We start from the raw sequence: 220,108 nt of genomic DNA, 5'->3' as shown, positions 1-220,108 counted from the left end.
TGGACTTACCCCTGTTAAGTAGACAACACTAAAAAACACTACGCAGCCATCTGGTGTCGATATTCTATCGGCGCTAGATGGTTGAGTCGTTTTTGAAAACGTTTATAGTTGTAAAAGTAGATATATTGCTCAACTGCTTGGATAATCTCTACTTCAGAATTATCCTGTAGTAGATACAAACACTCGCTTTTAAAATGGGAGAAGAATGATTCAATACAGGCATTATCGTGACAGTTCCCTTTACGAGAATGGCTGCCAATCATGCCGAGTTGTTCCACTGTTTGATGATAGTTAATCGATGTGTATTGAAAGCCTTGATCTGAATGGAGAATACTTCGATACACATTTCTTTTTGCTGTCAATTCTTCAAGCGTATCTATGACCAGTTTTAAATCGTTTCGTTTGCTTATCTTCCAAGCGACAATTTCGTTATTATATAAATCTTGAACCGCAGAAAGATAGAGAAAACCAGTTTTGGTTGGTAAGTACGTAATATCTGTGACGAATACTTCATTTTCTGTACGCTCTTTAAATTGGCGTTCTACGATGTTATCGAATACACGAGATACTTGGTTTTTCCACACACGACGCTTCTTACGGATAATGGACTGAATGCCTAGCTCACTCATTAATCGATAGACTTTCTTGTGATTTATTTTGAACCCTTTGTCTCTTAAGGCGATTTGCATACGTGGGTAGCCATACATTTTATGTGTTTGATGAATCGATAAAATGTGCTCCTTTAAAAGGATATCATCCCGTTTACGTAACGATACCTTTCCATTTTTTACCCATCTATAATAGCCTGAACGTTGCACTTTAGCCATTTCAGTTAGCCAAGTAATCGGGTAACGATTCTTCATCTCATCAATAATTCGATAACGATCTGGATAAGTTGGCATGCCTCCATTTACAGATTTGGATACTGCTTTTTTAGGAATTCCACCTGTGCCTTATAGTAATCCCGTTCTTCTTCCACATCTTTAAAGTGAACTCGTTTACCTTTCAGAGGATTCTTCACACCTTTCGCTCCAGAACCAGCGGATGGAAGACGGTTAAACGCTTCAATCGAACCCACTTCTTTAAACTTTTTGACCCAAGCCACCACCTGCGAACGATTTTGAATGCCATATTTTTCTGCAATTTTTTGCGAGCTTTCATTGCCTTTTAAATAAGCTTGTACTACTTCTAATTTCAATTCATTTGAATAAACCTGATTTTTTCGAGCCATAGAAAATCCCCTTTAAGTAGAATGTTAACTACAGTTTAGTGTAGTTTTTTTTACATTGTCTACTTAAAGGGGATAATATCACCCTCACAAGAAGGATGCGTTTTTTTGCTTAAACAGTCATCATATAGTAGACGCCCACTGCCAAAAATGCGATACAGACAACGATTAGTACTTTTGCTAATTTTTCCATGTCACGACACTCCTATGCAATACTTGCCCCAATTACAAACGATAGACCGACTGAAATGGTAAAGGAAATGAAACCAACTGAGCGATTATCATTGGCAATCTCTTGATCAACATTAAAACGAGGTGTCATAAATTCAAATAAGAAATACGCTACAATCAATAGTGTAAAGCCAAAAAGACCCCAGCCAATCATTTCACTCATTGTACTATGGCGTGCAATGGAAAAGCGAAAAATATTACAAATACCAAGAATTTTTCCACCTGTCGCAAGAGCCACAGCCACATTACCCTTTTTAATTTCTTCCCAATTTTTATATTTCGTAACGACTTCGAACAATGCCATCGAGACGACTAAACATAATACAACAACACTAAAATATCCTGCCGTTTCGATAATTGGATATCGCCAAAAGCCAGAATTCAGCATTTTTCTCCGTCCCCTTTATAGCTTATTTCAATTCAACAACTGTGACGCCTAAGCCCCCCTCGCCGGCTTCACCAAAACGGAAGGATTTCACGCGCTTATGCTTTTTCAAATAGCTTTGAATACCTTGGCGTAAAGCCCCTGTACCAACACCATGAATAATTGATACACGACCATAATTAGCGAGTAGCGCATCATCAATATATTTTTCTGCTCTTAAAATCGCGTCCTCATAGCGCTCACCACGCAAATCTAATTCTAATTTAACATGGCTATTTCGATTTTTCACACCAGCTGTTCGTAATACAGGCTCTTTTTCAGGTTTAATATACTCCAAATCACTATCTGAGATTTTCATTTTTAAAATCCCCATTTGGACAACCCATTCAGTATTTGACACTTTTTCTAATAAAGTACCCCGTTGACCATAGCTTAACACCTTTACCTCGTCCCCGACAACTAAGTTTTGCGCACGAGCTTTCACTTGTGCCGCTTTTTGCAGCACTTTATTGTTTTCAAGTGGTGTAGCTTCTTCCAATCGTTTCCTCGCTTCAATCAGTTCATGCTCCTTGACAACTTGGTCGGCATTTTTGCGCATTTCTCTAAGCTCTGCAATAATTGTTTCCGCTTCTTGTTTAGCTTCATCTACAATTTTACGAGCTTTTTCTTTTGCTTTTTTATCAAGTGCCTCTTTACGCTCTTCGTATGCTTGCAATTTATCTTGAAGCTCTTTACGTAAAGTCTCTGATTCTAATAGTAGCGCATGGGAACGTTCTGCATCATCTTCAGATTGGCGACGCGTTTCTTCCAGTGAGGCAATCATCGATTCAACCTCATGTCGATCTGTCCCTGTAAAGCCTTTGGCACGTTCGATAATAGATTCTGGAAGCCCAAGACGGCTAGAGATTTCAAATGCATTAGAGCGCCCAGGTACACCAATAAGTAGACGGTAAGTTGGACTCAAAGTTTCAATGTCAAACTCGACACTTGCATTGGCAACGCCTGGTCGATTATAGCCGTATGCTTTTAGCTCAGGATAGTGAGTTGTAGCCATTACACGAGCACCTCGACCATGCACTTCGTCTAAAATAGAGATGGCTAAGGCAGCTCCTTCCTGTGGATCAGTACCAGCTCCTAGCTCATCAAAAAGAACAAGTGACTCTTGATCAAATTTTTGTAAAATGTCTACAATATTGACCATATGAGAAGAGAACGTGGAAAGTGATTGCTCAATGGATTGCTCATCACCAATATCAGCAAACAGTTGCTTAAATACAGCGAGCTCTGATCCATCTAACGCTGGCACTGGTAACCCAGCTTGTGCCATTAATGTACACAAGCCTACCGTTTTTAACGTCACCGTTTTACCACCTGTGTTTGGACCCGTAATCACAATAGCTGTAATCTCTTTGCCAAATTCAATATCATTTGGAATAGCCATATCTATTGGTAGAAGTGGATGACGCGCACGGACTAGTCGGATATAGCCATCTTGATTCATTTTAGGCATCGTACATTTATTGGCTTGTCCATATTTACCTTTTGCTAATATGACATCGATATCACCTAAAACTTTTACTAGGTTAAATAAATCTGGTGCTACTTCTTGCACCATTGCACTTAATGCTAGTAAAATGCGGTCAATCTCGGCTTGCTCCTTCATTTTCAAGCGATGAATTTCATTATTCGCTTGTACAACAGAGTCTGGCTCGATAAATAATGTTTGACCTGATGAAGATTGGTCATGGACAATACCGCCATAATGGTGACGATACTCTTGTTTAACAGGAATTACAAAGCGATCATTACGAATAGTGACAAGTGTATCAGAAAGCATTTTCGCCGCATTACTTCCACGGATTAAACTTTCCAATTTAGAACGCACCTTCGCTTCCTCAGCACGTAAGGATTGGCGAATGGAACGCAACGTTTGACTTGCCGAATCTACTACGGCTCCATTGTCATCAATACAGTTATTGATTTCATGTTGCAATCCCGTTAATACAGGGATCGTTTCCTTTTTGGCAATGAAATGTGGAATCTCAATCACTTCATCAGCCTCTATATCTTCAATAAAATTGCGAAGAATTCTACTAGCTCGAATCGTACTTGATATTTCCATTAGTTCTATCGCTGCTAACATGCCTCCTATTTGTGCACGTCTTGCAGATGGGCGAACATCAAATATTCCACCCATTGGTACATTGCCTTTTACACGCAAAATGGATAATCCTTCATCCATTTCCTCTAATAATTGTACTACTTTAGCAAAATCGGTTTGTGGCACAAGCTCCTCTATGGCAGATTTACCAATTGATGAAGTACAATAAGAAGCCACTTGCTGCCGAACTTTATCGTATTCTAGTGTTTTCAATGCGCGTTCTGCTATCACTGAGAACACCTCCTCAACCTATTTATTTCGTCTTATGAACGCTTCAAACTGTTCACGCGTCCATGTATTCACAATCATATCTTTTGGTAGCCATGCTCTATTTGAATAGCGAACACCAATATCCATAAAACGCAAATGAGCAATATCATGAGCATCTGTATTAATGGCTATAGGCACACCTGCAGCTAGAGCCATTACTAAATGTTCTACACATAAATCAAGACGATACGGATTTGCATTTAACTCTAAAATTTTACCATATTCCTTCGCCCACGCAATTAACTGTTTCATATCAGGATTATAACCATCACGATCCTCAATAATTCGACCAGTTGGATGGGCAATCATATGAACATACGGATTTTGCATGGCCGTTAGTAAACGTGCCATAATTTTATCTTGTGATTGTGTAAAGCTAGAATGGATAGAAGCAATAACAAAATCTAGCTCTTTCAACACGTTATCTTCAAAATCGAGGGAGCCATCTGGCAAAATATCCATCTCCGTCCCTTTAAACAAATAAAAATTTGGATGTGTATCATTAAACATTTCTATTTCCACACGTTGCTTTTCTAAACGCTCCGGCGTTAAACCATTTGCGACCTTTAGAAATTGGGAATGATCTGTAATTACGCTATATTTATAGCCACGTGCAAGTAATGCCTCGCCCATTTCTGCAACAGAGTATGCACCATCAGACCATGTCGTATGCATATGCAAATCTGCCATTATATCTTCTAATCGAACTAAGTTTTGAATATCGTTTGTTTTGTCAAATTCCACTGTTCCTGTACGTAAACTCGGCGGTATCCAAGGTAGATCAAAGTGAGCAAAAAATGCCTCTTCATCTTGGAACGTCAAAACAGTGCCGTCTTCCTGCTCAACGCCGTATTCACTAATTTTTTCACCACGCGCTTTTGCAAGTTGGCGCATTCGCACATTATGGTCTTTTGAACCTGTAAAATGATGCAGGGCAGTTGCATATTCATTGTTCTTCACTAAACGGAAATCAACACTAATCGGATCATCTAAGTCTAAAATTACCGAAATTTTTGTATCTCCTGCTGCCACCACTTCTTGAATTGTCAACGACTTTAGTAATTTTTCACGTACAACATCAACCACTTCTGTCACTACTATAAAATCGATATCTTTACTTGTTTCTGCCGCTCGACGAAAGCTTCCAGCTACAGAAAAACGTTCCACTTCTTCCATACTATCTAGAAGTCCCTCTATTTGTAAAACCACAGGCTCTAAACGCCAAATTGGTAGTCGTTCAGAACGATTAGCTAAATTAGCAAGTTCCTTTAAAATTTTTTCCTCAGTTTTTGCAGCAAAGCCTGCTAATTCACGAACTTTGCCCGTTTCACAAGCCTCCTTTAAGCTTTCTGCTGAGTCAATGCCTAGTTCTTGGTGAAGCTTCGCAATTTTTTTCCCTCCCAAGCCAGGCAATTTTAACAATGGCAGTAACCCTTTAGGTACAATTTCTTCTAGCTCTTTTAACAAACTCGATTCACCCGTTGCCATTAAATCTTCAATTACTGCTGCCGTTCCCTTTCCAATGCCTTTGAGTTTAGTTACATCATCCATTTCACTTAATGAACGCTCGTCTCCCTCAAGTGCTGCAGCTGCTTTTCGAAAAGCAGATACCTTGAATGGATTTTCTCCTTGTAGTTCCATATATAAAGCAATTTTTTCGAGTGTGCGAATAATTGTTTTTTTATTCATTGGTTATTCCTCCTATCGTAAAAACACTTCTCTCAAAACAGAGAGAAGTGCATAGTTTACTATTGCATATAAATATACCACCAATTTTGGAACATCTTTGTAATAATCGGCGTATGTTCCAACATGAGACCACTTAACAATGACTTCGACATTAAATTTTGAATGAAATCAACTGGTAATAACGCGCACACGTATAGCAAAATAAACATAATTAAATAGTTTTCAATCATGCCAAGTAATGCACCAAGCCAGCGATTCACTGTATTGAGCACAGGTAAATACGCAATAAAATCAAATATCGATGCCACGATTTGCAACGTTATTTTGACTGCAAAGAAAATAACAGCAAAGGCAATCACTCGATAGAAAGTACGGTCCAAGTCTAGACTATCAATGACAACACCTAGACTACCTGTATCAGTGACTCCTGGATACGGAACCCAAAATACAAATTTTTGTGCTAATGGCTTATAATAAATATACGCAACAATTAGGGCTACTACAAAGCTGACAATGTGCATCATTTGTACAATGAAACCACGTTTTGCGCCGACGCCAATTCCAGCTAACAGTACCACTAATATGATTAAATCTAACATTCTCTTCAACCCTTTAATTTTTTCAATTCTTCTTCTAGTTGCTCCATTCGTTCTTTTAATAGTAAATAATCATGAACAGTATTTACTGCTGTCAGAACAGCAAGTTTTGTGCTATCAAGTGAGGGATTATGTACGCTCATCTCGCGCATACGGTCATCAACAATCGAAGCAACAAGTCGCATATGGCCAATGGATTCTAAGCCGACCATTTTATATGTATGACCATATATTTCCACAGAAATTTTATTCTTTTCTTGTTTTTCCATAGTCGCACCCTCCTATAAATTCGATGCACACACGATTTTTTCAGCTTGTGAGCACCATCACACAAAAAAGCTATTTATTATCATACCATGAAAGGTATAAAATTGTGAACAACGAGGGACAGAAAGGAACGATTAAATGTCAAATATTGTGCTTTCCATTTCAATAAATATTCAAAAAGAGGTAATGGCTTACTATGCAACCTACTTTATTGAACGAAAGGCTCCTGGTGTCATCTTTGCTGCCAAACTACCAGATACAGCGATAACTATGTATAAATCAGGAAAATTAATGTTTCAAGGAGGTGGCGCTGAACGCGAGGCTGCTCGTTGGGGAACTATCGAAAAAACGACTACTCAGAAATCATCTTCTATTGGGGCGAAAGGTGATGTACTGCCTGATCACTTCGCCACAATGTCTGTATTAGGTTCAGATGAAACAGGCACAGGCGATTATTTTGGTCCTATCACAGTAGCTGCTGTGTATGTGCCTACATCCAAAATCGAACTCATAAATGAGCTTGGCGTAAAAGATTCGAAAATGCTAACGGATGATTACATGCGAAAAATTGCACCCGATTTACGTGCATCTTGTGTCTATAGCGTTCTCGTATTACGTAATGAAAAATATAACAGCCTACAAGCAAAAGGCTATTCCCAAGGGAAGATGAAAGCCATGATGCACAACAAAGCATTACAAAATACACTGACAAAGATGGCACCAGAAAAGCCTGAATCTATTTTAATTGACCAGTTTGCCGAACGTGGTGTCTATTACAACTATTTAAAAAACGAACGTGAAATCGTAAAAGAAAATGTATACTTTTCTACCAAAGCAGAGCAACTACATGTGGCTGTTGCTACAGCATCTATTTTAGCTCGTGCTGCATTTTTAAAGGAAATGGATCGTCTAAGTGAGATAGCAGGGCTTGATTTGATGAAGGGGGCCTCCAATAAGGTCGATATGCAAGCAGCACGAATTTGGCGTAATCAAGGTGAGGAATTTCTACGCTCCATAACAAAATGGCATTTTGCCAACACTGAAAAAGCACGAAAGTTAACCTAACAAATTCACTCGTTGCCCTCAAATGGTATGGTACTTTGGGGGTAAAAGCGAGGGAAGCAGATCGATCCCGCCCGTAGTGAAAATCAACGGCTTTACTTTATTTCATTGTAAAAGAAAAAAGACTGTAGGCAAACTCTCAAATTCTTTGAGTTTGTCTACAGTCTGAGACTGCCTCGTGAGGCAGTCTTTTTCAATATATTTTAGCGTACTTCTGTGCCTGAAATCGTAGCAATTGCTTTTAACACTTTGTTGTGTGCAGCTACTACTTCTTCGTCTGTTAAAGTTCGTTCTGGATCAAAGTATGTGAGAGAGAATGCTACAGATTTTTTGCCTGACTCCATTTTCTCACCTTCGTAAACGTCAAATACGCGGATGTCTTTCAATAATTTTACGCCTGCTGCGTCAATTGCATTGATTACTTCTCCTGCTGTAGTTGTTCGGTCCATAATTAGAGCGATATCACGAGACATAGCAGGGAAACGAGGAACTGGTTTGTAAGCAAGTGGTGCTTCTTGTGCAGTTGCATTTAATAGGGCAACTAGATTCATTTCCATGACATATGTGTCCTTTACACCCCATGCTTTTTGTTCTGCTGGGTGGAGTCCACCAATAATGCCGACTTGTTCGCCATCTAATAAAATGCTAGCCGTACGTCCTGGATGTAATCCATCTACTTGTGCTTTCACAAATGCAATGCGATTTTCCAAGCCTAACTTACCGATTACACCTTCTACAATGCCTTTTAATACAAAGAAATCTACTGCTTTTTTCTCGCCTTGCCAAGCATGGTCTAACCATTTTCCTATTAATACTGCTGCTACATGTTCTTCTTCGTATGGTTGCCCCTCATTTGATTGACCAAGGAACACTGAACCAATTTCATATAAAGCAACACCTTCAGCTTGACGCGCTACATTATACGCAGCCGCTTCGATTAAGTGTGGAATAAGGCTTTGACGTAATGTAGAACGTTCTTCACTCATTGGCATTAACAAACGAGTCACTGGCTCTGCTTTCAAAGCAAAACGTTGTGACAATGCATCGGATGTTAACGAGTATGTCACAGCTTGATTAAGGCCAGCACCTTCCATGAAAGTACGTACAACACGGCGATTTGCTTGGTATGGTGTCAAATTCCCTACTTGTGTTGCACCCTCTGGAAGTGTCATAGGGATTTCATCATAACCATAAAGACGAGCAATTTCCTCTACTATATCCTCTTCAATTTTAATGTCTTGGCGACGTGTTGGCGCATCAATAATTAATAAACCATTTGCTGCCTCTACACCAAATTTAAGACGCTCTAAAATAGACAGCATATCTTCTAAAGCAATTTTCATACCTAAACGTTCATTAATAAAATCTGGAGAAACAACAACCCGCGCTGGTGTTTTATCTAACTCATCTACGAGACATGTGCCTTCTAATACTTCACCACCAGCTAGTTCAGCTAGTAATGCTGCAGCACGTTCAGCAGCAGGTAAGACACGGTTTGGATCTACCCCTTTTTCAAAACGAGCAGATGCATCAGAACGTAGACCAAGGTGACGAGACGTTTGGCGTACTGTTAAGCCGTCAAAATAAGCTGACTCAATGACAACAGTCGTTGTAGAATCTGTTACCTCTGAATTAGCGCCACCCATTACTCCAGCAATAGCTACTGGCTCTTTTCCATTAGTAATGACTAAATCAGACGCTTTCAATGTTCGTTCTTGGTCATCCAACGTTGTAATTTTTTCACCCTCATTTGCTTTTCGAACAACAATTTCACCTGTTGCTAGGCTATCATAGTCAAAAGCATGTAGTGGTTGACCATATTCCATTAACACATAGTTTGTCACATCCACCACATTATTGTGCGGGCGTACACCAGCTGCCATTAAACGATTTTGTAGCCACATTGGTGATTCACCAATTTTTACGTTTTTCACAACTTTTGCTACATACATAGGATTCGCTTGTAAATTTTCCACGCGAAGCTTTAGGAAATCCTGTGCTTTTTCACTAGCAGTTTGATAGGCAATCTCTGGATACTTGATTTCCTCAGAAAGGATGGCACCTACTTCATAGGCTACACCTAGCATAGAAAGGGCATCTGAGCGATTCGGAGTTAATCCTAGCTCTAGCACCGTATCATGCAGGCCTAAAATAGCCAGTGCATCTGAACCTACTTCCGCATTTTCTGACAGTACGTAGATGCCTTCTGAATATGCCTTTGGAACAAGCTTTCCTTCGATACCAAGCTCTTGTAATGAACAAATCATACCGTTAGATTCATGTCCACGAAGTTTCGCCTTTTTAATTTTAATACCACCTGGTAAATGTGCTCCTGGACGAGCAACAATTACTTTTTGACCAACATCCACATTCGGAGCACCACAAATAATTTGTTGTGGCTCTGCTTCTCCAACGTCAACTTGACAAATATTTAATTTATCAGCTTCTGGATGTTTCTCTTTTGATACAACATAACCGACTACAACCTTATCCATCGCGTTTGCACGATCAATTACTGCGTCAACTTCGATACCAGAGCGTGTAATTTTTTCAGCTAATAGTTCAGGTGCTAAGTCCTGTGTATTGACATAATCTTTTAACCATTCTAATGATACTAACATGTTTTATCCCCCTTACGCTTCTGTTCGCTCAAATTGTGATAAGAAACGAGTGTCACTTGTATAGAAATGACGAATATCGTCAACACCATATTTCAGCATCGCAATACGTTCTGCACCAATACCAAATGCGAAACCAGAAACTTTCTTCGGATCATAGCCAGCCATTTCTAACACGTTTGGATGAACCATACCTGCACCTAGAATCTCAATCCAGCCAGTGCTCTTACATACGTTACAACCTGCGCCACCACATTTGAAACAAGAAATATCCATTTCTACTGATGGCTCTGTGAATGGGAAGAAGCTCGGACGAAGTCGAATTTCGCGATCTGCACCAAACATTTTTTTCGCTAAAGTATCTAATGTTCCTTTTAGATCACTCATACGAATATTTTCGCCAATCACTAAACCTTCAATTTGCATAAATTGATGTGAGTGTGTTGCATCATCATTATCACGACGGAATACTTTACCTGGACAAATGATACGAATAGATTCGCCTTTTTTGGCTTCCATCGTCCGTGCTTGTACGGGTGACGTATGCGTACGAAGCAATATTTCCTCGGAAATATAGAATGAATCTTGCATGTCACGAGCAGGATGACCTTTTGGTAAATTCAATGCTTCAAAGTTATAGTAGTCCTTCTCCACTTCAGGACCTTCAGCAATTTCATAGCCCATTCCGATAAATAAATCTTCAATTTCTTCAATTACACGTGTCAAAGGATGGCGATTCCCTACTTTAACTTCACGACCTGGTAAAGTAACATCAATCGACTCACTTGCTAATTTTTCAGCAATAGCTGCATCTTCAAGTACAGCCACTTTTGTTTCTAATACTGCCGTTACACTTTCACGAACATTATTCACTAAAGCACCCATTTTTGGACGTTCTTCAGCTGATAATTTCCCCATCCCTTTTAATAAATCAGTGATAGGCCCTTTTTTTCCCAGATACGCAACTCGCACTTCATTCAATTCTTTTAAATTTGCAGCTGCTTCAATTTTAGCAAGCGCTTCTTGCTCTAATTGTTTTAATTGCTCTTCCATGATAAAACCTCCTTAGAAAATAAATGCCTGCATTTTAGGCATAAAAAAACTCGCCCCTAAAAAAGGGACGAGGACATATTCGCGGTACCACCCTAGTTATTGCAAGACGAAATACCTTACAATCACTTCATTGACATAACGACTTGATGAAGCCGGCACACCTTTACAGTTTCAGACTGGTCCCGGTGGCTGCTCGCGGGCTGAATTCAAAACTGCATTGATACGGCGTTGGCTCTCAATCTCTGGCCTAACGCTCCCTGTCGTCCATTCACAATTTTTACTACTTCCCGGTCAAAGCATTTATTATTTAAACTTACATTTTAGAATAGATTATACAGTAATGAACCGGAGCAAATCAAGGGTCAACTGCCTGAATCCCGTTTTTGTCTGGAAATTACTTCACAAAGCCATATAAAACAATACCTGTTGCTACAGCTACGTTTAATGATTCAGCCTGTCCAAAAAGAGGAATAATCATATTTTGATCTGTCATTGCCAATAGCTGAGGCTGAATGCCACTTCCTTCATTCCCCATAACAATCGCAAATGCACCCGAATGCTGAATGTCACTATACGGAACTGCATCCTCATCCAAAGCAGTTCCAAATACAGGTACACCCTGAGCCTGTAATAAATCTACCCACTCTGTTAAATCTCCTCGTATTACTGGGATGTGGAAATGTGAGCCTTGTGCAGCACGTAGTGTTTTTGGATTATAAAGATCAGCACAACCTTTTCCTAAGATAACAGCATCTAATCCAGCTGCATCAGCTGTACGAATCATTGTCCCAATATTACCTGGATCTTGGACAGCATCAATTAATAACACCTTACGCCAAGTTGCCATCGTTTCATTCTCTAAAACTGGTTGCTTGCATACAGCAAAAACGCCTTGTGAAGTTTCCGTTTCTGCGAATTCCTTTGCAACAGTTGCCGTTACTTCTACAATCGCAACATCATCAATTGGCCATAACATTGGCAAATCAATACCTTCACGCACAATAATTTGTAATACATGCTCTTTATTTTTTAATGCTTCTTCAACAAGATGAAAGCCCTCTACTATGAATTCACCTGATCGTTCACGCTCTTTTCTTGTCGTTGCTAACTTTTTCCAATATTTAACTAACGCATTTTGCGTAGATTCGATTCTCTTCATCGCTACCTCTTACCGCCTTTTTCCTATATATTGACCACTATTATACCTTAGGAAATAGTAAATTTCATAGCTATGTGTGGAAACTGTTGATTTCCAAAAGCGCTATATGAATTAATAACAAATGATACATGCTATAATCATACAGAGTTAAAATCATCTGACTGAGTCAAGAATGGGGTAAATGTAGATGAAAAAAACGATACATGTAGTTGGTGCCATTATTGAAAATGATCAACAAGAAATTTTCTGTGCTTTAAGAAGTCCACATATGGTACTAGCAAATTATTGGGAATTTCCTGGCGGTAAAATTGAACAAGGTGAAACACCTGAACAGGCACTTTATCGTGAAATTCTAGAGGAATTTAACTGCATGATTCAAGTAGGTGAACAAGTGGCAGAAACCCTTCATGAATACGAACAATTTTTCGTTCACTTAGAAACTTATCAATCTTCCATTATAAAAGGCACGCCAGAAATTCTGGAACACGCTGAAGCAAGGTGGGTTCCTCGCAATCAATTACTTGGCCTTCCATTTGCTCCAGCAGACCTTCCTTCAATCAAAAAATTGTTAGCTGAAAAGTGAGGTCCACTCACTTCCTATCATGAAAAGGAGAGGCTTGGTTGCGTCATGTTCTTTTGATACATACAATGCTTCATCTGCTTTTTCGTATATTCTGATGTGATTAACAAGATAAAAAAAGAGCAGTAATGCCCCTGCACCCTGCTCAGTTATTAGTCTACAACCATGTTCTAATAGGTGGAATACTTTGTGGAAATTGAAATACATTAAAAGGATCATATTTTGTTTTCACTTCTCGAAGCCTTTTAAAATTTCGACCGTAATAAGCGGTTGGCCAATCCTGAATAAATCGATCTGGGAAGTTAACATAATCACCAGTAGTATAAGGTGATAAAGCTCGTCGTAAGTTTTCTACCCACTTGATATTTTGTTCTTCCTCATTTGAATTTTTCCAAGAGGTATTATATTCTTGAGCAATTAACGCATTGCGATAGTAATAGGCCGTGCGACTTGGCGCAATTTCGCTGACTGCCCCTCTTAAAGCTTGTTGCCAAATCGTTGTATTTGAATTTGGCGCATTCGCTAAAAATTCTTTCATTCTTTTAATTGCCTCATAGGGAAACGGTCTCGCAATAAAAGATCCTGATCTTTTTCGAAGGGCTGGTTGATTGCCACTTGGTACATCAAAAAATTCAATCGCTTTGATATAAGGTACTTCCTTTATCCAGATACTAATTGGAGAACCTGCCTTTCTGAGAGGACGGAGCAATTTCTTTAATTCAGCTGCTCCCCCTACGAACTCCCCTTGTGCTACGATTTCACCTATTTCCTTTGACTTTAATTCTATCTGAGATGTCAGACGCTCATCTGTATAAGGAGCCCATTTTTGCCATGCATCAAAAGCGAGTTCAAAATCATCCCATCCCCATGTAATAGAGAAGAGCGATACATCATTGATGGCATGTACATTGAATGTCAGTGATGTGACAATACCAAAATTACCACCCCCGCCACCACAACTTGCCCAAAAGAGATCATTATTTTGTTCCCTATTTGCTCGGATTATCTGTGCACCTTCATGTCCACTTGCAACCACCATTTCTAATTCGATTAGATTGTCACAAGTTAGACCAAATGGACGTGATAGCATCCCAAAACCCCCACCAAGAGTTAAGCCAACTAGACCAACACTACTTTCAGTGCCAGCAGGGATTGTTACGCCTTTTTCCCATAATTCACGATATACTTTCCCCATATTCGCTCCAGCATCAATTTTTACCGTCATTTTTGGGAGATTAATAAACATATTATTCATGTCACTAACATCAATTACAAGACCCTTATTTAATAATGAAAAATTTTCATAGTTATGACGTCCACTTCGAATTCTAAACGGTTCATTGTTTTCTCTGACCCATTTTAATGCATTGACTACATCTTTCGTTTCTTGACAAAATACAATTTTACTCGGATATTTAGGATTATTTAAATTATTATTCGTCCTCGCTTGTTCATAATCCGGACCTTCAGGTGTAACGATTCTACCCGTGAGCTTTGCCTTTTTCAACATCAAGCCCCTTTCTCACAATGATACTTATACTATGCAACTCATCTAGAAAGAATTTGAAATTTCAAGCATTGATCACTCTAAAATACTCATTTTCACAATTGAAACATATGATGCACTAATGAAATCGTGTTGGAGGTGTTCTATGCTTATTCACGTAGTGAGTGTTGGTGAAACCTTATGGCAAATCGCCAATCGTTATGCGGTGCCTGTTCAATCTATTATTCAATTAAATGCATTAGCTACACCAGATCAATTAGCAATCGGACAATCGCTTGTTATTCCTTCACCTTATACAAATTATACCGTTAAAAGTGGAGATACATTATGGTCAATTGCACATCAATTTAGCGTTCCCATACAATCTATCGTTGCAGAAAATCATCTAACAAATCCCGATAGGTTAACACCTGGAACAAAATTAATTATTCCACCGATTACTCATATAGTGCAGCCAGGAGAGACATTATGGCAAATAGCTCAACGATACGGTACAACCATTCAAGCCATCGTTGTAGAAAATAAAATAAGCAACCCTAATATGCTATACACTGGCGCTCCATTAGTGATCCCAAGAAAATTACCGCTGATTGAAGTCAATGCTTATTCCTATCAACCTTCTGAAGAAGCAATTGATTCTATTAATGCTGTTGGTCATCTACTAACTTATTTTAGTCCCTTTGCTTATATGATGAAGGAAGATGGTACATTACAGCCTATAAATGATGAAAAGATGATAGCAGCCGCAAAGGCTAAAAACATTATCCCTATGTTAACGCTCACAAATTTTACTTCTACAGAGGAAGGCTCTAATTTAGCACATGTCGTCTTGTCCAATGCAGACTTACGTAAAAAGGTGATGAATAATGTTTTACAGGTGATGCAAGATAAGGGCTACCAAGTATTGAACATTGATTTTGAGAATGTTTTGCCAGCAGATCGTGAAAATTACAATGCATTTATTCAATTAGCTGCTGATATGCTCCATCCAAAAGGCTATCTTGTGTCAACGGCACTTGCACCAAAAACAAGTGCTACGCAAGCAGGAACATTATATGAAGCGCATGATTATGAGACACACGGTAGAATAGCTGATTTTGTTGTATTAATGACATATGAATGGGGATATCGCCTTGGTCCCCCACAAGCCATTTCGCCAATTAATGAAATGCGGAAAGTTGTGGAATATGCCTTAACTGTAATACCAGCTAATAAGATATTATTGGGCTTTGAGCTGTATGCTCGTGATTGGCTCCTACCACATGTCAAAGGTCAAGAAGCTGAAACGTTCAGTCCACAAGAAGCACTTAATAGAGCCATCCAGTACGGGGCAACCATTCAATTTGACCCGACAGCACAATCTCCTTTTTACCGTTATGTAGATGAACAAGGGAGAAATCATGAGGTATGGTTTGAAGATGCAAGAAGTGCACAGGCTAAATTTGACATGGCGAAACAATATAACCTTCGAGGTATTAGTTATTGGGCTTTAGGGTTCCCATTCCCTCAAAATTGGGTTTTATTAAATAATAATTTTTCCATAAAAAAATCTTAGTTCACATTATTGTTCTCAAAAAACAAAGAGCTATGCTATACTTTACCGATTTTTCCCCATGTGAAATGGCATCTTACTACCTGTGAATGCAGGATAAAAAATTCGTTTCAAAGCCATATTAAAATATATCAACAAGAAAGGAGCAACTCACATGGGAAGAGACAATAAACAAGGTCAAAGCAATAATAAAGGTTCATTACCACAAACACCAAAAAATCAAAAGATCGCGCCAAATAAGGTTAGTGAAGAATTTTCTCAAGAGTTTATGGAGCTGATTAATTCAGTTACGCAAAGTAAGAATAAGAATAAAAAATAAGGGGGGCTACAGTTGGATTTTCAGCGTGCACAAGAAATTGTCGCCTCACCGTTAGAATATGAAGTGAGCTATAATGGCGTTTCCATCTGGATTGATCAACTCCATGATGATGAGAAAACAGCGACGGTCCACCTACGCCGCTCTCTAGAAGAGCGTTCTGAAGTGGATATATCCGAATTAAAAGAAGAATATCTCGTTCACTAAAACGAAAGAACCTGCTTATTTAATAAGCAGGTCCTTTTTTTCACTTCAAATAATGTAATCCTCAATATATTGAAGCTGCATTAAAATTTCATCCACATGGTAGTGTAAATCTTTATAGGTATCTGTTATTTGCTGAGGCGAAATTGGCTTACTAAATAGATAACCTTGAATATAATCACATCCACCATCGATCAGAAATGACAGCTGCTCCACTTCTTCAATGCCCTCTGCAACAACCTTCAAACGTAAATGTTTGGCCATTGAAATAATCATTGATACAAGTGCTTCATCATTTGGATTATGTGGTACATTTCTCACAAAAGTACGGTCAATTTTCAAACAATCTATTGGAAAATCTTTCAAATAAGATAAAGATGAATAGCCTGTTCCAAAATCGTCTACAGCAATTTGAATTCCTAGTGCCTTTAACTCATGCAATAGCTGTGTCATCTGATCGATATTCATCGTCATACTTTCAGTAATTTCAAGTTGTAGAAATTTTGGATTCAATTTTGACCGTTTTAATATGTCTTCCACCATTTCTACTAAGTCCTGTTGAAATAATTGTCCAAGAGATAAATTCACTGCAACCTTCATTGGAGGTAATCCTTGTTTCTCCCATATTTTCGCTTGTGTACAAGCTGTTTCTAATATCCATTTACCTAACGGAATAATGAGACCACACTCTTCAGCAATAGGAATAAATTGATCCGGTGGAACAAAACCACGAGTAGGATGACGCCAGCGAACCAATGCTTCCACGGATTCAATGGTAGCTGATTTTAAATTAACCTGTGGTTGATAATCTAAATAAAATTCATTATTTGCTAACGCATTATGTAAGTCTTGCTCTAATAAAATTCGATCTGCAGTTCCCTTCGACATGTAGGGCTTATAAAACAGAAATCTTTGAGGGATTTGTCTAGCCTCTCGCATTGCTAACTGTGCATGCATCAAAAGCTCTTCGCCTGTCCAATTATCCTCATAGAGAGCAATTCCCATATTTAGATTGCCATTTAACGAAAATAATTGTACCTGTAAAGGTTCTTTCATAGCGCTTTTGAGATTTAAGCAAAATTGCAATAGTTCTTCAATTGTCTTTACATGGTTAATATAAATAACAAATTGTCCCTCGTGAAGTTTGGTCGCAAAATAATGTGGTGGTAAAATTGCTCGAATACGCTCTGCAACAAGCTTCATCATTTTATTAGAATGGCTGATTCCTATGGAAGAATGAATGGCCGCAAAACGGTCAATTTCTATGGCAATGATTGCCTTTTGTACTTTATTTTCATGTAGATTGTCTTTTAACGTTTTTAGTAATAAATGTTCATTTGGCAGCAATGTAACATCATCATGATAGGCTTGGAATCGAAGCTCCTCCTGAGATTGTTCAAGATCCTTCTTAATTTTTAATAATTGTTGAAACGGCATTTCCACAGATGTGTAATAAATGGCCTTTAAGAAAAAATAAAATGCTAAAAATTGATAAATAAGCGCTGAGAAATCCCATATAGCATTTTGATTTTGACTAATAATAAAAAAGATATCACTAACAATGAGTGAGATAGCTGCACTGATTAGCCACATAGACCGCTTCGGCAATTTTTTAAAATACCTACTAATAATAATAATGGTTAAAATTTGAAGAACAATAGAAAATAGATGCACTATATTATCAAGAAAATGGATCCAATGTCTTGGCAAAAATTCAGGCGAACTATACGCTAGAAAAATACTTCCTATTACAAAAAGTAGAGAACTGCCATATGTAAATTTCCGATATTTCAATGTTATTTTTTTTCTAGGGTATAAAATAATAAATAAAAATCCAAGTGATAGGTACAAACGCATTAATATATGTAAGGAATCGTCCATAAAGTTCCATTCAATAGATTGGTTTTGGCTAAAAAACAAACTACTTAATCCTAGTAATGCAATAATAAAAAACATATTACCTATGTATAATGTTTGATTTGATAATAAGTGCGAAAATACTAAATAGGATTGGATAGCAATCGCCATTGTAAAAACGATGATTAAAACTTGTATCACCAATTTGAAATTTTTATAAATGTCCCCCTGAAAAACACCATAAATTTGATTGCTAAAGCTTAATAATGGGATGACAAGTAATAATGGTAATACTATGTACCAAAGCTCTTTTTTGTCTATCTGATTAAACCATTTCTCCAATACAAACCCTCCATACTGCTATATAAACATTCACTAGGAAATTTTATCTATCTATATTGAATAATAGATTCAGAATTGTATATTTCTTTGACTTCTTACAAATCATAACACTTTTATCGTAATTTGTATGCATTCAGGTGAAGTATGCTAATATTCATTTTATCTCAATACTAGCATACTTTTGATATTTTAGTGCTTTATTCCTCTTTGGAAATTTGATTTCTCAGCTTTTTGGTGATTCTATATCGTCTCTTTTTACTGGCTGTTACAGATAATCCTAGTACTTTGGCTATTTCTTGATCACTGTAACCTTCTACATAATAAAGAAGTAGTATGTTTCTTTCTTCCTGTTTTAACTGGGGCAAAATACTCTCAAGTATGTTGTTACTTTTTTGATTTTCCACTTCCTCCAGTTCACGAACATAATTTAGTGTTTCATTATCCACTACTGTCATTCGCTCTGTATATTTTTTTTCCTTTGATAATTCATTTAAAATGTCTCCTTTTATCGTTGAATAAATATAAGCGGAAAATTGTCCTTTTGCTGGATCTGCTTTTAGCCACGCATTCCATACAGCGATGGATGCAATGTGACGATAGTAATCAAAATCTTTATAAATACGAAGCTGTTTAAGAATAGATGTAATCATTGGTTGCACACTTTCTAATAATTCATCGAATGATTGAGTAGATGAGCGTTTTTGATCGTTTTGAATGGTCATTCTTTTTCTTCCCTGTCGACTATGCACAGTCCAATATTCCTAGGTGACTCTATCTTAGTACTTGGCGTTTAGTGAAGGCGAATGCCCTTTTTCATCATTCCACACATAAAAATGGATAAATTTCTTGTCCTGTTTATTCATAACTATGGCATGTTATTGTAAAAATCATATCTTTTCTTTGGCATTTCATACATATTTAAACGATGACTGGACAAATTACTACTAAGGAGGCGAAATAGATGAATTTTCAAATAAGAGATGCAATTACAGCGAATGTCCACGGTCAATCTGCAGCTGAATTTAAAGATATTGTGGAAGATGCAATTAACCGTGGAGAAGAGCATTTACTTCCAGGTCTTGGGGTGTTTTTTGAAAAATGGTGGAAGCAATCAAGTCCAACTGAACAGGATGAATTCGTTCAAAAACTAGAAAAAGTATTTGCTAACTGATTTTTAATAAACAGTGCATTCCATTTCCAATAAATGCGTGATAAAGTTTTATTTATCAGAAAATTTGGAGGGATTGGAATGTCTGTTGAAGTAGAATTAATTGTCAATCAACTCAAACAGGTTTTAGTAGAAGAACAAGTGTCAACAAACGAAACGGTACGACAGCTACATGGAAAAGATGAATCTCATCATGCGATGAGCTTACCAGATATTGTTGTCTTTCCCCGTTCCACAGCAGATGTCAGTGCCATCTTAAAAATTGCACATGCACATCGTGTACCAGTTGTACCATTCGGTGTTGGCTCAAGCTTAGAAGGAAATGCTATTCCCATTTCACATGGTATTTCAATCGATTTCTCTGAAATGAATGCTATTTTAGAAGTTCGACAGGATGATCTTCTTGTAAAAGTACAGCCTGGTGTCACACGCTCTCAATTAAATAAGGAGTTAAAAAAACACGGTTTACAATTTACAGTAGATCCGGGTGCAGATGCAACACTAGGTGGTATGGCAGCAACCAATGCCAGTGGCACTACTGCTGTGCGCTATGGAGTCATGCGTGATCAAGTTCGCGATTTAGAAGTAGTTCTTGCAGACGGCTCCGTCATCCATACTGGAAATTTAGCAGCGAAGTCTTCTTCTGGTTATCATCTAAACGGGCTATTCGTTGGCTCAGAAGGAACACTTGGTTGCTTTACAGAGTTAACTTTGAAAGTCTATGGTATACCTGAATTTGTGACGGCGGGACGTGCTATTTTTGATACAGTAAACGATGCTGTCAGTGCAGTCACGGCTTTATTACAGGTGGGCATTTCGATTGGTCGAGTGGAATTGGTCGATGAAGCCTCCATCAAACAAGCCAATTTCTATAACGATACTTCCTTTAGGGAAAAACCAACATTATTTTTAGAGTTCCACGGAAATGAAGCAGGTATGCATGCGGATATAGTATTTGCTTCAGAGATTTTTGAGGATTTTAATTGCCTATCCGTTGAATTTGAACAAGATAATGCTGCACGTAATAAGCTATGGGAAGCTCGTCATTCATTGGCTTATGCATATATTCATGCTTACCCTGGGAAGAAACTTATGTCGACAGATGTCTGTGTACCTATCTCAATGCTTGCAGAAACCATTTTATATGCACGCGAACAGCTTAATCAGGTTGGACTAGCAGGTGGCATTGTCGGTCATGTGGGGGATGGTAATTTCCATGCGCTATTAATGTTAAATCCAAATGATACGGAAGAACAAGCAAAAGCAGATCGCTTCAACGAACATATCGTTCAATACGCGTTACTTCGAGGCGGCACATGTACAGGGGAACATGGCGTTGGAATTGGTAAAATGAAGTATCAAGCTACTGAGCATGGTACTTCTTTAGCAGTCATGAAAAGTATAAAAGCAGCACTTGACCCACATTACATTATGAATCCAGGGAAAATTTTCTCCCTATAACAAACGTAAACCCGCTGATGCTATCATCAGCGGGTTTATCATTATCAATTAAACCTCTGCGTAATTGGCACTGACGCTCCGCATTCGCGCGGATAAACAATGCGTCTAGTTTTTTTCGAGCTCGCTCGAAAAGCTCTTCTCTGTGACATCCACTGGAGGCTTGCTCTTGATTCAGAGGGCGTTTGAACACCTGAAGAAAAAAACAGGGACTTCTGTACCCGACACTTCGCTTTTGGCACAAAAAACATGATTGAATCAAGATAAATCATAGCGGAAGCTCTTTACTAAAATATCTCCCTTGTAAAATTCCTTTGATTCATCTCGTACAAAACCCAAAGATAAGTAAAGATTAATAGCAGCCTGCATGATATCACCTGAATGCAAATATAAAGCCGGATCCTGTCTCTTTCTGGCAAAGGCAAAACTTTCGTGCAATAATTTTTTCGCAACTCCCAGCCCTCTGCCTTTCGGATGTACACCTAACAAGCGTACGATTGTAGATTGAATATTAAGCTCTGGTAATCCATATGCTTTCTCAGCATCAGTAAATAATTGCAGCCCTCCTAATATCTCGTTCTCACGCTTTGCTACTAGAATCGTTTCTGCATTTGGATTACCAATGGAGGCACGGATATCACTTAGATACGATTGCCAGCGCTCTGGGTCCTTATAATCCTTTTCGTATTGAGCATAACTCTCGACCAAAACCTCAAGATAGCGTGCATAATCTTCCTCTTGTAAATGTTCAATCACAATTTCTGCTACTGTCATTCTTATTTCCCCTTTCTATACTCAAAAGCCACCCTTACTATAGGCTGTTACTCTTTTTTCAATGCGATGTGAGATCCATTCAGCCGTTACTGAAATACCCCAATAAATGAGACCGACAGCAATAAAAGACTCTAAAAACTTTAAGTTCACAGAAGCAACAATATTTGCAACACCTGTCAATTCTTTAATAGAAAGAAAAAACGCTAAAGATGTGGCATGTAAAAAACCAATAAAGACATTTGTAAAGTTAGGAATTGACTGACCAAAGGCTTGCGGTAAGATAAAACGTCGCATAGCTTGAGTAAATGTTAAACCTATCGCATACGCTGCTTCTAATTGTCCTTTTGGTACACTCAATATACCTGAACGAATAATTTCCGAAGCATAAGCCCCTGCACTAAGGGTCAGTGCGAGTATAACAAAAAATAATATAGGAATTGAGGTCGATTGAATCGTTAGATTGAAAGTACTTGCCACAACATCCACTACTATAGGTAAGCCAAAATATACGAGCATGATATGCATAATAATGGGTGTGCCTCTGAAAAAAGATACATAAAAATTAAGTATAGATGTGACAATTTTTATTTGTTTAATCCGAGCGAAGGCTACTATTATTCCGATAACAATACCTAATAAAACAGGTGTAATTGTCATAAATAAGGTTAATGGTATTACTTTACTAATTTCTCGCAATGCTTCAACTATAAAAGACGCATCAATGGTCATAACATATTCCCCCTAATGTGAAGCAAGTTCCTTTGGCATATAGCGATTAAAATAACGTTCATTGAACGTAAATATTTTTTCAAGTATGATCACGATGACATAGTAAACAATCGATAATGCCACATAGATCTCAAATGCTCGTGTCGTTGAAGCAATCAAAGTTTCTCCACGCCCAACCATATCCATCACACCAATTGAAAATGCTAGAGATGTATCTTTTAATGAACTAATCATCGTGTTCGCTATATTGGGGAAAGCAACACGGATCGCCTGTGGGAAAACAATTCGCATAAAAGCTTGTGTTCCACTTAATCCTACTGAATAGGCAGCCTCCATCTGCCCTCGATCAACGGTTAAAATGGCGGCACGAAATATTTCGGCAAATGCTGCTGTATTGCTTAGTGTGTACGTAATAATGACGAAATACATCGCATCCATACGTGTTACATCGATATGAATGAGCTTTAACAATGCAGGTATGCCGTAAAATACTAAGAACAACTGCACTAAAATAGGTGTGCCACGAATATAGGATATATAGATTGTGATGATATGCTTCAATATAGGTATGTGAAGTAGCTTCAGTATCGCTAGTACCAATCCAAGTACTATTCCAAAAAGTATGGAGAATATTAGTATTTCAAATGTTACTGGTAAATACTGAAGCAATGTTGGGATGACTTTCGCAATGAGCACGACATCAAAGTTATTATCCATACTTCCCTCTTCCTTTCCTGTTCATTAAAAGTCTACTGTATAATCATCACCTAACCATTTTTTGCTGAGCTCACTCACAATGCCCTCATTCTTTAATTCAACAATGGCTTCATCTAAACGTTCCTGTAATTTCACTTCATCTTTATTGAGTAAAAAGTAAACTTTTGAATTTAATAGAGCATCACCTACAACCTTTTGCTGTGCCTCATTGCTTTCGTTATAGTATCTCACAGCAAATGGCGTGGTAATTATGGCATCAATACGGCCCGTAGAAAGTTGATTGTTGACATCGACTGAACCCGAAGAATACACAATATTCGCGCCCAAATTGTGATCCTTATTATATTGTTCAACAAAGACAGCAGAATTACTTGTTGGTGAGACACTCACATTTTTCCCTTTCAAATCACCGATTGAATGGATGTCATTATTTTTCTCATTCACTGTCACCTTTAATGGGAATACATTATACGGCTCTTTATTGAATAAAAATTTCTCTTCACGCTCACTATTGACTTCCATTTGATGGGCAATAAAATCAATTTTTCTTGTCTCTAAACTTAATAATAAATTAGAAAATTCCATTGTTTTAAATTCAAACTCGTACTCTGGTAGCTTTTCATCGATTGCTCGAACAAGCTCAACATCATAGCCAGTTAGATTCCCTTTATCATCTAAAAAGCAGATGTTTGGAAATTGTGTACCTGTACCTACAATGATTTTTTGAACATCTTTCCCACCCTGTGCTGTTTTTTGGGCACTCGTATCTCCATCTGATTTTTCTGAACTTGCACAGGCTGTTAAAAGTGCTGCTAGTACAAGTAGTAGATAAAACGATATTTTTTTCATAAAATCCCTCTCTCCTTCTGTTATGCGTGTGAGGGTAAACTCACGGCAAGTGCCTTCTGTACATGCTCTAAACCAATTTCAGTTACGGCTTTATAGATACCCGTTTCACTTGACCCAATTTCTACAATGGGTATATAGCGCACACCATATTTTATTTCAAGGATGTCACGGAACGTATCATTTGTCGTGACATCCACCGTTTTGTATGAAATTTGTTGTTCTTGTAAATATGCTTTTATTTCATCACAGTAACTACACCCTTGTTTCGACCAAACTACTATATCTAGATTATTTGTCATGTTGTGGACCTCCTTAGCTCACGACTTCTTTTTGCTGTAACTGTAAATTGACTGGACTTAATAGCTCAAACGAGCGTTCACGTTCAAATTCCTTCAACACAGGGGTATGCAAGATGAATTCATCTATTTGATATTGCTTATGAAAATCATCAAATATGGCTTTAATATCCTCAGGCGATCCATAGACAATATCCGCATCGTATTGTTTGACTGCATACGCCTCTCCAGATTCCTGTCCAAATTTTTCTGCTAACTCTACAGATTGTAATGTCAGTGTCCTACCACTCGCTAAATGCACCTTCGTTATTTTTTGATCACCTATCAACTCTCTTGCTTCATTTTTAGTTGGAGCTGCAATCGTTGCAATCGATACTGCAAAGTGACCATTCGCATGATGCTCACGATAGATGCGAGCTGCTTGCGCCAAAACATCATTGTTGCTATTAATAAAACGTGCAAAGACGAAGGCAATACCGAGTTTCCCTGCAAGCTCAGCACTTTGTGGACTCGCTCCTAATAAAAATAGAGTTGGTTTTATTTTTGGGATAGGTGTTGCCTGTACGCCATGTAATTCATGCTCTGATGGTATTGTTTGTTCAATTAATTGCTGTAAAAATAGGAGTCTATCTTCAAAATCTTCCCCCTGATTGAGCGTGCCGTATTGTAAAGCCCTCGTGGAAAGAGGTAAGCCGCCTGGCGCTTTACCAATGCCTAAATCTACTCGCCCAGGTTCCAATGATGCTAATACATGAAAATTTTCCGCCACTTTGTATGGGCTGTAGTGTTGTAACATCACGCCACCTGACCCAATATGAATGGATTTCGTTTTGGCAAGTAAATAGGAAACTAGCACTTCTGGAGACGAACCTGCTAATGAATCAGTATGATGATGCTCCGATACCCAAAAGCGTGAGTAGCCCAGCTGCTCTGCTTTCTGTGCTAATATTACAGTTTTTTGTAACGTTTGCTCATTTGTTGCTTTTTCAACGATAGGGCTTTGATCTAATATTCCTAATGTGTAACTCATACAATGCCTCCTTAATTTCTTTTATTCAAATCAATTTACTAGGTTTTTAGACAGACTGTTTGACATAGCGACTTTCTTTGAATGAGATACCCAAATTACCTCGTAAAGTATCTGCCTCGTAGTCCTTACGATAAAGCCCTCTTGCTTGTAGAATTGGCACAACTTTGTCAACAAAATCTTCTAGTGCACCAGGCACGGTCACACCGATGATAAAGCCATCTGCTGCTTCCTTTTCAAACCATTCCTGTACAATATCTGCTACCTGTTCAGCTGTCCCAAAAAATGCTGTTTTCGGTGTAGCTTCTCGTAAAGCTACTTGACGTAATGTGAGTCCCTCTTGTTTAGCATATCGTTTAATATAATCCGTTGTACTTCTAAAGCTATTTGCACCAATATCACCTAGCTCAGGAAACGATGCATTCACATCATACTGTGTAAAGTCATGATGATCGAAGTAACGACCAAGATAAGCCAAAGCACGGTCTACGGAAACTAACTCAACGATTTCTTGATATTTTACCTCCGCTTCCTCTACCGTATCGCCAATAATCGGTGAAATACCAGGGAAAATTTTCACTTCATCTGGATTTCGTCCAAATGCTGCTACCTCTGTTTTTACTCTACTATAAAATTTTTGCGCTTCTTCAATGGATGCACCATGAGTAAAAATAGCATCTGCATCCTTTGCGGCCAATCGAATGCCAGCATCAGATGAACCCGCCTGGAAAATAACGGGCTGCCCTTGCTTTGTTCGACCGATATTGAGTGGACCCTGTACAGAAAAATGTTTTCCTTTATGATTTAACGTGTGTAATTTTTCTGAATCAAAAAATTGATCATTGTCGACATCTGCAATAAATGCGTCATCTTCCCACGAATCCCATAAGCCTTTGACAACCTCTAAATATTCTTCCGCAATTTGATAACGTTCTGCATGGCTAGGATGTTGGTCGATTGTTTTGTTGTAGTTTAAAGCAGTACTTTCTAATGGCGTGGTTACAACATTCCAGCCTGCACGGCCAGCACTAATATGATCTAAAGAAGCAAATTGTCGTGCCACTGTAAATGGTTCGCTATAGGAAGTTGAAACTGTTCCAACTAATCCAATGTTTTTTGTCGCTACAGCTAAAGCTGATAAAATCGTAATAGGCTCAAAACGATTTAAAAAATGAGGAATGGATTTTTCATTAATAAACAATCCGTCTGCAATAAATGCTACATCAAATTTTCCCTGCTCTGCCTTTTGAGCTTGCTGAATATAAAAAGGTAAGCTTACACTTTGATTGCTCGCTACCTTCGGATGACGCCAACCCGAAATATTACCTCCTACCCCATGAATAATTGCTCCAAATCGAATTTTGTCCTGTCTAGCCATGTCAATTCCTCCTCAAATTTTATTTTTACTAAACATAGTGGTTAAGTATGTTTTTATTTTAAAAATTTTTATTTATGGCAATTCATAAATAAAATTGGATTGAGAATGATATTACAGTTCCTTTAGACAATATGCAATAGGTTAGGTAATAGAAAAAAATTTACGTTCTAATAAAATATTTTATCAATGCATTTCCTGAATGCCTTCAAAACGCTTAGCTGTTTCACATATCGTCTGCCAAAAAGCTGATGTCAATGTATCTTTATTTTTATAGGTTAAAAATATGTGTTGATTCATATCCAGTAAATGCTTAACATCTATTTCTACAAACTCACCGCTTTCCAATTCCTTTTTGACGCATAGATGTGGTAAAAAGCTTATATAGTCTTTCGTTCTGATAAATTCTTTAGCTACCTCTAAATGATCTGTTCGTACTTCAATATCGGCTGTCACGCCCTCTACCTCGAACATCTTATGCACGTAATTCCAATCAAACGCTCCACATTCAAAAAACACCATTTTCTGTTGCGCTAATTCTTTTGCTTGAATAAGGTCTTTTAGTTGTAATGGATGGTCACGATGTTTTACAAGTTTCACCGCATTGTTTAACAATAGCTCGTTGCAAATCCCATCCCGATGCACATATTGAATAAAACCTAAATGAATTTGATGGCTTTCCAGCTTTTCTAAAATCATGGCTGTTGGGCCTGTGATGATTTGAAAACGCAAATAAGGAAATCGTTCTTTCCACTTAGGTAATGCATACGCTAAAAAATATTGTGCCGTCACCCCATTTGCACCAACGCATACTTCATCTGTTTCTCGTGTCTCTTCTAATTGTTTTTTTCCTTGCTGAAATGTTTGCACAATTTGTGTAGCGAATGGTAAAAAATCTTTACCTTTATCCGATAAACTTACACTCCGCCCTTCTCGATAAAATAATTCAACACCTAGCTCCCGCTCTAATGATTTAATTCGCGCAGTCACAGTTGGTTGTGATAGAAACAATGCATTAGCTGCCTTATGGGTACTTTTGTAATGTACAACATATAAAAATGCCTCGATGTGGTCTATATTCACGAGGAGTTCACTCCTTCATTACTTATTTATCCTATTATATAAATAATTCTTTATATTCTCTATAACTTATTGGAAAACTACACTTTTGGATTTTGACAAAAAGAAAAAAGTAACCCAGCGTCTCCCAGGTTACTTTACTATGTAGCGATGCAGCCATCCATCTTGACAACAAACATCGCGCGTGGTTTACATCCCTCTGTCTGCCAACCACTGGTATGTTATTCACATAAACACCCTCTGTTGTCCAAGTGAACTTTATTTATCGTACTTCTCAACTCGAGAAGCATATGTCAAACTTTAAGCTAAAATTGATGCAAGAACGGCTTTCTGTGCATGAAGTCTATTTTCAGCTTGTTCAAAGATATAAGAATTAGGTCCATCAATAACAGATGTAGCAACCTCTTCTTCACGATGTGCTGGTAAGCAATGTAAGAACATATAATTTGGTTTTGCATAGGCAACTAGCTCATCATTAATTTGATAGCCTGCAAAATCTTCTAAACGTTTTGCCGTCTCTTCCTCTTGACCCATTGATGTCCAAACATCTGCATAGACAACATCTGCATTTAGTACAGCTTCAACAGGGTCATTTGTAATCATAATTGTACTACCATTTGCCGCAGCAATCGCCTGTGCTTTTACGATCACTTCCTCATCACACTCATAACCTACTGGTGTTGCCACTGCGACATTCATACCGACATGAGCAGAAGCTACTACTAAGGAGTGCGCTACATTGTTGCCATCTCCTACATAGGCAATTTTAAGACCTTTTAAAATGCCTTTATTTTCTGCAATTGTTTCTAAATCTGCTAATGCTTGACAAGGATGATAAATATCCGTTAATCCATTGATCACCGGAATAGCTGCATGCTCTGCAAGCTCCTTGACCATCGCGTGAGAATTTGCACGAATCATTATGCCATCTAAATAGCCCGATAACACATGTGCTGTATCATAAATCGATTCACCACGACCAATTTGTAAATCACGCGCATGCATAAACATACTTTTTCCACCTAGCTGATTCATGCCGACTTCAAATGAAATACGTGTACGAGTTGAATGTTTTTCAAAAATCATACCAAGTGTTTTACCTTCTAGTAATCTTGGGCATTTGCCCTCTTTTGTAATCATTTTTAGTTGTGTTGCTAATTCAATAAGTTCTTGAACCTCTTGACTTGTATAGTCTAGCAAAGTTAAAAGATCCTTTCCTTTTAAACTAGGCACTAATTTTAGCTGTACTTCTTCGAGTAATTTCATAGCCTTCGCTCCTTATATCGTTGCTGTTGAAATTAGTATAGCATGCATAAATATAAAATCAACTGAATTTTTATAATTAATTTCAATTATTATTTATTTGTCATTAAATGTGGCAAAAATTCGTACAAACGAATAATTATGCATTCATTAAAGGAACGTGACATAGGGTTATCGTTAAATAAACATAAAAGGCCTCCTAACAATAATTTGTTAGGAGGTAAAATTCTATTATCACTACAATCAAATGAAATTAAATATTATTGGTGAATTTTGATGTTAGATGAGTAGAGCCACAACACCCTATGCCATAGCCTTTGAAATAGTGCCTCTTAACTAAACCTAATTAATACTACCTTTTGGGTATAATGTAGTTCCTCCAATGGAGACTTTGATTTCATTAGACAATGGAACATTGTATTCATCAATTATCGTTCTCCACCAATCCCATGCAAGTCCTGTACATTCTCTTGCATAAATTCTTATATTTTTTGAATTAGGCGGAAGTGGTATTACTGTTGAGAAATGGGCTGTTTTGTCTTTCCAGTTTCCATCCCAAGTTTTATGAGTTAGTACTTCATTGCCATTTTCATCATATGAAAATTCATCCCAGGCTACTTCAAATTGAGCAACATATGCACCATAATGATCAAGGATGATGCTTCCTTTAGAATATTCTGTGGCTGTCGTCTCGATATAATCTGTATTGTTATGAACAGCAGCAATTGAATTATCCTTTAAGAAAACACTTGTATACGAAATTGGATATGCTGGATTTTTAAGACTAAATTCTGCATTATCTTTAATTATTTCTCGAATATCATTAAAGTCCTTTGAGACAATTTGATTATGCTTTTGTGAATCTCCTCCTAATACTACAGCCGTAAAGGAACTTTCCTCAAAAATATCCTTGTACTGTCCACTAGTTTCCACATTCGTATTGACATTCTTCAGTAAGGCTTTAAAAGCAGCTTGTACATCCTTGCTCTTAGAGTTTGTTTCTAATTTCACATAAATTGTTCTACCATAAGCTACATTTGACACCATAACGGGTGGAGCATCATTACTTACCCCTTTACGAGTTAATTCTTCAAAATGAACACTATCATCAAAAAGGTTTGATGGATTGTTAGGTAGTTCAGCACTTACTGTATAAAATATTTGTTTATATGCTGCAACCATCACTTTTTTCTCTCCACTCGCAATCGCATTAAAGTCAATCCCCAGTGAATTGTCAAGAACTTGGGCGTTAACATTTAGAGCACTTGCTATTTGAGATTTGCTATAAACCATAGATTCAGAATATTGTAGTCTTGCAGGCAAAGTATGTGTAGTGGAATATTTCTCACTCCAAGTAGATACTAACTCATCTACAGCCCCAGACACATTACCATATGTTGGATTATCCACAGTCATAGTATTTTCCCTTTTCATACCAGGTAAATCAATGCTAATATTTAGGGGCTTTCTTTTAGCCACCAATAAACTAGGTTGATTGTCTGCAAAAGCTTGATTTGCAAGTTGTAATGCTCCTGGATATGTACGATTCGCCATAGAATCAATAATTGAAATATCCACCGGTGAAGTTGTAAGTGATTTTTTGTTACGTTCAACCACTATAAATTTATTATTTGAGTTAATACCTTCTTTTGGAACAAAGCTATCAACCTTGTCACCATTCACTGCTAATACTTCCCTGTTATTGTAGTTCAAGTTTGCTATACCCGTATCAATGTCAGATTTGCTTTTTTCACTAGATATATTAGTATCAAGTGTTTCAGCAAAAGAAATACTAGGATAATTTATAATGCATAAAATAATAGATAAACATAATAGAAATTTGATTACTTTTCGAATTCCCAAATAAATCCACTCCTTTTATAGGAAATTATACCATACAAAAATAATTTTCAAAAATAGTATTTTAGTTTCGTTTTCAACTTGTTATTAGCATGTACTAACGACCATTTAATGACTATTGTGTAACACTTGCTATATCCCCCTAACTATTTCGGTATACTTTTTTGGTTTGACCAACGAAAAAAGCCTCCTAACATTTTAGTTAGAAGGCTAAATTATGGTATTTCTATTTAGTTCTTTCCATTCAATTAATCGAATGTAATTTTATTGACTGCATCACGGTCTAATTTTTTAATGACTTCCACCATTAATTTAACAGCGTTATCATAATCATCACGATGTAGGATACCTGCATGTGAATGGATATAACGTGTTGCAATACCGATTGATAGTGCTGGTACACCATTTGCTGTTACGTGGATAGAACCAGCATCTGTACCACCGCCAGCCATCGCTTCAAATTGATATGGAATATTGTTTTCGTCTGCTACATCTAATACGAATTCACGTAAGCCACGGTGTGATACCATAGATGCATCATACACAACGATTTGTGGACCTGCGCCCATCTTACTAGTCGATTCTTTTGCTGTAACACCTGGAGTATCTCCTGCTACACCTACATCAACTGCAAATCCAATATCTGGCTGAATTTTATGTGTTGCCGTTTTAGCACCACGTAGACCAACTTCTTCTTGCACATTCCCTACAGAATAAAGAATATTCGGGTGCTTTTCATTTTGTAACGCTTTCATGACATCAATAGCGATGGCACAACCAATGCGATTATCCCAAGCTTTTGCTAACAGATACTTGTCATTTTTCATGACGTTGAATTCAAAATACGGTGTTACCATATCGCCAGGACGTACGCCCCATTCAAGTACTTCATCTTTAGAAGCAGCACCAATATCGATAAACATATCTTTGATATCTACTACTTTATTACGTACATCAGCAGGTAGAATATGAGGTGGCTTTGAACCAATAACCCCAATCACTTCATCGCCTTTACGTGTAGTAATCGTTACACGCTGCGCAAGCATAACTTGGCTCCACCATCCACCTACTGTTTGGAATTTGATAAAGCCTTTGTCATCAATTTGTGTAACCATGAAGCCTACTTCATCTAAATGTCCTGCTACGACAATTTTAGGACCGTTTTCATCGCCTACTTTTTTAGCAATTACACTTCCTAAGTTATCTGTTTCTACAGAGTCTGCATATGGTGCAATGTATTTTTTCATGACCTCACGAGGTGCACGTTCATTACCTGCAATACCATTCGCATCTGTTAAATCTTTAAACATTTGTAATGTTGGATCTAGTTGTGTCATCCTTTTGGCCTCCTACTTCTTGTATCTATTTTATTATACTTCGTTTACCGAAATATTCCTAGCTTAATCGTCTGAAAATTGGTGTATTTCTTAATTTAATATCCTGAACGCTGACGATTATAATTTTCTTGGTTTTTTTCAATATAAGCGCCAACAACATCCTCAAATGTAAATCCGAGATTGTATGCAAGTAATCCATAGAATTGCCAAATGTCTAAATAAAGCTCTTCAGTAGGTTGCTGAATAAATGTTAAAATAGCACTTTGTGTCTGTAAAAATGTTTCCGTTAAATTTCTTTTCTCTTCTACCACTGGCCATTTTTCGATTGATGTATACCCCTTTAGCAAGCCAAGAGATAAGATAAAATGAATGGAATCGACATATTCTTCTAAAATAACTTCACGCGCTGAAGGACCTTTTGTGCTCCAAAATTTAAAGCAGCGCGTTTCATTGGCAAGCTCAGCTAGCTCCACCATTAATGCTAAGCCTTTTTCTTGAAATACATCTTGCTGAATATTTTGTGTTTGCTCGATAAAATCATCAAGCTCTTTTTGCATATTAAACAATTGTTGTAAATTCATTTTTTTCTCCTAAATTTCTAAAAAATATTTAAATAAAAGTGAAACTATTTGACCTCTCTAATCGTATAGGAAAGAATAACCTTTCTTCAAGGGGGAAAATTTAAAATGTTGCCGTTACTTATTCGACTTGCTGTGATTGCGCTTATTATTTATGTATTTTATAAAGCGATTCGTTATATAACCGATCCTAAACGCAAACTTGATGAAGCCTATGAAAAAGGCCAATATTATTTCTATGATGACGTTAAAAATGTCCGCAAAAATTTCTTTATTTCCTATAAGGGTGCTCTTTTTGAAGGTGAAAAATACTTGGGCACGACAGAGGATGCCTTCGAAGTTGTCACCATCTTTGTAGGAGCTCGTGATGCTGCAACGTTGCAAGGCTTCAGCAAAAGCGACTTTGAATATTTACAGCAAGAAATTCTATTGAATTATCCAAGCGCAAAAATTAATTGGAAGCAGCCCATTGAACAGCTTATGCGTAACACATCCCCATCATGAGGATGTGTTTTTTATTGTTTTCAATTACGCCCACAATTGTACAATGATAAAAATTTGAAGGGCTGCTAGTAGCGGAAAACCAAATGCAAAACTATTGTGGCGTGTTTTGTGACGGAATAAATACATACCAAGTACACCACCAACTGCCCCTCCCGCTATGGCTAGTGTAAACAAAGTTCGTTCCGCAATACGCCATTCATGCTTTTTCGCACGCGATTTATCCATCCCCATTAAAATGAGCAACACAATCGATACGATGCTCATATAAGCTAATAATGCTTGTCCCATTCCCTACTCCTTTATCAAAAAACGTTATACTACTAATCTAACACAAAAAAAGACTGATGGAAAAATCCATCAGTCTTTTTTTTGCACCTGTCGTTTCACTTTCGGTGCAGAAAATTCCTATTTTGCACCTGTCGTTTCACTTTCGGTGCAGAAATAATATTTGACTTTGTCAAATATTATTTAGCTACTGCTTTTTTAGCAGCGTCTGCTAATTGCGTGAATGCTACAGCATCTGTTACAGCAAGGTCAGCTAACATTTTACGGTTAACTTCGATACCTGCAACTTTTAAACCGTGCATTAAACGGCTGTAAGAAAGACCGTTCATACGAGCAGCTGCGTTGATACGAGTGATCCATAATTTACGGAAATCACGTTTTTTCTGACGACGGTCACGGTAAGCATACTGACCTGACTTCATTACTGCTTGGTTAGCAACTTTGTATAATGTATGTTTTGAACCATAGTAACCTTTAGCTAATTTCAATACTTTTTTACGACGTTTGCGCGTCACTGTTCCGCCTTTTACGCGTGGCATATGAATTACCTCCTGCTTTTCATTAAAAAATGAATGTTAGTATTTTTTTGTAGTCAATTATTTCATGTAAACAAGTAAAGATTTGATGCGTTTGAAGTCACCAGATGAAACGATGTTAGCTTTACGTAGGTGACGTTTTTGTTTCGTAGATTTGTTTGCGAATAAGTGGCTACCGTAAGCACGGTCATATTTTAATTTACCTGAACCCGTTTTTTTGAAACGTTTCGCAGCTCCACGGTGAGTTTTCATTTTTGGCATGTCGAATTCCTCCTAAACTGTTCGTCTAATATTATTTCTCGTTCTTTGGTTGAAGAACTAAGAACATGCTTCGGCCTTCCATCTTCGGTTTTTGTTCTACCGTTGATACTTCAGCACAAGCTTCAGCAAAACGATCTAACACACGTTGACCAATCTCTTTGTGTGTAATCGCACGACCTTTGAAACGTAGGCTACATTTTACTTTATCGCCTTTTTCAAGGAATTTAATCGCATTACGTAACTTCGTTTGGAAATCATGTTCATCGATAGTTGGGCTCAAACGAACCTCTTTCAATACGATGACCTTTTGATTTTTACGAATTTCACGGTCTTTCTTTTGCTGTTCAAACTTAAATTTACCATAGTCCATGATACGAGCGACTGGCGGCTTGGCTTGAGGGGCCACAAGGACAAGATCCAAGTTTACACGAGCGGCGATTTCTAGCGCTTCATTACGTGTCTTTACACCAAGCTGGTCACCATTGTGATCGATTAATCGAAGTTCACGTGCGCGAATGCCTTCGTTTACATACATGTCTTTGCTAATAGTAATCCACCTCCAAGTAGTTGTCGCGAATACATGGTTTGGGCAAAGCCTTGCCCGGTTGAACGGTACATCCTCTTGTCATGTCCATAAAAAAAGGACGGACATTTTTGAAGATGTCCGCCCGCTATATGTGCATGCGCAAGTCTACGCAAAACAATTCAACGTGTCATACCTGTTCACAGCCTTTAAAGCGTTGTATCAGGTGAGAAGCGGGCAGCCTCTACTTCAACCACAAACTTTGTATTCATTAACCTTAATTATATTAGCATGTATATGATAAGCTGTCAAACACTTATTTTCTTATCTCTACTAGATTGACCTAAAATTAAATAATCTATACAAAAGCATGATTTATTTTACACAGAAAACCTCACTTATGCAAGCGAGGCTTTCTTGTTAAAGATTATTTTGTAATTTCTTCTTTTACAGCTGCTAAGAAATTCTCAAAGCTAATTGTTTCGGAATCTTTAGAGCCATAACGACGAACATTTACGCCGTTTGCTTCTACTTCTTTATCCCCAATGACAAGCATATACGGAATTTTTTTCATTTGTGCTTCACGGATTTTATAGCCTAATTTCTCTTCACGATCATCCATTTCTACACGTAAACCCGCAGCAGTTAACTGCTCCTCGATTTGTTTTGCATAGTCGAAGTGTGCTTCATTCGATACTGGAATTACTTCTACTTGTACTGGTGCTAACCAAGTTGGGAATGCGCCTTTGTATTCTTCAATTAAGAAGGCAACAAAACGCTCCATTGTCGATACAACACCACGGTGAATAACAACTGGACGATGTGGTTTTCCATCTTCACCAACATAAGTTAGGTCAAAACGTTCAGGTAATAAGAAGTCTAGTTGAACAGTAGATAACGTTTCTTCTTTACCAATCGCTGTTTTTACTTGAACGTCAAGTTTAGGACCGTAGAATGCAGCCTCACCTTCCGCTTCGAAGTAATCTAATCCAAGCTCATCCATTGCTTCTTTTAGCATGCTTTGCGCTTTTTCCCACATAACATCATCATCGAAGTATTTTTCAGTATCTGCTGGGTCGCGATATGATAAACGGAACGAATAATCATTTAAATCAAAGTCTTTATAAACCTCTAAAATTAACTGTACTACTTTTTGGAATTCCCCTTTAATTTGGTCTGGGCGAACAAAAATATGTGCATCGTTTAAAGTCATACCACGTACACGTTGTAGGCCTGAAACCGCTCCTGACATTTCGTAACGGTGCATAGTACCAAGCTCTGCAATACGTAATGGTAAGTTACGATATGAGTGCATGCTATTTTTGTAAACCATCATATGGTGAGGACAGTTCATTGGACGCATAATTAATGTCTCATTATCCATCTCCATTGGTGGGAAAATAGAATCTTGGTAATGGTCCCAGTGACCTGAAGTTTGATAAAGCTCTTTCGAACCTAGTACTGGTGTATAAACATGCTTATAACCAAGTGATAATTCTTTATCTACGATATAACGTTCAATGACACGACGAATTGTTGCACCATTCGGTAACCAAAGTGGTAAACCTTGACCAACCTTTTGAGAAGTAGTGAACAACTCTAATTCTTTTCCGATTTTACGGTGATCACGCTCTTTTGCTTCTTCCAGCATTTGTAGGTGATGTTTTAATTCCTCTTTTTTGAAGAACGCTGTACCATAAATACGTTGAAGCATTTTGTTATCAGAGTTCCCTCTCCAATAAGCACCAGCTAATGATAGAAGTTTGAATTCACGAAGTTTTCCAGTAGCTGGTACGTGAATACCGCGGCAAAGATCGAAAAATTCCCCTTGATAATAGATAGATACTTGCTCATCTGCTGGAATTGCTTCAAGTAATTCTAATTTATATTCATCGCCAATCTCTTCATAGATTGCTTGTGCTTCAGCACGACTTACATTTTTGCGTTCCACCTCTAAGTTTTCAGCAATAATTTTTTTCATTTCTTTTTCGATTGCTGGTAGATCCTCAGCAGTAATTGGTGTTGGTGAGTCAATATCGTAGTAGAAACCACCTTCAATGACAGGACCAATACCAAGCTTTGCATCAGGGAATAGGCGTTTAATAGCTTGCGCTGTTAAGTGAGCTGTTGAGTGACGTAAAATCTCAAGTGCTTCCTCATCATCTTGTGTGACGATCGCAATTGTTGCATCCTCTTCGATTGGTGTTTTTAAATCAACTAACAGACCATTAATTTTACCTGCATAAGCTTTTTTACGTAAGCCTGGGCTTATTGATAATGCTACATCATCAGTTGAAGTACCTTTTGCAAATTCCTTTACGGCGCCATCTGGGAAAGTTAATTTAATCATTTCTGACATATTTTTCGCACTCCTTCGTTTTTGTTTGATTACATAATGATTGATGAATGAATTGAGTGAATGTTTAAGCCATTTCGGCTAGGACTGAGCTAAGTCAATGCTTTATTAAGTGGTTTATTACTCGATTGGAGTTGGTTCACCATATCTTAAAAAAAATAAAAAAAGCTCCGTCCCTCACGAAAGGGACGAAGCATATGCTCGTGGTTCCACCCTTCTTCCTTCCGACTTATACAAAGTCAGACGAAGCTCAAGGCTAGCTAACGGGCTAGGGTCCGGCGAAAGATTATCCCTTTCGCTGCTCAGTAGGTAGTAAATGCTGTGCTCACACTAGGAAGTTTTCAGCCGATGACTTCCCTCTCTATAAGCCGATACACAAAATTCATGTCCTCATCAATGCATGTGTTATTAAGTATATGAGTCAGTATACGCTCGATTGTCGAAAAATGCAACTATCAATGTTACATCCTGCGATTTTTGCCTTGCATTACAATAGGCACAGTTAAGGCTTTAATTCGCTCCATAATTCGCCCAGCTTTTACAACCTCAATATCACCTTTTTGGGACTGAGCTAAATGATGTTCCAATTCTTCATAATTAAAATTAGAAGTAATAAACGTAGGCAATTGCTCCGCCATACGATAATGGAAAATAGTCCCTAAAATTTCATCTCGTGTCCAAGCAGTCATTGTTTCTGCTCCTAAATCATCTAACATTAAAACAGGTGCTTTTTTTATATAATCAATTTTTTCATTCAATGTATTATCGCCAATGGCATTTTTCATTTCCCGTAAAAATTCTGGCACGAAAACAACAACTGAACGTATTTTTATAGACGCTAGTTCATTGGCCAGTGCACCTAGCACAAAAGACTTCCCTACTCCAAATTTACCGTATAAGTAAAAACCTTTTGATGGCAAATGACCTGATTCTTTTGTCGCTTTTATAAACTGTGCTGCTTTTTGGGCAATCATCACTCGAGACTCATCATCTATACTTAAATCTTGAATAGTTGCTTGCAGCACATCTTTTGGCATATGCATACTTGCAATCATATTCGCGACATCCCGACGCTCTTCCTCCCTGATCTTTTGCTCACAACGTACATAATCCATTTCAACTGTTTTCCGAACTACCCGTAAAGTAGGAAGGAAGCCTTTTAAATAGTTTGTACAATGTTCTGTGTTATCACAACCACAGCATTCCGTGGATTGGCTAATAAATTCATGGAGCTTAGGTAAATTCCGTTCAATATTATCATAGTTTAATTCATCTGCATGACGTGCTAAAAATTCTTGTACTCGTGGATTTTCTAAAATTTCACGTCGCATGGCTTCATAGCGTTCTTGAAACGAGGGTACATTAATTGCTCGTTTTAATGGTCCATTTATAGGTTCGATTGTTGCTCACCTTCTTTACTATTCACTTTTTCCTAGCATTTCTAATATTTTTTGACGTTCTTTTTCAAAATCTATCGTGCTAGAAGTACTTTCCTCTTGTTTCTCATCACGTTTATAAAACCACTCAGGGACTTTTTCTTCTCGTTGATGTCCTGAACGTCCCTTAAAGCGCTGACTCGTTTTAGTGGTCGTTTGTGGCTTGTTTTTCCAAGCGGTATATTTATCGTGTTCTTGACGTGCAAGTTCCATTGCTTCCTTAGCAGTTTGTACATTTTTCCGTACCCAGTGATCTGCAATTGTTTCTACATATTTTTTAGGTAGCTTCATATCCGTCGTTAGCATGACATACTCTAGCAATGCATTGACTACCCCTATTGGCATACCGTGCTGAACGATTAAATTTTCCGCAAGTTGGACAGATGTTTGCAGAGGTTCTTTACCATTATTAATATCACGTAACACTTGAACAGGAGCTGTTGTTTCTAAATAGTGTTGGAGCTCCTGATCCTTCGATTTTTGCCCTGCTTCTACTATAGGTACGGGTTCGTTTACTCGCGCTAGTTTTGGCGGCTCCTTCGACACTGTTAATTTATAAAAATCGGCAGCAGCCTTGCGTAAACGTTCCTGAGAAATCCCTAAATCATCGTCTAAAGCAAGTATGACCACTTTTTGCATATCAAGAGCTGTTAAATGATATAGAAATGCCAACTTCGCTATCGCTTCACGCACTTCTAATGTCAATAAGTTGGACGGTACCAATTGCTCTGATAAACCTGCTTGCAATAATTCAAAGTCAAATAGCTCCAAATAAAAAGGATATACTCTTTGTTGTTTATCCTTTCCATTCGTATCCGCTTGTAAATCTGATGGAATATTAGAATGAACAGGCTTAAAGACATCTATAAATGCACGAGATACATCCTTAAACTCCGTGTCCTTTATAGGTGACATAAAACGCTGACGTAGATTCCGATATGCCTGCTCCCCAATTTTGCTAAATAAGAACATCGACAACAGAGGATCTTTCATAAAGCTATCGGCATCTAGCGGGCGCTGTAACTCATATAAAAAACTACGCTCACCAGCATTTTCTTTTTTCCATGTGCGTAGTAAACCAATTGCTTCCAGTGCAATACGAGCCTCAAACACTTTACCTATAGGTAGCCCTAGTACATTCATTAAATAATAATGCGTCATTTGCTGCTTTGGCATTTGCTCTGCTTCCGCCCATAATGTTAAATAAAGGCTAATTGGCTCCGAGCCCGTTAGCGGTTGATAAAATAATGTGACTAATTGACGCTCCTGTGTAGAAAATGCATGAGGTAGACGAATGTCGAAAGGATCGCCAGGCTGCAATTCCTTATATAAATGAATCAACGTCATTCATCCTCTCTGTTTTCTATGATTTCTTCTCCGTTTGACGTTGAATAATGTCCTTTATTTCCTCGATAAAGACATTAATATCTTTAAATTGACGGTAAACCGATGCAAAACGAACATAGGCTACCTCATCAATTTTAGCTAAGCGATCCATTACCATTTCACCGACATCTTCTGAGCGTACTTCCGAATTTCCAATACGACGCAGATCTTTTTCAATCGACAGGACAAGTGCCTCCAGTACGTCAAGCGCAACTGGACGCTTTTCACAAGCACGAATAAGCCCACGAAGTACCTTCTCACGGCTAAACTCCTCGCGTGAACCTTCTTTTTTCACTACAACTAATGGTGTCTCTTCAATTTTTTCAAACGTTGTAAAACGGAAGCCACATGACTCACATTCACGACGTCTACGAATTTCTTTATTATCATCTACTGGCCTCGAATCCACTACACGCGTTCCGTTAAATTGGCAAGATGGACATCTCATATAATTACTCTCCTGATTTACAACAATTTAATATTTCTATTATAACAAATTTCCTACATGTAAGAAAAGTGCATTCACGTTAGTGAGCTCATGATAAACCTAAAGCACCTAAAGCACAAGGAAAGTTTCCCCAAAAAAAGAGCACATTGAAACCATTTAGATTTCAATGTGCTCTCTATAAAATTATTACGCGTTAACAGTTTCTAAAGCATTGGCTACTTTTTTCACAAGGTCTACAACACGTGCAGAGTAACCCCACTCGTTATCGTACCAAGCAAGTACTTTCACTTTACGGTTGCCCATTACCATTGTAGAAAGTCCATCAACTGTCGATGAGTAAGTCGTTGTGTTGTAATCAACAGATACTAATGGTTCAACAGAGAAGTTTAAAATGCCTTTCATTGGTCCTTCTGTTGCAGCTTTTACGAATGCAGCATTAACAGAATCAACTGTTACTTCAGTATTTAAATCTACTACAAGGTCAACTAAAGATACGTTTGGTGTTGGGACACGAAGTGCCATACCGTGAATTTTACCTTCTAATTCAGGTAAAACTAATTTCAATGCTTTTGCAGCACCTGTAGATGTAGGAATAATTGATTGTGCGCATCCACGTGCACGACGTAAATCCTTATGTGGGTTATCTAAGTTCTTTTGGTCATTTGTATAAGCATGAACTGTTGTCATTAAGCCATTTTCAATACCAAATGTGTCATTCAATACTTTTGCTACTGGCGCTAAACAGTTTGTTGTACAAGAAGCATTCGAAATAACATCATGTTTAGCAATATCAAGTTTATCATCATTTACACCTAAAACAATTGTTACGTCCTCGTTTTTACCAGGTGCCGTTAAGATAACTTTTTTCGCGCCAGCTTCTAAGTGCATTGCTGCTTTTTCGCGTTCATTAAATTTACCAGTCGCTTCAATAACAATATCTACACCCATTTTAGCCCAAGGTAATTTTAACGGATCACGCTCACTAATAATTTGAACACGTTTACCATTTACAACTAAAGCATCGCCTGCTGGTTCTACCGTACCCTCAAATGTTCCGTGATTTGTGTCATACTTAATCAAATGTGCTAACGTTTCTGCTGGATAGCTCGCGTTAATCGCAACGATATTTAAAGCTTGTTGTACGATCGCTTGGCGGAAAACCATACGTCCGATGCGTCCGAAACCATTAATAGCAATTGATACTGTCATTTATAATATCCTCCTGTGAGTACATACTCAGATTAATTAATTATATACTTTACGGTGATTAGTATAACACAATTTTAAAAAAGATGAACATTATATATTGATAATATTAAAGTTCTTATTTTCTGAAAAATCATTCTTTATTATGGCGTTTCTCCATAAAAAAATGCGCAGCAAGATTTACTTACTACGCATCGAAAATGAACAAATTAAATGACATCCCAATAGGTCAGGATTTTTTTTAATTGCTTCTCTGTGTTCTCTATATTCTCATTATTATAAATGACCGCATGTGCACCTTTTTCTTTAACAGACATCGGTAATTGTGAGTGCATACGCGCCAATGCATCCTCTTTTGACAAATTATTGCGTTCCATTAAGCGGCGAAGCTGGACCTCTTCACTTACTGAAACTACAATAATACGCTCCACAAAATGCTGGAGCTTACTCTCAAATAATAATGGAATGTCCATAACAACATGCTCACACCCTGCGTCTAAATAGGCATCACGTTGACGTAACATTTCTTTTCTGATCGCTGGATGAATAATATCATTTAACATTTTTCGTTTGGCAGGCTCATGAAAAATAATATCCCCAAGCAATGTTCGATTTAAATTGCCATCCTCTAGCAAAATAGCTTGTCCGAAACTTTCAGCAATTAATGCTAATGTCTCAGCACCTGGTTCTACGACATCTCGTGCTACAACATCCGCATCAACAATTGGTAATCCCAGTTCGGTCATCATTTTAACTACTGTACTTTTTCCGCTTGCAATACTTCCTGTAAGTCCGATAATCATCGTTAAATCCCCTTTAATGTTGACAATTTGGGCAATAGACCGAGGTACGCCCACCAATTGCCATTTGACTTGTTGCCGTTTCACATGCTGGACATATCTTTTTCCCATACATTCGCAGACGATTCTGCATACTACCAGCTTCCCCATTAATGTTTCGATAATCAGAGATAGTTGAGCCACCCGCTTCAATACTTTGACGAAGGACAGCAACAATCTCCTGAAATAATTCCAGTTTACGTTTTTCACTAATGCGGTTCATTTTGCGTGCTGGGTGAATTTTTTGAGCAAACAATGCCTCCGTTGCATAAATATTGCCACAGCCCGAAATAACTTGCCCATCCATAATTACTTCTTTTACCGCCTTATTTTCATATTTCGGTAATTTGGATTTTGTTATAAAAAAGTCACATGCTTGTTCATCAAATGGCTCTGGTGCCATTTTTGTTAATGGTGCATGATCTTCAATTTTTGTCAGAAAACGAAGTTCACCAAAGCGGCGAATATCCGAATAGATCAAGTAACCCCCATCAGCCATTTTAAATGTTGCATGAATATGCTTTTGGAACTTCGCTTCATTGATTTCTTCTGGTGAATTTACAACAAACCATGCGCCTGTCATTCCTAAATGACTGACAAGGACATATGAAACATCCTCTTTCAACAAATGAAAGAAAATATATTTTGCTCGTCGTTCAATTGTGGTGATCATCATTTGGGACATAGATAATTCAAATGCATCAGGCTCTGCTTGTTTAACGATACATTGCTTGCCCTCACTAAATGAAAAATGGACTCTTTCAGATAGTTGAACCTGTTGAATCGTACGTCCTTCAATCTTTGGCTTCAATGCCTGGACGACACCTTCCACCTCTGGTAATTCAGGCATTTGAATCCCTCCTTATTTGGCTTCATACCATGTAGATCCATGATTAAAATCTACTTTGAGCGGTACTGAAAGCTCTATAGCATTTTCCATTACCTCTGGTACAATTTTTTCTAGCATGGCAATCTCTTCCTTAGGAGCTTCAAAGATCAATTCATCATGCACCTGTAAGAGTAGTTTGGCTTGCATTTTTTCTTTTTTCAGTCGAGCATCCATATCAATCATTGCTTTTTTAATAATATCAGCGGCACTTCCTTGAATTGGCGTATTCATTGCTGTACGCTCTGCAAAGCTTCTTAAATTGAAGTTAGAACTCGTAATATCAGGTAAGTAACGTCGTCTATTTAAAATGGTAGTGACGTAGCCATTAAATTTCGCATTTTGCACAATATCATCCATATACTGTTTAACGCCTGGGAAACTTGCTAAATACTTTTCAATAAACGTTGCTGCCTCCTTACGCGTTATATCTAAGTTTTGTGATAGACCATAATCACTGATACCGTAGACAATCCCAAAGTTAACAGCCTTCGCTGCGCGACGCATATTACTATCTACCTCATCTTCTGATACATGAAATACATCCATAGCTGTACGTGTATGAACATCCATACCTTCACGGAAAGCCTCTACCAAATTTTTATCTTCTGACATATGGGCAAGCACTCGTAATTCAATTTGTGAATAGTCCGCAGAAAACAGAATCCAATCCTCTTTTGACGGTATAAATGCTTGGCGGATTTTTCGACCTTCCTCCAAACGAATAGGAATGTTTTGCAAATTCGGATCCGTGGAGCTTAAACGTCCTGTCGCAGTTAAAGCTTGTTGGAAGCGCGTATGCACCTTACTATCCGCTTCGTGGATTTCCTTAAGTAAGCCTTCAATATACGTGGATTGTAGTTTACCAAGCTGACGATACAACAGAATATGTTCAATAATCGCGTGTTCTGACTGTAATTTTTCCAGTACATCTGCCGCTGTAGAATAGCCAGTTTTTGTCTTTTTTATCACAGGCAACCCAAGTTTATCGAATAAAATAACACCTAATTGTTTGGGTGAATTAATATTAAAAGTTTCTCCAGCCTCTGCATAAATTTCTTGCTCGATCACTACTAGCTTGTCAGTAAGCTCTTGTCCCATTTTCTCTAGCGTAGCACGATTAACCGTGATCCCTTCGCTTTCCATCTCACCTAATATCGCTGCCAGTGGTAGTTCTAAGTTTTTATAAAGATCAAATTGTTCATTTTCCTTTAATAATGCTTCCAACTTTGACTGTAATGTCCACACAGCAAAAGCTTTACGGCTAACATGCTGGGCAAGTTGATCCATGTCAGGTATAGCACGTTTTGCCCCTTTTCCATAGACCGTCTCATTTGCTTGAACATCACGATAACCAAGTTCCTTCGCAAGCGTTGCGACATCATCTCCACTTAACGCTGGATTATTAATATAGGAGGCAAGAAGCAGATCGAAATCAACACCAGCTAATTGAATACCTACACGCTTTAATGCCGCTTGAGCTGCCTTTGAATCAGACATATATTTTATTTTTGTAGCATCTTCTAGCCAACGACGGAGATCATCTGATTTGGCTGCAACTTCAAAAGGAATATATTGTGTTTTTGTTCCATCCGATAACGCAAGCCCAAGTAGCTGACAAGTATGATAGTGCTCATTTTCTAGTTCAACATGTACAGCCATCACATCCTGTAAGTCTGCTGGGCGCACTTCTTGGACAAGGTCATAGTCGAAAGGTGCTTGCTCCTCTTGTTGAACTTCAAAATCACTTTTATCGAGCAGTGATTTAAAGCCAAGTTCCCGCCAAACACTGATTAATTCTTCTTCATTTGGTCCGTTATATGCGAGGTCAGCAAGTGAAACAGTTATTTGGGCATCTGTATAAATCGTTGCCAGCTTCTTACTCATGATGGCCTGCTCTTCATTAGCTACAAGTTTTTCCTTCATTTTAGAAGCTTTCAATGTATCCATCGCCTCATATAGCGCTTCAACGGAGCCATGTTCTTTTAATAATTTTACAGCTGTCTTTTCACCGACACCTGGTACACCAGGAATATTATCTGAAGAATCTCCCATTAAACCTTTCATATCAATAATTTGCAATGGGCTTAAACCATACTTTTCAGCAATAAATGCTGGTGTATTTATCTCTATTTCCGTAATACCTTTTTTCGTAATATAGACTGTTACTTGCTCCGACGCAAGCTGAGTTAAATCACGGTCTCCGGATACAATAATAACATCCATATCCTGCGATGAAGCCTCTTTAGCAAGCGTCCCGATAATATCATCTGCTTCATACAATTCTTGCTCATATTGTTTAATACCATAGGCATCAATAAGCTTTCGTATATAAGGGAATTGCTCTGATAATTCTGGTGGTGTCTTTTGTCGCCCACCCTTATATTCTGTAAAGGTTTCATGGCGGAATGTTGTTTTTCCAGCATCAAAAGCAACCAATATTTTTGTTGGCTGTTCTTCCTCTAATATTCTTTGTAGCATTGTTGTAAAGCCGTACACAGCATTAGTATGAATGCCACTATCATTCGTTAACAATGGCAACGCAAAAAACGCGCGATATGCTAAACTATTACCGTCCAATAATAGTAATTTTTCTTTGGTCATGATTTTATCCTCCTGCGTTGTCTTCTATTACCTCTACTTTATCATAACAATACAATTCAAGTAAAAAAAGCAGGCGGTTATTCACTACTTTGGAGTTGCTATCCGTCGCATTTGACAAGCTATCCATCACATTCGGGGTTTTATCCGTCACTTTTAACAAGCTATCCATCACATTCAGGGTTTTATCCGTCACTTCATCATCTCGATCCATAGCAAAAAGCCAACCGCACAGGGCGAATAAAATAAAGGCAATATTGGCGAATGTTAATAATTTACGTATTAACACCGCACCTGACGTTTTGCATTTGGTACAAAAAACAAAAAAACTTTCATTCAGAGAGAAAGTTCCTTTGAATGAAAGCTCATTGATTCATGTTATGAATTTGATGTGCGATGAAAAATTTCTTCATAAACTACTGTTAATACAAATGCATTCATAAAGGCAAACACTAAAAATAAAGGCATTCCTCCCAATTGTGGCTGTGTTAGCTCTTTATTAAATACCATCACTGTGCTAATTTGTGCTAAAAAGAAAATAAAGCCAATACCAACTTGCCAAATAGGACGCTTGGTCTTACGTTTTTCGTACCAAAACAATTTTTTAAACAGATTTCTAACATCATCTGCAATAAAGATGCTAACTAAAAAGATACATACAAAAAATACTGGTATATGATAAACACTCTTCGTCACCCATGAAAAATCAGATATGCCGAAGAAAAGTGTCAATAACGATGCTATACTACAAGCTATCCCTAAATTTTGGAGCCATGTGCTAATTTGTAATTTCACAGCTATTACCCCCAACTATTCATTTTAAACATTATCATTCTATCAAATTATAGTAGATGGGGGAATATAAAATTATAAATTTCTATTATTTTCATAATATAATAATACGAAATAACGGATAGTTATAATTTTATAACAACAAAAAAGTCGTCTCTTTCACTAGAGAGACGACTTTAATTAACAGTTTATCTTATATAACCAGACAAGATGTTAGCATATGGTGAGGTCGATGGCAAAACAATGACTGTATCTTCTCCAACCGTTTTCTTATACGATTCTAGTGTGCGATATAAGGAATAAAATTCAGGATCTTGAGAGAAAGAATTATTGTAAATTTTTGCGGCTTCTGCTTCTCCTTCAGCTTGTATGATTGCCGCTTCCTTATTGGCTGTAGCTAGCATTTCTTGTACTTGTTGGTCCGTTTTGGCTTCAATACGACGTTTCTCAGCATCTCCCTCAGAAAGATACTTTTGTGCAATGGATTCACGATCTGAAATCATATTTGTAAAAACAGACTGTTCATTTTCAGTTGGTAAATCAATGCGACGAATACGTACATCTACTACTTCAATGCCATATTTATCGTTTGATAGTAGTTCATTAACACGTTCAGTTACTTCGTCATTTATGCTGCCTCTTGAAGAATCCTCATCATTAATAATCTCTGTATAGTTAATTCGCCCAAGTTCCGAGCGGATAACTGAATAAATGAACTCTTCCATTCGTGATTCAACTTTTTCAATCGTACCAGCATTAGAAATTAATAACTTAGGATCCGTAATACGCCATACAGCATAATTATCAATAATAATACGTTTCTTATCCTTTGTATTAATCTCTTCTTCTGAAATTTCATATGTCATTTGGTTTTTTGGTAACTTTGTGACACTTTGGATAAATGGAATTTTCATATTTAAACCTGGTTCACGCTCAAATTTGACAACCTCTCCAAACTGTCGAACAACTGCGTATTCTGATTCCTTCACTATATAAATATTTGTTAATATAATGATTGCTAGGGCAAATACGGCTGTTAATGTGACAGCTAAAGAGATGTATTTCTTGGGATTTTTAGGGCCTTTCTTCGACATTTCCACTACATTCTCCCCTGAGTTACCTTCAGAGGAAGCGGTTTTTTTACTTTTACCTGATAAAAAATTGAGGAATTTGTCAAGATCATTATTTTTTTGATCCATTAGTTACCGCCCCCTTCTTTTTTCTCTGTTTGTGGCTGCTGAGGCTGTAATGATTGTAATGGTAAGTACTTCATCGTACTGCCATCATCATTCATAATATAAATTTGCGCTTTTGGTAAAACATTTTCAAGCGTCTCTAAAATTAAACGCTCTCGTGTAATTTGTTGATTGCCTTTATATTGCTCATACAGTTTATTAAAGACTGCTACATCACCTTGAGCTTGCTCGATACGGGCTGTTTTCGCACCTTTTGCTTTCGACAAAATCGCATCACGCTCACCATTAGCTTCATTAGTGCGTTGATTTTCATATTTTTCAGCTTCATTTATTTTTGTATTTTTCATTTCACGTGCATCTGTTACAGCCGTAAATGCTGCACGCACATCTTTATTTGGCAATTCTACATCTTGCAATTTTACACCTAATACACTGATTCCAATATCATACTTTTCAATTAGAGAAACTAATAATTCACGTGTTTTTCCTTCGATTTCAGCTTTACCTTCTGTTAACGCTGCGTCAATAGAAGAACTTCCGATAATAGATCGAATGGCACTCGAAGTAGCGCTATGTAAAATTCCTTCTGGATCTTGTGAGCTAAATAGGAATTTATTAGGTTCTGTAATTTTCCATTGAACAACAAGGTCTGTTAAAACAATGTTTTCATCACCTGTAATCATTTTTGTTTCGGCATCGTACGCTTCTAATTCACCTGATTTATTTTGCTTATAGCCAAATTGTAAGCTAAATGTTTCTTTTGATAAAATTTCAACTGATTGGACTGGCCAAGGTAATTTAAAATGTAGTCCTGGATTTGTTACTGTATCATCGGCACGACCAAATGTAATCACAACAGCTTGTTCTGATTCATCCACTGTGTACCATGATGTAAAAACTGTAATAAGTGCAATAATACCTAAAATTCCAAGTCCAACCATCATTAGTGTCTTTTTCACACTCATGTCTGTTCCTCCCTTTTGCTTATTACTATTGTTTACGGAGTCCTTTATAAAAAGTTTCAAAATATTTTCATATAATTTATGATGTTTCGCTTTCATGCAGTAATGCGCAAAGATTTTTCCGAGCTGACTACCTAAAACCTCCCTCATTGTGACAACGGTTAACTGACCTGCGTAGTGCAGCCCTCTCTCCACTAACTGGTCACACCGTCATTGCCACAGTAAGTCGCGATTTTTAACAGCACTCCCTTCTACAACATGCGTTTGTCACTCGCTGTATCAAGATAAAAAAATCCCGTTACCTTTTAAGGTAACAGGATATTGATAACTAGATGTTCAAATACTGGGAAAATAGTAGTGGATAATACAATGCTTATTAAAGCGGCAACGATCATCGCTAGACTAGCAAAGGTACCTTCCAACTCACCGAATTCAAATGCTTTAGAAGTACCTGTTCCATGTGCACCCATGCCAAGCATTAGCCCCCTAGAGGAAGGTCTATGGAAACGGCATACTTTAATAACGATTGGTGCTAGTAGACTCCCTAATATCCCTGTTGTCATAACGAAAACAGCTGTAAGGGTAGGAGAACCTCCAATCATATTTGAAATGTCCATCGCAATAGGTGTCGTTACTGAACGTGGTACCAAACTATGCACAAGCTCATCATTTAGCCCTACGATTAAAGCCATAATAAATGATGACACAATAGCAACCGCTGAACCAACCGCAATACTTACGAAAATCTCGAATGCGTGTTTTTTTAATAGGTTGACATTTTTATAAATAGGAACCGCAAATGCAACTGTTGCTGGTCCTAGTAAATTTGTTAAGACATTTGCTCCTGTATTATAGGATTTATAAGGTATGCCTGTTAGGAGTAAAATAACGATAATCACGAAAGGCGTAATCAGCATAGGTGTTAGCCATTCTTTTTTATATTTTTTATAAAACATTTTACAAATATAAAAAATAGCAATTGTTCCAAGTAAGCTTGCTATAGCTATGAATAGGCTCATACTGTATCACCTTTCTTTCGTTGCTCTAGCCATTGCGCCGTATAGCCCGTTACTAACATCACGACAATCGCACTTACAACAATGACAAGCACAACTTTCATTCCTTGCACACCGAATAATGCATGATAATCAACAACACCGATGGCAGAGGGAATAAAGAATAGTAAGAGTTCACTTAGTAATAGGGCTGCTCCTAACTCAATCCATTCAAGCTTAATAATATGAAGCTGTAAAAGTAAAAATAATAGGACAAGTCCTATTATGCTACCTGGAATCGGCAAGTGAAGTAAGCGTGCAATAGTATTTCCGATAAATAATAGGATATAAAGATAGCCGATTTGCACGATACTTTTGACGATTTTCATGGTCATCCTTCTCTCATTTTTTCTCTGCTTCAACAGTCAGAAAAACATGATCGACTTGAAAAGAAGGTTGATTTACTGACTGTAAAAGCTATCGTTTAACGAAAAATCTACAATAGATTGATAGTAAACTTTTATGCTACTATACTTTACACCTATTTACCTTCTCTGTAAAACAGAAAAGAATCTACTATCTAAAAATGAGACAGTAGATTCTTTCTATGGCGAAAATAAAGCAGTTATTAAAAAATCTTCTAACATATAAGATTTTTTATGGTTATCGTCTTAACAATCATATAGGGGGTTTCTACTAACAAGTATAGTACCCAAATATGAATGGAACATTTTGTTCATGTAAAGGATTTGTTAATTTTTCGGAATCATGACAATCATTTTAGTCCCAATTCCAACTTCACTTTCTACTTGAATACGACCATGATGGGCCTCTACAAGATGCTTAACAATCGCTAGCCCTAAGCCTGTCCCGCCAGAATTGCGACTTCTTGCTCGATCCACACGATAAAAACGCTCAAAAACTCGGGCGATTTCATGCTTTTCTATACCAATTCCTTGGTCCTCTATTTCAATAATGCCATGTGTTTCATTTTCCTTTAACCGAATGGAAACGGTCGTGTTTTCAGGAGAATATGTAATAGCATTGGTGATTAAATTCGTAACGATTTGAATAACACGATTGGCATCTCCCATAACCTGAACATCCCGATCGATATCTACTTGAAAACTCATATTTTTCTCATCTAATCGCGGCGCTGTTAGCTCTGCCCCACGAATCAGCACATCCTGTAAGCCCATTGGCATGATGTTGACAGTAAAGCCATGCTGCTCAATCTTAGACAGCTCTAACAAGTCTTGAATAAGCATTTGAAGACGATTACTCTCTTTATAAATAATCTCTAAAAAGGAAATCAGCATTTTTTCGTCTTTATAGGCCCCGTCCAGTAAAGTTTCTGAAAAACCTTTAATAGATGTGATAGGTGTTCGTAATTCGTGCGATACATTAGCTACAAAGTCTTTACGAATTTGCTCTAAACGTACAAGTTCCGTAATATCATGCATAACGATGACAACACCTAGCCATCTTCCATGATCTCCAATTACCGGCGCCCCATACACTTCTTTATTATAGAGCTCTTGTTGTACTTCCATTTTAATTTGTTGTCGATAAGGCATCTCTGTTAAAAATACATGATCGATAAATTGCTCCAATGATTTCGGTAAGCCAATTGTACGAAAAACCTTTCCTTGTACATTATCAAGTTGCATCCCGAAGCGCTCTAAAAATACCCGATTCACAATGGAAATATTCCCTTCGCGACCAATCATCATGAGAGAGCTTCCCATATTTTCAATTAATGTTTTTAGTCTTTCTTCCTCTACTTCACGTATAGTCGTAATATCCTGTAAATTACGTGCCAAAATGTTAATGGAATGACTGAGTGGTATCATCCGTTCATGTTCATTTTCTTGGGCACGAGCACGATAGTTCCCTTTTGCAAGCTCAAGTGCCGTTTCTGTCACGTTATCAATCGGTTCAGTAAAATTACGAATCATATAACGACTGATAATCGCGATTAAAAACACTGTGATTGTGAAAAGGATAGCTAGCACTATATAGAGCCTGGCACGCACATACATCAACAAGGAATCCTCTCGTTCCATACTTTGTGCCTCATACAATGCCTCTTGATCTTCCTTAGATAATTCAATCTTGCGTTCATCGATTACTTGATCCATTGACGTTTGTATTTGCGTGTTTGCTTGTTCATTGTATTGCTTGATATAAACAGGAAAAAGCTGACCTATAACAATCATTAGGACAGCTAGTATCGCTCCAAGTAAAAGCATGAATGTCAAGAATAAGCGATTGCTCATTGATTTCATGTCGTTTTCGGCTCCTCAAATTTATAACCAAGACCTCTGATTGTTTTAATAAACATCGGCTTACGGCTATTTTCCTCGATTTTATCGCGAAGGTGACTAATGTGTACATCCACAATTCGAGTATCGCCAGCAAAATCATATTTCCATACAGCACTTAATAGCTGATCACGTGTTAATACACGATTTTTATTTTCAAGTAAGTAGATCAGTAGCTCAAATTCTTTCGGTGTAAATTCGAGTGCCTCATCTTGTAAAAAGACTTCAAAACGTTCTGGGAACACACGCAATTGTCCAAACTCATACATTTTCTCTTGAGGCTCATCTTTATCATCTGCCACAACATTTTGCGTAAAGCGTCTTAACACAGCTTTGACACGCGCTAACACTTCACGTGGGCTAAAGGGCTTTGTCATATAATCATCTGCTCCTAGCTCAAGACCAAGAACTTTATCAAATTCATCATCTTTTGCAGTTAACATAATGATTGGCGTATTCATACGTTGCTGACGTATTTGTTTACATACTTCCATACCATCTAGTTTCGGAAGCATCAAATCTAAAAGAATTAAATTTGGCTGTAAGTCGATTGTTTTTTCAAGCCCTTCTTGACCATCAGCAGCAGTTTCAACTACATAGCCTGCCTGTTCTAAATTATATTTCAATAATGTTGCAATCGAAAATTCATCTTCAATAACTAAAATTGTTTTTGTCATATATAATGCCTCCGTTAGTGATTTGAAACCCCCATTTCAAACCTCAAGACGTCTATAGTGCAAGTGGTGGAGTCACCAGTAAAACACCTTCAATTACAAGCTCTTTTTGCTCATTAAATGAGTGTACAGACACAGTAACCGTATTGTCGTATTTATTGACTGCTGTTACCTCTAATAGCGTATCAAACAATTCATAATGATAGAGAGGTCCTAAATATTTTAAATGTTGCTCAATAATTCGTGCACCTGGCCCAGGAATATATTTTGACACAGCTGATGTAATAATGCCATTTAACATAATTGTCGGCACAATTGGTTTTTGAAAAGGTGTCATAGCCGCATAATCATGTTGAATATAAAGCGGATTACTATCGTTTGTAAGCCCTAAATACAGCAATAGATCCCTATCTTCAATTTTTTCAGTTATATGGATCTTCTCGCCAACTGTAATTTCATCGATTGTGAGACCAAGTTTACCGTTTTTTTGAAGCAAAGATACGCCAACCCCTTTTCTATCATACTACATTCATAGTATCAATTTTATGCTAAAAGTACAACGAAAAGCAGAAGAACCTTATGCTGCCAAACACTTGAACATAAAAAAAACGAGTAGGAACGATTCCTACTCATTTTTTATCTTACAGCGTTCATTTCTACTCGTAAACTCGAAAAAATCTAGACGCTTTGCTTATCTGCGCGAAAGCAAAGCGTCAGCGACAATTTTGGTTTACACTAAAATTTTCATCACATTACGAACTGCATCTGCCGATTGGTCTAAAGCTGCTTTTTCTTTGTCCGTTAACTCCAGTTCAAAGATTTTTTCAATGCCATTTGCACCAAGTAATGTAGGAACACCTAAGTATAAATCATGATAGCCATATTCACCCTCTAAATAAGCGATAGATGGCAAAATACGTTTCTGATCTTTTATAATAGCTTCTGCCATTTCAATCAGTGCCGCAGCTGGCGCATAATAGGCAGAACCGTTACCAAGTAAATTGACGATTTCAGCTCCACCATTACGTGTACGATCAACAATCTCTTCTAAACGTTCAGCAGAAATTAACGTTTCTAAAGGAATTCCACCTGCGAAAGAATAACGTGTTAATGGTACCATTGTGTCACCATGACCACCTAATACAAAACCAGTGATGTCTTTCACTGAAATAGTAAGTTCTTCTGCCACAAATGCACAGAAACGAGCTGTATCAAGAACACCCGATTGACCGATGACACGGTTTTTAGGGAAACCTGTTTCTTTAAATACAGTGTAAGTCATGGCATCAACTGGATTTGTCAGTACAAGGATTGTAGCATTTGGTGAATGCATAGCAATCTCTTTTGAAACAGTTTTCATGACACCTTGATTGATTTGAACTAGATCATCACGACTCATTCCTGGTTTACGTGCCACTCCAGCAGTAATGATGACTACGTCAGAATCAGCCGTATCTGCATAATTAGAAGTACCTTGTACATAAGAATCAAAACCTTGTATTGGTGCTGCTTCCCACATATCTAGAGCCTTTCCCTTTGTTGGGTTTTCAGCTTGCGGGATATCCACTAATACGACGTCACCAAGTTCTTTCTGAGCTGCTAAAAATGCTGCAGTAGCACCTGTAAACCCGCCACCGATTACTGAGATTTTTTTACGTTTCAGAGACATTTGAATACGCTCCTTTAGCATTAGGTTATATATTTTAAAAGAGGGAGGAGACATACATCTCACTCCCTCGATTAAACAAGTTTATCGTAAATATTTAATTAAAATTTACTTTCACCCTAATTATATCGGCAGAATAAAGCATCCGCTTTAGTGATAATTCCTATTTTAGAATAGGAAATTATAGGTTTTTGATTAACTCATTAGCGAATTCTGAACATTTCACTTCTGTAGCGCCGTCCATTAAACGAGCGAAGTCATAAGTTACAACTTTAGAAGAAATTGTATTCTCAACAGATTTAGTGATCATGTCAGCAGCCTCTTGCCATCCTAAGTGTTCAAGCATTAATACACCTGAAAGTAATACTGAAGATGGGTTTACTTTATCTAAACCAGCATATTTCGGAGCTGTACCGTGAGTAGCTTCGAAGATCGCGTGTCCAGTTACATAGTTAATGTTAGCACCTGGAGCGATACCGATACCACCAACTTGTGCAGCTAGTGCATCAGAAATATAGTCACCATTTAAGTTCATTGTAGCTACTACATCAAACTCAGTTGGACGAGTTAAGATTTGTTGTAAGAAGATATCAGCGATTGAATCTTTTACTAAGATTTTACCAGCTGCTAAAGCGTCAGCTTGTGCTTTGTTTGCTGCTTCTTCACCTTGGTCAGCTTTGATAGCATCGTATTGGTTCCAAGTGAAAGTTTGATCAGCAAATTCTTTTTCAGCTAATTCATAACCCCATTTTTTGAATCCACCTTCAGTGAATTTCATGATGTTACCTTTATGAACTAAAGTAACAGATGGGCGTTTATGTTTGATTGCATATTCGATAGCAGAACGTACTAAACGCTCAGTACCTTCTTTAGATACAGGTTTTACACCGATACCAGATGTTTCTGGGAAACGGATTTTGTTTACACCAAATTCAGATTGTAGGAAGTTGATGATTTTTTGAGCTTGTTCTGAGCCAGATTCGAATTCAATACCAGCATAGATGTCTTCTGTGTTTTCGCGGAAGATAACCATGTCAACGTCTTCTGGGCGTTTAACTGGAGAAGGCACTCCATCAAAGTGACGTACTGGACGTAAGCATACATATAAGTCAAGTTGTTGACGTAATGCTACGTTTAGAGAGCGGATACCACCACCGATTGGCGTAGTAAGAGGACCTTTGATTGCAATTAAGTATTCGTTAATTTTGTCTAAAGTTTCTTGTGGTAACCATTCACCAGTTTGGTTAAATGCTTTTTCACCAGCTAAAACTTCTAACCATTCAATTTTCTTTTCACCGTTATAAGCTTTTTCTACAGCAGCGTCGATTACGCGTGATGCTGCAGCCCAGATATCTGGACCAATTCCATCACCTTCGATGAAAGGAATTACTGGATTATTTGGTACATTAAGTACGCCATTTTCAACTACAATTTTGTTTGACATTCTGTTGCCTCCTAAATTCATAATCATAGGACTGTGTTAATGCTAACACAGTCCCAAACATTCTAGCATATTTTCCAAATTAGCGCTCGCTGATTGGAATATATTTTTGCATGCCTGGTCCAACATACTCAGCACGTGGACGGATTAGGCGGTTGTTTGCATATTGCTCAAGGATGTGTGCCACCCAACCTGAAGTACGAGATACTGCAAAAATTGGTGTGAACAGGTCATGATCAATACCTAAAGAATCATACACTGACGCAGAGAAGAAATCTACGTTTGCAGGTAATTTCTTTTGTTCTACGATCATGTCATGGATTTTAACTGACATTTCATAAAGCTCTGGTTTACCAGTTAGTTCAGTTAATTTTTTAGACATTACACGTAAATGTGGTGCACGAGGGTCGCCTTTACGATATACGCGGTGACCGAAGCCCATAATTTTTTCTTTGTTGTCTAATTTATTTTGAATGTAAGATTCAACATTATCAAGTGAGCCGATTTCAGATAACATTTTCATAACTTGCTCATTTGCTCCACCATGAAGTGGTCCTTTTAATGCACCAATCGCTGCAGTTACACCAGAATAAACGTCTGATAATGTAGCTACACATACACGTGCAGTAAATGTAGATGCATTTAATTCATGGTCAGCGTGTAACACTAATGCTTTGTCAAATGCTTCAATTTCAATAGCTGCTGGCTCTTCGCCTTTTAGCATGTATAAGAAGTTTGCAGCATATCCTAGTTCTGGTTTCGGTGCAATTGGCTCTAAACCTTTACGCACACGTGAGAATGCAGTTACTACTGTAGCAATTTTAGCTTGTAGACGAATTGCTTTGCGGTAGTTTGCTTCTGGATCCATAACATCCGCTTCTTCATCGAATACACCAAGTAAAGATACTGCAGTACGCAATGCAGCCATTGGATGTACAGTTGAAAGTGGGTATGTTTTGAATTGGTCGATAACTGCCTGCGGAATTGACATGTTGTCTGCCAATTGTTGTTTTAATTCAGCTAGCTCGTCCTCTTTTGGTAAACGAGTATGCCATAACAAGTAAATTACCTCTTCGAATGACGCATTTTCTGCTAAATCATCAATGTTGTAACCAACATATGTAAGTGTGTCATCGATAATTGAACTGATTTTAGATTCCGCTGCTACGATACCTTCTAAACCTTTAGTTGCTGACATAAATTATCGCTCCCTCATATTTATATTTTGTTGCAAATGCGTTTTTTTTATGTTGCATTTACGGATTTTGCTCATATGAACCATTAAGTAAATCGCTTACATTGCTATTATAATCATTTTTGACAGCTTTGTGAATGAAAATCCTCCAAATAAAGAAAAAGACGTCCGAACGACTATAAAATTGTCCTAAAGAGATTTTTTTGTATATTTTGACATTAATTTATCAATTGGTTTGGGGTGAATTTGTAAAAATGAGGAATTTAAAGTACTTTTCATACGAAAGAACTACAAGTGTTTTGTTTTTTATTTTTTATTTAGTCATACTTTGGTTTGTATTACCTGTTTCACTTGCAATTTTTTTATCATTTTCAACGTATCCTATAATACATTTTTTACATAAATATTGTAGGATCGCCTATTGGATCGCAGCAATTATTGTGGAAGTATTCATATTAACCTGTATTTTTCTGCTTGTAGTCATATCCATTAACAGTATTATTGTCATCTTTCCAGAAATTCGAGATACACTACAAAATTTCCCTCTTTTTAGTGAATATGAATCCATGTTTGTACAAGTGTTAAAAGAAAAGTCGCTGTCCATTTTTGATTCTATCATCGTATACACAGCAGATCTGTTCCAATTATTGATGAAGCATGTAATTGAGGTATTTATCTTTTTGGTTGCTTATTATTTTGCTCTATTAGAAACACGTAAATCACGATATTGGTTCTTTCAATATGTGCCAAAGAAATATCGCCATGAGTGGCAATCACATTTTGCTAAAATCATGCAACTATTTCATTATTTCTTATTTGTGGAATTTCAATTATTTACGATTACCTTACTCATCCTCTGTGCAGGGTTTATGATCCTCCAGTTTGAACAAGCTATCATTAAAGCATTTATCGTTGCATTTGCAGATGTGCTACCATTTTTCGGAATCGGCGTTTTTCTTGTACCAATGAGCATTTATTTTTATTTCAACGGTAATACCTTTTTATGTGTTGCCATTTTACTGCTGTATTTATTTGTACAATTAACGAGGCAGCTAGCCGATTCAATGCTTTGGTCCAACACGCTTCAACTGCGTACATTCCATACATTTTTCATCAGCGCTGCCTCTATTCTATTGTTTGGCTTTTATGGAATCTTACTTAGCCCTATCTTTTTATTTTTAGCAGTGAAGCTAAAGGAAAACTCTATCTTTGAACGATAATAAATTGACCTTTTTTCATTTTTTTACGCATCCAGTAATAGACAACGGGTTGGAACATTTTTCGTGAAAATGGCATGAGTAGTAGTAAACCAACAAGATCTGTTAAAAATCCTGGTAATGCTAAAAGTATACCACCACTAAAAGTTAATAATGTGTCAACCAAGGCCTCTCCTGGTGCCTCTCCACGTGACATTGTATGTTTTACATTTTGAACAGAATTCATACCTTTATTCTTCATTACATAAATGCCAATAACACTCGTTGCAATAATGAGCAATAATGTACTTAAAACACCAATATATTGTCCAATGACTATTAATAACGCCAATTCGGCTAATGCGTAGACAACGAAACCAAGAAAAATTTTTCGCATATTTTTCCCCTTTCTACTTGAAAAGCTCTACCTTTTATACGTTATTATAGCCCATTAAGTTTCATAAAAAAATGAATACACCTATTCAAAGAGCAAGCAAGCCATCGTTATTAATAGAAAAAAGAAGTTTCCATAAAAGGTAAGAAAGTAGAGTGTGTACAACCTTTATTAAAAAGCTCTAGTACAACAAACCGCACTAGAGCTTTTTGTTAATAGTTAAAGAACACTTGCATGCCCTTTGTAAATAACACCTGTTTCTGCATCCATTGTGATCTCTTGACCATGACGTATTAATGTTGTTGCTTCTTTTACGCCAACGATTACTGGAATACCAAGACTTAGTCCAACAACTGCTGCATGACTAGTTAGACCACCTTCTTCAGTAATTAAACCAATACAATTTTCTAATGCAGGCATCATATCGCGGTCTGACCCAACTGTTACGAGGATACAACCTTCAGTATCGTAGGCAAGTGCCTCAGCAGCATTTTTGGCAATGACTGTTTTACCTACAACAGAGGCTTTTCCAATCCCTTGGCCACGAGCTAGTAAATCTCCGATAATGTGTACCTTCATTAAGTTTGTTGTACCAGCCTCACCTACTGGCACACCTGCTGTAATAACAACAGCATCTCCATGTGTAACGAAACCATACTTCAAGCTTTCATCAACAGCTAGTTCTAAAATTTCATCTGTTGTTGTCACTCGTTGACAAACAATTGGGTACACACCCCATACTAATGTTAATGTATGTGCTGTATTTGTAGAGCCTGTCACTGCAACAATCGGCACTCCTGGTCGATATTTTGCAATCATTCTTGCTGTATTACCACTTTCAGTTGGAGCTAATACTGCTTTTACACCTAAATTGATGGATGTATAAGCTACTGCTTGAGAAATAGCCTCTGTCATATTTGCTTCTTTTTCACGACTGCGTGCAGAAATAATTGATCTATAATCTAATGAATTCTCAGTACGTTGTGCGATTTTATTCATCGTTTGTACCGATTCCACTGGATAAAGACCCGCAGCAGTTTCACCTGATAACATGATGGCATCTGTTCCATCAATAATTGCGTTTGCTACATCACTTGCTTCTGCACGTGTAGGACGTGGGTTACGTTGCATAGAATCTAACATTTGTGTTGCGGTAATAACCGGTTTGCCTACTTGATTACATTTTAAAATTAATTTCTTTTGTACAAGTGGTACTTCCTCGGCTGGAATTTCCACACCAAGGTCTCCACGAGCAACCATTAACCCATCAGACACTAGGATGATTTCGTCGATATTATCGACACCTTCTTGGTTTTCGATTTTCGGGATAATTTGAATATGACCACCGTCATTTTGTTCAAGTAATTCGCGAATTTCAAGAACATCTTTTGCACGACGAACAAATGAAGCAGCAATAAAATCAACGCCTTGTTCAATACCAAATAAAATATCTTGTGCGTCTTTTTCTGTAATACCTGGAAGCTGTACAGAAACCCCTGGTACGTTTACACCTTTTTTATTTTTTAGGACACCAGTATTTTCAACAATCGTATGAATTAACCCTTTTTCCATATCTGTTGCTAAGACACGTAATTGAATAAGACCATCATCAAGTAAAATAATTGAGTTTTGTTCAACATCTTCAATTAAACGCTCATAAGTGACAGAAAAGCTTGTCTCAGTACCTTCTACTTCTGTCATTGAAATATCAATCACTTGGCCTGCTGTTAAGTGAAGCTCGCCATTTTTCATGTTATGTGTACGAATTTCTGGACCTTTTGTGTCAAGTAAAATTCCTACTGGTTTATTTAATTTTTGTGCAACTTCACGAATTAAATTAATACGTCCCGCATGTTCTTCATGAGATCCGTGTGAAAAATTCAAGCGGGCTACATTCATACCTGCTTCAATTAATTTTTCTAAAGTTTCTGGTGACTCACTTGCAGGTCCAATTGTACATACGATTTTTGTTTTTCTCATTTTTGCCCACTCCGTTTTATAACAAATTATATTGATAGTTCTTTCATTAGTGTATAAAGGCTTACATCTGCCTCATGATTTTTTTCAAAAGCCTCAGGCATATCATAATCAATGACTTGATGATTGCGAATGCCTACTGCTCGGCCAGCATTGCCTTCCATTAGTAATTCAACTGCATGTGCGCCAAATTGACTTGCCAATACTCGATCGCGAGCTGTTGGTGAACCACCGCGCTGAATATGACCTAACACTGAAACACGTGTTTCTTTCCCTGTTTTTTCCTTTATTAGCTTTGCCAGCTCATTTCCAGACATGACACCTTCTGCAACAATAATAATACTGTGTTTTTTACCACGTGCTGCCCCACGATCTAAGCGTGCGACAATATCATCTAAATTATAATTTTCTTCTGGAATTAAGACAGTTTCAGCACCAGCAGCAAGACCTGCCCATAAGGCGATATCACCTGCATCGCGCCCCATAACCTCAACAATAAAAGAATTTTCATGGGATGTAGCTGTATCTCGGATTTTATCAATGGATTCTACAACTGTATTGAGAGCAGTATCAAAGCCAATCGTATATTCCGTTCCTGGAATATCATTGTCGATTGTTCCTGGTACACCTACAACAGGGAAACCTTTTTTCACTAAATCCATAGCACCTCGATAAGACCCGTCACCACCAATGACAACAAGTCCTTCAATTCCAGCAGCTCGTAAATTTTCAATACCCCGTTGCTGGACAGCATCTTCTTTAAATTCTGGACATCTTGCGGAATTTAAATGCGTACCACCTCGCTGAATAATACCACCAACTGCTCCTAAATCAAGATCTTCCATATAACCTTTTACTAAGCCTTCATAACCATGCTTAATTCCGACAACATCAATTCCATGAAATGCTGCCTTACGAACGACTGCTCGAATAGCTGCGTTCATTCCAGGCGCATCTCCACCACTAGTTAATACAGCAATTTTTTTCATTGTCGAAAACCTCCTGCAGTTACTATTATTATTCACATTAACATGAAAAAACAAACTATGTAAGGGTTCTGAGGATACAAAAACATAACTTTTACATAAAAAATGAAAAGAATGCGCTTTCACACACTCTTTCCACCCAAAAACATCCTAAATCTAACAATTTTTCAAGAAGTCTGGCGTTAAAATGGCGCTACTATCTTCTTTTATTTTTATAGCTTTTTAATATGTTAAGATACAAATTTTGTCTCTTTACGAGCAATTTTTTATACTTTAATTTTTCATTCACAATCCAGTGAGAACATTTATTTGATACGGACAAACAAGTTTACGCTTCTGTATATTGTCCTATTCTTTTAAATTTTTCATAACGATCTTCAATTAATTGTTCTCCATTTAGAGAATTTAATGCATGAAGTGTAGTACTGATGCATTCTTTAATAGAAAGAGCTTGTTTCGCTACATTCCGATGCGCACCACCGATAATTTCAGGGATAATGCCATCAATTACACCAAGCTCTTTTAAATCTGGTGCTGTTATACGCATTGCCTCAGCCGCTTGCTTAGCAAGGCTACCATCACGCCATAAAATGGATGCTGCTCCTTCTGGAGAAATAACGGAATATGTTGAGTTCTCTAGCATAAAGACACGGTTTGCTACGCCTAATGCTAGTGCACCACCACTTCCACCTTCACCAATTACGATACTAATAACGGGTACAGTTAAGCCTGCCATTTCAACAAGATTTCTAGCAATCGCTTCACTTTGTCCTCGTTCTTCAGCAGCCTTACCTGGGTAAGCACCTTTTGTATCGATAAAACAAATGATTGGTCGTTTAAATTTCTCAGCTTGCTTCATCAAACGTAAGGCTTTTCGATAGCCCTCAGGATGAGGCATACCAAAATTACGACGTATATTTTCTTTTGTGGACTTACCACGTTGGTGTCCAATAATAGTTACTGGCTGCCCTTCAAAAATGGCAATTCCACCAAGAATCGCTGCGTCATCACCAAACGTACGGTCTCCATGCAATTCAATAAAATTTTCACACATTGCTTCAATATATTGTAAAGTTGTAGGTCTTTCTGGATGTCTTGCAACTTGCACACGGTCCCAAGGCTTCATATTGGCATAAATCGATTGCTCTAACTGCGATAAACGTGTTTCAAGCTTCTCGATTTCACCGGACATATCTACATCTGCTTCTGCAGCAATTGTTTTCAATTCATCAATTTTTTCTCGTAGTTGTACGACTGGTTCTTCAAATGCTAAAGTTTTAGACATGTTGCACGCCGCCTTTCGTATGCATTTTTACAAGTAGTGAAACTTGTTTACGTAAATCCTTGCGATGGAAGATTGCATCAAGTTGACCATGCTCTAATAAAAACTCTGCTGTTTGGAAATCGCTTGGCAGTTTTTCTCTTACTGTTTCTTCAATAACACGACGACCAGCAAAGCCAATTAATGCTTGTGGTTCTGCAATATTTATATCACCAACTGAGGCAAAACTTGCTGAAACTCCACCCGTTGTTGGATGCGTTAAAATTGAGATGAATAATAAACCTTGATCACTGTGGCGTTTTAAAGCCACACTCGTTTTTGCCATTTGCATTAATGACAGTACACCCTCTTGCATTCGTGCGCCACCACTAGCAGTAAAGATGATAAATGGTACACCTAGTTCTGTCGCTTTTTCCACTGCACGTGTGATTTTTTCACCCACAACTGAGCCCATTGAGCCCATGCGGAAGTGAGAATCCATAATCGCTACAACAATCTCTACTCCATCTATAGTACCGACACCTGTTAGTACAGCCTCATTCAAACCTGTCTTTTCTTGGTCAGCTGAAATTTTTTCCACATACGCTGGGAAATTTAGGGGATTACCTGTTTGTAAATGATCATCCATTGATTCGAATGAGCCTTCATCTAAGAAATATTCTACACGTTCTTGAGCAGTCATTTTGAAATGGTGATTACATTTTGTACAAACTTTATGATTTTTTTCTAATTCCTTTGTAAGTTGAATGTGACGACATTCAGGACATTTTGTCATTAATCCTTCTGGAAACGCCTTTTCTTGTCCGTCCTCTTTCTTTTTTCGATTACCACTAAATAAGCTGCGTATTGCCATGTTCGACTCCCCCTTTGTTGTTGTCTAAATGCTTTGTACAGTACTCATCCACTGCTCAAAAGCTTTTAATGCTTCTTTTTCGTAACCAAGCTGCATCGATTTCAACATCGTTTGAATGATTAGTTTTTCATCTTCTGTTGAGTTTCGATTTAAACGGTCGCCATCATAAGCTGCTAATTGAAACCAGATTTTTAATGAAAGACGATTACCTGTCGTGATTAATAATTCTCGCAAAACATCTCGACAATTAACCATACCTTCTATTTCTAGTTTCACAAAAAAACTATCCCACACAGGTAGTGTGCGAAGAATCTCTGTACAACTTATTACGCGAATTGCTTCCATTTCATGAATCTGTCGCGTTAATTCGACATCTTTTTTTGATTTTTCATCTTCTAATATAAACATCGACAGTATTTCTACAAGCTGATGCTTATGTGTGGACGCAAGAAAAGTACCGCCACCATGCCTTGTTTCAATAAGCCCTAGCAATTCTAAGCTTCGCAAAGCCTCTCGCACAGAGGATCGCCCGACACCTAGACGCTCAGATAGCACTCGTTCAGAAGGTAGCTTTTCACCTGCTTGAATTTTTTCCATTTTAATGAGTTGACGTAGTTGTTGGACGATTTCTAAAAACACTTTTTTTTGTTCGGTTTTTTTATCCATACGACTAACTCCCCTTATCAAAAAGTGGTCTGACCACTTTTTACGTTGACTCTAGCTTACAAAATAACTGTTCAAAAGTAAAGAAAAAACTGCATAAAAATTAAATGCAGTTTCTAAATTTTTGTTTCATTTTAGATCTTTTTTGTCGTTTGCGCATGTTTTACTTTAATCTGCAACTTTCCAAAACGTCTTTCCAAAACACCCTCGATAAACAGCATTTCATCCTCTAGTAACAGGTCTTGAACGAATTGAAATACTTGTGGAAACAACGTAATAGAAACAGTTCCATACTCATCCTGTAGCTGAACAAATGCCATTTGCTCACCTTTTTTTGTACGAATTTTTTTCACTTCATCAATCATGCCAATCATTTTCACATAAGTACCATCTCGAGACTGCTTTAACTCTCGACACGTACTATTGACATCACCCCAGTGTAACCTTTCTTGCGCTACTGGATGTGTAGAAATATAAAAGCCTAATCTCTCTTTCTCATGCATCAATTTTTCCTTTTGTGAAATTTCCTCTGCCTGCATATATTTTGGTTTACCAAAACTAAAGGCCATAGCTGATGTCATATCAATATCCTCAGTAGGTCTTAGCAACTCTGCGTGTTTCAAGGCTGCGTCTACTGTCATGATGAGGACAGCTCGGTCTTTTTCTAGATAATCAAGCGCACCAGCATAAATTAATGATTCCATCACTTTCGGTTTAAAATGCTGTGCACTTAAGGCAACAGCTAAATCGAACATGTTATTCAATGCCTCTGGATTTGTTTGACGTAGAGCATTCACTTTTTCGATAAATGTATGCGGAACACCTTTGATCCCCGATAAACTATAACGAATACCTTCATTTTCTACAGTAAAATATTTCGTACTATTTTTTAAAGAAGGTGGATAAAACGGGATGCCCTTATCTTTTGCCTCATGGACAAGTTGTTGAATCTTCTCTACATTTCCCGTTGCATTTGATAATAATGCTGCATAAAAACTTAGCGGGAAATGTGCCTTTAAATAGGCCATTTGATAGGAAATCACACTGTAGGCCACAGCATGACTTTTAGGGAAACCGTAATCTGCAAAACGCACAATGAGTTCATATACTTCTTCCGCTATTCGTAGTTCAAAGCCTTGCTTTAATGCCCCATTAACAAATGCAGCACGTTGTTCCTCTAAAACCTGACGATTTTTTTTACTAACCGCACGGCGAAGTAAATCCGCTTGTCCCATTGTAAATCCCGCGAGAACAGAGGCAATTTTTATTATCTGCTCTTGATAGACAATAACACCATATGTCTCCTGTAAAATAGGCTCTAACACCGGATGGGGCATAACGACCATTTCTTTGCCAGCTTTCCGTTTTGCGTAGACAGGAATAAAATCCATTGGACCTGGTCGATAAAGTGCGTTTACGGCCACAATATCTAAAAAATTTGTAGGATGGATATCACGTAATGCTTGTTTCATCCCGTCTGATTCTAATTGAAAGATACCCAATGTATCCCCACTTTGTAATAGTTGGAAAGTCATTTCATCATGCATAGGAATTAATCCAAATTCTATCCAAGGTCCTCTCGCTTTATAGATAGACCAACGTATTTGTTCTAGAATAGTGAGATTACGCAAGCCTAAAAAATCCATTTTAACGAGACCACACGCTTCAATATCACCCATTGGCCATTGTGTACTATAAATACCATCATGTCCTTCTTCAATAGGAACAGTATCTACTAATGGCGAAGGAGCAATGACAATGCCTGCTGCATGGGTGGAGGAATTTCTTGGTAAACCTTCTAGTTTTAGCGCTACCTCGAACCAACGCTGGTGCTTTTCATTTTCTGCTAACCAGTCTTGAAAGACATTTGATTCTGCCACAGCTCTTTGCAAAGTTATGCCTGGCTTATTCGGAATCATTTTCGAAATTTTTTCTAACGTTTCTGCTTCAAAACCAAAAACTCTCGCAACATCCCTTGCAACAGCTTTTGCTGACAAGGTTCCAAATGTAATAATTTGTGCAACATTTGCTTTGCCATATTTTTGTGCAACATATTGAATCACTTGCTGTCTTTTACTATCAACAAAATCGATATCAATATCAGGTAATGTGATTCTATCAGGATTTAAAAATCGCTCAAATAGTAAACCGTAGGCAAGTGGATCTACTTGTGTAATGGAGAGACTATAGGCCACAAGAGAACCAGCAGATGAACCACGACCTGGTCCAGTCAAAATGCGATTTTCTTTCGCAAAGCGCATAAAGTCCGCAACAACTAAAAAATAGTCAGCAAAGCCCATTGAGCAAATAATTTCAAGCTCATATTGCAGTCGCTCTTTATAGCTAATGGGCACTGCCATTTGCTTAAAACGTTCTTCTAATCCTGTAAATGCTTCTTTAACAAGCAAACTTTCAGCCGTTTCACCTGCTGGTACAGGAAATTCAGGCATTTGCACAGGCATTTCAGGTATACCAGCTTTACAGCTAACTAGCATTTTCACACTAGACTCAAGCCACTCTGGTCGATCACCAAACCAATTTTGCCATTCCTGTGCTGTTGGTGCAAAATACCCTTGCAAATTGGCCGTTAGCATTGTTTCTCCTAGTTTTTCGCCTGTATCTATTGCTCTTGCTACTTCATAAGCAAAATGATCTTCTGGGCGCAAAAAATAACAGCTTTGAGTGGCTACAAGTGGAATAGACTGTTCTTCACACCAGACAACTAATTCTTCTTCATTAGCTGCTTTTACCCCTCCAGGTCTTGCAATTCCTAAGTAAAAATCGTTTTTAAATAGCTGAACAAAAGTAGCGACCATTGCTTGCCAGCCATCTAAATCCGTTAATTCATTTGTTGAGAGCAGAGCCACACAACCTGCTGCATACCCCTCAAGCCATTTCCATGGCAGCACTTCATCTTGTCTAATTGATATAGCACTACTAATCTTTAATAGGTGTTGATAGCCTTCCTGAGTCCGCGCATACAGTACTAGAGGTATGCTCTTGTCATGCCACTGTACGTTAACCGAAAGTCCAATGACAGCATGGATATCAGCTTGCTGCAATGCTTTACAAAAAGGCAAAAGCCCATACAATTTCGTATTAACGATTGCACAGGCCTGTGTCTTTTGCTCTTGTAAAAAAGGAATCAATTGCTCAAGCCGAATTGTGCTTTTCAATAAATCCGCGCTCGTATGCATCTTCGTATATACATGTGTCAAATGAATCCCTTCCTTTTCTTTGTTAATGATACGCTTTACAAAGCTCCTGTAATCTTGAAATGACGCGGTCTGCTTCCTTCCATGAGTAAGCCGTGGCACCAGAGGCAAGTGGATGTCCACCACCGTTAAATTCTTTTGCTAATGTATTAATAACGGGACCTTTTGAACGTAGTCGTACACGGATTTGATCATCTTCTTCTATGAATACAACCCAAGAACATATCCCTTTGACACTGCCGAGACAACCTACTAATAAAGAGGCCTCTGATGGCACCGCATCATACTCTGCTAGCAGTTCCTTTGTCAGCTTTACATAAGCAGCTCCATGCTCATCCATTACAAAATTTTGATAAATATAGCCTTGTAAATTAAGTAGCTTTTGCTCCATTTCATACATACCATCAAAAACTTGATTTCGATCAAAATCATATGTAATCAGTTCAGAAGCAACTTTAAATGTTTTAGCTGTTGTACTTGGAAACTGGAATCTTCCTGTATCCCCTACAATTCCTGTAAATAATAATCGTGCAGCAGCATCAGAAAGCTTCCAGTTAGCAACTTCTTTACCTTCCTCATACAATTCATAAATCATTTCACTGCAAGAGCTTGCAGTCGTATCTACCCATAAAAGATCACCATAAGCATCATCATTTGGATGGTGGTCAATTTTAATCACCATTTTCCCTTTTGTATAGCGCTGATCGTCAACTCGCTCCTGATTGGCAGTGTCTGTAACAATCACTAAGGCATTGTTATAGATATCATCTGCTATATGATCAGGCTGTGCCATAAATGATAAGGAAGCATCATGTTCGCCTACAGCAAAAACCTTTTTCTCAGGATAATTTGCTAAAATGATCTCTTTTAATCCTTGCTGTGAGCCATAAGCATCGGGATCTGGACGTACATGGCGATGAATTACGATTGTTTCATAAGCAGCAATTGTGTCGATGATTTGTCTTTTCACAGTAACTTCCTCCAATATGATAGTAAGAACCGTTAGCATTTTTCTCTAATAATCGTTACAATAATGTCTAGTTATGCTAGGAGGTTTACTATGCTCAATTTAATATTTGTGTTTGCGATAATCATATCATTTGTCTTTTATTTTTATTTTAAAACAAAACAGTTTCGTTCTCCATTACCTATTGCTAAAAATTGGTATAAAAGTAAGGCGAATATTGGCTTTGGATCATTCATCCTGTTTTTCGGATTAAATCAAGCCTATTTATTCCCAGGCTTATATACTTTTATTATTGTAACAATTCTTGTCGTACTAGGCATCTTTGTTATTATAGAAAATACAAAAAAAGTACGACATTATGGTCAATTTGTTGAGGAAGAATTGCGCATCAATCAATAATATAAATAATAAAGGGATGACCAAGCAATTGCGCTAGGCCATCCCTTTTCAATCCTTAACGTTCTAATAGCTGGAACATCATCATTGCCTTACCGACAAGAATTTGTTGATTATATACTTCAAAATCCATTTTCACAAACTTACGACTCATGTCTAATATACGAGGCTTGACTGTAAGGGTGCTTTCCATTTGGACTGGCTTAATAAAATAAATGGTCATATTTTCAGCCACCGCGTCCCCACGTTTACGACGTTTTAGCGCAAATGAGCCGACCTCAGCTAGTAAAGTGGTAAAGGCACCATAAGAAATGGCTCCGTATTGATTGGTCATTTGTGGCGTGACTTTAAATTCCACGATAAGCTCTTCATCACCTAGAACCTTCATCTCATTTTTCACTAAATCATCAATGGTTTCGCCATGTTGAGGCTGTCTTTGTGCAAGTTGTAGTGCCTTCAGCACGTCCTGACGACTAATAACACCTTGCAGAATATTGTCATCATTAACAATTGGTAAAAGATCGATTCCTTCCCAAATCATACGATGCCCAGCAGAAGCAACACTCATTTTCATAGAGCCAGCGATTGGATTTTTCGTCATCACTTTTTCGATGAGCTCGTTTTCTTCTCGACCAATGACGTCTTTTACTGTAATCATACCGACCAACTTATTTTGGTGTGTGACAACAGGAAATGCACCATGTGTTGTGCGTTCATTTAGTTTCTGGAAATGATGAATTGTTTCATCATTTTTTAACGCTGCTGTGTCAGTCATTGGAACATAAATGTCTTCGATAAATAAAATATCTTTTTTAATTAATTGGTCATAGATTGCTCGGTTAATCATCGTCGCTACTGTAAACGTATCATAGCTTGTTGAAATAATTGGTAAATCTAATGAATCCGCAAGCGACTTATTATCTTCCGTTGTATCAAAACCGCCAGTTATTAAAACCGCAGCACCTGCTCGAAGTGCATTTTCATGAGCTTTAACACGGTTACCAACTATTAATAAGCTACCTGCATCTGTATAACGCATCATGTCCTCTAACTGCATTGCACCAATGACAAATTTCGTTAGCGTTTTATGTAGACCTGATTTTCCACCTAAAACTTGACCATCGACAATATTGACAATTTCTGCAAAAGTTAAGCGCTCAATATTTTCTTTCTTTTTTTTCTCAATACGAATTGTTCCAACACGTTCAATTGAACTTACTAAGCGACGATTTTCTGCTTCCTTTATAGCACGGTAAGCCGTCCCTTCACTCACTTGCATTTCCTTCGCAATTTGGCGTACTGAAATTTTATCGCCCACCGGTAGTGATTCGATATATTGTAAAATTTTCTCATGTTTTGTAGACAAAATATCACCTATTTCCTAAGCTTCATTTCTGCTCTTAGTGTACCATATTTTTTATGAAAATATTTAATATAAAGTGATGAAATTGTTTAACATTCCCCATCATTTCTACTACCAGAGTGGTATCAATTTATTAGTACAGCCTTATCATTGATTAGGAACAGTTTACTTTTTCACCGGCTTTTAAAATTTGAACCTCTGAATTTTGCACTAAATCTGCAAAAATTTGTGGATCTTGCTCGATTGGTGGGAATGTATTGTAATGAATAGGAATTACAATTTTTGGCTTTAAAAATGAAACCGCACATGCAGCATCTTCTGGTCCCATTGTAAAATTATCACCAATAGGTAAGAACGCAATATCAATCGGATGTCGTTCACCAATTAATTTCATATCACTAAATAACGCTGTATCACCTGCATGATAAATCGTTAGTCCCTCAACAAATAGTAAAATTCCAGCTGGCATACCCATGTAGATAATTTCATTATTTTCTGTTATATAAGAAGATCCGTGGAAGGCTTGTGTAAATTTTACCTTGCCAAAGTCAAATTCTTTGGCACCGCCTATATGCATTGGATGTACTTTTACACCTTGCCAAGAAATCCAATTTGCTAATTCATTTGGTGCAATGACTAACGCATCCTTTTTCTTTGCTAACTCCACTGTATCTCCAACATGATCATTATGCCCATGTGTAAGTAGAATAATATCTGGTGCTTCCTCAGTAACCTTTAAGTCTGTCTGTCCATTGCCAGTAATAAAAGGATCAATTATGATTGTTTTTCCATTTGTTTGAATTTTGACAACTGAATGCCCATGATAACTTATTTCCATCTTAAAATCCTCCTCGATTTACAAATTACAGTCCATCATTTTAATTCGCTACCCATGCGCTTTTTCCCTTTTTTTGATATGCTTGTACAGAGAATAATCATAGTATTCTCTGACAGCTTTATACCACGTTAGAGCACAATTATTCAGTACGTACTAAAAAAGGAACCTCGACATGTTCTTTAAGTAGTCGAAGCTTCCTAATGTAAATTCCAAATGTAATAAAGGGAGGACATATCTATGTCAAAAGTTGAAGAAATCCAAAGTTACTTGCAACAAAATCACATCGAAGCAGCATTTGTAACAACACCTGACAATGTTTTTTATGTTTCAGGCTTTAAAAGTAATCCACATGAGAGATTACTAGGGGTCATGATTTTTAAAGATGCTGAACCTTTTCTAATTTGTCCGCAAATGGAGATTCCTGATGCAAAGGCTGCAGGTTGGTCTTATGAAGTAATTGGACATCAGGATACAGAAAACTCAATGGAAGTACTTGCCCAAGCAATCGCATCACGCCAAGCTAATCCAACTACGTTTGCCATTGAAAAAGCGCAACTAATCGTAGAACGTTTGGAAGCACTACAACAATCGTTCCCTCAAGCTAACTTTGTTCGTCTTGATGAAAAAATTAATGCAATGCGTGTAATCAAGGATGAAAGTGAATTAGAAAAATTACGTAAAGCTGCGAAATTAGCTGATTATGCAATTGAAATCGGTTGCAAAGAAATTGCTGAAGGTAAAACAGAAATGGAAATTCTAACAGCGATTGAAAGTGCTATTCAAGATAAAGGCTGCAAAATGTCCTTTGAAACAATGGTATTGAGTGGTCCAAAAACGGCATCTCCTCATGGTATACCAGGTGCGCGTAAAATTGAAAAAGGGGATATGGTCCTATTTGACCTAGGGGTTATTTATGATGGCTATTGCTCCGATATTACACGTACCGTTGCCTTTGGTGAGCCTAGTGAAGCACAGAAGGAAATTTATAATGCCGTTTTAGCAGCCAACACAAATGCTGTCGCAGCTGTGAAACCTGGTGTTCGAGCTATGGACTTAGATAAAATTGCACGCGATACAATTACCGAAGCAGGTTACGGTGAATATTTCACACACCGCCTTGGCCATGGTCTTGGCATTTCCGTACATGAATTCCCATCAGTTACAGGGGCAAATGACATGACGATGGAAGAAGGCATGGTCTTTACAATTGAACCTGGGATTTATAAATCAGATGTAACAGGTGTACGTATCGAGGATGATGTTGTTGTAACGAAGGATGGCGTTGAAGTACTAACAAAGTTCCCGAAAGATTTAATTGTTCTATAATGAATAAAAAAAGGAAGCAACTAGTGTGCTTCCTTTTTATTTATTGAATTAGCTCATCCACATTAACGTATGGTAAACCTTGTGAATCAGCCACTGCTTTATAAACAAGTTGTCCATCTAATGTATTCACACCTTTTTTCAGTGCAGCATTATCTAGGCAAGCTTGTTTGTAGCCTTTGTTTGCAATTTGAAGTGCATATGGAATTGTATTATTTGTTAAAGCAATTGTTGATGTGCGTGGTACCGCTCCTGGCATATTTGCAACTGCATAGTGTACTACGCCATGTTTGATATATGTTGGATCATCATGTGTTGTCACACGATCTGATGTAGCTAAAATACCGCCTTGGTCAATAGCGATGTCCACTACAACAGAGCCAGCTTGCATTGACTGGATCATTTCTTCAGAAACAAGTTTCGGTGCTTTTGCCCCTGGGATTAAAACGGCACCAATAACTAAATCAGAATTTTTTACTGATTCAGCAATATTGTATGGATTAGACATTAATGTTTGAACATCACGACCAAACATATCTTCTAATTGACGTAAACGTTCTGGACTTAAATCGATAACTGTTACGTCTGCTCCCATACCAACAGCGATTTTTGCAGCATTTGTTCCGGCAATACCACCACCGATTACTGTCACTTTACCGCGTTGTACACCTGATACACCACCTAGTAAAATACCTTTACCAGCATGGTTTCTCTCTAAGAACTGTGCACCGATTTGTGTAGCCATTTTACCAGCTACTTCACTCATCGGTGTTAATAAAGGTAATGAACCGTTTGCTAATTGCACCGTTTCGTAGGCAATACCTACAACCTTTTTATTTAAAAGTGCCTGAGTCAATTCAATCTCTGGCGCTAAATGTAGATACGTGAATAAGATTTGGCCTTCATAGAAATAATCATACTCAGAAGCTACAGGCTCTTTAACCTTCATGATCATCTCCTGTGACCATGCTTCTTTAGCAGTTTGCACAATATGAGCACCTGCTGCAATGTAATCAGCATCCGTAAAGCTTGATCCTAAGCCTGCCCCAGTTTCAATGTACACCTCATGGCCTGCATGTGTTAAAGTAACAACTCCTGCTGGTGTCATGGCTACACGATTTTCATTGTTTTTAATTTCCTTTGGAATACCAATCTTCATTGTTTCCTATCCCCTTCCATTACGTAAGAAATAAGCATCATTTATGTAACTATGAATTGATGCACCCCTTGCAATTCCATATTACCAAACTATTGAAAAAAAAGCTTTATCTAAAGTAAATACAAATAAAATTTCTAACATTTTCAAAATACTAAATATTTAAACGATAAATAACGTCATAAGTTATTATATTTAAAAACTAAAAAGGACAATAATTAAGCAGCTAATAAGGATCATTCATACGCAAGTTCTGACTACCAAAAGACGTTTACACGCTGTAAATAGTGGGAATTAAGTAAGTATATTTGATTGACATTTCATAATGAAATGCCTTCACTTTTTCATAATTTTTCTTCCGGAAAGTATTTCCTTTAGACAATCATTTGGTATAATCAACATATACAAATCAGGGAGGTTTTTCAAATGGCTAATCATTATAAAAGCATTGTTGTTGCAGTAGACGGTTCGAAAGAAGCTGAATACGCATTTCGTAAGTCAATTGACGTTGCAAAACGAAACGAAGGTGCTGTATTAAATCTAGTAAATGTTATCGATACACGTTCATTTGCTGCAATCGAAGCATATGACCGTTCTATCGCAGAACGTGCTCAAGCATTTTCTGAAGAACTATTAAATGGTTATAAAAAACAAGCTGAAGATGAAGGCTTATCAAATGTTAACCTTATCATTGAGTATGGCTCTCCTAAAAATATCATTACTAAAGAGCTTTCAAAAATCGTTGACGCAGATTTAATCATCTGTGGTGCAACTGGTCTAAATGCAGTTGAGCGATTCCTAATCGGTTCTGTATCTGAAGCAATTGTACGTTCAGCTAAGTGTGACGTTCTTGTTATTCGTACACCAGAAAACTAAACCGCAATACATAAAAAGGTATCCTTCACTAGGATACCTTTTTACTTGTGTTGGTTTTGTGAGCAATCACTTGCCCTCTTTCCACATCTTCACTTTTTCAAAGAATAACGCAAGCGCCTGTTTATTTTGCATATTCGGAACTTTAGCTAATAGTACTTCTTTAGGTGCTTTTAACTCCTTCGCTTGCTTTTGTAAAATCACTATGCTCTTTTCTAATGCTTTATTGGCAAATATAGAGTCAGGTAATTGGATAATAGCTTGAATCCAGGCGTGCTTTTGAATGTACTTGTGTAGTTGCTTAGACTGCTCCGAATCAAAAAGATGAGATGGCGCAAGGAAAAATAAATAGCCACCATCCTTCGTATAATTCATCGATTGCTCAATAAATAAATGGTGGGCATAACTCATCCCCTCTGACGGGCATAGTTCATAGTCGATTGCTACTTCTTCATTTGGATAATAACCTACTGGTAAATCACAAACAACAGCATCAACTGGATTTACCAACAGATCTTGTAAGGCATCTTGACGGTATAAAGAAATAGGCTGTTCTGTTAAATCAGCAGTGGCTGCAGCAAGACGAATGAGTAGCTCATCAACTTCCACACCTGTTGCTTCCACTTTTCCATCTAATAAATTCATGACCGTAAGTAGTAAATTTCCTGTACCTACTGCTGGGTCCATAATTGAAATTTTTTCATTTTCAAGACGCTCTGCAAATATTTGTTCCACAAAATAACCAACTAATAACCCTAAAGTATCGGGTGTCATTTGATGATTTGGCTGCGAGCCTTTACGCATTCCCTTTAAAATGGCAATTTGAATAGCTTTGCGAATGTCCTCTTTTGTTGCATCTTTCTGTGAAAAATCGACTTCGCCATAAAGCCATGCCTCTAGGCCATCTAGTAACCCCTCTAACAGTGTTATATCTTGTTCTTTTTCGAACTTTTCAGCATGCTCATTTAGCAATCCAAATAACTTCTCGATGTTTTCCATACATAACTTCCTTTCACGCAGAAAAGAGCCGTGACAAAAAACTCGTCACAGCCCCTTTGTCTAGTATTATCTTAGCCTAAAAGCAACTCATTATGCTAGTGTTTTGACAGCTGCAATGGCCGCTTCATAGTTTGGATGGTCTGTAGCTTCAGGTACATATTCAACATATGTTACTTTATTATTTGCATCCACAACGAATACTGCACGTGTCAGAAGACGTAATTCTTGAATGTACACGCCATATGCTTCACCAAATGAAAGATCACGGTGATCCGAAACAGTTTGAACTGCATCAATACCTGCTGCACCACACCAACGCTTTTGAGCAAATGGAAGATCCACAGATACTGTATAAATGACTACATTGTCACCTAAGTTTGCTGCTTCTTCATTGAAACGACGTGTTTGCGCATCACATACACCAGTATCTAATGATGGTACAACACTAAATAAACGAATTTTTCCTTCTGCGTTTTTTAATGTTACAGGTGATAGGTCATTCGCTAATACAGTAAAATCTGGTGCTTGATCGCCCACCTTTACTTCATTTCCTACTAGTGTTACTGGACCATTTTTAAATGTTACTTGTGCCATATAAACGCCTCCTAATCATCATATGTACATAATATTACTAAATGAAGGGAATTAATTGCAACTAAGATAGCTTACTTTATTTGAATGAGTCTTGGTAGAGCTATTCAGCAAAGCAAGGGATTGATTTCCTTTCCAATGGAGTTGCTGCTTGGTCACGAAGGTTCGTATCACAGGATGTGATGTTTTTAGCTTTCGTTCCTCTAATTACTCGCCCCAGGATGTCATCTGTGAAGCTCATCCCCAAGGCCCCACCCGTCTTCACTACAATTAATCCTCTTCTCATTTAACAAGGCTGTCTCTCTATTTCGAGACAGCCTCTTGTCTATTGTTCATTTTTTTCCTCTAGCTTTGCTAGTTCAGGTTTTTCCTCAGTTTCCATAATCGCTTCTTGCTTTGTTAAAGAAGGTGGCGCTACCTCTTTTTCAATAAAGATTTTTTCATGCACCACTGTTGTATCAGCAAAATAATCATGTAAACCTTGGTTTTCTGGTAAAATGACTACCAAAATATAAAGTGGCATAAAAATATTATTGATGATACGACCAATCCAATCACGGAATAACACATCTGACCAAGTAAGCTTATCATGCTTTAATGAAATAACACGTAATCCAAATACCATTTTACCTAATGTTTGCCCAAAGAACTTTGTCATTAGCACAAAATAGCTATAATAAAGGATCGCCATGATAATAGAAATCGGTGCATACCAAACAGATTCCGATAAGGACCAATCCATTAGATAAAATATAGGATTTACGAGTATCCCACCTACAGCAGAAATAATGAATCCATCTAATAAAAATGCCCAAAGTCGAATCCAAAAGCCAGCTGTTTTTAAAGAATAGTTTTTATGCTTTGCTGAATCTTCTGATGCGTTGATGAGAAAGCCATTTTCGATAGAGGGTGAACCTTGCATAACAATTTCATTGTTTGTCATTGTACTCCCTCCTTAATATTCCCCGTATAAGTACATCATTTTTGGTGCACTGTAGTCCGTCATAATTTTCATTAGCATTTTTTCTTCTGCTGATGGACCAAACATGGAGCCAATTTTCATACCAACGTATGATTGCCAGCCTCCCATATCATATGAATACTCAAATAGAGCAGCATCTTCAAGTCCATAATCAGCACGTAGAGCAGCGATGGCTGCTTCTTCGTCACCAATTTCATCAATTAAGCCGGCTTCAAGCGCTTTTGTACCACCGAGAATACGACCATCTGCAACCTTTTTCACTTCTGCTTCAGACATATTACGTCCTTGCTCTACAATATCTACAAATTCTTCGTACGTTTCGTTAATCATATCTTGCATCATTGTGCGTTCCTCAGGTGTCACTTCACGCATTGGGCTTAGCATATCCTTGTGCTCACCCGATTTAAACGTTTCGAATTTAACACCAACTTTTTCAGCTAATGCTTGGTAGTTCATAGATTGCATAATGACACCTATAGAACCTGTTATTGTATCACGATGAGCAAATATTTTATCAGCAGGTGCTGAAATATAATAACCACCTGATGCTGCCATGGAATCCATAGATACATAGATTGGAATTTGTCGTTCTTCTTTAATTTTCAGGAGCTTTTTATAGATTTCTGCTGATTCTTTCACGCCACCACCTGGTGTATTAACGCTTAAAACAATGCCCTGTACCGAATCATCATACATAATATTATCCAACTGGTCTAAAAAGAATTGATGATCATAGCCAACTGGTTGCCATAATGTACTTGATCCGATATCTTGAATCGTTCCATCTACCTTTAAATAAGCAATTCGCTTATCAAAATTGTCTCCTTCGATTACATTTTCATAAACATCTAAATTATTTCCTGCCATTAAACTATCAAAATTACCTAGGAAATCTGCTTTAAATAGAGCAAAAACAGTGTTAATCCCTAATGAAAATAGTAAAAGAACTCCTGCAACTACTAAAGCAACCCACCTTTTAACATTCATGTCTTTCCGCCTCCTCAACACGTAATACGTATGACTTGCTTATTTGTTTCATTTTTTTGCAATAATATGCAAAAATTTTTTTATTCATTTCCTCATAATACCTTATCTAAAATCAGAAAAAAAATCAAAGTTCATACATTTGCATGAACTTTGATTTTCGACATTATTTCCTAGGAAATGATGATTCATGGAATTGCTTTGCTTCTTGTTGTCGTAATTCGACACGTCTAATTTTACCTGAGGATGTTTTCGGCAGTTCTTCAACAAACTCAATAGCACGTGGATATTTATAGGGTGCTGTTAATGATTTCACATGATCTTGAAGTGTTCGAATGAGTGCTTCATTACCAATTTCTCCATTACGAAGTACAACAAATGCCTTTACTATATTTCCTCGAACTTTTTCAGGGCTCGCAATGACAGCTGCTTCTTTCACAGTTGGATGTTTCATCAATGCATCCTCTACTTCAAATGGTCCGATTGTATAGCCAGAAGATATAATGACATCATCCCCTCGACCCTCAAACCAAAAGTAGCCATCTTCATCTTTGGAGGCACGATCTCCTGTAATGTACCAATCTCCACGGAATTGTAAATTTGTTCGTTCAGGATCATTTAAATATTTTTTAAAAAGTGCGGGTGTTTCACGATGAACAGCAATATCACCAATTTCTCCTATAGCAACTGGTTTGCCATCATCGTTAATGATTTCAACAGTATTACCTGGAGTAGGTTTTCCCATAGAGCCAATTCTAGTCTCCATTCCTATCATTGTACCAACGAGTAACGTGTTTTCTGTTTGACCATAGCCGTCTCGAACTTGTAAATTGAAAGTTTCCGAAAACACTTTGATGACCTCACTATTTAAAGGCTCACCAGCCGATACAGCTTGACGAATTGCACTCAAATCATACTCATGTAATTGATGAAGGGCTGCCATAAAACGATATTCAGTTGGTGTGCAGCATAATACATTGATTTTAAATTTTTCAAGCAATGTTAAATATGTAGCTGCATCAAATTTACCTTTGTATACAAATGCGGTTGCACCACTGCCTAATGTAGCAAGAAACGGACTCCATATCCATTTTTGCCATCCAGGTGCTGCTGTAGCCCAAACGACATCATTTTCTTGCACACCTAGCCAATGTGGGGCCGTAGTTCGTAAATGTGCATAACCCCAGCTATGAGTATGAACAGCTGCTTTTGGGTTTCCTGTAGTACCGCTTGTATAGGCTAAAAATGCATTATCTGTACTTTTCGTAGGGTCAGAACTTATGTAGGTTGTAGGTTGATTGTACATTTTTTCAAGTAACGGTTGCCAAGGTTCGTGTGCTTCCCCTATTACGAATTGCTGTGTTCCTTGTAAATTTCCCACTTCATCAAATTGTTCAATATAGGGTTCGTATGCAACAACACCTTTAGCATTCGCGTGTTGAATGCGGTACTCAATATCCTTAGATCTTAACATTTCAGAGCTTGGAATAATGGTTAATCCAGCTTTCAATGCTGCAATATACACAATGTATGCTTCTACTGAACGTGGTACCATCACTAAAATCACATCACCTTTTGTTAAGCCTTGCTTGGTGAAAACGTGTGCCGCTTGGTTCGCTTTTTCAAGTAAATGTGCATATGTAATAAATTGTACTTCTTTATTTTCTTCATAAATAATTAACGCATTTTTATTTACATCTTGAGCGAATTTTTCAATTTCCTCTGATATGTTATACCATTCTGGTGCAACTAAATCTTTTCTTTTCACGGCAAATGCCCCCTTTTGTTATGACACATTATAAAACTCCTTTTTCAGCATTTTCAATGGTTTGTGCTCAATTTTGTTAAAGTCATGACAACTATCATACTTTGCTATATGGCATCAGTCACGTTTTGTCGATAGGAAAACTAGCTATTGAATACAAATGAAAAGTATGGTACATTTTGGTCAACTAAAAGCAAGATTGCAGGGGGACTCATAAGAGTTGAGAAGGTAAAACCTGACCCTTTGAACCTGTTAGTTAATACTGACGTAGGGAGCAACGGACATCGTTTTTTCAGATGAAAGGCTCTTTTTCGTGCATTTACACAAAAAGGGTCTTTTTTGCATGCTTACGTCCATCCACAGAGGAGGACTGAAATGATTTTTCAAACAATTCGTCAACAACGACCACTCATTCATTGCATCACAAATTATGTGGTGGCAAATTTCCAAGCAAATGGTTTATTAGCAATAGGTGCTTCTCCTGTTATGGCTGACGATAGCCACGAAGCAGAGGAAATGGTAGCAATGGCACAAGCTCTATTAATTAATATTGGGACACTGAATGATCGAACAAAAAATGCCATGTTGTTAGCAGGTAAAAAAGCGAATGCACTTGGTATTCCTGTTATTCTAGATCCTGTCGGTGCTGGAGCCACAATATATCGCAAGGAAACCGTACAACACTTGCTTAAGGACATACAATTTGCAGTTATTCGTTGTAATATCGGTGAGCTTGCGGCGATAGCCAATGTTGATTGGCAACAGAAAGGTGTCGATAGCGGTCATGGCTCCATGGCTATGGAGGCTGAAGCAACATTATTGGCTCAACGTTTCAAATGCATTGTCATCGTAACGGGTGAACGAGATTTTATGACAGATGGTGTGTATAGCCATTGGATCACTGGTGGAAATGCAATGATGACGGAGGTAACTGGAACAGGCTGTTTACTTAGTGCTATATGCGGTGCTGCCTATATCGTAGGTAATAATCCATACAAACAATTAGCAGAAACACTCACTTTCTATAAAAAAGCAGCAGCACTTGCCTCTGCATTTACTGCAGAAATTGGTGATTTTCAAATAGCTTTGTTAAATGCCATACACCGCTTGTCAAAGGACGGTGAAGCTTCATGTATACTGTAACGACGATTGCAGGCTCTGATAGTGGTGGCGGTGCTGGTATTCAAGCTGATTTAAAAACATTCCAAGAATTAGAAGTATTTGGGACTTCAGTCATTACAGCTTTAACTGCTCAAAATACTCTGGGTGTTACGGGTGTTTTCACAATTGATGTTTCATTTGTAGAAAAACAACTTCAAGCATTAGTAGCAGATTTTTCGATCGCTGCGATTAAAACGGGTATGCTTTATTCCTCGGATATTATTCAAGCAATCGCGCACATTATCAGTGATTTAAAAATTCCACTGATTGTCGATCCAGTGATGATAGCAAAAGGTGGAGAAAGCTTATTACAGCAAGATGCTATCGAGGCAATGCGCTCATCCCTGCTGCCTCTCGCTACTATCGTTACGCCAAATATACCAGAAGCAGAGGCGCTTACAGGGAGAAGAATAAACCATATTGAAGATATAAGAGAAGTGGCGCAAAGCTTTTTACAATTAGGCGTACAATGCGTCATCATCAAAGGTGGCCATTTAGCAGATCCACTTTATGCCATTGATTATGTATTTTATAAAAATGGTCGATCTTTTTCCATGCAGTCGCCCCGAATTCAAACAAAAAATACACACGGTACTGGCTGTACATTTTCAGCAGCACTCACTGCTTTTCTTGGACAAGGCTTCACTCTTGAAGAGGCCATTATTGAAGCTAAAAAATTTATTCAATTAGCGATTATGCATGATTTATCCATCGGGAATGGTCATGGTCCTACAAACCATTTTGCCTATCAACAGCATAAAACAGCCTGCGAGGTGAAGATTCATGAAACGTGAGGATTTACAGCTTTATTTTATTATGGGCACTAACAATGTTTTCCATCAGGAGCCAATCACTGTTCTCGAAAAAGCGTTGAAAGCAGGTATTACAATGTTTCAATTTCGTGAAAAAGGTCCTCAAGCTTTAACTGGATTCGCCTATGAACAATTTGCACGTCAATGTCAAAAGCTATGTAAACAATATAATGTGCCATTCATTGTCAATGATGATATTGATCTCGCTGTTCGAATTAGTGCTGATGGCGTTCATATTGGCCAGGATGATTTACATGTAGCCATAGCGCGTAAAAAAATTGAGAACATGATCCTTGGTGTTTCTGTACATTCACACGAAGAATTACAAACAGCTATTGCTCATCATGCTGATTATGTAGGGATTGGTCCTATTTTTGCAACAACATCTAAAAGTGATGCACAACCACCTTGCGGCACATATTTTTTACAGCAGGCTCACAATCTCCACCCTGAATTACCTATAGTAGCGATTGGTGGCATTAACTGTACAAATGCACATATTGTATTACAGGCAGGTGCTGATGGTGTTGCAGTTATTTCTGCTATTTGTAAAAGTGAAGATGTTGAGCAAACAGTTTCTTCCTTTACATCTTTGTTTCGCATAAATAAATGATCTATAAACAAACTAAAACCAGTGCCTTTTACGGTCACTGGTTTTAAGTTTATAAATGCTTAATCAGCATTTATTGGTTGTTTGGCATACCTTTTAATTGAGATTCTGCCATTTGTACAAGACGTTTAGTGATTTCACCGCCAACGGAACCGTTAGCACGAGCTGAAGCGTCAGCTCCTAATTGAACACCAAATTCTTGTGCAATTTCGTATTTCATTTGATCTAGTGCTTGTTGTACACCAGGTACTGCAAGCTTGTTTGAACTGCGGTTGTTGTTGTTTGTCATGTTTCTCACCTCCTTGTGAATATAGAATGTGCGATATTAGATTTTTAATACAAAAATTTTAGAGGTAAATTGTACCTCTAATGGTACATAGAAAACATCACAAAAAACCCGTCTCAAAACGAGCTTTGAGACGGCTGTTGAATCATTATAATAGATCTGCAAATTTATCTTGTTGCTGTTCTTCTTTCTTAGGGAAAATATAGACCTCTCGATTTTTTACTGCTCGCTCGATAAGTTCATCAAAATCAGAGAAGCTTTCATAGTGCTCTACCTTTTCAAGTTTCGGCTTTGTTTTTGGGCTTGCAGGTGTAAAAATCGTGCAGCAATCTTCAAATGGCTGAATAGATGTTTCGTATGTGCCGATTTTTTCTGCAATATCAATGATTTCTAGCTTATCTGCTGAAATTAATGGTCGTAAAATAGGTGTATTTGTTACAGCATTAATGGCCGTTAAGCTTTCAAGCGTTTGACTTGCTACTTGTCCAAGACTTTCACCTGTAACAATGGCAAGAGCTCCAATTTCCTCACGGACCTGATCGGCTACCTTCAACATCATACGACGAGTTGTCGTCATTGAAACATTAGAAGGTACTTTTTCTTTAATCAATACTTGTATTTCAGTAAAAGGAATGACATGTAATCGAATACTAGCACCAAATTTCGTTAATTCATTTGCAAGTACTTTTACTTTTTCCAATGAATTTTGGCTTGTATAAGGTGGGCTAAAGAAGTGAATGGCTTCTAAACGCACACCTCTCTTCATCATTAAATAACCTGCAACAGGACTATCAATACCACCAGATAGCATTAATAAAGATTTTCCATTAGACCCTACTGGCATGCCGCCTGCACCAGCAATGACTTGTGCCATCATATAAGTTGCATCATGGCGAACTTCTACACGAAGCTCAATATCAGGTTGCTTCACTTTGACAGATAAATTTTTAAATTGTGGTAAAACATAGCCACCAATCTCACGTTGGATTGCATGAGATTCTAAAGGAAATGTTTTATCTGTACGTTTAACTTCTACTTTAAATGTACGTTGCTCATCGTTAAATGTCTCCATTATTGTGATGGCCAATTTCTTCATTGTTTCAATTTCTTTTTCACATGCAGCCACAGGGCTAAATGATTGAATACCAAAAATTTTAGGTAGTCCTGTTATGAGTGTTTGCATCTGTGCTTCGTTTTCGATAGCAATAAACATGCGGTCACGTTCTGTACGGATATGCAAATGTCCTAAATCCGCAAAAGCATGACGAATATTTTCACGTAAGCGGCGGATAAAATCCATTTTATTACGACCTTTTGTAGAAAGCTCACCATATCGAATTAAAATTTCTTTCCAAATCATTACTTAATTTCTCCTTTGAGTTCCAACATTACTTCTGCTAGCACTTGTTTAAACTTTTCTATATCTTCTGCCGTGTTATGTGCACCAAAACTAATACGGATTACACCTTTTTTGTAATGTTCATCGAGGTGCAGAGCCTCAACAACATGACTTGTTTTTGTTTGCTTCGATGAACAAGCACTTGACGTTGACACAATGATGCCACGTTTTTGCATGGCGTTTATAATAACTTCCCCTTTTAAATCCCGAACACTGAATGATAAAATATGTGCAGCACCTTGTGGGGTTGATAAAATATGAACTGACTCTCCATATCCCTCTAACTGCGCACGAATTTCATCTTGCCATTGACGATATTTCATTGCACGTTCATTCGCTGTCTCAATTGCTAACCGAGCAGCTTTCGCTAATGCGACTGCTTGCGGAACCGCTACAGTTCCACTACGCAATCCAAATTCCTGACCTCCACCTAGTGCATATGGCTGCCACCTTATGGCTTTACGAAAAGCCAATACACCTGAACCTTTTAATCCATGTATTTTATGACCAGAAATAGAAATACAGTCAGGCCCATCTTCTCCTTTAAAGGATATAGCTAATTTCCCAAAGCTTTGTACAGCGTCAACATGAAGAACAGCCCGACTCATTTCATGAATCATTTTAGCTGCTTCATCAATAGGTTGAATAGCACCCATTTCATTATTTACATGCATCATGCTTACTAAAATGGTCTCTTTACGTATCTTAGTACGTAGATCATCTAGAGAAATCACACCATTTTGATCGACACTAAGATAGTCAATATCATAGCCCTCTTTTTCGAGCTGTTTAATTGTTTCTAAGACAGATGGATGCTCGATCTCAGTCGTTAAAATATGTTTTCCTATATGTGTATTACTACGTGCTATTCCAAAAATAGCAGCATTATTTGACTCTGTACCACCTGAAGTAAATAGCACATTTCTTGCCTCTGTCTGCAAAATATCTGCTACTTGCTCACGTGCACGCATTAATAAATCATTGGATTCAACACCCATAGCATGGATAGAGGCAGGATTGGCGTAATACTGCTCATTCACAACCATAAACGCCTGCATAACCTCATTTAAAGGTTTTGTTGTAGCACTATTATCTAAATAAATTGTATTAACCATAACTTTTCACACACTTTCAAAACGTTGATTTAACGGTACTTATCATAACGCAATCTTCACAGATTGACCACTAACTTTAACGATTATTCAAATTTTAATTGATTTTCAACATCGTGATGAAAGTTGTTGGTGTACTAAATTCTATATCTTTGACAAAACCAAATTTTTCATAAAGATGGATCGCTCTTTTATTAAATTGTGCGACTGTTAAACGAAGTGGTGTATGCTGCTCTTGTTGTATAGTCATTAAAATATAAGAAAAAAATGTTGCACCCAACCCTTGTCCTGTTAGATTGGGATTCATACCAATGCCAACATCCACACAACCTTTTACATATGCACCAAACTCATGTCCTTTGGGCACTTGAGCTGCCGATCCAGTACAATAAAAACCGATTAATTCCTCTTGATCATTGACAATAGCATAGTAGGGATTTTCAAGCATTTCTTGCAACGTTTCATCTGAGACTTCATTATTATAAAAATCATATGGTTGTTCATATTGCCAATGTAAAATCTCATTTGCATACGTTTCATTCATGTCTCGCTTCAGTAGCTTCAAGCAGATCACATCCTATTCTAGAATTTATAAAGAAAGCTGTCTAAAAAGTAATCGCTATACTTTTTAGGCAGCTCAAATGTTATTTGAATTATTTTGACATGGACTCTTCTACAACCAATTCTTGAATTCGTTTTAAAGCACCTGGCTCCATTTCTTCAACAGCCGTTCCCGCTTCTTCTAATGCCTTTGCATAACGGAATTGATGGAAAGCCCCTTCAGCTTCTTTTAAACGCGTATTCAATTTTGGGTTCGATGCACGGTGACGATTACCATACTGAATGATTCTTTCAATTAGCATAACATTTTCTATTAATTCATGTGCCTTTACTTTAACATCTTCTACACAAAGAGTTGCTGCATTTAAATTATTATGAACTGTGCCCATATTAAGTGGCACTTCTTGCAAGCTTTGCATGACAACATAGATGTGCTCTGCAGCCTCATCAAGTCGTGCATCCATCTCCTCAGGGATTCCTGGAATATTTGCCTTGTTTAATAGGCGATCTGTGTCTTGTAACATTTTCGTTAAGTTTTCGACTTGAGCACGAGCCTTATTCTCATCAATTCGAAGCTTCTTCATTGTATTCGATAGATGCCCTTGCTCTTCATGAATTCGTTCAAGCTCTTCACTAATTTCTACTAATTCTTCCTGCAAACTAGAGTAAGCAGATTTTTCTTCTCTAACCCGCATTGCTAATAAATCATAACGACGTTGCAGTGCTTCCAATTGCTTTAATGCAGCTTTTGGAATTTCTGCATCCTTTTCATTTAAATGATAACTTTGTTGCACATAAGTCGCTTCATCACTAACTAACTTTGTAGAAGAAATGACACTCGTGATGGAACTTAACAAACGATCACAATTTTGGTCGACATAATTTTTAGCAACAACCTCTTTTTCAAGTAAATCATAAAAATGATCAATCTCTTCATTAATTTCTGTCACACGAGGTTTTACAACTGTTAAATTAAGCTCAGACAAATCATTTTTTAATGAATCAAATTCTTTTTCATACTTGTTTAATGCCTCAGTCAATTCTAAATGCTGTAAATAGTAGGATTGGTCTTCCATTTCACGTTGACCATTACGCAATTCCTGAACCGCTCCTGGTAGCTTAACTTGAATTTCAGTCAAAATAGATGGGACATCATTAATATAGTCAAATGTTTGCTGAGATTCTTGATTTAAACTAATGACAATTTCTCGCGCTTGCAAATAATTCCCTTCATTTGTCAGTACATCAAACTCTTCAAACTTTTGAACAAATGTCTCAAGCTTTTTCTCAAGAGCAGGTAACGCTACACCAAACGAATGCTGGTGCGCCAGCAATGTCTTTCTTGCAGAGCGATAATATTCCTTTAATTGTTCAATTTCAATACGATTTTTTTCTTCACTGCCAATTAATTCATTCAGTTCTTCTAATATTTTATCTTTATCTTGATCGCATTTTTCAATATAATCTTCAATTTCACGTTCTATTAACGTCGCTTTTTTAAAACGAAGTCGGTTAATTTGATCTTCAGCGTCAAATAGAAGTGAATCAATTTTAGTCATATGTACGTCGATGACTTCATCCCAAGTATTGCGCCATCGTTCAAACATTTCTTCCGTTTCACCGTTCATGTTTAAAGATTTTACTTTTGAAATTTCTTCATTTATAGGGTTATGTTGAATTTGTAATTTTTCATTTTCAAGTTTTGCAATAATTGCAACATGTTTTCTTCGCATCATAAATCCTACTATGGCTAAAATTAATAGTAGGATAATCGGAATGATGATATACTCCATCGTAAGCCTCCTATTCTACAATAAACGAATTGGCTAGTTGTATTTATTATATACTATGTTTTCGCCTTTTGTACTAAAATTTAAGTGATTTTCAGAAAACTGTATTTTTGCTATAGTGAAATATTTAATTAGCATATCAATAGAGCTAAAGGAGTGGTTAATTATGAAACGCGATGGGCATATACATAGTCCTTATTGTCCACACGGCAGTTCTGACTCATTCATTCAATATATTGAAAAAGCAATTTCTCATAATTTCACGGATATAACGTTTACAGAACATGCCCCATTACCCAAAAATTTTAATGACCCTACCCCGCAAAAAGATAGTGGTATGAATCCAGATGATCTCATGCCTTACTTAGAAGAATTGCAGCGCCTACAAAAACAGTATGCACAAGATATTCGTATTCGTATTGGGTTAGAAGTAGACTATATCCAAGGATTTGAACAAGAAACTCGTCAATTTCTTACTACATATGGACATTTTTTAGATGATGCTATACTATCAGTCCATTTTTTACAATGTGAAGATACCTTTGTATGTATCGACTTTTCTCCTGAATGCTTTATTGATTTTTCAAAAAAAGTTGGCTCTGTCGAACAGGTTTATGATTTATATTATGATACTGTCCTACAATCGATTAGATCAGAACTTGGTCCATACAAACCAAAACGGATTGGGCACCCAACACTTATTCATAAATTTCAGCTAGCACATAAAGAAAAAATCAATGACGCCTCTCGAATTAAAGAAGTATTGGACATCATGAAGCGTAAGGGCTATGAACTCGATTTAAATAGTGCTGGTTTAAGTAAACAATATTGTCAGGAGCCTTATCCACCATTTGATTTTATCCATTATAGTCAAGCTATTGAACTTCCATATGTATTTGGTTCGGATGCACATAGCGCAGATGATTTACATCAACATCATAATGTTATATTACCAATATAAATAAATTTTAAACGAGGTGCTTATATGTTTACACAAATTAATTACGAAGGGTCCATTGCTGACCAATACCTAACATTATCAAAGCAATTAGATGCATTATTGGCTGGCGAAACAGATAAAATTGCCAATTTAAGTAATGCCTCTGCACTATTAAATCAATTTTTAACAAATATCAACTGGGTTGGCTTTTATATTTTACAGGAAAATGAACTTGTACTAGGACCATTTCAAGGACTTCCTGCATGCGTTAGAATTCCGATTGGCCGTGGGGTTTGCGGAACAGCTTTGGCAACGGGAGAAACGATTGTTGTAAAAGATGTACACGATTTTCCAGGACATATTGCCTGTGACGCTGCCTCACAGTCCGAAATTGTCATACCTTTGAAGAAGCAAGGTGAAATCATCGGTGTACTTGATATTGATAGTCCAATAGTGAATCGCTTTTCCAAGGAAGATCAAGATGGCTTAGAGCAATTTGTCAAAACGCTACTTCTTCATTTATAGGATATTAAAAATTGCCCTGAAATGTCTTATATTGTCATTTCAGGGCGAATTATTTGTACAAACACTTATATTTTGCTTCAACAAACTTATGGATTTGTTTGATAAGTACCATCATGAATGCAAAAACGATTTTTCCCACTATTTTTCGCTTCATACAATGCCGTATCTGCATGTAAAAAAACAGATTGGAATGCTGGTCGATCTTGATCATCCCATGTTATAAGACCAGCAGAAATTGTTACTTGTGGATCTGTGGCACTTGGGATTACTTCCACAATGGCTGATGCTAATTCTAAAGCTTCTTTCTCATTGATATTTGGCACATAAACTGACATCTCTTCTCCGCCCCATCTTGCACAAATCCCACGACTACCAATTGTTTCTCTCAACTGGACAGCAATCTGCACAAGAATTTTATCACCCACTTGGTGACCGTACGTATCGTTGATGCGCTTAAAATTATCAATATCAATTAACAAAAACATCCCCGATTGATCATATTCAAGCGACTTTTCTACAAATTGATCGAGGTAACTGCGGGCATAAAGCTTCGTTAAATGATCCAAATCGACCATTTCCTGAAGCTGTGTTCGTAAAATAGAGTTTGCAATAGCTAAAGATGAGTGGTGAATTAACGATTGCATTAATTTAAAACTATCGAACGAAAAGAAATATGGCTCTTTATGTAGGACAATACTAAAACCATTGATCTTTTCCTCCATTAATATTGGAATCGCCATAATGGAACGATATTCAATTTGATTAGGGGTTAAACGGCTAAAATCAGCAATAAACAGTGGGTCATTCGTTTGAGCAAAATGTTGTTCAACGTGTTTAATATAAGTTTGACCCTCTTCTGATTTAAATAAAGAAGTGCTTGCACCCGTCACTTCAAATGAATCATTTTTTTTAAAGGCGAAACAAACTTCCATTGGTTGAAATGATTTCAGTAACTGCTTTTGTAGGAAAAGTAACATTTCATGAATGTCAATCCGCATATTTAAACGATGCGATGTTTCATTAATGAGTTGTAAGTCACTTACGAGGCGATGCGATTGATGATATAATTTTGCATTTTCAAGTGCATTTCCTGATGCTTGTGCGAGCATCCGTACGAAGTCTTTTTCAATCGTTGAAAAAAGATAAGTCGTTGGAGCACTTACTTGCAAGATACCATAGATAGCTTGCCTGCCCTTTATAGGTGCATTTAGCAGCCGAAAATTTAAATCACCCGCTAGTTCTGTTGTTAACTCTCCTGATACAAAGGCCTCAATAGTAGCAGGTCTTTCTGATAAATAATCAAAAAGCTTAATATCGATGGTCGTGTGTCGGTCTTGATCATTCGATAATATAAGCTCTACATTAAATTCGGGGAAATTATCCCTTATATTTTTCAATACATTTTCTAAAATTAAATCAATATCCATTGTTGAATGAAATAAATCAGTCATATTATACAATTTTCGATATTGATCTTCATTTATTTTTACATCTAGATTGTCTCTAGCCATTTGAAGAACCTTAGAAAGTATTTCTATACACTCTTCACCGTAATCCGAGGTCATAAAGTCTGTCCAAGACTCTGTTGCCTCCACAAGTAATACACCAATGGGATTTTTGCCCTCTGCTTGGAAAAGCACCATATCTGTCATCATTGAATAGGCCTGTCTTGCTTGTAATATATAAGGAATTTTCACTATTTTTTGTTGATAAAAATTAGCTTCAATCATCAGCCATGACACAGCATTTAGCTTTGTTTCAATTGTTAATGAAGCCATCTCTTCGATAGGTATTAAAGAATTACCTTCAAAACTGAGAAACGCAACATTTTCAATTTTCAAGTGCTTCTTTAGACACTGTTTCAATGAACAAAAATACCCATTAAAACTAGTTTGTTCTTCATTAGAACTCACCCAAAAGCTCAATACATCTGATTTTATATATTTTAGCGTTTGTAAATGGTCTGTCATGAAATCACCTTTTCTATATAACGTCCAAATCAATTACTATTAACTTATAATATATTATACATAATTTGTGTCATTTTGACTATGTAATTCTCCCTTACTTTTACAATTTACATTACACAGCGAATCATTAACTATTTTCATATCATATAAAATGGCTAGTGAGGAATTTCCTACTATAAGTCCTTTTATTAAATTTTACATACTAATAATTGACGTCCCTGTCCAAAGCGGTTACAATGGAGGCTGTGTAAAATAAACGCAGCAGTGGTATAAGCTTATAGCTGTATTTTATTCCTCTATTTTCTTAAGTACAACTACTTAGATTCTCAGCAATGAAAATTAGATGGTGTATTGTGTAACCTAACGGCTGCATAGGCGAAAATACATGAAAATAAAATGCGTGTAAGAATGGGTACTACTGGTTTTTGTTTTACAACAAAAAAACCAAATTTAAAGGAGGAGACAACATTATGTCTCGTTATACAGGTCCATCTTGGAAATTATCACGTCGTCTTGGTATCTCACTAAGCGGTACAGGTAAAGAAATCGAAAAACGCCCTTACGCACCAGGTCAACACGGTCCAAACCAACGTAAAAAATTATCAGAATACGGTTTACAACTTCAAGAGAAGCAAAAACTTCGTCATATGTATGGTATGAACGAACGTCAATTCCGTACTCTATTTGACCGCGCTGGTAAAATGAAAGGTGTTCACGGTGAAAACTTCATGATCCTTCTTGAAACTCGCCTTGACAACTTAGTTTACCGTTTAGGTTTAGCACGTACTCGTCGTGGATCTCGTCAATTAGTTAACCACGGTCACATCTTAGTAGATGGAAAACGTGTTGATATCCCATCATTCAGCGTAAAACCAGGTCAAACGATTTCTCTTCGTGAAAAATCTCAAAACCTTACTGTTGTAACAGAAGCAATCGAAGTAAACAACTTCGTACCTGACTACTTAGCATTCGACGCTGACAAAAAAGAAGGTACATTCACTCGCCTTCCAGAGCGTTCTGAATTATCAGCTGAAATCAACGAATCATTCATCGTAGAGTACTACTCTCGTTAATCAATTTGCTCTGCAAATGATGACAACAAAAGCCCTGAAATCCCTTGTATATCAAGGTTTCAGGGCTTTTTACATTACTTTCCTACGAGCACGATTCAATTCGAACTTTCTTTTTTTCCGCTTTTAATCATTAGTGCAGAAACTAATCCGATACTAAGTGTTGTAGCAAGGAGAAGGAAGGCTACAGTAAAGCTACCAGATTGTATCAAATAAACAGATATGAACGGTGCAACACTTGTTCCAGCAAATAAAATGACTGTATACATAGAGACTGCAATCCCTCCCATATTCCAGCCTAGCTGACTAACAAGTGTCACTAATGAAGGAACAGCAAGTGCAATCCCACCAACAAATAAAATACTAATGATCGTTAAACCAGCTATAGTTGAAATAAAGCTCATCACGGTTAGTGCGATAATCGAAAAAGATAAGCTCATTTTCAATACAAACAGCACATTAAAACGCTTTGCTAATTTCCCTGCAAATGGTGACATAACCATCCCTACTATCCCAAAGGCACGAATGTAAATGAGGTTCTGACTTTTCATACCAAAGGAATCACTTGTTAAATATGCACCTAAAATAATGTACATACTGACAAATGACATTAATAATACAAACGCAATGATATAACTGAATATCAAATTTCTATTGGTGAAAATAATACCGATTCTCTTCAGAGGAGCCCATATATTTTTAGTTTCGTTCTGTATTATCCCCTTTGGTAAGATCCACACGACTAACAAAGCAGTCATAACATACACTACAGCAAGCACATAAAAGATGACGTGCCAATGACTATGTTCACTTACATATCCACTAAACACCTGGCCAACTATACCCGCTACAAGGAATCCCGTACTGATAAAACCAACTGCCCCAACTTTTCGATCATTTGGAAAAACCTCAAGTGTATAAGCAAGTGCTACTGGTGAAAATGTAGCTGCCGCAAGTCCTTGTAATCCTCTCAATAGAAGAATAAAAGAAAAATCATTAACTAAACCTAAAAGTAACGTTATCACGCTTAATGAAAAAAGCCCAAATACAATGACATTTTTACGTCCATATTTTTCTGATATCGCACCATAGAAAAAACACCCTAGTGCAAATCCAAGTGAAAAAACACTTGATGTAAAGCCTGCTTTAGTCAATGAAATATTAAAATAATCACTGAATAAACTAATCAGAGGTATTGTTAAATAGAGACTCGACATCACTACCATACCTGTCCAGGATAAAATAGTTGTCATTAAAGAATAGTTTGCGCGATTTCCTGAAATTACAATATTCATTAAATAAATCACCCTTTTTAGTTTGATTAACTTATAGTTAGATAATCTAATTAAATGACTAAAAGTTAAACTGTATCAATATAGCTACAGTTTAACGTTCCACCTTTAGTTTTCTTTGTATAGATGTTAATAATTTACTCACCAGCTTCTCAAATACTTTTCGTTCATCTGGTTCCAAGTCAATTAAATTAGAAGCACACGATGACCAATAAGTCGGTAAAACTTCAGCTATAAAAGTACGACCTTCATCAGTTAAACTTACATAAATCTTCCTCCGATCTTCTTTACTATGATTCCGCACAACAAGATTTCTCTTTTCTAGCCAATCAAGCATTGACGTTGCTGATGCTCTCGTAATTCCCAATCGTTTAGCTAAAGCAGAGGGAGTCGCACGTCTCTCTCCATGTAATGTCAGCAATAGTAATAAGTCTAATTTACTTTCTGTGATTCCAAAAGGAGCTAACTCATTGTCTATTACATCCAACACATGATCACTTAACCATAACAACATTAATCCCAATTTCGCATCTTCTTGATTTGTATCACTTGAAGAAGACGTCTGAATCAGTTCAATATACGGCTCTACCCCTAATACTGGTAAATCATCTTCATTCGTGTACGTTTTCTTAAGTTTTGTCATTGCATCACCTTTTAATTAGATTATCTAACTATCAAACATTCTAACTATAAATTTAATCTAAGGCAAGAACTTTTATTTCCACAAATTTCTTCAAAATATAGCCACTACTTTTTTGCGCAGACGGATTGCCCCAATTATTATAACCAACAATAATTATCCCCTCTCCTATTGTGACAATTTTATGTACTTTGAAATAGTAATTACATAGTTTCAAAATAATATAATCACTACCTTAATAATAAAAACAAAATATCAGTTATTTACTATTCAAACACTTCTCAAAATAGAACCATTTTCCAAAAAATATATTTTACTTTCATAGTAAAATATATTTCAAACATATTAAATTCAATATTCTTATACAAGACTACTTTATCCGTATTCTTTATTCAACTTAACTTTTTTGTAAAATAATAACATGAAGAAAATTAACAATTTTAATAAAAATACGAGTTGAACTTTACCAAAAAATAGAATACGATGAATTCCGAAAGGTGGTTCACCATCATTCAAGCAATAATAATTTTTTAAAAGGGGTTGGAAATATGTCAGACGTTCTAAAGCAATTTGTTATGCCGAAAACAAACTTATTTGGACCTGGAGCAATTCAAGAAGTTGGTAAACGCTTAAATGATTTAGAAGTAAAAAAGACATTAATCGTAACAGATGAGGGCTTGCACAAATTAGGTCTCTCAGAACAAATTGCAAACATCATTACAGCTGCTGGAATTGATGTAGCAATTTTCCCTAAAGCAGAACCAAATCCAACAGATCAAAATATTGAAGATGGTATTGCAGCGTATCATGCTGAAAACTGTGATTCCATTGTTTCTCTTGGAGGAGGCAGCGCACACGATGCAGCAAAAGGTATCGGACTTATTGCTTCGAATGGTGGACGCATTCATGATTATGAAGGCGTTGACAAATCACAAAATCCGCTTGTGCCATTAATTGCAATCAATACAACGGCTGGCACTGCAAGTGAAATGACTCGTTTCACAATTATTACAGATACAGCACGTAAAGTGAAAATGGCGATTGTCGATAAACATGTGACACCACTACTATCCATTAATGACCCTGAGCTCATGATTGGTTTACCTCCTGCTCTAACTGCAGCTACTGGTGTAGATGCATTAACACATGCAATTGAATCTTTTGTTTCTACTAACGCTACGCCAATTACAGATGCATGTGCTGAAAAAGTACTTCAACTAATTCCAGAGTTTTTACCACGTGCCTACGCGAATGGCGCTGATCTAGAGGCTCGCGAACAAATGGTATATGCACAATTTTTAGCAGGTATGGCCTTTAATAATGCTTCACTTGGCTATGTTCATGCGATTGCCCATCAATTAGGTGGTTTCTACAATCTACCTCACGGCGTGTGTAATGCCATTTTATTGCCACACGTTTGCCGCTTCAACCTAACAGCACGTACAGAGCGTTTTGCTCGTATTGCTGAATTATTAGGTGAAAATGTGGAAGGCTTAAGTAAGCGTGATGCTGCTGAAAAAGCGATTACGGCTATCGAAAAACTATCAAAAGATCTAAACATTCCTGTTGGCTTCCGTGAACTGGGGGCAAAGGACGAGGATATTGAAATCTTAGCGAAAAATGCATTGTTAGATGTTTGCGCTGAGACAAATCCTCGTAAAGCAACACTAGAGGATATTAAACAAATTATTACAAATGCAATGGGCCCTATCGTGAAAAAAGAGGAATCGCTTGAAGCTGTTGCTCTTTCATAATTAATTAAAAAAACAAAAGGTGGAGATAAACAAAGCGTTTTCTCCACCTTTTTTCTATGCACAAAGATGAAGAAAAGACGTACACACATTGTTTATAATGGAAACTCTCGCTATACTTTTCTTAAAAAGAATAGGAGATAACAATATGCGTTTAATCTCGATATGTCCAAGCAATACGGAGCTTGTAGCCTATTTAGGGCTGACAAACCTGCTTGTTGGAGTAGATGATTTCTCCGATTGGCCATCAAGCGTTAAAGATTTGCCACAGCTTGGCCCAGATTTATCTATTAATATGAACGATTTAGAGGCATTACAGCCCGATCTTGTTCTTGCTTCTTTAAGTGTGCCTGGAATGGAGAAAAACATCGAAGAGTTGCAAAGAAGAAATATTCCCCACATTGTTTTTAATGCTAACTCGTTAGAGGAAATTGCTCAAGATCTCCTTTCACTGGGGAGAGCTTGTCATGTAGAGGAACGTGCTAAGATCATCGCGGAAGAATATTTGCAATCGATTGACAAAATGCGTACTATTGCAAACTCCCTCACGATGAAACCTACCCTCTATTGGGAATGGTGGCCGAACCCAATTTTTACACCAGGAAAAATAAATTGGCTAACAGAAATTAGTGCTATTGCAGGTGGAGTCAATTTATTTCAGGATGTAGAACTAGCCAGTGTTCAAACAGATTGGGCAGATGTCGTTGAGCGTAACCCCGACTATATTATGATGGCTTGGGTAGGCGTAGCTTTTGAGCGTATACAGCCAGCTAATTTATTAAAACGACCACATGCCAAAGAGCTACATGCCGTGCAACTGGGGCAGCTTCATGTGATGGAGGAATGGCTGTATTGTCGCCCTTCTCCCCGTCTTATTGAAGGTGCTATAAAGCTGGCTAAAATATTGCACCCTCAACAATACGACCAGATGGAATTGCCAAGTTTTCTATAAAAAAACAACAACATCCCCCTTTATAGTCGGGGGATGTTGTTTAGATATTAACAATTACACGAACTTCACCATATGATATTTTTTCTTACCACGACGGACAATACTGAATGCATCCTCTAGACGATCCTTCGCATCGAATACATATTCTAAATCTGTTACCTTTTCACCGTTCACACTAATCGCACCATTAGATACGTCCTCACGTGCTTGACGTTTTGATGATGAAATACCAGCTTCTACAAGAAGGTCTACAATATTTTTGTCCTCTTTAGCCATTTCAATAGAAGGCACATCTTTAAATGCATCCTTCATTTCTTCAGCCGAAAGTGCTTTTAAATCGCCTGAGAATAAAGCTGCCGTAATACGAATGGCTTGCTCTAATGCCTCTTGACCATGAATTAAACGAGTCATTTCTTCAGCAAGTGCTTTTTGTGCCTTACGTAAGTGTGGCTCCTCCTCAACAGACACTGCTAATGCTTCAATTTCTTCACGAGAAAGGAACGTAAAGATTTTTAAGTATTTGATTACATCTGCATCAGCAGCATTGATCCAGAATTGGTAGAACTCGTATGGTGATGTTTTCTTTCCATCTAACCATACTGCGCCACCTGCTGTTTTACCAAATTTCGTGCCATCTGCTTTCGTTACTAACGGAATCGTAATCCCAAAGGCTTTCGTCTCTTCCTCATGCGTTTTACGAATAACCTCTAAACCTGTTGTAATATTACCCCACTGGTCAGATCCACCTACTTGAATACGGCAATTGTAGTGATTGTATAAATGATTGTAATCAATACCTTGAATCAATGTATACGCAAACTCGGTAAATGAAATACCTGTGTCAAGACGAGAAGCAATTGTATCCTTTGCTAGCATGTAGTTCACATTAATTAATTTCCCGTAATCACGTAGAAATTCAATTGTATTGATATTGCCAATCCAGTCACGATTGTTCACAAGCTGCGCACCATTGCCATCTTCTGCAAAGTCAAAAATACGTTCTAATTGACTACGGATCCCTTGTACGTTTTTATCGATTTGCTCCACTGTTTGTAATTGACGCTCTTCTGAACGACCAGATGGATCACCAATCATACCTGTCGCACCACCAACAAGTAAAATTGGACGGTGACCAGCTTTTTGGAAGCGACGAAGCGTTAATAGTGGAACAATGTGTCCAATATGCATAGAGTCTGCTGTTGGATCGACACCGCAGTATAAAGATACAGATTGTTCTTCTAATAATTTTGCCATGCCTTCAGCATCAGTTTGTTGGTATAGCAGGCCACGCCATTCTAAATCTTGTAATAATTCGTTTGTCATGTTTATTCCTCCTAAAATGGTTGAAATTCGTTACGTGCATGGACATTTTTGGATAAAAAAAGTCCCTACACGCAAACAATTGCATGCAGGGACGTTAAGTTGCAAACTAACGCGGTACCACCCGGCTTGAAGATGTCATCCACCTTCCACTTCATTCAATCGCCTTTATCGCAGGCGCGCACGTCTAAGCTCCAAGCACGTAATTCGTCTCTACATTATGACCAGTTTTCACCAACCACTGGCTCTCTAAACAGGGAATATAGACACTACTGCAAACTCTTCCTCACTAGAAAACTATAAACATAATTCTATACGAATCTTTTTCAATGTCAATAACTATGTTCGTGCCAAAACAATATGTGCTATAATAGACAAGATTTTAGGAGGTCGATACATTGAAAGATTGGATTGAAAAAATCAATGCAAAGATCGATGAATTACTTAAACAAAAATGGATGAAGAATTTACGTATTTCAGGTAGTGTTACCTGGAACTTATTTTTACTATTTTTAGTCTTTGCATTGGTTGGTACTGTATTTGTTGGTTCAGTTGGAGCTGGTTATTTTGCTTCTCTTGTAAAAGAAGAACCATTACGCTCAAAAGAAGAGTTACGAGATCAAATTTTTAGCTATGAAGAAACCAGTGAAATTTATTTTGCCAACGATATTTATATTGGCAAATTACGGACAGACTTAGATCGCCGTGAAACGTCACTTAGCAATGTTGCACCAGAAGTTGTAAATGCTGTCCTTGCAACCGAAGATGAATATTTCCGCGAGCATAACGGAATTGTTCCAAAAGCGGTTATTCGTGGGTTATTACAAGATGTCACAAACTCTGCTACGCAGACAGGTGGCTCTACCCTTACACAACAACTTATTAAAAACCAAGTATTAACAAATGAAGTATCTTATGAACGTAAAGCAAAAGAAATTTTACTGGCTATGCGTTTAGAGCATTTTATGACAAAGGAAGAAATATTAGAGGCTTATTTAAATATTATACCGTATGGTCGTAACTCTTCCGGACGAAATATCGCAGGTGTTGAAACAGCTGCTGAAGGGATTTTTGGTGTAAAAGCTAAAGAATTAACACTTCCACAAGCTGCGTACATAGCTGGTATTCCACAGGCACCATTTGCCTATACACCATTTACGAATACAGGTGAACTGAAGAGTGAGGAAGCTTTAAAACCAGGTATCGATCGTATGAAAACGGTATTATATCGTATGAAAGAGGCTGGGTATATTGAAGATGCTCAATATAAAGAAGCGTTAGACTATGATATCGCTGCTGATTTCCGCGGACCAGAAATGCGTGCGGAGGATCGTTATCCATGGCTAACATACGAGCTTGAAGCTCGTGCAAAAGAAATTATTGCCGAGAAACTCGCAAAGGAAGATGGGGTTGACCCAGAACGATTAAAATCAGAAAAAAAACTAAAGGATAAATACACGATTTTAGCAGATCGTGATGTTCGTTCGAAGGGCTATCGTATTTACTCAACGATTAACAAAGATATGTACGATGCTATGCAAAAAGCTGCGAAGGACTTCCAATATTACGGTCATACGTATACAGGTAAAGGAAAAGACCCTGTAACTGGGGAAGAAATTGATATTGAGATGCCTGTACAGGTTGGCAGTATTTTAATAGAAAATACAACAGGTCGAATTTTAAGCTTCGTTGGAGGTCGAGATTTTGAAACAACGCAATTAAACCACGCAACGCAAGCTTTTCGTTCTAACGGTTCTACTATGAAGCCATTACTTGTTTACGCTCCTGCCATAGAGTATGGGGTAATAGGTGCAGGCAGCCCACTCGTTGACGTGAAATTCTCGATTGGTAACTGGAGTCCTAGTAACTATATTACGAGTGATGAACGAGGTCTTATTCCAGCCCGTGAGGCTTTGGCAGACTCTCAAAACATTTCAGCACTACGTTTATATAATGATATTATCAATAGACGCCCTGCTGATTTATTAGTAAAAATGGGCTTCACTAAATTACATCCAGATGATTTTACAAACTTAGCAACTGGTATCGGTGCTTTAAGTGAAGGGACTACTGTTGAAGAAAACACAAATGCTTTTGCTACTTTTGCAAATGGTGGTCAATTCGTTGACTCTTATATGATTGATCGAATCGAAGATCAAGAAGGAAATATTATTTATCAGCATGAGGTAGAACCAGTCCAAGTATTCAGTCCAGAAACATCTTATATCGTGACAGATATGTTACGTGATGTTCTAACTAAAGGAACTGGTACAATGGCACGAAATACATTAAAATTCTCTTCCGATTTCGCTGCGAAAACAGGAACTTCCCAAGAGTATAAAGATGTTTGGTTAGTTGGTTATAACCCAAATGTATCCCTTGGTGTTTGGATGGGGTACGATCAACCTCGTACACTCTATGCATTTAACAATACGTATTTACAACCAAGTGTTCGTGTAAATAAGCTATGGGGAACTTTAATGAATGCCGTTTACGATGCGGACCCTCAGTTAATTGATCCGCCAACAAGCTTTAAGGCGCCTAAAAATGTTGTCACCGCTTCATTCTGTGGTATTTCTGGTATGGCCCCTTCAGCTGCTTGTGCAAACGCTGGTCTTGTACGCTCAGATTTATTTAATGCAAAAGTATTTTTACCATCACAAGCTGATGATAGCTTAGCTTCTTCAAGTGTTGTGACGATTAAAGGAAAAACCTATAATGCTCTGCCAAATACACCAGCGGAATTTGTTAAATCAGGTGGTGCAGGCATTAATCAAGCCTTTATTAAACGAATGTTAGGTAGACTTGGTGGTAACCCAGCTAGTCTATTACCAAAGAATTCAACCTTATCGAATTCATCTGTATCTGCAGTTGATTTCCCAGCGGATGGTAGCCCACCAGCAGCCGTATCAGCTACAGTGAATGGCTCGACATTATCATGGTCAGAGTCTTCGAATGATGTTGTTGGTTATCGTATCTACAACGTTACGAATGGTGGTAACACACTTGTAACATCTGTGCTAGAGTCAACACAAAGTATTACTGTCGCTAGTGGACAGGCTTATGCTGTGGTCGCTGTAGATATTACAGGATTGACATCAGGGCAATCTAATGTCGTTTCTACTGGTGGTAGTGAAAATGAACCTGACCCAGAGGAAAACGAGCAAGAACCAATTCCACCGACAACGCCACCTACAAATGGCAATGGCTCTGGTAACAATGGAAATGGCTCTGGTAATAATGGCAATGGGTCTGGTAGTAACGGCAACGGATCGAATAACGGAAACGGGTCTAATAACGGTGATGGATCTGGTAACAATGGCTCTAACAACGGGAATGGGTCTGGTAGTAATGGCAACGGATCTGGGGGCAATGGCAACGAGTCCGGTAATCCTGGAGACGGCTCTAACGGTGGAGATAGTCGCAACACCACGCCTCCTGACACATCAAGAAGATAATCAATTATTCCTCGGCATCATTTTGTCCGAATTTTATAAGTGTGCTTAATCAAGTTAAACAGACTTGCTACATTTCACTTTTGAATTGTAGTAAGTCTGTTTTTTTGTCATTATAGAGAAGACTACTATATTGAAGGGGTGGAAAAATATGAACATATTAGTTTTAGGGGGTACTCGTTTTTTTGGAAAAAAGCTAGTGGAACTTTGTATTCAAAACGGACATGATGTAACGATTTTAACACGCGGTCAAAGCGGCAATCCATTTGGTGCAAATGTTAAACAGATAGTGGCAGATCGTGTTGATTTTGATGCACTTACAAAGGCGCTTTCTAATACAACATGGGACATCGTCTATGATAATATTTGCTATTCTCCAAATGAGGCACAGGCAATTTGTGCGCTATTAAAAGGGAAAACTAAAAAGCTAGTCTTTACTTCAACTCTTTCAACCTACGAAGTAGATGGCAAGATGAAAAAAGAAGAAGACTTTGACCCATTCCATTATCAAATTCGCATGGGTCACCAAGAAGAATTTTCTTATGGGGAAGGGAAACGACAAGCAGAGGCTGTATTATTTAAAGACGCTTCATTCCCAGTTGTCGCTGTACGTTTTCCAATCGTCATGGGCGAACATGATTATACGCGTCGTTTACATTTCCACGTTGAACGAATATTACAGAACCAGCCGATTACATTACCGAACATTGATGCACAGATGAGCTATATTACAGATGAGGAAGCAGCTGCATTTTTATATTTTGTTGGTGTTACCCCTATTGAAGGTCCTTACAATGCTACAGCATCCGGTACCATTTCGCTCAAAGATCTACTCACTCTGATTGAAGAAGCAAGTGGTAAACGCGCAAAAATTTCGCTTATTGGCGGTGATGAAGCATCCCAATCACCTTATGGTGTATCTGCAGATTGGTATATGTCAAATGCAAAAGCAGAGAAAGCAGGATTTACATTTAGTCAGCTTGATGAATGGCTACCAAAATTAGTGACAACTTTAGTGAAACAACTACAATAACTTTTAACACGACAAAGAATCTGCTGGCAACAAGCAGATTCTTTGTCATTAGATTAATGTAAGATTGTCTTTAAAATAGCTACCGCTTCGTCGATCTCCTCTTTTGTAACAGTTAATGGTGGCAAGAGACGAATAACATTTGGCCCTGCTCCTACTAACAACAGACCGCTCTCCTCCGCTGCTACGATATAAGATGCAACTTCTGTTTCACCACAGCCAACCCCTAACAAAAGGCCCTGTCCTTGGATGCTATAACTAGAAGGTAACTGCTCTTTTAGTTGTGCCACAAAATAAGCTGATACACCTTGTATTTGCTGTAAAAACGATGGCTCGAAAACATGACTCAAAACGGCTTCTGCCACGCTCATCGCTAGAGGGTTTCCGCCAAATGTTGTACCGTGTGTACCTGGACTAAATGTAGCATGAAGCTCAGCTGTTCCTAACATGGCTCCAACTGGGAAACCACCACCTAAACCTTTTGCTAATGTCATAATATGTGGCTTTAATACGGTCTGTTCAAAGGCATAGCGTGTTCCTGTTCGTCCAATACCTGTTTGTACTTCATCAACAATTAGTAATATTCCTTTATCATCACAAGCTTTCGCAATAGCTGCTGCGAATTCTGCAGATACACTATTGACGCCACCCTCTCCCTGAATCATTTCCAGCATAATAGCTGCCACAGAATCATCAATGACTGCTTCAAGTGCGGCGACATCATTGAAAGGCAAAATCGTAAATTTTTCTACTAGTGGCCCAAAGCCATTATGTACTTTGCCTTGGCCTGTTGCTGACATGGCTCCAAAGGTACGCCCATGGAATGATTTTTCGAATGTAATAATATGATTTTTCCCTGTATGTTTCCGAGCTAATTTAATGGCCGCTTCATTAGCCTCAGCCCCACTATTACAGAAAAAGGCATGAGCAAAGTGCGTATTGTCGATTAATTTTTGTGCTACTTTCTCCTGACCAGGTATACCAAAAAGATTTGATATATGCCATAGTTTTTCACTTTGATCTTGTAACGCCTGCACAATGGCTGGATGAGCATGACCAAGACTCACTACAGCAATGCCACTAGTAAAATCTAAGTATTGTTTCCCTGTAGAATCTTCAACAATGGTCCCCTGCCCTTTGACAATTTGCGAACGACGTTTACCGTAGTTCCCGAATAAAGCACTCATGTTATCATCTCCACTATCATTTGAAATTGTCTTCTCTCAACAACTATACTTCTAGCGCTATGTTATTAGAACACTAGGAAGAATGAAGCTACCTTGAAGCTACAATCGTGGTACCTATTAGAGTTTCACCTACAATTTGTACAGAAGGGATGCCTGCATGTAAACAGTCGACAGCCCCTTGTACTTTCGGAATCATCCCTCCATATATATGCCCTTGTTCCGTCCATTGATCAATGAGAGATGGTGTTACTATTGCTTGATACTCATCATGAATACGAATACCATGCACATCCGTTACTAGTAATAAGCTATCTGCCCCTACTGCTAACGCAATTTCACTTGCAACCGTATCACCATTAATATTGAGAGCCTGACCTGCTTCATTAGCACCTACGCAAGCAATAACTGGTACAATACCTACATTCAAGAAAGCTTCAAGTAATGATGTATTAATTGTTTTGATTGCTCCTACAAAGCCGTAAACAGCTTGATTTAAAAAATCTGCGACCATTAACTGACCATCAAAGCCATTTAAGCCAATGGCTGCTATACCGGCATTCGTTAATTCATGAACTAAAGAAGGATTCACTTGACCTATTAAGGTCGACTGCACAACCTTCATAGTGGCTTCATTTGTAACGCGTATACCATTTAATGTATGCGATTCTATGCCTTGAGCAGTTAGCTCACGATTAATGGCTGGTCCACCACCATGGGTAATAATAAGGTCTACTCCGCTTTCTTGTAGCTTTTTAAAGTTGTCAAAGAAGGCTTCATGTAAACCCTCCAGTGTACTGCCACCAAGCTTAATTACCATTCGTTTACGAGCGGTATGATGCATTGATTTGAACGTAGTCATACGTTAAGTCACATCCCCAAGCATGCCCCTTGCCGTCACCAATACCTAGAGACACATAGATTTTTACTTCATGCATTTTTAATATTTGAATTAATTCATCTTCAGAGAAAGGAATGGGCTCACCGTTCTCAACCATTGTTGCGCCACCAATTTGAATAGTAATTTTATCTGGATCAACAGTAGCGCCACTATATCCTACCGCTGCAATAATACGTCCCCAGTTAGCATCACAGCCAAAGACAGCAGTCTTTACTAGTGGAGATCCAACGACTGTTTTCGCAATTTTACGTGCCTCTTCATCTGAAAGTGCCCCAACAACTTCCACTTCAATGAGCTTTGTTGCTCCCTCGCCATCTTTTGCAATCATTTTTGCTAAATCTTCCGCTACTGTTTTCAATGTGTAATAGAAATTTTGCCAATCTGGATGCTCAGGTGTTAAAGAATCATTTCCAGCTAAGCCATTTGCCAGTACAACCACTGTGTCATTAGTTGATGTATCCCCATCAACAGTAATGGCATTAAATGTTAAATTAGTAATCTCAGATAATACTGCTTGTAAAGCATCTGATTCTATATTCGCATCTGTTGTAATAAAACCAAGCATCGTTGCCATATTCGGTTCAATCATGCCCGACCCTTTAGCAACCCCAGCAATAATTACTTCCTTTCCATCCACAGTTGTACTATAGCTCGTATTTTTCATAACCGTATCAGTTGTCAAAATGGCTTGAGCAAAATCAATAGCACTTTCTAAATTATCCTTTGGCTCTAACTGTTGAATACCGTTAGCTACTGGCTCCAATTTCATTATTTCACCAATAACACCTGTTGAGCAAACTCCTACAAAATTAGGTGCAATCCCCAATTTTTCAGCAGCTAGTGCTTGCATCGTTTGCGCATCCTTTACACCTTGTTTTCCTGTACAAGCATTCGCATTACCGGAATTCACTATCATCGCTTGCATTTTCTTAGTTGTGTAGACAACTTCTTTTGTTACTTTTATTGGTGCAGCTTGAACAGCATTTGTTGTAAAAACACCTGCTACACTTGCCGGTACTTCACTTACTAAAAGCGCTAAATCTTTTTTCTTATGCTTTAAACCACAGTGTAATCCTGCTGCCTTAAAACCTTTTGGTGAAACAATATTTTTACTTGATAATTTTTTCATTACATTCGTTGAAGTAGTAACTGTCATCCATAATTCCTCCTTAGATTACAAAATAAGAGAAGCATACAGTTGCCTGCATGCTGTTAAATAAAGAACGGCACGACATCTAGTCCTGTCGTTTGCGGTAAGTCAAATTGCACATTCATATTTTGGATAGCTTGCCCTGCTGCACCTTTGACAAGATTATCAATCACACTGACGATTGTGGCACGATTTGTACGAGGATCTACTTTCACCAAAATATCGCAATAGTTCGATCCCTTTACACGATTTGTCCCTAAACTAGAAGCATCTGTAACGACCCGAACAAATGGATGTTTTTCATAGGTTGCCTGTAAACAAGTGACCAATTGTGCCTCCGTAATGCCAGGCATTACAGGAGCATAAGATGTCGCCAAAATTCCCCTGGTCATTGGTACCAAATGCGTATTAAAAGTAATCGTTGTATCTACATGAGCAAACATGGAAAGTGCCTGTTCTATTTCGGGTATATGCTGATGTGTATTTACTTTATAGATAGAGAAACTCTCATTAGTCTCACTAAAGTGAGTCGTTTGTGATGGCTTATTACCAGCTCCTGATAGGCCACTTTTAGCATCAATCACTAAAAAGCTTGGATCAATTAATCGCTCTTTTACAAGTGGTAGTAAGGATAGTAAAACTGCAGTTGGGTAACAGCCTGGATTAGCAATTAGCGTTGCTTGCCGTATAAGCTCTGTATTCCATTCAGTTAAACCATATACACTTTGCTGAACACTATGAAATGGTGCAGCTTTTTTGCCATACCATGTTTCAAAGCTTGCTAGATCCTTTAATCGGAAATCACCAGATAAATCGATTAATCTTGGCCTTTTCCCGACCAATGGTGGTAAAAGATCACTTGTCACGCCAGAAGGTGTACTTGTAAAAACAACATCAAATTTTTCTAAAGTGTCATACTCTATTTTTTGTAACGGTGTATCAGCTATCGTAACAAGATGACCAAATTTCGAAGAAAATAGAACTCCCTCTTCTGAAGAAGTAAATAAATTAATTCGATCCACAGCGGGATGATTATGTAAAAATCGAATAAGCTCTAACCCACCATATCCAGTTGCTCCAATAATACCTACTTTCAATGCACTCACCTCTGAAATAAGTTAAAAATAGTATACGTCTGCATAATTATTAAGTCAACTGAATTTTTATTGAATATTATTTTTTCTATCAGACATGACCCCACCTTGAAAAAGCTTCTATAACATCGTAAATTCAGAAAAAAGAAAGCAAGAATCCTTTCGTTCACCGAATGAATCCTTGCGTTCTTTTTATGCACATGTTGTATAAATATCAATTGTTGTTATTGACTACTCTATTAGTCTTCCATCGTCGATAAGTCACCCGTTGGCAAATTTAATTCCCACGCTTTCAATACGCGACGCATTATTTTACCACTACGTGTTTTTGGCAATTTATCCTTAAATTCAACTTCACGTGGTGCTGCATGAGCCGATAAACCCTTTTTAACAAAATCACGTATATCTTCAATCAATGCATCAGAAGGCTCGACTCCTTCTCGTAAGGATACAAATGCTTTTATGATTTCTCCTCGCACTGGGTCAGGTTTCCCGATAACACCCGCTTCGATAATATCTGGGTGCTCAAGTAACTTACTTTCCACTTCAAATGGCCCTACACGTTCACCAGCCGTCATGATAACATCATCCACACGTCCTTGGAACCAGAAGTAACCGTCATCATCCATATAAGCAGAATCCCCAGAGACATACCATTCTCCTTTTAAGAAATAAGATTCATAACGCTCTGGATTACCCCAAATTTGGCGCATCATAGCAGGCCAACCACGTTGAATAGCTAAATTCCCCATTGTAAAAGGTGGTACTTCATTGCCTCCATCATCTACAATCGTCGCATGAATACCAGGGAGAGGTTTTCCCATTGAACCTGGCTTAATATCCATCGAAGGGTAGTTACAGATCATATGAGCTCCAGTTTCTGTCATCCACCATGTGTCATGTATACGATGTCCTAGTTCTTCCACTCCCCATCGAATAACTTCTGGATTCAAAGGCTCACCAACAGATAGTACATGTCGTAAAGAAGATAGATCATAGCTTTCAAGCAAGCCACTACCTGCACCCATTAGCATTCGGAATGCAGTTGGTGCACTATACCAAACCGTTACACTATAGTCCTCAATGGCTTGATACCATGCTTGTGGTGAGAATCTTCCGCCAACGATTAGCATCGTCACACCGTTTAACCATGGCCCAAAGATACCATAAGCTGTTCCTGTAACCCATCCAGGATCGGCCGTACACCAGTAAATATCATCTTCATGTAAATCAAGTACCCATTGTGTCGATCGGTATTGCTGAATCATGGCATTATGAACATGCAATACCCCCTTTGGAGCACCTGTTGATCCAGAGGTATAGTGAAGAATCATCCCATCTTCTCTGTCTACCCACTCCATGTCAAATTGAGCCGAAGCATCTTTTAAACGTTTCTTAAAGTCTAAAATTTGCGCTTTCTCCTCAATATCCTCACCTACTAAAAATACATGCTCCAATTTAGATAATTTAGCTAGAGGCACTCGTTCAAGTAACGCTGGTGTCGTGACTAATACTTTCGCCTCACTATCCGCAAGTCGATCATACACAGCACCTTCCATAAAAGCTTCAAACAATGGTCCAACAATAACGCCCATTTTCAGCGCACCTAATAAGGCAAAATAAAGCTCTGGTGAACGTGGCATAAAGATAAATAAACGATCACCTTTTTGCAGATTAGTAGCCGTACTAAAAACGTTTGCCGCTTTATTTGTTAACTTTTTCATTTCATTAAAAGAGTATGCCTCTTTCCGTTTACCATCATTAAAATAAAGTGCCACCTTATTTTTCCGATGTGTTTCTGTATGACGATCAATTGCCTCATACGCCATATTCACTAAACCAGTTTCGAACCAGCTAAATGCCTTTTCAGTATCCGCCCAATTATGAGACTTTGCCACTTTTTCATAATTCGTTAAATGGTGCTGACCAGGTAAAGCAATTAACTTTTCCTTCATTTTCATTCCCATGAAATTACCCCTTTCTTTGCTTTTGCCTTTGACTAAATTTCAACAATCCCCCCTGTTGAAATTTACTTTATTTCTAAAAGCAAAATTAATATGTAGCTTTGTTATATAACAGTTCAATGTAGTAATATTGTTAGAATTCCTATTTATACTACTTTTATCTGTTAAATAACAGAAGCAATATATTTCTATTTTACACGAATTGAGATAGATTGTCTTAATATTTTTATTTTTCTAAAAACACAGGTATATTTTGCAAAAATAAGCGTTTTTCCGCAAGAAATCAGCTATAATGGAATTATTAAACTCAGGTGGTGTAATTATGGAACATAAAAAAACTTTTTTTTCTGTTACGAAGGAAACTAAGCATGGTACTGTGTATGTGGAAGGACCTGTTCCTCCAGAAAAATTAGCTGCATATTCATTCCATGAAGGCTTGGTTGCCTTCAGACCTCCAAAACAACAACAGCAGGCCATAATAGAAATTGCAGGCCTTCCCGAAGGTCGTATTATTATTATTCGAAATGAAGATATTATCGTAGGCTATGTTACCTATCTATATCCTGATCCACTTGAACGATGGGCAGAGGATCGAATCGATGACATGATAGAATTAGGCGCCATCGAAGTCATTCCTGACTATCGTGGGACTGGTTCAGGGAAGGCACTGCTAGCCGTTTCATTTATGGGAGATGAAATGGAAGACTACCTTGTGATTACTACCGAGTATTATTGGCATTGGGATTTAAAAGGAACTGGTTTAAATGTTTGGGATTATCGCAAAATGATGGAGAAAATGATGAGCTCCGTCGGCTTCGAGTATTTTGCTACAGATGATCCCGAAATTACATCACATCCAGCAAATTGCCTTATGGCACGCGAAGGAAAGCGTGTGCCTCCTGAGTCAATGGAAAGATTTGATAGGCTTCGTTTTAGAAATCGTTTCATGTATTAAAACCAACACAAAGGGGATGCATATATGATCGTCGAAGAAATTATGAATGATGAGCCTTACACATTAGCTCCTACCAATACAGTGCTTGAAGCACTAAGACTAATGCGCGAGAAAAAAGTGCGCCATTTACCGGTTGTAGATGAGGAACGGCACGTTCTAGGTGTGATTACAGAACGAGATATTAAAGAGGTTCTGCCTTCATCTTTACAGGATGAACCTAACTCCCCTGTTTTTAAAGCAAAAGTGGAGGATATTATGGTGAAGGACCCGCTGGTTGGTCACCCCCTAGATTTTGTAGAAGAGGTAGCTCTTACATTTTACGAATCAAAAGTGGGCTGTTTACCGATTGTCTCTGGCGGAAAATTAGTAGGAATTGTTACTACAACAGATTTACTCTATACATATATAGAGCTGACCGGTGCTACGGAGCCTGGCTCAAAAATCGAGATTCGAGTAGCTGATACACCTGGGGTTTTATTTGAAATCACAAAAATATTTCACCAACATCATGCCAACGTCCAAAGCGTCTTAGTTTATCCTGACTCTGAAAATACACAAAACAAAATTTTAAGTGTCCGAGTAAAAACACTGAATCCATTAGCCATGATTGAAGATCTCCGCAAAGAGGGCTTTGATGTCATGTGGCCTAATTTACCAGGTGTTTCATTATAATGAAAAAAGCGGTATTCGTATATTCATCTGAACAACTCGGATATAAATTTTCAGATACACATCCTTTCAATCATAAACGTTTGACGCTAACTATGGATTTATTAAAAAATATTAATGCTCTCGATGATGTAGATATTGTTCCAGCTCGTGTTGCAACAGAGCAAGAATTGTTGCTTGCACATGATCCAAAATATATAGACATTGTGAAAAGAGCAGGGCATGGAGAATTATCAGAAGCACAATGTAAAAGCTATGGAATAGGCACTGAAGATACACCCATTTTTGAAAATATGCATGAAGCAAGCGCACAACTGGTCGGTGGCACATTAACTGCTGTTGATTATGTGATGGAAGGTAAAGCTGAGCACGCCCTCAACCTTGGTGGGGGATTACATCATGGTTTTCGTGGTCGCGCTTCGGGATTTTGTATTTACAATGATAGTACTGTCGCTATTCGTTATTTACAGGAAAAATATAATGCACGTGTACTTTATGTAGACACAGATGCTCATCATGGAGACGGTGTGCAATGGAGTTTTTATGAGGACCCTAATGTTTGTACACTGTCCATTCACGAGACTGGTCGTTATCTCTTCCCAGGAACAGGAAACATTACTGAGCGTGGCAATGGTCAAGGTTATGGGACCTCGTTTAATTTTCCGATGGATGCTTTTACAGAGGATGAAAGTTTCCTAGAGATATATGAACAGGCGATGCGAGAGGTCTTTGAATTTTTCAAACCAGATATTGTGTTAACACAAAATGGTGCTGATGCCCATTATTTTGATCCATTAACACATTTACATGGAACCATGAACATTTATCGTGAAATTCCAAAGCTTGCACATCAATTAGCACACGAATATTGTGATGGTAAATGGATTGCTGTTGGTGGTGGTGGCTACGATATTTGGCGAGTGGTTCCTCGAGCTTGGTCCATGCTATGGTTAGAAATGACTGACCAAGTGTTACCAACAGGACCCCTCCCACAAAACTGGCTTGATCGCTGGCAACCTGAAGCACCTGTTCCTTTTATTCCGACTTGGGAGGACCCGATTCCTTTATACGAGCCCATTCCTCGAAAAGCTGAAATTGAAGAAAAAAATGCTCAAATGTTAGCAAAAGCGCTACATATTATTCGAAATGAGAAACGAAATTAACCCTTCGCCTCACGATATACGTGAGGCTTTTTCATTGCTTTGGTAATTGCTGTGCAATGTATTGGTCACTTTACTGATTCTATCCTTCACTTTGCTGGTTCTATCCTTCACTTTACTTGTTCTATCCGCCACTTTGCTTGTTCTATCCATCACTTTGCTGGTTCTATCCGCCATTTTGCTGACTATCCTTCACTTTGCTGGTTCTATCCATCACTTTACTGATTCTATCCTTCACTTTGCTTGGTCTATCCATCACTTTGCTGGTTCTATCCTTCACTTTGCTGGTTCTATCCATCACTTTGCTGGTTCTATCCTTCACTTTACTGGTTCTATCCGCCACTTTGCTGACTATCCTTTACTTTACTGATTCTATCCTTCACTTTGCTTGGTCTATCCATCACTTTGCTAGTTCTATCCACCACTTTGCTTGTTCTATCCGCCACTTTGCTTGTTCTATCCGCCACTTTGCTAGTTTTATCCGCCACTTTACTGGTTCTATCCATCACTTTGCTGGTTCTATCCTTCACTTTACTGGTTCTATCCGCCACTTTGCTGACTATCCTTTACTTTACTGATTCTATCCTTCACTTTGCTTGGTCTATCCATCACTTTGCTAGTTCTATCCACCACTTTGCTTGTTTTATCCGCCACTTTACTGGTTCTATCCTTCACTTTGCTTATTCTATCCTTCACTTTGCTGGTTCTATCCGCCACTTTGCTGACTATCCATCACTTTGCTTGGTTTATCCATCACTTTGCTGGTTCTATCCTTCACTTTACTGGTTCTATCCGCCACTTTGCTAGTTCTATCCGCCACTTTGCTAGTTCTATCCGCCACTTTGCTGACTATCCTTCACTTTACTGATTCTATCCTTCACTTTGCTTGTTCTATCCGCCACTTTGCTTGTTCTATCCATCACTTTACTGGTTCTATCCTTCACTTTGCTGATTCTATCCGCCACTTTACTGGTTCTATCCTTCACTTTGCTTGTTCTATCCGCCACTTTGCTGACTATCCTTCACTTTGCTCGTTCTATCCGCCACTTTGCTGACTATCCTTCACTTTGCTTGTTCTATCCATCACTTTACTGATTCTATCCTTCACTTTGCTTGTTCTATCCATCACTTTGCTAGTTCTATCCACCATCTATAAAAAAACACGTAAACCTTTAATAAGATTTACGTGTTACGGATTATTATTTACTTTTGACAGATTGTCGATGTTCAATACGATGTGGTAAAATAACTGCCTCGTCCTCAACAGGCTCCTTGCTCATTAATTTAGTGAGTAAGCGCATCGCAACAGCACCAATATCGTAAAGTGGCAGTGCCACACTTGTTAGTTGTGGGCGAACCATCCGTGCTAACTTTGAGTTTTCAAAGCTGATTACTTCAATATCTTCTGGTACATTTTTACCTGCATCTTGGGCGCCATGAATTAAACCAATTGCCAATTCATCACTGCCTGCAAAATAAGCTGTTGGTGGCTGATCGAGTGCAGATAAAATCTCCCAAGCCTCTAAGCCCATATCATAGCTAGACTCTTCCGCCGCAATTAATGCTTCATCAATAGGTAAACCAGCATCTTGTAATGCTTGCTTATAGGCTGCTAGCTTGAATTTTCCGTTAATTGTATAGGAAAGCGGTCCTGTCACGAATCCAATACGTGTATGTCCATTTTGAATAAGTAATGAAATCGCTTCATAAGCCGCTTGGAAATAATCAATATTCACAGTTGCGATTGTCTGCGATTCATCAACCGAACCTGCAAGCACAATCGGTACTGGGGAATGATCCATCGTTTGTTGCATTTTTTCTGTGACTTCATCACTCATCATCACAATACCATCTACCTGTTTCCCAAGCATAGTATCCAGTAGCTGTAACTCTTTATCTTCATGTTGATCTGAGTTGGCTAAAATAATATTATAACGATACATTGTGGCGATATCTTCTACACCACGAGCCAGCTCTGCATAAACATTGTTTGCAATATCTGGGATAATCACGCCAACTGTTGTTGTTTTCTTACTAGCTAAACCTCGCGCTACTGCGTTCGGACGGTATTCTAATCGTTCAATTACTTCTAATACTTTTTTTCGTGTTGCTGGTTTTACGTTTTGATTACCATTGACTACACGAGAGACCGTTGCCATGGAAACATTTGCTTCTCTTGCAACATCATAAATTGTAACAGTCATCGTACGTGCCTCCCTTTTTTCCTATTATAGCCTTATCATACGATAATTTTCATATTATTTTCAAGAAGAACTACGTAAAAACCAAGTACTAATAGTCCTATTCTAGACATTATTTTGTCACGATATAACAAACACCGCCTGCCGAAGTAAGCAAGCGGTGTTAGCTGTTAACAATTATGCATGAATTTCATGATTTTTCATGAATTTTTGTAGTGTTTCATAGAATGCGTCAAATGTTGGGATGTCCATTTGTTGTTGAGAATCAGACAGTGCAACAGATGGATCTGGATGCACCTCTGCCATAACGCCATCAGCACCGATCGCAATAGCTGCTTTCGCACATGGTAATAATAAATCACGACGACCTGTTGAATGTGTTACATCTACGAATACTGGCAAATGCGTTTCTTGTTTTAGAATTGGTACAGCTGAAATATCTAGTGTATTACGCGTTGCTTTTTCATAAGTACGAATACCACGTTCACATAGGATAATGTTTTCATTTCCTTTAGACATGATGTATTCAGCTGCATGAATGAACTCATCAATTGTTGCAGCTAAGCCTCGTTTTAATAGGACAGGTTTATTTGTTGCACCTGCTGCTTTTAATAATTCAAAGTTTTGCATATTACGAGCACCGATTTGGATGACATCAATATAATCTAATGCTTCCTCTAAATGTCCTGGTGTTACAATTTCCGTAATAACAGCTAAACCATATTCCTCTGATACACGTTTTAAAATTTTAAGACCTTCTAGTCCAAGACCTTGGAAGTCATATGGGGAAGTACGTGGTTTATACGCACCACCACGAATTAACTTTTCACCTTTTGCTTTAATGGAAGCTGCAACTGCTGCTACTTGCTCATAAGACTCAACTGCACAAGGACCAAATACGAAAGATGGTTTTCCTTGTCCAATTAATTCACCATTGATATTAATAACAGTATCTTCGGATTTTTTCTTACGAGATACAAGTAATTCCTTCTTCTTATCAGCTTCAAGCTGTTTTAATGCTGTTTTAAAGATTTGCTTAAATATATAATCAACCGTCATTTGGTTTAATGGACCTTGATTGTGTTCCTTAATAAGATCAAGCATGTGTCTTTCACGTAGTGGATCATAGCGATTAACACCTTGTTTTTCTTTAATTTTACCGATTTCATCAACTACAGCTGCACGTTCGTTAATTAGACGAAGAATTTCTAAGTTTAAACCGTCTATTTGACTACGTAAGCTTTCTAAATCTTTTTGGCTCATGTTTACTTGCTCCTCTCCTCATGACAGACACTTCCAGAACGCTGAAATGTATGTTACATTTTTAGATAATAGCAATATTATAATCAATGTTGTTCAGAATGTCACGCATTTTTAATTTAGCGCTTCAACTCGCTAAATTATTTTTCAAGTATTTTTCAAGTATGACGCGAAAGGAAGCGATTACATTGAGTTCTAAACTATTCGCACTTGATATTGGTACACGCTCAGTGGTCGGGATTATTCTACAAGAAGAAAATGACCATTTCCATGTGGAAGATATCTTAGTAAAAGAGCATAAAGAACGTGCCATGGTAGATGGTCAAATACATAATGTCATGTATGTGGCAGATTTAATTAATGAAATAAAACGTGAACTCGAAGAGAAACACGGGCCTCTTACGAAGGTAAGTGTTGCAGCCGCAGGTCGATCTTTGAAAACAGAACAAGCTAGCGTGAAGATCAATATACGTAATCGACCCATTTTTACAGAAGAAGATATTAGCCGCTTGGAACTTCAGGCCGTTCAACAAGCTCAGCAACAACTTTTGCAACAAAAAGAGGATGCAAAAATTAGCCACTATTATTGTGTAGGCTACTCAGTCCTCTATTATCGCTTGGACGGCGAGGAAATTGGAAGCCTGCTTGATCAACAAGGAGATGAAGCGCAAATTGAAGTGATTGCAACTTTCCTTCCTCGTGTTGTGGTTGAATCTCTTATTGCTGCACTTAAGCGGGCCGATTTAGAGATGGATGCATTAACATTAGAGCCAATTGCTGCAATTAATGTGCTGATCCCTCCAACGATGCGCCGTTTAAATGTGGCACTTGTTGATATCGGTGCTGGGACATCCGATATTGCCATTACTGATAAAAGTACCGTTGTGGCCTATGGTATGGTGCCAACTGCTGGTGACGAAATAACAGAGGCATTAAGCGACCATTATTTATTAGACTTCCCTATAGCAGAGAAAACAAAACGACAGCTTCAAACAGAAGAAGAGATATTAATTCAAGATATCCTTGGCTTTGATCAGTATTATCCAAAGGAAGAAGTTTTAGTAGCAATTGAACCTGCAGTGAAGCAGTTGGCTATATCCATTGGAGAAGAAATTTTACGACTCAATAACCGTGTAGCACCAAAAGCGGTAATGCTGGTTGGTGGTGGCAGCTTAACACCAAACCTGACTACGGAACTAGGACAAGTACTTGACTTACCAGCAAATCGTATAGCAGTTCGAGGTATTGATGCCATTCAAAATCTTACGAAGGAAGAACATATAAAAGCATCGCCCGAATTAGTCACACCAATTGGTATTGCGATTGCAGCTAAAAAAATGCCGATTCAATATATGAGCTTAACTGTAAATAATCAAGTTGTTCGTCTTTTTGAATTAAAAGAAATGACTGTGTCAGATGCTTTTTTAGCGGCAAATATTCGAGCAAAGCAATTATATGGAAAACCAGGCCATGGGTTATCTGTTAGTGTCAATGGACAAGATATTTTCATCCCAGGTGGACATGGGCAACCCGCAGAAATATTGGTAAACGGACAACAGGCATCTACAAAAACACTAATTAAAACAGGAGATGCCATTCAGTTGATTGAAGGGCAAGACGGGCAGCTAGCAACAGCTACCGTGAGAGATCTTGTTGATGATGCAGCGATAAAAACAATTACTATCCAAAATACCAAATATGTGATTGAACCAAAAATTACGGTCAATCATTCACCAGCCTCACTTGATACGATTTTAAACGATCGTGACAAAGTCGTATTCGACATAGCTGAAACAATTGAAGATGTATTTAAAACCACAAACAATTGGAATTTGTTAAAGCAATTTGAATCCTATACAATTCAAGTTGATGGTCAACCTTTGTATTTACCAGAATTCTCCTCACAGTTAATGATTAATGGTAAAGTAGCTAAAATGAGCTATGCTGTTCAAAATGGAGATGTGATTAGCTTTCAGCAACAATCATTCCCAACTGTACAACGTATTGCAGACCAAATGAATCTTTTGCTAGAGGATAAAATCATCATTCATTTCCAACATGAAGTTTTAGAACTTACCAAAACGGCAAATGAAGCGCTCGTCAATCAAAAAATTATGTCTCCACTCTCTACTGTGCCTAATGGGGCGGCAATAGTATTTAACGAAAAGGATCGCAGCCATTGGATTTATCAGGATGTATTCCGCTTCTCTAATTGGCAACTACCTGGCACCTTTAAAGGACATTTCACAATTTTAAGAAATGGTCATCCAGCGAGCTTTGACACAGAAATATTCGGCGGCGATCAATTAGAAATTATATTAGAAGCATCACCTATCACGTAAAAAAAAGGGGTACGTCACAATATTATCTTGTAACGTATCCCTTTATATTATGCATTATGCACGTACTTCTTCATTTGTCTCTTCAGCTTTTTCTTTCGTTTCTACTGCTTTTGGTTCCTCGCTAGGAATAAAATCCTCAAGTGGTTCTTCACCTTCAAAGGAAACTGTACCATCATCAAAAACAGTTGGTGCTTTTGCAGATTTTAGTGTTTTGACTTTCTCCACTAATTGTGTAGATTGTTCTTGAATTTGTTTAGAAAGCTGCACTGTTTTATCTTTTGCAGTTGTCGAGAAGTCTGCACTCTTATCTTTTAAATGAACAGCTTGTACAGCCACTTCACTACGTAAATCTTTTCCTGATTTTGGAGCTAACAGTAGACCTGCAGCTGCACCTACGATTCCTCCAACTAATGCGCCAATCACAAAATCTTTCATGTTTACACGCTCCTCTTCATAAATCGAGTCTTGTGGATGATAAAGCTGTGGCAATGAACTTTCAAGCTGCTGTTCCTTAACTTCATTAAAATTTGGCTTTTGAATTGTCATGCAACGATTCCTCCCCATCTTATTATCAAATTTGTCTAGACTGGTTGTCCATCCACTTTCACAGATGCATCTACAACTTATGTCTAAGACTTTATTTTTATTCAGTCAGGTTTGAAAACTCACTGAATAATTATCACTTTTTACGACCCCATTTTCTTTTCGGCTTTTCTACTTGAACCGTTTCAAAGGCATACACATCTTCAGACATAGATTCTTGTTCAATGATTTTGCGCTTCTTCCATTTATCAGCAATACCCATCGCAACATTACTCCATTGTACAACTTGTGCAATCTTTTCTTCGTTTTGTTCTACACTTTTAGAAACAGAAGAAGTAATTTGCTGTACAGAATTATTTAAACCATTAACGGAGTCACCAATGCCTTTAACCGCTTGAACAACTGAGTTTAATTGTTCCGATTTATGTTGAATATCCTCTGCTAAGCTATTTGTTTTTGATAATAAGGACGTTGTTTCACGTGTAATGCCTTCCATTTGTCCTTCAATCCCTGATAATGTCCCAGCTAAGCTGTTTAGAATGGACTTGAGCGAAAATAATGTCATCCCTACGCTCACACATAAAATTAAAAAACCGATTGCAGCAATAATGGCTGCAATATACAAAATCACTTCCATAAGTTGACCTCCTGCTAGTAAATTCTCTTTACTATTACTTTCCCTATCTTCGACAAAAAAAACGGAATTCCTGCTCAAATTTGAGAAAAAACAGCTTAACCCCCTACGGACTAAGCTGTTTCATTGTTTTTAAGCACGTCTTCAAACGCATCTTGGAATTTGTGAACATCCCCAGCGCCCATAAATAAAAATACAGCGCCTTTATGTTTTGTTAATATACCAATTCCTTCAGTGGTAATCACTGCACTGCCTTCGATTAGTGACGCTAAATCATGAATAGAAAGCGCACCTTGCGTTTCTCTTGCAGAACCAAAGATATCACATAAATAGGCTGTATCTGCAAGGCTCAAACTATCCGCAAAATCTTGTAAAAAAGCTTGTGTACGTGTAAATGTATGTGGTTGGAATATAGCAACTAGCTCACGTTCAGGAAACTTTTGTCGTGCTGATTGAATTGTAGCACGAATTTCCGTTGGGTGGTGTGCATAGTCGTCTATTAAAACATTATCCCCTATATCTGTTTCAGTAAAACGTCTTTTTACACCTTTATAAGTGTGCAAACGCTCCTGAATAATTTCAGGTGAAATGCCTTCATATTCACATAGCGTAATAACCGCTAATGTATTTAAAACAGCATGATCCCCAAATAATGGGATAAAGAAAGTACTATAAAATTCATTACGAACAAAGACATCAAATTTTGTACCTTCAGTTGTTTTTTCAACATTACGAGCTTCGAAATCATTTTCAGCACCAAATCCATAATAGACAACTGGTACTTTCGCTTGAATTCGCTGAAGTTGTTCATCATCACCACATGCTATGATCGCTTTCTTTACTTGTAAAGCTAATGATTGGAAAGCAGAATAAACATCCTCTATGTTAGCAAAATAGTCTGGATGATCAAAATCAATATTGGTCATCACGGCATAATCAGGATTGTATGCTAAGAAGTGACGTCGGTATTCACATGCTTCCATCACAAAGAAGTCTGCATTTTCATGACCTGCACCAGTACCATCACCAATTAAATAAGATGTCGGCTTATAGCCGCCTACTACATGTGACATTAAGCCTGTAGTAGATGTTTTACCATGTGCACCTGTTATCGCAATGGATGTATAGTTGCCAATATATTCGCCTAAAAATTTATGATAACGTATGATTTCTACGCCGATTTCTTGTGCACGCACTAATTCTGGATGATCATCAGGAAAAGCATTTCCTGCAATCACTGTCATGCCCTCTTTAATATTATCTGCATTAAATGTAAAAATTGGAATATTACGTTCACGTAACGGCTGCTCCGTGAAAAAATATTTATCGACATCTGAACCCTGTACTTGTTCACCAGCATCAAATAAGATTTGTGCAAGTGAACTCATGCCAGAACCTTTAATGCCTGTGAAATGAAAAACTGTCATTAATTAAACCCCCCGGGAATTTCAATATCCCATCTATCATCTATTAGGTGTATCGTATTATTTTACGAATGGTTAGGTATTAATACCTTCACAAGTGTTAAAAAATACGTACTATTCAACACATCTTGTCTATTATAGCACTTTTTATGCATAAGGATAGATGTGTAACTTTTCAAAAAAAACTAATTTCGACGTAAATTAGATAATCTAGACGAAAACAATGCAATTCTTATTCAAACATAGTAATTAAATCTTGTTCTGTAATGTAACTTTCACGCGGCTTACTGCCTCTTGCCTCCGAAACAAAGCCGTGTGATTCTAACATATCAATTAAACGAGCAGCTCGATTATAGCCAATATGATACTTTCGTTGAATTAATGAAGTAGAAGCGCCACCTTGCTCATAGACAAATCGGCAAACATCTTCAAACAGATCATCCTGTTCTGCAGATACCTCTGTTTTCTTCAATAATTCCTCTTGATCGAAGATATAATCAGGCTCACCCTGCTCACGAACATGCTCAATAATTGCTTCAATTTCATCGTCTGTGACAAATGTTCCTTGCAGACGGACTGGCGCTGACATACCATTACCTAAATATAGCATATCGCCTCGCCCAAGTAATCTTTCTGCTCCCTGCCCATCCAAAATCGTACGAGAATCAATTTGTGAGGAAACGGCAAAGGCAATACGTGTAGGAATATTTGATTTAATTAACCCTGTAATTACATCAACAGAAGGTCTTTGCGTTGCAACAATTAAATGAATACCACATGCACGTGCCTTTTGAGCAATACGGCAAATGGCTTCCTCTACATCTGCAGGAGACATCATCATTAGATCGGCTAACTCATCGATGACAATTAAAATATAAGGCAATTTCAAGCTATGTTCATTATTCTTATCAGCTATTGCATTATAACGTGTAATGTCACGTGCACCTGCATGAGCAAATAGCTGATAACGACGCTCCATTTCCTCCACTGCCCATTTCAGTGCAGCCGTTGCGGCCTTCACATCTGTTATAACAGGGCTAACTAAGTGAGGAATATGGTTAAATGGTGCCAACTCTACCATTTTAGGGTCAATCAGCATAAGCTTTAGCTCATGTGGCGCGGCTTTATATAATAAACTAACCAAAATTGAGTTAATACAAACAGATTTACCTGATCCTGTTGCACCAGCAATTAAACCATGAGGCATTTTCCGCAAATCTAGCGTGACAGGCTTTCCTGTTAAGTCAAGACCTAGAGCAGCCTCTAAAGGTGAATCCGATTCAACGAAGGATGCACTATTTGTCACCTCTGACAATCGAACAGCTCGAGATACTCGATTTGGAATCTCAATACCTATCGAACTTTTACCAGGAATTGGTGCTTGGATACGAATATCTTTTGCTGCTAAGGCAAGTTTTAAATCATCTGCTAAGTTTCTGATTTTACTAACCTTTGTTCCGTGGCTCACCGTTATTTCAAATTGAGTAACAGCAGGTCCCTGCATAATTGATTCGATTTGAGCAGAAACTTGGAAATAGGAAAGTGCCTCAACTAATGTATCACCTTGTTGCTCCATCCATTCTGTATCCTGTGTTTTTTCCTCCGGTAGCTCTAAATATTCATCCGTAGGCTTTTGATAGACGTGAACAGGTTTTGCAGGTTGTTCCACTTCTTGTGCTTCCTCTACAACTTCCATTTCAAATACTTGCTGTACTTGACTCTCGACAGATACTACTGGCGTGTTGTCTACAGCTTCTGAAATAACTTCAGTGTTAGGAATTAATTCTGACTCTAATTCAGTAGTGGCCGAAATTTCATCCACACTTACTTTTTCGATTTCTGTTCTTTCTCTCGTCAGTACACTTGACATTGTTGTTACAGGAGCCATTGTAATCACAGCTACATTCTCTTCAGTACTTTGTTTTGTAATGACACTTTGTGCATCGTCTTTCTCATCTTGATGGATTGGTGAATCCATATCATCTTCTAGTAGTGATACAAGTGTTTGATTAGTACTTGACGTTGCTTCACTGTCTACGGACAGTGTTTTTTCCTCTTCTTTCTCTACCGTCTCCACTAGCTCGTTTGCATCTGCTGAGTTGTTTTCGACAGGAATGAGCTGAGCCATTTTCAATTGCTGTTGGATTCTCCATTTTTCTTTATCCGTTTTTAACATTAGTACATTAAAAGGAATTCGACTTTTTTCTTCCTTCTGTTCAGTATCAACAGATTGTTCGTCTATCAGTAATTGGTCGCCCTTTGACGGCTGAACAACTGTTACCTCTCCGATATGGATTGTAGAATTTTCGATTTGTACTTGTTCCACTATCATTTCTTTGACATGAATTTCAGATTGATTTGCAGAAAGTTGTTGAACCGTTTGATCTTGCACAACAGCTTCCTTCACTTGATCTTCAAATGCCATTGCAAATGATGTAGTTTGCGGTACAGATACATTGGATGACATGCTTTCCTTATTATCGTTTACTTCAGCCAACACTTCTTCGTCAAAAATAATGGATTCATTTGTTGTAGATAGCTCATTTGGTTCAAGCATTTCATGCTGTTCCACTACACCCAATTGATTTGTGCTAGCCGGCTCTTTTTCTTCTAGTATATTTTCATTAGCCTCATTTGTTGTCGTTTCTTTTATAGGTATCGTGACGGTTATCATTTCGGCTGCATTTACTTCAGTTTCTTGATTCTCGTATTCTTCTTTTCTTTTATCCAATAATTCTTTGATTGGTCTTGGTTTTGCAAATCCATAGACAGGTGAAGGAACATCTGTTGGAACAAAACGTTTACGGTTCTCAGGTAAACTGTTTTCAACTTTCTGTTCTTTCCTCTGATTTTTCTCTTTTGGTACTGGAGTAGGATTAGATGTAATATTGGCTGACTCATTTTGTGCATCTCGAAACACTAAGCTTGCTCTCGAACGATATTCCTGTTCTACATGCTGGCTTTTCACCGTTGTTTTTCTACCTGTGCGCTTTGTACGATTCGCTAATAAATCTCGAATGCCTGAGACCTCTATATCATAAACACTGGAATCAACAATATGATGATTTAAATGCTTCGGTAAAGATAGCTCCTCAATTTGTCCATAATCATCATCTTCCAGTTGGTCGAACAGTTCTTTTTGTGGCGTGTATGACTTTCCACTTTCATCATCGTCAATCAATGGAAAACGGAAAGTCTTTTGTTTAGACATCAGGGGTTCATTATGTGTATGTAGTTGCTCTGCCTGTTCTTCTTCATAGTCCTCATAATATTCTTCATACTCGTAATCTTCATCTTCTTTATTTATAAATTTACTAATTTGTTTTTTAAACCAGTTCACTTCGTTTCACTCATTTCTCTAACACTTCATTTATAGCATTGTCTAGTTTCATACAATCAATAGCTCAATGTCTACATCAAAAGCATACCATAAAAACGGACTTGAAACTTGCATTTAGAGGCTCATTCTAAACAAAAAAATCGTTATGCTACTAGCATATTAGTAACATAACGATTTAGGGCATTTCACCTTGATACAATGAATAATATCATGATAAAAATTTTAAATTTTAGTAATTTCCTTTTTAAACGAAGGAATTTTTATTTAGTTAATGATTCAAAAGCACTACCAACAATTGCATCCTTAGGTAATACTAAAATTCCTTTTTCAGAAGGGGCGTTAGGAATGGCTAACTCACGTGCTGAACAAAGCATGCCGTAAGATTCCACGCCTCGTAAATTTCCTTCTTTAATAAGCATTCCTGAAGGCATTACTGCACCGATTTTTGCAACAACCACCTTCTGACCTGCTTCTACATTTGGCGCACCACAAACAATTTGTAAAGTCTCTTCTCCTACATTCACAGAACAAATACTTAATTTATCAGCATTAGGGTGCTTGTCCTTCGATTCTACATAACCGACAACAAATTTTGGAGTAAAATCAACATCAAGGCTAATAATAGCTCCATTTTTTTCGATTGCTGCTGTTAGCTGCGCTACTATTTCTGGTGTCATTTCAACTAAGCCTTGTGCATCCGTTTGAACGTAACTGCTTGCATTAAATAAATTAAAAGCTTTAATTTCTCCAGTTTGGGCTTCTTTTAAAATAGCAATATCTCCAGCGCGCTCTACTACCGTTTTCACGATAGACTCCGTCGCTAGTTGAACTAGTAATACATCCCCTACATGCTCTTTGTTGTAAAATACGTTCATTTTTTTTCTTGCTCCTTTTTCACTCTGTTTTTTGCTAAAATAAAGATTGGTTCAAGTTCTCCATCTTCATAAATAAAAGATAATGACGTGATCGGTACTGTACCGACAGCAAAGAAATGCATCGTCATCTGTGCTAATACATCATACCCTGTTTCATTGCGAATATCACCTATAATTAACACATCTTGATGTGGCACAGACAATGTCATATCGCCCTCCACTTGTGTACGCATTTCTTTCAAAAAGCTCTCATTTAAAATACGGCTAGCATCATAGCCATCATTCACATTGACAAAATAAAAAGTATTACCTGCTACTTCATCTTTTTTATATGCAGTTGGTAATTGCTTCACCGAAAAGCGTGCCATTTCTCGAATTTGCTCTACAGTTAATTGTAATGCTTCTAACATAGATTCATCAATAAAACGATACGTTTTACCTAAATCGAGCGCATAAAAAATGCGTGTTTCAGCTGTATGCTCAGTTGTAATAAATGCATGCCCTTCTTTCGATTCTTGAGGGTAAGAAGTTGCCCGAATAACTGGATAAATTTGTGTAGTCGTCTGGAAGCCCTGTTCTTTTTCTTGCGCCATTGCGTTAAAAGTTTGCTCTATTGTATATACAACTTCTTCAATCGCTGCATCTTGCTTATCATTGTATTTTGCTAAGATACCAGGTAATGAAAGCTCCATCCCTTTTCCAATCGTCTTGTGATTCAATCGTAATTTATCGTATTTTTTATCAAAATGAAATTCGTATTTCTCCTCATTTAATTGTTTTTTTAATAGCTCTACTAGTTGCTCCGACTTCATTTGCTTCATCTTTTTCACATCCTGTCTTCAAAATGAAACGGCTCACATGTTTGTGAACCGTTCTGTTCAAGCCTATCTATTTACTTCATCTTAACCGAATGAACTATTTTCGTCATCTCATGCAAATTATCTTCAATATTTTTTGTTTGAGAAATTGTTGTCATTTTCACGCCACCACTACTAACAACTAGCTCCATTTCATTCTCTTCATCTGTTTTTAAAACCGCTGCAAAGCCAAAACGACCATCCTTGTCATAAGTAGTTTCTTCAATGATTTTGTCAGCTTCATTTTCTTTTAATAGATTATAATATAGTTTACTATCTTGTACTTCACGGTCATTAATGAATAGAATATAGCTTTCTTTTCCTTTTGTTATAACAATATTGTAAGCATCCGAACTATCTTCAATTTTATAGTTTGAAGGTAAGTATAATTTGATATCCCCAATTTGCTCAGTATGTTCATCTGGCTCTTCAGCAAAAACCGTCTCCGTTAAATGAAGTCCATTGGCAATTTGCTCATCGATTGATTGATTGCAGCCAGAAAGTACAAGAAGTAAAAGCATCAGGCCAATTGTTCTTAGCCATGTATACGACATGTCTCTCTTCCTTTCACTACTAACTTTTTTTTATTTTAAAAAAATAATTAATAAGATGCAACCTAACTGCATGTTAAACACTAATGCTATTTAACTAATTTCGTGTAATTGTGAACAAATATTGACCAATCAAAAGCGATACAATATGCTCAAACATCATCTGTCTACTTACTAAACCTTGAGTGAAAATACCTACTGCACCTGCACCTTGACGAATATCGCGACGCTTTGTATATTGCTCCATAATGGGACCAAGCTCTCCGCCAGCTCTTATTTCCTGGGCAATTTCTTTTGGTAATATAATTTGTGCGCCAGCAGCTGTAAACGTTGTTCCATCTGAAACAGTTAATGCACCCCAATTACAAACATACATTTCATCATCGATTTCTGTTACACCACCTTCTAAACCGAATGACAATTGTGCACCTGTTTTAATCATGGCATTTTTAGCACGGTTAATTGCGCCTAGTCTCGTTTCTTCATTACTTATAGGCTGATCTGATACTTCAGAAGCAGCTTTCACATGAGTAAAGATGGAATCCTCAAAGTATTGCCGAGCAATCACTTCAACTGCATCTGTTTTGGCTTTATTGGTTGTACCAATTGCTATATTCATCTCATCCCTACTTTCTTTCCATAGAAAAAGATGCCTCTAAAAGGCATCTTTCTAACTTCTTATACATTAGCGCGAATTGTTTCTAATGTCGAACGATCTGCTTTTTTCACTAATTCAACAATTAACGCTTTGGCAGCTGCGTAATCATCTATGTGAATAATAGACGCTGATGTATGAATGTAACGTGAGCAAACACCAATAACTGCACTTGGTACACCATCGTTTGCTGTATGCACTCGTCCTGCGTCCGTTCCACCCTGTGATACGAAGTACTGGTAAGGGATATGATTTGATTCGGCAGTATCTAAAATAAATTCTCGCATGCCACGATGTGTGACCATTGTACGATCTAAAATACGAAGCAATGTACCTTTACCAAGTTGTCCAAATTGACTTTTCTCACCCGACATATCATTGGCAGGAGAAGCATCTAATGCAAAGAATAAATCTGGTTTAATCATATTTGCTGAAACTTGAGCACCACGTAAACCAACTTCCTCCATTACATTGGCGCCTGAATATAAATGGGATCCTAGTTTTTCGTTTTTGACTTCTTTCATTAATTCAATTGCTAAACCACAGCCATAGCGGTTATCCCACGCCTTAGCCATAATTTTTTTCGGATTCGCCATTGGTGTAAATGGACAAATTGGAATGATTGATTGTCCTGGACGAACACCTATAGCCATTGCATCTTCTTTGTTGTCAGCACCAACATCAATTAGCATATTTTTTATATCCATTGGCTTGGCACGTTCTGCATCTGTTAGTAAATGTGGTGGGATGGATGATACAACACCAGGAATTGCACCATTTTTCGTATATACTTCTACACGCTGAGCAAGCATAACCTGGTTCCACCAGCCACCTAACGTTTGAAAACGAATCATTCCATTATCTGTGATAGAAGTAACCATAAATGCAACTTCATCCATATGGCCTGCAACCAATATTTTCGGCGCATCAGCAACATCACTGTGCTTCACACCAAAAATACCCCCTAAATTGTCTTGAACGATTTCATCCGAGTACTTTTCCAACTCAGAACGCATGAACGCACGTACAGCATGTTCATTACCCGGAGCCCCTGGCAGTTCTGTTAATGTTTTAAATAATTGTAATGTTTCCTCATTCATGATGACTCTCTCCCCACGAAGTAGAATATTCTTCCTTGCCTATTGTAACACATTTATTTCCGAATTCGAAATATTGATAAATTTCCTAAAACTGCTAAAGTGTGAACGTGCATTCACTCTATTGGCTATGCTAAAATAAAAGTATAGAAAAAGGAGGAAAAGAGTATGAAATTACGTGATTTTTTAATTGGTGTTGCAACTGGCTTAGCTGCCGCAGTCATTATTAAAGAAGCTAGTGAAAAAGTTTCTCCGTTCGTACCTGCAGGACAAGTACTCGAAAACATAAAAAGAGAATTCAAAAAGGATGCGCCGATTGACGGTTCTTGGATTTTTATGAAAACAGAAGATTTCACAAACGGCATTATGACGATCCCAGTATATCGCGGAGGAATCTCTCGTATGCATGAAGGAGAAATGCAAACCTTCGAATTTGCTGCCGATGCACGCTCTGGTGTTATGGTAGAACTGACAGAAGTTTAACCTTTTATACATTAAAAGAAGCCATCTCATTAAACTGAGATGGCTTGTCTATTTTATTCTGATAGACCTTTATTATTAAAGTATTTTTTATACTTTCGATAATAATTTAAGTTATTTAACGTTAGTTTCACCCAACGCTTGGCATTCATGTCTTCATTAAAGTAAAGGGAATTTGTGTATTTACCCTCACTAATTAATTTTTTCGCTTCTAATTTGAGCTTTTCATTTGATGCATATTTAAACAATACACCTTTAGGAATAATCATCCACAAATGTTTGTCCTGTACATATGTGACATCTTGCTCGATATTTAACATATGGTCATCAGCTACATACTTCATTAAATTATGACCACTTGCCGTTACATAATAGCTAGATCGTCCATTACGTAAATTGATTTCAAATAGCTTATACTGCTTATCTCGAATATCATATTTCATATCGAAATTCGCAAAACCTGTATAACCGATGTCCTCTAAGAAGAAACGTACTTGATCCATTAATTCTTTATCATAGGTTGTAACGATGGCCGCATAACTGCCAATACCTTCAGGAGAATGTTCTTCTAGAATAGGATTACCTAAACACATCAGCTTGACTTTCCCATCTTTCCCTACATAAGCATTTAACACACGCATATAGGAATCATCACCAGGAATAAATTCTTGAATAATCATTGTATCCTGATAAGTCGAGCTATAAATCGCTTTTAAAATAGCCGTTTTTTCCGCTTCATCATGCGCGACAAATACTTTTTTCTTCCCTGGGAATTTACATGCCCAATATTCTACAGAGTTTGAAGCCTTTAAAATAATAGGGTAATCAAATGGTGGTGTAAAGTTTTCATAGTTGTCGGCTGTCACCGTCGCTGTACCTGGATATTTAAAATTATATTGATCACACATTTTATAGAAATTTTCTTTCAATAAAATTTCATCCATCAACGATTCATCAATGTAGGGAACGGTAAAATGCTCTTGTAATGCTGGCTTATTTTTGATAATAAGCTTTGCATAATCGTCTCCACAGGCTAATAGTAATAGTTTTTTATCAGCATGTTTTTTTGCCACTTCTGCAAGTGCAGGTGCAAAAACATCTTGTTCATTTAAACGGTCAATTTCTTGAAATTGTAGGATATGACTATCTTGTGTCGCTGTTAAATGAGAACGTCCTAAAACAAGTGGTTTAATACCGTATGCTTCATAAAATGCACGTGCCATACCATATGCATTCATATCTGATCCTAGTAAAACTGGTAAAAATGGTTGCTCAGTTGCCATGTTTATTTCAACTCTCTTTTGTATTTTAGTATCGTGTTAAGTGTATCATATTTTCTATCCTATTCACGAACAAAAAAGCGAGGCATTGACATTTTATGTGTCAAATACCTCGTCTTGTCTAGCTCTTTTAGAATGTAATAACAGCTTGTCTACTGCGCTCTAGCTTATCAACAATTTCTTTACCTGTTTCATCCCATTTAATCATACGGTAGTAAGCATCATGATAGAAAATAAAGCCATAGTTTTTAGCAAGAGCTTCTTTCATTAGACGCTCTTTGGCAAATACACTTGTCATTGGGTAATCATCGTATGCTAATACCCACAGTGGGTTTTGGTGGGCATGTGTAGGCATAATATCTGCCATATGCAATAATACTTCGCCATTTTGAGTTAGCTTGATAACGGCATGCCCCTCACTATGACCACCTGTATGAATCATTTCGATCCCTTGTGCAACTTCCAACGTACCCTCATAGGTTTCAACTAAGTGCTGTACTGGTTCCCAATTTTCTTTCCAATACGTATTTTTAGAGCGAATATTTGGATTCTGCATTTCATCCCATTCAATTTTCGTTACAAAAATCTTGGCATTTGGGAAAGTTGGTACAAGTACATCACCTTCCCAGTGCGTTAAACCGCCAGCATGATCAAAATGTAAATGCGTCATTAACACCACATCAATATCAGCTGTAGTTAATCCTAGCTCCTGTAAGCTTTCCGCTAATGAGGATTCTTCTGTCACACCAAAGTTCCGTAATTGTTTTTCATTTAATTTATTAAAGCCAACTCCTGTATCAATTAAATAATTTTTGCCCTCATATTGAATAAGAATTGGTTCTGTCGGTAACTCAATTTGATTTTTTTCATTGACTGGATATTTGCGCGACCAAAGTGGCTTTGGTACAACGCCAAACATCGCACCACCATCTAGGCACGTAACACCCCCGTTAAGCCATGATAATGACATATTGTGAAACTGTAACTGATCCATCCATACTCCCCCTACAATTTAGTGATAAATTGTGATTCTAATCGATAAATCGGCTGCCCCTTCGCAGAAAACTTTTCCTCATATTCAGTCATTACATTATCCTCTGGCATATTTGCATGTAGGTCGAGAGATACATACTTTAGTAACATACCATATTCAGACATACTGATTAATGAGTATTCGAACAGTCCACGGTTATCCGTTTTAAAATGGACTTCCCCATTATCCACCAAAATCGACTCATATAATTTCAAAAAATCCTCATGCATTAAACGTCTTTTGGCATGACGTGTTTTTGGCCAAGGATCTGAGAAATTCAGGTATACACGTGATACATCATTTTTATCAAAGAATTTATATAAATCTGCGCCATTTACTTTAAGTAAGCGTAAATTCGCTGGAGATTTCGCCTCAAGAACTTTTTCCAATGCACAAACAATCACACTATCATAAAGCTCAATGCCAATATAGTTGGTAGTTGGATTTTGCAAAGCCATTCCTGTAACAAATTGCCCTTTTCCAGAACCTACTTCAATATGGATAGGTTGATCATTTCCAAAAATGGCCTGCCAGTTTCCTTTAAAGTCTTCAGGATTTGGAATAATCACCTCTGGGTGATCTGTAATCATTTCCTCTGCCCAAGGCTTATTTCTTAATCTCAATGTTGTTCCTCATTTCTTTCTTGTGAAATTATTGATTTTTTTATAGTATAACGTATTCCCTTTCAATTCGCATGAAATTATTGCACAATGATATTTTTAGGAATCTCTAGCAATAACTCTCCATGCATTTTGCTGTACAGTACAGTGAATATTGGTCTCTTGATTAACAACGCCAATATAATTGCCATCCGTATGACAATCAACTTGATGAGCTCCAACAATAATATCAAAGTGTTGTCCTTGTAAAAAAGTAATTTCCTTAAATTTTGTATGCTTTTCAAAAAAAACAGTGACAAAAACAAGTAATAATTTTATACGTGAAATTCCATGCAAGATCGTTATATCCACTTGTCCATCATCTGCTTTCGCAGCAGGTGATATTTTCATACCGCCTCCAAAATAAGGCTGATTACTCATTGCCACAAACCAAGTCTGCTGGAATTTCCATTCTTGTTCACCAGAGCGTATCGTTACGTCAAAAAGTTTAAAGCGAAATAATCCTCTAATGACAGCGATAGCATACGACAGTTTACCTAGCCCTATTTTATTGAGGTAAAACTTGAGACGAGATGTATTGATTAAATTTGTTACAAAGGCATCGAAGCCTACACCCGCATTATTCACAAATATTTCCTTACGCATATCACCAAGCTGAATAATCCCTGCATCCATCTTTACATTTGCCATGGTGGTTCTTACATAGTCCTCTATTTGCCTAGCATGTTGAAATGTTGGGAAAAAGCGCGCAAAATCATTACCAGAGCCAGCACGAACGACACCGATTATTACGAATTCATTATGTACAATACCACTAACCACCTCATGGATTGTGCCATCCCCCCCAACAACTACAAGTAACATGTTATCTTGCTGTTGTTGTGCCCATTGTTTGGCTATTTCCTGTCCATGCCCTTCATACTCTGTAAAAGCTACTTGATAGGTAATTGTTAGCTGCTGTTGAAGCTGAAGCCAAACCTTCTTCCCTTTGCCATTTCCTGCGGCTTCATTAACAATAAATAAAACCTGCATAGATCAACCCTCTGTTGGTGGTGATGCTTGCTGCCAAATATCTCGATTAAAGGAGGTCGTTTGGACAGTATTTAAAATGGTTTCAGCAGCTCGTATTTGCATATGCTTCATAGGCGAGGAGACTTTTCTTAAATGCTCTATCCATTCGTGGTAATTTCGGCGATCAACAAAGCGAACCCCAAATGGTGAACCTGGATAATCAAAATAACCATTCCGAGTTAGTATAACCTTACTGATAGGCATATCAATATTCTCTTGTTTAAATAATTGAGAGAGCACCGATTCCATCCGACCTAAATTAATCGTTGGATTTAGAACTTTTGTGTCTTTTGTTCCCACTTTTTTGATCCAGAAGCGATCACTGCCACCTACATAGACAGCTTGATTTTCAGATTCTAAAACCGTAATGCAAATACATTCCGTTGGTGACATTAGCACTACATCAAGTTCAATAGGGGCTTTTCTTATTTGTAAAATCGGATAATAAAACAACAAGTAATTATCTGGTAACGATTGCAATAACGTCCGTAGTAAAGAATCACGCATGAAGCGAGGATCTACATATGATTTTTCACGTAATGTTGAACTAGCCCATTTCATTTGAAAATGGAAAAATTGATCAATAAACATTCGTTTCAACTCATGGATGGATTGTGGTGCATAGACAATTTTAGGCTCAAATGTGAGCGTCGTTTCTTCTTCTGGAATTGTATCCTCATCACTTACAAGCTCATTTGATATTTCTATTTGTTCAACATTCTCTGTTGTTTCCTTTTGACGGCCAGCAAAGATTTTTTTTAATAAGGAAAACCTTTCTTTTTCCTCTAAAGCATCCGTTTCTGCCTCATTGTCGACATGTTGCCACTCGCTAATATCCTCTCCTAATTCCCACTGACGCTTAATACGCTCCCATTGGCTTTTCTTTAAGCGCACAAATTGTGTTGGATATCTCGCTAAATCAATTTGATAGCGTGAAATATAATCTTGTATTTTCACCAATTGTGCCATGTAACGGTCACTCCATTCTTACTTACCATATCTTTAATTCTCTTTTTATCTTGATTCAGCAAATGTTTGTTTGTACCGACAGCGAAGTGCCATGTACAGATGACACCCTCCTCTAAATAGGGGGCAATGGGTGTTCAAACGTCTGCTGAAATAGGGGAACACCATTAAATGTGCCACTCTTATGGCAGTGTATGTTGCCCCAAAGCCTCCAGTGGGGGCCATATTTTAAGAGATGCCTGCAAGAAGCAGGTCAGTTAACCGTTGTCACAAGACATAACGGTTTTAGTTTAACTTCTACCCGTCAACTCTAAAATTTCTGAACACCATTACACCGATGCGTCATTGATTACGATTGCTTTAGTAGCAAAGAGGCAATTGTATACATTACATCGACATTTGTTCTACAAATTTCAATCTGTAAAATTATTCTTTTCTATCCTTTTTATTTTACATGACCACACCCAACATTACATCCATAAAAAAGAGGACTACCCAAATCGATAGTCCCCCATAAGCGTTTCATTTATTTTGTATTCAAAGAAAGTGGTAGTTTTGCTTCGAAAGCCTGTTGCAATTTACGTGTCCATTCACCTGGAACACCAGCACCGATTTGGTTACCATCAACATCAATAACAGGCGTAACTTCAGAAGATACTGATGAAACAATTATTTCATCCATTGTTAATAAATCAGCCTTTGTCATCGGTTCTTCAGTAACAGGTAATTTAATTTCCTCTGCACATTTTAAAATCACTTGGCGTGTAATACCGTTTAGAATGAAGTTATTAGCTGGATGTGTATAAAGCTTACCGTCTTTAATACCATACACATTTGCTGATGAGCATTCTGTAACGATATCCCCACGATGTAAAATTGCTTCATAGCAACCTTTTTCAGCAGCCTCTTGTTTTGCTAATACTGCTCCAAGTAAGTTTAAAGATTTAATATCACAACGTAACCAACGAATATCCTCTACAAAAGTAGCTTTTACCCCTTTTTCAAAGTTTTCATATGCTCGTTCACCCGTTTTTACGTTACCAGTTAAAACAGCTGGAATGCTCGCATCTGGGAAAACGTGATTACGCGAATTTGTACCACGTGTGATTTGGAAATAAACATGTCCTGTATCTAGATTATTTTTTTCAATTAGTTCATGCAATAATTTGTGTAAAACGTCTTTTGTATAAGGAATAACAAGACGAATTTTTTCGGCGCTCGCATAGAAACGATCAATATGTTCTTGTGCTGTAAACATATTTCCGTTATAAACTTTGATTACTTCATAAATGCCGTCACCAAACTGATAGCCTCTGTCTTCTGGTGATACCGCAATCGATCCTTCTTCAACAATTTGATCATTCCATAATGAATATGCCATGTTTTGTTCATCCTTTTCGTCTTTGAGTTATTTTTTTCCTGCAAGTTCAACAATTGCTTCAGCATAAATTGCCGCTGCTTTAACAAGGTTTTCTACCACAACAAACTCATCTGCACGATGCGCTACATCTGGCTCCCCAGGGAATAGCATGCCAAATGCCACGCCTTTTTTCATCACACGTGCGTATGTTCCACCACCTGTTGATAATAGAGGTGTTTCTTTATCACCCGTTTGACGTCTATAGATAGCTGCTAACGTCTGGATGAATGGATCATCTTCACTAACATAGTGAGGTTTAGAGTCGTCTTGAATGTCTAAAGAAAACCCTTTTTCTACAGTTAGGCGTTGTGCCGCCGTTATTTTTTCATCAAATGGATAGGACACAGAGTAGCGCATACTAATCACCAAACTGCCACCTTTATTGACATCATAGCTTACAATACCTGGATTTAATGTTGTTTTACCTGACATCGCATCCTCAAAGTGTAAATCAAGCTGATAACCATAATGATCCTGATAAAAAACATCTGCAATAAAGTCGACAAATTGTTTACTTGCCTCAGTCGTCAACTCTTGTTGTAAAAATGCTGCAAGATAAACAGCTGCATTGACACCTTTTTCTGGTTCCATTGCATGTGCTGCTTTACCTTTGATAGTTATTATATAGTGAGAGCCCTCCATTAATAAAGAGCCTTCTAGCTGATTTTTACTTAAAAATGTTTGAAAATTCTGTTCGAATTGCGCTGAGACATGCTGAACCGTTGCTTTAGCAAAATCAGGTACCATATTTGGGCGCTTTCCTGCATTTAATAGTAGTAGTTGTTCTTTCGTTGCATCACCCATTTTATTTTGAGAGAACACAAGCTCTGCAATGCCTTTTTCAGCATTGATGAGCGGGAAATCCGCATCTGGTGCAAATCCAAATGTTGGCATTTCCTCCTGTTCAAAATAGTGGTCGACACAGCGGAATCCTGTTTCTTCGTCTGTACCAATAATCATTCGTACTCTTTTTTCTAATGGAATCCCAGCATCTTTCACAAGTTTCATGGCCATCCATGCCGCAATAGTAGGACCTTTATCGTCAATCGCACCACGTGCGTATAACTTACCATCTGCTACAGTGCCGCTGAATGGAGGATATGTCCAATCAGCTTCATCTCCAATAGGGACAACATCAACATGACATAAAATACCTAATAATTCTTCACCAGTACCCATTTCAATATGTCCAGCATAGTTATCAACATTTTTCGTTTGTAAACCTTCATTCTGACCTTTTGCTAGTAACCATTCAAGAGCTTTAAGTGGACCATCTCCAAAAGGTACGTCAGTAGTTATTGTATCCTCATCGAGCACACTATTAATTTGCACAAGCTCCTGTAACTCTTGTATTAATTCATCTTGCCTTTCTTTTGCAGCTTGTAACCAATCCATACCATGTACCTCCTTCAAAGTATTAACATTATTCTACACCTTACAACATATATGACAATCATCTTTCTGACAACTATTTTCAGTAACTTCTACTGACACTACCACATATAGCATGTTTTTCACTTATTCCCACAAAATACAGTATGAATTTTATATTTCAAATGTAAATTTCTCTTGCATTCACTAGAAAAACAAGTAATTTTTCTATATAATAAAGTTATCAGAATAATTGTTCTGACTATAAAAATAGAAAAGGGGATGTCTAAGGCAGCTACTTATTAGCCTAAGTGCACTCCGCACATATTGTCGTCCGCTAGTCTTTGCCAAGTGAATTAAGATGAAGGAGTGGTTCATTTAATGAAACCAACTACTGATCGAATGCTTAATCGTATTAAAGACGTGTACATGTTTATTTTAGACAAAGGAACCGTGTCTACACAGGATTTAGTCGAAGAGTTTAGTATCACTCCTCGCACCGTTCAAAGAGATTTGAACGTGTTAGCCTTTAACGATTTGGTGATGAGTCCAAGTCGAGGCAAATGGACAACGACGAAGAAAAAAGTAAAAATGACGTCTTAGTTTTACGTTTTGTACGTAAAGCATTGTGTATGAAAAAAGAATGACCTTTCGTCGGGGTCATTCTTTTTTGTCTTTAGAAGATTATTAGATTTTTTTGCGTCATGTATGAAAGGTGATGATTACTGACTTCTCCACTTAATTGACGGTGCAAAGTGATCATTTCTCTCTCTTCTCATCCAATAGTTGAACTAGGTGATCAAATGTTGATTCCTTGCGTTCATTATCATTGGAAACATAAAGATTCTCGCCCTTTTATGCTCTGTTCTCAACTAAAAATGACCCCAACTGCTCCTTCAAGATGATTTTGACTATTTACAGTTGCTTAACAATCCGTTAAACTCGAAACATTCTAAATGTTGAGAGGAGGACTTTATATGAAATTGTCACAGTTGTTTCATCCATTAGTTTGGATTATTTTAGGTGGAACCATTTTCACACGGATTGCAAGCTTTATGGCAATGCCTTTTTTAGCTATTTACTTACATAATGAAATCGAAGCCTCCCCTTTACAAATTGGGTTGACGATTGGTATTGCGCCACTCATTTCCACTGTTGGTGGATTTTTTGGAGGTTATCTAACAGATCGTTTTGGTAGAAAAAGTGTTATTCTACTAACGATTATCGTTTGGAGTCTTGTGTTCTTTGGCTTTGCAACGGTCCATGCTGTTTGGCTCTTTGTACTATTCAATGCATTGAATGGTCTTTGTCGTTCATTTTTTGAACCTTCCACACAGGCATTAATGATTGATTTTACACCTGCTGATAAACGAAAAAGATTATTTTCGCTACGCTATACTGCCATTAATATTGCAGCTGTAATTGGTCCGATTATTGGTGTGTATATCTCACAGCTATCAAGCCCAAGTATTCCTTTTATGCTGACAGGCATTATGTATATTATTTACGCTGTATTTTTATTTTTCGTGTTAAATCGATATCAAATGCAGCAACCAAAAGCTGCTGCTCCAACAAAGATGCTAAGCACTTTCACAATCCTTTTGACAAATCGTGTGTTGCTTAGCTTTATTTTTGGCGCCATTTTAATTAATATCGGCTACTCTCAATTTGATTCTACGTTACCACAAATCATTGAACTGACAATTGAGGATGGTACAAAACTTTATTCCTTATTAATCTCTCTCAATGCAGCGGTGGTCTTACTATTACAACTACCAATTAGTATCGTGTCAGAACGATTTTCATCGTCCTCAACATTGTTAGTTGGTGTCTTTTTCTTTGCTCTTGGTCTTTTTATGTTCGGATTCTCCAACAATTATACGCTCTACATTATCGCTATGATTATTTTCACGATAGGCGAAATCTTTGCATTCCCAACGATGAATGTCATGATTGATGAAATCGCGCCTGATACTCAAAAAGCAACTTATCTGGGAGCTGCGCAATTTAAAAATTTAGGGGGCTTTATTGGACCAATAATAGGTGGTTGGCTATTGACTCATTATATGAATGCGATGTTTGCTGTCATCGCCATTCTTGTCTTGTGTAGTTGTTTCTTTTATAGAACAAAAACAACAACAAAATGATCAGTTACGCCAACTCTTCCCTTTCGGTACAAAAAAATTGCTGAATCAAGAAAACGCTCCATTTCTACGAGAATAGCTAATACAGCTATCGAAAGAACGGAGCGTTTTTTTTAAATACTATAGTCTTCGTCAGCAGCGACCTCTGCATAACTAGAGTATTGATCTTTACCAGCATTTTTGGATTGATATAGCGCTTTATCAGCACGGTCAAATAAGCTCATTTCCGTATCTTCAGCATGATTATAAATGGCACCACCCATGCTCACAGATAATACGGACCATTTTTCAATAGCATGTCCCTCATGTTTAACGGTCCTTATTTGAGCTAATATCGTCTCTGCAACTTGCTGCATATGTTGCTCTGTTGTATCGTACAAGACAATGCCAAATTCATCTCCTCCAAATCTTACGACGAAACCATTGTTAATCACTTCATGCTTTAAAATCCTGGCTGTTTCAATAAGGATATAATCTCCTTCTACATGCCCAAATTGATCATTCACTTGTTTAAAGTTATCTAAATCAATTAACAATAAACCTGGCACATTCGTTTTTCGTTTTCTTAATAAATTTTCAATCTTCCTAATATAAGTAGCACGGTTATAGACGCCTGTTAACGCATCATAAGTGGCTAGATGGATCGTTTTAGATAGAATTTTATTAATAACTAACAGCATAATTAAGGAAATCAGTATGGCTATGGACAATAAAATCCAAAACTGTTTCGTATTTTTTTTGAGTGCCTCTATTTTTGTGAAATTGCCATATTTCACATAAACAATCCTTTTCGAAGACTCCCCTCTTATATTCTCCGCTTCATAAGGTAAAAAAAGATTCGTTTCTATATAACCATTTTTAAAAGCCCTTTGATACTCAACTGGCTCCATCTTTCCCCTTGCCTTCTTAAAATACTTTTGAAATTGTTTCGACTGATCTTTGACTGTTATTTTATTCGACTTAGAATCATCAAAAAAAACTCCACCTGCATTAATGGTTTGCACTTCTACTAAATTGTCGTATTTAGCTACTAAATTTTCTGCAGTTTTCTCAAAATTGAAGGTTTGAAAGACTGGGTCATCCAGTAAGTCTATACCTAGTTCAAGAAGATACTTCTTATCGTGCGTTGCTAAATAGCCAAATTTTCGGTATTCACCTGTTGTTGTTGAAATATCGATTCCGTCTGTAAAAATTTCCCCACTAGCACGTCGTTCATCCAACAAAGCAGAAAATCGTTGGCAGCAAAGTGAAAAATTCAAACCAATATCTTCTTCAAACGTCGTGTAAATAACCGTATTAGACTGATCCACTATGTATATATCCATACCTATGTTATTTTTTATTTGCTGCAAATCCCATGTAGCAATAGTAGAGTTTTCGCGATAATATTTTTTTAATTTTATTAGTTCCTGCTCCATTTTGTCCGAAATATTTTTATCAAAATAAAAATGGGCATTATCTACAATTTGCATATCTGTGAGAATATGATTTTCAATTAAAACTCTATTCATAGCAGATTGCTTTTCTATATCTGCTACTAGTATTTGCCTGTTTACATATGAAATCACAGCCACAAGTATGACTGTAAAAACAATTAAAGATAGCAATAATTTAATTCGCAGGTTCTTCATTCATTTGTCCTCTACTTATTTTCACAATTATTTTTTGGAAACATTTAGAGAATGATAAGTTCTATGACTATATCACAATAACTCATTTCCTATTATACAGTTACTGTAATAATGCTGTATATAATAAATCCCCGATGCTAATTCAGCACCGAGGAACATATTAATGATTAATTTGTAAACTTTCTAGCTCTTCTTTAGTTAATTCACGATATTCACCTAAAGCTAGATTGTTATCTAATTTTAAATTACCCATGGACAAACGCTTTAAATAAGTTACACGTTTCCCCACTGACTCGAACATTCGCTTCACCTGATGAAACTTGCCTTCCTGAATCGTTAGCTCTATTTCTGATTGTTGCGCAGATTGTAGGATCACAAGCTTTCCTGGCTTTGTAACATAGCCATCATCTAATTCCACGCCATGCGCAAATTTCTCGACGTCTTCTTCCGTCACAACGCCTTCAATCTGTGCAAAATAAACCTTTGGCACATGTTTTTTCGGAGACAATAAATTATGAGCTAACACACCATCATTGGTTAGTAACAACAAGCCCTCCGTATCCTTATCTAGTCTACCGACTGGGAAAGGTTGAAAATGCTGATGTAATGGCGCTAACAAATCAATAACCGTTTCATCTCTTACATCTTCTGTTGCCGAAATCACACCAGGTGGCTTATTCATCATAAAATAGACAAACTCTGAATAAACAACGCGCTCTCCAAACACTGACACAATCTGCTTTTCTGGGTCTACGTGTAATGCGGCATCCTTCACATAAGCGCCATCTATTGTTACAGCTTTTTGCTTTAATAGCTGCTTTACTTCCTTACGTGAACCGTACCCCATATTTGCTAGTAATTTATCTAAACGCATAGTACCACTCCTATTTCATTCCCAGTTTGCTCATAATGCGTGTCAATCGTTCACCCAAAAGCTTTTGTGCTAAACCTAAACGGAGTGATAAAAAACCATAGACAGCTACACCAACACCAGCACAAATAATAGAGAATAGTAATGCTGAGAATTTACTATCAACTGGACCCATTAGTAATTCTAAAAGTTTATGCACAATCAACACACTAATAGCCATCGCCATTGTCAATAATGCAATTAACATGACACGACGAACAACCATTTCTGATCTATAATTTAACGTTTTTCGTAACACAAGTATATTGATAATGATGGAAACACTATAGCCAATCGCTGTTGCCACAATAGCACCATCTGCCTCCAACCAACGAATTAACGGGATATTTAACGCTAACTTGACGAAAATTCCTGATAATAAGCTGAAAACAATCCACTTTTGAAAATCAATCCCTTGTAACAATGCTGCCGTTACTTGGAATAATGCAAATAAAATCGCAACAGGTGCATAATGAGCTAAAATAGTTGCACCCATTTCACTTTCAGAATAAAGCATAAAGTAGATTTCATTTGCCAATAAAGAAATACCAACTACCGCTGGCAATGTAATAAAGATTAAAATTTGATAGGTTTTATCCATCGCATGACGTAGCGATAAATACTCACCCTGTGTGTAATATTTTGTAATCGTCGGTACAAGTGCCATCGAAAATCCCGTTGCTAGCATGACGGGAATGATTACAACCTTATGCGTCATAAAGTTAATCATCGATAAATAAGTATCCGTCACTTCAGCTAAACCAATGGATGTCATCGCCCCATTAAACGTGAGCATGTCAACTAATTGGAATAAAGGATTGGCCACCCCTACAAACACCATTGGTATGGAGTAGGTAATAACTTCTTTATAAATATTGGACATGGGTAGCTGTGTGGAGGTTACACTTTGGCTACGTAGTAAGTTGAATTCAGGCTGGTATTTTTTCCAGTAATAATAGAGAACGCCTAATCCACCAATTGCTCCGATAAAGGCAGCAAATACAGCAAAGGAGATAGCTGTTTCTGGTTTTCCATTGAACACGACAACCACTAAGAAAGAGCCACCCAGTAACACGACAATTCGCACAATCTGCTCTACCAATTGTGAAACTGCGGTCGGCTGCATTTTGTCATAGCCTTGGAAGAAACCTCGCCACAAACTCATGAATGGTACTACGATTAAGGCAAAGCTGACCCATCGTATCACCGAAGCAATCTGTTCAACTGTAAATACCTGTTCTTCACTCTTAATGACCAGCCCTGCTATTGGCGTTGCAAGAAGGAAGAGTGCAATAAACGCCGCGAAACCTGTCATTAACATAATGAGTATGCCCGATTTCATCAGCTTGCGACCTGATTGATAGTCCCCCATAGCATTGTACTTAGAGACGAATTTAGAGACGGCAATCGGTGCACCTGAAATGGCTATTGCCAGCATAATAGAGTAGGGAATGTATGCATATTGATAGAGCGCGATATTTTTCTCACCGACAATTGCATAAAACGGAAAAATATAAATTAATCCGAGTACCTTCGATAAAAACATCCCCATTGTTAATATCGCAGTACCTTTCATTAAATTGGACATCATACCCATCCATTCATTGTAAAATCAATATTATTATCGTAACACTTCAAAGGGTACTTATAAAACATTTCGTTACTTTTTCTTCAAAGCAACATGCAAGCGCTGTCACCTTGCGAGCAACATAAGTAAACCAACTGTAATCTTAACATATTTATAGGAAATGAGACGCATAAATACATCAAAAAGTTCATTAAAAAGAAAATCTGTTAAAAAAAGACTTAAAATAATCGGTGAGGATGATGATAATCCCCACCGATTAAAGTATCTCTTTATTTCATGTCCACAAAGAACTTTTTATACCATACTAGGAATACATAAACTGTCCAAATATAACGGCCGCGATTTGCTTTACCTTCATAGTGTTCATCTAAATAGCCAACTAACTGTTTTGTATCAAAAAATTCATTTGCAAAGTCAGTTGTAAACATTTCTTTCACCATGTTGTAATATTTTTCTTCACGTAACCAGTGACGAATTGGGACTGGGAAACCAAGTTTTGGACGTTTTGCCCACTCTTCTGGTAATTCTTGATGTGCAGCTTGACGCAAAACATATTTTGTATCAATGTCATTTACACGGTATCTTGATGGAATGTTTTTAGCTAATTCCATTACTTCTTTATCTAAGAAAGGTACACGTAATTCTATAGAGTGTGCCATACTCATTTTATCCGCTTTTAATAAAATGTCACCTGGCATCCAAAGATTTAGATCTAGGTATTGCATTTTTGTTACATCATCATCACCAGGCACTTCATCATAAATACGCTTTGTAATAGATTTTACAGATGGCGCATTTTTATAAGCTGGTTTTAAAACATTAATGGCATCTACTTCATCCCAAACTACTGCTTCCCCAATAAAACGTTCTTCTACCGTTTGAGCACCTTTAATAAGGAAGCTCGTATATTGATTTTTTGGTAGGGCTTCTGCCATTCCTCGTAACGTTTTACGAATACCTAATGGTAGTTTTTCGTATTTTTGCATTTTCCCTGAGTTTTGATACCAAGCATAACCACCAAAAATTTCATCAGCACCTTCACCTGACAGTACAACTGTTACATCTTTTGAAGCAAGCTCTGAAAGGAAGTACAGTGGCACTGAAGATGGATTTGATTGTGGCTCATCCATATGCCATTGAATTTTAGGAAGAGCTTCAAAACACTCATCCGCTGTAATATACCTACGTTCATTTTGAATATTTAACGTATCTGATAAATCTTTTGCAAGGTTTGTTTCATTGAACATATCTTCATAGTCTGCAAAACCAACTGAGAAGGATTTATCAGGGCGTAATAATGACGTAATATAACTTGAGTCAATTCCACCCGATAAGAATGAACCAACTTTTACATCACTGATTTTATGTGCATCAACAGATTCTTTAACAGTTGAACGTATTTCTTCAATGTATTTATCAATTGGCGCATCTTGTGCATGGAATTTTTTATCCCAATATTGCACGATTTGCTTTTGTCCATTTTGAATCAGCATGTAGTGAGCTGGTGGTAATTTAAAGACACCTTTAAAGAATGTTTCATCCATTGAAGAATATTGGAATGTTAAATAAGGGCGTATTGCCTGTTTATTTAATTCTTTAATAAATGAAGGGTGTGGTAAAAACGATTTAATTTCAGAACCGAAAATAAACGTACCATCTGTTGTATGCTCAGAGTAATACAATGGTTTAATTCCAAAACCATCACGAGCAATGAATTGTAAATCATTCTTTTTATCCCAAATACAGAAGGCAAACATTCCGCGAAGTTTTTTCACAAAATCTACGCCATATTCTACATAGCCATAAATAATGACTTCACTATCTGACTGTGTTTTAAAAGTATGACCTTTTTCAATAAGATCAGCACGCAGCTCCTGGAAGTTAAAAATTTCTCCATTAAATACAAGCACTATATTGCCGTCTTCACTATATAATGGTTGATTCGCTACTTCTGATAAGTCAATAATGCTTAATCGACGGAAACCTAACGTCACTTTATCGTCACTATGAATACCACCGCTATCTGGTCCGCGGTGAATAATTGTATTCATCATATTTTCTATTGTTTGATGATGATCAATCACATTTGTTCCATTAATATAACCAATAAATCCGCACATTCTATTTTTCACCTCATAATTTAGTGCATAACCTTTACCATAATAGCATGAAAAGACGTTCATTTCATGCTGACAATGCTAATAAAGGAAAACTTTCATCGAACCATTTGTATAACAAAGATTATTGTGTTTCATTCTACTATAAATGCTCTTCATCATGAAAGACGAGATAAAGAATTATAAAACACTTTTCTATTATTTTCAATGTCAAAGAAGCCCCCTCTCTATATAGACTTCATGTATAATAGGAAAGATTCCTAATTTGAAAAGAAAGTGAGTTTCTAACTATGTATGATGTAATCGTGATCGGTGGTGGTCCATCAGGTTTAATGGCGGCGATTGCTGCTGGAGAGCGTAAAAAGAAAGTGTTATTACTAGAAAAAGGCGCAAAACTCGGCAAAAAATTAGCCATTTCTGGCGGTGGGCGCTGTAATGTTACCAATCGTTTGCCTGTCGAAGAAATAGTGAAGCACATACCTGGTAATGGTCGTTTTCTCTATAGTCCTTTTACCGTTTATAATAATGAAGATATTATCGCATTTTTTGAAGGGCTTGGTGTCGCACTAAAGGAAGAGGACCATGGCAGAATGTTTCCTGTTTCTAATCGTGCACAGGATGTGGTCGATGTGCTAATTCGCCAGCTTCAACGACTACATGTTGAAGTTCGTTTGCACACAGCCGTCAGTAAGCTTGTTATGGATGAAGATAAAATTTTGGGCGTACGTCTTACAGATGGCTCCGAAATCCGTAGTCAAGCTGTCGTTGTAGCCGTTGGTGGCAAGGCTGTCCCACAAACAGGTTCAACTGGTGATGGCTATCCATGGGCAGAACGTGCTGGCCATACAATTACAACACTATTCCCAACAGAGGTACCTGTCATTTCAAAAGAGGTCTTTATCCAAGCACGTGAGCTACAGGGTCTAGCTTTACGAGATGTCGCTGTCTCTGTTCTAAACAAAAAAGGTAAAACACTCGTAACCCATCAAATGGATATGCTCTTTACTCATTTTGGCTTAAGTGGTCCTGCAGTATTACGTTGCAGCCAATTCGTTGTGAAAGAATTAATGAAAACAGGCTATGAACCGGTGACTATGCGTATTCAAACACTTATTGATTATAATGAAGAAACATGTCTGCACTATTTAAATAAACTAATCAAAGAAGATCCGAAAAAAGCAGTGAAAAATGTATGGAAGGGCATTGCACCTGAACGTTGGTTACTATTTTTATGTGAACAGGCAAATATCGATGTACAAATGACTGGTGCTGAATTATCCCAAGAAAAAATCCGTCAGCTGGCACATTTACTAGTCAATTTCACTTTGAAGGTTAGCGGCACACAGTCACTTGACAAAGCATTTGTTACTGGTGGTGGTGTCTCCGTAAAAGAAATTGAGCCGAAAACAATGGCTTCTAAGAAAAAAGAAGGATTATTCTTCTGTGGTGAAATCCTTGATATTCATGGCTATACAGGAGGCTATAATATTACCTCTGCCCTCGTAACGGGGAGAATTGCAGGAATGCATGCTGCATTATAATAGAAGAAAAAGGCCTTTTGTCAAAGCGAGAGGTTGATTTCTGTTCCACCATGCTATAAAAGTTCTTCAATACTTGCAGTAGTGAACATAATAGCCTCTTATTTCTATTTTTAGAGCAAGGATAGGCTCTTGGAGAAGTGATTAGTTACAACACCCCTCGATAAAATGAGTAGTGAACACCTTCCCTTTATTTGAAAACCTTTGATAAAAAGTGAACATTTTGTGGGTTGGAGTGGAAGGCTATTTGACTCCCGTGGGATAGAGAGACAGGTGAACCCCTGCACGGAGCGGTAGCGGAGGAAGCTGCTCGGCGCTCGCCCACAGGAAAGCAAGTAGCCTGCAACGAAAAGTCATTTTCACCTTTCACAAAAATTCTAGTGATTGCTTTGTTTTTCAACACTATCAAAAAGCGTGTCCAAGAACGAACTGCACCCCAATTGTTAGACACATCTAACAATGAAGTGCTCCCCGTCAAGTAGACAGTGGAAATAATAAAAATACTTTATGCGGCTTGATCCCTGAATTCCAAGGGGCTCAAGCCGTTTAATTTTTCTTGATAGCGCTCTGAATTATAAAACGAAATGTATCCTACAATTGCTTTTTTAAGCGCTTCATATGTATCATATTTATTTAAATAGTATTTTTCGCATTTGAGCGTACCCCAAAAAGCCTCAATTGGTCCATTATCGATACAACGTCCCACTCTAGACATACTATGTACCATCTCGGCATCATCTATCATCCGTTTGAAAAATTTTGAAGTATATTGATAACCACGATCGCTATGAATAAGTGGATGCTCATCCTCTTTTAATTTTTGTATAGCTGGTATCATCGTTTGAAAAACAAGTTTGTTGTTATTCGAATGTCCTAATACATAACTTACAATCGAATTATCGTATAAATCAATAATGGCGCTTAAATAAGCCTTTTTGCCATTTCCATATTTAAGCTCCGTTACATCTGTACACCATTTTTGATTAGGTTGATCTGCTTTGAACTCGCGACTGAGTATGTTTTCTGCTACATAATCTAGATTCGATTTACGATATTTTTTTCGTTTTCTACGGATCACCGATTTTAATCGACACATTTTCATCAAACGATAAATACGTTTTTTATTTACCATCGGTAAATCTACTTTTTCCCGATGGCGATTGATTGTAAGTGTGATGCGTCGATATCCATAAATCCCATCTACTTGTGCATAAAGGTACTGAATTGATTCTAGAAGCTGTTCATTCTCGATTTCTCGTGCTGATGGATGACGGTTCAACCACTTATAATAAGCAGCACGTGTAACACCGGCAATTTCACATAATAAAATGATTGGCAATGCTTCCTTCGCCGCTAGTTCTTGAATGACAATATAACGGTTATGTATACGACTTTTACTTAACGTCGCCTCCTTTCGATTTCCTCTAACTTTTTTAAGAAGAGATTTTCTGCACGTAATCGTTCATTTTCGCGTTCCATACGTTGGATTTCTAAACGAAACTTGTCTTCAGTGCTTAACTCTTCTTCTAACTTTGTACGGCCACGGCGATCTTGTAAACCTAATTCCCCGGATTTTTCGAATTTTTTTACCCATTGATATACTTGTTGGTAAGAAATCGCATATTGTTCAGCTGTTACTTGATAATTCTTTTCGTTGGCAATACAAGCTTGTACTATTTCAATGCGCTCCTGTACTGTTGTTTTTCTTCCTTTAGTCATAGTTTGGCTCATTCCTTTACTCGAATCTTTTTATTCACTATGACTAGTATACTTTTTAATCCAATTTCGCAAAACGGATGTACCAGAAAGTCTATATTTTCTAACAGTTTCTCTTAATGAATAACTTCCTGAAATATAGTCTTGAACAGCTGCTAGCTTTATTTCTTTCGGATATGTATTATGATTTTCACTTCTATTAAGACTTTCCTCACCAAAAAACAAGTAATTATTTTGCCAATCTTTGATTGTTCTAGAATCAACTTTATACAACTCGGCCACCTCATTAAGAGTGAAATGGCTATTTTCATAGAAATTTAGAATTTCTAATTTTTCTTCTTTTGAAAAGCTGTATTTTCTCATAAAAAAATCTCCCCAATAGGCAAACAGATTTTATTTTTTAATCTGTCTACTTATTGGGGAGCGTATCACAATTGGAGGTGTAGTTTTTTTATGACGAAATTTACAAATGAACAAAAACTAGATGCCGTTATGCGCTATCAAAATTCATCAGAGAGTATAAAAGAAATCGCAGAATCTATCAGTACTTACGAATCTGTTGTGCGTAACTGGATTAAGCAATTTGAATACCATGGTTTATCTGCTTTTGAAAAATCCTATACATCTTATACAGCGCAGTTTAAAATGGACGTACTAAACTATATGAACGAAAATGGCGTTTCCTCTAACGAAGCCGCGGTTATCTTTAAAATTTCTTCACCTGGAATGATTCGAAGGTGGCGTATTCAACTGAGAACAAGCGGATTGGATGCGCTCTTTTCTAAGAAAAAGGGGCGTCCAACCATGAAAAAAGAATCGACTAAACAACCTAAAAATGTACTAGAAGGCTCGACAGAAGCACTTCAAGCACGTATTAAGCAGCTTGAAATGGAAAACGAGTATTTAAAAAAGTTGAATGCCTTAGTTCAAGCCAAGGAAAAATCACCACGAAAGACAAAGTAAAGGTCATTTGTGAATTAAGGCATAAATACTCGGTGAAGGCGCTTGTGGCATTCGCAGAAATTCCACGTAGCACATACTACGATTTAGTAAAGAAGATGAGTCGACCAGATCCAGATGCCGAGTTAAAGGCTGAAATTCAAGCCATTTATAATGAACACGAAGGCCGTTATGGATACCGTCGTATTCGAGATGAGCTAGCGAATCGTGGGAAAAAAGTGAATCATAAGAAAGTGCAACGCATCATGAAAGCCCTAGGCTTAAAGTGCTTAGTTCGAATGAAAAAATATAAATCTTATAAAGGTACAGTTGGTAAAATCGCGCCGAATATTTTAGATCGCAATTTTACTGCAGAAGCTCCATATGAGAAGTGGGTAACGGATATCACAGAGTTTAAGTTATTCGGAGAGAAGCTTTATTTATCGCCTGTTTTAGACTTGTTTAACGGAGAAATTATTACGTACACAATCGGCTCTAGACCAACGTATTCATTAGTTTCTGAGATGTTAGAAAAAGCTTTAGAGAGGTTGCCAGAAAAACATAAGCTACTGATGCATTCTGATCAAGGCTGGCATTATCAAATGAAGCAATTTCGGCATGCCCTTGAATCAAGAGGTGTTGTGCAAAGTATGTCCCGTAAAGGAAACTGTTACGACAACTCAGTAATGGAGAATTTTTTCGGTATCATGAAATCAGAATTCCTCTACCTAAAAGAATTTGAAAGTGTCGAACAGTTAAAATTTGAACTTAAAAACTATATAAATTATTACAACACGAAACGTATGAAGGCAAAATTAAAAATGAGTCCGGTGCAATACCGAACTCATTTTATCCAAGCTGCCTAAATCGAAATAACCGTGTCTAACTATTAGGGGTCACTTCAGAAAAACGGACACGCTCTTTTTAGCTTTCACTAGACATATAGACTTCTTCATATGGCTGGATAATGACAAAACCCTCACCAGAAAACGCCATCTGGATCGATTCGCCACTCCCACGACCGATAAATGTACGGAAGCTGATATCTGTTTTAAACTCTGGAGTTAGATTACCTGACCATGCGACAGTAGCGTGCGGATCGGTATATACCGTTTCACCTGGCTTCACTAATAAAGTCAATGGTTCGAAATGTGTTGTAATCGCAACTTTACCCGTTCCTTGTAACGTTACATTAAATAAACCACCTGACATGATACCAGCCATTTTACGCAATAAGCGAATATCCCATTCAATGCTAGGTTCAAATGCAAGTAAATCATTACCGTTTACACAAATACTGTCGTTTTTCAAATCAAAAACGGTTACTTTCTTACCCTGGTCTGCTAAATAGAGTCGGCCCTTTCCACTAGCTTTCATCAATTGCGTACCTTCACCTGTTAATGCCTTTTTAAACATCTTCCCAAGCCCATGCTCTAATACACGTTCACGTTCAAATTTAATATCACCTGTGTAGGAAATCATGGCACCCATTTTTGACCATACTTCACCGTTTAGATTAACCTCTAATACCCGCTCAGTTTCCAATTCAAAATAATCATTTTCATTATCATCCTGCTGTGTTTTATGAACAAATTCATCTAAAGAAAATTTTCCCATAGTCAATCCCTCCCTAATTACTTTATTTACGTTTATGTTTGAGAAAAGATTCAAATTTTAACTGTTTGTTCCTTTTCGCACCTTTCGTAACAAAATTTCTCTATTAATAACGAAATCTGTTTATTTCCAGTCATGATATTGACATTAGATATGTACTGTTATACATTAAACGTAGTTCCATGGATTGTTATATAACAACTGCTACAAAAAAATAACTATATAAGCGCCATGTGCGAAATGACACTTATATAGTCCAGTTTACTAAAATTATTGAGTAGCGGAGACGTCTCCAACATTTTGTGCTGCTTTTAAAGCAGTTTGTTTACGTACATCTGCACGTAATGTTAATGAAATGATTAATGAAGCAGCGATTAACCCTGCAAATACATAAAACACAGGAATATAGCTTCCATAAGTATTTTTAATTGTACTTACTAACAACGGTCCGAAAATACCACCTAATGACCAAGTTGTTAATAAATAACCATGAATAACACCAAGTTGCTTTGTACCAAATAAATCACTTGCGAACGCAGGTAAATTTGAGAATCCACCACCGTAGCAACTAACAACTAAGAAAATAAGTGCTTGGAAAATAATCACGTTAGTTGTATGTGGTAAAACGATAAATGTAATTAACTGTACTGTAAAGAAAATAACGAAAACGTTTGAACGACCGATATAGTCAGACACAGCGGCCCAAATTAAACGGCCACCACCATTAAATAACCCCATAATTCCTACCATTGCTGCAGCTCCTGCAACTGATAGACCCACAATTTCCTGTGCCATTGGTGAGGCAACAGATATCATCATAATGCCTGCTGTTACATTTACTAAATGCATTGACCATAGCATCCAGAAATGCTTTGTTTTGACAGCTTCACGTGCTGACATAACAGCTAAATCTTTTTTTACAACTTCTTTGCCATTATTGGCAGCTGCCTTCATATTTGCAGGCATATAACCTGGCTTAGGCGGCGCTATATATGAAGCCCCTAAAATCATTAACGTGAAGTAACTTGCCCCTAGAATAAAGTATGTTGTAGAAATGCCAACTGCCTCCATTAAGTTGGCTGCGACTGGTGCTGTAATAAGCGCGCCAGATCCAAATCCAAGTACGGCCATACCTGTTGCTAAACCGCGACGATCTGGGAACCATTTTACAAGTGTTGATACAGGTGCGATATAACCAATCCCCATACCTAATCCACTAAGTACACCATACGTTAACCAGTACATCACAACAGAATCCATTGAAATCGCTACACCTGCACCAGCTTGTCCTGCTCCAAATAACACAGCTGCTACCATAGCCGATTTACGTGGTCCCATTTTTTCTACTAAGCTACCAAATAATGCGGCTGAAAAACCAGCAAGCCCCATCATAATAGTAAAGGCAATCGTTACCTTTGTTTCACTCCATCCCATTTCTGTGACAATCGGTAGCTTGTATACACTGTATGCATAGGCTCCACCGATTGAAAGGTGAATAGCGATTGCAGATAATGCAATTAACCATCTATTTTTATTCATAAATTCTCATTTCTCCCCTCTTTTGCTACCTGTGAAAATTCTATGAACGTCCATGTAAAACAATTTAACACTTAGAATTATTCAAATGCAAGATGTTTTTCTAAAAAATATTATTTCTCCAAAAAGTATTTTGTTTTTTTCTTATGGATTTCTAACACAAAAACCTTACATTCTCTAAGTATAACTGCGTTTATCTTACAAAAAACGTAACATCATTTAGCTAATATTACTTTTCTACTCAATTACCCAAACACTAATTAATTATATTGAAATAATTAAATATGTGCATATTTTCACATTCCCTAGATGTATACGTCTTGTTTTACCGGCGACATTCTTCTAGCTGTGTCTCTAAAAAAGAAGCAAATCACACGAATAAAATGAAGAAATTTTTAGATCGAAAGAGAATTTCGTGACGGAAATGGACAAAATTTTACTTTTTAGAACTGGCGATAAAAATTTAAAAACAGGTTAATTTTTACTTAAATTTGAAAAACAATTAGTTATTAACAATACAATTGATGTATATTTTATAAAACGCTTTCAATACCTCATCATTTTTATTATTCAAATATATATTTTTTTTACTGAAAATCGAAGGGTAAATTCTACAAATCAGAATCAATCGCTTCTATAAGACGCAAATATTCTGTAACAAGGCCATTTTTTTAGCCATATTGTTTTTGCACAAAAATAAAACATGCATTCTATAAAAAAAAAACAGCATGCTAAAGTCATTTCTAACATACTGTTTTACAGAAAAAACGCTCATATTAATTTATTTTTTCTTTTCATAAAAAGCAAAATTTTTATTTCTTTATAGTAAATACACAGCAAAATTCCTACTAGAATTAATAAGGAGCCATATATTTGGACACTTGTAGGAAATTGTTTTAAAAAAATAGCACTCAACAGCATGGCTATTGCTGGCTCAAAATTTAATAAGAGCGAAGCATTAGTCGACCCTATTTCCTTCATTTTTTGATTCCAAAATAAATTACTTACCCCATGAATAACAATAGCTGATAAAACTAGCAGCAACCAATATGGGTATGCTACCTGCCAATTTGTATGCGGCAGCACAGTAAAGGAAAACGGTACAAGCGCCAGTAAACCAATTAAATTTGTATAAAATGTAATGGACTGAGCTGACATTTTAAGGCTGAGATGATTCACAATAATGAGGAACAAGGCAAAACTTAGCATCGTAATTAAGCTTAGCACCTCTCCCTTACCGATTGAAATGGTTATGAGTGCTCCTTTTGTAATAATGAGTCCAACACCTACAAAAGAAATGACCGCACCTATCCAAAAAATACCGTTTCGAGATTCATGATAAATCATTTTATTAAGTAGTGACGTGACAATCGGTGCACAGGCTAAAATTAAAGCAGCAGTGATAGGAGAGGTGTGTTGAAGACTGGCATAAAAACTATAGTGATTAACGGAAACACCAAGTATAGCTGCAATGACTAACAACAGAAGATCATTGCGAGTAAATGTCGTTCGAGTAATAGCTTTCCAACTAATGCATCCTAAAAACAGGACAATGACAATCAATCTGAAAATGGCGACTGTTATCGGTGTCCAATGTTCAATTAAAATAGCTCCGATAATGAAGTTACTAGCCCAAAAAAATACACAGCTAAATAAAATCATATAGACTGTTAGTTGCTTCATATTTATTGCACCCGCATGTAAAGAGACTTCTACATAAGTTATGGTTCAACTTTAAAAAATCTACTTCCCTTTCCTTTAATACATCCTATCTATTAAAACATAAGTATAGCAAACTAGAAATTTCTATTTTACTATCATGTTGTTGAAAAAAGAAGGTGAGGGGGTGATTTCCGTTCCGCTAGCGTCCTTTCCACTTATTTAAAACCTTTGTTAAAAAGAAACATTTTTATGGATTGGAGTGGAAGGCTACTTGACTCCCGTGGGTTAGCAAGACAGGCGAGCCCCTGCACGGAGAGGTAGCGGAGGAAGCGGCTCGGCGCTCGCCCACAGGAAGCCTTGCTCTACGCGAAAGCGAAGCGTCAGCGACAAAGCAAGTAGCCTGCAACGGAAATCCATTTTCACCTTTCATAAAAATGCTATTGATGATTTTGTTATTCAACACTATAATAGCAAACTAGAAAATTTCTAGTTTGCTATGTTCACTAAATAAGGGGGATTTAGTTTTTATTACTAGTTGATAAATTTACCTTTAGACATAACCACTCGTTGCGATGGTTTACGTGCAATGACTTCAGCGCTAGAAATCGCGTCGAAGAATACAAAACTTGCTTCGTCTTTTACATTTGGCCAAACTTTCTGGCCATCCGCATCTAATGGCGTCACACCATTTGTAATGTATTTTAATGTTTGTCGAATAGAGCGTTCATCAAGCTTACGAGAAATATCTGCAAAAGTAGTAGCTTTTTCTAAAATATCTCCCGAGCCATATGGACTCCAAGAATCATAAAAGCCATCGCAACCAAAGTGAACATCTACTCCGTGCTCTGTTAGTAAATCAATTGGTGGAATTAATCGTCTCAAGTCGAATGGCACGGTTGACATAATTTTTACTTGTTGCTGTGCTAGACGATCTGCAATTTTATGTTGTTCCATTACCGATACATCCCCAAGGGAAAAGGCATGGCTAATAGCCGTTCTACCTTGATATTTTGCATCCTCAACAATATCTATCCATTTATCGATTGTATAATACCCAACATGACCACCATCATGAAGGTGAATATCGACATCTACGTTAAATTCTTGTGCTATATCCATCACTTCATAAAGAGAAGGCTCAATCGAATTATCAATGCCCGCTGGATCAAGTCCACCGATCATTGTTGCACCATTGCGCAATGCTTCACGCAATAATTTAGGGACATCATCTCTTAGTAAGCCATGCTGTGGAAAGGCAATTACTTCTGATGTCACGATATCTTTATAATCCTCCAATGCCGCCAGTACACCTTCTAAATTTTTCAATCCAATATACGGATCAATATTGACATGTGTACGGATATGATTAGCACCATTATTGATAATTTTCTCTATCATAGCCGATGCTCGCTGTTTACCTGTATTCGCTAGTGCAGATAACTCTTGTGCTTCACGATCAAGTCTTTCTTTTAAATTCTTTACAGGTACACAAGCCTTCCAAGGTAAAGATAAGTATGTTTTATCTAAGTGATTATGCATTTCCTTAAAGGCAGGTAATAGCAGCTTCCCGTTCATATCTGTAACTTCACTTTGAGAATCGATTGTCTGTGTTGCTGGTACTATTTGTGAAATAAAGCCCTCCGTAATTTCAAGGTGAAAAAGCTCAACTTTCGTACCAACTGTATCATTTTCTTTTAGATATTCTCCTGTTTCAAGTAGAACATTTGTAAGCCAGTGCTTCATCTGAATTCTCCTTTCAACTCTCCTACTTCCTGTTGGTGAATAATCTTACCTTTTGAAATAACAGTAGAAATTGGGCATCTTCTTGCTATAACATGAGCGGTACTCACGCCATCTATTAAAAGCATATTGGCTTTATCACCAGCTTGTGGCCAAACACGTTCGCCAGCATCATTCAATGGTGTGATACCACCAGAAGCGTATTTCCAAGCGCGACTTAATGCGTATTCATCAATAAAACGGAATCGCTCCGCCATCACATTTAACTTAGTAATGGTATTTCCTGTTCCATAAGGAGACCAATGATCTGTTAAACTATCGTGTCCAACAGAAACCTTGACGCCATTGTTATAAAGATAAGGGATTGGTATCGTTGAACGATTAAGATCTGTCGGTACCGTTGTTGTGACATCCATTTGCACATCAGCCATCGCTTGTACTAAATTTTCTAATCGTGACTGTTCTAAATCGGCAAGTGCCATTGCATGACTAATCGTAACTTGTCCTTCTTTTTTCGCCTGTTTTGTTAATTCAATCAGTTTGTAAAATTCAAATTCACCTAACGTATTAGCAGTATGAATATGAATATCAATTCCAGCATTATAGTCTTGAGCAACCGCCATTGTAGTGTGCAATGATTTCTCAATATTGCGGTCTACAATAGATGGGTCAACGCCTCCAACGAGTGTTGCTCCCATTGCCATTGCCTCACGGATTAGCCCTTCCACATTAGAGCGTAGTAGACCATGTTGTGGGAAGGCTACAATATCATAGGTGATTTGGTCTTGATATTTTTCTAAAACTTGCTTTGTAATTTCAATGTGTTTTGTCCCAATTTGTGGGTCAACATTACAATGCGAGCGAATATGTGTATGTCCTTGCGAAATAAGCCACTTCACCATTTCCTCTGCTCGATAAGCCGCTGTCGGTAATTGCTTTGGTAAGAGCGTTCTTTCTTCTTCAATACGTGTTAATATCCCTTTTGTAATGGGTCTTGGCGCCTGCCATTCTCCACCAAAATAAGTTTTGTCGATATGAATATGCATTTCTCGGAATGAAGGGACTAATAGTTGCTGTTGAGCATCTAATACCGTTATATCACCATTCACCACTATATTCTTATCCACTTGTTGAACATGCCCATCTTCAATTAGGACATCATAAATACCTGTACGAGTTGCAACAATGTGTTCATTTTCGTGCTCATATGCTTCTTCTAATCTCACATTTTTCAGCAATAGTTTACTCATAGTTTCCTCCCAATTGGTATTTTCTGTATATCTCTAAATTTAATTATTCTACAATTTCAACGCCACTGATCATCGTATAGTTAGACGCATCCAACCAGAAACCTTTAACAGCATTGCTGTAGACTGCTAAATGCTCGTAGTTACGAACTGGAATGTACACAGCTTCATCTAACTCCATTTGCATCGCTTTTTTGTAGATTTCGTTACGTGCCTCTTGATTTGATTCAGAACGTCCTTGCTCAATTAGCTTATCTACTTCTGGGTTTTCATAGTAGAAATGGTTTCCTGGAGGTCCCATTGAAGCAGAGTGGAATAGATTATATTGGTTATAATCAGCATCCCCAGTAGCATTCCCCCACCCACTAATAAACAGCTGGTGCTGCTCTTTCGTGATTTCAGAAATAAATGCACCATACTCCATTACTTGAATTTCAACATCTAGTCCAATACCTTTTAATTGAGATTGTACAACCTCAGCCATATTGATACGCTCTTTACGGTCACTTGTAAGTAATTTAACTTTCGTTCCCTCTTGAACGCCAGCTTCTTTTAATAATTCTTTTGCCTTCACTACATCATAGTCATACGGCTTCGTTTCACTAGAATAACCAATAATTTTTGGACTCATTGCAGAATTTGCAAGTGTGCCTACGTTATCATAAATACCGCTAATAATAGCTTCACGGTCAACTGCATAGCTAATTGCTTGACGTACTTTTACATCAGATAATAGTGCGTCTTTCACATTGAAACCGATAAATTCTACTGCAAGACCTTCTGCACGGAATAGATTCATAGTCGATGCATTTTCAATGCGATCAATCTCTGTTACAGGTACTTGTTCAGCAATATGTGCTTCACCACTTTCAATCATTGCTAAACGAGTAGAATCTTCTGGTACAACTTTAAATGTTACTTTATCTACTTTCGGTACAGTGCCCCAGTAATCTTTATTTGAATTTAATGTAATTTCTTGACCTGACTTCCAAGCTTCAAATACAAATGGACCTGTTCCTACTGGATGTGTTGCTAATTCATCAGCAGCTTCAGCAATAGCTTTCGGGCTAATCATACTACCTTCTTGACTTGCTAAAATTGATAAAAGCGGTGCATACGATTCTTTTAATTTCAATGTTACAACATATTCATCGTTTACCACTACTTCATTAATCATTGATAATTTATCACGCTGTGGTGACCCAGTTGCAGGGTCTAAAATACGATCGAATGTAGCTTTTACAGCCTCTGCATTAAAATCTGCTCCATCATGGAATTTAATGCCTTCATTCAATGTAAATGTCCAAGTGACATCATCTTTTTGCTCCCATTCTTTTGCAAGTAATGGAACGATTTTGCGGTCTCTATCAAATGCAACGAGTGTTTCATATACTTTGCCATGAATAATATTCGCTGAAGGAATATCTGTAATAAAATGAGGATCAAGGCTTGTCGCATCTGATGCTCTTAAAACTACCAATTCTCCTCCTACACTTTTTGATCCCTCTTTGGAACCTTCTGCACTCTTATTACTAGCTGTAGAGCATGCCTGCAAAACGAGTACAGTAATTAGTGCCATAAAAAAAAACAACTTCATGTTCTTCATAACCATTTCCTCCTTGTGTGATTTGATACTTACATTTCGAATTATAAAGAAATAAAATTCACTTGTTTTTTAAAATATTTACGTGTTTTTTAAATTTTCTGACTAATAGCTCATAAATTATTTACATTCTTTACGCTTTTCACTAAATTGAAATCAAATCAAATAGAAAAGGAGTATTCGATATGGATAAAGTAACTACAACAATCGACCATTCTGTTTTAGTGAATGCACGCAAGGCATCTAGAAAAAAGAATCTTGTTTCTTTCCTAAACAAAATCAAAAAAAATAAAGCTGCTGTCGCAGGAGGTATCATCATTCTTCTATATACATTGATGTTCCTCATCGGGCCAATTTTAGCCCCTTATGATCCGTACGACGTACAGCTAGATCAAAAATTACAAGGACCAAGTTTAGATCATTTAATGGGAACTGATGACAAAGGACGAGATATTTTAAGTCGAATTTTATACGGATCACGTTTATCAATTGGCGTTGGTATTTCTGCTGTCTTTTTTGGTGGAACAATTGGAACACTGTTAGGGCTCATCTCGGGCTATTATGGCAAATGGGTTGATTCAATTATTAGTCGAATTTTAGATATCATGCTCGCTTTCCCAGGTATTTTGTTAGCATTAGCCATCGTCAGCGCATTAGGGCCAAGTCTTATTAATGTAACGATTGCTGTTGGATTTTTCTCTATTCCAATGTTTGCACGTATCGTACGTGGATCAACAATGGAAGTTAAAAAGTTGGAATATATTGACGCAGTCAAAACACTTGGAGCAAATGATATGACGATATTAATTAAGCATATTTTCCCAAACATTTTGTCACCGATTATTGTACAAGCATCTATGCGCATAGCGACTGCTATTCTATCTGCGGCAGGTCTATCATTCTTAGGTTTAGGTGCGCAACCGCCTTCTCCTGAATGGGGTGCCATGTTATCAAATGGTCGTGATTTCCTGTTTACTGCTCCTTATATGGCGTTATTCCCTGGTATTATGATTTCCATACTTATACTAGGATTTAACTTATTTGGAGATGGTTTACGCGATGCGCTCGACCCAAGAATGAAAAATTAAAGGAGAGAAGACACATGATCTTATTTATCTTAAAACGACTAGCCCAAATTATTCCTGTGACACTCGGTGTAACGCTTGTTGTTTTTCTAATTATGCAGATGATACCTGGTGACCCAGCGATAATATTAGCAGGTGAAGGAGCTTCACAAGAAACTGTTGCGGAATTACGTGAAAATTTAGGGCTTAATAAACCACTAGCTGTTCAATACACAGATTACATTAAAAATCTTCTACAAGGGGATATGGGCCATTCATTAAAAAATAACCAACCTGTATTTGAAGAAATTACTGCTCGTTTACCTATTACAATTGAGCTTGCCTTTTATAGTATTTTAATCACTATTATTTTGGGGCTTATTGCCGGCATCATCTCTGCAATCCGTCCTTATTCAATAATGGATGTTGGATTAATGATTGTCGCATTATTAGGAATCTCCCTACCAAGTTTCTGGCTAGGTATTTTATTAATGTACGTTTTCTCTGTCCAGTTACATTGGCTTCCTGTGGCAGGCTGGGAAAGTGCTAAACATATAATTCTCCCTGCTGTCACACTGGGTGCTGGTGGTGCTGCTATCGTTGCACGTATGACTCGCTCTAGTATGTTAGAGGTCGTGAACCAAGACTATATCCGAACTGCTAAAGCAAAAGGCTTAAAAGGTTACATTATCATTTTAAAGCATGCATTACGTAATGCCTTAATTCCAGTAATTACAGTTGTAGGCTTACAGTTTGGTAGTTTACTTGGCGGAACAGTATTAGTAGAATCTGTTTTCGCTGTCAACGGATTAGGTCGTATGATTGTAGATGCTATTCGTACACGTGACATACCTGTCGTACAAGGTGGCGTTCTTGTTGCCTCATTAATATTTGTTTTCATTAATCTTTTCGTAGACATTTTGTACCGATTCTTTAATAAGCGAATGGATTTAAACTAGGGAGGGGAAAAACAGATGAAACAAGGAACAGTGTTGGAAGTAAAAAATTTACAAACGTATTTTTATTCGAGTGAGGGTGTTGCCAAAGCTGTGGATGGTGTGTCTTTTACACTTCAGAAAGGAGAAACACTAGGCATTGTTGGTGAATCTGGTTGCGGGAAATCAATGACTTCCCTGTCGTTACTTCGTTTAGTACCGTCACCTCCTGGTAAAATCATCAATGGCGAAATTCTATTAAATAATATAGACATCTTGAAACTATCAGATGAAGAGTTACGCAAAATTCGAGGCAATAAAATATCAATGATTTTCCAAGAGCCGATGACAAGCTTAAACCCTGTGTTATCCGTGGGAGAGCAGATTGCTGAATCGATTCGATTACACCAAGGTTTATCACGTAAAGAAGCATGGCAAAAAGCTGTTGATATGATCCGCCTAGTCGGGATTCCTGCACCAGAAAAAAGAGCGAAGCAGGAACCTTATCAGTTAAGTGGAGGGATGCGTCAACGTATTATGATTGCGATGGCCTTAGCTTGTACACCGGATGTTTTAATTGCTGACGAACCGACAACTGCTCTAGATGTAACCATTCAAGCTCAAATTATTGATATCATTCAAAACCTGCAAAAACAATTAGGAATGAGTATTATCTTCATTACCCATGACCTTGGTGTTGTAGCAGAAATCTGCGATAAAATTGCTGTTATGTATGCGGGTCAGGTTGTAGAGGAAGGCACAACAGAAAGTCTTTTTGAAAAACCGTTACACCCATATACCAACGGATTGATTCAATCATTACCAAAACTTTATGAAGACCAAGAAGAATTATCTACTATCCATGGAACAGTTCCAAGTCCATATAATTATCCAACTGGCTGCCGTTATGCAGAACGCTGTCCATTTGCTACGGATTTATGTCGTGAACAACAGCCCGAGCTTCTTACTGTTGAGCAAGGAAAAAAAGTAAGATGCTGGATGTACAGTAATGAATGGCAAGGAGAAACACTTATAAAGGAGATGACAGTATGACAACAGCACAACAAACACAACCACTATTACAAGTAAATGATTTAAAACAACATTTTTTCTTAAAAAAAGAAAAGCTCTTTGGTCAACAGCAAGTTGTTAAAGCTGTGGATGGTATTTCCTTCGATATTATGCCTGGTGAAACACTTAGCATCGTTGGCGAATCTGGCTGCGGAAAATCAACGACTGGTCGTTCTATCTTAAGATTAGATGAACCTACTTCCGGGGAAGTGTTGTTATTTGGTAAGAATTTAGTGAATATGAACAAAAAAGAGCTTCGAGCTGCGCGCAAGGATATACAAATTATTTTCCAAGATCCCTACGCTTCTCTTAACCCAAGAAGAACTATACGTAAAATGTTGACTGAGGCTATGTCTATTCAAAAAATAGTACCACCAGATCAACAAGAGGCACGCATGATTGAGTTAATGTCACTTGTGGGATTACGTCCTGAGTACTTAGAACGCTATCCACATGAATTTTCAGGTGGTCAGCGTCAGCGGATTGGTATTGCGAGAGCGCTTGCTGTCAATCCGAAAATTATTATTTGTGATGAATCTGTTTCTGCCTTAGACGTTTCCATTCAAGCACAAATTTTAAATTTACTGAAGCAGCTACAAAGGGATTTAGATTTAACATTTTTATTTATCTCTCATGATTTAAGCGTTGTTCGACATATCTCAGACCGTATTATGGTTATGTATCTTGGAAAAGTTGTAGAAATCGCTGATAAGCATTCCCTTTTCACTCAGCCGCATCACCCTTATACAAAGGCTCTGTTTTCTTCTATTCCAGTAATTGATAAGCAACACCGTAAAGAGCGCATTATTTTAAAAGGAGATTTACCATCACCTCTTAATCCGCCTACTGGCTGTAGCTTTCATACACGCTGCCCATTCGCAACAGATAAATGTAAAACAGAAGCTCCAGCATTACGAGAAATCACTGCTACCCATAAAGTAGCTTGCCATTTTGCAGAAAATTTAGTTTAATGTATCTTACACTTATAAAATAAATGGAGAGGTCATTATGTTACAACCAGAAACCTTCAACATATATATTCTCCTATGTGTAATTGCTCCAATTATTGGAGCTTTTCTGCTTACTTTTATATTTATTTTCGAAAAACAAATTGATAGCCTTGAGGAGGAAAAAAGAAATTTAGAGCTTGAGCAGGATTTACAAAGAGCGAATATTCTCCAGTTAAATCAGCAAATCCAGCCACATTTCTTTTTTAACGCATTAAATTCATTACTAAGCCTAGCCCGAATCAATCGAAAGGAAGATTTGGTAGCAGGCATCGAGGCATTAGCAACGTTTTTTAAATTTAAGTACAATAGTCACGAGGTTTTAATTGCGTTAAAGAACGAGGTACAATTTGTCGATAGTTATTTAAATATTCAACAGTTACGCTTTGGACATCGTTTGACAATCCATAAGTATGTTGACGATGAAGCTCTGTCCGTACAAATACCTCCATTTATTCTGCAGACCATTATTGAAAATGCATATAAACATAGCTTTGAAAAACATATAGGACCTGCGGAGTTATCCATTACTATTAAAAAAATGGACAAGTTATTATTAATAGAGATAAAAAATACACAACCTTTTGAAAAGATTGAAACTGCAACTATGCAGGTAGAAGATGAATTGCAACAAGGGTATGGTCTTGAAAATATTAGAAAACGACTTGAGCTCATTTATGGACTCGAAAATATGTTATTCTCGATCCAAAATAATGAACAGTTATATACTGTTACGATCCATGTTCCCGCTTAGGCTTTCTATAAATTTGAATGTGAAGGGAGACTCACACCATGAATATATTAATCGCAGATGATGAGCCGTTAGAGCTTGAGCAAATGATCTATTTATTAAAGCCACATTTCCCTAATTGGACATTCCATACTGCTCAGGATGCATCACAAGCTCTGCAATTAGCTAAAAAGCACCGTATGACTATTGCCTTTTTGGATATTCAAATGCCTGGGAAAGATGGAATCACGTTGAGTAAGGAGCTAAAAGAACTTTATGAAGTAGACATCATTATGGTAACCGCCTATCAGACCTTCGAATATGCTCAACAAGCATTACGTATCGGGGTAAAAGATTATCTTACAAAGCCTGTAATTGCTAGTGAATTAAATGATATCGTGGAGAAATATAAAGTATGGAGCTCTAACCATGATGCGATTCAAAGCGCACTTTCCTATATTCATGAAAACTATCATGAAAAACTGAGTTTAAATATAATTGCTGAGAAGATTCATTTGAATCCTAGCTATTTAAGTCGAAAATTTTTAGAGGAGCAGTCCATCGGAATTAATGAATATATAAATAGTTATCGCCTCGAAATGGCAGTGAAGAAAATAAACGAAAATCTGGACGCGAGTATGTCTGCGATTGCTGAGAGCTGTGGATTTAATAGCCAGCACTATTTTAGTGTAGCTTTTAAGAAAAAATATAATCAATCACCTCGTCAATACAAGTCCATTAAAATGAGTAAAGGTATTTGACGGCATGTTAAAGAAATTTTCTTTGCTCGTACCGTTTGCAAGTTTGAGCACCGCAGCAGGTGTCATTATTCTTTTAGCTAGATGGATCAATGGTAACTTATTATTGTCCTCTCCTTCTGCCCTTATTTCTTTTGGTTTTATGGCGGGTATTTGTTATACATTAGCAACAGCTATTTCATTTATTGTACTTGGCTCTTTGTTAAATAAGAGTGCTTACAAGCAAAACCAGCATACACAAAGTTTTTTACTATTTACCATACAGCAAAAATTGAGTGGCACAAACTTAAAAATTATACGGCTATTTTACCTTCTGACAGGTATAGAACTTTGGTTAATTCAATTAATAAGCATTAGTGTTTTATCTGAAATTATGTTAAATATACCAGTGCCTATTACGCTTCTGCTATTTATGCTCGTCATGTTACTTCTTGATCGTGTCATGTCTGTGAAAAGTATACTATGGCTAGAAATTTTATTTATCATTGCCCTTTTTTCTTTACTTATTTTCATTCCTATTTATTATTTTGTACAAAATGGAGCAAGTAGTGTATATGAAGGCATTCGTTTATATCACCCTTATTTATTTTATTTTAAAAATAGCGAAATTCTCCTGTTCTATGTCATTATTCAACTAGCCGTTTTAGGTCAAGTACTTTTTGATAAATCAACTTGGTATTTAATTGCCTTTATCAAGCCCAAAAAAGTACGGCGAAGCCTGTTTTCATCGGGTGTGATTTTAGCATTATTGACACTGTCATTTACGGCTATATTAATGATTGCTTTATACAGTGGCGCCTTTGGCCAGTTTCAAGTGCTGATTTTCACATTTTTGTATGAAGTACAGCCAGGGTTTCTTACTTTTGCTTTTCTTGTCATTGTAATAGTAGCCGTAGTGACGACCTTGCTTGTCGACATGCGAGCAACGAAACGATTTTTTGCTAAGAAAAGACCCTATTATTTCTATTTGTTTGGTCTTATGATCGTACTATTGACATTTTTCTTGTCCATTGACCTAACTATTTTAGGCGTTATTTATTCATTCGCTTTCCTGCACATTACAATGCTACCGTTTATGTTAATCCTTTTATTTACTAATCGAAGTATCCATAAATTTAGCTGGCTTGTCATACTTCTATCAATTATCATAGGCATTGGTGTAGGTATTAGCTTCAATATGCTATACGGATTAGCTGCTAGCTTTATGATCTCTAGTATCTATCAATTAATGCTTCAGACCGAAATGACCCAGACTGTAGAAAAAAAAGCCTGAACCCGAGAATTTTTCGAGTTCTGGCTTTTGTCCATTTAACTGACAAAAACAATAAATAGACTTAGTAATAGCAGACCAACGAGAGCTGAACAGATTGACAGATAATGTCTTTTTTCCTCACGACCATAGTAATAGTCTATTAAAATAGAACTGAAAAGGATAACCGCTAAATATCCACCAACTATGACCATATATACAATCCATTCATTAAACATGATTACCATCAACATTATGATATTCAAAATTTTAACAATCCAAATGGCATGTTGATGGCCTTTATTTACGTACTCTTTTGGTATGTTGAACTTTTTTCTAACCAATTTCTCTACAAGCTTTTCAATGGATATAAAAATGACGATAAAAACGATTAAATCCATTATTTCAATATCAACATCATTTCTTTCTGCTAGAGCTAAATAAGCAGATGCCATATCTTCATTTTCTACTATATAGAACAAGTTGTTATTGTAATCACTAATTATTACATGCTCATCATTTAAGGACATTTTTAGCTTTACAACCTGTCCATTATCAAACTCTACCCAGATATCACGCATTACACGGAAAAATTTTCGATCATTCTTCAATGTAACAGTAGCTTGTTGCAATATTTTTTTGAGTTGCACTTTATCCGAACTTTGCTCAAACACTTGTTGCCCTATGACCCAGCCTGGTCTTCCTGCTTTAAAGGAATCCTCCTCCCAATTTTGTGCCATAGTATACTTTTTTATTTCTTCTTGTTGAGCCAATTGAACAATCGAAGCATGTTTAACATGATCTACATGTCCAAGAGGACCCATCTCTATTAGTAATAGTAACGTCACAATTGTGCCGATAATGATTAGTGGATATTGCCATCTTCTAGGTTCCTTCCTTGTTTGCTGCACTTGCTGTAAAATATCCTGCTGTAAAGACTGAGTAAATCGTGGTGCTTCACCAAACTCTTTATCCAACTTCTCTTTAAAAGTTGTCATCTGCTAACACCTCCCACTCACTATTCGTTAATTTTTCCTGCAACATTTTTCTTGCTCGATGCAATCTTGTTTTAATCGTATTTTCTGTACAGGTAAGAATATCTGCTATTTCTCTAACTTTTAATTCTTGATAATAATAAAGAATGACAACTTCTCTATAAGTAATGGGTAACTCAAATAACGCAAACGTTAATGTTGTCCGCTCATCCTTTGCTATTAACGCTGTTTCTGGTGTCCGTTTGCTTGCCCCAATATGTAATTTTTCCAACAAGAGATGTCGTTTATTTTTCCAACTTCGTAGATAATCATGACTTTTATGGACAGTGATTTTGACTAAATACGTCTTTAAAGATGATCTTTGTTCAAAGCGATCCTGCTGACGATAATAGGCAAAAAATACATCCTGAACAATTTCTTCTGCAATCGCCCAGTCCTTTACATATAGATAAGCCACTCGTAAGCAGTATTCACCGTGTTCTGCCATAATGGCCGCTAAATGCTCACTCACCCAAACACCTCCTATGCACATTCACATTATAGTCGTAGCCCTCTGCGAGTTGGTTTCATAAAAAAAAGAAAAATATCCAATATTTTTTATTAAATCGAAAAGCCTCATCAGTATGCTTGATAAAATGCGTAAACTTAACGAACGAAATAAGTTGAACAATACACTTATTTGATTTATTTAAAACGTTGGACATAATATTTTAAAAGCTTCACACAATAAAAAAGTGTTTTTATATTGGAGTTTTAGTTGTCCTTGCAAATTTCTATAAGGAAAACAATTTTTCGTTGTCATTCCAATCGTTAACACAACGTGAGAAATCATAATCATTTTCGTCTTAAATGCGATAATCTCTTTCCATCACTTCTGTATTTATCGTACTTATATGCCTTGCTACATACTTTTTTTCTATTATCTATTGAATAGCTAGTAAAAAAACTGTTATAGTGAGATTGTTTGTCTGACGTCTGACTAATTAAGATCTTTGGCTGTTCTTCTGAAATTGGAACATCATGACAAAATATCACAGATACTTATGGAGGAACTTATGAGATACTTAATATCCTTTTGTGGATTACTACTTGTTTTTGCTTTAGCTCTGTTAATGAGTAAAAACAAAAAAGAAATAAAATATAAATATATAGTAGTTATGTTAATCATCCAATTTCTATTGGCAGCACTACTACTCAATACAACGGTTGGTTATATTCTAATAAAAGGAATCACAAAAGTATTTGATTATTTATTGTCTTACGCAAGTACAGGCATATCATTTGTTTTTGGAGGTTTAGCAAACGAAGGAGAATCTCCCTTCTTTATAGGTGTACTATTACCGATTGTCTTTATATCTGTTTTGATTGGGATCTTGCAGCATTTTAAAATTCTTCCCTTCTTCATGAAATGGATAGGATTACTTTTAAGCAAAGTAAGTGGTATGGGGAAATTGGAATCCTATAATGCTGTTGCTTCTGCAATGGTAGGTCAATCTGAAGTATTCATTACTGTAAAAAAACAATTAGATAAAATTGCTCCACAGCGTATGTATACATTATGCGCATCAGCTATGTCGACTGTTTCGATGTCAGTTGTTGGAGCCTATATGACGATGATTGAACCAAAGTATGTCGTAACGGCCATCGTATTGAACCTATTTGGTGGATTTATCATTGTTTCAATCATTAATCCGTATACAGTAGACGACAAAGAAGATATCTTAACGATTGAAGATGAGCATAAGCAAGCATTCTTTCAAATGCTTGGCGAATATATAATGGACGGATTTAAAGTAGCCATCATTGTAGGCGCAATGTTAATCGGTTTCGTAGCCTTAATGGATTTAATCAATTCACTATTTGATATGATTCTCGGCATCTCCTTCCAAGAAATATTGGGCTATATCTTTGCACCAATCGCTTTCCTAATGGGTATTCCATGGGCAGATGCTGTTACTGCTGGAGGAATTATGGCAACTAAATTAGTAACGAATGAATTTGTTGCCATGATCAATCTTGGCGACGTAGCTCAGTCCATGAATGAACGTACACTGGGCATTATTTCTGTATTCCTTGTGTCCTTTGCCAACTTCTCATCTATCGGTATTATTTCTGGCGCGGTAAAAGGATTGAACGAAAGACAAGGGAATGTCGTTGCTCGTTTTGGCTTAAAGTTGTTGTATGGCGCTACACTTGTTAGTATCCTAACGGCCATCGTTGTTGGTTTGATTATCTAATTTTTTATACAGCCGAATTGTTGCTATTTTGTTTGAACTGCATCCCGATGGTGAAGGATGCAGTTTTTTATTTTTGAAGAACTTGTTTTTGCCTATTCCTAATTGGTTTGTTATTAGGTAAAGAAATAATTAAATAGAGTAGTTGTACTTGACTCAACATTTGTTGTCGTTTTAACTACTAATAAAACCTCTTAAAATAAAAAATGCACATCACTAAAATTTCATTTAGCAATGTACATTTTTATTATTTATGTCCTTTTATTTAACGACAATATTGACAAGTTTGCCTGGAATAACGATGATTTTCACTAAGTTCTTACCAGCCATATATTCTTGTACTTTTTCATCAGCTAGCGCTACTTTTTCGATGTCCTCTTTTGAAGCATCTTTCGCTACAACGATCTTAGCACGGACTTTACCAGCAACTTGCACAGCAATTTCCACTTCATCATCCACAAGTTTAGCTTCATCGTATGTTGGCCATTGCTCATAAGAAAGTGTAGATTCATGACCTAATAACTGCCATAGTTCTTCTGCAATATGTGGAGCGATTGGTGCTAGCATTTTAACGAAACCTTCCGCATAAGCTGTTGGGATTACATCCGCTTTATAGCAATCATTGATAAATACCATCATTTGTGAAATAGCTGTGTTAAAGCGAATACCTTCATAATCCTCTGTCACTTTTTTCACTGTTTGATGATATGCTTTTTCAAGTGTTTGGTCGTTAGACACTTGAATTTTTGCTGAGATTGCCCCATCCTCTTCATTGACAAATAGACGCCAGATACGGTCTAAGAAGCGACGTGCTCCATCTAAACCATTTGTAGACCATGCAACAGATGCCTCTAGTGGTCCCATGAACATTTCATATAAACGTAATGTATCCGCACCATGAGACGCAATGATTTCATCTGGGTTTACGACATTGCCTTTAGATTTAGACATTTTTTCATTACCTTCACCTAGGATCATGCCTTGGTTAAATAATTTTTGGAATGGCTCTTTCGTGTGAACAACACCTAAATCATATAGAACTTTATGCCAGAAACGAGCGTAAAGTAAATGTAATACAGCATGTTCCGCTCCACCAATATAAATATCAACTGGTAACCAGCGTTTTAGTAACTCTGGGTCTGCAATCGCTTCTGTATTTGTAGGGTCGATATAGCGTAAGAAGTACCAGCTAGATCCTGCCCACTGTGGCATAGTATTTGTTTCACGACGTCCTTTTTTACCTGTCTCTGGATCTACAACATTTACCCATTCTGCAATATTAGCTAATGGTGATTCACCAGTACCCGATGGACGGATATTATCTGTTTTCGGAAGCATTAATGGTAATTCCGTTTCCGGAACTGGTGAAATCGTGCCATCTTCCCAATGAATCATTGGAATCGGTTCACCCCAGTAACGTTGACGAGAGAATAACCAGTCACGCAGACGATAAGAGATTTTCTTCTCCCCTACGCCTTTTTCCTCTAACCATTCAACAGCCTTCGCAATACCGTCTTCTTTATTTAAGCCGTTAAGGAATTCAGAGTTAATATGTTGACCATCACCTGTAAACGCTTCTTTGTTGATGTCGCCACCTTCAAGCACAGGAATAATTTCTAAGTTGAACTCAGTTGCAAACTCATAGTCACGTTCATCATGTGCTGGCACCGCCATAATGGCACCTGTACCATAAGACACTAACACATAGTCAGCAATCCAAATCGGCATTTTTTTACCGTTAATCGGATTAATTGCATAGGCGCCTGTAAATACGCCTGTTTTTTCTTTAGCTAAATCTGTACGCTCTAGGTCAGATTTCATTTTGACTTTTTCCAAATAAGCTTCGACAACTTGACGTTGTTCAGCTGCTGTTATTTGTTCCACTAATTTATGCTCAGGTGCAAGCACACAATATGTAGCACCAAATAATGTATCAGGGCGTGTTGTGAACACAGTGAAGTTTTGATCTGTACCATCAATACCAAATGTTACTTCGGCCCCTTCTGAACGACCAATCCAGTTGCGCTGCATATCTTTAATAGACTCTGGCCAATCTACTTCTTCTAAATCGTCGATTAAACGGTCTGCATAAGCTGTAATTTTTAGCATCCATTGCTTCATTGGTCGACGCTCTACTGGATGCCCACCACGCTCTGATTTTCCATCAATAACTTCTTCATTGGCTAATACAGTGCCAAGCGCTGGACACCAGTTAACAGCAACTTCATCAACATAAGCTAAACCTTTTTTATAAAGTTGGATAAAAATCCATTGTGTCCATTTATAATAATCTGGGTCCGTTGTGTTAATTTCACGATCCCAATCATAGCTGAAGCCTAGTTCTTGGATTTGGCGTTTAAATGTCGCAATATTTTTGGCTGTAAATTCTGCTGGATCATTGCCTGTATCAAGTGCATATTGCTCAGCTGGTAAACCAAAGGCGTCCCAGCCCATTGGATGCAACACATTGAATCCTTGCATACGTTTAAAGCGTGATAGAATATCCGTCGCAGTGTACCCCTCTGGATGCCCTACATGAAGCCCTGCACCCGATGGATATGGGAACATATCTAAGGCATAAAATTTAGGCTTTGCTGTTTCATTTTCAGTTTTAAATGTTTTGTTATCAGCCCAATACTGCTGCCACTTTTTTTCAATTTGTAGATGATTAAAACTCATTCTTTTTCCTCCTTCAATTAGTCATGCTGCTCTTCATCAGAATTGACAAAATATTTAAAAAATAAAAAAACTCGCCCCATTCTTTATAGAAGGGACGAGAGAATTTGTACTCCCGCGGTACCACCCAAATTAGTGATTACACTCGGCTCAAGGCTTCCTTAACGCGGAAGAAACGACACGCGCTATTTCACGCGGGCAGACTCAGAAGGCGAGTTCAATTTGCTTTCTTACTAGCTTCCACCAACCGCTAGCTCTCTAAAAAGAACCACAAATCTACTATTCCTCATCACAGTCTTTACATGATATTGCATTTATTCTAATGGAAAGTATTGAAAAGCACAAGCCTTTGTTTACAGCCTAACCCATTACTGAAGAATTAATTCCTTTTTTTGCTTAGATTCTGATAAATCTTTGCATTCATGAAAGGCAAAATGTTGACATCCTTTGCATTGATTTGTGTCCAAATAATTGAAAGCTTTTGTAATAGCTTCTCCTGTATGTTGATAAAAATGGTGCGCCCCTATTTTATCGTAGATCCCATTATGCTGAAAGACTACTTTTAGTTCACCTTGGACACCTGTTATCAAAATAGTACCGCCCTGCGCTGTAAAGTTTTCAATGATATTGCTAAAATATGCTTCTCCAGTAGAATCCATAAAGGGCACTTTCCCCATTCGCAATATCAAAACTCGTGGTTTGTGATGTAAAGTGCTTTCAATGGTTTGTTCGAACCTTTGTGCAGCACCAAAGAAAATTGGACCTTCAATTGTATACATGCTAATTTGCGGACAATCACGCTGTTGGTGTACGACATGGGCTTGTACCTTCTCACTTTTATTCGAATGATCTGGTAGAACCTTTGTGACAACTAGTTTTTCACTCATTCGTTTCGCAAATAATAGCACAGCTAATACAAGCCCTACCTCTACAGCTAATGTAAGACTAGTAAATACTGTTAATAAAAAGGTAATCAATAGAACAAGTGAGTCTCCAGATTTTAATTTCACAATATGTGAAAAATGGTGGCGTTCACTCATATTCCACGCTACTACCATCAACACAGGAGCCATACTTGCTAACGGAATATGAGATGCATAAGGAGCTAATAACAATAATGTAACTAATACAAATACACCATGAATAATGCCTGACATTGGAGATACTGCGCCTGTTTTAATATTGGTTGCAGTACGTGCAATGGCACCCGTAGCTGGAATACCGCCGAACAAAGGCGTCACGATATTGGCAATCCCTTGACCGATTAGCTCTCGATTACTGTTATGCTTACTATTTGTCATTCCATCTGCAACGACCGCAGATAGTAACGACTCTATGCCTCCTAGCATTGCGATGACAAGTGCTGGGCCAATAAGCTGTTGTAACCGTTCTACTGTGATATTAGGCATAGCAAAATGAGGTATTGTATTAGGAATTTGACCGTAAGCTGTTGCAATGGTAGCAACTTGTCCTTGCAAAAAGAATGTTGCCACAAGAGTTGAGACAACAATACCCGCTAACGCACCAGGAACCTTTGGAAAGAATTTCGGTGTAATAAGGATTGTCATTAAACAAAGGACAGCCGTTAAGATACTATAAAGATTAGTCGTACCAAACTGCTTAACAATTTCTTGTATATTGGAAATGAAATACTCATGTCTTTTAATAGCAGTCAGCCCTAGAAAGTTTGGAATTTGACCTGTAAAAATAATAACTGCAATACCTGCTGTAAAGCCAACTGTTACAGGACGAGGAATAAACTTAATTAAAGAGCCTAACTTAAAAATACCCATTAAACAAAGCAAGACCCCAGCCATTAAACCAGCAAGTAATAAATCTTCATAGCCATAGGTAAGGACAATGCCTAACAGAATTGGCACAAACGCCCCTGTTGGCCCACCAATTTGATATTTTGATCCACCAAAAATAGAAATAAGAATACCCGCAATACAAGCCGTGTATATCCCATATTCAGGTTTCACACCTGAAGCTATCGCAAAGGACATGGCAAGTGGAATAGCAACGATTCCAACGATAATTCCTGACAATAAATCCTTCTTAACATGATGAACTGAATACCCTTCAAAGCGTCCTGTAAACAGCGTTTTCATAGATAAAACTTCCCTTCGAAATAATAAGCAAAGCACAATTTTTAAATTTCATTGATTTACTTATTCTCTTCGTTACCTTCATTGCTCGTCATTTCCTCTAATCTGGAAATGGTATGAACTAAATGGTTATTAAAAATATCCTTAGCTACTCCGAGTAATTCACCAATCATTGGATCACTTAAAGAATAGTAAACTTTTTTACCTTCTTTAACGCCGTAGACAATATTTTTAGCGCGTAATACACTTAATTGCTGAGAAACAGCCGAGCCCTCTTTCTCTAAACAATCTTGAATCTCATTAACACTTTTCTGACCATCTACAAGGAGTTCAAGTATTCTGATGCGTAACGGATGTGCTAATGCTTTAAAGAAATCCGCTTTAAACTGTTGCAAACCTTCTTCCATAAAAAAACCTCCACATAACTACATATTCAAATATTTGAATATGTATGATTGTAATCCTGTAACGATTATTTTTCAATATCTACTATTGAAAAAAGAGCAAAACCCAGTGCTTGACACTAGTTTTTACTCTTCTAACTACATCTCTATTAATCTGCTACTATATTGTTCTTTTTTAAAGGATAATCATAAATTAGACATGGAATAATCGCAAATAGCACAATTACCACTAAAGTTAAAACAAGAGGAATCATGCCAAATTGATCCACCATTATACCACCGAATAGTGGCCCAATCATCCGTCCACCTGTCGCTGCACTATTAATAATTCCCTGATAGAATCCTTGTCGACCTTTTGGTGCAAGTTGATTCGCAATGGTTGGTAACGCTGGTGTATAAAACATTTCTCCAAATGTTAATACAACCATAGCTGCTCCAAACATTTTAAAATCACTAGCAAAAGCGATGATACCGAAGGAAAGGGCAATAAGGATCACGCCAAATACTAGCTGACGCTTTAAATTGTTTTCCCATCTTTTCACAAGTGGTGCAATGAGTGGCTGCCCCATTACAATTAGAAGACCATTAATTGTCCAAAGTAAGCTATATTGCTTTAATCCTAATCCTAGATCCTGTGTATAAGATGAAATGGTCGCACTCCATTGAGAATAAGCTAGCCAGCATAAAACAGAGGACGCGCTAATAATTAATAAAGCATAGAATGGTGCCTTGTTAACGATTCTTTTACTTTCACTCACGACACTTTTTGGTGCAATACTACCTTCCTCTAAACGCTTAAATGTAAATAAGGCAATGAAAAAGAATAAAATATACATAACTAAATTGACCTTAAAGACATAGTCAAATTGATAATCTGCAACTATACCTGCAAGTGCAGGACCTACTGCAACACCGACATTTTGAGCTAAATAGATCGAATTAAAAGCCTTTCGTCCTCCCTCAGGCCAGGCAGCTCCAGCTAAGGCGAACATACTTGGAAAAACAATACCCCCACTAAAGCCTAGTATCGTTAAAAACCACACATAATGTGGCCAACCGTGCCAAATTGTTAGACCTATTAATGAAGCAATCGTTAACAGAATACCTAACATAATCGCTTTATAGCCACCAATTCTATCAAATAAGTAACCACCTAATAGATTTCCCAATACCCCAGCAGCAGAATTAAGCATCAAGACAAATCCAGCCATCGCTAAAGTTTTTCCTAAATAATCATGCATATAAATGGCATTTAAAGGCCATAAAAAAGAGTTGCCTGTTGTGTTCACAAGCATTCCGATAATTAAAAACCAAACACGTTTTGGCATTACGATGACCTCCATTATTTCGCTTCCCTAAATAGCTAGTGTATGCTGAAATACTTAAAAGTACAAGGAAAATAATTTTACCCTTTTTACAATTCCTCCTCAGTTATTTACACGGTATTTAGCTATCATTTTCTATCAACTAAATCATCATCCAAGTCATGAGAAAACCTTACCCCATGACGGAACGAAAAGCACATGATAAAATATAGTGTTAGAGGAGTGAAATAACATGACAGAAACGAATTTTCCTTTTCCTTCAGAAGGGAAAAGGTACTATACATGGAATCGATATTTACGTGATCAATTTGGTCATAAAGTATTTAAAGTAGCATTAGACGCAGGCTTTGATTGCCCAAACCGTGATGGTACAGTAGCTTTTGGTGGCTGTACATTTTGCAGTGCTGCAGGCTCTGGTGATTTTGCGGGTAACAAGGTTGATCCAATTGATGTCCAATTTGCTGAAATTCGAGACAAAATGCATCAAAAATGGAAGGATGGAAAATATATGGCCTACTTCCAAGCCTATACAAATACACATGCCCCACTGCCAGTTCTAAAGGAAAAGTTTGAGGCTGCTTTAGCGCAAGAAGGGGTTGTAGGTCTTTCAATTGCTACACGTCCTGATTGTTTACCAGATGATGTAGTAGAATACTTAGCCGAGTTAAACGAGCGTACGTATTTGTGGATTGAATTAGGTCTTCAAACAGTACATGAGAAAACAGCGAATCTTATTAATCGCGCACATGATTATGCTACTTATGTCGAAGGGGTCGAAAAACTGCGTAAGCATGGTATTCGTGTTTGCTCTCATATTATTAATGGTCTTCCTCTTGAAGACTATGACATGATGATGGAAACTGCACGAGAAGTGGCTAAGCTAGATGTCCAAGGCATCAAAATCCACTTGCTCCACCTGCTAAAAGGGACACCTATGGTGAAGCAATATGAAAAAGGGATGCTAGAATTTTTAGATCAGGACGTGTACACAAAACTAGTGGCTGATCAATTAGAAATCTTACCGCCAGAAATGGTTGTTCATCGGATCACAGGTGATGGTCCTATCGATTTAATGATTGGACCAATGTGGAGTGTAAATAAATGGGAAGTGTTAAATGGCATTGATTCTGAACTTGAACGTCGTGGCAGCTGGCAGGGAAAGTTATATACGACTGAGGTTACAAAATGAAACTACAACGTGTTTTACAATATGCACAGCAACTATTAAAAGATAGTATTGAAGAGGGAGACACGGTTGTTGATGCTACTGCAGGTAATGGCCATGATACGCTGTTTTTAGCACAGCTTGTCGGGGATGAAGGACAAGTCTATGCCTTTGATGTCCAAAAAGAGGCAGTAGATTCTACACTTCTTCGACTGCTAGATCATGGATTAGAGCATCGTGCACTTGTCCTTAATAAAGGCCATGAAGAAGTCGCTCTATTTGTACACAAGCCAGTAGCTGCGGCAATTTTTAATCTTGGCTATCTACCTGGTAGTAACCATGACATCATCACAAAACCAACAACAACCATCCAAGCTATCCAGGACTTATTAAAACTCCTGAAAGTTGGTGGCTTGATCGTTCTTGTCATTTATCACGGGCATCCTGGTGGTAAAGAAGAGCGCGATACGGTCATTGACTATGTGAGTCAGCTTCCACAAAAAAATGTACATGTTTTAAAATATGAATTTCTTAATCAGCAAAACGATCCACCATTCATCATTGCTTTGGAAAAAATGAAAGAATACCCTATGTAAACTCAATTTGGTTACAACAAAAAAGGCTATCTACTAGTTTTATAGAAACTAATAGATAGCCTTTTTCTTTACTTATTTATTATTACGTTTTTCATTATAATCAACCCAGAAATCTGCACCTTTAATGCCTAGTTTACGAGGGTCAAAGACAGGGTCTTTCCCTTCTTTTTTCTGTTTCTCGTAATCTTTTAATGCCACGATAGCTGGTTTCATAATAATTAAAATGGCAAGAACATTAATCCATACCATTAGTCCAAGGCCCACATCACCCATTGCCCATGCTAGGTCAGACGTACGGACTGTACCATAAAATGCTGCAACTAAAATGGCTATTTTCGCAACCCATATGAAAATCTTTTCCGTGCTACCTCTGAATAAATAGGCGACATTTGTTTCCGCAATATAGTAATAGGCCATAATCGTTGTAAAGGCAAAGAAGAATAACGCGATTGCTACAAATGCTGCTCCAAAGCCAGGTAATGATGAATCAACTGCATATTGTGTATAGGTAGCACCCGCTTCAATACTTTTTGCAAATGTCATTTGTTCATCGCCTGCTAATCCACCACTATTGAATTCCCCAACATGGATAAAAGGATCTGCTCCTTCAGCGGCCTTTTCATCTTGTACATTGTACATACCTGTAAATAAAATCATAAATGCAGTAGCTGAACAAATTAATAATGTATCAATGTACACAGACGCTGCTTGTACAATCCCTTGTTTAGCAGGATGCGATACTTCCGCAGCAGCAGCAGGGTGTGCCCCTGTTCCTTGACCAGCTTCGTTGGAATAGATTCCACGCTTCACTCCCCATGCGATAGCAGAACCAATAATGCCTCCGAAAATTTCTTGTGCACCAAATGCACTTGAGAAAATTAGGGCAAAGACTGATGGTACCTCTGAAATGTTCATAACAATAATAATAATAGCCATAATAATGTATGCTAACGCCATAAACGGTACAATAATTTGGGCAGCATTTGCGATTGATTTAACGCCTCCAATTATAATAGCACCTAATAACACGACAATAATCAGTCCTGTAATCCATGTATCCAGACCGAAAGCGTTTTCAACAGCTCCTGCAATGGCATTGGATTGAACACCCGGCATTAAAATTAACATCGCAATCAACGCCGCTACAGCGAAAATAACTGCAAACCATTTTTGGCCCATTCCCTTTTCTATGTAAAAGGCCGGTCCACCACGATATTCCGTATCTTTCTCTTCTTTATAGATTTGCGCCAATGTTGACTCTACATACGCGGTAGCTGCACCAATGAAGGCGATTGCCCACATCCAAAAGACCGCACCAGGTCCCCCCATCCCAATTGCTGTCGCAGTACCAGCAATATTACCAGTACCTACACGACCTGATAATGCAATCGACATTGCTTGGAAAGATGAAATCCCCTTTTCCGATTTCTCCCCTTTAAACATTAAAACAAACATGTCTTTAATGTGTCTTACTTGTAGGAACCTTGTGATGATTGAGAAAAATAGCCCAATCAATAAGATACCATAAATAAACCACGGTCCCCATAAAATACCATTTAACTTGCTAACGATTACCTCCATTTTACCCCTCCAATTTGAAAATACCTTACTTTAAGTCATTATAGTATTACACTTTTCAGAAAATTACAACATTATTTTCAAGTAACAATATTTAAGTAAGCATCCTAGTAAATGGAAGGGTTAGAACCTATTCAATTATATAACCGATTCTTCGGAGAGCATTATTGATAAAATCTCGAATATACATAAAAGTCTCTTCTCGCTCTACTTCGTGAAATAAATTATGATAACAATTTGCCCACTCTTTAAACTGAAACTCTGTGAACTCTTGTTGATGAAGCCAATTTCGAGTTTGTCGAGTTTCGGTAATTTTATCTTTCTCAGCAGTCATGATTAACATAGGCATATTGGGAAATTCACCCTTAGGTAGCATGACTAAATTCTTCATCATATGTTGAAGCTCTCGATACCATTTCACTGAAACGACAGACATGAATGGTATGTCATCTTTTATTTCTTCTCTACCCTCTACACTACGCGTTAATATCTCAAATGTTATATCATGTGTCAACTTGACATTAGCTGTCAAGGCACTTAGACTCGTTAAAGCATTCGATAATTTACCTGGTAGTAGCTTTAATTGCAACCAAGGTGATGTCAAAATAATTCCTGCACACTCATATTGTTTCTTTTGCATTGTATGAAGAATTAATGTAGCTCCAAGTCCATGCCCTATTAAAAAGGTTGGTAAATTATACGAAAAAGCATTCTCAATCAGATTTCTTGTATACTTATTATATAATTTGAAATCCTCATCATGAACACGGGCATACCTTGCATCCACCCCATGATTAGGTAAATCCCCCATGACTATGTGGAAGCCTTCCAATCTTAATTTCTCTATAAGCCATGCATACCAACGGTGATTTTCATATGCACCATGAAGAATAGCAATCACAGCCTTTGCTTGTCCATCAGCTTCCCATTTCCACATTCACATAGTCCTCCTAAAAAATAATTACACTTTAATTATATCGATAAACAGCCCATTTTAATTTTATATTTCCATAAAGTTGCGTATTTGATACGATAATACTACATTATAGAAAGAAAAGAGGCGATTTTCATGATTTATCCATTTAAAGATAAAATGCCAAAGATCGATCCGTCTGTTTTTATTGCTGATTACGCAACTGTTACAGGCGATGTAACAATTGGTGCTGAAACAACTATTTGGTTTAATACTGTGATTCGTGGCGATGTCTCCCCTACAATTATTGGTAAACGTGTAAGTATCCAAGATCTTTGTTGCTTACACCAAAGCCCAAAATACCCACTAATTATTGAAGATGAGGTAACAGTTGGACACCAAGTAACTTTACATAGTTGTACGATCCGCAAAAATGCATTAATTGGTATGGGCTCCATCATATTAGACGGTGCAGAAATTGGAGAGGGTGCATTCATTGGAGCAGGAAGCCTTGTACCTCCTGGTAAAATCATTCCTCCGAATAGTTTAGCATTAGGTCGCCCAGCAAAAGTGGTCCGTGAATTAAATGCTGAAGATAAAGAGGATATGGAACGCATCGTACGCGAATATGCTGAAAAAGGTCAGTATTATAAATCTCTTCAGAAGTAAACAACATTTACAAAAACGCAATAGTAACGAAAAAAATTCCTCGCGTTTTCGTGCAACTAAAAAGTTCACGAATTATTGCGAGGTATTTTTTGTAAAAAACAAAAGGGGCAATACTGCCCCTTCCTATAATAGTACATTAGAATAATTTACTAACGACTTCATTACTTTAGCTCAATAGTTTATAGACGTGCTTTTTCGCGTAGTGCATCTGCTTTATCAATTTGTTCCCATGGTACATTTAAGTCGGTACGACCGAAATGACCATACGCTGCAGTTTGTTTATAAATCGGACGGCGAAGATCAAGCATTTTAATAATGCCTGCAGGGCGTAGATCAAATAATTCACGCACCCATTCTACAATCTCGCTTTCTTTCACTTTTCCAGTACCAAATGTATCAACAGCAATAGATACAGGTTGAGCCACACCAATCGCATATGCAAGTTGTACCTCAGCGCGTTCTGCTAAGCCAGCTGCCACGATATTTTTTGCTACATAACGTGCTGCATATGCTGCTGAACGGTCTACCTTTGTTGCATCCTTACCAGAGAATGCACCACCACCGTGACGTGCATAACCACCGTATGTATCAACAATGATTTTACGTCCTGTTAAACCAGCGTCCCCTTTTGGCCCACCAATAACGAAACGACCAGTTGGGTTGATAAAGTATTTCGTGTTAGCATCTAATAATTCACTTGGCACAACTGGTGCAATAACAAATTCTTTCAAATCTGATTGGATTTGTTCAAGCGTTGCTTCTTCATCATGTTGTGTGGAAATAACAATTGTATCCACTCGTACAGGCACATTATTGTCATCATACTCGATTGTAACTTGTGTTTTACCATCAGGACGTAAATAAGCTAATTCACCTGATTTACGTACTTCTGTTAATCGACGTGCTAATTTATGCGCTAAGCTTATTGGTAATGGCATTAGCTCAGGTGTTTCATTACAAGCATAACCAAACATTAAGCCTTGGTCACCTGCACCAATTGCTTCAATATCAGCATCTGTCATAGAGCCTTCACGGGCTTCTAACGCCTGATCAACACCTTGTGCAATATCAGGTGATTGTTCGCCAATAGCCACAAGCACTGCTAAGTTTTCAGCATCAAAGCCATATTTACCGCGTGTATACCCAATTTCTGCTACAGTATCACGAACGATACCTTTAATATCTACATAAGTAGAAGTTGTAATTTCTCCTGCTACTAATACTAATCCTGTTGTTACAGTTGTTTCACACGCTACACGTGCATTTGGATCTTCTGCTAAAATAGCATCTAAAATGGCATCCGAGATTTGGTCACAAATTTTATCTGGATGTCCTTCTGTTACACTCTCTGATGTAAACAGTCGACGGTTTGTCATTTGGTTTTCCTCCTATTACGCTTACAAAAAGTAGTTGTGTATGAATACGGTACTCATTACCCATGTCAAGTCCGCTCCTAAGGATTGAACTCTCAAGCCGTTACTGCTGCTTTCAACACGAGGATTTCGAAAGATCCGTCATTATAATAAGGAAAGAACTACATATACTTACCTCTACATTGATTTTTTACAATAAAAAAATCCTTTACTCACGTTACTGTACATGAGGAAAGGAATAATGACTTCATAACCTTTCACTCTTATCGTTCAAGGGATAATCCCTTGCATCAGGTTGGCACCAACGCATGTCGTGAAATAGTTCATGCAGGTTGCCGGGTTTCACAGGGCCTGACCCTCCACCAGCTCGGGATAAGAGTATCCGTTCAAACTTATGTTACTGAAAAGGTCGAACGTTGTCAAATATTTTCTAATGTATTACTGTATAGAAAGGAAGGAACTGATTAAACAAAAACTTTTCATACTTGGATGATGATGTAAATAGAAGAAAATTAATCCCTACAATATACATGGCTTCTTGTGGTAACATATGTGTGGCTCAATTTTTAAGCCTATTTACAGTAGGATTGATTGGATTCTACTCGAAAAACATTATTTTTTGTCAGTTTATTGAAAAGTGATAAAAACTCTAAAATAATTTCTTAATTAGTATAGATTATTTAAGCAATTGTGTTATACTATTTTTGAAATTAAGAAAAAATCCCTCAAAATCAAGGGAATACTATAAAAAAGGATGGTATTTAATCGATGAATTCAGTAGAAATTGCAAACGAACTGAAGGAATTATTAAACGGCGGTAACATTAATGTTCAACTTTCAGTACCACAATTAGCAGAAAAAGCTACATCTCGTGGTGAAGCAATGTTAACAGTAGATGGCGCAGTTCGTGCAGAAACTGGCAAATACACTGGTCGTTCACCTAAAGATAAATATACGGTAGAAGAAGAAAGTACAAAAGAGCAAATTGACTGGGGTAAAGTCAACCAACCGATTTCTTCTGAAGTGTTCGATAACTTATATGTAAAAGTAGTAAAATATTTAAAAGAACGTGACGAGTTATTCGTATTCAAAGGTTTTGCAGGTGCTGACAAAGAATCTCAATTAAGCATCCAAGTGATAAATGAATACGCTTGGCACAATCTTTTTGCTCATCAATTATTTATCCGTCCAACTGAAGAGGAATTAACATCTCATGTTGCAGACTTCACTGTCATCTCAGCTCCTAACTTTAAAGCTGATCCTGCAGTTGATGGTACTGCATCTGAAACATTCATCATTGTATCACTTGAAAAGAAAATCATCTTAATCGGTGGTACAGAATATGCTGGTGAAATGAAAAAATCTATTTTTGGTATCATGAACTACTTATTACCACAACAAGGTATCCTTTCAATGCACTGTTCAGCTAACGTTGGTGAAGCTGGAGATGTGGCATTATTCTTCGGTCTATCTGGTACTGGTAAAACTACATTATCAGCTGATCCAGATCGTAAGTTAATCGGTGACGATGAACACGGCTGGTCTGATAATGGTGTATTCAACATTGAGGGTGGTTGCTATGCAAAAACAATCAATCTTTCTGCTGAAAAAGAACCAGAAATCTACAATGCAATCCGCTTCGGTTCGGTTTTAGAAAACGTTGCTGTTGATCCAGAAACTCGTATTTGTAACTATGATGATGGTTCATTAACAGAAAATACACGTGTAGCTTATCCAATCCAATACATCGAAAATATTGTTGATCCATCTGTTGCAGGTCATCCAAAAACAATCATCTTCCTAACAGCTGATGCATTTGGCGTATTACCTCCAATCAGTAAATTAACAAAAGAGCAAGCAATGTATCACTTCCTAAGCGGTTTCACTTCTAAACTTGCAGGAACTGAACGTGGTGTAACAGAGCCAGAACCAGTATTCTCTACTTGCTTCGGTTCTCCATTCCTTCCACTTCCAGCAACGGTGTATGCAGAAATGTTAGGTCAAAAAATTGACGAACATGGTGCACAAGTATACCTAGTAAACACTGGTTGGACTGGTGGCGAATATGGTACTGGTAGCCGTATGAAGCTTTCTTACACACGCACAATGGTACGTGCTGCAATCGATGGTAAATTAGCGAATGTAGAAACAACACAAGATGCTGTATTTGGATTACACATTCCAACAGCAATTGAAGGTGTTCCATCAGAAGTGTTAAACCCTCGTGTAGCTTGGGCTGATAAAGATGCTTACGATGCGAAAGCTGTAGAACTTGCAGGCTTATTCAATGAAAACTTCAAGAAATTCTCAAACGTTTCTGAAGCCATCACAACACTTGGTGGTCCATTAAAATAAACACTAGATATAAAAAAGGGAACGATTTCATTCGTTCTCTTTTTCTTTACTTTTAGTGGTAGCTAGTATAGTTGGATATAGAGGACAAGAAAATACAAATTACTTTTAACAAAGGAGGGATTTTTTCATATATCTTATTGTTTCTTCATCCATTTGCAAAGAGCCCGTACTGTTTCCCGATTTTTTGCAGGTGGGTATTGATGTGCGTAGTTAGGATCATACCATGTTTCGTATGTTTTCTTAGCATCCTCTAAAAAAAACTCCAGTTGTCTCGCATGTTCTATATCCACATTCTCATCGCGATAGCCATGAATGATAAGCACCGGAGCTGTTATATGCTCTACCTCGAAAAGCGGTGTTCTTGCATCATAAGCTTCTGGTACACGATTTGGTGTCCCACCAATAACACGCTTCATCATCCTTCGCATATCTGTACGTTCCCAATAGGTTGCTGTTGCGTCAGAAACACCGGCCCAAGTCACGACAGAGGTAATATCCTTTCTCAAAATGGCTGTCCAGAGTGCCATAATTCCCCCACGAGAAAAACCAAAAACATGTACATTATCATTACAAAATTGTTTTAGTACATCTACCGCGTAGACAGCATCGTAACGATCTGCCCCTGCAAACTCGTCTCGACCTTCCCCACCACGATTCCCACGGTAGTAAGGGGCAAAAACGATAAAGCCCTGTGCCGAATATTGGGCAATTCGTGAAGGTCTTACCATACCAATGCTTTGCATGCCTCCTCTTAAATATAAAAAGCCATCATATGTACCTTCTGCTTTTGGCTCAGCTAATAGTCCTTTTATACGTAAGCCTTGAGATATATAAGTTATTTCAGTTAAGCGTATTGCTGGATTTGGTGAAGGATAAGCACGCTTTTCAACGATATCACCATTGTTTGCCACCATGTTTCAACTCCTCCAGCATTTTCTTCATTCCTTCATCCTTCATATGAAAACTTAAATTAGGATGATGGGTAAATTCTTCATCAGTTAGCCAAACCATGCCTGATGTTTCTAAATCAAATTCAATATCCTCTTGCCCTGCAAATTGTGCAGTAAAAACTGATTTACAAAACACTATTTCATCATAAACCGCATATTCTGCGAACCATTGAAGATTTTTTACACGGACACCCGTCTCTTCAAATACTTCCCGAATTGCAGCCTCTTCTAACGTTTCACCTTCCTCTAATTTGCCTCCGGGAACTTCTACACCACGTCGCTTATGGATGGTGCATAACCATTTGTTTTCATGCTTTAAGAAAACAAGGACATGCTTGGGCTCTATTTCAAACTCACCTCTCGTAAAACTCAAATCTACTTGTAGGCCATGTAAATCTGTAAATGTTAACATCATTTCAACCTCACATTCTTTCTTGATGAATACAGAAGCCACACTTTCATTCAATGCTCCTATTTTATGGACACCGTCTATCTTTAATTCCGATTTTGACGGAACGCTAAATGCAAATCGTAGTATACTGTCATCTCGCAGATCTATTTTAACTATAGTGTAATCCTACAAAGACAAGCAACTCTAAACTACAATTAGCTAAAGCAAACAAAAAAGCGCGCTTCATACGAAGACACGCTTTTCCTTAAATAACTTGCTGACCATCAAAATAAACAATTGGGCTTTTTACAACGCAATCAATGTGAACATCAGCTGCGTTTGCACCACCAAATGGAACATTACTGCCGAATGCAATGTGGATTGTACCATACACTTTCTCATCCTCTAGCACATTGCCGCATAAGATTGCACTTTTATTTGCTCCGATTCCAAACTCTGCAATGATTCTTCCATTACCTTCTCCAAGTAATTCAAGTAATCTCGGACCATCTGGACCGATTGCTTCTAGTAAACGACCGTTAGAAATTTTTAATAATAAAGGCTCCTTTAAGACGCCAATATTGGCAATGGAACCATCCACTAAAATCTCTCCATTCGCAGATGTTTCTACTGGTGCAATATACGATTCTCCAGAAGGGATATTCCCATACTCTCCAGCTTGTCGAATGACACCTGTTGAACGAATTCCTAAACGGTTTTCCACACTAAATGTTAGCTCATGACCGTCTTTGACAATGCGAATATCCTTTGCCGTATCAAGTAAATGAACGTATTTTCCAACTATATCTTCTATCTCCTGAGCTTCTGCATGAAGTGCACCTTGCTCAAGCATCTCCAATGTAACACCTGGCATTGTCGCTACACGCCCGCCATTTTCACAAGCCTTTTTGCGTGCATTTGTATGGGTTAAGGAGTGAGAAGTAATACAGAGTGTAACATCAGCATTCGCCATAAGCGTCGAAACTGCCTGTATGGGCTCCTGCCCAGATTTTTCTAACAGCGGCATTACCATTATCATTGTGTTTGCTGTAATCGTCAGCCCGGCTTCATAAAAGATTTTTGCAATGTCTTGTTTGTGAAAATCCGTCAGAATTAATAGTGTTTCTGACGATTGAACATTCAAATTACCTTTTAAAATATTCAGTGCAATGTCATGTAAATGTAGCATAATAGGACTCCTTAATTGAAATTCAAATGATATCTACGGATAATTCCTTCTATCTCATTTCTTGCCTCAGTTAATGACCCCAAAACTTCAGGAACACGTTGTTCGGTAAATCGATAAATAGGTCCAGAAACCGTAATGGAGGCTACGACTTGTTCTTCACTATTAAATATAGGCATAGCAAGAGCCAATACATCGACAGAATACTCACTGTTACTGAGTGCATACCCACACTCACGAATTTTTTCAAGCTCTGTACGTATTTCATTGGCATCTGTCATCGTATTACTCGTATAGGCTGTTAAAGGCTCGTCAATAACCTTTGAAATTTGCTCTTCACTCAGGAAAGCAAGCATAGAACGATAGGATGCACCTACATAAAGTGGCGATCTGCTTCCCCTTGAAACTGTAAATTTCACCTTATTTACAGGTTCTGCTTTTAGCAATGTTAACGCTTCCAGACCATTTAAGACTGTAAAAATAGCTGTCTCACCCGTTACATCCTTTAGTTTGTCAAGAATCGGCATACATAGCTGATCTATATTTAATGAATCATACATATTCATACCAATTTCCCATAACGCAATGCCCAGTGAATACTTTTTCGTTACAGGATCTTTTGTGATAAACCCGTTATTTTCAAATGTTTCAAGAATGCGATATAAATTTGTATGATTCATGTCCATCGCCATCGCTAACTCGCGTCCACCCCATGTGGGCTTTTCTTTTGTAAACATTTTCAAAACTGCAATTGATAAATTTAACGTCTTTAGCATATCTCTCATCCTTTTGATCTATTTATCTGTACAAACGGCTGCAATTCTCTCGCTTAAGGGGGAATAATCGACAGATTTAGCAGCCGTAAGCACCTGATATCACTTTATCAAAAGTAAGAGAGTAGCTAATCTCTTACTTTTGATATAGGAAATCAACGGCAGCAGTAATATATACTTTTGCACAGCGCACGATATCCTCAACACGCACTTTTTCGTTATAACCATGAATGCTTGGTAAATAAGCTGGGCCGTATTGTAAAACTGGAATATCATACTGTCTGAAATGACGAGCATCACTGCTTGCCCATTGCATGACACCATATGCCTCTTGCCCAGTTACAAATGAAATATTTTCCACAATCGATTTGCAAACTAGATTTTCAGCAGGCGTATAATTCGCTACACTTTTGAAGCCAAAACGTTTGATCGAATAATCAATCTTTAAACCATCTAATTTATTCTTCAAGATTTCTGTTACTTCTTCTTGTGTAATACCAAACGGTAAGCGACAATCGATCTGTACCTTACAATAATCGGGGATAACGTTGGACTTCGTACCTCCCTCAATTGTACCAATATTTACAGTAATTTTCTCTAAAACTTCTTGAAATTTCAAGCGATCTTTCTCGACTTCACGCATGTATTTTTTTGATACCTGGATAAGTGGTTGTACTTCTTCTGGGATGGTAATTTCCATGTCCCATAGTGTACGTATCTCCTGAATAGCTCTGATGGCATCGACAATGGCGTTTCGTCCAGCCAATGGCGATAAGCTGCCATGCCCGGGTTCCCCACGTACTTCTAACTCAAACCAATAGGAGCCCTTTTGTCCAATTGTTGGATTTAATGGTGAGGAAGGCTCTGCAATCAAGCAACCATCTCCCTTAACCAAGCCTCGCTCTAATAGCCAAGGAACACCAAATTCGCCGCCCGTTTCTTCATCTGGCACAATCGCTAATGTTAATTTCCCTGGTAATTCAATATTTAATTTCTTTAACATCTTTGTGGCAAAAATAACACCCGCTAAACCAGCTTTCATATCACTTGCACCACGACCAAGCATCCAGCCATCCTTCACTTCACCTGAGAATGGATCGAAATCCCACTTAGATAAATCACCAACGGGTACAACATCTGTATGACCACAATAAACAAGCTCTTTTCCTTCACCATTCCCAATAGAAGCTACTAAGTTAAACATTTTATCCGCGGCTTCATATTTTTGATAAGTAATTCCCACATCATTTAAATAATTTTCAATAAATGCCGTAATTTCAGTTGTATCTCCAGGAGGATTCACACTAGGAATTTGAATGAGTTTCGAACAAAATGCAATCAATTCTTCTTGATGATTTTCAACTTCATTTATTAATTGTAGTTTGAGTGCATGTAAATCATTCATGTGCGTGTACCTCATTTCCTTTAGTTTGTAAGTGACTCATGCTACCATATAATGTTTTCATATGTGTAAATTGCTTCTCATCAAAGAAAGAGCATTTTTTAGTACCATACGTTTTAGCAACTTCCAAAACAAAACGAACAACATTATCTACATCTGTTACATGTGTAGCACCTGTTGCACAGCCTGCTACGACAGATTCTGTTGTGATTGCCACACCTACAACAGGGCTTGATGTTGCCACAGATGGTTGTAAAATACTATTGATATGGAATAAACCATTACCATATGGTGTAATGTCTTGCATTGTAATCGGCAAGACCACTGGCGAAATTCCTGCTGATTGTGTATAAACTTGCAATAAATCATCACTAATTTTTAATATGTAACCTTCTTTAACTGTCGGTGTAATCGCAAATCCTTTATGGTTACATACTTGATTGCCCTTCGTTGTATCAATCGATAAAATCGCATCCATTGCTTCCTCTACTTCATTTTCATTCATTACACTAATGTCCACTGGAGAATTCATAAATGGCACTGGCTCATGTGGTAAAGTCGGTGCAGTTGGACAAATATGCGTTGAGAAAATAACATCCCCCTCTACCTGATCACCCTTTAATGCCATATCAATGGCTTTAGCTGCACCTGCCACACATGCTAGTGCTCCATCACCATCCGATACAAACCCTGTCATTTCAGGGCGTGCACCAATACCTCCTAAGCGGCCAATAATCCCTAATGTAGGTGCATTACCACCTGATGATTTCCCGTTCTTTCCTTTAACTAGTACGCGAACAAAATCGGTTGATCCGCTTTCACCTTTAATAGTTTTTACCTCTACATCTGCTGTTGGATCAATATTGTGTAAATATTCTTTGATCACTTCTCCGTTTACATAGATACTATCCATTACCTCATATAGTTCAATAACATGCTTCAGTGACATAATCAGTCCGCTCCTTTTCGCGCTTCAATAATTTGTTCAATTTACTTTTGGTTAAGTCGTCGATACTTCTTGCTGTATTGACTTAAATAAGTGACAGGAAACTTGATGTGTAGCTGTCACTGTATCGAGCATCGGTTGGACATCCGCACATTTTTCTGTAGCAAAACGACAACGCTTGTGGAATGCACAGCCACTCGGTGGATTTACAGGGCTCGGAACATCACCGGATAAAATAATGCGGTCCTTTGTATCAAAAGGATTTTCCTTAGGAATGGCCGATAACAAGGCTTGAGTATATGGGTGTTGAGGATTTTCATAAATCTCCTTGTATGTGCCGATTTCCACAATTTTACCTAGATACATGACGGCAATTCGATCACACATATAGTTCACAACATTTAAATCATGTGAGATAAAAATATAAGTTAAGCCAAATTCCTTCTGTAAGTCCTTTAATAGATTGATAACTTGTGCTTGTACAGATACATCTAATGCTGAAACAGGTTCATCACATACGACAATATCTGGATTGAGTGCAAGTGCACGAGCAATATTAATCCGTTGTCTTTGTCCACCAGAAAATTCATGTGGATGACGCTTTGCGTGGTAAGCACTTAAGCCTACTGTTTCAAGTAATTCAATAACACGCTTTTTGCGTGATGCTTCATCACCAATACCATGTATCACCAATGGCTCAGCAATTAGGTATTCAATCGTTTTACGAGGATCGAGTGATGCATAGGGATTTTGGAAAACCATTTGTATCGATTTTCGAGCTGATCGGATATCCTTCGTATTCAAACTCGCTAAATCTGTCCCCTTAAACTCAACGATTCCTCCCGTTGGTGCGATTAACTGGTTAATTAAACGTGCAACTGTCGATTTACCACAACCTGATTCACCTACGATACCAAGTGTTTCTCCTTTATATAACTCAAAACTTACACCATCTACAGCTTTCACAAATTGTGTTGATTTTTTAAAAGGAATGGAACTTTTTATGGGAAAATGCTTTTTTAAATTACTTACCTTTAAAACAAGCTCATTGTGCTGTTGCATTAAAAATCCCCTCCTTCCTTGCGACAATTTGATCTTTTGATTGCAAATGGCAAGCTACAAAATGGTTGTCCTGTACTTCCACTAAGTCTGGTACTGTACTACGGCAAACATCAGTTGCTAAAGGGCAGCGTGCTGAGAAATGACAGCCGCTATGTGGCATTGTTAAGTCTGGTGGGCTGCCTGGAATGGCTGGCAATCTATGTTGCTCTTGTGTACCCATCGTAATTTGAGACTCTAGTAATCCCCAAGTATATGGATGTAAGGGGTTTTCATAGAGCTGTCTTGTTGTAGTCGACTCCACTGTACGACCTGCATACATGACATTTACTTTGTCACAAAGCTCCCAGACCACGCCTAAATCATGCGTAATCATAATGATTGCTGTATCGTGTTCTTGCTGTAATTTTTTCATCAAATCAAGAATTTGAGCCTGTACAGTTACATCTAGTGCAGTTGTTGGCTCATCGGCAATGAGTAACTTTGGATTACAAGCAAGTGCAATAGCAATCATGACACGCTGACGCATTCCACCTGAAAATTCATGTGGATACATTTTTAATCGTTTTTCTGGTTCAGGAATACCTACCATTTTCAGCATATCAACAGCCTTCTCAGCAGCATCTTTCTTCGATATAGTTTCATGAGCTTGAATCACTTCTATTATTTGATTGCCCACTGTTAAAACAGGATTCAAACTTGTAATAGGGTCTTGGAAAATCATTGACATTTCATTTCCTCGCACTTTACGCATTTCCTTTTCTGAAATCCCTATTAAATCGCGGCCATTAAAGTGGATTTTGCCATTCGTTATTTTTCCTGGCGGAGATGGAATTAAACGCATGAGAGCAGTAGCTGTTACACTTTTTCCTGATCCTGACTCTCCAACAATACCTAGTGTTTCCTTCTTATTTAATTGTAAATTTACTCCATTGACAGCTTTCATTGTAGAGCCGCTACTTCTAAATTCTACTGTTAAGTTTTCTACATCTAGTAAACGTTCAGTCATGACTCCACCCCCTTCCATTAAACTTTCATTTTCGGATCTAATGCATCGCGCAATCCATCCCCTAAAAGGTTAATACCAAGAACTGTTAATAATATACAGATACCTGAAAATGTCGCCATTTGGGGATTTAATACTAAGAAGTCTTTACCATCCTTTAAAATACTGCCCCATGAAGCAGTCGGAGGTTGAACGCCTAATCCTAAAAAGCTCAGTGCAGCCTCCGAAATAATAGCGCCTGCTGTACTCATTGTTCCATAAACAATTAAAGGAGCTAAACAGTTCGGTAATATATGACTAAAAATAATTCGTTTATGTGTTGCACCTAAAGAATGTGTCACTTCAATGAATTCTTCCTCTTTTACACTTAAAACCTGTCCACGAACAAGCCTTGCAAACCCTGGAATGTTAGCAATACCGATGGCAACAATAACGTTTACAAGTCCTTGCCCTAATACAGTCATTAATGTAATAGCTAGTAAAATGAACGGAAATGCGAAAAGTCCATCCATTGTGCGCATGATAATGGAATCAATACGACCACCAAAATATCCTGCAACTAGACCCAATAATGTTCCAAAAACAGCACCAAACAACACTGCAGCAATACCAACAATCATCGATATTCGGGTACCGTAAACTAAGCGACTAAACAAATCACGACCATAGTTATCGGTTCCGAGTAAATGCCCTTCTGTATTCATTGGTAAAAATGATTTTCCAACAATCATTTCATTTGGTGGATGGGTAGCAATCAATGGGGCAAAAATAGCTACAATGCCCATCATCGTTACAATAATCAACCCAATTGATGCTAATTTATTTTTTAGCAACTTACGCAACAATGTGTTTCTTTTTCTTGTTTCATTAACGATTGCTTGAGTCATTGTTATTTTTTCCCTCCATCCGATTCTAGATTGACCTTAGGATTAACGACTTTATAAAGCACATCTACTACTAAGTTAATAAGTACAAAGATGAACGCAATGAAAATAACAGTACCTTGCACAACCACAAAATCACGTTTATCAATGGCATCTACAATCAATCGACCCATACCAGGCCAACTAAAAATAGTCTCTGTTAAAACAGCACCACCCAATAAATTGGAAATTTGCATACCTAATACCGTTAAAATTGGTGTTAAAGCATTTTTAAATGCATGTTTACCAATAACTAGATATTCTTTAATACCTTTTGAACGAGCTGTTTTAATATAATCTTGCGAAATAACCTCTAGCATGCTCGAACGAGTAATGCGCGCAAATGTCGCCATTGGTATCGTTGCTAAAGCAAATGCTGGTAAAATTAAATGTTTCAAATATGTCCATAATCCATCACTGATATTCCCCATCCCAGTCGCAGGGAACCAACCTAAATTGACACTAAAGAATAAAACAAGCATAATCCCCAACCAAAAAATTGGCATCGATACACCAACTAGTGACACAAGCATGACTACATAATCAATCATTGTATTTTGCTTTCTAGCTGCTACTATTCCTGCAGGGATTCCTATCACAACAGCTATTAACAATGCTGCCAACGCTAGTACGACTGTATTAGGAAATCTTTCAATAATAAGCCCGATGACAGACTCACTATAAGAATAGGAATATCCTAAATTTAATTGAGCCAAGTCTCCTACATATGAAATAAATTGCGAAGGCATTGACTTATTTAATCCTAACTCTTCTCTTAAATTCGCTACATCTTCCACACTTGCTTGTGGTCCAAGCATTACTGAAGCTGGGTCACCTGGAATCATCCGCGTAATAATAAAGACGATAATTCCAACTATTAGCAGTGTTGGGATTAGGTTTACTAACCTTTTTAAAATAAATGAGCCCATCTAATTAAGACCTCCTTTTCATTATTAGAATCAGTGGTTCATATTGTGAATAACTAAATACTACACCTAGCGATAATTATTTGTAAATATATTTTTTCTGAATTTTTATAATTTTGTATTTACTTACTCTTTACAAATGTGCTACTTTTATTTCGAACCTACCAATTTTTGAATCAACGGTTCATATTGTGAAACAAATATGAAGGAGGCTAGCAAGGATGAAGAAAATAAACATAAAAAATTCTTTACGATTATTTTTTTTAACTTTAATGATTGGTGTTTTAGCAGCATGTGGCGGGAACACAGAGAAAAGTAATTCTTCAAATGAAAAAGAAGGAGACGTAACTTCAGGTGGGACATTAAATATTGGTCTTTCAGCTAATTCCAAAACATTTGACCCTATCAAATATACAGGGGTATATGAATCACAAGTAATGCGTCAAATGGGCGATACTTTAGTTGTTTATAACAAAGACCTTTCTGATATCATTCCTTCTTTAGCAACGGAATGGAAAGTTTCAGATGATATGTTAGTCTATACATTCAAATTACGTGAAGGTGTGAAATTCCAAAAAGGGAAATACCAAGATGGACGTGAAATGACAGCAGAGGATGTGAAATATTCATTAGAACGTTCTGCTAAAGAATCAGCTATGAATCGTTTAAGTGGCGTCACAGAGGTTAAAGTACTGTCAGATTATGAAGTGGAAATTCATTTAGCTACACCAAATGCTGCCCTACTAGCTATGCTAACAGATGCTGGTAATATCATTATTCCAAAAGAAGAGATTGAGGGTTGGGGCGATAAATTTTCTGAACACTTTATTGGGACAGGACCATTCCAATTAACAGAGTGGAAAAAAGACCAAGAAGTAAACTTAGTTCATCATGAAAATTATTGGGGTGAAAAACCTAATATTGACAATTTAACAATGAAGTTTATCTCTGATCAAAATATGATGACAAATGCTTTACGTTCTGGTGATATTGATATCGCAATGGATGTAAAAGGTCAAAATCGAGAAATCGTCAACCAAGATAGCAACCTAGAGCTTTTGACGAATCCAGGACTATCAATTGTTTATCTTGATCTTAACAACAAGGTAGGTCCTACTGCTGACAAACGTGTTCGTGAAGCCATTTATATGGCAACAAATGTTGAAGAAATCATTTCTGGTGTTAACCAATGGGGTGGCGGTGATGTTTCTTATTTACCATTACCACCAGGATCATGGGGATATGATAAATCGTTAGTTGATTTAGTACCAAAATATAATCCTGAAGAAGCAAAAAAATTACTGGCAGAGGCTGGCTATTCTGATGGCTTCAAAACAGAAATTTTTGTGTCAGAAGCACGTGTTCCTTATGCAACAATTTTCCAAAGTCAGCTTAAGAAAAACTTAAATATTGATGTTGAAATTAAAGTGCTTGAGTGGGGTACTTACAGTGATACAGTAGCAAAAGGAAATGCGCCAATGAATATAGGTGGTTGGACTTGGTATCCAGATCCATATTTCTTCCTATACCAATTATTCCACACAAATCAAATCGGTGCTTTAGGTAATGGTAAAGGCTATAGCAACCCAGAAGTTGATAAATTATTAGAGCGTGCAGTATCAGAAACTGTGGTACAAGAAGAACGTGCAAAATTATACCAAGAAGCGTTAAAACTGATTTTAGCAGACGTTCCACGTATTGAATTAGAAGCAACACAAACAGTTGCTGGTGTGAACAAGAAAGTACAGGGCTTTGAGGTTTCTGCTGATAACTCTGTTCAAATTGTTCATCCGAACGGCACGAATGTATCCATTTCAAAATAATTAAACTAGAAAAGTGGAGATTCCTGTCTCCGCTTTTCTCTTCATAAGGAGAGATTTGATCCGATGACTCAATATATAAATGGACTTGTTTTTAACTCGGAGACTCGTAGCTTTAATAAACAGTCATTTCATGTGCAAGGGCAATTCTTCGACCATTCTTCTAATACGAGCGAAACGGAAATTAATTTAGAAGGATTCTATATTACACCTGGCTTAATCGACAGTTGTTCACAAATCGGCTTAGCTGAAATAGGTATTCGTTGGGAAGGTAATGATAGCTATGAATTTGACTCACACCTACAATATTCTGTTGTAGATGGTATTTATCCCTTTGATGCAGCATTTCAAAAAGCTATATCTCATGGTATCACTGCATCACATATTGTTTCCTCCCCTAAAAGCTTGATTGGTGCAAAATCGGCTATCATTCATCATACACATACAACGGTTGATGAAATGGTCATTTCAAAAGATGTTGCTTATTCCTTTTCCATTGGTCATCAGGCGAAAAGTACATTTTTTGCTGAAAAGAAAAAACCACTAACACGCATGGGGATCGCCAGAATTTTAAGAGAAACACTAAAACATATTCAGCAACAAGAACCAGCCATTAAGAAAATCATTGTACGAGCACATAAAGCCGTGGATATCGAACTGATAGAACGACTGCAACAAGAATTTAACAAAGCTTTTGACTTTCATGTTATTCATGGCACTGAAATACCTCTTCTTAAGGAGGCAACCTTCCATACGGTCATTGCTGGACCAACATTTAGGTATATAGAGCATAATGAGATGATGGCATTATCGCCAAAACTCTATCGTCAACTGTCAAATCAACATATTCCGTTTGTGTTTTGTACGGACCATCCAGTTAGTAGCACATCTCATTTAACGTTAGAGGGCTGTTTAGCCGTAAGAGAAGGTATGACACGCTCGGATGTACTTTATGCCCTGACAACGGGTGCTGCAAACTTCCTTGGCATAGCCCATAAAACAGGCACTATTCGTGATGGTCTTCTTGCTGACTTTGTGATATGGGATAAGCATCCATTAGATTTAGATGCACAGGTAGTAGCAACTTTTATTAAAGGAAAGAAAGTTTATGCACGGGAAGAAGGGTTGACAAAATGATCATTTATCATCATGCAAAGTTTCTCACGGTTAATGAACAGAATGATATTTTTGAACAGTTATGGGTCGAAGATGGACGCATTGTCTATATTGGTCCAGCCAAAAAGATTCCGCCCAATGCTGAATTAGTTGATCTACAAGGGGCTTATGTCACACCTGGATTAATTGATATTCATGCACACGTTGGAACTTGGTCAGAAGTAACAGAAGATATTAATGATGCCAATGAATATAGTGAGCCGTTTACACCGCTTATGCATGCTTTAGATAGTGTAGATATTCGCCATTTTTCCTTTCAACTTGCACTAGAAGGTGGCGTAACAACTGTGCAAACTGGTCCAGGTAGTGCCAATGTCATTGGAGGCATTTGGAGCATCCTTAAAACAGCAGGTCCAACGCTTGCATCTCGTATTTTAGTAGAACGTAGCGGCTTGAAAGGAGCCTTAGGTGAAAATCCCAAAAACGTCTTTGGCAATCAATATAAAAGAAAGCCTATGACTCGCATGGCCATTGCCCAGCTTTTACGTGATGGCTTCCAACGTGCTAGTCGCCTTAATGAACGAGAAAAAGCGGAACAAACAAACCAAAATACAGAGTTACGCCCATTTATTGAAGTGCTACAAGGGGACATGCCCCTTCGCCTACACTGCCACAGAGCAGATGATATTATGACAGCTATACGAATTGCCAAAGAATTTAATGTACAGCTACATTTAGAACATTGTACAGAAGGTTATATGATTGTTGATGCAGTAAAAAATAGTGGCTTTCATGCAACGATTGGTCCCTATATGTTAACACCAACTAAGTATGAAACACGTAATTCCACACCAGCAATTGCAGCTATTTTTAAAGAGCACAATATTCCATTTGCCATCATGACTGACCATCCTTTTGTACCTATCCAATACTTAAAGTATTGTGCCTCTGAAGCAATTCGCTATGGTTTAGATGACGAAACGGCCTTAAAAAGTATTACGATCAATGCCGCTAAGCTCGTACAGCTTGATCATCGAATTGGTAGCCTGGAGAAAGGTAAGGATGCTGATTTTGTAGTTTGGTCACATCCTATTTTTGAAACCGAAGCAAAGGTTCTACAAACTTATGTAAATGGACAAAAATATTACGAAGCGGAGTGAGCACATTGGAAAATTCGAAAATTGCCATTGTAACAATTGGTCAAGCACCTCGCAAAGATATGGCTGGGGATATTCAGCAATTAAGAGAAGCAGGCCTAAATGTTGATGAATTTGGTGTACTTGATTCCCTCTCTTCTTCTGAAATCGCTGCTCTTTCACCTTCAAGTGAAGACACAGACGTTTTAGTGACTCTACTTACAAATGGTCAGCAAGTAAAGCTTAGTAAACAAAAGCTAATGCCTTATATTCAAAAATGCATTCGTAATCTACATGAATTCACTTGGATATTGCTTATGTGTACAGGAGATTTTGCAAATAAATTATCCTTTAAAAATCTATTACTACCCGATCGTATCATGACTAACTTAGTAAAAGGGTTACATACAGAATTAGCACTCGGTTTAATTGGCCCAGAGCCTGAACAACAACTAACTGTTGCGGAGAAATGGCAAAAAGCACAATTTGATGTGACATTTTCTGCAAGCTCACCTTATCGCTTCGATGCACAAGATTTATTGACAAAAGCACAGCAACTACAAAAGCATGGCGCAGATTTGCTCATCCTTGATTGTATGGGTTATTCTACGACCATGAAAAATTCAATTAAAAACAAACTCAATATACCTATAATTGTTCCTAGAGAAACTGTTTTCACTATATTAAAAGCTATTTGTTAATGGCGAAAAAGGTCACTGCTGATTTCAGTGACCTTTTTTCGTTTAAACACGTTTATTGAAATAAGGAAGCTGCTCTACGAACGATTTTGTGTCATCATCCCCATATTCATGAACAAGTGCATAAATTTTCATTAATCTTTTATCAATTTCATCATTTTCCCTATCTAAGTGATACTGTATATACGGTAACTGTGCCCGCCATGCATTTGAAATTTCTAACAGCTGCATTTGCTGAAAAATTCTCTCAAATACATCTAGTGCTTGGCGATCTACATTCAGTTCAAAATTCCACGGCCCTGCATATGGATTTGTATAGTAGGTTCTATTGGCAAGTGAAAAATATACGCGCTGACGATCCATCTTTACGATTCACTCCTTTTTCCATAGTATGGAGAGAAAGGTGTTGTTTTATTCGCTGGAATGTCAAACTTCCTTCACAAATAAAATGACCATATAATTTATAATAGGGTATGATGAACAAAGAACGGAGTGAATACTATGAGTTTAACTACGCTCTTAATAGTCGCAGTTATCATCGTTATCTTTATCACTATTGCGACGATTATCAGTGTCAACCGTGCCTATGCCTTTAAGCATACTATTGATGAAAAACCGCAGCAAAACAATCATCAAGAGAATAACTAATCATAATTCATTGAATTTGGAGTGAAAGCAATGGGTGTACCTTTACCGATTATCATTATGATTGCCATGATGATGCTAATGTTTGGTGTTTCAGTCATTATCATTTTGAAGAAAAAAAATCATATTTTCACACAATCTATCGATCCAAAGCCTGAACAAATGACGTCTCAGCAAGAGGAAGAACAACGATGAAATACCCCTTTATTTGGCTCATTCAGTTCTACAGAAAATTCATTTCACCGATGACGCCACCGACTTGTCGTTTCCATCCTACCTGCTCTTCTTATGGGCTTGAGGCTTTTCAAAAGCATGGAGCACTAAAAGGTCTCCTCTTAACCATTGCACGTATAGCTAAATGCCATCCGCTTCATCCTGGTGGCTTTGATCCTGTACCCGAAAAATGGCCTTCGAAAAAGAATTAACTTTCGGAGGGCATTTTTTTCTTGTACTTTTTTAAGTTGTGCGTTATCATAATAACTGTTCTAAAAAACAAATCGTAATGATTACTATTTAAGAGAGGTATCTTATTATATGAAAAAATTGTATTTATTAGTGCTAGTTGCTGTCCTTACCCTGTTTACTGCCGCTTGTGGAGACAAATCGTCCACTGCCCAAAAGTCTGATGATAAGGATAAATTAACCGTCTATACAACCGTTTACCCTTTAAGCTATTTTGCAGAGCGCATTGGTGGCGATTCAGTTGAGGTATCTTCTATTTATCCTGCTGGTGCCAATGAACACACATTTGAACCAACTCAAAAAGATATGATGAAATTAGCAGACGCTGATATCTTTTTCTATGTCGGCTTAGGGCTTGAGGGCTTTGTAGAAAATGCTAAAAAGACATTAGCAAACGAAGATGTCACAATGATGGCAACTGCCGATCAGGTTTCAGATGAAAAATTAGCTGTCAGCACAGGTCATGTCCATGCAGAAGAAGAGCATGAAGCAGATGGGCATGACGACCATGATCATGCTGCTACAGAGGAAGCGCACGATCATGAAGATGAAGAGCATGGTCATGACGATCATGAGCATGGTGATATTGATCCACATGTTTGGCTATCTCCTACAATTAGTCAGGATTTAGCGCTTGCTATAAAAAATACGTTAGTTGAAAAAATGCCTGCTCAAGAATCAACTTTTAACACGAACTATGAAGAATTAGTAAAAGAGTTACAAGATTTAGATACAGACTTTAAAGCCATGACTGACAAAGCACAAAATAAAACATTCTTTGTATCACATGCTGCATTTGGCTATATTGCAGGTCAATATGGTTTAACGCAAGTTCCAATTGCTGGCTTAAATTCTCAAAACGAACCATCACAAAAGGAACTAACAAAGATTGTAGACAAAGCAAATGAATTGCATATTCACTTTATTTTATTTGAGCAAAATGTTTCCTCTAAATTAGCAGAAGTCATTCAAAAAGAAGTTGGCGCGGAATCACTTGTATTGCATAATTTAAGCGTGCTAACAGCCGATGATGAAAAAAATGATGAAACCTATTTCACCTTGATGCAAAAAAACATTCAAACGTTAGAAAAAGCTTTAAACGTTCAATAACATGAGTAAGGAGGTGCCCCAAAAAACAAGTGGGGCACCTCCTTTATTATGACGTATTTTTCTTGTGGCATACGTTTCTCCGTTCGATAAATAGACGTTTGCCTGTTCGTTGTTTTTAGTATAGTACCACGCTTAGCTTTTGCATGAATCGCTACAAAAATCACGTTACTTTCTACTATTATCGGCGACCACTCATTTAAGTCGAACTGAACTAAAGTGTTTTGCTCATTTTGTTTTTGTGTGACGAGCATTGTAGGTTGTTCAGCTATTTTTTTTACAACTTTCCTATTTTCTCCAATAATTGATAAGCCCATATTTGGATTAAAACGATATTGTAAAGGTACTGTTAAACTCTGACTTATCGTTTCTTCCTGAATTCCAGTGTACTTCTCGCTTGTTGCGGCAGGGAAATCTGCATAGTCCCAGGTATGGTCTTGTGATAATTGGCGATCCGACACTAAAAAATATTGATAGCGTACTTCCCCCTTACGATCAGGTAAAGGGTCATCCCATGTCACATCAATATGATACCAATTAGAATCAAGCTTCACTAATACCCAAGCATGTAGTTGTTCACCCACTTTTCCTGGCACATATTGTACTTCAAATCCTAACATCTCCAACATTCGATATAACACTAAAGCATATGCCTGACAGACTCCCTTATTTTCTGTAAGTAGCGTGTAAGGGGAATATTGACTACCTTCTGTTTCCTTAGAGTATTCCGCAGATAAGACAATAAAATCATGTGCAGCTTGTAGTTTTTCTATGTCACTTAATCCATGCATAGGTGCTATAATATTCGTCAAAGTTTGCTCTACAATGGTTTCCTCTGTTTGTGAAATATGATACGTAAATGCAAATGCAATGACAATATTATTGTTATACCCATCATACTTCCATTTAAAGCTAGAAATATTAGTATAAATATAAGAGTTTTGAATCGCATTTTTTGTAAGTTCTGTTAGATCCTCTTTTATATCAGATATGTCACCAGTATAACGAATAGTAAACTCAGTAGATAGCTGCATAACTTCTTTATTTATGAGAGATTGTAGTGTTTCAATTGAATGAGCAGTTGCTACGTTATCTTTTTCATAGTTTGCAAATACTTGCACATGACTCATTTGTAGAACAAATAATATAATGACAACATTATATATATATTTCCTCATATGAGTCATTCTCCTTTACTAAATAGTTTATGCCTCTCTTTTTTTATTATGTTAATGAATGATTAATTTCATGCTAAAAGTTCAAATAAAAAAGAAGTCTTCATTTTAAGAAGACTTCTTTTTTATTGTAGTAATTTCCGTCTGAGCAATTTATCTGCTCCGTTTCGCGGAAGACTGTCTGTAATAATAATCTCTTTAGGAACCTTATATTTAGCAAGTTTCTGTAAACAAAAGGCATGTAGTTGCTCAACAGATACAGGCTCGTTTAACACTATAAACGCAAGTGGTACCTGTCCCCATTGATCATCACTTACACCACACACACCCGCTTCTTTGACGGCTGGATGTGTAAGTAGCACATTTTCTATTTCTGCGGGATAAATATTTTCTCCACCTGAGATAATTAAATCTGCCCTGCGATCAATGACAAATAAGTAACCGTCCTCATCTAGAAGACCAATATCTCCAGTATGAAGCCAGCCATCAATCGTTGAATTTTTTTGCGCAAAACGCCCAATATAGCCAGGTGTGACATGGGGGCCACGGATGCAAATTTCCCCCTCACCTTTTGCATTTGGCTCGGCAATTTTTATTTGATTAAAAAATAAAGGCTTCCCGGCAGAACCAATTTTTCGCATGGCATCTTCACTTGCCAATGTGGCCGTTTGTGAGGAAGTTTCTGTCATACCGTACGTTTGCGCTACAGCTAGGTTTAACGCCTGTGCTCTCGCTAAATAATCAACCGGTACTGGCCCACCCCCAGCTAACATCAGCTTAAAATGAGGTGAAGCTTTCGCATTTTGTTGCTCTAGCGTATGTAAGATTCTTTCCAATGTCACCGCTACAACAGACATATGTGTTACTTCACCCTCAATAATATTTTGCGAAATGGCATCCTCATCAAATTGATCATATAAATAGACTTGATTGCCATACAGCAACGAACGTACTAATATTGAAAACCCACTAATATGAAACAACGGTACAGCACATAGCCAAACATCATTAGCCTGTAATCCAATATTTAAAACAGAGGCTGTTGCGCTAGCTTGGTGATTCCCTACCGTTTGGCGAACGCCTTTTGGAAACCCTGTTGTACCCGAAGTATACATAATTGTTGTTGTTTGATGTAAAGACCATTCCTTCATAATGTCTAGTGAGCCCACAACTCCCTCTTCTATCGTTGAAAATAAATGATGGGCTGTTTCAGGTGGTAGCTTTCTTACATCCTCGTCTGCAATCAACACTGCCACTGCTCCTGAATCCTCTAGCTGATAAGCCAGTTCATCCTGTGACAGTCTACGATTAAGCATCACCATCTCACATTGTAAATGCATACAGGCATACATCATGATGACTAGCTCTGGCTTACTTGGTCCCATAATAGCGATTCGATTACCCTGTTGAATACCTAATGCCACTAATTGATGGGCACGCTTTATCGATAAGTCATTTAATTCTTGAAAAGTCCAGCTTCGCTTTTTATAAGCTAATGCCTTGCGTAACGGTGTTAAATACGCTCGTTGTAAAATCCAATTTGGATACATAGTTGTCACTCCAATCACCCTACATCTTAACGCTTTCCCCTATACTTTGTCTATTAGATGACGGACTATCCATTGCATTCATAGCTCTATCCTTCACATTGAGGGTTCTATCCGGCTTTCTTATTCAAAGTGCTGCGCTATCCTTCACATTTGGAGTTCTATCCAACACTTTGCAAGTTCTATCCACTAATTTGAGGGTTTTATCCGTCTCTCTTTTCAGAGTACTACTCTATCCTTCACATTTTGAGTTCTATCCACCACTTTGCAAGTTCTATCCACCACTTTGAGGATTCTATCCGTCACTTTTATTGCAAGTCCTGCTCTATCCTTCACATTTTGAGCTCTATCCAACACTTTGCAAGTTCTATCCACCACTTTGAGACTTCTATCCACCACTTTTATTGCAAGTCCTGCGCTATCCATCACATTTTGAGTTCTATCCTACACTTTGCAAGTTCTATCCACCATTTTGAGACTTCTATCCGCCTCTCTTATTCAGAGGACTGCTCTATCCTTCACATTTTGAGTTCTATCCTACACTTTGCAAGTTCTATCCACCATTTTGAGACTTCTATCCGCCTCTCTTATTCAAAGTGCTGCTCTATCCTTCACATTTTGAGTTCTATCCTACACTTTGCAAGTTCTATCCACCATTTTGAGACTTCTATCCGCCTCTCTTATTCAAAGTGCTGCTCTATCCTTCACATTTTGAGTTCTATCCTACACTTTGCAAGTTCTATCCACCATTTTGAGGATTCTATCCGTCACTTTTATTGCAAGTACTGCTCTATCCTTCACATTTTGAGTTCTATCCTACACTTTGCAAGTTCTATCCAACACTCTAAGACTTCTATCCGCTACTTTTATTGCAAGTCCTGTGCTATCCTTCACATTTTGAGTTCTATCCTACACTTTGCAAGTTCTATCCACCATTTTGAGGATTCTATCCGCCACTTTTATTGCAAGTACTACTCTATCCTTCACATTTTGAGTTCTATCCAACACTTTGCAAGTTCTATCCACCAATTTGAGATTTCTATCCACCAATTTGAGGATTCTATCCGTCACTTTTATTGCAAGCCCTGCTCTATCCTTCACATTTTGAGTTCTATCCAACACTTCGCAAGTTCTATCCACCAATTTGAGTCTTCTATCCGCCACTTTTATTGCAAGTGCTGCGCTATCCTTCACATTTTGAACTCTATCCAACACTTCGCAGTTCTATCCACCAATTTGAGTCTTCTATCCGTCTCTCTTATTTAAAGTCCTGCACTATCCTCATTTAGCCTGCTATTCAACACTTTAATACTTCAATTCACCCCTCTTCCTAAAATACAAAAAAGCTCGTATCTCCAAAAAGATACGAGCTTTTTATCCCTTAACAATCAAGGGAATCTTGGGAATTGACCAAAATCTGGTTGACGTTTTTCTTTGAATGCGTCGCGACCTTCTTTTGCTTCATCTGTTGTGTAGTAAAGAAGTGTAGCGTCACCAGCCATTTGTTGAAGTCCTGCTAAGCCATCTGTATCTGCATTCATCGCTGCTTTTAAGAAGCGTAGTGCAGTTGGTGACATTTCTAGCATTTCTTCACACCATTGAACTGTTTCATCTTCTAATTGCTCATAAGGAACAACCGTATTGACTAAGCCCATATCAAGTGCTTGCTGTGCATCGTATTGACGGCAAAGGTACCAAATTTCACGTGCCTTTTTATGACCAATAATACGAGCAAGATAGCCTGAGCCATAACCTGCATCAAATGAACCTACTTTTGGTCCAGTTTGTCCAAAGCGAGCATTGTCAGCAGCAATTGTTAAGTCACAGACAACATGTAATACGTGTCCTCCACCAATTGCATAGCCTGCAACCATTGCAACTACAGGTTTTGGAATAACACGGATTAAACGTTGTAAATCAAGAACGTTTAGACGTGGGATTTCATCTTCTCCAACATAGCCACCATGTCCGCGAACTTTTTGGTCTCCGCCTGAGCAGAAAGCATGTTCACCTTCACCTGTTAAAATAATTACACCGATATTTTTGTCATCGCGTGCACGTGAGAATGCGTCAATCATTTCCATAACCGTTTTTGGGCGGAATGCATTGCGCACTTCTGGACGGTTAATCGTAATTTTTGCGATACCGTTATAGAACTCATACTTAATGTCTTCATAAGTATGTAATGTTGTCCATTGACGTGTCATTGAATTGCCTCCTATATCATTAAATTCGTCTCGTTACTAGCGAGGCGCTAACGTAATCGTATATTAATATTACGTTAAATACTCCTCTACTATTGTAGCAAACTCAGCGGGATTTTCCACATGAATTGCATGTCCAGCGTTATTTACTGTCATATGCCTAACAGTATTTATTAGCGCTTTCATTTCTAGTGCAATTTTACAAAATTTCTCATCCAATGAGCCTGTAATTAATAGGACAGGTATTTCTAATTGCACCAACCTATCCCAATTCGAAGGCTGTACACCTGTACCAATACCTCTTAAGCTCCCTGCCAGTCCTTCTGCCCTCTGTGAAAGTCTTTCTGCTCGAATAGCCACTTGCACATTTTTAGGTAGGCGATGCTGGGTATCAAAAAGAGGTATATTCTGCCATGCATCAACAAATGATTGTAAACCATTTGCAACTATTTTTTGTGCCAGTGCTTCATCTCGCTCACAACGCTCATTTCGCTCTCCGATTGTACGTAATCCTGGAGAAGTGCTTTCTAAAATGAGCTTTTGAACACGGTCTGGGTATGCAATGGCGTACGATAATGCAATTCTTCCACCCATTGAATAACCTAATAGCGTAAATTTCTCTATATCGAGCTGGGTAAAGATTTCTTCTAAATCCTTTAATTGTTCCTCCATAGAAAAACGTTTTATCTGCTTTGGAATAACTGTTTTTCCATGCCCAATCAAATCAATGGCAATGACACGCACATTGGGTAGAGCTTGTGCTAGATTGTGCCACGTAGCCGTGCTACCCGTAAATCCATGTAAAGCAACCAGTGTGTATGAAGCATCTTGATTCCACAGTTCAATATGCGTTTCAAGGCCGCGAATCATCCTTTTTGTCATGCTTTTAACTCCGCATTAATACGATTCCATAGCTCTCGATGAGCATTGACATTCTCTGTTCTATCTGTAAAAATTTCCACCAAACGCAACGGACGTTTCTTACTTGTAGAAACCTTCTCTGAAAGCTCGGAGATCGTCTCTACACGGACATAGTCCATATCATACATATGGGCAATATCACGGAATTCAAGTGCTGTTGGTGTGCCAAATAGATCCTCATAATGAGCTTCCACAGTTGACTGTGGTAAATAAGAAAAGATACCGCCACCATCATTATTCATCACAAGAATCGTTAAGTTACATTCCTGATATCTTGATGCAATTAGACCATTCACATCATGTAAAAAGGCTAAATCACCAATCAGCAAATAGGTTTCTCGGTCATTTCCTCTACTTAAGCCCATAGCCGTGGATACTACGCCATCAATTCCGTTCGTTCCTCTATTTGCAAAAATACGTAAATCCTTCGGTGTTGCTAACAAAAATGTATCGATATCACGCACTGGCATACTACTGCTAACGAAAATATCACTACCATCAGGAATCATTTTCAGTAAACGGCTAACCATAGCACCTTCATCTTTTTCTACTTCTGAATGCTGTTCAATGTAGAGTGAAGCAAGCTGATTCGCTTTTTGCCATTCGGCTAAATATGTCGCTTCCAGCGCTGTGTTAGCGATCCCCAATTGTGTCAACCATTGCCCGATACTGGCATGAATAAAATGTGTAGATACGCCAGTAGCATCTCTAAACATAGGATCTTCATCAATAATCACATAGGCATTTGGTTGTGATTTTGCAATAAATTGCATGATAAATTTCGAGATAGGCTGTGCACCTATACGTAAAACTGTATCCGGTTGAACAAGTGCTTTAAAATCCTCGCTCTTCATAATGGCATCGTACGTTGTCACCATATACGGTAAACAATCCTCTGGTACGGATGCACGCATATTCGATAAGCTTTCAACAACTACTGGCCACTTCAACTGACGTACAAATTCCCAGACGATTGATAAGTCTGTACCAAGAGCTAATTCACCAATAATAATAAAGCCTTTTTTAGTCGATTGCAAAATAGAGGAAAGCTCTTGCAGATTCGCACTCGATGGTACTAATTGTCCTATACTGCTGTGCTTGAAAGTCACTGCTGGTAGCTCATTCTGTAGATCAATTAATAAAGGCTCACGGAAAGGTACATTAATATGTACTGGTCCAAAAGGTGCACTCGTAGCAATTGCTACTGCACGTGCAAGATGACGCTCAATAAAAGGTAAAGTTTGGGCAGCACCATCTGCTAACGGAAAATCTACACTCCATTTCACATGTGAACCATATAAATTGGGCTGATTGATGGCCTGTGGTGCTCCTACCTCACGTAATTCGTGTGGTCGGTCAGCTGTTACCACAATCAGTGGAACACGTGCATAGCTTGCCTCCACAATCGCAGGAAAATAGTTCGCTGCCGCTGTGCCAGATGTACATAATAAAACAACAGGCTTGGCAGTAGCTTTAGCCAGCCCTAAAGCAAAGAAAGCAGCTGAGCGTTCATCTACCTGACGATACATTTTTACTTGTTTAGTTGAAGCAACCGCATAAGCAAGTGGTGTTGAACGTGATCCTGGGCTGACGACAACATTTTCTACACCAGCTTGTACTAACGATGCGACCATTTTATAAACATAATCTGTTAAAACTTTTCGTTCACTCATGTAATTGTCCCCCTAGCGCACGAAGCATTGGACGGAATTTCACTAATGTTTCTTCATATTCAGATTGTGGTTCCGAATCTGCTACAATACCGCCACCCGCATATAAATAAGCTTTATCACTTAGTAATGCTGCTGATCGTATAGCGACTGCAAATTCACCGTTACCCTCTGCGTCCATCCAGCCAATTGGTGCAGCATACAGACCACGGTTCATCGGCTCATATTTACGAATGGCAGATAACGCTTCTTTGCGTGGTACACCACCTAAAGCTGGCGTTGGATGTAGTGATTTTGTAAGTTGTAATATCGTGGCTTCCTTATTTAACTGACCTTCTACAGGTGTGTATAAATGTTGAATATCTCGTATTTTTAATAAACGAGGTCTATCTGGTACTGTCATGTCCACACAATTTTTACGGAATGTATCCGCAATCATATCGACAACATATTGGTGCTCACCACCGTTTTTTGGATCATTTAATAAACTTTGTCCAAAAGCCTCGTCTTCCTCTGCTGTCTTGCCTCGTTTAATTGAGCCAGCGACGCAAGAAGAAAACGCACGACCATCTTCTACCTTGACAAGACGTTCAGGCGATGCACCAAAAAACAATAAATTCTTACGCTCAAGACCAAATAAATAGCTTTCTGGCTGCTCATGAATAATTTGAGAAAGCACTTGTGGCGCAGATACCTGCTCTTTAAATTGCAATGCAAGGGAGCGTGCAATCACAACCTTATCTGCCTTTTTCTGTTTAATTAATGCTGTCACTTGGTTAATTGAGGATAGATAAGGTTCTTTATATGGCTCAAAATAACTTGTTATTTCAGGCTTTGTATACGTTTTCACTTCTTTAACCTGAGCTGCATGAATTAAATGATCTCTCTCTTTTCTTAAAGATTCGAGCTTCGCCTCCGCTTGCTGATCTTTTGTCAAAAGATGAATGCTCACGTATGCTTTATCATCACGTATCACAAGTTGGAATGTTGCTAATGCAAAAAAAGATTCTGGAAAATCCGTCCATTCTCCGTCAACATTATTTTGTGGATCAAATGTAAAACCACCAAACAATATAGGCTGTAGTTCGCTTTGTTCCTGCAGACAGTTTTTCGTTAAGTTTTTCCATTCCGCTTCCACAGCATCAAAGCGTTCATGTTTAGCGTTGTTTTGAATGGTATGAGCATGTCCTAGTCCAACTAAAGTCATTGTTTTTTCTCTATTTTGCCAATAAAATCGTTCACCTTTATAACACTCTTCGCCTGCTGCATAGAACGCCAGTGCAGATAAGCGACTTACTTCAATTGTTTCCATATAAAAATGAAGGCTTTGGCCCAAAGAGTCCACTTCTACTTCTGTGGCTTGGTACCACTTCTGTTGCATGAAAATTACCTCCGTTGTTGCAATGTACATAATCAATGATGACTAAAACACATCATTTTTTGGTTGGCAACACTGTTATTCGTACCGTTGCTAATAACCCAATTTTTATTTTCAGTTCATAAATGCATGTTCTATTGTATCACTTTTTTTCATTAAACAGTATGTAATAAGCTGTGAACCTACCCATTTTCTCAATCTTCGTATAAAATAAGAAGAGTCGACAACATTTGAAGGAGAGAAAGACCTTATGACCAAAGTCATTGAAGCTGATAGGGGTTTTAAAGTTTGGTGGCATTTAACACGTCCACACACTTTAACCGCTTCATTTGTTCCAGTATTCCTAGGAACTGCAATTGCTCTAGCAATTGAAAAAGAAACAATTGATTTTGGACTATTTTTTGCTATGCTCATTGCAAGTATGCTTATTCAAGCAGCAACGAATATGTTCAATGAATATTATGATTACAAATTAGGATTAGATAACGAGCATTCTGTCGGTATTGGCGGAACAATTGTCCGTCACGGTGTACAACCAAAAACAATTATGTTGATTGCGTTAAGCTTTTATGCCATTGCCATGCTTCTTGGCATTTACATATGTGCCTCAACATCTTGGTGGTTAGCAGCTGTCGGACTAGTTTGTATGCTTATTGGTTTCTTATATACAGGTGGACCCTATCCAATCGCTTACTCGCCTTTTGGAGAAATTGTCTCTGGAGCGGTAATGGGTATGGGGATTGTGTTAATTGCCTTCTATATTCAAACGCTTACAGTGACACTTGATGCTGTTTTGCTTTCTGTACCAAGTATGATTTTAGTCGGTGCCATTATGTTATCCAACAATATACGTGATATTGTTGGCGATACCGAGGGTGGACGAAAAACATTGGCTATATTAGTAGGACGTGATAATGCGATTTCTGTATTATCTGGGTTTTTTATCGTCTCGTATTTATGGGTGATCGCCCTTGTAGCCGTTGATGGCATTACTTTTTGGGCATTAATTATCTTTCTAAGTATTCCAAAACCATTACGTGCCATTCAAATTTTCCGAGACAAAAAAGAAGCCAAAGAAGTGATGCCTGCGATGAAATATACAGCGCAAACCAATACATTCTTCGGCTTTCTATTAGGAATCGGATTGTTAATGCATTATTTCTTTTATTAAAAGAGTGCGGCAGCCTTAACGGGTTGCTGCTTTTTTTACATAGCGTCTGAAATTTTGACTAGCTATGCCATGCACTTCTTCGTCTGAAAAGCGTGCACGTAATGCCTCTAATAAATTTTGTGCCTCTCCTGCGTGAGCTAAACCATTGACAGTCACATTAATACCATCAAAATCTGACCCTAACCCTAAATGCTGGACACCTACTAGTTTGGCTAAATGCTCCACATGATCGACTAAATGGTCGAGTGTTGCATCTTTACCAATAAAGTGTGGGAAGTAAACAACATGGATATGTCCCCCGTGTTCGACAAGTGCCTTTGCCTGCGCATCTGTTAAATTACGTGGGTGGTCACATAGTGCACGTGCATTACTATGACTTGCGAGTATATGCTTTGCTAACGGCAATACATCCCAAAAGCTTTGTTCATTTAGATGTGAGACATCAATAATAATATCTCGCTCATTTAGTAATTGTATGACCTCTTTACCAAATGGCTTCAATCCAAGACTTGCATCCTGTTCAGCCCCGTGAGCTACAGCATTTTCTTCATTCCACGTTAAACCTACTAATTTTACACCAGCATCGAGTACCGCTGTGAGCTTTGTTACATCTTCGCCAATTGCACTACAGCCCTCTAAGCTTAAAATGGCTCCTATTTCATGTGTAGCTAATTGATCTAACTGTGTCCAATCTGTAATATGAACCATGCCCTCTGTTTGTAATACATGCGTATGAAATGCTTCAATTTGACGCATGACCTCAAGAAATTGCAGATTTTGTGAGATTTTTGGGTCAATAAAGATGGCGAATACTTGAGCCTCTATTTGCCCTAATTGCAATCTTTTTTGATTGGCATGTATACGCACATCCTCTGCAAAATTTGCCGTTTCAAGAGTGGTTAATTTTAAAAGCGCATCACAATGTAAATCAATTATGTTCATATCCTCACCTCTACAGTTATTATACTGCTTTCATGAGGAAAAACTTACTACATTTTATCTTGTGGTGTGTCGGAAGAGCCAAATTCCTCAAGCTCAATAAAATCATCTGATTTTGGTGTTGAAGATAGAACATCCTCTTCCACTGGTCGTAAATTTTCTTCTTTCTGCTCTGCATGCTCCACACATGTCAAAGCTTTTGGCATAGCCTCTAAACGTCCTAATGGAATCTCTTCACCACAGACAACACATTTACCATATGTTCCGTCTGCCATTGCTTGTAAGGCCTTTTTAATTTCTTCCGCATTGTCACCACGATGCTCATCTATTGCCATTTCTGTAAGCTGATCCGTTAAATCACTGGCATTATCAGCTGGATGATTATCATAATTAGATAACTCTGTTGCTTGTGGTCGCTCTGATTCCTCTAATTGTTGTTCGATTTCTTGTAATTCTTGCTCTAATTGTCTTTTTAATTTTTGCATTACTTGTTGATTCAAAAAAATCTCCTCCTCATGCCTTCATTTTTTCCTAATTTACTATTTCTAAAACATGTCAGCATAAGGAAGCTCTATTTATTTACTTGTATAAGCGATGATCGCATCATGTAGAAATTGGGCTGTCCCTATTTCACCGCGCTCATCATAATATGCCGTAAAACGTTCATCAGCTACATACATTTGTGCTAGCCCAGCATGTGCCTCTTTGGAATATTCTTTCCATGTAAAACTCAGCCATCGTTTATGCAACTCTGCCGCTTCCATTGCGATATCACTTGTGGCTTCACCAAGTTCCATCGCTTCTGTTAATCGTTCAAACATTTGCTGTTCTAACTGTTGCATCGCCTGAAATTGTTGTTCTGTCATATTCATAAGTTTAGCATTCGAAGCGTCCACTGTTTCATCTCCATATTTTGCACGAATTTCTTGACCATATTGTTTTTCATTACCCTCGATTAACTTTTCTTTAAACCCTTTAAATTTTTCTTCATTTGACATTGGCAGTTCCCCCTCAATGGATTGTATTGTTTTTTCTACTGTCCGTAAGATAATTTCTAGCTGTTCCTTGCGTTGAAGCAAAGCAACTTTATGTGTTTTTAGCGCCTCGGCATGTTGAAAATTGGGCGTCTGAATTATTTCTTGAATCGTCGCTAGCTTCATATCCAACGCGCGGAAAAATAAAATCTGCTGTAGCATATCTACTTCAAATTGCCCATAAAATCGATAGCCTGCCTCATTGGTTCTAGCTGGCTTCAGTAACCCAATTTCATCATAATAGCGCAATGTTCTAGTACTAACACCCGACAAGTGGGCAAGCTCTTGAATTGTATATTCCATGTTGTCACCTCCACTATAGCTACTGTAAACTTTGACGCAACGTTAAGGTCAATACAAAAATTAAAAAATAATTAAATCTAACCATAATCATCCTTTCAGTTCATATAATTCCATAAATACATATAAATCTTTCGCTACACGCCGATATGAATAGTAAATATTTCACAGGAGTGTGATAGGATGAAGTGTCCAAATTGTCAGCATGAGAATCTTTCAGACAGTAAATTTTGCTCGGATTGTGGCAGTAAGCTCACCAATTCGTCATTATCAAAGCAAGGTGTACCAGCATGGGCAATTATCGTATTATCTGTCTGTTTTATTGCAATTGGTGGGCTTGGCTATGCATATTGGGATTTTTTTGTAGACAAAAAGAATCATTCAAATACTTACTCGGAACTAAATGATAATCAGAAATTAACTACTCAGCAAGTTTCCTCTGAAAAACTCACAAAAAAACAAGAAGCGCATGCACAACAGGTTGATCGTGTCACCCTTATAAAGGAAATTCAACAAAAAGTGTTCACTGTCCTAACTAACAGCGGGCAAGGTTCTGGCTTCCTATATAAAAAGGGTGGTTATGTTATTACAAATGCACATGTTGTCCAAGGTGAAGTGGAAGTACGAATTCGTAATTCAATGGGTCAAGAATCACCAGGTACTGTAATCGGTATATCTGATCGTTATGACATCGCTTTAATACATGTACCTAGCTATCAAGACAGTCAACCGTTAGGCATTGAAACAGCCGAATCACCTATAGGCTTAGAAGTTATTGCATTTGGTAGTCCACAAGGTTTTGAAAATTCTGCTTCTATTGGTTATATAACGGGCAATAAACGTGATATGGAACTTGAAAATTTTATATACAAGCAAATTTATCAGGTCGATGCACAAATTGATAAAGGTAGTAGTGGTGGTCCATTGGTCGATGTCAATACAGGCAATGTCATAGGAATTAACTCTCTACTTTACACAACTGAAACAAGTACTAACTTTGCTTTCTCTATTCCTCTTTATAGTATGCTTGACCAATTTGATGGATGGATTGCAAAGCCACTTTCTGCAAATGAGGTTCGTTCTGTAGCTAATGTTTATGAAGGTAATCAACAAACTCCTATTGAAACAAATACTACTAACGGAACAGATGCTTTGCTAGCGGGGCAATTCGTGCAAGCATTCCGTCTATATTATGAAATGGCACTAAATGAAGGTGATTTTTACTGGATTGCCGATATGCTTGCACCTGGAAGTTCAGCTTATCAAGAATTGGAGAAATATATTAATGAGATTGCCTATCAAGGCCATTACTTCTATTTTACAAACAATGAAGTACTGGATGTGCAATATTCAGATGGCAAATACTATGTTGAAATGAATGAAACTTTTGATTTTTACGATGCACAAGGCAATTACCAATTCTATGATCGCTATAAGACCTATACTGTTATTACAGATGATTATGGTGCCTATAAAATTGCAGCTATTAAAATTCACTAATGTAGTCTGTTACAAATAAAATAGCAAACTAGCTTTTGACTAGTTTGCTATTCATTCGCATATTTCCCGTGCCACACTATTTGTCGATAGTTTTCTTTATCTGTGTCGCCCTCTGTATTAATAAACAACACCCTTGCATGTTCATCTAATTGCAAAGTATGTTTTAATTCCTTGTATTGTTCATTTGTCATTATTTCATAAAAGCAACCAAATGGAGCTGCTCCTGATTCTCCTGCTATTATGCGTTCATCTGTGTCCAATGGGTTGCCAAGTATACGCATACCTATTGCTGCCATTTCTTCATGACAAGAAATGCTTATTTTTGTATAGGTCTTTAAAAGTTGCCAAGCTTGTGGGTTGGGTTCACCGCAAGCAAGACCTGCCATGATGGTTTGCATTTCCCCACCAACAGTTACAAATTGGGGAGTACCTGCCTTAAAACTCTCATAATAACAATTAGCGACATGAGGCTCAACTAAAACAAACGTCATCTCTTGCTCATAAAATTGTTGTAAAAACGCGACAACCGCTCCTGCAAAGGATCCTACCCCAGCTTGCAAAAATACATGTGTCGGTGCTTGTTGCAAATCTTCAACAATTTCATGTACAAGCGTTGTATAACCTTGCATGATCCATAATGGAATTTCCTCATAGCCATCCCACATCGTATCCTGAATCAATACCCAACCATTTTCTTGGGCTAGTTGCGAAGTAAATCGAACGGTATCATCATAATTCATTGTCGTGATTTCAGCATAAGCTCCTTCGTTTTTAATATGTTGTAAACGTTCATCGGCACTGCCAGCTGGCATATATATTCGTGCATGAAAACCTAGCTCACGAGCCGCCCATGCTACACCACGACCATGATTACCATCTGTCGTTGAAATAAAGGTTAAATCTCCTATCCGCTCTTTTATTTGCGGAGATTTTAATTGTTCAAATGATAGCTCCTCTATATTTTTTTGGAGTACATTGGCGACATATTGAGCAATTGCATAAACACCGCCTAACACTTTAAATGCATTTAAACCATATCGATAGGATTCATCTTTTACTAGAATTTTTTCCACACCAATAAATGAAGCAAGTGAATTTAGATGCTGAAGAGGTGTTTTTTCAAACTGCTTATATGTACGCTGGAATTGACCAACTTTCTCAACTTGTTCCAGTGTAAAGTATGGAAGTAAAGCTGTTTCTTGTTCTACCCGATTAAGCTGATTGGGAACCCACTTCAATTTTTCGTTCATTCCTATCCCTCCTTACTCAATAGCTTAGTCTATTTAGCTATAAAATACAAAGTTCCATATAACAGGAAATAAAAAAATACAATCATCGAACTTCGATGATTGTATTTTTTATCAATTCATTATTTAGTAAAGATTTCTTCCACTTGATCTAGCATAATATTTGCAGCTAAAATGCCTCCAGCAGTATTCCAAATGACATCATCCACTTTATGTGCATTGCCTTTTTGGACAGCCGTTAAGTTTTTCCAAAGAGGATCTTGTGTCCACTCTTGTTCAGTTGCTAATGCTGAATCATCACCTGTTGGCATGTACGTGAAGTAGAAGATAACATCTCCATCCATTTGAGGAATTACTTCCTTCCCTACTTCAACCGCTAAGTTTCCTAGTTTTGCATTATCTTTAAATAGATCAGCTTGCGCAGGAACACGTTTAAAACCTAAAGCATCAAAAATAATACCTGAAAATGAATCTGTGTAATAGATACGAGATTTATCTGCCATAAAGCGTACAAATGAAACTTCTTGGTTTGTTTGATCACCAAGTTTTTCTTTCAGTGCAAGTAGCTTATCATCGTAAGCTTTTAATACTTCTTCACCTTTTGTTTCTTGGTTAACTGCTTTTGCGTATAATTCAAAATTCTCTTTCCAGTCACCACGTAATGTTTCTGAGAACACAGTTGGAGCGATTTTGCTAAGTTTCGCATAATCTTTTTCTTGTCGTAATTTATTACCAATGATTAAATCTGGCTTTAAAGAAGCGATTTTTTCTATATTAATTTCATGTTCAATGCCGACAACCTCCACACCGTCCATTTGATCCTTAATATGGTCATACCATGGATCACCTGTCCAAGATTGTACCGCACCGACTGGCTTAATACCTAGAGCTAATAATGCTTCTGTTCCTTCATTTGTTAAAACAACAATACGTTTTGGTGTATCTTTTACTTCAGTTGTCCCCATAGCATGCTCGACACTGTAAGCGTTGCTATCTTTTGAACTTTCTTCTTTCGTATTATCTTTAGAATTGCCGCATGCTCCTAGAACAAAAATAGCCGCAACTGCTAGCAAAACTACTAATTTTTGAAATGCTTTTTGCACCTTTTCTTCCTCCATTGTATATGATAGAATGTTTAAGCATATTTGACGAGAATGAAAATCACTTTCATCTGTCTTTAGAACGATATTAATCGTATTGTATGTATCCATCTATGTCAATCATTAATTTAGTAATTATCTAAGAAAAGAGTTAAATTTTATATGATTTTAAAAAATAATTATTCAAAGATGCTTGCTTTACTAGCGGGAGTTTTGCTCTTACTTCTTTGTATGGCGATCAGTATTGTATATGGCTATGCAAATACTTCTATTCAAATGACGTATGAATCTTTTATACAATTTAACCATTCAAATGAGCATATTATCATTCAAAACGTTCGTATTCCTAGGGCGCTTATAGCTAGTTGTGTTGGTGCTTCATTAGCCATTACAGGCGTGCTTATGCAAACCTTAACGAAGAATCCATTAGCTTCACCTGGTATATTAGGCATTAATGCAGGAGCTGGCTTTGCTGTTGTCTTTGCCATGATTTTTTTCCATATTTCAAGTTTGCAGTCTTTTGCATGGATCGCATTTTTAGGTGCTGCTGTTGCTGCTTTATCTGTTTATGGTATTAGTTTTTCAGGAAGAGATGCTGCTACTCCTGTAAAAATTACTTTAGCAGGGGCCGCCATTAGTGCACTTTTTGCTTCTTTCACGCAAGGTTTACTTGCCACAAATGAAGCAGAACTCGACCAAGTATTATTTTGGTTAGCAGGCTCAGTTCAAGGAAGAAAATTAGAAATTCTTCTATCGGTCCTCCCTTATCTAATCATTGGCTGGATAGCTGCTCTAGTCATTTCTCCTAAAATGAATACTCTTGCTCTTGGAGATGATGTAGCAAGAGGACTAGGTTTACGTTTAGGGCTTATGAAGGTAATGGTAGGACTTATTGTGATCTTTTTAGCAGGTGGCGCTGTTGCTATTGCAGGCCCGATCGGTTTTATCGGTATTGTAGTTCCTCATTTTGCGCGTAAGTTTGTCGGAACAGACCATCGTTGGCTTATTCCAATGGCTGCTTTATTAGGGGGTATTCTTTTATTGTTAGCTGATGTAGCAGCCCGTTATATTATCATGCCACAAGAAGTTCCAGTAGGGGTAATGACGGCTATGATTGGCACACCATTCTTTATTTACCTTGCGCGAAAAGGTGGAAAAAAATAATGAAACAAATAAAAACAATTCGATTACTTCAACAAAAAATATCCTTTTTATTAGATGTACAAGCTGTAAATAAATTACTAGTAATTAGCTTGATAACATTAGCTGTTTTTTTCTTAAGTGCATCATTCGGTGATTCTTTTATCAATCCATTAAAGGTTTTACAAACTTTCATTGGTCACGGCTCAGATTTTGATCAATTGATCATTATTGATTTTCGAATGCCTCGAATTTTTCTTGCTGTATTTGCTGGAATGGCGTTAGCTGTAGCAGGAGCAGTTTTACAAGGAATTATTAAAAACCCACTAGCCTCACCAGACATAATAGGAATATCCGCTGGAGGTGGTGCAGCAGTTGTTGGTTTCTTAGCCATTTTCAGTGATTCCAATCACTCTTTAACGGTTAGTATTGAATGGTTGCCATTAGCTGGCTTTGTTGGGGCGACTGTTGTAGGATGTATTGTTTACTTATTTGCTTGGAAAGATGGTGTCACGCCAAATCGACTTGTCCTAATAGGTATTAGCGTTTCAGCATTGATGCAAGCCGTTACGACTATGTTAATGATTATCGGTCCAATTTATCAAGCAAGTGAAGCAAATAAGTGGATTACTGGAAGTGTCAAAAGTGCAGATTGGGACCAGGTACAAATCGTTGTCCCATTAATCATCGTACTACTACTTGTCACATTTTTTATCACACGACAATTAAATGTCCAAGAATTAGGCGATGATACAGCCGCAAGCTTAGGACAATCCGTGCAAAAAACACGTCTTTATTTAATACTTTTATGTTCTAGTTTAGTAGCAAGTGCCATTTCATTTGCGGGGGCAATTGGATTTGTAGGGTTAATGGCCCCTCATATTGCACGAAGGATCGTTGGTTCATCGTTTGGTGTACTCATCCCAACATCCGCAGCAATTGGAGCATTGCTCGTAATGATTGCTGATATTATTGGTCGTACCGCATTTAGCCCATTAGAAGTACCAGCTGGTGTCTTCACTGCCGCCATCGGTGCTCCTTATTTTATCTATTTATTATTCAGAAACCCTAATAAATAAAGGAGTCTATACTACATGACTGAATCGTTATTAACCAAATCCCTAACATTAAGTTATGGTGATTCCACTATTATCGAAGATCTCAATTTGTCTATTCCTTTGAATGAAATTACTGTATTAATTGGAGCGAATGGCTGTGGTAAATCCACACTCTTACGCTCCATTGCTCGGTTATTGAAGCCTAAAAATGGCTCTGTTTTATTAGATGGCGAAGATATATTTAAATTGTCTACAAAACAAGTGGCAAAAAATCTTTCAATTCTCCCTCAATCTCCTGTTGCACCAGAGGGCTTAACTGTCCTACAGCTTGTTAAACAAGGAAGATATCCTTATCAAAGCTGGCGCCAACAGTGGACGGAAAAGGATGAAGAAATCGTGTTCAATGCCTTAAAAGCAACAGGTACAGAGCATTTACAAGATAGACCAGTGGATGAACTATCAGGGGGGCAACGTCAACGTGCTTGGATAGCTATGACCCTTGCTCAAGATACAGATATTATTCTTTTGGACGAGCCTACGACATATTTAGATTTAACTCATCAAATAGACGTTTTAGATTTATTATTCGAATTAAACCAACAGCAAAAGCGAACAATTATTATGGTATTACATGATATTAATTTGGCATGTCGCTACGCTGATCATATTATTACAGTGCGTGATCGCGGTGTTCATCGTCAAGGTAAACCAGAGGAAATTATGACAACTGAATTAGTCAAGCATGTATTTGACCTGGATTGTCAAATGACAACAGATCCAATCTTTGGTACACCATTATGTATTCCATATGGCAAAGGACGGACAATTTTATAACTTCTTTGAAAACAACAAGCCTTCACAGACTATTTAATCTGTGAAGGCTTGTTGTTATAAGTAGTAATAGATTTAACTTGTTATCTAGATTTATCAATAAAATTAAAAAGTGCAGTAGATGTAAAATCATCTACTGCACTTAGTATGACCCCTACGGGATTCGAACCCGTGTTACCGCCGTGAAAGGGCGGTGTCTTAACCGCTTGACCAAGGGGCCAATGGCGGAGAAGGAGGGATTTGAACCCTCGCGCCGGTTACCCGACCTACACCCTTAGCAGGGGCGCCTCTTCAGCCTCTTGAGTACTTCCCCAAAAAAAAATTGGCTCCGAAGGCAGGACTCGAACCTGCGACAACCTGATTAACAGTCAGGTGCTACTACCAACTGAGCTACTTCGGAACAATGGTGGGCCTAAATGGACTCGAACCATCGACCTCACGCTTATCAGGCGTGCGCTCTAACCAGCTGAGCTATAGGCCC

General features: G+C 37.6%; 201 protein-coding genes, 4 tRNA genes, 1 pseudogene, 2 riboswitches and 2 other annotated features. Of the genes and pseudogenes, 56 read left to right on the top strand and 150 right to left on the bottom strand.

What is annotated here, in order from left to right:
* Positions 1-38: 38 nt before the first annotated feature.
* From GJU32_RS15305 to zapA, 6 genes are all read right to left on the bottom strand, one after another.
* A protein-coding gene (locus GJU32_RS15305) for an IS3 family transposase (protein WP_155592825.1) occupies positions 39-1,231 on the bottom strand; the annotation gives its coding sequence in 2 pieces (ribosomal slippage) (positions 39-925 and positions 925-1,231; 1,194 coding nt in all).
* 202 nt (positions 1,232-1,433) lie between these two features.
* Positions 1,434-1,847 carry a DUF350 domain-containing protein gene (locus GJU32_RS15300; protein ID WP_155592824.1) on the bottom strand — a complete coding sequence of 138 codons (414 nt, stop codon included), beginning with the start codon at positions 1,845-1,847 and terminating at the stop codon, positions 1,434-1,436.
* Between the two features lie 22 nt (positions 1,848-1,869).
* Complete coding sequence (locus tag GJU32_RS15295) at positions 1,870-4,236, bottom strand: endonuclease MutS2 (protein WP_155592823.1); 2,367 nt, start codon at positions 4,234-4,236, stop codon at positions 1,870-1,872.
* Between the two features lie 18 nt (positions 4,237-4,254).
* A complete protein-coding gene (polX, locus tag GJU32_RS15290; protein ID WP_155592822.1) occupies positions 4,255-5,964 on the bottom strand; it encodes a DNA polymerase/3'-5' exonuclease PolX in 1,710 nt (569 codons plus the stop codon).
* Between the two features lie 59 nt (positions 5,965-6,023).
* Positions 6,024-6,563, bottom strand: coding sequence for a CvpA family protein (locus GJU32_RS15285; protein ID WP_155592821.1), 540 nt, complete (start codon positions 6,561-6,563; stop codon positions 6,024-6,026).
* A 5-nt stretch (positions 6,564-6,568) separates the two neighbouring features.
* The gene (zapA, locus tag GJU32_RS15280) at positions 6,569-6,829 is read right to left on the bottom strand and encodes a cell division protein ZapA (RefSeq protein ID WP_155592820.1); all 261 of its coding nucleotides are present in this window, start codon (positions 6,827-6,829) and stop codon (positions 6,569-6,571) included.
* A gap of 136 nt (positions 6,830-6,965) precedes the next feature.
* Here zapA and rnhC point away from each other — a divergent pair, with 136 nt between their 5' ends.
* On the top strand, positions 6,966-7,892 hold the full coding sequence (gene rnhC, locus GJU32_RS15275; RefSeq protein WP_155592819.1) for a ribonuclease HIII: 927 nt from the start codon (positions 6,966-6,968) through the stop codon (positions 7,890-7,892).
* A 200-nt stretch (positions 7,893-8,092) separates the two neighbouring features.
* Here rnhC and pheT read toward each other — a convergent pair whose 3' ends face one another.
* The 3 genes from pheT to GJU32_RS15260 all read right to left on the bottom strand — a co-directional run bounded on the left by pheT (position 8,093) and on the right by GJU32_RS15260 (position 12,719).
* Positions 8,093-10,510 carry a phenylalanine--tRNA ligase subunit beta gene (gene pheT / locus GJU32_RS15270; RefSeq protein ID WP_155592818.1) on the bottom strand — a complete coding sequence of 806 codons (2,418 nt, stop codon included), beginning with the start codon at positions 10,508-10,510 and terminating at the stop codon, positions 8,093-8,095.
* A 12-nt stretch (positions 10,511-10,522) separates the two neighbouring features.
* Positions 10,523-11,560 (bottom strand): phenylalanine--tRNA ligase subunit alpha, encoded by a 1,038-nt coding sequence (gene pheS, locus GJU32_RS15265; RefSeq protein WP_155592817.1) that lies wholly within the window; start codon positions 11,558-11,560, stop codon positions 10,523-10,525.
* Between the two features lie 394 nt (positions 11,561-11,954).
* Positions 11,955-12,719: a TrmH family RNA methyltransferase gene (locus tag GJU32_RS15260; protein WP_155592816.1), complete on the bottom strand. Its 765-nt coding sequence runs from the start codon at positions 12,717-12,719 to the stop codon at positions 11,955-11,957.
* A 187-nt stretch (positions 12,720-12,906) separates the two neighbouring features.
* On the opposite strand from GJU32_RS15260, the gene GJU32_RS15255 reads away from it, so the two are divergent.
* Positions 12,907-13,302, top strand: a complete 396-nt coding sequence (locus tag GJU32_RS15255; RefSeq protein ID WP_155592815.1) for a (deoxy)nucleoside triphosphate pyrophosphohydrolase — start codon at positions 12,907-12,909, stop codon at positions 13,300-13,302.
* Between the two features lie 154 nt (positions 13,303-13,456).
* Here GJU32_RS15255 and GJU32_RS15250 read toward each other — a convergent pair whose 3' ends face one another.
* The gene (locus tag GJU32_RS15250) at positions 13,457-14,806 is read right to left on the bottom strand and encodes an FAD-binding oxidoreductase (protein WP_196426713.1); all 1,350 of its coding nucleotides are present in this window, start codon (positions 14,804-14,806) and stop codon (positions 13,457-13,459) included.
* Between the two features lie 145 nt (positions 14,807-14,951).
* Here GJU32_RS15250 and GJU32_RS15245 point away from each other — a divergent pair, with 145 nt between their 5' ends.
* The 3 genes from GJU32_RS15245 to GJU32_RS15235 all read left to right on the top strand — a co-directional run bounded on the left by GJU32_RS15245 (position 14,952) and on the right by GJU32_RS15235 (position 16,881).
* Positions 14,952-16,361, top strand: a complete 1,410-nt coding sequence (locus GJU32_RS15245; protein ID WP_155592813.1) for a LysM peptidoglycan-binding domain-containing protein — start codon at positions 14,952-14,954, stop codon at positions 16,359-16,361.
* Positions 16,362-16,512: 151 nt separating this feature from the next.
* A complete protein-coding gene (locus GJU32_RS15240; RefSeq protein ID WP_155592812.1) occupies positions 16,513-16,677 on the top strand; it encodes a YfhD family protein in 165 nt (54 codons plus the stop codon).
* A gap of 12 nt (positions 16,678-16,689) precedes the next feature.
* Positions 16,690-16,881 (top strand): H-type small acid-soluble spore protein, encoded by a 192-nt coding sequence (locus tag GJU32_RS15235; protein ID WP_155592811.1) that lies wholly within the window; start codon positions 16,690-16,692, stop codon positions 16,879-16,881.
* Positions 16,882-16,926: 45 nt separating this feature from the next.
* Here the strand turns inward: GJU32_RS15235 and GJU32_RS15230 are convergent, their stop codons facing one another.
* Positions 16,927-19,077: a bifunctional diguanylate cyclase/phosphodiesterase gene (locus tag GJU32_RS15230; protein ID WP_230875059.1), complete on the bottom strand. Its 2,151-nt coding sequence runs from the start codon at positions 19,075-19,077 to the stop codon at positions 16,927-16,929.
* A 197-nt stretch (positions 19,078-19,274) separates the two neighbouring features.
* Complete coding sequence (locus GJU32_RS15225; protein ID WP_155592810.1) at positions 19,275-19,799, bottom strand: sigma-70 family RNA polymerase sigma factor; 525 nt, start codon at positions 19,797-19,799, stop codon at positions 19,275-19,277.
* Between the two features lie 239 nt (positions 19,800-20,038).
* Between GJU32_RS15225 and sspI the strand changes: the two genes are divergently transcribed.
* The gene (gene sspI, locus GJU32_RS15220; RefSeq protein ID WP_066037534.1) at positions 20,039-20,248 is read left to right on the top strand and encodes a small acid-soluble spore protein SspI; all 210 of its coding nucleotides are present in this window, start codon (positions 20,039-20,041) and stop codon (positions 20,246-20,248) included.
* Between the two features lie 78 nt (positions 20,249-20,326).
* Complete coding sequence (locus tag GJU32_RS15215; protein ID WP_155592809.1) at positions 20,327-21,706, top strand: FAD-binding oxidoreductase; 1,380 nt, start codon at positions 20,327-20,329, stop codon at positions 21,704-21,706.
* A 255-nt stretch (positions 21,707-21,961) separates the two neighbouring features.
* On the opposite strand, the gene GJU32_RS15210 is transcribed toward GJU32_RS15215, so the two are convergent.
* The 12 genes from GJU32_RS15210 to GJU32_RS15155 all read right to left on the bottom strand — a co-directional run bounded on the left by GJU32_RS15210 (position 21,962) and on the right by GJU32_RS15155 (position 33,591).
* Positions 21,962-22,477, bottom strand: coding sequence for a GNAT family N-acetyltransferase (locus GJU32_RS15210; RefSeq protein ID WP_155592808.1), 516 nt, complete (start codon positions 22,475-22,477; stop codon positions 21,962-21,964).
* 21 nt (positions 22,478-22,498) lie between these two features.
* Positions 22,499-23,206, bottom strand: a complete 708-nt coding sequence (locus tag GJU32_RS15205) for an amino acid ABC transporter permease (protein WP_155592807.1) — start codon at positions 23,204-23,206, stop codon at positions 22,499-22,501.
* 12 nt (positions 23,207-23,218) lie between these two features.
* Complete coding sequence (locus GJU32_RS15200) at positions 23,219-23,923, bottom strand: amino acid ABC transporter permease (protein WP_155592806.1); 705 nt, start codon at positions 23,921-23,923, stop codon at positions 23,219-23,221.
* A gap of 24 nt (positions 23,924-23,947) precedes the next feature.
* The gene (locus GJU32_RS15195; RefSeq protein ID WP_155592805.1) at positions 23,948-24,772 is read right to left on the bottom strand and encodes a transporter substrate-binding domain-containing protein; all 825 of its coding nucleotides are present in this window, start codon (positions 24,770-24,772) and stop codon (positions 23,948-23,950) included.
* A 20-nt stretch (positions 24,773-24,792) separates the two neighbouring features.
* Positions 24,793-25,071 carry a glutaredoxin family protein gene (locus GJU32_RS15190; RefSeq protein WP_155592804.1) on the bottom strand — a complete coding sequence of 93 codons (279 nt, stop codon included), beginning with the start codon at positions 25,069-25,071 and terminating at the stop codon, positions 24,793-24,795.
* Positions 25,072-25,084: 13 nt separating this feature from the next.
* Positions 25,085-26,098 (bottom strand): LLM class flavin-dependent oxidoreductase, encoded by a 1,014-nt coding sequence (locus GJU32_RS15185; protein ID WP_155592803.1) that lies wholly within the window; start codon positions 26,096-26,098, stop codon positions 25,085-25,087.
* 46 nt (positions 26,099-26,144) lie between these two features.
* Positions 26,145-27,473 carry an LLM class flavin-dependent oxidoreductase gene (locus GJU32_RS15180; RefSeq protein WP_155592802.1) on the bottom strand — a complete coding sequence of 443 codons (1,329 nt, stop codon included), beginning with the start codon at positions 27,471-27,473 and terminating at the stop codon, positions 26,145-26,147.
* Positions 27,474-27,656: 183 nt separating this feature from the next.
* Positions 27,657-28,553, bottom strand: a complete 897-nt coding sequence (locus GJU32_RS15175) for a LysR family transcriptional regulator (protein ID WP_155592801.1) — start codon at positions 28,551-28,553, stop codon at positions 27,657-27,659.
* A 297-nt stretch (positions 28,554-28,850) separates the two neighbouring features.
* Positions 28,851-29,816 (bottom strand): ornithine carbamoyltransferase, encoded by a 966-nt coding sequence (gene argF / locus GJU32_RS15170; protein ID WP_155592800.1) that lies wholly within the window; start codon positions 29,814-29,816, stop codon positions 28,851-28,853.
* Between the two features lie 339 nt (positions 29,817-30,155).
* Entirely contained in the window at positions 30,156-31,676 is a 1,521-nt protein-coding gene (locus GJU32_RS15165) for a thiol-activated cytolysin family protein (protein ID WP_420798388.1), read from the bottom strand.
* A 245-nt stretch (positions 31,677-31,921) separates the two neighbouring features.
* Positions 31,922-33,010: a M42 family metallopeptidase gene (locus tag GJU32_RS15160; protein WP_155592798.1), complete on the bottom strand. Its 1,089-nt coding sequence runs from the start codon at positions 33,008-33,010 to the stop codon at positions 31,922-31,924.
* A gap of 95 nt (positions 33,011-33,105) precedes the next feature.
* The gene (locus tag GJU32_RS15155) at positions 33,106-33,591 is read right to left on the bottom strand and encodes a dUTP diphosphatase (RefSeq protein ID WP_155592797.1); all 486 of its coding nucleotides are present in this window, start codon (positions 33,589-33,591) and stop codon (positions 33,106-33,108) included.
* A gap of 105 nt (positions 33,592-33,696) precedes the next feature.
* Here GJU32_RS15155 and GJU32_RS15150 point away from each other — a divergent pair, with 105 nt between their 5' ends.
* Positions 33,697-34,092: a hypothetical protein gene (locus tag GJU32_RS15150; RefSeq protein WP_004226335.1), complete on the top strand. Its 396-nt coding sequence runs from the start codon at positions 33,697-33,699 to the stop codon at positions 34,090-34,092.
* Positions 34,093-34,116: 24 nt separating this feature from the next.
* Here GJU32_RS15150 and GJU32_RS15145 read toward each other — a convergent pair whose 3' ends face one another.
* The 24 genes from GJU32_RS15145 to citZ all read right to left on the bottom strand — a co-directional run bounded on the left by GJU32_RS15145 (position 34,117) and on the right by citZ (position 58,103).
* Positions 34,117-34,380, bottom strand: a complete 264-nt coding sequence (locus GJU32_RS15145) for a DUF1294 domain-containing protein (protein WP_155592796.1) — start codon at positions 34,378-34,380, stop codon at positions 34,117-34,119.
* A gap of 176 nt (positions 34,381-34,556) precedes the next feature.
* Positions 34,557-34,916 carry a 50S ribosomal protein L20 gene (rplT, locus tag GJU32_RS15140; protein WP_155592795.1) on the bottom strand — a complete coding sequence of 120 codons (360 nt, stop codon included), beginning with the start codon at positions 34,914-34,916 and terminating at the stop codon, positions 34,557-34,559.
* A gap of 57 nt (positions 34,917-34,973) precedes the next feature.
* Positions 34,974-35,174: a 50S ribosomal protein L35 gene (rpmI, locus tag GJU32_RS15135; protein ID WP_004226312.1), complete on the bottom strand. Its 201-nt coding sequence runs from the start codon at positions 35,172-35,174 to the stop codon at positions 34,974-34,976.
* 31 nt (positions 35,175-35,205) lie between these two features.
* Positions 35,206-35,709 carry a translation initiation factor IF-3 gene (infC, locus tag GJU32_RS15130; protein ID WP_143995755.1) on the bottom strand — a complete coding sequence of 168 codons (504 nt, stop codon included), beginning with the start codon at positions 35,707-35,709 and terminating at the stop codon, positions 35,206-35,208.
* A 415-nt stretch (positions 35,710-36,124) separates the two neighbouring features.
* Entirely contained in the window at positions 36,125-38,056 is a 1,932-nt protein-coding gene (gene thrS / locus GJU32_RS15125) for a threonine--tRNA ligase (RefSeq protein ID WP_155592794.1), read from the bottom strand.
* Positions 38,057-38,514: 458 nt separating this feature from the next.
* Positions 38,515-39,444: a primosomal protein DnaI gene (gene dnaI, locus GJU32_RS15120; protein WP_274381822.1), complete on the bottom strand. Its 930-nt coding sequence runs from the start codon at positions 39,442-39,444 to the stop codon at positions 38,515-38,517.
* Between the two features lie 27 nt (positions 39,445-39,471).
* Positions 39,472-40,836 carry a replication initiation and membrane attachment family protein gene (locus GJU32_RS15115; RefSeq protein ID WP_230875058.1) on the bottom strand — a complete coding sequence of 455 codons (1,365 nt, stop codon included), beginning with the start codon at positions 40,834-40,836 and terminating at the stop codon, positions 39,472-39,474.
* A 16-nt stretch (positions 40,837-40,852) separates the two neighbouring features.
* A complete protein-coding gene (nrdR, locus tag GJU32_RS15110) occupies positions 40,853-41,323 on the bottom strand; it encodes a transcriptional regulator NrdR (RefSeq protein ID WP_155592791.1) in 471 nt (156 codons plus the stop codon).
* Positions 41,324-41,509: 186 nt separating this feature from the next.
* Entirely contained in the window at positions 41,510-42,532 is a 1,023-nt protein-coding gene (locus tag GJU32_RS15105) for a glyceraldehyde-3-phosphate dehydrogenase (RefSeq protein WP_155592790.1), read from the bottom strand.
* Between the two features lie 206 nt (positions 42,533-42,738).
* Positions 42,739-43,332, bottom strand: coding sequence for a dephospho-CoA kinase (gene coaE / locus GJU32_RS15100; RefSeq protein WP_155592789.1), 594 nt, complete (start codon positions 43,330-43,332; stop codon positions 42,739-42,741).
* 13 nt (positions 43,333-43,345) lie between these two features.
* Positions 43,346-44,218 carry a bifunctional DNA-formamidopyrimidine glycosylase/DNA-(apurinic or apyrimidinic site) lyase gene (gene mutM, locus GJU32_RS15095; RefSeq protein WP_155592788.1) on the bottom strand — a complete coding sequence of 291 codons (873 nt, stop codon included), beginning with the start codon at positions 44,216-44,218 and terminating at the stop codon, positions 43,346-43,348.
* A gap of 12 nt (positions 44,219-44,230) precedes the next feature.
* A complete protein-coding gene (polA, locus tag GJU32_RS15090; RefSeq protein WP_155592787.1) occupies positions 44,231-46,858 on the bottom strand; it encodes a DNA polymerase I in 2,628 nt (875 codons plus the stop codon).
* A 4-nt stretch (positions 46,859-46,862) separates the two neighbouring features.
* The gene (locus GJU32_RS15085; protein ID WP_155592786.1) at positions 46,863-47,144 is read right to left on the bottom strand and encodes a hypothetical protein; all 282 of its coding nucleotides are present in this window, start codon (positions 47,142-47,144) and stop codon (positions 46,863-46,865) included.
* Between the two features lie 89 nt (positions 47,145-47,233).
* Positions 47,234-47,650 (bottom strand): DNA polymerase I, encoded by a 417-nt coding sequence (locus GJU32_RS15080; protein WP_155592785.1) that lies wholly within the window; start codon positions 47,648-47,650, stop codon positions 47,234-47,236.
* A 185-nt stretch (positions 47,651-47,835) separates the two neighbouring features.
* The gene (gene hflC / locus GJU32_RS15075; protein ID WP_155592784.1) at positions 47,836-48,846 is read right to left on the bottom strand and encodes a protease modulator HflC; all 1,011 of its coding nucleotides are present in this window, start codon (positions 48,844-48,846) and stop codon (positions 47,836-47,838) included.
* Positions 48,846-49,808, bottom strand: coding sequence for an FtsH protease activity modulator HflK (gene hflK, locus GJU32_RS15070; RefSeq protein ID WP_155592783.1), 963 nt, complete (start codon positions 49,806-49,808; stop codon positions 48,846-48,848). The genes hflC and hflK overlap by 1 nt, the downstream gene beginning before the upstream one ends.
* A 302-nt stretch (positions 49,809-50,110) precedes the next feature.
* Positions 50,111-50,824, bottom strand: coding sequence for an LrgB family protein (locus GJU32_RS15065; RefSeq protein WP_155592782.1), 714 nt, complete (start codon positions 50,822-50,824; stop codon positions 50,111-50,113).
* On the bottom strand, positions 50,821-51,189 hold the full coding sequence (locus tag GJU32_RS15060; RefSeq protein ID WP_155592781.1) for a CidA/LrgA family holin-like protein: 369 nt from the start codon (positions 51,187-51,189) through the stop codon (positions 50,821-50,823). Before GJU32_RS15060 ends, GJU32_RS15065 begins: the two co-directional genes overlap by 4 nt.
* 363 nt (positions 51,190-51,552) lie before the next feature.
* Complete coding sequence (gene pnpS / locus GJU32_RS15055) at positions 51,553-53,088, bottom strand: two-component system histidine kinase PnpS (protein WP_155592780.1); 1,536 nt, start codon at positions 53,086-53,088, stop codon at positions 51,553-51,555.
* Complete coding sequence (locus GJU32_RS15050) at positions 53,085-53,801, bottom strand: response regulator transcription factor (protein ID WP_155592779.1); 717 nt, start codon at positions 53,799-53,801, stop codon at positions 53,085-53,087. Before GJU32_RS15050 ends, pnpS begins: the two co-directional genes overlap by 4 nt.
* Before the next feature lie 52 nt (positions 53,802-53,853).
* Positions 53,854-54,294, bottom strand: coding sequence for a MaoC/PaaZ C-terminal domain-containing protein (locus GJU32_RS15045; protein ID WP_155592778.1), 441 nt, complete (start codon positions 54,292-54,294; stop codon positions 53,854-53,856).
* Positions 54,295-54,528: 234 nt separating this feature from the next.
* Positions 54,529-55,467, bottom strand: a complete 939-nt coding sequence (gene mdh, locus GJU32_RS15040) for a malate dehydrogenase (RefSeq protein ID WP_155592777.1) — start codon at positions 55,465-55,467, stop codon at positions 54,529-54,531.
* 178 nt (positions 55,468-55,645) lie between these two features.
* Positions 55,646-56,908, bottom strand: a complete 1,263-nt coding sequence (gene icd / locus GJU32_RS15035) for an NADP-dependent isocitrate dehydrogenase (RefSeq protein WP_155592776.1) — start codon at positions 56,906-56,908, stop codon at positions 55,646-55,648.
* A 79-nt stretch (positions 56,909-56,987) separates the two neighbouring features.
* The gene (gene citZ / locus GJU32_RS15030; protein WP_155592775.1) at positions 56,988-58,103 is read right to left on the bottom strand and encodes a citrate synthase; all 1,116 of its coding nucleotides are present in this window, start codon (positions 58,101-58,103) and stop codon (positions 56,988-56,990) included.
* A gap of 251 nt (positions 58,104-58,354) precedes the next feature.
* On the opposite strand from citZ, the gene GJU32_RS15025 reads away from it, so the two are divergent.
* A complete protein-coding gene (locus GJU32_RS15025) occupies positions 58,355-59,320 on the top strand; it encodes an AI-2E family transporter (protein ID WP_196426712.1) in 966 nt (321 codons plus the stop codon).
* Here GJU32_RS15025 and GJU32_RS15020 read toward each other — a convergent pair.
* From GJU32_RS15020 to GJU32_RS14985, 8 genes are all read right to left on the bottom strand, one after another.
* On the bottom strand, positions 59,304-59,693 hold the full coding sequence (locus GJU32_RS15020) for an FxsA family protein (protein ID WP_155592773.1): 390 nt from the start codon (positions 59,691-59,693) through the stop codon (positions 59,304-59,306). The two genes, GJU32_RS15025 and GJU32_RS15020, sit on opposite strands and share 17 nt — an antisense overlap.
* A gap of 216 nt (positions 59,694-59,909) precedes the next feature.
* On the bottom strand, positions 59,910-61,670 hold the full coding sequence (gene pyk, locus GJU32_RS15015) for a pyruvate kinase (protein ID WP_155592772.1): 1,761 nt from the start codon (positions 61,668-61,670) through the stop codon (positions 59,910-59,912).
* Positions 61,671-61,696: 26 nt separating this feature from the next.
* Positions 61,697-62,656, bottom strand: coding sequence for a 6-phosphofructokinase (gene pfkA / locus GJU32_RS15010; protein ID WP_155592771.1), 960 nt, complete (start codon positions 62,654-62,656; stop codon positions 61,697-61,699).
* A 325-nt stretch (positions 62,657-62,981) separates the two neighbouring features.
* Positions 62,982-63,938, bottom strand: a complete 957-nt coding sequence (locus GJU32_RS15005; RefSeq protein WP_155592770.1) for an acetyl-CoA carboxylase carboxyltransferase subunit alpha — start codon at positions 63,936-63,938, stop codon at positions 62,982-62,984.
* On the bottom strand, positions 63,931-64,788 hold the full coding sequence (gene accD / locus GJU32_RS15000; protein WP_155592769.1) for an acetyl-CoA carboxylase, carboxyltransferase subunit beta: 858 nt from the start codon (positions 64,786-64,788) through the stop codon (positions 63,931-63,933). Before accD ends, GJU32_RS15005 begins: the two co-directional genes overlap by 8 nt.
* Positions 64,789-64,812: 24 nt before the next feature.
* Positions 64,813-65,454: a FadR/GntR family transcriptional regulator gene (locus GJU32_RS14995; protein WP_155592768.1), complete on the bottom strand. Its 642-nt coding sequence runs from the start codon at positions 65,452-65,454 to the stop codon at positions 64,813-64,815.
* 131 nt (positions 65,455-65,585) lie between these two features.
* Entirely contained in the window at positions 65,586-68,669 is a 3,084-nt protein-coding gene (dnaE, locus tag GJU32_RS14990; RefSeq protein ID WP_155592767.1) for a DNA polymerase III subunit alpha, read from the bottom strand.
* Positions 68,670-68,691: 22 nt separating this feature from the next.
* The gene (locus tag GJU32_RS14985; protein WP_155592766.1) at positions 68,692-69,636 is read right to left on the bottom strand and encodes a DHH family phosphoesterase; all 945 of its coding nucleotides are present in this window, start codon (positions 69,634-69,636) and stop codon (positions 68,692-68,694) included.
* 90 nt (positions 69,637-69,726) lie between these two features.
* Between GJU32_RS14985 and GJU32_RS14980 the strand changes: the two genes are divergently transcribed.
* Positions 69,727-70,032, top strand: coding sequence for a YtpI family protein (locus GJU32_RS14980; RefSeq protein ID WP_155592765.1), 306 nt, complete (start codon positions 69,727-69,729; stop codon positions 70,030-70,032).
* 55 nt (positions 70,033-70,087) lie between these two features.
* On the opposite strand, the gene GJU32_RS14975 is transcribed toward GJU32_RS14980, so the two are convergent.
* Positions 70,088-71,395 carry a DRTGG domain-containing protein gene (locus tag GJU32_RS14975; RefSeq protein WP_155592764.1) on the bottom strand — a complete coding sequence of 436 codons (1,308 nt, stop codon included), beginning with the start codon at positions 71,393-71,395 and terminating at the stop codon, positions 70,088-70,090.
* 151 nt (positions 71,396-71,546) lie between these two features.
* Positions 71,547-72,230: a metal-dependent hydrolase gene (locus GJU32_RS14970; RefSeq protein ID WP_155592763.1), complete on the bottom strand. Its 684-nt coding sequence runs from the start codon at positions 72,228-72,230 to the stop codon at positions 71,547-71,549.
* A gap of 237 nt (positions 72,231-72,467) precedes the next feature.
* Between GJU32_RS14970 and GJU32_RS14965 the strand changes: the two genes are divergently transcribed.
* A complete protein-coding gene (locus GJU32_RS14965; RefSeq protein WP_155592762.1) occupies positions 72,468-73,556 on the top strand; it encodes a M24 family metallopeptidase in 1,089 nt (362 codons plus the stop codon).
* Positions 73,557-73,596: 40 nt separating this feature from the next.
* Here GJU32_RS14965 and ald read toward each other — a convergent pair whose 3' ends face one another.
* Positions 73,597-74,712, bottom strand: a complete 1,116-nt coding sequence (gene ald, locus GJU32_RS14960) for an alanine dehydrogenase (RefSeq protein WP_155592761.1) — start codon at positions 74,710-74,712, stop codon at positions 73,597-73,599.
* A 423-nt stretch (positions 74,713-75,135) separates the two neighbouring features.
* Between ald and GJU32_RS14955 the strand changes: the two genes are divergently transcribed.
* Positions 75,136-75,585 carry a universal stress protein gene (locus GJU32_RS14955; protein ID WP_155592760.1) on the top strand — a complete coding sequence of 150 codons (450 nt, stop codon included), beginning with the start codon at positions 75,136-75,138 and terminating at the stop codon, positions 75,583-75,585.
* Between the two features lie 66 nt (positions 75,586-75,651).
* On the opposite strand, the gene GJU32_RS14950 is transcribed toward GJU32_RS14955, so the two are convergent.
* The 5 genes from GJU32_RS14950 to mbcS all read right to left on the bottom strand — a co-directional run bounded on the left by GJU32_RS14950 (position 75,652) and on the right by mbcS (position 80,906).
* Complete coding sequence (locus tag GJU32_RS14950; protein ID WP_155592759.1) at positions 75,652-76,581, bottom strand: class I SAM-dependent methyltransferase; 930 nt, start codon at positions 76,579-76,581, stop codon at positions 75,652-75,654.
* 90 nt (positions 76,582-76,671) lie between these two features.
* Positions 76,672-77,175 carry a thiol peroxidase gene (gene tpx, locus GJU32_RS14945; RefSeq protein ID WP_155592758.1) on the bottom strand — a complete coding sequence of 168 codons (504 nt, stop codon included), beginning with the start codon at positions 77,173-77,175 and terminating at the stop codon, positions 76,672-76,674.
* Positions 77,176-77,497: 322 nt separating this feature from the next.
* Complete coding sequence (locus GJU32_RS14940; protein WP_155592757.1) at positions 77,498-78,115, bottom strand: RDD family protein; 618 nt, start codon at positions 78,113-78,115, stop codon at positions 77,498-77,500.
* A 12-nt stretch (positions 78,116-78,127) separates the two neighbouring features.
* Positions 78,128-79,141 (bottom strand): signal peptide peptidase SppA, encoded by a 1,014-nt coding sequence (sppA, locus tag GJU32_RS14935; protein ID WP_155592756.1) that lies wholly within the window; start codon positions 79,139-79,141, stop codon positions 78,128-78,130.
* 163 nt (positions 79,142-79,304) lie between these two features.
* Positions 79,305-80,906, bottom strand: coding sequence for an acyl-CoA synthetase MbcS (gene mbcS / locus GJU32_RS14930; RefSeq protein ID WP_155592755.1), 1,602 nt, complete (start codon positions 80,904-80,906; stop codon positions 79,305-79,307).
* A 190-nt stretch (positions 80,907-81,096) separates the two neighbouring features.
* Positions 81,097-81,194, top strand: a riboswitch (TPP riboswitch).
* An 84-nt stretch (positions 81,195-81,278) separates the two neighbouring features.
* Here mbcS and thiM point away from each other — a divergent pair.
* Genes thiM through thiE form a run of 3 tightly spaced genes read left to right on the top strand, consistent with a single transcriptional unit; the run spans position 81,279 to position 83,489 of the window.
* On the top strand, positions 81,279-82,046 hold the full coding sequence (thiM, locus tag GJU32_RS14925) for a hydroxyethylthiazole kinase (RefSeq protein ID WP_155592754.1): 768 nt from the start codon (positions 81,279-81,281) through the stop codon (positions 82,044-82,046).
* Positions 82,034-82,858: a bifunctional hydroxymethylpyrimidine kinase/phosphomethylpyrimidine kinase gene (thiD, locus tag GJU32_RS14920; protein WP_155592753.1), complete on the top strand. Its 825-nt coding sequence runs from the start codon at positions 82,034-82,036 to the stop codon at positions 82,856-82,858. The genes thiM and thiD overlap by 13 nt, the downstream gene beginning before the upstream one ends.
* Positions 82,848-83,489: a thiamine phosphate synthase gene (gene thiE, locus GJU32_RS14915; RefSeq protein WP_155592752.1), complete on the top strand. Its 642-nt coding sequence runs from the start codon at positions 82,848-82,850 to the stop codon at positions 83,487-83,489. Before thiD ends, thiE begins: the two co-directional genes overlap by 11 nt.
* A 70-nt stretch (positions 83,490-83,559) precedes the next feature.
* Here thiE and GJU32_RS14910 read toward each other — a convergent pair whose 3' ends face one another.
* The 5 genes from GJU32_RS14910 to ezrA all read right to left on the bottom strand — a co-directional run bounded on the left by GJU32_RS14910 (position 83,560) and on the right by ezrA (position 88,637).
* On the bottom strand, positions 83,560-83,775 hold the full coding sequence (locus GJU32_RS14910; RefSeq protein ID WP_155592751.1) for an alpha/beta-type small acid-soluble spore protein: 216 nt from the start codon (positions 83,773-83,775) through the stop codon (positions 83,560-83,562).
* Between the two features lie 145 nt (positions 83,776-83,920).
* Positions 83,921-85,132, bottom strand: a complete 1,212-nt coding sequence (thiI, locus tag GJU32_RS14905; RefSeq protein ID WP_155592750.1) for a tRNA uracil 4-sulfurtransferase ThiI — start codon at positions 85,130-85,132, stop codon at positions 83,921-83,923.
* Positions 85,132-86,286 carry a cysteine desulfurase family protein gene (locus tag GJU32_RS14900; RefSeq protein ID WP_155592749.1) on the bottom strand — a complete coding sequence of 385 codons (1,155 nt, stop codon included), beginning with the start codon at positions 86,284-86,286 and terminating at the stop codon, positions 85,132-85,134. Before GJU32_RS14900 ends, thiI begins: the two co-directional genes overlap by 1 nt.
* Positions 86,287-86,380: 94 nt before the next feature.
* Positions 86,381-86,827: a GNAT family N-acetyltransferase gene (locus tag GJU32_RS14895; protein WP_196426715.1), complete on the bottom strand. Its 447-nt coding sequence runs from the start codon at positions 86,825-86,827 to the stop codon at positions 86,381-86,383.
* 109 nt (positions 86,828-86,936) lie between these two features.
* The gene (ezrA, locus tag GJU32_RS14890; protein WP_155592747.1) at positions 86,937-88,637 is read right to left on the bottom strand and encodes a septation ring formation regulator EzrA; all 1,701 of its coding nucleotides are present in this window, start codon (positions 88,635-88,637) and stop codon (positions 86,937-86,939) included.
* 163 nt (positions 88,638-88,800) lie between these two features.
* Here ezrA and hisJ point away from each other — a divergent pair, with 163 nt between their 5' ends.
* Positions 88,801-89,595, top strand: coding sequence for a histidinol-phosphatase HisJ (hisJ, locus tag GJU32_RS14885; RefSeq protein WP_155592746.1), 795 nt, complete (start codon positions 88,801-88,803; stop codon positions 89,593-89,595).
* 24 nt (positions 89,596-89,619) lie between these two features.
* The gene (locus tag GJU32_RS14880) at positions 89,620-90,099 is read left to right on the top strand and encodes a GAF domain-containing protein (RefSeq protein WP_155592745.1); all 480 of its coding nucleotides are present in this window, start codon (positions 89,620-89,622) and stop codon (positions 90,097-90,099) included.
* Positions 90,100-90,185: 86 nt separating this feature from the next.
* Here the strand turns inward: GJU32_RS14880 and GJU32_RS14875 are convergent, their stop codons facing one another.
* Entirely contained in the window at positions 90,186-92,069 is a 1,884-nt protein-coding gene (locus GJU32_RS14875) for a diguanylate cyclase domain-containing protein (RefSeq protein WP_155592744.1), read from the bottom strand.
* A 470-nt stretch (positions 92,070-92,539) separates the two neighbouring features.
* Here GJU32_RS14875 and rpsD point away from each other — a divergent pair, with 470 nt between their 5' ends.
* Positions 92,540-93,142, top strand: a complete 603-nt coding sequence (gene rpsD / locus GJU32_RS14870; protein WP_155592743.1) for a 30S ribosomal protein S4 — start codon at positions 92,540-92,542, stop codon at positions 93,140-93,142.
* Positions 93,143-93,237: 95 nt separating this feature from the next.
* Here the strand turns inward: rpsD and GJU32_RS14865 are convergent, their stop codons facing one another.
* Positions 93,238-94,434, bottom strand: a complete 1,197-nt coding sequence (locus GJU32_RS14865; protein ID WP_155592742.1) for an MFS transporter — start codon at positions 94,432-94,434, stop codon at positions 93,238-93,240.
* A 91-nt stretch (positions 94,435-94,525) separates the two neighbouring features.
* A complete protein-coding gene (locus tag GJU32_RS14860) occupies positions 94,526-95,074 on the bottom strand; it encodes a MarR family winged helix-turn-helix transcriptional regulator (RefSeq protein WP_155592741.1) in 549 nt (182 codons plus the stop codon).
* A gap of 545 nt (positions 95,075-95,619) precedes the next feature.
* Here GJU32_RS14860 and GJU32_RS14855 point away from each other — a divergent pair.
* Complete coding sequence (locus GJU32_RS14855) at positions 95,620-96,825, top strand: iron-containing alcohol dehydrogenase (protein WP_155592740.1); 1,206 nt, start codon at positions 95,620-95,622, stop codon at positions 96,823-96,825.
* Positions 96,826-96,970: 145 nt separating this feature from the next.
* A complete protein-coding gene (locus tag GJU32_RS14850) occupies positions 96,971-97,774 on the top strand; it encodes a cobalamin-binding protein (protein ID WP_155592739.1) in 804 nt (267 codons plus the stop codon).
* A gap of 54 nt (positions 97,775-97,828) precedes the next feature.
* Here the strand turns inward: GJU32_RS14850 and tyrS are convergent, their stop codons facing one another.
* Positions 97,829-99,097, bottom strand: coding sequence for a tyrosine--tRNA ligase (gene tyrS, locus GJU32_RS14845; RefSeq protein ID WP_155592738.1), 1,269 nt, complete (start codon positions 99,095-99,097; stop codon positions 97,829-97,831).
* 84 nt (positions 99,098-99,181) lie between these two features.
* Positions 99,182-99,390, bottom strand: a binding site (T-box leader).
* Positions 99,391-99,492: 102 nt separating this feature from the next.
* On the opposite strand from tyrS, the gene GJU32_RS14840 reads away from it, so the two are divergent.
* Together GJU32_RS14840 and GJU32_RS14835 are read left to right on the top strand one after the other, a co-directional pair.
* Positions 99,493-102,552: a transglycosylase domain-containing protein gene (locus GJU32_RS14840; RefSeq protein WP_155592737.1), complete on the top strand. Its 3,060-nt coding sequence runs from the start codon at positions 99,493-99,495 to the stop codon at positions 102,550-102,552.
* 148 nt (positions 102,553-102,700) lie between these two features.
* On the top strand, positions 102,701-103,582 hold the full coding sequence (locus GJU32_RS14835) for an NAD-dependent epimerase/dehydratase family protein (RefSeq protein WP_155592736.1): 882 nt from the start codon (positions 102,701-102,703) through the stop codon (positions 103,580-103,582).
* Between the two features lie 53 nt (positions 103,583-103,635).
* Here GJU32_RS14835 and GJU32_RS14830 read toward each other — a convergent pair whose 3' ends face one another.
* From GJU32_RS14830 to acsA, 5 genes are all read right to left on the bottom strand, one after another.
* Complete coding sequence (locus GJU32_RS14830) at positions 103,636-104,766, bottom strand: acetylornithine transaminase (RefSeq protein ID WP_155592735.1); 1,131 nt, start codon at positions 104,764-104,766, stop codon at positions 103,636-103,638.
* 88 nt (positions 104,767-104,854) lie between these two features.
* Complete coding sequence (gene argB / locus GJU32_RS14825; RefSeq protein ID WP_155592734.1) at positions 104,855-105,625, bottom strand: acetylglutamate kinase; 771 nt, start codon at positions 105,623-105,625, stop codon at positions 104,855-104,857.
* Entirely contained in the window at positions 105,588-106,820 is a 1,233-nt protein-coding gene (argJ, locus tag GJU32_RS14820) for a bifunctional glutamate N-acetyltransferase/amino-acid acetyltransferase ArgJ (RefSeq protein ID WP_155592733.1), read from the bottom strand. The genes argB and argJ overlap by 38 nt, the downstream gene beginning before the upstream one ends.
* A 56-nt stretch (positions 106,821-106,876) precedes the next feature.
* Entirely contained in the window at positions 106,877-107,911 is a 1,035-nt protein-coding gene (gene argC, locus GJU32_RS14815; RefSeq protein WP_196426711.1) for an N-acetyl-gamma-glutamyl-phosphate reductase, read from the bottom strand.
* Between the two features lie 236 nt (positions 107,912-108,147).
* Complete coding sequence (acsA, locus tag GJU32_RS14810) at positions 108,148-109,875, bottom strand: acetate--CoA ligase (protein WP_420798387.1); 1,728 nt, start codon at positions 109,873-109,875, stop codon at positions 108,148-108,150.
* A 319-nt stretch (positions 109,876-110,194) separates the two neighbouring features.
* Between acsA and GJU32_RS14805 the strand changes: the two genes are divergently transcribed.
* The 3 genes from GJU32_RS14805 to GJU32_RS14795 are packed head-to-tail and all read left to right on the top strand — an operon-like array spanning position 110,195 to position 112,659.
* On the top strand, positions 110,195-110,827 hold the full coding sequence (locus GJU32_RS14805) for a GNAT family N-acetyltransferase (protein WP_155592731.1): 633 nt from the start codon (positions 110,195-110,197) through the stop codon (positions 110,825-110,827).
* Positions 110,828-110,851: 24 nt separating this feature from the next.
* Positions 110,852-111,499 carry an acetoin utilization AcuB family protein gene (locus tag GJU32_RS14800; protein WP_155592730.1) on the top strand — a complete coding sequence of 216 codons (648 nt, stop codon included), beginning with the start codon at positions 110,852-110,854 and terminating at the stop codon, positions 111,497-111,499.
* Complete coding sequence (locus tag GJU32_RS14795; protein ID WP_155592729.1) at positions 111,499-112,659, top strand: acetoin utilization protein AcuC; 1,161 nt, start codon at positions 111,499-111,501, stop codon at positions 112,657-112,659. The genes GJU32_RS14800 and GJU32_RS14795 overlap by 1 nt, the downstream gene beginning before the upstream one ends.
* Before the next feature lie 9 nt (positions 112,660-112,668).
* Here GJU32_RS14795 and GJU32_RS14790 read toward each other — a convergent pair whose 3' ends face one another.
* From GJU32_RS14790 to GJU32_RS14760, 8 genes are all read right to left on the bottom strand, one after another.
* On the bottom strand, positions 112,669-112,833 hold the full coding sequence (locus GJU32_RS14790; protein WP_155592728.1) for a hypothetical protein: 165 nt from the start codon (positions 112,831-112,833) through the stop codon (positions 112,669-112,671).
* The gene (locus GJU32_RS14785) at positions 112,823-112,999 is read right to left on the bottom strand and encodes a hypothetical protein (RefSeq protein ID WP_230875055.1); all 177 of its coding nucleotides are present in this window, start codon (positions 112,997-112,999) and stop codon (positions 112,823-112,825) included. The genes GJU32_RS14790 and GJU32_RS14785 overlap by 11 nt, the downstream gene beginning before the upstream one ends.
* On the bottom strand, positions 112,989-113,207 hold the full coding sequence (locus GJU32_RS14780) for a hypothetical protein (RefSeq protein WP_155592726.1): 219 nt from the start codon (positions 113,205-113,207) through the stop codon (positions 112,989-112,991). Before GJU32_RS14780 ends, GJU32_RS14785 begins: the two co-directional genes overlap by 11 nt.
* Positions 113,197-113,373, bottom strand: coding sequence for a hypothetical protein (locus GJU32_RS14775; RefSeq protein ID WP_230875054.1), 177 nt, complete (start codon positions 113,371-113,373; stop codon positions 113,197-113,199). Before GJU32_RS14775 ends, GJU32_RS14780 begins: the two co-directional genes overlap by 11 nt.
* A complete protein-coding gene (locus tag GJU32_RS23615) occupies positions 113,363-113,497 on the bottom strand; it encodes a hypothetical protein (protein WP_274381821.1) in 135 nt (44 codons plus the stop codon). Before GJU32_RS23615 ends, GJU32_RS14775 begins: the two co-directional genes overlap by 11 nt.
* A complete protein-coding gene (locus tag GJU32_RS14770; protein ID WP_230875053.1) occupies positions 113,487-113,663 on the bottom strand; it encodes a hypothetical protein in 177 nt (58 codons plus the stop codon). The genes GJU32_RS23615 and GJU32_RS14770 overlap by 11 nt, the downstream gene beginning before the upstream one ends.
* Positions 113,664-113,855: 192 nt before the next feature.
* Positions 113,856-114,860 (bottom strand): catabolite control protein A, encoded by a 1,005-nt coding sequence (ccpA, locus tag GJU32_RS14765; protein WP_155592723.1) that lies wholly within the window; start codon positions 114,858-114,860, stop codon positions 113,856-113,858.
* Positions 114,861-115,034: 174 nt separating this feature from the next.
* Positions 115,035-116,120 carry a bifunctional 3-deoxy-7-phosphoheptulonate synthase/chorismate mutase gene (locus GJU32_RS14760; protein WP_155592722.1) on the bottom strand — a complete coding sequence of 362 codons (1,086 nt, stop codon included), beginning with the start codon at positions 116,118-116,120 and terminating at the stop codon, positions 115,035-115,037.
* A 185-nt stretch (positions 116,121-116,305) separates the two neighbouring features.
* On the opposite strand from GJU32_RS14760, the gene GJU32_RS14755 reads away from it, so the two are divergent.
* Positions 116,306-118,459 carry a cell division FtsA domain-containing protein gene (locus GJU32_RS14755; protein ID WP_155592721.1) on the top strand — a complete coding sequence of 718 codons (2,154 nt, stop codon included), beginning with the start codon at positions 116,306-116,308 and terminating at the stop codon, positions 118,457-118,459.
* Between the two features lie 54 nt (positions 118,460-118,513).
* On the opposite strand, the gene GJU32_RS14750 is transcribed toward GJU32_RS14755, so the two are convergent.
* The 9 genes from GJU32_RS14750 to GJU32_RS14710 all read right to left on the bottom strand — a co-directional run bounded on the left by GJU32_RS14750 (position 118,514) and on the right by GJU32_RS14710 (position 128,438).
* Positions 118,514-119,005, bottom strand: coding sequence for a YtxH domain-containing protein (locus tag GJU32_RS14750; protein WP_155592720.1), 492 nt, complete (start codon positions 119,003-119,005; stop codon positions 118,514-118,516).
* 133 nt (positions 119,006-119,138) lie between these two features.
* Positions 119,139-119,639, bottom strand: a complete 501-nt coding sequence (locus GJU32_RS14745) for a DUF948 domain-containing protein (RefSeq protein WP_155592719.1) — start codon at positions 119,637-119,639, stop codon at positions 119,139-119,141.
* A 110-nt stretch (positions 119,640-119,749) separates the two neighbouring features.
* Entirely contained in the window at positions 119,750-121,063 is a 1,314-nt protein-coding gene (gene murC / locus GJU32_RS14740) for a UDP-N-acetylmuramate--L-alanine ligase (RefSeq protein WP_155592718.1), read from the bottom strand.
* A 229-nt stretch (positions 121,064-121,292) separates the two neighbouring features.
* The gene (locus tag GJU32_RS14735; protein WP_155592717.1) at positions 121,293-124,400 is read right to left on the bottom strand and encodes a DNA translocase FtsK; all 3,108 of its coding nucleotides are present in this window, start codon (positions 124,398-124,400) and stop codon (positions 121,293-121,295) included.
* 260 nt (positions 124,401-124,660) lie between these two features.
* Positions 124,661-125,275: a YtpR family tRNA-binding protein gene (ytpR, locus tag GJU32_RS14730; RefSeq protein ID WP_155592716.1), complete on the bottom strand. Its 615-nt coding sequence runs from the start codon at positions 125,273-125,275 to the stop codon at positions 124,661-124,663.
* The gene (locus tag GJU32_RS14725) at positions 125,272-126,096 is read right to left on the bottom strand and encodes a DUF1444 domain-containing protein (RefSeq protein WP_155592715.1); all 825 of its coding nucleotides are present in this window, start codon (positions 126,094-126,096) and stop codon (positions 125,272-125,274) included. The genes ytpR and GJU32_RS14725 overlap by 4 nt, the downstream gene beginning before the upstream one ends.
* A gap of 71 nt (positions 126,097-126,167) precedes the next feature.
* The gene (locus GJU32_RS14720) at positions 126,168-126,686 is read right to left on the bottom strand and encodes a hypothetical protein (protein ID WP_155592714.1); all 519 of its coding nucleotides are present in this window, start codon (positions 126,684-126,686) and stop codon (positions 126,168-126,170) included.
* Between the two features lie 94 nt (positions 126,687-126,780).
* Positions 126,781-127,302 (bottom strand): DUF84 family protein, encoded by a 522-nt coding sequence (locus tag GJU32_RS14715; protein WP_155592713.1) that lies wholly within the window; start codon positions 127,300-127,302, stop codon positions 126,781-126,783.
* 59 nt (positions 127,303-127,361) lie between these two features.
* Complete coding sequence (locus GJU32_RS14710) at positions 127,362-128,438, bottom strand: M42 family metallopeptidase (protein ID WP_155592712.1); 1,077 nt, start codon at positions 128,436-128,438, stop codon at positions 127,362-127,364.
* 165 nt (positions 128,439-128,603) lie between these two features.
* Between GJU32_RS14710 and GJU32_RS14705 the strand changes: the two genes are divergently transcribed.
* Positions 128,604-128,918, top strand: coding sequence for a hypothetical protein (locus GJU32_RS14705; protein ID WP_155592711.1), 315 nt, complete (start codon positions 128,604-128,606; stop codon positions 128,916-128,918).
* 53 nt (positions 128,919-128,971) lie between these two features.
* On the opposite strand, the gene GJU32_RS14700 is transcribed toward GJU32_RS14705, so the two are convergent.
* The 7 genes from GJU32_RS14700 to pepV all read right to left on the bottom strand — a co-directional run bounded on the left by GJU32_RS14700 (position 128,972) and on the right by pepV (position 136,700).
* Positions 128,972-130,198, bottom strand: a complete 1,227-nt coding sequence (locus tag GJU32_RS14700) for a carboxylate--amine ligase (RefSeq protein WP_155592710.1) — start codon at positions 130,196-130,198, stop codon at positions 128,972-128,974.
* 127 nt (positions 130,199-130,325) lie between these two features.
* Positions 130,326-131,189 carry a YtnP family quorum-quenching lactonase gene (locus GJU32_RS14695; protein ID WP_155592709.1) on the bottom strand — a complete coding sequence of 288 codons (864 nt, stop codon included), beginning with the start codon at positions 131,187-131,189 and terminating at the stop codon, positions 130,326-130,328.
* A gap of 11 nt (positions 131,190-131,200) precedes the next feature.
* Complete coding sequence (trmB, locus tag GJU32_RS14690) at positions 131,201-131,851, bottom strand: tRNA (guanosine(46)-N7)-methyltransferase TrmB (RefSeq protein ID WP_155592708.1); 651 nt, start codon at positions 131,849-131,851, stop codon at positions 131,201-131,203.
* Positions 131,852-131,947: 96 nt separating this feature from the next.
* On the bottom strand, positions 131,948-132,880 hold the full coding sequence (locus GJU32_RS14685; RefSeq protein ID WP_155592707.1) for a diacylglycerol/lipid kinase family protein: 933 nt from the start codon (positions 132,878-132,880) through the stop codon (positions 131,948-131,950).
* Positions 132,881-132,883: 3 nt separating this feature from the next.
* Positions 132,884-133,888 (bottom strand): nuclease-related domain-containing protein, encoded by a 1,005-nt coding sequence (locus GJU32_RS14680; protein WP_155592706.1) that lies wholly within the window; start codon positions 133,886-133,888, stop codon positions 132,884-132,886.
* 523 nt (positions 133,889-134,411) lie between these two features.
* The gene (gene dat / locus GJU32_RS14675) at positions 134,412-135,266 is read right to left on the bottom strand and encodes a D-amino-acid transaminase (protein WP_155592705.1); all 855 of its coding nucleotides are present in this window, start codon (positions 135,264-135,266) and stop codon (positions 134,412-134,414) included.
* Positions 135,267-135,293: 27 nt separating this feature from the next.
* Positions 135,294-136,700, bottom strand: coding sequence for a dipeptidase PepV (gene pepV, locus GJU32_RS14670; protein ID WP_155592704.1), 1,407 nt, complete (start codon positions 136,698-136,700; stop codon positions 135,294-135,296).
* 357 nt (positions 136,701-137,057) lie between these two features.
* Between pepV and GJU32_RS14665 the strand changes: the two genes are divergently transcribed.
* Both GJU32_RS14665 and GJU32_RS14660 read left to right on the top strand, forming a co-directional pair.
* Positions 137,058-137,279: a DeoR family transcriptional regulator gene (locus GJU32_RS14665; protein WP_036118795.1), complete on the top strand. Its 222-nt coding sequence runs from the start codon at positions 137,058-137,060 to the stop codon at positions 137,277-137,279.
* A 374-nt stretch (positions 137,280-137,653) separates the two neighbouring features.
* Positions 137,654-138,823: an MDR family MFS transporter gene (locus tag GJU32_RS14660; protein WP_155592703.1), complete on the top strand. Its 1,170-nt coding sequence runs from the start codon at positions 137,654-137,656 to the stop codon at positions 138,821-138,823.
* Between the two features lie 110 nt (positions 138,824-138,933).
* On the opposite strand, the gene GJU32_RS14655 is transcribed toward GJU32_RS14660, so the two are convergent.
* From GJU32_RS14655 to asnB, 4 genes are all read right to left on the bottom strand, one after another.
* On the bottom strand, positions 138,934-140,451 hold the full coding sequence (locus GJU32_RS14655) for a GGDEF domain-containing protein (protein WP_155592702.1): 1,518 nt from the start codon (positions 140,449-140,451) through the stop codon (positions 138,934-138,936).
* A gap of 160 nt (positions 140,452-140,611) precedes the next feature.
* On the bottom strand, positions 140,612-141,325 hold the full coding sequence (locus tag GJU32_RS14650) for a pseudouridine synthase (protein WP_155592701.1): 714 nt from the start codon (positions 141,323-141,325) through the stop codon (positions 140,612-140,614).
* 10 nt (positions 141,326-141,335) lie between these two features.
* Positions 141,336-142,949: a putative polysaccharide biosynthesis protein gene (locus tag GJU32_RS14645; protein WP_155592700.1), complete on the bottom strand. Its 1,614-nt coding sequence runs from the start codon at positions 142,947-142,949 to the stop codon at positions 141,336-141,338.
* A gap of 269 nt (positions 142,950-143,218) precedes the next feature.
* The gene (asnB, locus tag GJU32_RS14640) at positions 143,219-145,069 is read right to left on the bottom strand and encodes an asparagine synthase (glutamine-hydrolyzing) (protein ID WP_155592699.1); all 1,851 of its coding nucleotides are present in this window, start codon (positions 145,067-145,069) and stop codon (positions 143,219-143,221) included.
* Positions 145,070-145,356: 287 nt separating this feature from the next.
* Between asnB and GJU32_RS14635 the strand changes: the two genes are divergently transcribed.
* Positions 145,357-146,607: a BaiN/RdsA family NAD(P)/FAD-dependent oxidoreductase gene (locus tag GJU32_RS14635; protein WP_155592698.1), complete on the top strand. Its 1,251-nt coding sequence runs from the start codon at positions 145,357-145,359 to the stop codon at positions 146,605-146,607.
* A gap of 502 nt (positions 146,608-147,109) precedes the next feature.
* Here GJU32_RS14635 and GJU32_RS14630 read toward each other — a convergent pair.
* Positions 147,110-148,683 (bottom strand): annotated as a pseudogene (locus GJU32_RS14630) (IS3 family transposase).
* Positions 148,684-148,773: 90 nt separating this feature from the next.
* Here GJU32_RS14630 and GJU32_RS14625 point away from each other — a divergent pair.
* Positions 148,774-150,125 (top strand): IS3 family transposase gene (locus GJU32_RS14625; protein WP_155592697.1). Its coding sequence is split into 2 segments (ribosomal slippage): positions 148,774-149,224 and positions 149,224-150,125, totalling 1,353 coding nucleotides; the frame shifts between segments, so codons are not numbered across the junction.
* A gap of 58 nt (positions 150,126-150,183) precedes the next feature.
* Here the strand turns inward: GJU32_RS14625 and GJU32_RS14620 are convergent.
* The 6 genes from GJU32_RS14620 to GJU32_RS14595 all read right to left on the bottom strand — a co-directional run bounded on the left by GJU32_RS14620 (position 150,184) and on the right by GJU32_RS14595 (position 158,664).
* Positions 150,184-150,876 (bottom strand): AIM24 family protein, encoded by a 693-nt coding sequence (locus GJU32_RS14620; protein WP_155592696.1) that lies wholly within the window; start codon positions 150,874-150,876, stop codon positions 150,184-150,186.
* A 267-nt stretch (positions 150,877-151,143) separates the two neighbouring features.
* The gene (locus GJU32_RS14615; protein ID WP_155592695.1) at positions 151,144-152,412 is read right to left on the bottom strand and encodes an L-lactate MFS transporter; all 1,269 of its coding nucleotides are present in this window, start codon (positions 152,410-152,412) and stop codon (positions 151,144-151,146) included.
* A 768-nt stretch (positions 152,413-153,180) separates the two neighbouring features.
* On the bottom strand, positions 153,181-154,092 hold the full coding sequence (locus tag GJU32_RS14610) for a DMT family transporter (RefSeq protein ID WP_155592694.1): 912 nt from the start codon (positions 154,090-154,092) through the stop codon (positions 153,181-153,183).
* A gap of 510 nt (positions 154,093-154,602) precedes the next feature.
* Positions 154,603-155,814, bottom strand: a complete 1,212-nt coding sequence (locus GJU32_RS14605) for an amidohydrolase (RefSeq protein ID WP_155592693.1) — start codon at positions 155,812-155,814, stop codon at positions 154,603-154,605.
* Positions 155,811-157,061, bottom strand: coding sequence for an amidohydrolase family protein (locus tag GJU32_RS14600; RefSeq protein ID WP_155592692.1), 1,251 nt, complete (start codon positions 157,059-157,061; stop codon positions 155,811-155,813). The genes GJU32_RS14605 and GJU32_RS14600 overlap by 4 nt, the downstream gene beginning before the upstream one ends.
* A 43-nt stretch (positions 157,062-157,104) precedes the next feature.
* Entirely contained in the window at positions 157,105-158,664 is a 1,560-nt protein-coding gene (locus GJU32_RS14595; RefSeq protein ID WP_155592691.1) for a glutathione ABC transporter substrate-binding protein, read from the bottom strand.
* A gap of 182 nt (positions 158,665-158,846) precedes the next feature.
* On the opposite strand from GJU32_RS14595, the gene GJU32_RS14590 reads away from it, so the two are divergent.
* From GJU32_RS14590 to GJU32_RS14560, 7 genes are read left to right on the top strand one after another with little or no spacing between them, the layout of a single operon-like run.
* The gene (locus GJU32_RS14590; RefSeq protein ID WP_155592690.1) at positions 158,847-159,749 is read left to right on the top strand and encodes an ABC transporter permease; all 903 of its coding nucleotides are present in this window, start codon (positions 158,847-158,849) and stop codon (positions 159,747-159,749) included.
* 14 nt (positions 159,750-159,763) lie between these two features.
* Positions 159,764-160,684, top strand: coding sequence for a nickel ABC transporter permease (gene nikB / locus GJU32_RS14585; protein WP_155592689.1), 921 nt, complete (start codon positions 159,764-159,766; stop codon positions 160,682-160,684).
* A 15-nt stretch (positions 160,685-160,699) separates the two neighbouring features.
* Positions 160,700-161,713: an ABC transporter ATP-binding protein gene (locus tag GJU32_RS14580; RefSeq protein ID WP_155592688.1), complete on the top strand. Its 1,014-nt coding sequence runs from the start codon at positions 160,700-160,702 to the stop codon at positions 161,711-161,713.
* On the top strand, positions 161,710-162,702 hold the full coding sequence (locus tag GJU32_RS14575; protein ID WP_155592687.1) for an ABC transporter ATP-binding protein: 993 nt from the start codon (positions 161,710-161,712) through the stop codon (positions 162,700-162,702). The genes GJU32_RS14580 and GJU32_RS14575 overlap by 4 nt, the downstream gene beginning before the upstream one ends.
* Positions 162,703-162,739: 37 nt before the next feature.
* On the top strand, positions 162,740-163,492 hold the full coding sequence (locus GJU32_RS14570) for a sensor histidine kinase (RefSeq protein WP_155592686.1): 753 nt from the start codon (positions 162,740-162,742) through the stop codon (positions 163,490-163,492).
* A 38-nt stretch (positions 163,493-163,530) separates the two neighbouring features.
* A complete protein-coding gene (locus tag GJU32_RS14565; protein WP_155592685.1) occupies positions 163,531-164,229 on the top strand; it encodes a response regulator transcription factor in 699 nt (232 codons plus the stop codon).
* A 4-nt stretch (positions 164,230-164,233) separates the two neighbouring features.
* A complete protein-coding gene (locus tag GJU32_RS14560) occupies positions 164,234-165,499 on the top strand; it encodes a permease (RefSeq protein WP_155592684.1) in 1,266 nt (421 codons plus the stop codon).
* Positions 165,500-165,534: 35 nt separating this feature from the next.
* Here the strand turns inward: GJU32_RS14560 and GJU32_RS14555 are convergent, their stop codons facing one another.
* On the bottom strand, positions 165,535-166,473 hold the full coding sequence (locus tag GJU32_RS14555; protein WP_155592683.1) for a DUF4181 domain-containing protein: 939 nt from the start codon (positions 166,471-166,473) through the stop codon (positions 165,535-165,537).
* Complete coding sequence (locus GJU32_RS14550) at positions 166,460-166,981, bottom strand: sigma-70 family RNA polymerase sigma factor (protein WP_155592682.1); 522 nt, start codon at positions 166,979-166,981, stop codon at positions 166,460-166,462. Before GJU32_RS14550 ends, GJU32_RS14555 begins: the two co-directional genes overlap by 14 nt.
* A 544-nt stretch (positions 166,982-167,525) precedes the next feature.
* Here GJU32_RS14550 and GJU32_RS14545 point away from each other — a divergent pair.
* Positions 167,526-168,707, top strand: coding sequence for a NupC/NupG family nucleoside CNT transporter (locus tag GJU32_RS14545; protein ID WP_155592681.1), 1,182 nt, complete (start codon positions 167,526-167,528; stop codon positions 168,705-168,707).
* Between the two features lie 258 nt (positions 168,708-168,965).
* Here GJU32_RS14545 and leuS read toward each other — a convergent pair whose 3' ends face one another.
* The 4 genes from leuS to GJU32_RS14525 form a co-directional block, all read right to left on the bottom strand.
* Entirely contained in the window at positions 168,966-171,383 is a 2,418-nt protein-coding gene (leuS, locus tag GJU32_RS14540; RefSeq protein ID WP_155592680.1) for a leucine--tRNA ligase, read from the bottom strand.
* An 87-nt stretch (positions 171,384-171,470) separates the two neighbouring features.
* Positions 171,471-171,682: a binding site (T-box leader), on the bottom strand.
* 66 nt (positions 171,683-171,748) lie between these two features.
* Positions 171,749-173,491, bottom strand: a complete 1,743-nt coding sequence (locus tag GJU32_RS14535) for a SulP family inorganic anion transporter (protein ID WP_155592679.1) — start codon at positions 173,489-173,491, stop codon at positions 171,749-171,751.
* A gap of 56 nt (positions 173,492-173,547) precedes the next feature.
* Complete coding sequence (locus tag GJU32_RS14530) at positions 173,548-173,895, bottom strand: ArsR/SmtB family transcription factor (RefSeq protein ID WP_155592678.1); 348 nt, start codon at positions 173,893-173,895, stop codon at positions 173,548-173,550.
* Positions 173,896-174,041: 146 nt separating this feature from the next.
* Entirely contained in the window at positions 174,042-175,220 is a 1,179-nt protein-coding gene (locus GJU32_RS14525; RefSeq protein ID WP_155592677.1) for an MDR family MFS transporter, read from the bottom strand.
* 229 nt (positions 175,221-175,449) lie between these two features.
* On the opposite strand from GJU32_RS14525, the gene mnmL reads away from it, so the two are divergent.
* Complete coding sequence (gene mnmL, locus GJU32_RS14520) at positions 175,450-176,406, top strand: tRNA modification radical SAM protein MnmL/YtqA (RefSeq protein ID WP_155592676.1); 957 nt, start codon at positions 175,450-175,452, stop codon at positions 176,404-176,406.
* Positions 176,403-176,978, top strand: a complete 576-nt coding sequence (gene mnmM / locus GJU32_RS14515; protein WP_155592675.1) for a tRNA 5-(aminomethyl)-2-thiouridylate-methyltransferase MnmM — start codon at positions 176,403-176,405, stop codon at positions 176,976-176,978. The genes mnmL and mnmM overlap by 4 nt, the downstream gene beginning before the upstream one ends.
* A 72-nt stretch (positions 176,979-177,050) precedes the next feature.
* Here the strand turns inward: mnmM and GJU32_RS14510 are convergent, their stop codons facing one another.
* Both GJU32_RS14510 and GJU32_RS14505 read right to left on the bottom strand, forming a co-directional pair.
* Positions 177,051-178,559, bottom strand: coding sequence for an alanine/glycine:cation symporter family protein (locus tag GJU32_RS14510; RefSeq protein ID WP_155592674.1), 1,509 nt, complete (start codon positions 178,557-178,559; stop codon positions 177,051-177,053).
* A gap of 127 nt (positions 178,560-178,686) precedes the next feature.
* Entirely contained in the window at positions 178,687-179,493 is an 807-nt protein-coding gene (locus GJU32_RS14505) for an alpha/beta hydrolase (RefSeq protein ID WP_155592673.1), read from the bottom strand.
* Between the two features lie 132 nt (positions 179,494-179,625).
* On the opposite strand from GJU32_RS14505, the gene GJU32_RS14500 reads away from it, so the two are divergent.
* Positions 179,626-180,138 carry a gamma carbonic anhydrase gene (locus GJU32_RS14500; RefSeq protein WP_155592672.1) on the top strand — a complete coding sequence of 171 codons (513 nt, stop codon included), beginning with the start codon at positions 179,626-179,628 and terminating at the stop codon, positions 180,136-180,138.
* Between the two features lie 179 nt (positions 180,139-180,317).
* Here GJU32_RS14500 and metK read toward each other — a convergent pair whose 3' ends face one another.
* Positions 180,318-181,514 carry a methionine adenosyltransferase gene (gene metK / locus GJU32_RS14495; protein ID WP_155592671.1) on the bottom strand — a complete coding sequence of 399 codons (1,197 nt, stop codon included), beginning with the start codon at positions 181,512-181,514 and terminating at the stop codon, positions 180,318-180,320.
* A 257-nt stretch (positions 181,515-181,771) separates the two neighbouring features.
* Positions 181,772-181,890: riboswitch (SAM riboswitch) on the bottom strand.
* Positions 181,891-182,279: 389 nt separating this feature from the next.
* Here metK and pckA point away from each other — a divergent pair.
* Positions 182,280-183,866 carry a phosphoenolpyruvate carboxykinase (ATP) gene (gene pckA / locus GJU32_RS14490; protein WP_155592670.1) on the top strand — a complete coding sequence of 529 codons (1,587 nt, stop codon included), beginning with the start codon at positions 182,280-182,282 and terminating at the stop codon, positions 183,864-183,866.
* A 134-nt stretch (positions 183,867-184,000) separates the two neighbouring features.
* Here the strand turns inward: pckA and GJU32_RS14485 are convergent, their stop codons facing one another.
* From GJU32_RS14485 to GJU32_RS14440, 10 genes are all read right to left on the bottom strand, one after another.
* Positions 184,001-184,777 carry an alpha/beta hydrolase family protein gene (locus tag GJU32_RS14485; protein ID WP_155592826.1) on the bottom strand — a complete coding sequence of 259 codons (777 nt, stop codon included), beginning with the start codon at positions 184,775-184,777 and terminating at the stop codon, positions 184,001-184,003.
* Positions 184,761-185,228, bottom strand: coding sequence for an NUDIX domain-containing protein (locus tag GJU32_RS14480; protein WP_155592669.1), 468 nt, complete (start codon positions 185,226-185,228; stop codon positions 184,761-184,763). Before GJU32_RS14480 ends, GJU32_RS14485 begins: the two co-directional genes overlap by 17 nt.
* A gap of 244 nt (positions 185,229-185,472) precedes the next feature.
* Positions 185,473-186,396: an aminopeptidase gene (locus GJU32_RS14475; protein ID WP_155592668.1), complete on the bottom strand. Its 924-nt coding sequence runs from the start codon at positions 186,394-186,396 to the stop codon at positions 185,473-185,475.
* A gap of 11 nt (positions 186,397-186,407) precedes the next feature.
* Positions 186,408-187,169 carry an IclR family transcriptional regulator gene (locus GJU32_RS14470; RefSeq protein ID WP_155592667.1) on the bottom strand — a complete coding sequence of 254 codons (762 nt, stop codon included), beginning with the start codon at positions 187,167-187,169 and terminating at the stop codon, positions 186,408-186,410.
* A 133-nt stretch (positions 187,170-187,302) separates the two neighbouring features.
* Complete coding sequence (locus tag GJU32_RS14465) at positions 187,303-188,571, bottom strand: M20 family metallopeptidase (protein WP_155592666.1); 1,269 nt, start codon at positions 188,569-188,571, stop codon at positions 187,303-187,305.
* The gene (locus tag GJU32_RS14460; RefSeq protein WP_155592665.1) at positions 188,564-189,517 is read right to left on the bottom strand and encodes a DUF1177 domain-containing protein; all 954 of its coding nucleotides are present in this window, start codon (positions 189,515-189,517) and stop codon (positions 188,564-188,566) included. Before GJU32_RS14460 ends, GJU32_RS14465 begins: the two co-directional genes overlap by 8 nt.
* A gap of 51 nt (positions 189,518-189,568) precedes the next feature.
* The gene (locus tag GJU32_RS14455) at positions 189,569-190,576 is read right to left on the bottom strand and encodes an ABC transporter ATP-binding protein (RefSeq protein WP_155592664.1); all 1,008 of its coding nucleotides are present in this window, start codon (positions 190,574-190,576) and stop codon (positions 189,569-189,571) included.
* The gene (locus GJU32_RS14450; protein WP_155592663.1) at positions 190,560-191,582 is read right to left on the bottom strand and encodes an ABC transporter ATP-binding protein; all 1,023 of its coding nucleotides are present in this window, start codon (positions 191,580-191,582) and stop codon (positions 190,560-190,562) included. The genes GJU32_RS14455 and GJU32_RS14450 overlap by 17 nt, the downstream gene beginning before the upstream one ends.
* A gap of 17 nt (positions 191,583-191,599) precedes the next feature.
* On the bottom strand, positions 191,600-192,466 hold the full coding sequence (locus tag GJU32_RS14445) for an ABC transporter permease (protein ID WP_155592662.1): 867 nt from the start codon (positions 192,464-192,466) through the stop codon (positions 191,600-191,602).
* A 2-nt stretch (positions 192,467-192,468) separates the two neighbouring features.
* A complete protein-coding gene (locus tag GJU32_RS14440) occupies positions 192,469-193,431 on the bottom strand; it encodes an ABC transporter permease (RefSeq protein WP_155592661.1) in 963 nt (320 codons plus the stop codon).
* A gap of 218 nt (positions 193,432-193,649) precedes the next feature.
* Between GJU32_RS14440 and GJU32_RS14435 the strand changes: the two genes are divergently transcribed.
* From GJU32_RS14435 to GJU32_RS14420, 4 genes are all read left to right on the top strand, one after another.
* A complete protein-coding gene (locus GJU32_RS14435; RefSeq protein WP_155592660.1) occupies positions 193,650-195,251 on the top strand; it encodes an ABC transporter substrate-binding protein in 1,602 nt (533 codons plus the stop codon).
* Between the two features lie 63 nt (positions 195,252-195,314).
* On the top strand, positions 195,315-196,385 hold the full coding sequence (locus tag GJU32_RS14430) for an amidohydrolase family protein (RefSeq protein WP_155592659.1): 1,071 nt from the start codon (positions 195,315-195,317) through the stop codon (positions 196,383-196,385).
* On the top strand, positions 196,382-197,524 hold the full coding sequence (locus GJU32_RS14425; RefSeq protein ID WP_155592658.1) for an amidohydrolase: 1,143 nt from the start codon (positions 196,382-196,384) through the stop codon (positions 197,522-197,524). The genes GJU32_RS14430 and GJU32_RS14425 overlap by 4 nt, the downstream gene beginning before the upstream one ends.
* 5 nt (positions 197,525-197,529) lie before the next feature.
* Positions 197,530-198,201 carry an AroM family protein gene (locus GJU32_RS14420; RefSeq protein ID WP_155592657.1) on the top strand — a complete coding sequence of 224 codons (672 nt, stop codon included), beginning with the start codon at positions 197,530-197,532 and terminating at the stop codon, positions 198,199-198,201.
* 42 nt (positions 198,202-198,243) lie between these two features.
* On the opposite strand, the gene GJU32_RS14415 is transcribed toward GJU32_RS14420, so the two are convergent.
* Positions 198,244-198,561: a transposase gene (locus GJU32_RS14415; RefSeq protein ID WP_155592656.1), complete on the bottom strand. Its 318-nt coding sequence runs from the start codon at positions 198,559-198,561 to the stop codon at positions 198,244-198,246.
* Between the two features lie 138 nt (positions 198,562-198,699).
* Here GJU32_RS14415 and ytzI point away from each other — a divergent pair, with 138 nt between their 5' ends.
* The 4 genes from ytzI to GJU32_RS14400 all read left to right on the top strand — a co-directional run bounded on the left by ytzI (position 198,700) and on the right by GJU32_RS14400 (position 200,415).
* Positions 198,700-198,846 (top strand): YtzI protein, encoded by a 147-nt coding sequence (ytzI, locus tag GJU32_RS14410; protein WP_155592655.1) that lies wholly within the window; start codon positions 198,700-198,702, stop codon positions 198,844-198,846.
* 30 nt (positions 198,847-198,876) lie between these two features.
* On the top strand, positions 198,877-199,038 hold the full coding sequence (locus GJU32_RS23200; protein ID WP_196426709.1) for a hypothetical protein: 162 nt from the start codon (positions 198,877-198,879) through the stop codon (positions 199,036-199,038).
* On the top strand, positions 199,035-199,268 hold the full coding sequence (gene yidD, locus GJU32_RS14405) for a membrane protein insertion efficiency factor YidD (RefSeq protein WP_155592654.1): 234 nt from the start codon (positions 199,035-199,037) through the stop codon (positions 199,266-199,268). The genes GJU32_RS23200 and yidD overlap by 4 nt, the downstream gene beginning before the upstream one ends.
* 109 nt (positions 199,269-199,377) lie before the next feature.
* Positions 199,378-200,415 (top strand): metal ABC transporter solute-binding protein, Zn/Mn family, encoded by a 1,038-nt coding sequence (locus tag GJU32_RS14400; RefSeq protein ID WP_155592653.1) that lies wholly within the window; start codon positions 199,378-199,380, stop codon positions 200,413-200,415.
* On the opposite strand, the gene GJU32_RS14395 is transcribed toward GJU32_RS14400, so the two are convergent.
* From GJU32_RS14395 to GJU32_RS14360, 8 genes are all read right to left on the bottom strand, one after another.
* On the bottom strand, positions 200,409-201,590 hold the full coding sequence (locus tag GJU32_RS14395; protein ID WP_155592652.1) for a transglutaminase domain-containing protein: 1,182 nt from the start codon (positions 201,588-201,590) through the stop codon (positions 200,409-200,411). The two genes, GJU32_RS14400 and GJU32_RS14395, sit on opposite strands and share 7 nt — an antisense overlap.
* A 122-nt stretch (positions 201,591-201,712) precedes the next feature.
* Positions 201,713-203,137, bottom strand: a complete 1,425-nt coding sequence (locus tag GJU32_RS14390) for an o-succinylbenzoate--CoA ligase (protein WP_155592651.1) — start codon at positions 203,135-203,137, stop codon at positions 201,713-201,715.
* A gap of 216 nt (positions 203,138-203,353) precedes the next feature.
* A complete protein-coding gene (locus tag GJU32_RS14385; RefSeq protein ID WP_196426716.1) occupies positions 203,354-203,560 on the bottom strand; it encodes a hypothetical protein in 207 nt (68 codons plus the stop codon).
* A gap of 483 nt (positions 203,561-204,043) precedes the next feature.
* Positions 204,044-204,346 carry a hypothetical protein gene (locus GJU32_RS14380; RefSeq protein ID WP_196426708.1) on the bottom strand — a complete coding sequence of 101 codons (303 nt, stop codon included), beginning with the start codon at positions 204,344-204,346 and terminating at the stop codon, positions 204,044-204,046.
* 176 nt (positions 204,347-204,522) lie between these two features.
* On the bottom strand, positions 204,523-205,341 hold the full coding sequence (gene menB, locus GJU32_RS14375) for a 1,4-dihydroxy-2-naphthoyl-CoA synthase (RefSeq protein WP_155592649.1): 819 nt from the start codon (positions 205,339-205,341) through the stop codon (positions 204,523-204,525).
* Positions 205,342-205,410: 69 nt separating this feature from the next.
* A complete protein-coding gene (gene menH, locus GJU32_RS14370) occupies positions 205,411-206,220 on the bottom strand; it encodes a 2-succinyl-6-hydroxy-2,4-cyclohexadiene-1-carboxylate synthase (RefSeq protein ID WP_155592648.1) in 810 nt (269 codons plus the stop codon).
* Entirely contained in the window at positions 206,217-207,932 is a 1,716-nt protein-coding gene (gene menD, locus GJU32_RS14365) for a 2-succinyl-5-enolpyruvyl-6-hydroxy-3-cyclohexene-1-carboxylic-acid synthase (RefSeq protein ID WP_155592647.1), read from the bottom strand. Before menD ends, menH begins: the two co-directional genes overlap by 4 nt.
* Complete coding sequence (locus tag GJU32_RS14360) at positions 207,925-209,310, bottom strand: isochorismate synthase (RefSeq protein WP_155592646.1); 1,386 nt, start codon at positions 209,308-209,310, stop codon at positions 207,925-207,927. The genes menD and GJU32_RS14360 overlap by 8 nt, the downstream gene beginning before the upstream one ends.
* 247 nt (positions 209,311-209,557) lie before the next feature.
* Between GJU32_RS14360 and GJU32_RS14355 the strand changes: the two genes are divergently transcribed.
* Positions 209,558-210,478 (top strand): 1,4-dihydroxy-2-naphthoate polyprenyltransferase, encoded by a 921-nt coding sequence (locus GJU32_RS14355; protein ID WP_155592645.1) that lies wholly within the window; start codon positions 209,558-209,560, stop codon positions 210,476-210,478.
* 15 nt (positions 210,479-210,493) lie between these two features.
* Here GJU32_RS14355 and GJU32_RS14350 read toward each other — a convergent pair whose 3' ends face one another.
* The 3 genes from GJU32_RS14350 to GJU32_RS14340 all read right to left on the bottom strand — a co-directional run bounded on the left by GJU32_RS14350 (position 210,494) and on the right by GJU32_RS14340 (position 212,754).
* A complete protein-coding gene (locus GJU32_RS14350) occupies positions 210,494-211,420 on the bottom strand; it encodes a dipeptidase (RefSeq protein ID WP_155592644.1) in 927 nt (308 codons plus the stop codon).
* A 47-nt stretch (positions 211,421-211,467) separates the two neighbouring features.
* Positions 211,468-211,917 carry a TraR/DksA C4-type zinc finger protein gene (locus tag GJU32_RS14345; protein WP_155592643.1) on the bottom strand — a complete coding sequence of 150 codons (450 nt, stop codon included), beginning with the start codon at positions 211,915-211,917 and terminating at the stop codon, positions 211,468-211,470.
* A gap of 75 nt (positions 211,918-211,992) precedes the next feature.
* Entirely contained in the window at positions 211,993-212,754 is a 762-nt protein-coding gene (locus GJU32_RS14340; RefSeq protein WP_155592642.1) for a MerR family transcriptional regulator, read from the bottom strand.
* A 180-nt stretch (positions 212,755-212,934) separates the two neighbouring features.
* Here GJU32_RS14340 and GJU32_RS14335 point away from each other — a divergent pair, with 180 nt between their 5' ends.
* On the top strand, positions 212,935-214,251 hold the full coding sequence (locus GJU32_RS14335) for a trypsin-like peptidase domain-containing protein (RefSeq protein ID WP_155592641.1): 1,317 nt from the start codon (positions 212,935-212,937) through the stop codon (positions 214,249-214,251).
* Between the two features lie 47 nt (positions 214,252-214,298).
* Here GJU32_RS14335 and GJU32_RS14330 read toward each other — a convergent pair whose 3' ends face one another.
* Positions 214,299-215,501, bottom strand: a complete 1,203-nt coding sequence (locus tag GJU32_RS14330) for a diaminopropionate ammonia-lyase (RefSeq protein WP_155592640.1) — start codon at positions 215,499-215,501, stop codon at positions 214,299-214,301.
* 119 nt (positions 215,502-215,620) lie between these two features.
* On the bottom strand, positions 215,621-216,616 hold the full coding sequence (locus GJU32_RS14325) for an ABC transporter substrate-binding protein (protein ID WP_196426714.1): 996 nt from the start codon (positions 216,614-216,616) through the stop codon (positions 215,621-215,623).
* Positions 216,617-216,760: 144 nt separating this feature from the next.
* Between GJU32_RS14325 and GJU32_RS14320 the strand changes: the two genes are divergently transcribed.
* From GJU32_RS14320 to GJU32_RS14310, 3 genes are read left to right on the top strand one after another with little or no spacing between them, the layout of a single operon-like run.
* The gene (locus GJU32_RS14320; RefSeq protein WP_155592638.1) at positions 216,761-217,762 is read left to right on the top strand and encodes a FecCD family ABC transporter permease; all 1,002 of its coding nucleotides are present in this window, start codon (positions 216,761-216,763) and stop codon (positions 217,760-217,762) included.
* Positions 217,762-218,817 (top strand): FecCD family ABC transporter permease, encoded by a 1,056-nt coding sequence (locus GJU32_RS14315; RefSeq protein ID WP_155592637.1) that lies wholly within the window; start codon positions 217,762-217,764, stop codon positions 218,815-218,817. Before GJU32_RS14320 ends, GJU32_RS14315 begins: the two co-directional genes overlap by 1 nt.
* Positions 218,818-218,832: 15 nt before the next feature.
* Positions 218,833-219,630 carry an ABC transporter ATP-binding protein gene (locus tag GJU32_RS14310; RefSeq protein WP_155592636.1) on the top strand — a complete coding sequence of 266 codons (798 nt, stop codon included), beginning with the start codon at positions 218,833-218,835 and terminating at the stop codon, positions 219,628-219,630.
* A 145-nt stretch (positions 219,631-219,775) separates the two neighbouring features.
* On the opposite strand, the gene GJU32_RS14305 is transcribed toward GJU32_RS14310, so the two are convergent.
* From GJU32_RS14305 to GJU32_RS14290, 4 genes are all read right to left on the bottom strand, one after another.
* Positions 219,776-219,847 (bottom strand) — tRNA-Glu (locus tag GJU32_RS14305).
* A gap of 2 nt (positions 219,848-219,849) precedes the next feature.
* Positions 219,850-219,940, bottom strand: a tRNA-Ser gene (locus GJU32_RS14300).
* Between the two features lie 10 nt (positions 219,941-219,950).
* Positions 219,951-220,027: transfer RNA gene (locus tag GJU32_RS14295), tRNA-Asn, on the bottom strand.
* A gap of 4 nt (positions 220,028-220,031) precedes the next feature.
* Positions 220,032-220,108 (bottom strand) — tRNA-Ile (locus GJU32_RS14290).

This window comes from Lysinibacillus cavernae (assembly GCF_009724685.1).
In the GTDB taxonomy this organism is placed as follows: Bacteria; Bacillota; Bacilli; order Bacillales_A; family Planococcaceae; genus Lysinibacillus; species Lysinibacillus cavernae.
This window is presented reverse-complemented; position numbering and strand designations above follow the sequence as displayed.

Bases quoted from the DNA above. Each gene is read 5' to 3' on its own strand.
- GJU32_RS15300 (WP_155592824.1), bottom strand. From the start codon at position 1,847: ATGCTGAATTCTGGCTTTTGGCGATATCCAATTATCGAAACGGCAGGA.
- polX (WP_155592822.1), bottom strand. From the start codon at position 5,964: ATGAATAAAAAAACAATTATTCGCACACTCGAAAAAATTGCTTTATAT.
- GJU32_RS15285 (WP_155592821.1), bottom strand. From the start codon at position 6,563: ATGTTAGATTTAATCATATTAGTGGTACTGTTAGCTGGAATTGGCGTC.
- zapA (WP_155592820.1), bottom strand. From the start codon at position 6,829: ATGGAAAAACAAGAAAAGAATAAAATTTCTGTGGAAATATATGGTCAT.
- rnhC (WP_155592819.1), top strand. From the start codon at position 6,966: ATGTCAAATATTGTGCTTTCCATTTCAATAAATATTCAAAAAGAGGTA.
- pheT (WP_155592818.1), bottom strand. From the start codon at position 10,510: ATGTTAGTATCATTAGAATGGTTAAAAGATTATGTCAATACACAGGAC.
- pheS (WP_155592817.1), bottom strand. From the start codon at position 11,560: ATGGAAGAGCAATTAAAACAATTAGAGCAAGAAGCGCTTGCTAAAATT.
- GJU32_RS15260 (WP_155592816.1), bottom strand. From the start codon at position 12,719: ATGAAGAGAATCGAATCTACGCAAAATGCGTTAGTTAAATATTGGAAA.
- GJU32_RS15255 (WP_155592815.1), top strand. From the start codon at position 12,907: ATGAAAAAAACGATACATGTAGTTGGTGCCATTATTGAAAATGATCAA.
- GJU32_RS15245 (WP_155592813.1), top strand. From the start codon at position 14,952: ATGCTTATTCACGTAGTGAGTGTTGGTGAAACCTTATGGCAAATCGCC.
- GJU32_RS15240 (WP_155592812.1), top strand. From the start codon at position 16,513: ATGGGAAGAGACAATAAACAAGGTCAAAGCAATAATAAAGGTTCATTA.
- GJU32_RS15225 (WP_155592810.1), bottom strand. From the start codon at position 19,799: ATGACCATTCAAAACGATCAAAAACGCTCATCTACTCAATCATTCGAT.
- sspI (WP_066037534.1), top strand. From the start codon at position 20,039: ATGAATTTTCAAATAAGAGATGCAATTACAGCGAATGTCCACGGTCAA.
- GJU32_RS15215 (WP_155592809.1), top strand. From the start codon at position 20,327: ATGTCTGTTGAAGTAGAATTAATTGTCAATCAACTCAAACAGGTTTTA.
- GJU32_RS15210 (WP_155592808.1), bottom strand. From the start codon at position 22,477: ATGACAGTAGCAGAAATTGTGATTGAACATTTACAAGAGGAAGATTAT.
- GJU32_RS15205 (WP_155592807.1), bottom strand. From the start codon at position 23,206: ATGACCATTGATGCGTCTTTTATAGTTGAAGCATTGCGAGAAATTAGT.
- GJU32_RS15200 (WP_155592806.1), bottom strand. From the start codon at position 23,923: ATGGATAATAACTTTGATGTCGTGCTCATTGCGAAAGTCATCCCAACA.
- GJU32_RS15195 (WP_155592805.1), bottom strand. From the start codon at position 24,772: ATGAAAAAAATATCGTTTTATCTACTACTTGTACTAGCAGCACTTTTA.
- GJU32_RS15190 (WP_155592804.1), bottom strand. From the start codon at position 25,071: ATGACAAATAATCTAGATATAGTAGTTTGGTCGAAACAAGGGTGTAGT.
- GJU32_RS15185 (WP_155592803.1), bottom strand. From the start codon at position 26,098: ATGAGTTACACATTAGGAATATTAGATCAAAGCCCTATCGTTGAAAAA.
- GJU32_RS15180 (WP_155592802.1), bottom strand. From the start codon at position 27,473: ATGGCTAGACAGGACAAAATTCGATTTGGAGCAATTATTCATGGGGTA.
- argF (WP_155592800.1), bottom strand. From the start codon at position 29,816: ATGAAATTACTCGAAGAAGTACAGCTAAAATTAGTGCCTAGTTTAAAA.
- GJU32_RS15160 (WP_155592798.1), bottom strand. From the start codon at position 33,010: ATGACACAACTAGATCCAACATTACAAATGTTTAAAGATTTAACAGAT.
- GJU32_RS15155 (WP_155592797.1), bottom strand. From the start codon at position 33,591: ATGAATTTACAACAATTGTTTAATATGCAAAAAGAGCTTGATGATTTT.
- GJU32_RS15150 (WP_004226335.1), top strand. From the start codon at position 33,697: ATGTTGCCGTTACTTATTCGACTTGCTGTGATTGCGCTTATTATTTAT.
- GJU32_RS15145 (WP_155592796.1), bottom strand. From the start codon at position 34,380: ATGGGACAAGCATTATTAGCTTATATGAGCATCGTATCGATTGTGTTG.
- rplT (WP_155592795.1), bottom strand. From the start codon at position 34,916: ATGCCACGCGTAAAAGGCGGAACAGTGACGCGCAAACGTCGTAAAAAA.
- rpmI (WP_004226312.1), bottom strand. From the start codon at position 35,174: ATGCCAAAAATGAAAACTCACCGTGGAGCTGCGAAACGTTTCAAAAAA.
- infC (WP_143995755.1), bottom strand. From the start codon at position 35,709: ATGTATGTAAACGAAGGCATTCGCGCACGTGAACTTCGATTAATCGAT.
- thrS (WP_155592794.1), bottom strand. From the start codon at position 38,056: ATGTCAGAAATGATTAAATTAACTTTCCCAGATGGCGCCGTAAAGGAA.
- GJU32_RS15115 (WP_230875058.1), bottom strand. From the start codon at position 40,836: ATGACGTTGATTCATTTATATAAGGAATTGCAGCCTGGCGATCCTTTC.
- nrdR (WP_155592791.1), bottom strand. From the start codon at position 41,323: ATGAGATGTCCATCTTGCCAATTTAACGGAACGCGTGTAGTGGATTCG.
- GJU32_RS15105 (WP_155592790.1), bottom strand. From the start codon at position 42,532: ATGACAGTATCAATTGCTATTAATGGTTTCGGACGCATCGGACGTATG.
- coaE (WP_155592789.1), bottom strand. From the start codon at position 43,332: ATGATTATCGGACTTACAGGAAGTATTGCAAGCGGAAAAAGTACAGTA.
- mutM (WP_155592788.1), bottom strand. From the start codon at position 44,218: ATGCCTGAATTACCAGAGGTGGAAGGTGTCGTCCAGGCATTGAAGCCA.
- polA (WP_155592787.1), bottom strand. From the start codon at position 46,858: ATGACCAAAGAAAAATTACTATTATTGGACGGTAATAGTTTAGCATAT.
- hflC (WP_155592784.1), bottom strand. From the start codon at position 48,846: ATGGATCAAAAAAATAATGATCTTGACAAATTCCTCAATTTTTTATCA.
- hflK (WP_155592783.1), bottom strand. From the start codon at position 49,808: ATGAGTGTGAAAAAGACACTAATGATGGTTGGACTTGGAATTTTAGGT.
- GJU32_RS15065 (WP_155592782.1), bottom strand. From the start codon at position 50,824: ATGAGCCTATTCATAGCTATAGCAAGCTTACTTGGAACAATTGCTATT.
- GJU32_RS15060 (WP_155592781.1), bottom strand. From the start codon at position 51,189: ATGAAAATCGTCAAAAGTATCGTGCAAATCGGCTATCTTTATATCCTA.
- pnpS (WP_155592780.1), bottom strand. From the start codon at position 53,088: ATGAAATCAATGAGCAATCGCTTATTCTTGACATTCATGCTTTTACTT.
- GJU32_RS15050 (WP_155592779.1), bottom strand. From the start codon at position 53,801: ATGACAAAAACAATTTTAGTTATTGAAGATGAATTTTCGATTGCAACA.
- mdh (WP_155592777.1), bottom strand. From the start codon at position 55,467: ATGTCTCTGAAACGTAAAAAAATCTCAGTAATCGGTGGCGGGTTTACA.
- icd (WP_155592776.1), bottom strand. From the start codon at position 56,908: ATGTCAAACAAAATTGTAGTTGAAAATGGCGTACTTAATGTACCAAAT.
- citZ (WP_155592775.1), bottom strand. From the start codon at position 58,103: ATGTCAGCAACTAAAGGTTTAGAAGGTATCGTAGCAGCGGAATCTAAA.
- GJU32_RS15025 (WP_196426712.1), top strand. From the start codon at position 58,355: ATGAGGAATTTAAAGTACTTTTCATACGAAAGAACTACAAGTGTTTTG.
- GJU32_RS15020 (WP_155592773.1), bottom strand. From the start codon at position 59,693: ATGCGAAAAATTTTTCTTGGTTTCGTTGTCTACGCATTAGCCGAATTG.
- pyk (WP_155592772.1), bottom strand. From the start codon at position 61,670: ATGAGAAAAACAAAAATCGTATGTACAATTGGACCTGCAAGTGAGTCA.
- pfkA (WP_155592771.1), bottom strand. From the start codon at position 62,656: ATGAAAAAAATTGCTGTATTAACTAGTGGTGGAGATGCGCCTGGAATG.
- GJU32_RS15005 (WP_155592770.1), bottom strand. From the start codon at position 63,938: ATGTCTAAAACTTTAGCATTTGAAGAACCAGTCGTACAACTACGAGAA.
- accD (WP_155592769.1), bottom strand. From the start codon at position 64,788: ATGGCAATACGCAGCTTATTTAGTGGTAATCGAAAAAAGAAAGAGGAC.
- GJU32_RS14995 (WP_155592768.1), bottom strand. From the start codon at position 65,454: ATGGATAAAAAAACCGAACAAAAAAAAGTGTTTTTAGAAATCGTCCAA.
- GJU32_RS14980 (WP_155592765.1), top strand. From the start codon at position 69,727: ATGCTCAATTTAATATTTGTGTTTGCGATAATCATATCATTTGTCTTT.
- GJU32_RS14970 (WP_155592763.1), bottom strand. From the start codon at position 72,230: ATGGAAATAAGTTATCATGGGCATTCAGTTGTCAAAATTCAAACAAAT.
- GJU32_RS14965 (WP_155592762.1), top strand. From the start codon at position 72,468: ATGTCAAAAGTTGAAGAAATCCAAAGTTACTTGCAACAAAATCACATC.
- ald (WP_155592761.1), bottom strand. From the start codon at position 74,712: ATGAAGATTGGTATTCCAAAGGAAATTAAAAACAATGAAAATCGTGTA.
- GJU32_RS14955 (WP_155592760.1), top strand. From the start codon at position 75,136: ATGGCTAATCATTATAAAAGCATTGTTGTTGCAGTAGACGGTTCGAAA.
- GJU32_RS14950 (WP_155592759.1), bottom strand. From the start codon at position 76,581: ATGGAAAACATCGAGAAGTTATTTGGATTGCTAAATGAGCATGCTGAA.
- tpx (WP_155592758.1), bottom strand. From the start codon at position 77,175: ATGGCACAAGTAACATTTAAAAATGGTCCAGTAACACTAGTAGGAAAT.
- GJU32_RS14940 (WP_155592757.1), bottom strand. From the start codon at position 78,115: ATGACAAACAATGAAATTGTTATGCAAGGTTCACCCTCTATCGAAAAT.
- sppA (WP_155592756.1), bottom strand. From the start codon at position 79,141: ATGAATGTTAAAAGGTGGGTTGCTTTAGTAGTTGCAGGAGTTCTTTTA.
- thiM (WP_155592754.1), top strand. From the start codon at position 81,279: ATGATTTTTCAAACAATTCGTCAACAACGACCACTCATTCATTGCATC.
- thiD (WP_155592753.1), top strand. From the start codon at position 82,034: ATGTATACTGTAACGACGATTGCAGGCTCTGATAGTGGTGGCGGTGCT.
- thiE (WP_155592752.1), top strand. From the start codon at position 82,848: ATGAAACGTGAGGATTTACAGCTTTATTTTATTATGGGCACTAACAAT.
- GJU32_RS14910 (WP_155592751.1), bottom strand. From the start codon at position 83,775: ATGACAAACAACAACAACCGCAGTTCAAACAAGCTTGCAGTACCTGGT.
- thiI (WP_155592750.1), bottom strand. From the start codon at position 85,132: ATGATTTGGAAAGAAATTTTAATTCGATATGGTGAGCTTTCTACAAAA.
- GJU32_RS14900 (WP_155592749.1), bottom strand. From the start codon at position 86,286: ATGGTTAATACAATTTATTTAGATAATAGTGCTACAACAAAACCTTTA.
- GJU32_RS14895 (WP_196426715.1), bottom strand. From the start codon at position 86,827: ATGAATGAAACGTATGCAAATGAGATTTTACATTGGCAATATGAACAA.
- ezrA (WP_155592747.1), bottom strand. From the start codon at position 88,637: ATGGAGTATATCATCATTCCGATTATCCTACTATTAATTTTAGCCATA.
- hisJ (WP_155592746.1), top strand. From the start codon at position 88,801: ATGAAACGCGATGGGCATATACATAGTCCTTATTGTCCACACGGCAGT.
- GJU32_RS14880 (WP_155592745.1), top strand. From the start codon at position 89,620: ATGTTTACACAAATTAATTACGAAGGGTCCATTGCTGACCAATACCTA.
- GJU32_RS14875 (WP_155592744.1), bottom strand. From the start codon at position 92,069: ATGACAGACCATTTACAAACGCTAAAATATATAAAATCAGATGTATTG.
- rpsD (WP_155592743.1), top strand. From the start codon at position 92,540: ATGTCTCGTTATACAGGTCCATCTTGGAAATTATCACGTCGTCTTGGT.
- GJU32_RS14865 (WP_155592742.1), bottom strand. From the start codon at position 94,434: ATGAATATTGTAATTTCAGGAAATCGCGCAAACTATTCTTTAATGACA.
- GJU32_RS14860 (WP_155592741.1), bottom strand. From the start codon at position 95,074: ATGACAAAACTTAAGAAAACGTACACGAATGAAGATGATTTACCAGTA.
- GJU32_RS14855 (WP_155592740.1), top strand. From the start codon at position 95,620: ATGTCAGACGTTCTAAAGCAATTTGTTATGCCGAAAACAAACTTATTT.
- GJU32_RS14850 (WP_155592739.1), top strand. From the start codon at position 96,971: ATGCGTTTAATCTCGATATGTCCAAGCAATACGGAGCTTGTAGCCTAT.
- tyrS (WP_155592738.1), bottom strand. From the start codon at position 99,097: ATGACAAACGAATTATTACAAGATTTAGAATGGCGTGGCCTGCTATAC.
- GJU32_RS14835 (WP_155592736.1), top strand. From the start codon at position 102,701: ATGAACATATTAGTTTTAGGGGGTACTCGTTTTTTTGGAAAAAAGCTA.
- GJU32_RS14830 (WP_155592735.1), bottom strand. From the start codon at position 104,766: ATGAGTGCTTTATTCGGGAACTACGGTAAACGTCGTTCGCAAATTGTC.
- argB (WP_155592734.1), bottom strand. From the start codon at position 105,625: ATGACTACGTTCAAATCAATGCATCATACCGCTCGTAAACGAATGGTA.
- argJ (WP_155592733.1), bottom strand. From the start codon at position 106,820: ATGACAGTTACTACTTCAACGAATGTAATGAAAAAATTATCAAGTAAA.
- acsA (WP_420798387.1), bottom strand. From the start codon at position 109,875: ATGGGAATGAAAATGAAGGAAAAGTTAATTGCTTTACCTGGTCAGCAC.
- GJU32_RS14805 (WP_155592731.1), top strand. From the start codon at position 110,195: ATGGAACATAAAAAAACTTTTTTTTCTGTTACGAAGGAAACTAAGCAT.
- GJU32_RS14800 (WP_155592730.1), top strand. From the start codon at position 110,852: ATGATCGTCGAAGAAATTATGAATGATGAGCCTTACACATTAGCTCCT.
- GJU32_RS14795 (WP_155592729.1), top strand. From the start codon at position 111,499: ATGAAAAAAGCGGTATTCGTATATTCATCTGAACAACTCGGATATAAA.
- GJU32_RS14790 (WP_155592728.1), bottom strand. From the start codon at position 112,833: ATGGCGGATAGAACCAGCAAAGTGATGGATAGAACAAGCAAAGTGGCG.
- ccpA (WP_155592723.1), bottom strand. From the start codon at position 114,860: ATGACTGTTACAATTTATGATGTTGCAAGAGAAGCAAATGTTTCCATG.
- GJU32_RS14760 (WP_155592722.1), bottom strand. From the start codon at position 116,120: ATGAGCCAAAAAGATTTAGAAAGCTTACGTAGTCAAATAGACGGTTTA.
- GJU32_RS14750 (WP_155592720.1), bottom strand. From the start codon at position 119,005: ATGACAATTCAAAAGCCAAATTTTAATGAAGTTAAGGAACAGCAGCTT.
- GJU32_RS14745 (WP_155592719.1), bottom strand. From the start codon at position 119,639: ATGGAAGTGATTTTGTATATTGCAGCCATTATTGCTGCAATCGGTTTT.
- murC (WP_155592718.1), bottom strand. From the start codon at position 121,063: ATGACAGTTTTTCATTTCACAGGCATTAAAGGTTCTGGCATGAGTTCA.
- ytpR (WP_155592716.1), bottom strand. From the start codon at position 125,275: ATGAACGTATTTTACAACAAAGAGCATGTAGGGGATGTATTACTAGTT.
- GJU32_RS14725 (WP_155592715.1), bottom strand. From the start codon at position 126,096: ATGAAGCAAATGAAGTCGGAGCAACTAGTAGAGCTATTAAAAAAACAA.
- GJU32_RS14720 (WP_155592714.1), bottom strand. From the start codon at position 126,686: ATGTCGTATACATGGCTAAGAACAATTGGCCTGATGCTTTTACTTCTT.
- GJU32_RS14715 (WP_155592713.1), bottom strand. From the start codon at position 127,302: ATGAATATAGCAATTGGTACAACCAATAAAGCCAAAACAGATGCAGTT.
- GJU32_RS14710 (WP_155592712.1), bottom strand. From the start codon at position 128,438: ATGAATGAGGAAACATTACAATTATTTAAAACATTAACAGAACTGCCA.
- GJU32_RS14705 (WP_155592711.1), top strand. From the start codon at position 128,604: ATGAAATTACGTGATTTTTTAATTGGTGTTGCAACTGGCTTAGCTGCC.
- GJU32_RS14700 (WP_155592710.1), bottom strand. From the start codon at position 130,198: ATGGCAACTGAGCAACCATTTTTACCAGTTTTACTAGGATCAGATATG.
- GJU32_RS14695 (WP_155592709.1), bottom strand. From the start codon at position 131,189: ATGGATCAGTTACAGTTTCACAATATGTCATTATCATGGCTTAACGGG.
- GJU32_RS14685 (WP_155592707.1), bottom strand. From the start codon at position 132,880: ATGCAGGTTTTATTTATTGTTAATGAAGCCGCAGGAAATGGCAAAGGG.
- GJU32_RS14680 (WP_155592706.1), bottom strand. From the start codon at position 133,888: ATGGCACAATTGGTGAAAATACAAGATTATATTTCACGCTATCAAATT.
- dat (WP_155592705.1), bottom strand. From the start codon at position 135,266: ATGGCATATTCATTATGGAATGATCAAATTGTTGAAGAAGGATCGATT.
- pepV (WP_155592704.1), bottom strand. From the start codon at position 136,700: ATGGATTGGTTACAAGCTGCAAAAGAAAGGCAAGATGAATTAATACAA.
- GJU32_RS14665 (WP_036118795.1), top strand. From the start codon at position 137,058: ATGAAACCAACTACTGATCGAATGCTTAATCGTATTAAAGACGTGTAC.
- GJU32_RS14660 (WP_155592703.1), top strand. From the start codon at position 137,654: ATGAAATTGTCACAGTTGTTTCATCCATTAGTTTGGATTATTTTAGGT.
- GJU32_RS14655 (WP_155592702.1), bottom strand. From the start codon at position 140,451: ATGAAGAACCTGCGAATTAAATTATTGCTATCTTTAATTGTTTTTACA.
- GJU32_RS14650 (WP_155592701.1), bottom strand. From the start codon at position 141,325: ATGCGTTTAGATAAATTACTAGCAAATATGGGGTACGGTTCACGTAAG.
- GJU32_RS14645 (WP_155592700.1), bottom strand. From the start codon at position 142,949: ATGTCCAATTTAATGAAAGGTACTGCGATATTAACAATGGGGATGTTT.
- asnB (WP_155592699.1), bottom strand. From the start codon at position 145,069: ATGTGCGGATTTATTGGTTATATTAATGGAACAAATGTGATTGATCAT.
- GJU32_RS14635 (WP_155592698.1), top strand. From the start codon at position 145,357: ATGTATGATGTAATCGTGATCGGTGGTGGTCCATCAGGTTTAATGGCG.
- GJU32_RS14620 (WP_155592696.1), bottom strand. From the start codon at position 150,876: ATGGGAAAATTTTCTTTAGATGAATTTGTTCATAAAACACAGCAGGAT.
- GJU32_RS14615 (WP_155592695.1), bottom strand. From the start codon at position 152,412: ATGAATAAAAATAGATGGTTAATTGCATTATCTGCAATCGCTATTCAC.
- GJU32_RS14610 (WP_155592694.1), bottom strand. From the start codon at position 154,092: ATGAAGCAACTAACAGTCTATATGATTTTATTTAGCTGTGTATTTTTT.
- GJU32_RS14605 (WP_155592693.1), bottom strand. From the start codon at position 155,814: ATGAAGCACTGGCTTACAAATGTTCTACTTGAAACAGGAGAATATCTA.
- GJU32_RS14600 (WP_155592692.1), bottom strand. From the start codon at position 157,061: ATGAGTAAACTATTGCTGAAAAATGTGAGATTAGAAGAAGCATATGAG.
- GJU32_RS14595 (WP_155592691.1), bottom strand. From the start codon at position 158,664: ATGAAGAACATGAAGTTGTTTTTTTTTATGGCACTAATTACTGTACTC.
- GJU32_RS14590 (WP_155592690.1), top strand. From the start codon at position 158,847: ATGGATAAAGTAACTACAACAATCGACCATTCTGTTTTAGTGAATGCA.
- nikB (WP_155592689.1), top strand. From the start codon at position 159,764: ATGATCTTATTTATCTTAAAACGACTAGCCCAAATTATTCCTGTGACA.
- GJU32_RS14580 (WP_155592688.1), top strand. From the start codon at position 160,700: ATGAAACAAGGAACAGTGTTGGAAGTAAAAAATTTACAAACGTATTTT.
- GJU32_RS14575 (WP_155592687.1), top strand. From the start codon at position 161,710: ATGACAACAGCACAACAAACACAACCACTATTACAAGTAAATGATTTA.
- GJU32_RS14570 (WP_155592686.1), top strand. From the start codon at position 162,740: ATGTTACAACCAGAAACCTTCAACATATATATTCTCCTATGTGTAATT.
- GJU32_RS14565 (WP_155592685.1), top strand. From the start codon at position 163,531: ATGAATATATTAATCGCAGATGATGAGCCGTTAGAGCTTGAGCAAATG.
- GJU32_RS14560 (WP_155592684.1), top strand. From the start codon at position 164,234: ATGTTAAAGAAATTTTCTTTGCTCGTACCGTTTGCAAGTTTGAGCACC.
- GJU32_RS14555 (WP_155592683.1), bottom strand. From the start codon at position 166,473: ATGACAACTTTTAAAGAGAAGTTGGATAAAGAGTTTGGTGAAGCACCA.
- GJU32_RS14545 (WP_155592681.1), top strand. From the start codon at position 167,526: ATGAGATACTTAATATCCTTTTGTGGATTACTACTTGTTTTTGCTTTA.
- leuS (WP_155592680.1), bottom strand. From the start codon at position 171,383: ATGAGTTTTAATCATCTACAAATTGAAAAAAAGTGGCAGCAGTATTGG.
- GJU32_RS14535 (WP_155592679.1), bottom strand. From the start codon at position 173,491: ATGAAAACGCTGTTTACAGGACGCTTTGAAGGGTATTCAGTTCATCAT.
- GJU32_RS14530 (WP_155592678.1), bottom strand. From the start codon at position 173,895: ATGGAAGAAGGTTTGCAACAGTTTAAAGCGGATTTCTTTAAAGCATTA.
- GJU32_RS14525 (WP_155592677.1), bottom strand. From the start codon at position 175,220: ATGCCAAAACGTGTTTGGTTTTTAATTATCGGAATGCTTGTGAACACA.
- mnmL (WP_155592676.1), top strand. From the start codon at position 175,450: ATGACAGAAACGAATTTTCCTTTTCCTTCAGAAGGGAAAAGGTACTAT.
- mnmM (WP_155592675.1), top strand. From the start codon at position 176,403: ATGAAACTACAACGTGTTTTACAATATGCACAGCAACTATTAAAAGAT.
- GJU32_RS14510 (WP_155592674.1), bottom strand. From the start codon at position 178,559: ATGGAGGTAATCGTTAGCAAGTTAAATGGTATTTTATGGGGACCGTGG.
- GJU32_RS14505 (WP_155592673.1), bottom strand. From the start codon at position 179,493: ATGTGGAAATGGGAAGCTGATGGACAAGCAAAGGCTGTGATTGCTATT.
- GJU32_RS14500 (WP_155592672.1), top strand. From the start codon at position 179,626: ATGATTTATCCATTTAAAGATAAAATGCCAAAGATCGATCCGTCTGTT.
- metK (WP_155592671.1), bottom strand. From the start codon at position 181,514: ATGACAAACCGTCGACTGTTTACATCAGAGAGTGTAACAGAAGGACAT.
- pckA (WP_155592670.1), top strand. From the start codon at position 182,280: ATGAATTCAGTAGAAATTGCAAACGAACTGAAGGAATTATTAAACGGC.
- GJU32_RS14480 (WP_155592669.1), bottom strand. From the start codon at position 185,228: ATGTTAACATTTACAGATTTACATGGCCTACAAGTAGATTTGAGTTTT.
- GJU32_RS14475 (WP_155592668.1), bottom strand. From the start codon at position 186,396: ATGCTACATTTACATGACATTGCACTGAATATTTTAAAAGGTAATTTG.
- GJU32_RS14470 (WP_155592667.1), bottom strand. From the start codon at position 187,169: ATGCTAAAGACGTTAAATTTATCAATTGCAGTTTTGAAAATGTTTACA.
- GJU32_RS14465 (WP_155592666.1), bottom strand. From the start codon at position 188,571: ATGAATGATTTACATGCACTCAAACTACAATTAATAAATGAAGTTGAA.
- GJU32_RS14460 (WP_155592665.1), bottom strand. From the start codon at position 189,517: ATGTCACTGAAGCATGTTATTGAACTATATGAGGTAATGGATAGTATC.
- GJU32_RS14455 (WP_155592664.1), bottom strand. From the start codon at position 190,576: ATGCAACAGCACAATGAGCTTGTTTTAAAGGTAAGTAATTTAAAAAAG.
- GJU32_RS14450 (WP_155592663.1), bottom strand. From the start codon at position 191,582: ATGACTGAACGTTTACTAGATGTAGAAAACTTAACAGTAGAATTTAGA.
- GJU32_RS14445 (WP_155592662.1), bottom strand. From the start codon at position 192,466: ATGACTCAAGCAATCGTTAATGAAACAAGAAAAAGAAACACATTGTTG.
- GJU32_RS14440 (WP_155592661.1), bottom strand. From the start codon at position 193,431: ATGGGCTCATTTATTTTAAAAAGGTTAGTAAACCTAATCCCAACACTG.
- GJU32_RS14435 (WP_155592660.1), top strand. From the start codon at position 193,650: ATGAAGAAAATAAACATAAAAAATTCTTTACGATTATTTTTTTTAACT.
- GJU32_RS14430 (WP_155592659.1), top strand. From the start codon at position 195,315: ATGACTCAATATATAAATGGACTTGTTTTTAACTCGGAGACTCGTAGC.
- GJU32_RS14425 (WP_155592658.1), top strand. From the start codon at position 196,382: ATGATCATTTATCATCATGCAAAGTTTCTCACGGTTAATGAACAGAAT.
- GJU32_RS14415 (WP_155592656.1), bottom strand. From the start codon at position 198,561: ATGGATCGTCAGCGCGTATATTTTTCACTTGCCAATAGAACCTACTAT.
- ytzI (WP_155592655.1), top strand. From the start codon at position 198,700: ATGAGTTTAACTACGCTCTTAATAGTCGCAGTTATCATCGTTATCTTT.
- GJU32_RS23200 (WP_196426709.1), top strand. From the start codon at position 198,877: ATGGGTGTACCTTTACCGATTATCATTATGATTGCCATGATGATGCTA.
- yidD (WP_155592654.1), top strand. From the start codon at position 199,035: ATGAAATACCCCTTTATTTGGCTCATTCAGTTCTACAGAAAATTCATT.
- GJU32_RS14400 (WP_155592653.1), top strand. From the start codon at position 199,378: ATGAAAAAATTGTATTTATTAGTGCTAGTTGCTGTCCTTACCCTGTTT.
- GJU32_RS14395 (WP_155592652.1), bottom strand. From the start codon at position 201,590: ATGAGGAAATATATATATAATGTTGTCATTATATTATTTGTTCTACAA.
- GJU32_RS14390 (WP_155592651.1), bottom strand. From the start codon at position 203,137: ATGTATCCAAATTGGATTTTACAACGAGCGTATTTAACACCGTTACGC.
- GJU32_RS14385 (WP_196426716.1), bottom strand. From the start codon at position 203,560: ATGGATAGCGCAGGACTTGCAATAAAAGTGGTGGATAGAAGTCTCAAA.
- menB (WP_155592649.1), bottom strand. From the start codon at position 205,341: ATGACACGTCAATGGACAACATTACATACTTATGAAGACATTAAGTAT.
- menH (WP_155592648.1), bottom strand. From the start codon at position 206,220: ATGACAAAAAGGATGATTCGCGGCCTTGAAACGCATATTGAACTGTGG.
- menD (WP_155592647.1), bottom strand. From the start codon at position 207,932: ATGAGTGAACGAAAAGTTTTAACAGATTATGTTTATAAAATGGTCGCA.
- GJU32_RS14360 (WP_155592646.1), bottom strand. From the start codon at position 209,310: ATGCAACAGAAGTGGTACCAAGCCACAGAAGTAGAAGTGGACTCTTTG.
- GJU32_RS14355 (WP_155592645.1), top strand. From the start codon at position 209,558: ATGACCAAAGTCATTGAAGCTGATAGGGGTTTTAAAGTTTGGTGGCAT.
- GJU32_RS14350 (WP_155592644.1), bottom strand. From the start codon at position 211,420: ATGAACATAATTGATTTACATTGTGATGCGCTTTTAAAATTAACCACT.
- GJU32_RS14340 (WP_155592642.1), bottom strand. From the start codon at position 212,754: ATGGAATATACAATTCAAGAGCTTGCCCACTTGTCGGGTGTTAGTACT.
- GJU32_RS14335 (WP_155592641.1), top strand. From the start codon at position 212,935: ATGAAGTGTCCAAATTGTCAGCATGAGAATCTTTCAGACAGTAAATTT.
- GJU32_RS14330 (WP_155592640.1), bottom strand. From the start codon at position 215,501: ATGAACGAAAAATTGAAGTGGGTTCCCAATCAGCTTAATCGGGTAGAA.
- GJU32_RS14325 (WP_196426714.1), bottom strand. From the start codon at position 216,616: ATGGAGGAAGAAAAGGTGCAAAAAGCATTTCAAAAATTAGTAGTTTTG.
- GJU32_RS14320 (WP_155592638.1), top strand. From the start codon at position 216,761: ATGATTTTAAAAAATAATTATTCAAAGATGCTTGCTTTACTAGCGGGA.
- GJU32_RS14315 (WP_155592637.1), top strand. From the start codon at position 217,762: ATGAAACAAATAAAAACAATTCGATTACTTCAACAAAAAATATCCTTT.
- GJU32_RS14310 (WP_155592636.1), top strand. From the start codon at position 218,833: ATGACTGAATCGTTATTAACCAAATCCCTAACATTAAGTTATGGTGAT.